We start from the raw sequence: 226,168 nt of genomic DNA, 5'->3' as shown, positions 1-226,168 counted from the left end.
CGGTGCGAGCGCTCAGCCGGCGGCCGTCGCCGATCCGGTCTACGTGCGCCGGCTCGTGGACCCCATGACCCAGGTGGTGCGTTCCCTGATCAGCGGGCCGACGAGCCTGCTCGGGCCCGTGGTCAGGTCGAGCTTCCCGACCGGTACGGCGCTGGCGGAGAACGTCGACTCGCTGACGCCCGACGACCACAACAGGCTGACGGTGCGGCTGAACGACCGGGCGGCCGGGGTCGGCGACGACAAGTGCGACGAGATGGCGGCCCAGCTCCTCTTCACGCTGCAGAACCTCACTCCGGTGGTGGACGAGGTCGAGCTGCGCTCGGGCGGTGAGCGACTGTGCTCCCTCACCGAGGACCGGGCGGAGACGGTCGCGACGCGCGGCTCGGCCCAGCGGCCCGACTACCTGTACTTCATCGACGAAGAGGACCGCCTGGTGCGCATCGCCGCCGGCAGCAGCGGGACCCGGCCGGAACCGGTTCCCGGGGCGCTGGGCGAGGGCGTGGCGGCCCTGGGGGCGGTGGCGGTGTCGCGGGACGAGCGCAGCGCGGCCGGCATTCGGCTCGACAACAAGTCGCTGTACGTCGGTTCGCTGGTGTCGGGTGGTTCGCTCGGTGATCCCGTGCTGGTGAGCAACGGCAAGACGGAGGAGAACCGGCTGACGCCGCCCAGCTGGGACGCGCAGGGCGACCTGTGGATCGCCGACCGCGACCCGGCCGATCCCCGCCTGCTGCTGCTCGAGGAGGGCAAGGGCCGGCCCGTGGAGGTGCGGACCCCGGGGCTGGACGGACGGGTCCAGGCCGTGCGGGTGGCGGCCGACGGTGTGCGGATCGCGCTCATCGTGGAGAAGGACGGCAAGCGGTCCCTGCTCATCGGACGGATCGAGCGGGACGGGAAGGCCGGCGAACCGTCCTCGGTCACCGTCCTCGAACTGCGCTCCGCGACCCCGGAGCTGGAGGAGGTCACGGCCATGTCGTGGGCCGGTGACAGCCGGCTCGTGGTGGTCGGGCGCGAGCGCGGGGGCGTCCAGCAGATCGGATACGTACAGGTCGACGGCTCCACGCCGGAGGCCTCGGTGCCCGCCGCGCTGACCGGTGTGAAGGAGATCGCCGCGACCGAGGACGAGCGGCTGCCGCTGGTGGCGTACTCGGAGGACGTGATCGTGCGGCTGCCGTCGGGGCTGCAGTGGCAGAAGGTGACGGAGGGGACGGCGCCGGTCTATCCGGGGTGAGCCGTCCGGCTCTTCCGACGCGGGCGTTCACTCGTGTGGGTGAGGCGTGGCGGGCGGGCCCGAAGTTTTCCACAGGGCGCGCGTCTGCGTTTTCCACAGGCCTGGTCGAGCCCCGCGGGCGTTGGCACAGTGGTGGCCATGCGGGGATCGCGGGAATGGTGGCGGGACCTCACCGACCTGGTGCTGCCGGCCGAGTGCGGAGGCTGCGGCAGGGCTCGCACGGTGCTGTGCCCTCGGTGCCGTACGGCCCTGAGCGGCGCCGCACCGCGCCGGGCGCGGCCGGTGCCGGAGCCGCCGGGGCTGCCGGCGGTGCACGCGGCCGCCCGGTACGCGGACGAGGTACGGGCCGCCCTGCTGGCACACAAGGAGCGGGGCGTGCTGGCCCTCACCGCGCCGCTCGGCGCGGCGCTGGCAGGGGCGGTGCGGGCCGGGCTCCGGGAGGCACGGTGGGGCGCCGGTGAGGCGGGGGGCATACGCGGGCGGGGGCCGGTGCTGCTCGTGCCCGTGCCGTCCGCGCCCCGGGCGGTGCGCACCCGCGGGCACGACCCGGCGCGGCGGATCGCCCTCGCGGCCGCGGGGGAGCTGCGGCGGACCGGGACGTCCGCCCGGGTGCTGGCCGTGCTGCGGCAACGGCACGCGGTGGCCGACCAGTCGGGGCTCGGCGCCCGGCAGCGGCTGCACAATCTGGCCGGCGCGCTGGCGGTGGCTCCCGGCGGTGGCCGGCTGCTGTGCGGTGGTGGGCCGGTCGTCCTCGTCGACGACCTCATGACGACCGGGGCGTCCCTGGCGGAGGCGGCGCGCGCCCTGCGCGCGGTGCGGGCCGAGGCGAGATCCGCTGTGTATCCGTCGCCGGCAGGGGAAGGCAGAGAGGAACGGAAGGCCGGGCCCCGAATGGCGGGTCCGTACGAAGGCGGTGGCGTGATCCGTGAAGCGATCTGCGCGGCAGTGGTCGCGGCTTCACCAGATTCTTTCGAAATAAACCGGAACTGACTGGAAACTTGCCGCGTTGCAGGTAATGAGAGGCTCAATTCACTGGAACGGAGGTACACCGCGGTAGAGGGTGACGACATCCGTCCAGGCGAGATATGTTCGGTTGTGAGGCAAAGCCGCAGGCCACACCTCTCAAATCCGAATGCCGTGCTGCGGGTTTTACCGTCATCGCCCGCACCGGTGGAGTGGAGATCTCGCCCGCGGGGGAGGAGGTGGAAGTCACCGAGTCCGAGGTTCCGGGGTAGACCGGAACCTGGTGCAAAAGGGAGATGCTCCGCCATCGAAGCGGAGCGATCCGGGAACGGAGTTCTGCGTGGACATCGTCGTCAAGGGCCGCAAGACCGAGGTGCCCGAGCGGTTCCGGAAGCACGTGGCCGAGAAGCTGAAGCTGGAGAAGATCCAGAAGCTCGATGGCAAGGTGATCAGCCTCGACGTCGAGGTGTCCAAGGAGCCGAACCCCCGGCAGGCCGACCGCTGTGACCGAGTGGAGATCACGCTCCGCTCCCGCGGTCCGGTGATCCGGGCGGAGGCGGCGGCGAGCGACCCGTACGCGGCGCTCGACCTGGCGGCGGAGAAGCTCGGTGCCCGGCTGCGCAAGCAGCACGACAAGCGCTTCTCGCGCCGCGGTGCGCGCCGGATTCCGGCGGCGGAGGTCGCCGACCACGTCCCCGGCGCGGCGACGCTCAACGGGAACGGCGACGTCGTCCCGGAGGAGAAGCAGGACGGCGTACCCACCAAGAAGATCGGCTCGCTGGAGGTCCAGGGCGACGGTCCGCTCGTCGTCCGTGAGAAGACCCACGTGGCCGCACCGATGACCCTCGACCAGGCGCTCTACGAGATGGAACTGGTCGGGCACGACTTCTACCTGTTCGTCGACTCCGAGACGAAGGAGCCCAGCGTCGTCTACCGGCGGCACGCCTACGACTACGGCGTGATCCACCTCACGACGGACACGATGGTCACCCAGGTGCACGCCACCGAGGCGGGTGACGCGCTCGGCGGCTGACGACGCCGGGTGACAGCGGAACCGGTGCCCCTGGAGCGCGTGTGCGCCCCCAGGGGCACCGGTGTGCGACGGTGCGCGAGGGTGTGCGACCCCCTCGTTCGCCCGCTCGGCCACCCCCGTGTCGGCCGGGCATGGAATCATGGCGGCAACGGCCCAACCGGTGGGTCGTTGCTCTGGGTTGGCGATGGCTCAGGACGACGGGCCACAGCCTTCAGGGGGAGGAACGATGGCGGACAGTTTCGGACCGATGCGGGGCGAGGGCGTCGACGAGGGGATCGACGACGGCGCCGGCATGGGCCCGGACGCGGGCTCTGTGCGCAAGGAGCCGATCAGGGTCCTGGTCGTGGACGACCACGCCCTGTTCCGCCGCGGCCTGGAGATCGTTCTCGCGGCCGAGGAGGACATCCAGGTCGTCGGGGAGGCCGGTGACGGCGCCGAGGCCGTGGAGAAGGCCGCGGACCTGCTGCCGGACATCGTCCTGATGGACGTACGGATGCCCAAGCGGGGCGGGATCGAGGCCTGCACCTCCATCAAGGAGGTCGCCCCCAGCGCCAAGATCATCATGCTGACGATCAGCGACGAGGAGGCCGACCTCTACGACGCGATCAAGGCGGGTGCGACCGGTTATCTCCTCAAGGAGATCTCGACGGACGAGGTGGCCACCGCCATTCGTGCCGTGGCCGACGGGCAGTCGCAGATCAGTCCGTCCATGGCGTCGAAACTGCTCACCGAGTTCAAGTCGATGATCCAGCGGACCGACGAACGCCGGCTCGTTCCCGCACCGCGGCTCACGGACCGTGAACTGGAGGTCCTCAAGCTGGTCGCCACGGGAATGAACAACCGGGACATCGCCAAGGAACTGTTCATTTCCGAGAACACCGTGAAGAACCACGTGCGCAACATCCTGGAGAAACTGCAACTGCACTCCAGGATGGAGGCCGTGGTGTACGCGATGCGGGAGAAGATCCTCGAGATCCGTTGACGGCTGTCGGCTGACGACCGAGGGGCTGACGGCTGACGTCGACGGCCTTGCCCGGCTCAGGTGAGCAGGCCGGCCACGTCCCTCGTGAGCGGCTCGCGCAGATCCGGCGCGTCGACCCGTTCCACGCGAACGTCCGTGCAGTCCACCCAGCCCGCCGCCTCGACCAGGGCCTGGGCCACCGCCGGGACCGCCTTGGGGCCGTCCAGTGTGACCTGTTTGGCGACCAGAGTGCGCCCCTCGCGCGCGGGATCGACCCGGCCGACGAGCCGGCCGCCGGCCAGGACCGGCATCGCGAAGTAGCCGTGCACCCGCTTCTGCTTCGGTACGTAGGCCTCCAGGCGATGGGTGAAGCCGAAGATCCGTTCCGTGCGCGCACGGTCCCAGATCAGGGAGTCGAAGGGCGAGAGCAGCGTCGTGCGGTGCCGGCCGCGCGGGGGCTTTTCCAGGGCCGCGGGGTCCGCCCAGGCCGGCTTGCCCCAGCCCTCCACGGTGACCGGGACCAGGCCCGAGTCGGCGATCACGGCGTCGACCTGCTCACCCCTGAGACGGTGGTAGTCCGCGATGTCCGCGCGGGTGCCGACGCCCAGGGACTGGCCGGCCAGGCGGACCAGGCGGCGCAGGCATTCGGCGTCGTCCAGTTCGTCGTGCAGCAGCGCGGCCGGGACCGCGCGCTCGGCCAGGTCGTACACCCGCTTCCAGCCGCGGCGCTCGACGCACACCACCTCGCCGTACATGAGCGCGCGCTCGACGGCGACCTTCGTGCCCGACCAGTCCCACCACTCGCTGGTCTTCTTCGCGCCGCCCAGGTCCGTCGCGGTGAGGGGGCCCTCGGTGCGGAGCTGCTTGACGACCTGGTCGTAGGTGCCGTCGGGGAGGTGGTGGTTCCAGTGCGGGCGGTTGCGGTAGGCGCGGCGGCGGAACGCGAAGTGCGGCCACTCCTCGATGGGGAGGATGCAGGCGGCGTGGGACCAGTACTCGAAGGCGTGGGTGTCCTGCCAGTAGGCGTCCTCGACCGCCTTGCGGCCCAGTGCGCCCAGTCGGGCGTACGGGATGAGTTCGTGGGAGCGGGCGAGGACCGAGATGGTGTCGAGCTGCACCGCGCCCAGGTGACGGAGGACGCCGCGGACGCCTGCGCGGCGGTCGGGGGCGCCGAGGAAGCCCTGTGCGCGGAGGGCGAGGCGGCGAGCCTCGTGCGCGGACAGTTCCGTGGTGGGGGGCGGGAGGGTCGTCATACGTCCGCACGATAAGGGGTGGGTCTGACAGAGGGGGCGGGGGTGGGTGCGCGGCCCGGCGGTGCGGGGTGCCTCCCCCACTCTCGGCTTCGCTCGAGCGGGGGGACCCCCACCGCCCACCCGTGCCGCCCCAGCGGCACGACTGCCCGCAGCTGCTGGGCTACGGGGCCGGCAGGTACGGGGATGTCGAGGGGAGGGAGAGGTCCGAGGGGAGGAGGGAGGCGATCCAGCAGTCGCGGCGTACGCCGTTGTTGTTGATCGCGGAGCGCAACGTGCCCTCCATGGTGAAGCCCGCGCGTCGGGCCACCGCGCGGGAGGCCGTGTTGCCGACCTCGGCGCGCCACTCCAGGCGGTCGATCGCCCGGTCGGTGAAGGCCCAGCGGGAGACGGCGACGGCGGCCTCGGTGACGTAGCCGTGGCCGCGGTGCTCCTTGGCGCCCCAGAAACCGATCTCGCCGACGCCCAGGGAGATCATCGTGATGCCGAGCATGCCCGCCAGGTCCCCGGTGGGGAGGAAGAGGCCGAAGGTGAACATCGAGGCGTCCGCCCAGCCGTCGGGCACCATCTGCTCCGTGAAGCCCCGCGCGTGCTCCTGGAGGTAGGGCGAGGGGATCGTCGTCCAGCGCTGGATGTCGGAATCCTGGCAGGCGGCGTACACGGCATCGGTGTCCTGGGGGCCGACCGTGCGCAGGACGAGGCGGTCGGTGGTGAGCGTGAGGGGTTCCATCGGCCGATTCTGCGCGGCGTCCGAGGCGGGCGCCATCTTTTGCCGTGCGTGAACAGACGGTCACTTTTCGCCGGTTTCGCCGGAGGGTGCGGCACCATCCGCGGTGCCCGGACGTTGAACTCGATGACAGCGGACCGGAAGCTGGATGAAGGAGCACACGGTCCCCGTTACAGCAGGCTCCCGGGGCGGCGGGGTCCTCGCATACGATGGCCGTTGCTCAGTCCGTCACAGGAAAACGACCGTCCCAGGCCCGACCGGCAAGGAGACCAACCCCCGTGTCCGTCCTCTCGAAGATCATGCGTGCAGGCGAAGGCAAGATCCTGCGCAAGCTGCACCGCATCGCGGACCAGGTCAACTCCATCGAAGAGGACTTCGTCGACCTCTCCGACGCCGAGCTGCGGGCCCTCACCGATGAGTACAAGCAGCGCTACGCCGATGGTGAGAGCCTGGACGACCTGCTTCCCGAAGCCTTCGCCACCGTCCGGGAGGCCGCCAAGCGCGTCCTGGGACAGCGGCACTACGACGTGCAGATGATGGGCGGCGCGGCCCTGCACATGGGCTACGTGGCCGAGATGAAGACCGGCGAGGGCAAGACCCTCGTCGGCACCCTGCCCGCCTATCTCAACGCCCTGTCCGGCGAGGGCGTGCACATCGTCACGGTCAACGACTACCTGGCCGAGCGCGACTCCGAGATGATGGGCCGCGTTCACAAGTTCCTCGGTCTGAACGTCGGCTGCATCCTCGCCAACCAGACGCCGGCCCAGCGCCGCGAGATGTACGCCTGCGACATCACCTACGGCACGAACAACGAGTTCGGCTTCGACTACCTGCGCGACAACATGGCCTGGTCCAAGGACGAACTCGTCCAGCGCGGCCACAACTTCGCCATCGTCGACGAGGTCGACTCCATCCTGGTGGACGAGGCCCGTACGCCGCTGATCATCTCCGGCCCCGCCGACCAGGCCACCAAGTGGTACGGCGACTTCGCCAAGCTGGTCACCCGCCTGAAGAAGGGCGAGGCGGGCAACACCCTCAAGGGCATCGAGGAGACCGGCGACTACGAGGTCGACGAGAAGAAGCGCACCGTCGCCATCCACGAGTCGGGTGTCGCCAAGGTCGAGGACTGGCTGGGCATCGACAACCTCTACGAGTCGGTGAACACCCCGCTCGTCGGTTACCTGAACAACGCCATCAAGGCCAAGGAACTCTTCAAGAAGGACAAGGACTACGTCGTCCTCGACGGCGAAGTCATGATCGTCGACGAGCACACCGGCCGTATCCTCGCCGGCCGCCGCTACAACGAGGGCATGCACCAGGCGATCGAGGCGAAGGAAGGGGTGGACATCAAGGACGAGAACCAGACGCTCGCCACGATCACGCTCCAGAACTTCTTCCGCCTCTACAAGCGCCACGACCACGAGGGCAAGGAACAGCCCGGCCTGTCCGGCATGACCGGTACGGCCATGACCGAGGCCGCCGAGTTCCACCAGATCTACAAGCTCGGCGTGGTGCCCATCCCGACCAACCGGCCGATGATCCGCAAGGACCAGTCGGACCTGATCTACCGCACCGAGGTCGCGAAGTTCGAGGCGGTCGTCGACGACATCGAGGAGAAGCACGGCAAGGGCCAGCCGATCCTCGTCGGCACCACCTCGGTCGAGAAGTCCGAGTACCTCTCGCAGCAGCTCAGCAAGCGCGGTGTGCAGCACGAGGTGCTGAACGCCAAGCAGCACGACCGTGAGGCGACGATCGTCGCCCAGGCGGGCCGCAAGGGCTCCGTGACGGTGGCCACGAACATGGCCGGCCGTGGTACGGACATCAAGCTCGGCGGCAACCCCGAGGACCTCGCCGAGGCGGAGCTGCGCCAGCGCGGCCTCGACCCCGAGGAGCACATCGAGGAGTGGGCCGCGGCCCTCCCCGCGGCGCTGGAGCGGGCCGAGCAGGCGGTCAAGGCGGAGTTCGAGGAGGTCAAGGCCCTCGGCGGCCTCTACGTGCTGGGTACCGAACGGCACGAGTCGCGGCGTATCGACAACCAGCTGCGCGGTCGTAGCGGCCGTCAGGGCGACCCCGGCGAGTCCCGTTTCTACCTCTCCCTGGGCGACGACCTGATGCGGCTGTTCAAGGCCCAGATGGTCGAGCGCGTGATGTCGATGGCGAACGTCCCGGACGACGTGCCGATCGAGAACAAGATGGTCACGCGCGCGATCGCGTCCGCCCAGTCCCAGGTCGAGACGCAGAACTTCGAGACCCGCAAGAACGTCCTGAAGTACGACGAGGTCCTCAACCGGCAGCGCGAGGTCATCTACGGCGAGCGGCGCCGCGTTCTGGAGGGCGAGGACCTGCAGGAGCAGATCCAGCACTTCATGAACGACACGATCGACGCGTACGTGCAGGCCGAGACCGCCGAGGGCTTCCCTGAGGACTGGGACCTCGACCGTCTGTGGGGCGCCTTCAAGCAGCTCTACCCGGTGAAGGTCACCGTCGAGGAGCTGGAGGAGGCGGCCGGCGACCGGGCCGGGCTGACCGCCGACTACATCGCGGAGTCCATCAAGGACGACGTCCAGGAGCAGTACGAGGCGCGTGAGGCGCAGCTCGGTTCCGAGATCATGCGCGAGCTGGAGCGCCGGGTCGTGCTCTCGGTCCTGGACCGCAAGTGGCGCGAGCACCTCTACGAGATGGACTACCTCCAGGAGGGCATCGGCCTGCGCGCGATGGCGCAGAAGGACCCCCTGGTCGAGTACCAGCGCGAGGGCTTCGACATGTTCCAGGCCATGATGGAGGGCATCAAGGAGGAGTCCGTCGGCTACCTGTTCAACCTGGAGGTCCAGGTCGAGCAGCAGGTCGAGGAGGTCCCGGTCGAGGACGCGGGGCCGTCGCTGGACAAGGACAAGCAGGACGCCGTCCCCGCCCAGGCGGGCGCCCGCCCGGAGATCCGCGCCAAGGGGCTCGACGCTCCGCAGCGCCGGGGTCTGCACTTCTCCGCCCCGACCGTGGACGGCGAGGGCGGTGTCGTCGAGGGCGACTTCACCACCGACGGCGAGCCCGCGCAGCCCCAGTCCGACGGGCTCACGCGCGCGGAGCGCCGCAAGCAGGCCAAGGGCGGACGTCGCCGCAAGAAGTGACGGTGCGGGGCCCTCGGGCGCCGTAGCGGAGGGAAGGGCCGGGCACCTCTGGGTGCCCGGCCCTTCGCGTGTCCCGGCGTGTCCTGGCATGTCCCGGCGTGTGATGCCGGTCGTCGCCGGTGCCGTCGCCGGTGCCGGTGGTCGGTGGCCGGTGGCCGGTGCCGGTCGGTGACGCCCCTCGTCGGCCTCAGTCGTCGTCGGTGTGCGGTCGGCGGGGGCCGCCCAGTTCCACCGCCGTGCAGCGCCACCGCAGGTCGTGGCCCTGCTCCAGCCGGAAGGCCATGGCGCGCAGCTGGTCACCCGCGCCGATCCGGGCGAAGACCTCCAGGGCACCCGGCCTCGGCTCGAAGTAGCCGATGTCGCGGACCACGGGGTGAGTGCCGCGCGTGCGCAGGGGGCCGCGTTCGGCGAGGTGGGCGAGATCGTCGTAGGCGCGGCCGACGGTGTGGCGGAGCATCGAGTGGACGGGGCGCCGGCCGCTGAGCACGTTGAGCAGAAGCTCGGCGAAGCGGTCGGTGGGGCGGAGCTGAGGGACGGGACGGCGAGGGGTCTGAGCGGGGACGAGAGGCGCTCCCGGGGCCGGGGCGGGCGGGTGCGCGATGGGGGCGGCGGGGGCCGTCACGAGGGCGCACGCCGCGGCGCGCGGGCCCGTCCCGGTGGCCCCGCCCGGGCCGGCCGTGGGCGGGCGGGTGTCCGCCGGCCTCGTACGGGCCCGCGGAGACCTGCCAGGGGAGCCAGGCGGTCGGCCACCGGGCGCCCCGGCCCGCACGACGCGTCCGCCGGGCCTGCGGGGCGGCACGCCGCCAGGTACGCGGGACGGGACGGTCGCGGGTTCGCGGGGCGGCACGGTCCCGGGTACGCGGGAAGAGGCGGTGGCAGCGGCGAGCAGTGGCATGGTGCCGGGCGGCTGGGCTGTGGGGGCGCCGCCGGGGTCCCGGGGTGGGGTGGGGGCGAGCGGGTGATCCGGCGTGCGGAGGAGGGTGCTGTTCGGGTTGGGCTGGGACCTGGTCATGACCTTGCGCATGGGGCTCCCCGTTCGGCGGCCCGGGTGATACCGGGCAGTAACTTGGCGGTCGGTGATCTTGTACGGGGTGGTGGGGCGGGACGGCAAGGAGGAAGGCGGCCGGACCGAGGGGGCTGGAAGGTTCACCTATCAGAGTGACCGGGGTGGCCGGAAAGCCCGGGGCGGAGCGGCTGTACCGGGTGAGTTCCGGGGCCGGAGGTGGACGCCTGGGGCGCCATGGGTGGGGACCCGAAAGGGGACACCCGCACGTATCCTGAAGGCTCTTCCAGGCCATCCCGGCCGTCCCGGGCCTTCGGTGGCGTTCCCGACCACGAAAGCGGAAGCCATGCGCGTCTACGTCCCCCTGACCCTCTCCGGCCTCGCCGAGGCGCACAGCACGGGAGAGCTGGGGACGGGACCGCTCGTCGCCTACGCCGTCACGCCGGCGCTGCGCGAGTGGTACCGCTCGGACGACATCGAGGAGCTGGAGTACGCCGCCCTGAACCGGGCCGCGCTGGCCTCGCTGCGGCTACTGGCGGCCGACCCCGGCGCGACGCGGCGCCGGGTCGTGGTCGCCGCCGACGTGTCCGACGGCGCGGTCTCGGCCGCCCCGGAACGGGGGCCCGATCCGGCGGGGCTGGGCGAGGTGCGGCTCGCCGGGTCGCTGCGGCTGGCCAAGGTGGCCTCGGTGCACGTCGACTCCGCCGACGCGGAGGCGGAGGTGACCGCCGCGGCCGAGGCCCTCGCCGCGGCGGACGGCGGGGACGACGGCGCCCGGTTCGTCGTGGACGGGGCGGAGGACCACGAGCTGCTCTGGTACGCGACGCAGGAGATCCCGAACCTGGTGGAGCCCGGCCACTGACGTCTTGTCGGCCGGCCGTTCGGGTCGGCCGTCCCGGGCCGGCCGAGGTGGTCCCCGTCTTGATTGTCAGTGGCGGCGGGTACGTTTTCGGGCATGGGGACGCAGACAGGAGCGCACATCGTCTGGGACTGGAACGGGACGCTGTTCCACGACAACGACGCGATCATCGGGGCGACGAACGCGGCCTTCGCCGAGCTGGGGCTGGCGTCGATCACGCTGGAGCAGTACCGGGCGCTGTACTGCGTGCCGGTGCCGAAGTTCTACGAGCGGCTGATGGGGCGGCTGCCCACCGACGCCGAGTGGGAGGTCATGGACGCGACCTTCCATCGCCACTACACCGAACACCGGGTGCGGTGCGGGCTCGCCGAGGGCGCGGCGGAGCTGCTCGTTGGGTGGCGGTCGGCGGGGCGCAGTCAGTCGATCCTCAGCATGTACGGCCATGACGACCTGGTTCCGCTGGTCAAGCGGTTCGGGATCGAGGCGCACTTCATACGCGTCGACGGGCGGATCGGGCCGTCCGGGGGCAGCAAGGCCGAGCACATGGTGCGGCATCTCGCGGAGCTGGCGCTGGCCGGGGTGGACCCCGCTCGTACGGTGGTGATCGGGGACGCCGCGGATGACGCGGTGGCCGCGCGGCACGTGGGGGCGGAGGCGGTGCTGTACACCGGGGGGTCGCACAGCCGGGCCAGTCTGGAGGGGGTCGGGGTGCCGGTGGTGGACACGCTGGGGGAGGCCGTGGCGGAGGCGGCGCGGTTGGCGGCGTGAGCGGCTGGGTGACGCCGGTCGGGCGACGCCCGGCGTCGGTGCGGGCCGGGGGTGGGTGCCGCGGCCCGGCGTTGCGGGCTGCCGCCGCGCCCACCCGTCCCACCCCCCAGCGGCACGATCGCCCGCAGCTGTGCGGTGGCGACTGCTCGCAGCTGTGCGGCGGCGACTGCCGGCGGCAGCGCGGGGGGAGCCTGTCGCAGTTGCGCGGCGGTGGTTCTGTGCAAAACGTCAAAGTCTCCGTCCCGGTTTTGTACACATACGGCTCGTGACGGGGGCCCCGCGAGGAGCGATAGCCTTGTGGCGTGATCAGCGCGATAGCTCGCGGGGGCACCGGCGCCCCTGCTTTGCGCCCGGTACGCACGGACGACATCCGTGTCCGGGCGGCGGTCGCTGGTCTTCGCGGGCGGGACGGGGCATCGAAGGCCCCCGGTACGACGCCGCGCACCCCCCGGACGACGACTGCGAGACCGACGTCACACCCGGCGGGCGCGGCGACATTGGCTGATATGCCCCCGCTCCTCTCACCTTGCGGCATAGCGTCGGAACAGACCGGACACCCCGCGTCTCGACGTCACGCCGGAAGGCAGGAGACCGTACTTCCTTCTACGTCACGCAACGGCGCGCGACAGGAGCCAGAGGACAATGCAGACCAAGCTGGACGAAGCCAAGGCCGAGCTGCTCGAAAGGGCTGCGCGGGTAGCTGAGAACAGCCCGGTCGGGGGGCACCTACCGACTGGGACGACGGACGAGGGCACGTCGGACACCCCGGACACCCCGGGCACCCCGGACCACGCATCCGTGTTCGCGTTCCTCCGGCGTTACTACCGGCACACCGCCCCGGAGGACCTGGCCGACCGCGACCCGGTCGACGTCTTCGGAGCCGCCGTCTCGCACTACCGGCTGGCGGAGAACCGCCCGCAGGGCACGGCGAACGTACGGGTGCACACCCCGACCGTCGAGGAGAACGGCTGGACGTGCAGCCACTCCGTGGTCGAGGTGGTCACGGACGACATGCCCTTCCTCGTCGACTCCGTGACCAACGAGCTGACCCGGCAGGGGCGCGGCATCCACGTCGTCGTCCACCCGCTGATCGTGGTGCGCCGCGACGTGACCGGCAAGCTCGTCGAGGTGCTCACCGGCGGGCCCTCCGACGACCTCCCGCACGACGCGCACGTCGAGTCCTGGATCCACGTCGAGTTCGACCGCGAGACCGACCGCGGCGACCTGAAGCAGATCACCGCCGACCTGCTGCGCATCCTGAACGACGTCCGCGAGACGGTCGAGGACTGGGGCAAGATGCGGGACGCGGCCGTCCGCATCGCGGAGGAGCTGCCGACCGAGCCCGCCCCCGACGATCTCCCCCCGCGGGAGCTGGAGGAGGCCCGCGAGCTGCTGCGCTGGCTGGCCGACGACCACTTCACCTTCCTCGGCTACCGCGAGTACCAGCTGCGCGGCGACGACTCGCTCGCCGCCGTCGCCGGCACCGGCCTCGGCATCCTGCGCTCCGACCCGCACCACGCGGCCGACGAGAGCCACCCCGTCAGCCCGTCCTTCGAGCGGCTGCCCGCCGACGCCCGGGCCAAGGCCCGCGAGCACCGGCTGCTGGTGCTGACCAAGGCCAACAGCCGGGCCACCGTGCACCGGCCGTCGTACCTGGACTACGTCGGCGTCAAGAAGTTCGACGAGCAGGGCAACGTCGTCGGGGAGCGCCGCTTCCTCGGCCTGTTCTCCTCCGCGGCCTACACCGAGTCCGTCCGCCGGGTGCCGGTCGTCCGGCGCAAGGTGGAGGAGGTGCTGGAGCGGGCCGGCTTCTCGCCCAACAGCCACGACGGGCGGGATCTGCTGCAGATCCTGGAGACGTACCCGCGCGACGAGATGTTCCAGATGCCGGTCGAGGAGCTGGAGCCGATCGTCACCTCCGTGCTCTACCTCCAGGAGCGGCGCCGTCTCCGGCTCTACCTGCGGCAGGACGAGTACGGGCGCTACTACTCGGCCCTCGTCTACCTCCCCCGCGACCGCTACACCACCGGGGTCCGGCTGCGGATCATCGACATCCTCAAGGAGGAGCTCGGCGGCACCAGCGTCGACTTCACGGCCTGGAACACCGAGTCGATCCTGTCCCGGCTGCACTTCGTGGTCCGCGTGCCGCAGGGCACCGAGCTGCCGCAGCTGTCCGACGCGGACAAGGAGCGCATCGAGGCCCGCCTCGTCGAGGCCGCCCGTTCCTGGGCCGACGGGTTCGCCGAAGCGCTGACCGCCGAGGTCGGCGAGGAGCGCTCCGCGGAGCTGATGCGCCGCTACGGGAGTGCCTTCCCCGAGGGCTACAAGGCCGACCACGGCCCGCGCTCCGCGGTCGCCGACCTCGGTCACCTGGAGCGGCTCGACGAGGACAGGACCTTCGCGCTGAGCCTGTACGAGCCGGTCGGCGCCGCGCCCGAGGAGCGCCGGTTCAAGATCTACCAGAAGGGCGGCACGGTCTCCCTGTCCGCCGTGCTGCCGGTGCTCAGCCGGCTCGGCGTCGAGGTCACCGACGAGCGGCCGTACGACCTGCGCTGCGCGGACCGCACCACGGCCTGGATCTACGACTTCGGCCTGCGCATGCCGAAGTCGGTGGCCGGCGGCGCCGACTACCTCGGTGACGACGCCCGCGAGCGCTTCCAGGAGGCCTTCGCCGCCACCTGGAACGGCCAGGCGGAGAACGACGGGTTCAACGCCCTCGTGCTCAGCGCCGGGCTGACCTGGCGGCAGGCGATGGTGCTGCGCGCGTACGCCAAGTACCTGCGGCAGGCCGGGTCGACGTTCAGCCAGGACTACATGGAGGACACCCTCCGCAACAACGTCCACACCACGCGCCTGCTCGTCTCCCTGTTCGAGGCGCGGATGGCCCCCGAGCGCCAGCGGGCCGGGCGCGAGATCGTCGACGCGCTGCTCGAAGAGGTCGACGCGGCCCTCGACCAGGTCGCGAGCCTCGACGAGGACCGGATCCTGCGCTCCTTCCTCACCGTCATCAAGGCGACGCTGCGGACGAACTTCTTCCAGAAGACGAGCGACGGCAAGCCGCACGACTACGTCTCGATGAAGTTCGACCCGCAGGCCATCCCGGACCTGCCCGCGCCGCGCCCGGCGTTCGAGATCTGGGTGTACTCGCCGCGCGTCGAGGGCGTCCACCTGCGCTTCGGCAAGGTCGCGCGCGGTGGCCTGCGCTGGTCGGACCGCCGGGAGGACTTCCGCACCGAGATCCTCGGCCTGGTCAAGGCGCAGATGGTGAAGAACACCGTCATCGTGCCGGTCGGCGCCAAGGGCGGCTTCGTCGCCAAGCAGCTGCCCGACCCGAACGTCGACCGCGACGCCTGGATGGCCGAGGGCATCGCCAGCTACCGGACCTTCATCTCGGCGCTGCTCGACATCACCGACAACATGGTGGCCGGTGAGGTCGTGCACCCCGCCGACGTCGTCCGCCACGACGAGGACGACACCTACCTCGTCGTCGCCGCCGACAAGGGCACCGCGAAGTTCTCCGACATCGCCAACGAGGTCGCCGAGTCCTACAACTTCTGGCTCGGCGACGCCTTCGCCTCCGGCGGCTCCGCGGGCTACGACCACAAGGGCATGGGTATCACCGCCCGCGGCGCCTGGGAGTCCGTCAAGCGGCACTTCCGGGAGCTGGGTGTGGACACCCAGACGCAGGACTTCACGGTCGTCGGCATCGGCGACATGTCCGGTGACGTCTTCGGCAACGGCATGCTGCTCAGCGAGCACATCCGCCTGGTCGCCGCCTTCGACCACCGGCACATCGTCATCGACCCGACCCCGGACGCGGCCACCTCGTACGCCGAGCGGCGCCGCCTGTTCGAGCTGCCGCGCTCGTCGTGGGAGGACTACAACACCGAGCTGCTCTCGGCCGGCGGCGGGATCTTCCCGCGCACGGCCAAGTCGATCCCGGTCAACGCGCACATCCGCGAGGCCCTCGGCATCGAGGCCGGCATCACCAAGATGACCCCGGCCGACCTGATGAAGGCGATCCTGTCGGCACCGGTGGACCTGCTGTGGAACGGCGGCATCGGTACGTACGTCAAGGCGTCCACCGAGTCCAACGGCGACGTGGGCGACAAGGGCAACGACGCCATCCGTGTCGACGGCAAGGACCTGCGCGTCCAGGTCGTCGGCGAGGGCGGCAACCTCGGCCTGACCCAGCTCGGGCGGATCGAGTTCGCGCTGCACGGCGGCCGGATCAACACCGACGCCATCGACAACAGCGCGGGCGTGGACACCTCCGACCACGAGGTGAACATCAAGATCCTGCTCAACGGTCTCGTCAGGGACGGCGACCTGACCGTCAAGCAGCGCAACAAGCTGCTCGCCGAGATGACCGACGAGGTCGGCGCGCTGGTCCTGCGCAACAACTACGCGCAGAACACGGCGATCGCCAACGCCCTGGCCCAGTCCAAGGCCATGCTCCACGCCCAGCAGCGCTTCATGCGCCACCTGGTCCGCGAGGGCCACCTCAACCGGGCCCTGGAGTTCCTGCCCACCGACCGCCAGATCCGCGAACGCCTCGGCACCGGACAGGGCCTGACCGGTCCCGAGACCGCCGTGCTGCTGGCGTACACGAAGATCACGGTCGCCGAGGAGCTGCTGCACACCTCGCTGCCCGACGACCCGTACCTCAAGGGCCTGCTGCACGCCTACTTTCCGACGGCGCTGCGCGAGCAGTTCCTCGACCGGATCGACGGCCACCCGCTGCGCCGCGAGATCACGACGACCGTCCTGGTCAACGACACGGTCAACACGGGCGGTACGACGTATCTGCACCGGATGCGCGAGGAGACCGGCGCCTCGCTGGAGGAGATCGTGCGGGCGCAGACCGCGGCCCGGGCGATCTTCCGCTCCTCCCCGGTGTGGGACGCGGTGGAGGCCCTGGACACCAAGGTCGAGGCCGACGTGCAGACCCGCATCCGGCTGCACTCGCGCCGCCTGGTCGAGCGCGGCACGCGCTGGCTGCTCAACAACCGGCCGCAGCCGCTGGAGCTCGCCGAGACCGTCGACTTCTTCGCCGAGCGCGTGGAGCAGGTCTGGTCGCAGCTGCCGAAGCTGCTGCGCGGCGCGGACGCGGAGTGGTACCAGCACATCTACGACGAGCTGACCGCAGCCGGCGTCCCGGACGAGCCGGCCACGCGGGTGGCCGGGTTCTCCTCGGCCTTCGCGACGCTGGACATCGTGTCGGTGGCCGACCGCATGGGCAAGGAGCCGCTGGACATCGCCGAGGTGTACTACGACCTCGCCGACCGGCTGAGCGTCACCCAGCTGATGGACCGGATCAGTGATCTGCCCCGCAACGACCGCTGGCAGTCCATGGCCCGCGCGGCGATCCGCGAGGACCTGTACGCGGCGCACGCGTCGCTCACCGCCGACGTCCTGGCGGCGGGCAACGGCACGTCGACGCCGGAGCAGCGGTTCAAGGCGTGGGAGCAGAAGAACGCGGCGATCCTCGGCCGGGCCCGCACCACACTGGAGGAGATCCACGGATCGGACGAGTTCGACCTGTCCAACCTGTCGGTGGCGATGCGGACGATGCGGACGCTGCTGCGCACGCATGCGTGACGGAGTGACGGAGCGACGGTATGACGGCGTGACGTTCTAGCGGCGTAGCCGTGTGAGGCGCCCCGGGCCGCGAAGGCCCGGGGCGGCTTTATGTCCAGGTTGCCCTGATTTCCCGTATAAGGTGACCGCGTGACTGGGCGTCTCTGGACGACACGCGTCGCCGCGCTCGTCCTCCTCCTCCTGCTGCTGCTCCTGGTGGTCGTCCGGCTCCCCTGGGCCGGTGACCTGGGCATACACGCCGCCACCGTCGAACGTCTGCGGCACAGCCTCCTCGACCCCGGCAATCCGCTGGTCGACGCGGACACGCCCAGCCCGTACTACTCGCCGTGGACGGTGCTGCTCGGCTGTGCGGCCAAGGTGACCGGGTTCTCCGTCTTCGTCGTGCTGCGGCTCGGGGCGTTGGTGGGGCTCGGGGTGCTGGTGACGGGGGTGTGGCGATACGTACGTGTGTTGAGTGCGCGTCCGGCGGCACCGCCGCTCGCGCTGCTGTGCCTGGTCTTGCTGTGGGGCACGGCGCAGTTCAGCTGGAGCGGCTTCCTCGGGCTCCACTCCCTCGCGCTGACGGTGGCGTATCCGAGCGTGTTCGCGCTCGGGCTCGCGTTTCACCTGTGGGCGTGGCTGGCGCGGCCGGCCGGGTGGGGGGTGTGCCTCGGGTGCGGGGTGCTGTGGGCGGTGATCCTGCTCGTCCATCAGTTCTCGGGGGTCGTCGCGTCGTTGGGCGCGCTCGCCGTCGTGTTCGCGTCGCGGGCCGGGTGGAGGGTCTGGGGCCGGCTGGCGGTGGGGCTGGTCCTGGGCGTCGGGGTGCTGTGGGCCTGGCCGTACTACGACTTCTTCGCGCTGCTCGGTGCCGGGGACGGGATGGACGCGGTGCACCGGTCGCTGTACCGGGACCTGCTCGGGCGGTACTGGCTGGTGCTGGTGGGAGTGGTGGCGCTGGGGGCGCGGTGGTGGCGCGACCGGCGGGACCCGCTGGTGGTGTTCTTCGTTCTGGGCGCGGTGGTCTTCCTGGCGGGCGGGGTGAGCGGGCACTGGTCGTGGGGGCGGGTGCTGCCCGCCGCGCTGATCCCGGCGCAGGTCGCGGTGGCGCTGGAGGTGGTGGAGGCCGGGCGGCGGGCGGTGCGGGCCGGGTGGGCGTGCGTGCTGGGTGCGGCGCTCGTGGTCGGGGCGTGGGGGCAGGCGGGGGCGCTCGGGTACGTGGTCGAGCGGGGGGTGCTGCCGGGGGTGATCGAGGAGAAGTACCGGGAGCCGTGGGCGGGGTACCACTGGATCACTCCGTGGGTGGGGTACGGGGACGTGGTCATGGCGAGGAAGTTTCCCTCGCGGCAGATTCCGGCGTACGGGGCGTACACCGTGGCTCCCGGGTATCCCGACTTCTTTCTGCCGGACGAGGAGGCTCGGATGGCGGCGGTGCGGGCGTTTTTCGCGAAGGGGGTGGTGGGGAGCGTGCGGCGGGAGATCGTGCGGGAGTACGGGGTGCGGTGGGTGGTGGACCGGGGGGTGGGGCTCCGGGGGGTGGAGGGGTGGTTGAGGGTGGTGGCTCGGGGGCCGGGTGGGGAGGTGCTGTACGCGGTGGGGTGGTGAGCGGGGGGTGTTTTGGGCGGGGTGTTTTCGGGCGGGGTGGACCAGTTTCGGGCGGGTGGGTTTTGTGGTTGCCCGGGGGCGGCGATGGGGGCGGGGCGGCGGTGGGGGCGGGGTGGGTGCGCGGCCCGGCGGTGCGGCCCGCAGCTGCGCCGGTGTGGGCCGGGGGTGGGTGTCGCGGCCCGGCGTGGCGGGGTGCCGCTGCGCCCACCCGTGCCGCCCCAGCGGCACGACTGCCCGCAGCGGCGCGGCGCGGCGAGCGGTGCGGCGAGGCTGTCCGCGGCTGCGGCGTTGTCAGCGGAGGAGGCCGGCCGCCAAGCGGGCCGCGCGCTTGACGCGGGGGGTGGCCAGGTGGCGTGCTGCCGGGCGGATCAGGGTCGCCGTGCTGCCCACCGGCTGCCAGCGGATCTGCAGGCGGCCCGGGTTGTGGCCCTCCGGTTCCGCCGTGACCCGGTGGGGGAGGACGCCGGCGTAGTAGGGGACGCGGGCGGTCAGGGGTGGGAAGGACAGCGGGGCCAGGAGGATGCCCGTGTGGGTCTGACCCTGGTGGCGGAGGCGGAGAACGGGGTGGCGGATGCCCTCGAAGCCCTGGAGGGGGAGGTGGGCCGAGGCCAGGTCCAGGCGTACGTGGCCCTCGAAGACGCCGGGGCGGACGGGGCAGAGGCGGAAGGGGACCGTGAGGTGGCGCCGGCCGGGGGCGAGGTGGAGGGTGGCGCGTTGCGGGCCGACCGGTAGGCGCAGGGCCGGGTCGTAGGTGCGGACGGTCAGGTCGATCGACGCGCCGGGGCCCGCGGCGATCTCCGTCGCCTCGTGGCGGAGCTGGGCGCTGAAGAACGGGCGGGTGTCCAGGTCCAGGTCGGACAGGTCCAGCTCGCGGCGGGCCTGTTCGGAGTGCGGGATCCCCTCGCCCCAGTAGGTGCGGCCGTTCGCCGCGTCCGGTGTGGTCCGGCGCGGGGCCACGTCGTGGCCGAGGCCGCGGGCCGCCTCCCGTACGTCGGACGGGCGCCGGTCGCGGACCAGTTGGAGCACGACCCGTTCGGCGCGGGGCAGGCGGGCGTAGGCGCCCGGGACCAGCGTGTCGAGGTACGGGTTCATGATGTCCGCGAAGGACGCGAGCCACGCGTCGTCCCGGTAGGGCAGGTCACCGGCGTACATCCGGAAGTCGTGCTTGAGGAACTTGAAGTCCTTGTCCTCGCGCAACGACACGTGCCCGCTCTCGGCCAGGAACGCGTCGATGAGACGCTGCACGTGGACGCGGTCGCGGACGTTGGTCAGCTTGTGCCGCTGGTTGGAGATCGAGGCCGTCTCGGAGGCGGCGTACGGGGCGACGTACCAGCGGTAGACCGGCTCGGGGACGACGGTGAACGTCTTGGCCAGGCAGTACGCCTGCGCCGAGAAGAGCTGGTCCTCGTAGTGGATGCCCTCGGGAAAACGCAGGTCGTGCCGGTCGAGGAAGGCGCGGGCGTACATCTTGCTGGTCGACAGGTGCTCGAAGAACAGCCGCGGGTCGGCCTCGACGCCGTCGAGCGTGCGGCGCTCGGCGACCAGGTGCGGCATCCAGGTCGTCCGGCGTCCGCCGTCCACGCGTATCCGGTGCACCGCCCCCATCGCGAAGTCGATGTCGCGTTCGCGGTGGGCGGCGAGCAGGACCTCGACGGCGCGCTCGGGGAGTTCGTCGTCGCTGTCCAGGAACATCAGGTACGGGGCCCGCGCGATCTCCAGGGCGCGGTTGCGCGGGGCGCTGCACCCGCCGCTGTTCTCGGGCAGGCGGAGGTACACGACTCGGGGGTCGCGCGCCGCCAGCTCCCGGGCCACCTCCTCGGTCGCGTCCGTCGAGTGGTCGTCGCTGATGACGATCTCGATGTTCGCGTGGGTCTGGCGCAGGACGGACGCGACCGCGCGGGGGAGGCGTTCGGCGTCGTTGTAGACGATGACCGTGACGGTGACGTCGGGGGTGTCGGGGGTGTCCACGGACGTGGATGTGGCCGTGGATGTCGCCGTGGACGTGCTCATGACGCGGTCGCCTCCTCGGGGCTCGGGGCCGGGGTGCGCCGCTCGACCGGCAGCACGGGGGGCAGCGTCCGCTCGTCCTCGCCGAGGAAGACCCGGCGTACGACGCGCTCGGCGGCGCGGCCGTCGTCGTACTCGCAGAACCGGCGCCGGAAGGCGGCCCGCGCCTTCGCCGCGCGCTCGTCGCGCCAGGCGTCCGTGGTGAGGAGCTCCGTCAGCTCCGCCTGGTCGCGGGCGACCGGGCCCGGCGCCTCGGCCATCAGGTCGAAGTAGACGCCTCGGGTGGTGCGGTACGTCTCCCAGTCGTCGGCGTGGATGACGATCGGGCGGTCGAGGTTGGCGTAGTCGAACATGATCGACGAGTAGTCCGTGACCAGCGCGTCGGCGGCCAGGCACAGGTCCTCGACGGGGTCGTAGGAGGAGACGTCGATGATCCGGCCGGTGTGGCGCAGGCCCGTCAGTGGAGAGCCGGCGGTCTCGTAGAAGTAGTGGGCGCGCACCAGCAGGACCGTTTCCTCGCCGAGTTGGTCGGCGAGGGCGGCGAGGTCCAGGCGCGGGGTCCAGCCGGCCTCGTAGTCGCGGTGGGTGGGCGCGTAGAGGATCGCCCGGTGGCCGGGCGCGATGCCCAGGCGCTCGCGGACCGCGCGGACGTCGTCGGCGCCCGCGGTGTAGTAGACGTCGTTGCGCGGATAGCCGTGGTCGAGGGAGGTGTGGCGGGACGGGTACGCCCGCTGCCACATCCGGGTGGAGTGGCTGTTGGCCGAGACGCTGTAGTCCCACTTGTCGACGCGCTCCAGCAGCGCCTGGAAGTCGAGGCCGCGGGCGGCGGCGGGGTACGGCATCTGATCCAGGCCCATCCGCTTGAGCGGGGTGCCGTGGTGGGTCTGGACGTGGACGGTGCCGGGGCGTTTGACGACCGCGTCCGGGAAGTTGACGTTGTTGACGAGGTACTTGGCCCGCGCCAGCACCTCCCAGTAGCGGCGGGTGCCGGGCACCACGTGATCGGTGCCGGGCGGCAGCAGCGCGGCGCCCGCCGCGGTGACCACCCACACCGGGTGGACGCTCGGGGCGAGTTCCGCGAGCTTCGCGGCGATGGCGGCCGGGTTGCACGCCACGCCGCGGGCCCAGTACGCCGAGAAGACGGCGAGGTGGGGATCGACCGGCTCGGCGAGCGCCCTGCGGTACTGGAGGGCACGCAGGCGTGTCCCGGCCCGGCGCCTGCCGGTGCGTATCGCCGTCCGCACCCCGCGGCGCGTGCGGTTGGCGGCCTGGAGGGCGCGGTACTTGGCGCAGGCGTCCTCCTCCAGCAGCGACCGGCGTACGCCTTCGAGGCCGGCCGGGCGGCGGTGGCCTTCGGGGCGGTGGCGCCGGGCGGCCAGGGACGCCCGGTGGAAGAACTCCCGTGCGACGTCGTCCGGCATCCCGGCGCGGGAGAAGGTGCGCAGGCAGTCGCGGACCATCAGGTCGTACAGGACGGTGTGGGCGGCCGGGCGGCCGGCGGCCAGGTCGAGGAGCGTCTCGTACCGCTCGACCAGGGCGTAGCGCTGCTTCGGCGTGAGGGGCGGCAGGCTCTGGGGGCGCAGCCGGCGGTCCTCGTACGCGGGGTGGGGCAGACAGGCGACGCGGTCGGCGAGCAGCAGGGCGGCGTACGCGGCGAAGGGCTCGTCGTCGGTGGTGAGGAGGCGCTCGTGGGCCCGCCAGAAGCCGGCGCGCACGGCGCGGTTGCCGAGCAGCGGGGTCAGTCCGAGCAGCGCCGCGCGGTCGTCGAGGGCGAGGTCGGCGCGGCCCGCGCGGGCGAGGCGGGGGCCGTCCGGGGAGGGCAGGCCGGAGGCTCGCCAGGTGCTGCGGACGTGGTCGAACAGCAGGACGTCCACCGTGTCGGGGAGGCTCGCGGCGTGCTCGGCGATCGTGCGCGGGGCACCGGGGGGCAGCCCGTCCCTGGCGTGGACGAAGTGCAGCCACCGGCCCGACGCCCGCGCCGCCCCCGCGGAGCGGGCCGCGGTGTCGCCGGCGCCGTCCGGCAGGGGCAGCACGGTGAACGCCGGGGTGTGCCGCTCGGCGGTCTCCCGCGCCCAGTCCCCGACGGCGGCGACGATCACCTCGATGCCGGTGAGGGGGTGGGCGTCCAGGGAGTCGAGGAGTGCGGGCAGGTGGTCCTGGACGTTGGGGCCGTGGACGATGACGCTGAGTTCGGGGGTCTCGGGCATCGCGGGGACTCCTTCGCCGTCGTCGTCGCTCCCGGTCTCTCCTGTTCGGTCGTCCGGCCATAGTGGCACTAATCGGGCAATAGGGTTAACCGTGCGTACGCCTCCCGGGGGAAGGCGCATGGCAGGGGAGGGGTTTCAGGCGGCCGTCCTCGCCTTGGGCGCGGGCTTGGCGGCGGGCGCGGGCGCGGGCTTGGACGCGGGCTTGGACTTCGTCGCCTTGTCCGGGCCGCCGGTGAACTTCTCGTACTCCTTCAGGACCTCCTCCGTCGGTCCGTCCATGCGCAGCTCGCCGCGCTCCAGCCACAGCACCCGGTCGCAGGTGTCGCGGATCGACTTGTTGCTGTGGCTGACCAGGAACACCGTGCCGGCGTGCCGCCGCAGCTCCCGGATGCGTTCCTCGGAGCGCTTCTGGAAGGAGCGGTCGCCGGTGGCCAGGGCCTCGTCCACGAGGAGGACGTCGTGGTCCTTGGCGGCGGCGATGGAGAAGCGCAGCCGGGCCGCCATGCCGGAGGAGTACGTGCGCATCGGCAGGGTGATGAAGTCGCCCTTGTCGTTGATGCCGGAGAAGTCGACGATCCCCTGGTAGCGCTCCTTGATCTGCGCGCGGGACATGCCCATCGCGAGGCCGCCGAGGTAGACGTTGCGCTCGCCGGTGAGGTCGCTCATCAGGGCCGCGTTGACGCCGAGGAGGGACGGCTGGCCGTCCGTGTAGATGCGTCCGTTCTCCACCGGGAGCAGGCCGGCGACCGCCTTGAGCAGCGTCGACTTGCCGGAGCCGTTGGTGCCGATCAGCCCGATCGCCTCGCCCCGGTACGCCACGAAGGACACGTTCTTCACGGCGTGCACCCGGCGCACGCCCGCCGCCTTCTCGGCCTTCTTGCGGCGCAGGATGCGATTGAGGGCGGCGGTCGCCGAGCCGCGGCCGGCGCCGGTGCCGTTGACGCGGTAGACGATGTCGACGCCGTCGGCGACGACGGTGGGGACGCGCTCGTCGCCCGCCTGCTTGATGGTGCCGTTGTCGTCAGCCACGTCCGTACGTCTCCTCGGCCTTCCAGAAGTAGATGAAGCCGCCGATCCCGGCGGCCAGGGCCCAGCCCAGGGCCATCGCCCACACGTGGTCCGGCAGCATGCCGCCCCCGAAGCTGTCGATCAGCGCGAAGCGCATCAGGTCGATGTAGACGACGGCCGGGTTGACCTGGAGGAGGGGGCCGACCCACGAGGGCAGGCCGCTGTCCGGGCCGGTCATGTGGTGGATGCTGAACATGACACCCGAGCCGTACATCCAGGTCCGCAGCAGGAACGGCATCAGCTGGGCCATGTCGGGGATCTTCGAGCCCACCCGGGCCATGATCAGCGCCAGGCCCGCGTTGAACACGAACTGCAGCACCAGCGCCGGGACCGCCAGCACCCAGGACGCGGCGGGCGGTACGCCGAAGGCGAGCAGGATGACGACCAGGGCGCCCATCGAGAACATCAGCTGCTGCAACTGCTGGAGGCAGAACGACACCGGCAGCGCGGCCCGCGGGAAGTGCAGGGCGCGCACGAGGCCGAGGTTGCCGGAGACGGCCTTGGTGCCCGCCATGATCGAGCTCTGCGTGAAGGTCCACACGAACACGCCGGTGACCAGGAACGGGACGAAGTCCTCCACGCCCCGGCTGGTGTTCATCAGCATGCCGAAGATGAAGTAGTACACCGCCGCGTTGAGCAGGGGCGTCATCACCTGCCAGACCTGGCCCAGCTTGGCCTGGCTGTACTGGGCGGTGAGCTTGGCGGTGGAGAAGGCGGTGATGAAGTGCCGGCGCGCCCACAGCTGGCGGACGTACTGGGGCAGGGAGGGGCGGGCGCCGCTGACCGACAGGCCGTGGCGGGCGGCGAGGGCCGCGAGGTCGTGGTCGGCGGGGACGGGGGCGACCGCGTCCGGTGTCGGGGGCGGTGTGTGGAGGACCTGACTCACATCCGCTGCTTTCGCTCGTGGGTGGGGGTGACGCCCGTCGTTCACCGGAGTGACCCGGCGCGTTCACTTACGTCGGGACGGGACCGTATCGTCGTGACGCGAGCGTAGGGCTTGGCCGCGTCGGAACGCAACCGTTTCGTCGTTACGCCCCTATGCTTGGCTCGCATGACGACCAACGCCGACGAGCCGCAGCCGCGCCCGCGCCGCCGGGCCCCCGCCGGGGCGGCCGTGCTCCGCGAGGACGTGACGGAGGCGATCCGGGCGGCGGTCTTCGAGGAACTCGCGGCGGTCGGCTACGCGCGGATGTCCATCGAGGGGATCGCGCGCCGCGCGGGCGTCGGCAAGACGGCGGTGTACCGGCGCTGGCGTTCCAAGCTGCACCTGGTCCTCGACATCGTCTCCGCGCTCGCCGTGCAGGGCCTGCCCGCGCCCGACACCGGGTCCCTGGAGGGCGACCTGCGGCTGCTGTACGAGGTGACGTCCCGCGCCCTGCGCCACCCGGTGGCCTCGCAGATCATCCCCGACCTCCAGGCGGAGGCGGCCCGCAACCCCGACATCGCGGAAGCCATGCGGAAAGCCCTGCGGGAGGGCCAGGACGGCGTCGCCAGCAGGATCCTGGCGGCGGCGACGGAACGCGGCGAGCTGGGCCCCGCCGTCGACACCGACCTGGCCCTCGACCTGATCTCGGGCCCGCTGTACTGGCGCTCGGTGGTCATCCGCAGCCCGAAACTGCCGAAGGGCTACCTGGCGGCGCTGGCGCGGGCCACGGCGGAGGGGCTGAAGGCGCTCTGAGTCCGGCCGGGACGCGGGCCGCGACGGTCAGTGGTCCCTGTCACGATGCGCCCACGGCGCCTTCGGCGATCGTTCGGGAATCCGGGGCCGGGAGAGGCCTGGACGGCCTGGACGGCCTGGACGGTCCGCGACGGGCGGATCGCCGCCGGCCGGGAGTGCTGGACGGAGCCGGGCTCGGACCCGAGTGGCGGGCCGCGTTCGTGCGGCGCGTGTGACCTGACCCGAGGGCGACCGCGACCGGCGTTCCGGGACATCACAACGGGTGTCGGTCGGCCGCGGTGCCGGCGGGATGCGAACCCGCGGAGGGGGAGGGGGCGGGGGCGGGCCCGCCCCGGCCCCCCTTCGGTCGACATGAGAGGGGCCTCGCTCACGTCGATCGCGAGGGGCCGCTCGGAACGGAGGCGGCGCGCGGTGACCGTCTAGTCCCGCGCCGCCCCCGGATGCAGCCGTACCCAGCCCGCCCATGCCGACGTGATCATGTCCTCGACGTCGTACTTGGCCTTCCAGTCGAGTTCCGCGGCGGCACGGTCGGCCGAGGCGACCACGCGGGCCGGGTCGCCGGGGCGGCGGGGGGTGACCGTCGGGGGGTGGTCGTGGCCGGTGAGGGCGTTGATGCGGTCGATCATCTCGCGGACGGAGACGCCCTCGCCCCGGCCGATGTTGAGGGTGAGGGCGCTCCCGGGGGAGGCCTGGAGGGCGCGGGCCGCGGCGACGTGGGCCTCGGCCAGGTCGACGACGTGGATGTAGTCGCGGACGCAGGTGCCGTCCGGCGTCGCGTAGTCATCGCCGAAGACGCGCGGGGCGGCGCCCTCCGTGAGCTTCTCGAAGACCATCGGGACGAGGTTGTGGACGCCGGTGTCGGCGAGTTCCGGGCTCGCCGCGCCCGCCACGTTGAAGTAGCGCAGGGAGGCCGTGGACAGGCCGGACGCCCGGCCGGTGGCGCGGACCAGCCACTCACCGGCCAGCTTGGTCTCGCCGTACGGCGACATGGGCAGGCACGGCGTCTCCTCCGTCACCAGGTCGACGTCGGGCATGCCGTACACGGCCGCGGAGGAGGAGAAGACGAAGGACGGGACGCCGGCCGCGGTGACCGCCTCCAGCAGGACGCGCAGGCCCTCGACGTTCTCCCGGTAGTAGTGCAGCGGCAGGTCCACCGACTCGCCGACCTGCTTCTTGGCGGCCAGGTGCACGACACCGGTGACCGAGTGGTCGGCCAGGGCGCGCGTGATCCGTTCGCCGTCCAGGACCGAGCCGACCACCAGGGGCACACCGTCCGGCACGCGCTCGGCGATGCCGGTGGACAGGTCGTCGTAGACCACCGCCTTCTCGCCCGCCTCGGTCATCGCCCGTACGACGTGCGCCCCGATGTATCCGGCGCCGCCGGTGATCAGCCAGGTCATGTGCGGCCGTCCCCTCGTCAGTGGTCCTCGGTCCTCGGTAGTCATGATCCGTCATCCCGGCGCCCGGCGGGCACCGCGCCCCTCAGGACGCTGCCGAGGCCGACCCGGTGCCGTACGTGTCGATGGCCGCCGTGAGCCGGTCGAGACGGGCCCGCAGGTCCTGGACCTCCGCCAGGTCCAGGCCGGTCGCCGCGGCGATCCGGCGCGGCACCTCGACGGCCCGCTCGCGCAGTGCCACGCCCTCCCCGGTCAGCCGCACCTCCACCGACCGCTCGTCGCGCGCGCTGCGCTCCCGGTGGACCAGGCCGGCCGTCTCCAGCCGCTTGAGCAGGGGCGACAGGGTGCCGGAGTCGAGCCGCAGATGTTCGCCGAGCCTCTTGACCGGCAGCTCGCCGTGCTCCCACAGCACCAGCATCACGAGGTACTGCGGGTAGGTGAGGCCGAGGTCCTTGAGGACCACGCGGTAGACACCGTTGAAGGCGCGCGAGGCGGCGTTCAGGGAGAAGCAGATCTGCTGGTCCAGGCGGAGCCAGTCGGTCGCGGGCGTGGTCATGGTTCCCAGGGTAGCCGACAGACTTTGGAGGCAATTTAGTTGTGCACAATTGAATTGCGTGCTCTACTGGATGTCGTCGGAAGACACCGCGACATCACCACCACACCGCCGCGACACTGCTCTGCGGATCCACAGAGAGGGACGGTTTCCCATGGACGCGCTCTACACCGCCGCCGCCACCGCCACCCACGGCCGCGACGGCCGCACCGTCAGCTCCGACGGCACGCTCGACCTCGCGCTCGGCGTCCCCGTCGAGATGGGCGGGAACGGGCAGGGCACCAACCCCGAGCAGCTGTTCGCCGCCGGGTACGCCGCCTGTTTCGGCAGTGCCCTCGGTCTCGTCGGCCGGCAGGCGAAGGTCGACGTCAGCGACGCCGCGGTGACCGCCGAGGTAGGCATCGGCAAGGAGGGCGAGGGATTCGCGCTCGCCGTCACCCTCCGGGTCGAACTGCCCGAGGGCGTGGACGCGGAGACCGGCCGCAAGCTGGTCGAGCAGGCCCATCAGGTCTGCCCCTACTCCAACGCCACCCGCGGCAACATCCCGGTCGACCTCGTCATCGAGTAGTCGCGGCCGAGCCGGCGCTCACCCGACCCGCGCCAGCACCTCGCCCGTCCGCTCGCTCCACGCCACCACCACCGCCTCCTCGGGCACCGGCCGCCAGCGGGTCAGCAGCAGCCAGCGGACGTCGTAGCGGCGGACGACGGTGGCACGCTCGGCGCGGGTCGAACCGGGCGCGAGGTACGCCTCGACGTCGGCCACCCGCCGCCCGCGTTCCCGCTCGTCCAGCGACGGGTCCGGCCAGGCGGGCGCCGCGAGGTTCGGCCCGTACCCGGCGATGGCGTGACCGGCGTAGTAGCCGTCGGTGATCACGACCTCGCCGGGGCCGATGTGCCGGGCCGCCCACTCGTACGTCGGCCAGTTCGGCGGTTGCTCGAAGCCGACCGGGTCGAGCGGGCGCGGCACCACCGCCCCGGCGTGGACCGTGAGGAACCCCAGCAGTGCCCCCGCCGTGGCGGTCCGGGCCAGCGCCCTGCGCCACCGTCCCCACGGCCGGGGCGCCGCCAGCTCCACCGCCAGGGCGAACTGCAACGGCACCAGCGTGAGCCCGAGGATCCGGCCGTAGGTGTAGTGGCCGCTGAACCAGCCGTACGCCACCACCGCGCAGTCCAGCGCGAACATCAGCACCAGCGGATCCCGCGACGACCGGCGTCCGCGCAGCCACAGCGCGGGCAGCCCGAGCAGCGCCAGCCAGAACTCCCCGGGCAGGTCCAGGTACAGGAGCCGGTGCATGCCGTCCACGCTGTCGTCACCGGCCAGCGCGAACACGTCGAAGTACGGCCACACCGCCGCCGACGCCACCGCCGCGCCGCCCGTCAGCGCCCACCGTCCGGCGACCGCCCCGCGCCACCCGCGCTGCCAGCCGGCGACCAGGGCCACCGCGCCCAGCGCCGCCGCCACCGCCGTGATCGGGTGGACGAGGAGGACCAGGCCGTAGAGGAGACCGAGTCCGGCGTATCCGGGCAGGCCGCGCAGGCCGCTCGGGCCCACGTACCGCACCCGGCGCGGATCCCGTGCCCGCGCCCCGGTCAGCGCCCAGGCCCAGAAGGTGAGCCCGATCGCGAAAGCCGACGGGTAGCCCAGGTTGCCCGTCATCGACATCAGCCCGAGGTAGCCGCTCCACCAGGCGCGCTCGGTCCCCCACAGCAGCGTCATCGCGCCCAGTGCCAGCACCGGCGCCCACGGCCGCGGGGACAGCACCCGCACGAAGCGGCCGAGGCCCGTCAGCAGCACCAGCAGGTTCACCGGCCCGGCGAGCCGCACCACCTCCCAGCCGCCCAGCCCGGTCAGCCGGGCGAACAGGCCCTGCGCCAGCGCGTACGGCGAGTAGTACGCGCTTCCCGCACCCGGCAGGTCGGCCATCGGGTGGCGGGGGTGGAGGAGGTCGGCCTTCAGGCGCTCGACGACGGCCGCGTGCTGGCCGGCGTCACAGCACAGCGGCACCGCCCAGTACGCCAGCGTCATCAGGAGGAAGAACAGGAACCCCGCGGCCTGGTACGGGCTGGGGCGCCAGAGGCGGCCGCCGCGCAGCGCCGTCGCGCCGCGCACGGAACGCCGGACAAGGACGCCGGCGCTCACGGGACAGTCGAAGGGTGGGACATTCGGGACATTTGGCGTATGTTCCCGATGAACCCGCCGAGGTCAACGACATGACCTCACATCACCCCATCGAGTGCGGGTCAGCTGGTCGCGCGCGCCCGGTCCGCCTGCCCCTGCGCCGGCAGCGCCACCCGCCCCCGCACCACCGGCTCCAGCAGCAGAGGCACCCCCACCACCGGCAGCAGCCACGCCAGCACGATCAGCCGCCCGCCCCAGATGTCGATGTCCGGATGCCCGGCCTGGGTGAGGATCCCGGTGAACGCCGCCGCGACCAGGAAGCCGCCGACCGCGCCGCCGCGCCGCAGCGCGCCCCACGCTCCGGCGCCGAGGGCCGCGACGAACAGCGGCTCCCACGCCTGCCGGCGCAGCCACTCCACCCAGAAGTTGCCCTGCAGCTGCCAGAACTCCGGCCACGGATCCTCCCGGTCCGGCCGGGCGAAATGGCCGGTCAGCAGGTCCTGGAGGCTGTCGGACACGGACGGGTAGTGCAGCAGCCGGGCCAGCGCCATCGTCAGGACGGCCCCGGCGAGACCGACCGCCGCGAGCGCGAGCACGTCCCGGCCCGGCGGCCGGCCCCGCCGGTGCCGCCGCAGGGCGATCAGCGCTCCCGCCACCGCCAGGCACACCCCGAGGAACAGCGCCTGGTTGTGCTTGACGGTGAACAGCGCCACCAGCGACCCGGCGACCACGGCGAGCCCCGCCCGCTCGCGCCCCGCCCGCAGCACCAGCGCACAACCCCACACCGCCGCCAGGGTCAGCGCCAGCAGCAGCCCCTCGGTCATCGGGCGCATGGCGGTCGTCCCGCACGGCAGCACGTAGTACAGCGCCTGCCCGGCCAGCGCGAGCGGCACCGGCACGGACAGGGTGCGCAGGATCAGGAAGGCGAGGACGCCGCCCGCGCACGCGATGACGACGCTCGCCGCCCACAGCCCCCACGTCACCCCGAAGGCCATGACGAACGGCAGCAGGAACGCCGGGTAGCCGGGCCGCGCCTCGAAGATCCGCATGAAGCGTTCCTCCATGTACGGCACGGTGTGCCCGCCGGTCTGCCCGGCCGTCAGCCGCGGCTCCACGTGCCGCCACTCCCGCTCCCGGCACTCGTCCATGACCCGGTCGGTGGGGTCGGGACGGTGGAAGCGGACCACGTGCACGCTCTGGTTCCGCCGGGCCGTCGACGCCTGGCTCGTGCACACGTAGTCGATGGTGGCCGCCGCCACCCCGCGCTTGCTCCCGCCGCCGAGGCTCAGGGCGTACGACAGGTAGTTCTTGGTGTCGGGGGTGTCGCGGCCGGTGACGTTGGCGAGCTGGAGCAGGGCGAACACCGCGGCCAGGAGCAGCACCCAGGTGCGCGGCCTCACGACGAGGTCAGCAGGTCGCGGCCGGCCGGGACGGCACGGGCACCGGGGACGCCCAGGGGCTCCGGTTCGGGCATCGGCTCGCCCAGCATCAGCGTCCGTACGACGCGCTCGGCGGCCAGCCCGTCGTCGTACTCGCAGAACCGGGCCCGGAACGCGGACCGCAGCCGCGCCGCCTCCTCGTCCCGCCACGCGCCCGACGCCAGCAGCCACGCCAGCTCCCGGTAGGAGCGCGACACATGGCCCGGCGCCTCGGCGGTGATGTCGAAGTAGGCGCCGCGGCTCGCCGTGTAGGCGCCCCAGTCGTCGGCGTGGATCACGATCGGCCGGTCCAGGAGGGCGTAGTCGAACATCAGGGCGGAGTAGTCGGTGAGCAGCAGGTCGGAGGCGAGCATCAGGTCCTCCACGTGCGGCTCGTCCGTCGCGTCGATCAGGACGCCCCGCCGGTGCAGCTCCGAAAGCCCCATGCCGCGCGCCGGACCGGTGGCGAGGGACGGGTGCAGGCGGACCACCAGGGTGTGGCCGTCGCCGAGGTCGGCGGCGAGCCGGGCCAGGTCGATCCGCTCCACGTACCCGCCGCGCCGGTACTCGCGGCGGGTCGGCGCGTACAGCACGACGGTGTGCCCGTCGGGGACGCCGAGCCGCTCGCGGACCCGGCGGCCGTCCTCCGGGCCCGCGCCCACCAGCACGTCGTTGCGCGGGCTGCCGGTGTGCACGGACGCGAAGTGGCACGGGTACGCCCGCTCCCACACCCGCTCCGCGTACCGGCCCGCGACCAGGCTGTAGTCCCAGCGGTCGGCACGGCGCAGCATCTGCGGCACGTCCACCCCGTGCCGGGCGCCGGGCCGGCCCAGCAGATCGGCGCCCATGTACTTGAGCGGGGTGCCCTGGTGGGTGTGGATGTGGACGCTGCCGGGGCGCTTGGCCACGGCGCCGGGCCAGTTGACGTTGTTGACGAAGAACGTGGCCCGCTCGGTCACCCGGCGGTAGTCCGCGCTGCCCAGGAGCACGTACTCCGTGCCCGGCGGCAGCGCGGCCGGGTCCGCCGCGCACTCCTCGTCGCGCACCACCCACACCCCGCGCAGGTGCGGGGCGATCTCGCGGGCCTTGCGGTAGACCGCCGCCGGGTCGCCCAGCACGCCCCGGTGGGAGAACGCCGAGTACACGGCGAGGCCGGCGTCCAGCGGGCGGCGGCGGTTCACCGCGGTCCGCACCCGTCCCGCACGTCCGGCCACCGCCCCGCACGCCTGCCGCGCCCGGCGCTCCAGCTCCCGGCCGGCCCGCCCGGACTGGCGCCGCAACAGGTAGGCGGCGTATCCGCCGTTCAGCACCCGCAGCTCGGCCGGGATCTCGGCGCCCTCCGGCCGGTACGCGCGGAACATCTCGGCGGTGCGGCGGAAGAACTCCGCCTTGTCGGCGGGCGGCAGCCGGTCCGGCTTGGACAGGATGTCCAGGCAGTGCTCGCCCATCTTGGCGTGCAGGAACGGCCGCCAGCGGGCCAGCTCCGGGCGGGCGTCGAGGAAGGCGAAGACCCGCTCGTACTGCGCGTGGACGTCGAAGTGCTTGCGGCTGGTGGTGGACAGGATGTTGCCCTGGCGACGCTGCCGGTAGTTCAGGCAGATGCGGTCCAGCGTGGCGATCCGCCCGGCACCGAACATGACCGGGAAGGTCCAGGGGGTGTCCTCGTAGTAGCCCGGCGGGAAGGTGAAGCCCTCCCGCTCCACGAAATCGCGCCGGTACACCTTGTTCCACACCACCATCAGCAGGTCGAGGATGCCGGGGTGCTCGGCGGCCGTGAAGGTGCCGTCGCCCGCCTCCGCCAGCACGTTGGCCAGGACGTTGCGCCGCGTGCCGCCCCACCAGTAGGTGCGCGCGTAGTCGAAGACCAGCACGTCCGGGTCGTCCGTCTCCGCGAGCCGGTCGGCCATCGCGCGCAGGGCGCCCGGGGTGAGGGTGTCGTCGCTGTCGAGGAAGAAGAGGTAGTCGCCGGTGGCGTGCGGCAGCCCGGCGTTGCGGGCCCGGCCGAGGCCCACGTTCTCCTCCAGGTGCAGCACGCGCACCCGTTCGTCGCGGGCGGCGTACTCGTCGAGGATCGCGCCGCAGCCGTCCGGCGAGCAGTCGTTCACGGCGATGACCTCGATGTCCCGGTAGGACTGGTCCAGGACGGAGTCGAGGCACTCGCGCAGGAAGCCCTGCACCTTGAAGCAGGGGATGATGACGCTGAAGCGGGGCACGGCGGGGTCAGCTCCTTACGAGGGGGGCGGCGGCGGGGGCCGGGACGCGCTCCGCGAGCGGGATCACGGGCGGCAGCGCCTCGGGCGGTTCGCCGAGCAGCACCCGGCGCACGACGCGCTCGGCGGCCCGGCCGTCGTCGAACTCGCAGAACCGCTCCCGGAAGACGGCCCGCAGCGCCGCCGACTCCGCACCCGCGTACGAGCCGTCACGGAAGACGCGGGCCAGCTCCTCCGGCGTCCGTGCCACCGGCCCCGGCGGCGCCGCCATCAGGTCGAAGTAGACGCCGCGGGTCTCCCGGTAGACGTCCCAGTCGTCTGCGTACACGACGATCGGCCGGTCCAGGTTGGCGTAGTCGAACATGATCGACGAGTAGTCGGTGACCAGCGCGTCGGCGGCCAGGCACACGTCCTCGGAGGAACGGTGCGAGGTCACGTCGATGACCCGGCCGCTGCCCCGCCTGCCGCCCCGGTCGTAGAAGTAGTGGGCGCGCAGCAGCACCACCACGTCCTCGCCCGCGGCCTCGCAGAACGCCTCCAGGTCCAGGCCGCCCGCGCCGAACCCGCTCTCGTGGTCCCGGTGCGTGGGCGCGTACAGGACGGCCGTCTTCCCCTCCGGGACGCCCAGTTCGCGCCGGACGCGGGCGACGTCGTCGGCGGTCGCCGTGCAGTAGACGTCGTTGCGCGGATAGCCGTACTCCAGGTGCTCGTAGGAACCCGGGAAGGCGCGCTCCCACATCTGGGTGGAGTGGCGGTTGGACGAGATGTTGTGGTCCCAGCGGTCCACGCGGCCCAGCAGCTTGGCGAAGCTGCCGCTCGCCGCGGCCACCACCGGGTACGTCGACTGGTCGACGCCCATGGTCTTCAGCGGCGTGCCGTGCTGCGTCTGCACGTGCACGCTGCCGGGGCGCTTGACGACGCCCTCGGCGAAGTTGGCGTTGTTGACCAGGTACTTGGCGCGGGCCAGTACCTCCCAGTAGCGCCTGCTGCCGATGACGGCGTGGTCGACGTCCTCCGGGACCGTGTGCGCCTGGTCGGGCTCGACCAGGAACACCGCGCGCAGGTGCGGGGCGAGTTCGCGGGCCTTGGCGTGGATCGCGGCCGGGTTGCAGGCGTAGCCGCGGCCCCAGTACGCGCAGTACACGACGAGGCCGGCGTCCAGCGGGCGGCGCAGCGCGCGCCGGTAGCGCAGGCGGGTGCGCAGTCCGTGCGGGCGGGGCAGGCGCCGCAGGACGCCGGTCGCCAGCCGGTTGGCGGCGCGCAGGGCGCGGAAGCCCGCGTACGACCCGGACGCCAGCAGCCGGTGCTGCACGCCGAGCCGGCCGCCCGGCGGCCGGAAACCCGCGGGGCGGTGGCGCCGGTAGAGGCGGCTCGCGCGGCGGAAGAAGACGCGGCGCCCCCGGCGGGTCAGGCGCCGCGGATGGGTGGCCGTCTTCAGGATCGTGGCGAAGAGCTGCTCGAACAGCGGCCCGCGCCGCTCGTCCGGCAGCCCCCGCTCGGCGGCGTGCGCGAGCGCCAGTTCGGCCTGGTCGAGGAGGTCCGCGTGGTGCTCACCGGGCAGGTTCAGCCGGTTGCCCTGCCGCCGCACCAGATGCCGTACGACGACGGAGCGCAGCACGGCCACGCGCTCGGCGCGCGCCGCGACCTGGGCGCCGAAGCCGACGTCGGTGAAGTGCCCGTCCGGGAAGTCCAGCCGCCGTTCGGTGAGGAAGGTACGGCGGTACGCCGCGCTCCAGGCGGGCAGCCGCACGCCGGTGAGGTGCGGGGCGCGGTCGGGGGCGAAGGCGCCGTCCGGGGTCTTCGCCAGCAGCGGGGCGGCCGGGTTGGTCGGCTCGCCCTCCCACCAGGGCACCCGCTCGTGCTCGAAGTACAGCACGTCCACGCCGCCGGTGTCCGCCAGCCGGGCGTCCAGCGCCGCCAGCGCACCCGGCGCGAGGACGTCGTCGCCGTCGAGGAACAGCAGGTACGCGCCGGTCGCCGCCCGCGTCCCGGCGTTGCGCGCCCCGGCCAGCCCGGCCGACGGCGGCGAGTGCACGGGCGCCACCCGGGAGTCCCGCTCGGCGCGCTCCCCGGTGACGTCCGCCGCGACGCGGTCCGGGGCGTCGTGGACCGGGATCAGCTCGAAGTCACCGAAGGACTGGGTGAGGACCGAGTCCAGCGACTGGGACAGCCGCCCCGCGACCCCATGGGACGGGACGATGATGCTGAAGCGGGGCATACTGCTCTTTCTCTCGTTCTCCTGGTCGGCCGGGAGCCTCCCGTCGGCCGGAATCCCCCGTCCGATGGAAGCCACCCCCCGCCGCTCGTGCCGTCCGGCGGCCCGGCCGTCCCGTCGGCCGCCAGGTGGGCGGCCGGGTCGGAGTGGGCCGCGACGAACTGCGGGGCATGCGAACTCCCAGTGGGCAAACGGCGCTCAGAGGCTGTCGGTGACGGTGCGGGGGCCGGCGGGCTGCGGCACCGTGGCCAGCGGGGTGCGGGCCAGGGCCGCGGCGGCCGAGGGCGCGGGGTGCCGTGCGGCGAGCGGCACGACCCGCGGGAGGTCCGTCTCGCCCAGCACCACGCGGCGTACCACGCGTTCCGCGGCGCGGCCGTCGTCCAGCGGGCAGAACCGCTCGCGGAAAGCGGCCCTGAGCTGGGCGGACCGGGATCCGCGCCAGTGGCCGCCGGCGAAGATGTCGATCAGCTCGTCCTCGTCCCGCGCGATCGCGCCCGGCGGGAAGGCGCGCAGGTCGAAGTAGGTGCCGCGGGCCGCCTCGTAGGCTTCCGGCTCGTCGGCGTGGATCACGATCGGCCGGTCCAGACCCGCGTAGTCGAACATCAGTGCCGAGTAGTCGGTGACGAGGGCGTCCGAGGCCAGGCAGAGCGACTCCACGCTCGGGTGGTCGCTGACGTCGAGGAGCCGGCCCCCGGACTCGGCGAGCGGACCGCCGTGGCGGGGGTGCGCGCGGGCCAGCACCATGTAGCGGGGGCCGAGGCGGGTGAGGACGCGCTCCAGGTCCAGGGCGGCGCGCTGGGTGCGCCGGTAGTCGCGGTGGGTGGGCGCGTAGAGGATCGCGACCGTGCCCTCGGGGATGCCGAGCGTCTCGCGCAACCGGGCCACGTCCGCGGGCGTCGCCCGCTGGAGGACGTCGGTGCGCGGCTGGCCGTACTCCAGGGTGGTGTAGCCGCCGGGGTGGACGCGTTCCCAGGTCAGGGTGGAGTGACGGTTGGCGGAGACGACGTAGTCCCAGGAGTCGACGTCGCGCAGCAGCCGGGCGAAGTCGGTGCCGCGGGCGGCGGCCGGGCGTTCCTGGAGGTCCAGGCCCATGTGCTTGAGGGGCGTCCCGGCCTGCGTCTGGATCAGCACCTGGCCCTTCCGCTTGACCAGGCCGGCGTCGAAGGCGGTGTTGTGCACCAGATACCGGGAGCGGGCCAGTGCCGTCCAGTAGGCGGCCGTGCCGGGCGTCAGGCGGCGCGTGCCGGTCGGCACGGTGTGGTGGTGCGCGGGGTCGGCGGCCCACGCCGTGCGGATGTGCGGCGCGAGGTCGCGGAACGCCTCCTCCAGCGCGCCCGGGTTGCAGCCGTGCCCCCGGCCCTCGTCGGCGGCGAAGACGGCACGGTCGGCGCGCAGGGGAAGGCGGCGCTGGACGCGGTAGTGCAGGCGCAGGGCGGCGGTCCGCGCGGTGCGCAGCAGCTTGGCGGCGCCCTTCCCCGTCCGGCGGCGCAGGGCCGACGCCAGCCGCAGGGCCTCGTAGGTGCGGCGCAGGCCCAGCCGGAGCAGGGCGTGGCGCAGGCGCACCGGCAGCGGGGCGGGGGCGCCGGGGACCCGGTAGCGGCGGCAGTGGACGCGGGCCCGGCGCAGGAACTCGCCGCGCAGGGCGCGCGGGAGGCGGTCGGGGCGGGTGAACACCGTCGTCAGGTGGTCGGCCATGCGGCGGTAGAGCACCGGCCGCCAGCGGGCCGGCTCCGGGTGCGACTCCAGGAACGCGAAGACGCGGTCGTACTGCGCGAAGACGTCCAGGTGGCGCTCGCTCGGCGTGCCCAGGATGCTGCCCCGCCGGCGCTGCCGGTAGCGGACGCAGACCCGGTCCAGGGTGGCGATGGACTGAGCCGTCATCAGGACCGGGTAGGTCCAGGGCGTGTCCTCGTAGTAGCCGGGCGGGAAGGTGAGGCCCTCGCGCTCCGCGAACTCCCTTCGCACCGTCTTGTTCCAGGCCACCATCAGCAGCTTCAGCAGTCCCGGCCGGTCGGTGAGCCGGAACGGCGCCGGGCCCTGTTCGGTGAGGTGCCGGGCGGCCTGGTTGCGGACCGCCTCGCCCGACCAGTACGTGCGCGCGTAGTCGTAGACCAGGACGTCCGGCTCCCCGGTCTCCTTCACCCGGTCGGCGATGGCCCGCAGCGCGTCCGGGGCGAGGGTGTCGTCACCGTCGAGGAAGACCAGGTAGTCGCCCCTCGCCCGCTCCATCCCGGCGTTGCGGGCGGGTCCGAGGCCCTGGTTCCCGGGCAGGTGCACGGCGCGTACGCGCGGGTCGCGGGCCGCGAACTCGTCGATGATCGCGCCGCAGGCGTCCGGCGAGCAGTCGTCGACCGCGATCAGTTCGAGGTCCGGACACGACTGGGACAGCACCGACTCCAGGCACTCGTGCAGATACGCCTGAACCTGGTACGCGGGGACGATGACACTGAACCTGGGCACGGGAACATCCATGGGTCGGCGGGGTCGGCGCGGGCGTTCGGCCCGGGAACGGCCAATGGAGTGACTTGGTTACGGCCCCTGCGGCATTCGGGGGACCCCGTGCCCGTGGGAAACCCCCGTACGAAGGAGGGGGCGGGCCGGTGTTCGGCCCGCCCCCTCAAGGGTGCTGTCGCGGCGCCTACTTGACGGCGCCCGCCATCACGCCGGAGACGAACTGCCGCTGGAACGCGAAGAACACGGCGAGCGGGATCACCATGGAGATGAACGCTCCCGGCGCCAGTACGTCGATGTTGTTGCCGAACTGCCGTACCTGCGTCTGCAGGGCGACCGTGATCGGCTGGCTCCCGGAGTCCGAGAAGATCAGCGCGACCAGCATGTCGTTCCACACCCACAGGAACTGGAAGATGCCGAGGCTCGCGATCGCGGGCCCGCCCAGCGGCATCACGACCCGGAGGAACAGCCGCAGTTCGCCCGCGCCGTCGAGGCGGGCCGCCTCCAGCAGCTCCCTCGGGATCTCCGCGAAGAAGTTCCGCAGCAGGAAGACGGCGAAGGGCAGGCCGAAGCCGACGTGGAACAGGATCACGCCGACGACCGACCCGAACAGGCCGATCTTGCCGAAGAGTTCGGCGATCGGGATCAGGGCGACCTGGACGGGGACGACGAGCAGCCCGACCACGGCCAGGAACCACCAGTCGCGGCCCGGGAAGTCCATCCACGCGAAGGCGTAGCCCGCCAGCGACCCGATGACCACCACCAGGACCGTCGCCGGGACCGTGATCAACACGGTGTTGACGAGCGAGGAGGTGATGTCGCCGTTCTCGAGCAGCTCCTCATAGCTCTGGAAGGTGAGCTGGGACGGCTTGGTGAAGACCTCCCACCAGCCGCTCGCCGCCATGTCCCGGGGCGTGCGCAGCGAGGACAGCAGCAGACCGATCGTCGGGACCAGCCAGAACAGGCCCACGACGATCAGGAACACCCTGACCAGCCCGCCGCTGACGCCCTCGGCGAGCCGCGACCCCAGCGACTGCTTCGCCTTGCGGGCCGTCCCGGGCGGTGTCGGCGCCGTCTTCGTGAGGGAGCCCGCGTCCGTGGTCATCGCCGCACCTCCCGCCGCAGCCGCCGTACGTTGAACCACATCACCGGGATGACCAGGAGCAGCAGGAACACCGCGATGGCGCTGGCGATGCCCGGCTGGTCCGAGGCGAAGCCCTTGCGGTACAGCTCCAGGGCGAGCACGTTCGCGTCGTCCTGGGAGGAGCCGGGGGCGATGATGAACACCAGGTCGAAGACCTTCAGGACGTTGATCATCAGGGTGACGGCCACGACCGCCAGGACCGGCGCCAGGAGGGGCACCGTGACCCGTCTGAAGACCTGCCACTCGTTGGCGCCGTCGACCCGGGCGGCTTCGAGCAGCTCGCGCGGGACCCCGGCCAGCCCCGCCGCGATCAGCACCATCGCGAAGCCCGCCCACATCCACACGTACGACCCGATGATGGCCGGTGTGACGAGCGAGGGGCCGAGCCAGTTCAGGCCGTTGTAGGCCTCCTTGAAGTTGTCGGCGGGGAGTCTGAGCTGTGCTCCGTCGGCCGCGGCGGGCAGGGTGAAGGTGCCGTCGCCGGACGCCGTGGTCTCCGCGACGACCTCGCCGTCCTTGACGGCCTCGATCCTCATCCCGGCGTAGCCCAGCTCGGCGGCGTCGACGCCGTTGAGTTTCCCGACGCCCTTGCCGCGGGTGAAGTCCTGCCAGGTGGTGCCGGTGATCTTCCCGTCCTCGGGCCGGGCGGGTGCGGCCTTCTCCGCGCCGTCCGGCATCAGGTCGGGGGCGACGCCGACGAGGGGGAGGACGACGGTCTGCCCCGTGCTCACCGGCTGCTTCGTGATGAACGCGCCGCCGCCGGCCGGCTCCAGCGGCGACTCGCGGCCCGGGTGCGCCTTCGGGAACGCGGACGACTCGGCGAACGTGTCGTGCACACCGACCCACACCGCGTTCGCGACGCCCTTGTCCGGATCCTGGTCGTACACCAGGCGGAAGATGATGCCGGCCGCCAGCATCGAGATCGCCATCGGCATGAAGACGACCAGCTTGAACGCCGTGCCCCAGCGCACCCGTTCGGTCAGCACCGCGAAGATCAGGCCGAGCGCGGTGGCGACCGTGGGCGCGAACACCACCCAGATGATGTTGTTCTTCAGCGCGGTGCGGATGCCGTCGTCGGTGAACAGCGCCTGGTAGTTGTCGAATCCGGCGAAGCCGTCGCCGGACTGGTCGTAGAAGCTGCGGATCAGCGAGTACCCGATCGGGTAGACCACGAGCGCGCCGAGCAGCACCAGGGCGGGCAGCAGGAACAGGGCCGCCACGGTTCTGCGGGTGCCGGTCACGCTCTTGCGCGACTTGGGGGCGGCAGGGCCCCGTGAGGCTCCTGCCGCCGTGGCCGACGTCATCGCGTCAGCCTCCGTAGGCGGCGGCCGCGTCCGCCTCCAGCTTCGCCTGGGCGCCGGCGACGTCCTTCGGGTTCTTCAGGAAGTCCTGGAGCGCCTTCCACTCGCCCTTGCCGGGCGTGCCGCCGAAGGCCTGCGGGGCCTGGTCCGACATGTCGAAGCGGAAGTCGTCGCCGGCCGCGATCAGCGCCTCGGCGATCTTCCTCTGCACGTCGTTCGGGTACGCCGACGCGTCGACGTTCTTGTTCGGCGAGAGGTAGCCGCCGAGCTTCGCCTGGATCGTCGCCGCGTCCGGCGAGGCCAGCCAGGTGGCCAGCGCCTGCGACGCCTTCGAGTCCTCCAGGATCACGGCCGCGTCGCCGCCGGAGACCACCGGCGCGGTGTCGCCGACGGCCGGGAACGGGAACACCTTCGCGTCCGTGCCGACCTTCGCGTCCGTCTCGGCGATGTTGACCTGCACGAAGTCGCCCTCGTAGACCATGCCCGCCTTGGGCTGGTCGCCGCCGGTGAAGGTCTGCGTCACCGAGGCCGGGAACTCGGTCTGCAGCGCGCCGGACGCGCCGCCCGCGACGTAGTCCTTCTTGCCCCAGATCTCGGCGAGGGTGGTCAGCGCCTCCTTGACGGACGGGTCCGTCCACTTGATCTCGTGCTTGGCCAGCTGGTCGTACTTCTCCGGGCCCGCCTGCGAGAGGTAGACGTTCTCGAACCAGTCGGTGAGGGTCCAGCCGTCCGCGCCGCCCACGGAGAACGGCGTGACACCCGAGTCGTAGATCGTCTGGGCGGCGGTGAGCAGCTCGTCCCAGGTCTTGGGCTCGGCGGCGCCCGCGTTCTCGAAGACCTGCGCGTTGTACCAGATCAGGGACTTGTTGGCGGCCTTGTAGTAGACGCCGAACTGCTTGTCGGCGACCTTGCCGATGTCCTGCCAGCCCTGCGAGTAGTTCTCCTGCAGCTCCTCGGTGGCCTCCGCGCCCAGCGGCTTGGCCCAACCCTTCTCCACGGCCTGCTTGATGGCACCGGGCTGCGGGAGCATCGCCACGTCCGGCGGGGCGCCGCCCGCGATCTTCGAGCCGAGGAAGTTGATGATCGGGTCCTGGGCGGGCACGAAGGTCACCTTGGCGCCGGTGCGCTTCTCGAACTCGGCGAGGACCTTCTTGAAGTTCTCCTGCTCGGCGCCGGTCCAGACGGCGGCGACCTCCAGGCTCTCGCCGTCCAGCCTGGGGAGGGTTACGGTGGCGGCCGGCTCCTTGTCGCCGCCCCCCTGACCGCCGTTGTCACCGCTGCTCTTGTCGTCGTCGCCACCGCACGCGGTGAGCGAGAGCGCGAGTGCTCCCGCGGCGAAGGCGGCGGCGGTCCGAGTGGTCCTCTTGACGGTCCTGCGTGATCGGATGGTGCTGCTCGTGCGCATCACTGCCCCGTTCTTCGTTCCTCGTCGAACGTTCGGCGCTGTCCCGTGCGCTCTGGTGTACGCCAGGGGGGTGAGGGCGGCAAGAGCGCGTCCGCTGTCAAGCGGGGGATCGTGACCGCGTCGTGACCAGGTGGGCCGTCGGGAGGGGGCGCGTGGGGAGGGCCGTTGGGAGGGGCGCGTTCGGAGGGGCACGCGGGGAGCGCCACGCGGGGAGCGTCCCGCAGGGAGGGGCACGTCGGAGGCGCCACGTAGGGAGGGCCGTTGGGAGGGGCACGCGGGGAGCGCCACGTAGGGAGGGCCGTTGGGAGGGGCGCGTCGGGAGGGGCGCGTGGAAGGGGCGGTGTCGCGCCGGGCGTCACAACAGCGACGGCACCTCCGCCGCCGACACCTCGCGCGCGGTCCGCTCCAACGCGCTGGCCAGCAACGCCAGATCCGTCGGACCGTTGCCCAGCTCGCGCACCGGGCGCCGGGTGGGCGGGTCGCCCATGCGGTGCCACTCCAGGGGGACCACGGTGGGCCGCAGCGTCGCCGTCCGCGGGATGCGTCCGGTGACCCGGCCGCCCTGGAACACCAGGGAGCGCCCCTCCGCGGAGGTCAGCCGCCCACGCCCCGGCGCCGGTTCGTCCGGCCCCGGCACCGGCGCGTCCAGGGCGACCCGCAGCGCTGCCCGGCGGGCCGGCTCCGTCTGTTCCGTACGGCCCCCGGGACCGGTGGCGGCCACCAGGTGCACCCCGAGCCGCTCGCCCTCCCGCGCGACGGCCTCCAGTGCCCGCATCACCGACCCCGCCGCGGGCCGTCCGGGCGAGCCGAGCGGGGGAGTGACGAGCGCGTCGAGGTCGTCCACGACCACGACCAGCCGGGGCAGCGGCGGCACGGCCGCCGCCCGGCGCCGGGCGGCACCGGGACGCAGCCGCAGGGTGGAACTGGGCGGGGAGTCGAGGTCCCCGGCGTCCGGTATGGCCCCGGCGCCGGCCGCGCCCGGCGCCGTGCGCTGGGTGACCATCCGGCCCGACACCTCGCGCCCGGCGTGCCACTCGGCGAAGTCCGACCGTCCGAGCAGCTCGGCGCGCCGCTTCAGCTCGGCGCTCAGGGACTGCGCGAACTCCCGCATGCGGACGGGGTCGTTGACGGCGAGGTGGGTGGTGACGTGCGGTACGTCCGTACAGACACGCAGCCCTTCCCCGTGCCCGCCGCCCGAGCTCACGCTGTCCCGGCCGTCGATCAGGACGATCCCGAGGCGGTCGGGGCGTTCGGCGGAGGCGAGCGAGGCGACCAGTGCCCGCAGCAGCTCGGTGCGTCCGCTGCCGGGCGGTCCCTCGACCAGCAGGTGCGGCCCCTCGGCCGCGAGGTCGACGGTGACCGGGCCGCGCGGCCCGGCGCCCAGCACGGCCTGTGCTCGTCCGCCGAGCGCCTCCGTGTCGTCGGCCGCGGCCGCCCACCGGGCCATCAGGGAAGCGGGGGTGGCCCGGGCGAGGCCCAGCTCGTCGAGGAGCCGGGCCGCCTGGGGCAGCGGTGCGGACACGCGCGCGTGGCGTTCGCCGGTCGCGCCGTCGGTGCGCAGCGGTGCCAGTGCGCGCGCGAACCGCTCGGCCCAGGCGAGGGAGACGGCGTCGACCGTGCCGAGGGTGCCGTGCCCGACCGGTCCGGCGGGGGCGGCCGGAACGCCCGGGGCGCCGGGGGCGCTCTGGGAGGTGCCCGTGCGCGCGATGCGCAGCAGCCGCAGTGCCGTCGCCACGTCGCCGCTGAGCAGCCCCACGGCACCGCACTGCCGGAACACCGGCGACACCGCGCAGGCCGCCTCGTAGGTCTCCGTCACCGGAGAGGTCGGGGAGGCCGCCGCCGTCTCGGCGAGGCACACGACGTGGATGCCGGCCCGCGGGCCCTCCAGGGCCAGCCGCGCCACCGCCTCGCGCACGTCGGCGCCACCGGGGTCACCGTCCACGACGACCACGGAGTACGGCCCGGCGAAGCCGCCGGCCGGGTCGGTCCCGTCGTCGGGCCGCGCCCAGGAGGGCTGCCGGGGGGTGCCCGCGGCCGGTGTCGGGCCGGCTGCGGGGCCAGCTGTGGGGTCGGCTGCGGGGTTGGCCCGGTGTGCGGCCTGGGGGGGAGCCGCCGCCGGGGCGGTGCCCGCGGCTGCTGCCCACCCGGCCGCGGGGTCGGCCGCGGGACCGGCCCGGTGCGCGTCCTGCGAGGGGGCCGCCGGCTGGGCCGGGATCGTGCCGGCGAGGGCCGCCGGCCGTGCACCGGTCCGGGTGTCCGTCAGGTGGTCCTCCAGGCGGCGGAGGAGTTCGTGGGCGCGGGCCGTGGCCTGTTCGCGGTCGTAGGCGAGCAGCAGGCGGCAGTCCTGGCCGTGTCCCGGGCGCAGCTGCGGCAGCCAGCCCAGCCAGGACCACTCGGCGGACCGCTCGGCGAGCGGACGGGAGCGGTCCGCGCTGATCAGCACGATCTCCAGGACGTCGGGGGAGTGCAGCGCGGCAAGCTGGGCCAGCACCGCGCGGGCCAGCCCGGAGAGCCGCGCGCGCGGGCCCGCCAGCCCGAGCGCCCCGACCTCGCGCAGCCCGGCGGTCACCGGGACCGCGGGCAGCGGCGCGTCGCCGCCGGGCGCCACCCGGTCGGCCGTGCCGAGCCGCACGGTGAGCGCCTCCGGGTGGCCCGGGCCGCGCTCCCACAGCCGCGGCCCCGGTCCGAGCGCCGTCAGCAGCAACGAGGCGGGGTCCGGCCAGGTCTCCGGCGCACGGGAGGTGCCCGGCGGGGCCGTCGGCGCCGGTCCGGCGGGTTCCTCGGCGTACGCGGACGTGCCGGACCCGGTGGTGTCCTCGGCGGGGGCGCGCCCGCCGGCCAGCCGCCGCGCCCACGCGCCGAGCCCACCGCGCCTGCGCACGCCCTGGGGGACGTCGGTGCCCCGCAGGGGCGTGCCCTTGCGCCCGGTGCCGGCGTGCGGGCCGGTGCCGGCGCCCGCGAGTCCGGGGGCCACGTCGAAGGGGGCGACCCCGGCGGCGTCCGCGCCGAGGGCGCCCATGCGGGGTGCGCCCGCGCCGGTGGCGTCCGCGTCGGAGGCGTCCGCGCGAGGGGCGTCGATTCCGTAGGCGCCCGCGCCGTACGCGCCGCCGTGCGTGTCGCCTCCGGCGGGAGCCGGTCGGGGCCTGCCCGCCGTGGGTCCGGTGCCATGGCTCTCGATACGGGGTGCACCGCCCTGGCCGGGCACCTGGGGCGGCTCGGTCGGCGCCGCACCGGTGCCGTGATCCGCCGCACCGGTGCCGTGATCCGCCGTGCCGTAGGCGTGGTGCGTCCGCGCGGCGGGGGCGTCCCACCCGTCGGCCCCGGCCCCGGCCCCGGCTCCGCGTGCGGGGGCGGCCGGCCCGCCGGTCCGGTTCGCGTAGCCGTCCGGGGTGCCGGACGTGTGCGGGGGCCCGTCCGCCCCGCCCGCGGTGCGCGGGGGCGTGCCTGTCTTTCCGGGCGTGCGTGCGGCGCCGCCCGGCCCGCCGTCCCGGTCCGCGTAGCCGTCCGGCATGCCCGGCGTGTGCGGGGGCCAGTCCGTCCCGCCCGTCGTGCGAGGGGGCGTGCCTGCCCTTGCGGTCGGGCGCGCGGCGCCGCCCGGCCCGCCGTCCCGGTTCGCGTAGGCGTCCGTCCCGCCCGCCGTGCGCGGGTGCGTGCCCGGCCGCCCGGTCGTGCGTGCGGGGTCGTCCGTCACACCGGTCGTGTGGCGGGAACCGTCCGCCCCGCCCGCCGTACGCGCGGAACCGCCCGCCGTGTCGCCCACGGGTGCGTGGCCCCGTGCCCCGTCGGCCACGCGCGCGTGGACCACCTCGTCGCCGTCTCCCGCCCCGGCGGCGGACGGGAGGGTCGGCGCGCCGGACAGCCGTACGTGCCCCTCGCCGTCCGGTGTCGTCGCCACCCGCGCCTGCGCGCCCTGGGGGACCGGCACGAGCCGCAGGGCCGACTCGCCGATCCGCAGCAGCGCCCCCGGTGCGAAGCGGACCGGGCGGGTGCCCACGCGGGTGCCGTCCAGAGTGGTGCCGTTGGTGGAGCCGAGGTCGGCGACCGAGACGTGGCCGTCGGAGGCGACGGTCACGGCGCAGTGCATCCGGGAGACGTCCGGGTCGTCCAGCGCGACGTCGGCGTCGGCGGAGCGGCCGAGCTGGATCTGGCCGCCGTGCAGCAGGTGGACGCCGCCGGCGTCGGGACCGGCGACCACGTGGAGCTGGGCCGGGACGTCGGCCGGCTCGGTGTGCGGGTCGGGCTCGCCCGGCGCGCCCAGGCAGAGCACGGCGCCGTCGGTCAGCGGGGGCTCGCCCAGGGTGCTGCGCTGGGCGTCGAGCCGCTGCGCGCCGGCGTAGAGCACCACCTGGCCGGAGCCCGTGCCCTCACCGCCGGGGAGCGCCGCGGCCAGCGCGGAGGCGACCGCGGCCAGGGCCGTGCCGGCCGGTGCGGTGACCAGCACGTCGCAGCTCGCGGCGCGGCCCCCCACCGAAGCATGCGGGCCCAGCGGGTCTACGACGGTCAGCCGGATCTGCATCGCCGTCAGCGGTCCCTTCGCGCGGGCGCCCGCGCGCCGGGGACAGAAGCCGTCTACCACGGTCCCCCACCGCGGACTTCCCCCACCGCCACACGAGCACGTCGGCCAGTACTGCACGCATCCTCGCACCTGCCACTGACAACGCGCCCGCCGCCCGCCGTCAAATGATCTTGATTGGTCGTCTCTGCCCGCAAAAGTGCCTGACGGGTGGCGCCCCGATGATCGAATGGCGTCCGCTTGAGATCGGTCACGTCCGGGCCCGGCAACCAAGGGACCGGACCGAGCGTCTTTCCTTCGAACATGCACCTGAACGGGTACCGGACGCGGAACGTAAGACGTACCTGCGGACCTTTGGGAACCCCACAGAACGACGACAGCCCGGTGCCGGGAGCACGGCACTACAGTGGGTCGGAACAGCCAGCAAGCAACAGGGAGCGCATGACGTGCGGCCGGTAGGCAGCAAGTACCTCCTCGAGGAGCCCCTCGGTCGCGGCGCGACGGGCACCGTCTGGCGGGCCCGCCAGCGGGAGACCGCGGGCGCCGAGGCGGCCGTGGCCGGACAGCCCGGCGAGACCGTCGCGATCAAGGTCCTCAAGGAGGAGCTCGCGAGCGATCCCGACATCGTGATGCGCTTCCTGCGGGAGCGCTCCGTCCTGCTCCGGCTGACCCACCCCAACATCGTCCGGGTCCGCGACCTGGTCGTCGAGGGCGAGCTGCTGGCGCTCGTCATGGACCTCGTCGACGGTCCCGACCTGCACCGCTACCTGCGCGAGAACGGGCCCTTCACCCCGGTCGCCGCGGCGCTGCTCACCGCTCAGATCGCCGACGCCCTCGCCGCCAGCCACACCGACGGCGTCGTCCACCGCGATTTGAAGCCGGCCAACGTCCTGCTGAAGCAGACCGACGGCGAGATGCACCCGATGCTCACCGACTTCGGCATCGCCCGCCTCGCCGACTCACCCGGCCTCACCCGCACCCACGAGTTCGTCGGCACGCCCGCGTACGTGGCGCCGGAGTCCGCCGAGGGCCGCCCGCAGACCTCCGCCGTCGACGTGTACGGCGCCGGCATCCTGCTGTACGAGCTGGTCACCGGCCGTCCCCCGTTCGGCGGGGGCTCCGCGCTGGAGGTGCTGCACCAGCACCTGAGCGCCGAACCGCGGCGCCCCTCCACCGTCCCCGACCCGCTGTGGACGGTCATCGAGCGCTGCCTGCGCAAGAACCCCGACGACCGCCCCAGCGCCGAGAACCTCGCCCGCGGCCTGCGCGTCGTCGCCGACGGCATCGGCGTGCATTCGAGCAGCGCGCAGATCGGCGCCGCCGAGAACGTCGGCGTGCTCCTCGCCCCCGACCCGGCGCCCGCGCGGGTACCGGGCGCCCCCGGCGGCGCGGACCCGACGCAGGTCCTCCCGCGGAACCCGAACGGCGCCTACGACCCGAACGGCGCGACCAGCGTCCTGCCGCACACCGGCAACGCCTCGGGCGCCGCCGACCCCACCGCCGTACTCCCGAACCGCGGCGCGGCCGACCCGACCGCCGTCATGCCGCCGGTGCCGCCGGGACAGCCGGGCGGACCGGGGCAGGGCCAGGGCGGGCAGCCCGGTGGGCCCGACGACCCGCACCCCTGGCAGAACCAGCTGCGCGCCGCCCGCGACCGCAACGAACAGACGCAGGTCCAGTACCTCGACCCGGACCAGGACCCGCTGCGCCGCCGCCCCCAGCGGCAGGTCTCCCGCCCGCAGCGGCAGCCCCGCCAGAGCCCGCAGGGTCCGCCGCCCCAGCAGCCCGGCTACGGCTATCCGCAGCAGCAGCCGCAGCGCTACGCCACCCCGCAGCCTCAGCAGCCCCAGCAGGCGCCCCGGCCCCAGCCGCAGCGCTACGCCCCGCCGCCCACGCCCGAGCCCCAGCCGCCCCGGCGTGAGCCCAGGCCGCCCAGGCAGCGCGGTGCCAACCCCATGCGGATCCCCGGGCTCGGCTGCCTCAAGGGATGCCTGTTCACGCTCGTCATCCTGTTCGTGGCCGGCTGGCTCATCTGGGAGCTGAGCCCGCTGCAGGACTGGATCGGTACGGGCAAGGGCTACTGGGAGCAGCTCAGCGACTGGTTCACCACCGTGACCGACTGGTTCGGCGAACTGGGCGGCGACAGCGGCTCGGGCGGCGGGACCTCGTCCGGCGGCTGAGCCGCCGGCGGACCGCGTCGCCGCCGAGTCCGACGACGAGCCTGGAGATTTGTCGACATCCGGCGGGTGATTTCCGCCTCCGCTGTGAAGGTTGGCTCCTCGGACGCGTACTTTTAGCGCAACACGCGTCGGTAGGAGCAGTCTTGGCACGGAAGATCGGCAGCCGGTACACCGCCCACCAGATCCTCGGTCGGGGCAGTGCCGGCACGGTGTGGCTGGGCGAGGGTCCCGAGGGACCCGTCGCGATCAAGCTGCTGCGTGAGGACCTGGCGTCCGACCAGGAGCTCGTCTCGCGCTTCGTGCAGGAGCGCACCGCCCTGCTCGGCCTGGAGCACCCCCACGTCGTCTCCGTGCGCGACCTGGTGGTCGACGGCAACGACCTCGCGCTCGTCATGGACCTGGTCCGCGGTACGGATCTGCGCACCCGCCTCGACCGGGAGCGGCGCCTGGCACCCGAGGCCGCGGTGGCCGTCGTCGCCGACGTCGCCGACGGCCTGGCCGCCGCGCACGCCGCCGGGGTCGTGCACCGCGACGTCAAGCCGGAGAACGTGCTGCTCGACATGCAGGGCCCGCTCGGCCCCGGCGGCTCGCACCCGGCGCTCCTGACGGACTTCGGGGTGGCCAAGCTCATCGACACCCCGCGGCGCACCCGTGCCACGAAGATCATTGGCACGCCGGACTACCTGGCCCCGGAGATCGTCGAGGGTCTTCCCCCGCGCGCGGCGGTGGACATCTACGCGCTGGCCACGGTCCTGTACGAGCTGCTGGCGGGCTTCACGCCGTTCGGCGGGGGCCATCCCGGCGCGGTGCTGCGCCGCCATGTGACCGAGCGGGTCGTCCCCCTCCCCGGCATCCCGGACGAGCTGTGGCAGCTGCTCGTGCAGTGCCTGGCCAAGGCGCCGGCCTCCCGGCTGCGCGCCTCCGAGCTGGGCGCCCGGCTGCGCGAGCTGCTTCCGATGCTGGCCGGGATGGGCCCGCTGGACGTGGACGAGCCCGACGCGGAGCAGGAGGAGGACGCGCCCGAGGAGCCACCGGCGTCGACCGCGCCCGCCGGGGAGCCGGTACGCCGCCGGGGAGCCGTGCCCCTGGTGCCGGGGGCGAAGCCGGCCGACTCCAACCGCGACACGCACACCTCCATGCGCGTACCGGCCCCCGACGAGCTGGCCGGCGGCGCCCGCGGCACCGCCCGGGCCCCGCGCGCGTCCGGCGCCCCGCGCCCCGGCTCGGCCCGCAACCGCGCCGCCGCGCGGCGCCGCCGGCTGGCGCTGGGCGCGGGCGCGGTCGCCCTGGTGGCGGCGGTCGGCGTCGGTACGTGGCTGGCCACGGGCGGTGACGAGGGCGGTGCGGGGCCCCAGGACACGCGGAACTCGGCACCGGCCTCTCCGTGAGGCTCGCCGCGAGGCTCTGCGCCGGGCCGGTCGCGCCGCGGCCGTCGCCGCCGTGACGGCCCGGCGAATACCGGTGGACGGAGCCGTTACGCTGGATGCGTGGCAGTCGTCGATGTATCCGAAGAGCTGAAGTCCCTCTCCTCGACCATGGAGTCGATCGAGGCCGTCCTGGACCTCGACAGGCTGAGGGCAGACATCGCCGTGCTCGAGGAGCAGGCGGCCGCGCCGTCCCTCTGGGACGACCCGGAGGCGGCGCAGAAGATCACCAGCAAGCTCTCCCACCTCCAGGCCGAGGTGCGGAAGGCCGAGGCCCTGCGCGGCCGGATCGACGATCTCGGCGTGCTCTTCGAGATGGCCGAGGAGGAGGACGACCCGGACACCCGCGCCGAGGCCGAGTCCGAGCTCACGGCCGTCAAGAAGGCGCTGGACGAGATGGAGGTCCGCACGCTGCTCTCGGGTGAGTACGACTCCCGTGAGGCGCTCGTCAACATCCGCGCCGAGGCCGGTGGCGTGGACGCCGCCGACTTCGCCGAGAAGCTCCAGCGCATGTACCTGCGCTGGGCCGAGCAGCGCGGCTACAAGACCGAGATCTACGAGACGTCGTACGCGGAGGAGGCCGGCATCAAGTCGACCACCTTCGCCGTGCAGTCGCCGTACGCCTACGGCACCCTCTCCGTCGAGCAGGGCACGCACCGCCTGGTGCGCATCTCGCCCTTCGACAACCAGGGGCGCCGGCAGACCTCCTTCGCGGGGGTCGAGATCCTCCCCGTGGTCGAGCAGACCGACCACATCGAGATCGACGAGTCCGAGCTGCGGGTGGACGTGTACCGCTCGTCCGGTCCCGGCGGCCAGGGCGTCAACACCACCGACTCCGCGGTGCGGCTCACCCACCTCCCCACCGGCATCGTGGTCTCCTGCCAGAACGAGCGCTCCCAGATCCAGAACAAGGCCACCGCGATGAACGTCCTCCAGGCCAAGCTCCTGGAGCGGCGCCGCCAGGAGGAGCAGGCCAAGATGGACGCCCTCAAGGGCGACGGGGGCAACTCCTGGGGCAACCAGATGCGTTCGTACGTGCTGCACCCGTACCAGATGGTCAAGGACCTGCGCACCGAGCACGAAGTGGGCAACCCCGAGGCCGTGTTCAACGGCGAGATCGACGGTTTCCTGGAGGCCGGAATTCGCTGGCGCAAGCAGCAGGAGAAGTAGCGCGAAGCGGTGACGCCGCTTTGTCGACAAGGCAACTGCCGTCCTTCCGGCGGCGGTTGCCTTTTGTCTGGCCCCCTCTCCGCCGGTGATGTCTGGGTTTTGCATCACACTCACACCCTTTGTGTCCGGCATACGTCCCTTACCTGGACATCGCGTACGCAACGACCTTGACGTTGCCTTGAACATTCGTAAGGGTGAGGCGCGGCATGCGTATTTCCGGGGCGCATGTGAACCGGGGGACTTCAGTGCGCAGCCACCTCCCGTTGATCACGGCCCCGAGTGCGGCCTCACCGACTAATCGGCTACTGGGGGTAGCAACTACATGACGAAGAAGACGCGCATCCGTGTCGCGCGCATAGCGGCCGGCGCAGTGATCGCGGCCGGCGCCTCCCTGACCGCCGCGGGTGCCGCTTCGGCGCTCGACATCGGCGTGAGCGCGGGTGTCGGCGACACCAACGTCGGCCTCGGCGTGAGCGTCGAAGGCGGCGAGGGTGAGACCGAGGGCACGACCGAAGGCACGACCGAGGGCGGCCTCACCGAGGGCGCCTCGGTGGGCGTGACCGAGGGCACCACCGAGGGCACCTCGGAAGGTACGTCCGAGGGCACCACGGAAGGCACCACGGAGGGTACGTCCGAGGGCACCACGGAGGGCACCTCCGAGGGCACCACGGAGGGTACGACCGAGGGCACCACCGAAGGCTCTTCGGTGGGCACGTCCGAGGGCACCACCGAGGGCACCTCGGAAGGTACGTCCGAGGGCACCACCGAGGGCGGCGACAACGGCGGCTCCGGTAACAACGGTGGTTCCGGCAACAACGGCGGCTCCGGCAACAACGGTGGCACCGGTAACAGCGGCGGCACCGGTGGCAACGGCGGCTCGGAGACCACGGGTGGCGGCACCGGCGGCAACGGCGGAACCGGCGGTGGCGACAACACCACCCCCGACGGCGGCAGCAACGACAACGTCACCCAGGACGAGGGTTCCTCGGCTCTGACCGACACCGGCGAAGAGGCTCCGGCCTCCGACACCGCCGCCCAGGGCAGCGGTGACGAGCTCGCCGAGACCGGCGCCGCGGAGACCACGTTCCTGCTGGTCGGCGCCGCCACGATGATCGCCGGTGGCATCGGCTTCCGTATGCTGCCGCGCATGATGAACGGCCGCGGCGCGGCTGCCTGACGGTAGCCGTACGCGTACGCACCGCGTACGCGCCCCGCACGCACGCGAAGGGGCCCGGAGCGCACATCGCGCTCCGGGCCCCTTCCGTGACCGTGTGCGGGGGCCCGCAGGGGCCCTCCGCGGGGGGTGTCAGGCGGTCTGGTGGGCCAGCAGGGCCACCGCCGCGACCAGCACCGCCAGCAGTGCGATCAGCGTCATCGGATTCAGTCCGGCGAAGAAGTTCCCCTGCTGCATCCGCTCGCGGTTCGCCCGGCACACCGGGCACCTGCCCTCACTCACGGGTGCCGCGCAGTTCGCGCACACCAACCGGTCGTACGTCATGCGCTCACCCTCCTTGCCGCCGGCTCCGTCAGGACAACGCCCGCACCGACGCGAACGTTCCCCCTTCCACTGTGCCAGGTTCCGAGGGACCCCGCGCGCCCTCCCTCCAGGGACAAAACGCGCAACTGATACGCAACCCCGACCGGTGACTGCGGTCGACTCCCCGGTTCGCGTATGGTCACGCACATCTACCCCCGGCGACCCGTGGTGCATCCGTGATCCGATTCGACAACGTCTCCAAGGTCTACCCCAAACAGAACCACCCAGCCCTCAGGGATGTCTCCCTGGAGGTCGAGAAGGGCGAGTTCGTCTTCCTCGTGGGGTCCTCCGGCTCCGGAAAGTCCACCTTCCTGCGGCTGGTCCTCCGCGAGGAGCGGTGCAGCCACGGACAGGTGCACGTTCTGGGCAAGGACCTCGCCCGCCTGTCCAACTGGAAGGTGCCGCAGATGCGGCGCCAGCTGGGGACGGTGTTCCAGGACTTCCGCCTGCTGCCGAACAAGACGGTCGGCGAGAACGTCGCCTTCGCGCAGGAGGTCATCGGCAAGTCCCGCGGCGAGATCCGCAAGTCCGTGCCGCAGGTGCTCGACCTCGTCGGGCTCGGCGGCAAGGAGGACCGCAGGCCGGGCGAGCTGTCCGGCGGTGAGCAGCAGCGCGTCGCCATCGCGCGCGCCTTCGTCAACCGGCCCAAGCTGCTGATCGCCGACGAACCCACCGGCAACCTCGACCCGCAGACCTCCGTCGGCATCATGAAGCTGCTCGACCGCATCAACCGGACGGGCACCACCGTGATCATGGCCACCCACGACCAGAACATCGTGGACCAGATGCGCAAGCGCGTCATCGAGCTGGAGAAGGGCCGCCTCGTCCGCGACCAGGCACGCGGCGTCTACGGCTACCAGCACTGACGAGGAACGGAAAGGCTTAACGAGACGCCATGCGCGCCCAGTTCGTGCTCTCGGAGATCGGTGTCGGTCTTCGCCGCAATCTGACGATGACCTTCGCCGTCATCGTCTCCGTCGCCCTGTCCCTGGCCCTGTTCGGCGGTTCACTGCTGATGAGCGACCAGGTCAACACCATGAAGGGCTACTGGTACGACAAGGTCAACGTCACCGTCTACCTCTGCAACAAGAGCGACGCGAAGTCCGATCCCGCCTGTGCCAAGGGCGCGGTGACCGAGGACCAGAAGAAGCAGATCCTCGCCGACCTCGAAGAGCTGTCGGTGGTGGACAAGGTGACGTACGAGTCGCAGGACGAGGCGTACAAGCACTACAAGGACCAGTTCGGCGACTCGCCGCTGGCCAGCTCGCTCACGCCGGACCAGATGCAGGAGTCGTACCGGATCAAGCTGAAGGACCCGGAGAAGTACCAGGTCATCGCGACCGCCTTCGACGGCCGGGACGGCGTGCAGTCCGTCGCGGACCAGCGCGCGACCCTGGACAACCTCTTCGAGCTCCTCAACGGCATGAACTGGGCGGCGCGCGCGGTGATGGCGCTCATGCTGGTCGTCGCGCTGATGCTGATCGTCAACACGGTGCGCGTCTCGGCGTTCAGCCGGCGGCGCGAGACCGGCATCATGCGGCTGGTCGGCGCCTCGGGCTTCTACATCCAGGCGCCGTTCATCATGGAGGCGGCGGTCGCCGGGCTCATCGGCGGCGCGGTCGCCTGCGGCTTCCTGGTGACCGCGCGCTACTTCATCATCGACCACGGGCTGGCCCTGGCCGACAAGCTGGCCCTGATCGACTTCATCGGCTGGGACGCCCTGCTGACGAAGCTTCCGCTCATCCTGGCCACCAGTCTGCTGATGCCCGCGTTGGCCGCGTTCTTCGCGCTGCGCAAGTACCTGAAGGTGTGACACATACCAAGAGGGCCGAACGGTCAAGCGACCGTGCGGCCCTCTCGCGTTGTCCTAGACTCACCGGCATGTCAGGTCGTGACCTGTTCTGTCAGCCCCGTCGCGTACGCCACGGGGCCGCCCTGACCTTGGTGTTCGCGAGCGTGCTCGTCGCCGGAGCGGCCACCGGCTCGTTCTCCGAGGGCGACCGGAAGCCGGCGTCCGACACGGCCCTTCCGGCCGGCCAGCCGGGTCAGCAAGGTCAGCACGGTCAGAACACGGATGTCGCGCGGGCGGCGGCCGAGGCGATGGCCGACGGCAAGTCCCCCGAGGAGGCCGCCGAGCGCGCCGTCAGCCGCAGCGGGGACCGCTGGGGCGCCGTCTACTCCCGGGGCGAGTACGAGGAGTTGGAGGACGCCCTCGACGGCCGGTACACCGGCGTCGGGCTCTCCGCGCGCCGTGAGCGTGACGGCCGCATCGAGGTCACCAAGGTGCGCTCCGGCTCGCCCGCCGCCGGTGCCGGGATCCGCGAGGGCGACCGGCTGCGCAGCGTCGACGGCGAGCGGGTCGACGGGCGTCCCGTCACGGAGGTCGTCTCCATACTGCGCGGGGACACCGAGCAGGAGCCCGCCGGCACCGCCGTCCGGCTCGGCCTGGAACGCGGCACGCGCGCGTGGACGGAGACCGTACGCCGGGCCAGGCTCTCCACGGACCCGGTGACCGTGCGCACGCTCCCCGGCGGTGTCACGGTCGTCACGGTCCTCTCCTTCACCAAGGGCGTCGGCGAGCAGGTGCGCGGCGCCGTGCGGCGGTTGCCGTCCGGTGCCGGGGTCGTCCTCGACCTGCGCGGCAACTCCGGCGGCCTGGTCGCCGAGGCCGTCACCGCCGCCTCCGCCTTCCTCGACGGCGGCCTGGTCGCCACGTACGACGTCGACGGCGACCAGCGGGCCCTGCACGCCGAAGCCGGCGGCGACACCGCCAGGCCCCTGGTCGCGCTCGTCGACGGCGGCACGATGAGCGCGGCCGAGCTGCTGACCGGAGCCCTCCAGGACCGCGGACGAGCGGTCGTCCTGGGCTCGCGCACCTTCGGCAAGGGCTCGGTGCAGATGCCGAGCCGGCTGCCCGACGGCTCGGTGGCCGAGCTGACCGTCGGCCACTACCGCACTCCCTCGGGCCGCGGCGTCGACGGCACGGGCATCACGCCCGACCTGGAGGCCGACCCGACGGACCCGGCCGCCCTGGAGCGGGCCCGTACGGTACTGAGCGGACTGGGACCGACCGCGTAATCGGCTTTCCGCGGACCCCCGCCGTAGTGCGAAAATGGGCGGCACTATGGCTAAGGAAAAAGGGCGCAAGCTGATCGCGCAGAACAAGAAGGCGCGGCACGACTACCAGATCCTCGACACCTACGAGGCCGGGCTGGTCCTGTCCGGGACCGAGGTGAAGTCGCTGCGCCAGGGACGGGCATCGCTGGCCGACGGCTTCGTGCAGCTGGACGGACACGAGGCGTGGCTGCACAACGTGCACGTGCCCGAGTACAGCCAGGGCACCTGGACCAACCACAGCGCACGCCGCAAGCGGAAGCTGCTGCTGCACCGCGTGGAGATCGACAAGCTGGAGGCGAAGTCCCAGGAGACCGGTCACACGATCGTTCCCCTGGCGCTGTACTTCAAGGACGGCCGGGCGAAGGTCGAGATCGCGCTGGCGCGCGGCAAGAAGGAGTACGACAAGCGCCAGACCCTCCGGGAGAAGCAGGACCGCCGCGAGGCGGAGCGGACGATCTCGGCGATCCGGCGCAAGCAGCGGGCCTGACCCCCCGGGAATGGGCTGGCACCCGCGTGCGTTGGTCACGTACGATGGTGAACGCACCCCACGCGGGTGCAGCGATTGAAAAATCAACATGGGGATGATCGGTTTCGACAGCGGATGTCGAAGCAGGGGAAGCGTGTCGAGGAAGCGGCCATGATCTCGTAAACCACAGGCCGAAAAAAATAATCGCCAACACCAAGCGCGATTCCTCCCAGCAGGCCTTCGCCCTCGCTGCCTGATCTCAGGTAGCGAAGCGAGCCTCCTACTAAGGGAGTGTCAGCCCGGGGCTGTTCCCGACCCGGATCCTGGCATCAGCTAGGGGACTAAACCTTGATCCCGGTCACGGGGTGAAGAGGGAAACCAAACAGTGACTGAGCCCGTCGGAGACTTGTCCGCGTGATCTCCGGGGCTGAGAAAATCGAAGCGGACTGCACACGGAGAAGCCCTGGTTCCGCACCGTTGGACGCGGGTTCGATTCCCGCCATCTCCACAGTTCCCATGTGGGCGAAGGCCCCGCCGCACCAGCGCGGCGGGGCCTTCGTCATGCCCGCGGCCGTCATCTCCACGGCCGTCATCTCCACCACGGCCGTCATGCCCGCGCCGGCCCCGCCGCGCCCCGAGCCGGTGCCAGGGCCAGCAGCAGGGCCACCGCGGCCGCCGTGACCGGTACGCCGTAGGCGGCCGTGGGGGAGGCGTGCTCCACGGTCCAGCCGCCCGCCGCGCTGCCGCACGCGATGCCGCCGAGCAGGCCGGTCACCGCGAGGGTCATGCCCTCGTTCAGGCGGCCCTCCGGGGTGCGCCGCTGGACCAGCGTCATGGTGGTGACCATCGTCGGGGCGGTCGCCATCCCGGCGACCAGCAGCGTGAGCGCCAGCAGCGGCAGCGAGCCGGTGAGGGACGCCGCGAGCAGCGGCAGCGTCAGCAGGGCCGTCATCGCCGCGACACACCACGGCAGACGGTGCTCGGCGGGGCCGGCCGGCTTCATCGCGCCGTACAGCAGACCCGCCGCGCAGGAACCGGCAGCCTGCAACGCGAGGACCACCCCGGCCGCCGCACGATGACCCTGTGCGTCCGCGAACGCGATCGTGACGACCTCCATGGCCCCGAACACCCCGCCCATCGCCAGGCACACCACCAGCAGCGGCGGGATCCCGGGGACGCGGAAGGGGGCCTTCGCCGTCGGGCTCGGCCGGGCCGGCGGTTCGGTCGAGCGCTGGGCGGTGAACAGCAGCATGCCGCTCACCAGCAGCACCACGCCGACCAGCGTGCCCGCCTCCGGGAACAACGCCGTGCACAGGAAGGCCGCGAGGACCGGCCCGAGCATGAAGCACAGCTCGTCCGCGGCCTGCTCGAAGGAGTTCGCGGTGTGCAGGGCGTCGGCGGCGCCCTTCCTGCCCCTCAGCAGGTGGGCCCAGCGGGCGCGGGCCATGCCGCCGGTGTTCGGCGTCGTGGCGGTGGCGGCGTACGCGGCGAACAGCGTCCAGGCGGGCGCGTCGTACCGGACGCACAGCAGCAGCGCGAGCGAGCCCAGGGCCGCGATCAGGGTGGCGGGCATCGCCACCCGGGCCTGGCCGTGCCGGTCCACGAGCCGTGCCGTCCACGGGGCGACCAGCGCCGTCGCCGCCAGCCCCGTCGCGGTGACGGCGCCGGCGAGGGCGTACGAACCACGGGTGCCGGCGATCATCACGACCGCGCTCACACTGAACATGCCCATGGGCAGCCGCGCCATGAGATTCCCGATCGTGAACGCTCGGGCGCCGGGTAGGGCGAGGAGGCGCCGGTACGGGCCGGGCGGCCGGCGCCGGGTGCGCGGGCCGAAGTCGGCGGCGACCAGGGCGTCGGCGGTGACGGTGAGGAAGGGGGTCCGGGCGGACGGGCGTTCTTCGTAGGTCGGTTGCGGCATGCGCTTACCGTCGCCCGGGGGTGACCAAGGGGTCCAACACCTTCTCCGTTCCCATTCACGCACTCCCGTTGTAAATTCGCCGGATGCCCGCACCCGTGCACCTCGACCCCCGCCTCCTGCGCGGTTTCGTCACCGTCGCCGAGGACCTGCACTTCTCCCGGGCCGCCGCCCGCCTGTACGTCGCCCAGCAGGCGCTCAGCAGGGACGTACGGCGCCTGGAACGGGAACTGGGCGCCGAGTTGTTCGTCCGGTCCACCCGGCACGTGACCCTGACGGCCGACGGCGAGCGGCTGCTGCCGTACGCCCGCCGCGTCCTCCAGGCCCAGGACGACCTCCTCGCCGCCTTCGGACAGGCCCGCCCGCTGCTGGTCGACCTCAACTCCCCGGGACTGGTCACCGGCCGCCTGGTGCTGGAGCGCGCCCGCGGGCTGGCGCCCGGGGAGGAGCTGATGGCGCGTTACGAGAGCGGGCTGACCTACGCCGCCGCCGAACTGCTCGCGGGCCGCCTCGACGTCTCCTTCGGCCGGTTCGCCGGCCTCGCCCCGGCGCTGCGGGCCGGACTCGGCCACCAGCCCGTCCGCTACGAGCCCATGGCGGTCGTCCTGCCCGAGGACCACCCGCTGGCCGGGCTGCCCCGGGTGCCGCTCGCCGCACTCGCCGGCGAGACCGTGTACGCCGGGGCCGGCAACGCGCGGACAACGGAGTGGACCGACCTCGCGCACCGCTTGTTCGAGGGGCGCGGCATAGAAGTGGCGGCACCCGCTCCGCTGGCCGTCGGGGAGGAGGAGTTTCAGCGGATCATGGACAAGACGCGCAATCCGATCCTCGCCGTGGTGAGCTTTCCGGCCATGGCGTCGACCGTCGTTCGCCCGCTCGTCGATCCAGTGCCGCTGTCGCCGGTGTCACTTGTCTGGCGAAAGGGACTGGCACACCCCGCGTTCGACGCGCTGCGCCGGGCGGCTGCCCAGGTCGCGGCCGAGGAAGCCTGGCTCCGCAGGCCCGCCGGAGGGTGGATTCCCGCCGTCGACGCCGCTGTGATGTCCGTCCATAACTGACACGCGGGAACCACACATCCTCCGCGTGCGCTACATTCTTGACCTGAGCACGGTGTGGTACAGGGGGCGCTCGAACCTGGTGGGGGCCGGTTCGACCGACGGGTGCTCGGAGTCGTACGCGCACCCGGAACTGTCCCTCGGGGGGAAGTGCGTGCGCGTGAAAAAATGGCAGAAAGACGCCCAACCGGAGTGGCCCCAGGCCGCGTCCGGGATGCGTGATCTCCCGGAGGCGAGACAGGATGCGGACGCCACCGAGGTGTTTCCGGCGACCCGGGCCTTCCCGGTGAACGGGGAGTTCCCGACGGCCGGGCAGTCCCCGACGGCCGGGCAGTCCCCGACGGCTGGAACGCCGTCCGTCCAGCCCACCCGGTCCGCCCAGGCGGACGGTTCCGCCGGGTTCGCCGGGCCCGGTGGGCCCGGCGCGGGGTGGTTCGGAAGCTCCGGCCCCGCGGGCGCCGGCGCCGGGGCGGAGGCTCCGCGCAATGCCGCCCGGCCGTCGTCGGATGCCGCCGAGACGGAGATCCTCGGTTCCCGAATAGGGAGGGGCCGAATAGGCGGGAGCCCGGTGGGCGGAAGCCCCGTGGGCGGGAGCCCGATGGGCGCGGACCGTACGCGTCAGGGCCGGATCGGCGATCCGCTCGGCCAAGGGCGCATAACCTGGGGCGGTACCAACCAGTCCGGTACCAACCCGTCCGGGGCGAACCCGGACAAGGGGACCCCGGCCCCGACCAGGACGACCCCGACCAGCCCGATCCCGTCCGGTAAGGGTCCCGAGGGCACTGCGCCGCCCGGAACCGACCGCAACGGCACCGGCCCGGACGCCGACAGGACGGACATCCTCCCGGCGACCCCGGCGACCCCGGCGGCCACCCCGACCCGCGTCTTCCCCACGACCGCGCCCGGCCCCGCCACCGCCGCCCTGCGCGACCCCTGGCAGGACACCCCGGACGCCGACGCCGACGCGAACGCCGGCGATCACACCCACGACCCGCACGAGGTGACGGTCCAGCTCGACGCCGTCCAGCTCGGCGACGGCGTCCTTCGCCGCGTCGACAGGGGGCACCGCAAGCGCGGCCCGGAGAGCTCCGACGGACCCGTCTTCGTCGACGCGTCCGGACGCCGCAGCCGCCTCTACCGCCGTCTCGGCATCGCCGTCGGCGTCGCCTGCGCGGTCTACGCCGTCGTCATCGTCTCCACGCTGCTGTCCGGCAACTCCAACGCGCCCTGGCTGCCCGTGGAGGGCCAGCAGGAGGGCAAGCCGGCCGGCCAGGTCGACACCACCCCGCTGCCCTCGCAATCGGCGCGGCCCTCCGGCACCGGCAGCGCCGCTCCGCAGGTCAGCCCCTCCGCCGGCGCCGGGGTGACCACGGCGCCGGGTGCCGACGCCCCCGCGCCCGGTACGTCGGGCACCGCGCGGCAGCCCGGTACCAGCGTCGACCCCGAGCCCTCGGAGACCGGGGCCGGCACGCAGCCGGGCGGCGGCGGCGCGACCGACCCGGACCCGACGCAGTCGACGCAGGTGCCGCCGCCCGCCACCACGGACCCGTCGGCCCCGGCCGGCGGCGGCGATCCCACGGTCGATCCGACCGTGCCCACCGTCGACCCCACCACGGGCACCGACCCGGGCGGCGACACGGCCGCCAACGGCGCGAGCGACCCCCTCTCCGCCGCCGGGCCCGACGACGAGCCCGTCGCCGCCGGCCCGGACACCACCCTCACGTCCTCTTCCCTGTCCCCGGAGAACACCCTCTGATGGCATCCCGCACCCGCCGTCACGGGGCCGCGCGCAGCGCCCGTGGGGGCGCCCGGCGCCGCCGCCTGCCCCTGCGTCTGCTGCTTCCGCTGCTCGTCCTGGTCGCCCTGGCGGCGATGCTCATGCTGCGCGGATACGTGCACAGCGAGATCCTCGCCGACCACCGCGTCCAGCCGCCCGCCGCCACCGACCAGGTGCCGGAGAAGATCCTGGAGGGCGGCCCGGTCATCGACGTCCGCGGCGGCCGCACCGAGAGCCTGAGCGTGCCCGACCACCACCTGGTCCTCACGTTCGACGACGGCCCGGACCCGACCTGGACGCCGAGGGTGCTGGACGTGCTCAAGAAGCACGACGCGCACGGCGTCTTCTTCGTCACCGGCACCATGGCCTCCCGCTACCCCGACCTCGTCAAGCGCATGGTCGACGAGGGCCACGAGGTGGGCCTGCACACCTTCAACCACCCCGACCTCTCCTTCCAGTCCAAGAAGCGCATCGACTGGGAGCTGTCGCAGAACCAGCTGGCGATCACCGGCGCGGCGGGCATCCGCACCTCGCTCTTCCGCCCGCCGTACTCCTCCTTCTCCGACGCCATGGACAACAAGTCCTGGCCGGTCACCGAGTACATCGGCAGCCGCGGCTACATCACCGTCGTCAACAACACCGACAGCGAGGACTGGCAGCGGCCCGGCGTCGACGAGATCATCCGCCGCGCCACGCCCAAGGGCGGCGAGGGTGCCATCGTCCTGATGCACGACTCGGGCGGCGACCGCAGCCAGACCGTCGCGGCGCTGGACAGGTTCCTGCCCGACCTGCAGAAGAAGGGCTACGAGTTCGACAACCTCACCGAGGCCCTCGACGCGCCCAGCGCGATGAGCCCGGTGACCGGCGCCGAACTGTGGAAGGGCAAGGCCTGGGTCTTCCTCGTCCAGGCCTCGGAGAAGATCACCGACGGCCTGGTGGTGGGCCTGGCGATCATCGGGACCCTGGTCATCAGCCGCTTCGTGCTGATGCTGCTCCTCTCCGGCGTCCACGCCCGCCGGGTCCGCCGCAAGGGCTTTAGCTGGGGCCCGCCGGTGACCGAACCGGTGACGGTGCTGGTGCCGGCGTACAACGAGGCCAAGTGCATCGAGAACACCGTCCTGTCCCTGATGGCCAGTGACCACCCCGTCGAGGTCATCGTCATCGACGACGGCTCCAGCGACGGCACGGCCCGGATCGTCGAGGCGATGGGCCTGCCGGGCGTCCGGGTGATCCGCCAGCTCAACGCGGGCAAGCCGGCGGCACTCAACCGCGGTCTGGCGAACGCCCGTCACGACATCGTCGTGATGATGGACGGCGACACCGTCTTCGAACCGTCCACCGTCCGCGAACTCGTCCAGCCCTTCGGCGACCCGAAGGTGGGCGCCGTGGCCGGCAACGCGAAGGTCGGCAACAAGGACAGCCTCATCGGCGCCTGGCAGCACATCGAGTACGTGATGGGCTTCAACCTGGACCGCCGGATGTACGACATCCTCGGCTGCATGCCGACCATCCCCGGCGCGGTGGGCGCCTTCCGGCGTTCGGCGCTGGCACCGATCGGCGGCATGAGCGACGACACCCTCGCCGAGGACACCGACGTCACCATGGCGCTGCACCGGGCCGGCTGGCGCGTGGTCTACGCCGAGAACGCCCGCGCCTGGACCGAGGCCCCGGAGACCGTCCAGCAGCTGTGGTCCCAGCGCTACCGCTGGTCGTACGGCACCATGCAGGCCATCTGGAAGCACCGCCGCGCGGTGATCGAGAAGGGCCCCTCGGGCCGCTTCGGTCGGGTGGGCCTGCCCTTCGTCTCCCTGTTCATGGTCCTGGCCCCGCTGCTGGCCCCGCTGATCGACGTCTTCCTGCTCTACGGCATCGTCTTCGGCCCGACCCAGAAGACGATCGTGGCGTGGCTGGGCGTCCTGGCCATCCAGGCGGTCTGCGCGGCGTACGCCTTCCGTCTCGACCGCGAACGCATGACCCACCTGATCTCGCTGCCGCTGCAGCAGATCCTCTACCGCCAGCTCATGTACGTAGTGCTGCTCCAGTCCTGGATCACCGCGCTCACCGGCGGCCGGCTGCGCTGGCAGAAGCTCCGGCGCACCGGCGTGGTCGGGGCGCCCGGCGGCTCGGTGCCGCGCCAGGGTTCGCGGGGCAGCGATGATCGGAGGCCCGTGGCATGACCCACGGATACACGACCGGTACGGGCATGAACCCGGAGCCGGCCGGCCCGTACGGAAGCCCGTACGCGGGGCACCCGAACGGGGCCGAATCGGACGCGGGGCACCCGAGCGGGGCAGCTCCGTACGGGGCAGACCCGTACGGGACCGCGGGGACGCCGTACGCCGTTCCGCGGCAGCGCACGACGGAGCCCGCACCCGAGCCCGTCACCGAGCCCGCACCCGAGTCCGCCCCCGCCCCGGCCGCCAAGAAGCCGGGCCGCGACCGGTACCTGGACCTGCTGCGCTCCATCGCCCTGGTCCGCGTCGTGGTGTACCACCTGTTCGGCTGGGCCTGGCTGTCGGTGGTGTTCCCGTCGATGGGCGTGATGTTCGCGCTGGCGGGTTCGCTGATGGCACGTTCGCTGAAGCGTCCGGCGATGGGCGTGATCCGCGGACGCGTGCGCCGCCTCCTGCCGCCGATGTGGGTGTTCGCGGCGGTCGTGCTCGCGATGATGTTCATGAACGGGTGGAACCCGACGGACGACCCGAACCGCGGGGGCACCTGGGGCCTGGTCGAGCTGTTCAACTACATCGTGCCGATCGGCGCGCCGCCCTACCCCTGGCACATCGGCTCCAAGTCCGGCCTGCTGGAGGACACCTGGGCGGTGCAGGCCGCGGGGCCGCTGTGGTATCTGCGCGCCTACCTGTGGTTCGTCATCGCCTCCCCGCTGCTGCTCTGGCTGTTCCGCAAGGCCCCCTGGCCGACGCTGCTCGCGCCGCTCGGCCTGACGGCCATCGTCGGCACGGGCGTGGTGACCATTCCCGGCGAGACGGGCAACGCGGTCACCGACTTCGCGGTCTACGGCGGCTGCTGGGTCCTGGGCTTCGCCCACCACGAGGGCCTGCTGAAGCGGATCCCGCGGTACGTCTCCGTCTCCTGCGCGTCCCTGATCATGGCCTTCGGCCTGTGGTGGGCCTCGAACCACCTGGGCCCCGACGGCTGGGACCTCAACGACATCCCACTGGCCCAGGCCACCTGGTCGTTCGGGTTCGTCGTGATCCTGCTCCAGTACTCCCCGTCCTGGCAGGAACTCCCGGGCCGGCTGGCCAAGTGGGACAAGCTGGTGACCCTCTCCAACAACCGCGCGGTCACCATCTACCTGTGGCACAACCTGCTGATCATGGCGACGGTCCCGATCATCGACCTGGCCTACCGACTGCCCTTCATGCAGAGCGAGCGCGCGGTCGGTGCCCTCGACAGCGCGTACACGATATGGATGTTCGCCCTCGTCTGGCCGCTCATCGGCCTGATGGTCCTCGCGGTGGGCTGGGTCGAGGACCTGGCGGCGAAGCGCAAGCCGCGCCTGTGGCCGAACGGCACGAAGCGCTCCGCCGGGAGCCGTCCCAGGGCGAGGGCGGCCACCCGTCGGAACTGACGTCGGGTGAGCGCGGGTGCGGCGCCGCCGCGTCCCGTGCGAGACTGCCCCGGTTGCGGAAGTGAACAGGGCGGCGTGAGCCGGTCAGGGGGACAGGCGGGATGAGTAAGCGCCAGACGCAGAAGATGCTGCGGCTGATGGCGAGCGGGGAGCCGGTCGAGCTCACCAGTCCGATGGCGTCCGTGAAGAAGCTCGCCAAACTCGCCTTCGTCGCCCAGCGGTTCGGGTACGAGTACGCCGACGTGCGGCAGGGCGGCGGGAGCAACGGCTCGCTCACGATGCTGCTCGTTCCCGACCCCAGCCCGCAGGCCCGGAGCCGGGCCGCGCAGAACTGGGCGCAGTACCCGAACGCCGGTGACGGGGTGTCGGTGCCGCCGCTCGTGCCGGACGCCCTCGAACTCCTCAAGGCGCGGATCAACTTCGACCTCACCGGCAAGAGCGCCGAGAAGCGGATGGGGTACGGCGCGCTCGGTGTCACCATCGGCTGCGTGGTCCTCGCCTACCGCTTCGGAGGTGCGTCCGGCGACTTCGTCGTGGCCGCGATCATCTGGCTGTGTGCCATGGCGCTCCTGGGCGTCGGCTTCCTCGTCACCCGCAAGCGCAACGCCAAGTTCGCGGCGCGGCTGCGGTCCGCCGGGTTCGTGCCGGTGGCCGACGAGACGGGGCGGGTGCGGTACCTGGCGCCCGGCGGGCAACTTCCCGGGCACGGGAACCCGTTCGGGGGCGGCGGTCCCGCGGCTGGTGGCGCCCCGCCGTACGGCTGTCCGGCGCCCGGTGGTTACGCCGCGCCTGGGGCGCCCGGTGGTTACGGGCAGCCCGCCCCCGGCCCGTACGCCCAGCCGCAGCCGCAGCCGCAGCCGCAGCCGCAGCCGCAGCCGCAGCCGTACCCGGCCCAGGCGGCCTACGGTCAGCCCCAGCCGCCGCAGTACCCCCAGCAGCCGCCGCAGGCACAGCAGCCGTACCCGCCCCAGCCCCACCCGCAGCAGCAGCCTCCCCACTGGCAGCCCCAGCCGCCGCAGGGCTGACGGCGAGACCCGACTGCGACCTCTCATCCCGCCCCGGCGCCGGGTGAGAGCAACGTTCCCTTCCGGTCATCCACAGCCCCACCGGCCCGAAACGCGTCCTCCCTACCTTCGGTGTGACCGAGTAGTGGAGCACCGTGGAGGCGTCATGAGAGTCCCTGGCGGCCGCTGGATCCAGCACTGGGATCCGGAGGACGAGACCTTCTGGAAGGAGACGGGGGAGCGGGTCGCGCGGCGGAACCTGTTCTTCTCCGTCCTCTCCGAGCACATCGGGTTCTCGGTCTGGACGCTGTGGTCCGTGCTGGTGCTCTTCATGGGGCCGGAGTACGGGCTGACGCCGGCCGACAAGTTCCTGCTGACGTCCGTGGTGACGCTCGTCGGGGCCGTCGTGCGGGTGCCCTACACCTTTGCCGTCGCGATCTTCGGCGGGCGGAACTGGACGATCGTCTCCGCCGGGCTGCTGCTCGTGCCGACCGTGGCGGCGTTCACGGTCATGGAGCCGGGGACGTCCTTCTCGACCTTCCTCCTCGTCGGTCTGCTGGCCGGCATCGGCGGCGGCAACTTCGCCTCCTCCATGACCAACATCAACGCCTTCTTCCCGCTGCGGAGGAAGGGCTGGGCGCTCGGCCTCAACGCCGGGGGCGGGAACATCGGCGTGCCGGTCATCCAGCTGGCCGCGCTCGCGATCATCGGGGCGAGCGGCGGGCCGCGGGTGCTGCTCGGCATCTACATCCCGCTGATCCTGGTGGCCGCCGTCCTCGCCGCCTGCTTCATGGACAACCTCGCCTCCGTGAAGAACGACACCGGGGCCGCCAAGGACGCCTGCCGGGAGGCCCACACCTGGATCATGGCCGTGCTGTACATCGGGACGTTCGGGTCGTTCATCGGGTACAGCTTCGCCTTCGGGCAGGTGCTGCAGACGCAGTTCGGGCGGACCCCGCTGCAGGCGGCGTACCTCACCTTCATCGGCCCGCTGCTCGGCTCCCTGATCCGGCCGCTGGGCGGCAGGCTCGCCGACCGGTACGGCGGAGCGCGGATCACGCTGTGGAACTTCGTCGCGATGGCCGGCGCCACCGCCGTACTCGTCGCGGCCAGCATGGCGAAGTCGCTGGGGCTGTTCGTCGCCGTGTTCGTGGTGCTGTTCGTGCTCAGCGGGCTCGGCAACGGCTCGACGTTCAAGATGATTCCCGGCATCTTCCAGAACCAGGCCCTCGCCAAGGGACTGAGGGGGGAGGAAGCCGTGGCGTACGGGCGGCGGCTCTCCGGTGCCTCCATGGGCCTGATCGGCGCGGTGGGCGCGCTCGGCGGCGTCGCCATCAACCTCGCCTTCCGGCAGTCCTTCCTCTCCGTCGGCTCGGGCACCGGCGCCTTCGTGGCCTTCCTCGCCTTCTACGCCGTCTGCTTCGCCGTCACGTGGGCGGTATACCTTCGCCGCCCGGCCGTACGGCCGCCGGACGGCCCGGCGGACCCGGCGGAGACGGAGGACCGGCTCAGCTACGCCCAGGTATGACGTAACACTGGTGACATGAAGCCGAACCGAGCCCGTCACGCACCGTTGACAGGCTCGGTCGCCACGTGAGGATGCACGTGGATGTGAGTGTGAGCGTGGGTGTGAACGATCGGAGCGCGGCGAGCCATGGACGACGAACAGCAGCGGCCTGACCACGGCCCCCTGGCCGGATTCACCGTCGGCGTGACCGCCGCCCGCCGGGCCGACGAACTGGGCGCGCTGCTCCAGCGGCGCGGTGCCGCCGTCCTGCACGCCCCGGCGATCAGGATCGTGCCGCTCGCCGACGACAGCGAGCTGCTGGCCGCGACCAAGCAGCTCATCGACCAGGCGCCGGACGTCGTCGTGGCCACCACCGCCATCGGCTTCCGGGGGTGGGTCGAGGCCGCCGACGGCTGGGGGCTCGGCGAGGCCCTGCTGGAGCGGCTGCGCGCGGTGGAGCTGCTCGCGCGCGGGCCCAAGGTCAAGGGCGCGGTCCGGGCCGCCGGACTGACGGAGGAGTGGTCGCCGGCCTCCGAGTCCATGGCCGAGGTACTGGACCGGCTGCTGGAGGAGGGCGTCGACGGCCGCCGGATCGCCCTGCAGCTGCACGGTGAGCCGCTGCCGGGGTTCGTGGAGGCGCTGCGGGCGGGCGGTGCCGAGGTCGTCGGCGTGCCCGTCTACCGGTGGCTGCCGCCGGAGGACCTCGGCCCCGTGGACCGGCTGCTGGACGCCGCCGTCTCGCGCGGGGTGGACGCGGTGACGTTCACCAGCGCGCCCGCCGCCGCCTCCCTCCTCTCCCGCGCCGAGGAGCGGGGCCTGCTGCCCGAGCTGCTCGCCGCCCTCGGGCACGACGTGCTGCCCGCCTGTGTCGGACCGGTCACCGCGGTGCCGCTCCAGGCGCACGGTGTCGACACGGTCCAGCCCGAACGCTTCCGGCTGGGCCCCCTCGTACAGCTGCTCTGCCAGGAGTTGCCGGCCCGCGCGCGTGCCCTGCCGGTCGCCGGGCACCGGCTGGAGATCCGCGGGCACGCGGTGCTGATCGACGGGGAGCTGAGGACCGTGCCGCCCGCCGGCATGTCCCTGCTGAGGGCCCTGTCCCGGCGGCCGGGCTGGGTCGTGTCCCGGGCGGAACTGCTGCGGGCACTGCCGGGCACCGGCCGCGACGAACACGCCGTCGAGACGGCGATGGCCCGCCTGCGTACGTCCCTCGGCGCCCCCAAGCTGATCCAGACGGTGGTGAAACGCGGCTACCGCCTGGCCCTGGACCCGGCGACGGACGCCAAGTACACGGACGGGTGAGGCGGGAGGACCAGAAGCGCACCGCCCGGGCGCACGGGCCGCGGGCAGGCGTCCAGGCAGAGGCGGTACGAGGGGTTCCGGGCACGGGAGCGGGCAGGCACTGTAGAAGGAGCGGTCCACCTGCTCCCCTTCTCGGCCCGCCCCACCGGGCAACCCCTAGGCGGTGACAGGAACATGGCACTGGGTACGGCCACCGACCCGTACGAGCTGCGCTTCGACACCGGGCGGATCTGCCTGGACCTCATCGCCACCACCCATCCCGTGGAACGGCTCGACCGCATCGAGGTGCTGCGCGCCTGGATCACCGGCTCCGGGCTCGTCCCGCCCGGCACCCCGCTGGCCCACGCCGACACGGCCTGGCTGACCGGCTTCCGCGAACTGCGCTGCCAGACCAGCCGCCTGATCCGCTCCAGGTCCGCGCCCGGCACCCACCCGTACGACCTCGCGCTGGCCCGGGTCAACGACCTCGCCGTCGTCGCGCCCCCGGCCCCGCGCGCGGTCCACGGCGAGGACGGCGCGCTGGTCAGGGAGTTGACCGGGCCGCCCGAGTGCGCGGCGCTGCTCGGCGCCCTCGCCCGGGACGCCGTGGAACTGCTCACCGACCCCGTCGCGCGGGCGAGCCTGCGGCAGTGCGAGGGCGACAACTGCCCGATCGTGTACGTCGACACCTCCCGCGGACGCCGCCGGCGCTGGTGCTCCAGCGAGATCTGCGGCAACCGCGAGCGCGTCGCCCGGCACCGCCGCCGCACCGCCCTCGCCCGGTAAGTGCGGCTACGCCCCGTTCGGTCCACCCTCTTCGAGAAAACCGTCATCTCACTTTGAACACGCCGCACTTCGCGTCCGTACCGAATGGGCGAGCGACCGACTGGGGGAACCCCCGGACATCGGAGGTGGGCGTGCGCAAGGATTCCGTCGTGGCCAATGAACGTGGTGCGAGGGCCCGACATCGCATGTCCCAGTCATCCTCGGAACCCGACGAGGAGCTGATGCGCGCGCTGTACCGGGAGCACGCCGGCCCCTTGCTGGCCTACGTGCTCCGCCTGGTCGCGGGGGACCGGCAGCGCGCCGAGGACGTCGTCCAGGAGACGCTCATCCGTGCCTGGAAGAACGCCGGTCAGCTCAACCGTGCGACCGGATCGGTACGCCCCTGGCTGGTGACGGTCGCCCGGCGCATCGTCATCGACGGCCACCGCAGCCGGCAGGCCCGGCCGCAGGAGGTCGATCCGTCGCCGCTGGAGGTCATCCCCGCGGAGGACGAGATCGACAAGGCGCTGTGGCTGATGACGCTGTCGGACGCGCTCGACGACCTGACCCCGGCCCACCGGGAGGTCCTCGTCGAGACCTACTTCAAGGGGCGTACCGTCAATGAGGCGGCGCAGACACTGGGCATACCCAGCGGCACCGTTCGCTCCCGGGTGTTCTACGCCCTGCGTTCGATGAAGCTGGCACTGGAGGAGCGGGGGGTGACGGCGTGATGAGCGGGTACGGGGGAGTTCAGGGTTTCGGCGGGGGATTCGGCCCGGGTGACACGGGTAATCCTGTCCCCATGGAGGGATCACCGGCGCCGAACGAGCACGAGACTGTCGGCGCCTACGCCCTCGGCATCCTCGACGACGCGGAGGCCACCGCCTTCGAGGCGCACCTCGCCACCTGCGAATGGTGCGCCCAGCAGCTCGACGAGCTGGCCGGGATGGAGCCGATGATGGCCGCGCTCGCGGACCTGCCGGGTACCGGTACGCCCGCGATCGCCGAGTCGCTGACCGCGAAGCCCGGCCCGCGGCTGGCGGAGAAGCTCGTCGACGAGGTCGCCGAGCGCCGCGCGAGCAAACGCCGCCGCAACTTCTACCTGGTGGGCACCGCCGCCGCGCTGATCATCGGCGGCCCGTTCGCCGCCGTGGCGACGACGGACGGCGGCGGTGACGACGGCGGGAAGAAGACCGAGGCCACCCGGCAGGCCGCGAGCCCCGCCGAGTCCGCCTTCGCCGCCATGCCCGACCGGGTCACGGCGACCGACCCGACCACCCGGGTCAGCGCGACCGTGGCCCTGCAGAAGAAGGCCTGGGGCACCGACGCGGTCCTGGAACTGAAGAACCTCAAGGGCCCCGAGAAGTGCTCCCTGATCGCCGTCGGCAAGAACGGCGAACGCGAGACGGTCACCTCCTGGTCGGTCCCGGACTGGGGGTACGGCCTCCCGGACGCCACCGCCGACAAGGGCAAGAAGCCCCTCTACGTGCAGGGCGGCGCCGCCTTCGAACCCAACCAGATCGACCGCTTCGAGGTCATGACCTTCGACGGCGAGCGGCTGGTGGAGGTGGACGCGTAGGCCAGGCCGGCGGCTCGGACGTCGGCGGGCTGCCGGATCGGCCGCCGCAGCCCGGCGGCCCACCCCGTGATCGGCCCGGACGAGCGGCGCCGGCCCGGGTGCCGGCGCGGTGCGGCGGCACCGCCGGTCCTGCATCCCGCGCCCCGAGGCGGCGGGAGCGGCGGCCCGGCCGGGGGCCCGCGGCGTGATCCGCCGACCCGGCCCGGCCGCGCCGTGGCTTCCGGCGCCCCCTTCGCGTACCTTTGACGGCTGCCCAGCACGTCAGAAGGGGGCCCGGTGGCCGCACAGGCGCAACAGGACTCAGCGGTCGACTCGGTTCACGCCTCCGTACGGGAGGACTCCGCACGGGAGGACTCCGTACGGGACCGAGAGATCAGCGTGGAACAGGCACACCTGGACCGGGTGTACCGCCGCCTCGAGGAGAAGATCCACGAGGCCGAGTTCCTCATGCACGACGCCGCGCAGCGCGGCCACGTCGGCACGCCCGGCGCGCTGGCCGAGCGCGACGCGCAGGTCTTCCGGGCGGGCATCCACCTCAGCCGCCTGAACAACGAGTTCGAGGACTTCCTCTTCGGCCGTATCGACCTGCTCCTGGGCAAGGACGGCAAGAAGGGCCCGGACGGCGCGTACACGGCCGTCGAGCCCGCCGAGGGCGCCCTCGGGCCCGACAACACCGCCGACATCGCCGAGACCCTGCACATCGGCCGCATCGGCGTCCTGGACGAGGACTACGCCCCGCTGGTCATCGACTGGCGGGCGCCCGCCGCGGCCCCCTTCTACCGGTCCACGCCGGTCGACCCGGGCCGGGTCGTGCGCCGCCGGGTGATCCGTTCCAAGGGGCGGCGCGTCCTCGGTGTCGAGGACGACCTGATGCGGCCCGAGGTCAAGGCCCGCCTGGACGGCGAGGAGCTGGCCGTCGTCGGCGACGGCGCCCTGATGGCCGCCCTCGGCCAGGCCCGTACGCACTCCATGCGGGACATCGTCGCCTCCATCCAGGCCGAGCAGGACCTGGTCATCCGTGCCCCCGCCGCCTCCGTGACCTACGTCGAGGGCGGCCCCGGCACCGGCAAGACCGCCGTCGCCCTGCACCGGGCGGCGTACCTGCTCTACCAGGACCGGCGCCGGTACGCGGGCGGCATCCTGATCGTCTCGCCGACCCCGCTCCTGGTGGCGTACACCGAGGGCGTGCTGCCCTCCCTCGGCGAGGAGGGCCAGGTCGCCATCCGCGCCATCGGCTCCCTGGTCGACGGCGCCGAGGCCACGCTGTACGACTCCCCGGCCACCGCCCGCGCCAAGGGCTCCTCCCGCATGCTCAGGGTGCTGCGCCGGGCCGCGCGCGGAGCGCTGGAGCCGGCCGACTCGCCGACCCTGCTGCGGGTCGTCGCCTTCGGCCGCCGTCTCGAACTGGAGGCGGAGGAACTGGCCGGCATCCGCCGCACCGCCCTCGGCGGCACCGCGCCCGTCAACCTGCTGCGCCCCCGCGCCCGCCGGCTGCTCCTGGACGCCCTGTACGCCAAGTCGGGCGCCGGTACCCGGCACAGCGACCCCGAGCTGGCCGCCGAGCTGCGTTCCTCCTTCGACGAGGACGTCAGCTCCGAGGACTCGTTCACCGCCTTCCTCGACGCCTGGTGGCCGGAGCTGACCCCGGGCGCCGTGCTGGCGGCCATGGCGGACGAACGGCGCCTCGGCCGCTGGGCCCGGCGCGTGCTCAACCCGGGCGAGGTCCGCAAGGTGGCCCGTTCGCTGCGCCGCGAGGGCCACTCCGTGCACGACATCGCCCTGCTCGACGAGCTCCAGGCGATCGTCGGCACCCCGGCCCGCCCCCGCAAGCGGCGCGAGCTGGACCCGCTGGACCAGCTCACCGGCCTGGACGAGCTGATGCCGCAGCGCGAGGAGACCCAGTGGGAGCGCGCCGAGCGCCTCGCCCAGGAGCGCACCGAGTACGCGCACGTCATCGTCGACGAGGCCCAGGACCTCACCCCCATGCAGTGGCGGATGGTGGGCCGCCGCGGCCGGCACGCCACGTGGACGGTCGTCGGTGACCCGGCCCAGTCCTCCTGGTCCGACCCCGACGAGGCGGCCGCGGCCCGCGACGAGGCCCTGGGCACCCGACCGCGCCGCCGCTTCGAGCTGACCGTCAACTACCGCAACCCGGCGGAGATCGCCGAGCTGGCGGCCAGGGTGCTCGCCCTCGCCATGCCGGGCTCCGCGTCCCCGACGGCGGTGCGCTCGACGGGCGTGGAACCGCGTTTCGCGGTGGTGGGGGACACCGTCGCCGAGTCGGTCCGGGCGGAGGCGGCCCGGCTGCTGGACCTCGTCGACGGCACCGTCGGCGTCGTGGTCGCCATGAACCGCCGCGAGGAGGCCCGGCGCTGGCTGGCCGGGCTCGGCGACCGCGTGGTGGCGCTCGGCAGCCTGGAGGCGAAGGGCCTGGAGTACGACGCCACGGTCGTCGTCTCGCCGGCCGAGATCGCCGACGAGTCGCCCGCCGGGCTGCGCGTGCTGTACGTCGCCCTGACCCGGGCCACCCAGCAGCTGACGGTCGTCTCCTGCGAGCGGGACGAGCCGGACGCGGCCGGGGTGCCGGACCTGCTGCGCGACTGAGGCGCCAAGACGTGCGAGAGGCCCGCGCCGTGGGACGGCGCGGGCCTCTCGTCTTCGTTTCGTCTTCGTTTAAGTGGCACCGACCCGCCATGCTCGCCTCGCGGCAAGTGGTCGCTCTGAGCGACGAAGGTTGGGCCCGGGGGCTTGGATCGAGCCGGTGCCACGTCCAAGGTAACAAACGATCCCCGCAAGACAATTCCCGTCCCCCGGGTTCTTTCCCGGTCCGGTTCCCCTCTTCCGTCCACCCGCAACTTCTCGTATGGTGGAAGTCGTTTTCCGAAAGTGCTCAGGGTCCGGCGGGGACGGTGCGCGAACACAAAGTCCGCAATCCGGGGTGGCTACCACGTACTCAGTGGTAGGTGCGACGATCGGACGGCACAACGCAGCTACACGGTGAAAGCAGAGGAAGTCGGCCATGGCAACGGCGCCCAGCGTCTCCTACTCGATGACGGTCCGACTGGAGGTGCCCGCGGGCGGGACAGCGGTCTCGCAGCTCACCACCGCGGTGGAGTCCGCCGGGGGCTCCGTCACCGGCCTCGACGTCACGGCCTCCGGCCACGACAAGCTCCGTATCGACGTCACCATCGCCGCGGGGTCGACCTCCCACGCCGACGAGATCGTGGAGCAGCTGCGCGGCATCGAGGGCGTCAGCCTGGGCAAGGTCTCCGACCGTACCTTCCTCATGCACCTCGGCGGCAAGATCGAGATGGCGTCGAAGCACCCCATCCGCAACCGTGACGACCTGTCCATGATCTACACGCCGGGTGTGGCCCGCGTCTGCATGGCGATCGCCGAGAACCCCGAGGACGCCCGCCGCCTGACGATCAAGCGCAACTCCGTTGCGGTCGTGACGGACGGCTCGGCGGTGCTGGGCCTCGGCAACATCGGGCCGAAGGCCGCGCTGCCGGTCATGGAGGGCAAGGCGGCCCTGTTCAAGCGCTTCGCCGGCATCGACGCCTGGCCGCTCTGCCTGGACACCCAGGACACCGACGCGATCGTGGAGATCGTCAAGGCCATCGCCCCGGGCTTCGCCGGCATCAACCTGGAGGACATCTCCGCGCCCCGCTGCTTCGAGATCGAGGCCCGGCTGCGCGAGGCCCTCGACATCCCCGTCTTCCACGACGACCAGCACGGCACCGCGATCGTCGTCCTCGCCGCGCTGACCAACGCCCTGCGCGTCGTCGACAAGCCCATCGAGAACGTACGGGTCGTCATGTCCGGCGCCGGCGCGGCGGGTACGGCCATCCTCAAGCTGCTGATCGCCGCGGGTGTGAAGAACGCCGTCGTCGCCGACATCCACGGCGTCGTGCACGCCGGCCGCGCGGACCTGGTCGACGCCGCGCCCGAGTCGGCGCTGCGCTGGATCGCCGACAACACCAATCCCGAGGGCCTCACCGGCACCCTGAAGGAGGCCGTGCACGGCGCGGACGTCTTCATCGGGGTCTCGGCCCCCAACGTCCTGGACGGCGACGACGTGGCCGCCATGGCGGACGGCGCGATCGTGTTCGCGCTCGCGAACCCCGACCCCGAGGTCGACCCGGCGATCGCCCGCCAGACCGCGGCGGTCGTCGCCACCGGCCGCTCCGACTTCCCGAACCAGATCAACAACGTGCTGGTCTTCCCGGGCGTGTTCCGGGGCCTGCTGGACGCGCAGTCCCGCACCGTCAACACCGAGATGATGCTGGCCGCCGCGCACGCCCTGGCCGACGTGGTGACCGAGGACGAGATCAACCCGAACTACATCATCCCCAGCGTCTTCAACGACAAGGTCGCCGGTGCCGTCGCGGGCGCCGTGCGGGACGCGGCGAAGGCCGCCGGAGTGGTGGCGTAGCTTCCTCCGGCGGGGGAAGGCGGCCTGTGGCGTGGTGGTGAGGATCACCACGGCGGGCCGCCCCACCGGCGCGTCGCGGGATGTCGGGCCTCGAATCGCCCTCTAGGGTGGCGCAAGGCTCAGGCCCTCTCGGCGTGTGACTCCCAAGGGTGTTCTCACGACTCCTGGGGGTGCCGGATTGGCTTTACCGCCGCAGGTGGAGGCAGGATGCCTCCCTGGGCGCGAGGGTCTGACGACCGACCCGGGTCCGGGGAGTGTCCGAGGACCCTGGCAGCATCGGCATCGCTGTGCCCAACATGCGGCTCCGCCGCGTGGCACGCCTCAACGGCAAGAAGAACACGGGAGTAACAACATGAACCGCAGTGAGCTGGTGGCCGCGCTGGCCGACCGCGCCGAGGTGACCCGCAAGGACGCCGACGCCGTGCTGGCCGCGTTCGCCGAGGTTGTCGGCGACATCGTCTCCAAGGGCGACGAGAAGGTCACCATCCCCGGCTTCCTGACCTTCGAGCGCACCCACCGTGCCGCTCGCACCGCCCGCAACCCGCAGACCGGCGAGCCGATCCAGATCCCGGCCGGCTACAGCGTCAAGGTCTCGGCGGGCTCGAAGCTCAAGGAAGCCGCCAAGGGTAAGTAAGCACGCCTGAGCGCCGTCGCGGTTCTGCGCGGGGGCGGCTGCGGGGCCCGTCGTGGCTGGCCGCGCAGTTCCCCGCGCCCCTCTGGGGCGCGCTACGCAACGCCGATGGGGCGGTCACCCGGTACCGGGTGACCGCCCCATCGGCGTGTGTGAGGCGTGCGTACGAGGGGTGTCAGCCCAGGGCCTTGCCCGGCAGTTCCACCTTCGCGCCCAGCTCCACGAGCTTCTCCATGAAGTTCTCGTAGCCCCGGTTGATCAGGTCGATGCCGTGCACCCGGGAGGTGCCCTGGGCCGCGAGGGCGGCGATGAGGTAGGAGAAGCCGCCGCGCAGGTCGGGGATGACCAGGTCGGCGCCCTCCAGCTTGGTCGGTCCCGACACCACGGCCGAGTGCAGGAAGTTGCGCTGGCCGAAGCGGCAGTGGGAGCCGCCGAGGCACTCGCGGTAGAGCTGGATGTGGGCGCCCATCTGGTTGAGCGCGGAGGTGAAGCCGAGCCGCGACTCGTAGACCGTCTCGTGGACGATGGACAGGCCCGTGGCCTGCGTCAGGGCGACCACCAGGGGCTGCTGCCAGTCCGTCTGGAAGCCCGGGTGCACGTCCGTCTCCAGGGCGATGGACTTCAGCTGGCCGCCCGGGTGCCAGAAGCGGATGCCCTCGTCGTCGATCTCGAAGGCACCGCCCACCTTCCGGTAGGTGTTCAGGAACGTCATCATCGAGCGCTGCTGGGCGCCGCGGACGTAGACGTTCCCCTCGGTCGCCAGCGCCGCCGAGGCCCACGAGGCGGCTTCCAGGCGGTCCGAGAGGGCGCGGTGGGTGTAGCCGCCCAGCTCGTCCACACCGGTGATACGGATCGTGCGGTCGGTGTCCATGGCGATGATCGCGCCCATTTTCTGCAGTACGCAGATCAGGTCCTCGATCTCCGGCTCCACGGCCGCGTTGGACAGCTCCGTGACGCCCTCGGCCAGCACGGCCGTCAGCAGCACCTGCTCGGTCGCGCCGACGGACGGGTACGGCAGGTTGATCTTCGTACCGCGCAGCCGCTGCGGGGCCTCCAGGTACTGGCCGTCCGCGCGCTTCTCGATCTTCGCGCCGAACTGTCGCAGCACCTCGAAGTGGAAGTCGATGGGCCGGCCGCCGATGTCGCAGCCGCCCAGGCCCGGGATGAAGGCGTGGCCGAGGCGGTGCAGCAGGGGGCCGCAGAACAGGATCGGGATGCGCGACGAGCCCGCGTGGGCGTCGATGTCGGCGACGTTCGCGCTCTCCACGTGCGAGGGGTCGAGCACCAGCTCGCCGGGCTCCTCGCCCGGACGGACGGTCACCCCGTGCAGTTGCAGCAGTCCGCGTACGACCCGCACGTCGCGGATGTCCGGCACATTGCGCAGCCGGCTCGGCGCACTGCCCAGCAGGGCGGCCACCATGGCCTTCGGCACGAGGTTCTTCGCACCGCGGACCCGGAGCTCGCCCTCCAGCGGGGTTCCGCCGTGGACAAGCAGTACGTCATCAGCGCCGTTGACGGTCATGAATCTCGCGTTCCGTGGGGTTGGGCAGGGGCCAGAAGGGAAAGGGTAATCGCCTTGTACCCCCCTTCAGTAAGCCTGTGCACGGTCCGGCGATGTCATGGGTTTGTCACAACACGAACGGTTCCGGGGCGGGCACGTGCGGTCACGGTGGCGGCGCGCGCTCGGCGCACGTGTTCACCCCCGTGCCCCCGATTGCCTCCCCACGGGAGGGGAACATGCGGGATCATGTCAGGCATGACCGAGGTGTCCTCGCTCACGGGGCGACTGCTCGTGGCAACGCCCGCCCTGGCGGACCCGAACTTCGAGCGTGCGGTGGTGCTCCTCCTCGACCACGACGAGGAGGGTTCCCTCGGCGTCGTCCTCAACCGTCCCACGCCCGTCGACGTGGGCGACATCCTGGAGGGCTGGGCGGAGCTGACCGGTGAACCCGGCGTCGTCTTCCAGGGCGGCCCGGTCTCGCTCGACTCGGCCCTCGGCGTGGCCGTCGTCCCGGGCGGGGCGTCCGGCGAGCGGGCGCCGCTGGGCTGGCGCCGGGTGCACGGCGCGATCGGACTCGTGGACCTGGAGGCGCCGCCGGAGTTGCTGGCCCCCGCCGTGGGCGCCCTGCGGATCTTCGCCGGGTACGCGGGCTGGGGCCCGGGCCAGCTGGAGGACGAGCTGACGGAGGGCGCCTGGTACGTGGTGGAGTCCGAGCCCGGCGACGTGTCCTGCCCGGTGCCCGAGAGACTCTGGCGCGAGGTGCTGCGCCGCCAGCGGGGCGACCTGGCGATGGTGGCGACGTATCCGGACGACCCCTCGCTCAATTGATCTCCCGGCCGCAGCGTGCAAGCTTCGGTACCCCGGCTTTCAGTACCCTGGCATGCATGAGCACTCTCGAGCCCGAGCGCGGGACTGGTACCGGGACCCTCGTTGAGCCGACACCGCAGACCTCCCACGGTGACGGTGACCACGAGCGCTTCGCCCATTACGTCCAGAAGGACAAGATCATGGCGAGCGCGCTCGACGGCACCCCCGTCGTGGCGCTGTGCGGCAAGGTCTGGGTACCGGGCCGCGACCCGAAGAAGTACCCGGTCTGCCCCATGTGCAAGGAGATCTACGAGTCCATGAGCGGCGGCGGAGACGAGGGCAAGGGCGGTAAGGGCGGCGACGAGAAGTAGCAGCCTTCCCGGCCGGGTTCTTCGAAGGCCCCCGGAGTGCGCGCGCACTCCGGGGGCCTTCGCGTTGTCACGAAGTGGTTGAGACCTCTTGTGGACATGTTCATGTACTCCATAACCTCCTGGGTGTTGTGCAGAGCGAAACCGTCATTGCATATGTTGCAACGCACGCCCGGAGGAACACTCCATGAAGCTCGCCCCCCGCCTGGCCGTCATGCTGGCCGCCGCCGTCGTCACCGCGACCGCCTGCGCCCCCCAGACGTCCGACAACTCCTCCTCCGGCAAGGACGAGAAGAGCGGAACGCTACGGATCTGGCTCTTCCAGGAGGTCAACACCAAGCCGAAGGAAAAGGTCGTCGACGCGGTCCTCGCCGACTTCGAGAAGGCGCACGAGGGCACGAAGGTCGACGTCGAGTACATCCCCGTCGAGACCCGCGCCCAGCGCATCAAGGCCGCCTTCAACGACCCCGGCAGCGCCCCCGACGTCATCGAGTACGGCAACACCGACACCGCCGGCTACGTCAAGGACGGCGGACTCCTGGACATCACCGAGGAGTTCGGGGCCTGGGACGAGGCCAAGGACACCGACCCCACCGCCCGGCAGTCCGTCACCGTGGACGGCAAGGTCTACGGCGCCCCCTACTTCGTCGGCGTCCGCGCCCTGTACTACCGGACCGACCTCTTCGACGAACTCGGCCTGCGGGCCCCCAAGTCGCTGGACGAACTGGCGTCCACCGCGAAGAAGGTCCGCGCCGCGAGGCCCGACCTCTACGGCATCGCCGTCGGCGGCGCCTACACCTACGGCGCGATGCCCTTCATCTGGGCCGACGGCGGCGAACTCGCCACCGGCAAGGGCGGCTCGTACGCCTCGGCGATCGACAGCGCCGCCGCCCGGAAGGGCATCAAGGCCTACACGTCCCTCTTCGGCGACGACAACTGCCCCGCCGCCAAGTGCGCCGGCATGGGCGGCAACGACACCGTCACCGCCTTCGCCTCCGGCAAGGCGGCCATGGCGATCGGCGGCGACTTCAGCCGCCAGGCCGTGGATGCCGGGAAGGCGAAGGGCAAGTACGCGGTCGTGCCGTTGCCGGGTGTCGAGCCCGGCTCGATCGCCCCGGCCTTCGCGGGCGGTAACAACATCGGCGTCCTCAAGAGCACTTCGCACCGCACCCTCGCCGTCGACCTGATGAAGCGGCTCGCGTCGAAGGAGACACAGGCCGAGATGTTCGACGCGATGGGCTTCCTGCCGACCTTCACGGACGTACGGCAGCAGGTCGCGGCCGAGGAGCCGTTCGTGAAGCCGTTCGTGGACACCCTCGCCGCGGGCACGAGGTTCGTGCCGGCCTCGCCCGCGTGGGCGACGATCGACTCGTCGCAGGTGCTGCCGACGATGTTCCAGGAGGTGGTCAGCGGCAAGAAGGACGTGGGCGCTGCCGCCGGGGACGCGGCTCGGAAGATGGACGACGCGTTCGGCTCCGCCGGGTGAGGGGGGTGCCTAGTGGCTCGGCGGGTGCGGTGCGTTCGCGGCCGCAGGTCCGTAGTGGCTTGTCGCGCCGTTCCCCGCGCCCCTTCGGGGGCGCTGCCAGTACCCCCTGGATCTACCTCGCCCCCGCTCTCGTCGTCCTTGGCGGGTTGTTGGTCTACCCCGTCTATCAGCTCGGGCTGATCTCCTTTCTGGAGTACACGCAGGCCCAGGTGTCCGGTGGTGAACCGACCACCTTCCAGGGGTTCGGGAACTACGCCGAGTTGTTCGGGGACGGTGAGTTCTGGCGGGTGCTGCTCGCCACCGTCGTGTTCGCGGCGGCCTGTGTGGTGTCGACGCTGGCCGTCGGGTGCGCGCTCGCCGTGCTGCTCACACGGGTGCGCGCGCTGCCCCGGCTCGCGTTGATGATGGCCGCCCTCGGAGCCTGGGCGACTCCCGCGGTCACCGGGTCGACGGTGTGGCTGCTGCTGTTCGACCCGGACTTCGGGCCCGTCAACCGGATGCTGGGCCTCGGCGACCACTCCTGGACGTACGGGCGCTTCAGCGCCTTCGCCCTCGTCCTGCTCGAAGTGGTCTGGTGCTCCTTCCCGTTCGTCATGGTCACCGTCTACGCCGGGATCCGCGCCGTGCCGGCCGAGGTGCTGGAGGCCGCCGCCCTGGACGGCGCCTCGCAGTGGCGCATCTGGCGGTCGGTGCTCGCCCCGATGCTCCGGCCGATCCTGGTGGTCGTCACCATCCAGTCGGTCATCTGGGACTTCAAGGTCTTCACCCAGATCTACGTCATGACCAACGGAGGCGGCATCGCCGGCCAGAACCTCGTCCTCAACGTCTACGCCTACCAGAAGGCGTTCGCGTCCTCGCAGTACAGCCTCGGCTCGGCGATCGGCGTCGTGATGCTGCTGATCCTGCTCGCCGTGACGCTGGTCTACCTGCGGCTGCTGCGCCGCCAGGGGGAGGAGCTGTGAATCTTCCGCGCGCGCGTGTGCGCCGTCCGTGGCGGCTGGCGGCCGAGGCCTCGGCGCTGCTGATCTCGGTCGTGGTGGCCTTCCCGCTGTACTGGATGGTGCTGAGCGCCTTCAAACCGGCCGGGGAGATCGAGTCGACCGAGCCGCGACCGTGGACCCTGGCACCGTCGCTGGATTCCTTCCGGCGGGTGTTCGGGCAGCAGGAATTCGGCCGTTACTTTCTCAACAGTCTGCTCGTGGCGGGCACCGTCGTGATCGCCTCGGCGCTGATCGCGTTCCTCGCGGCGACCGCGGTGACGCGTTTCCGGTTCCGTTTCCGGACCACCCTGCTGATCATGTTCCTGGTGGCCCAGATGGTGCCCGTGGAGGCGCTCACCATCCCGCTGTTCTTCCTCATGCGGGACTTCGGCCAGCTGAACACGCTGGGTTCGCTGATCCTGCCCCACATCGCCTTCTCGCTGCCGTTCGCGATCTGGATGCTGCGAGGGTTCGTGAAAGCCGTGCCGGAAGCCCTGGAGGAGGCCGCCTACATCGACGGGGCGAGCCGGGCGCGATTCCTGTGGCAGATCCTTTTCCCGCTGGTCTTCCCGGGGCTGGTGGCCACCAGCGTCTTCTCCTTCATCTCGACCTGGAACGACTTCCTGTTCGCCAAGTCGTTCATCATCAGCGACACCTCCCAGTCGACGCTGCCCATGGCGCTGCTGGTCTTCTACAAACCGGACGACCCCGACTGGGGCGGTGTGATGGCCGCGTCCACGGTGATGACGATTCCGGTGCTGGTCTTCTTCGTACTCGTGCAACGACGACTCGTCTCCGGCCTCGGCGGAGCGGTAAAGGACTGACGTGACAGACGTGATTCCCCAGCCACGGCAAGTGACCGGCCACGAGGACGACTTCTTCCCCCTCGGCCCGGACACCAAGGTGGTGGCGGACGACGGTACGGAGCACACCGAGCGCTGGCTGCGCGCCACGCTGGGCGCCGCGACCGGGCTGCCGCTCGCTCCCGGGTCGGGGGGCGACGACGTCGTCCGCCTGTCCCTCGACGGTGAGCTGGGCGCCGAGGGCTACCGCCTCGTCGTCGAACCGGCGGGCGTGCACCTGACGGGCGGTGGTCCGGACGGCCTCTTCTGGGGCGCTCAGACGCTGCGGCAGCTGCTCGGCCCGGACGCCTTCCGGCGCGCACCGCTGCCCGGCCGCCGGTGGCGGCTGCCCCTGGTCCGGATCGAGGACGCGCCCCGCTTCCGCTGGCGCGGCCTCATGCTGGACGTCGCCCGGCACTTCATGCCCAAGGAAGGCGTCCTGCGTTACCTGGACCTGATGGCCGCCCACAAACTCAACGTCCTGCACTTCCATCTGACGGACGACCAGGGCTGGCGGGTGGAGATCGAACGCCGTCCGAAGCTCACCGAGACCGGCTCCTGGCGGGCGCGCACCAAATACGGCCACCGCGCCTCGCCGCTCTGGGAGGACAAACCCCACGGCGGTTTCTACACCCAGGACGACATCCGGGAGATCGTCGCCTACGCCGCCGAACGGCACATCACCGTCGTCCCCGAAATCGACGTGCCCGGACACTCGCAGGCCGCCATCGCCGCGTATCCGGAACTCGGCAACACGGATGTGATCGACACCACCGCCCTCTCCGTGTGGGACACCTGGGGTGTCTCCCCGAACGTACTCGCCCCCACCGACAACACCCTGCGCTTCTACGAGGGCGTGTTCGAGGAACTCCTGGAGCTTTTCCCCTCGGAGTTCATCCACATCGGCGGCGACGAATGCCCCAAGGACCAGTGGCGGCGCTCGGCCACCGCGCAGGCGCGCATCGAGGAACTGGCCCTCGCCGACGAGGACGAACTCCAGGCCTGGTTCATCCAGCACTTCGACACCTGGCTCGCCGAACGCGGACGCCGGCTCATCGGCTGGGACGAGATCCTGGAGGGCGGGCTGGCCAAGGGTGCGGCCGTCTCCTCCTGGCGCGGGTACGCCGGCGGGGTCGCCGCCGCGCGCGCGGGACACGACGTCGTCATGTGCCCCGAGCAGCAGGTGTACCTGGACCACCGGCAGCACGCGGGCGAGGACGAACCCGTGCCGATCGGCTTCGTGCGCACGCTGGAGGACGTCTACCGGTTCGAGCCGGTTCCGGCGGAGCTGACGCCGGACGAGGCCGCACATGTGCTCGGTACCCAGGCGAACGTGTGGACCGAGGTGATGGAGAACCAGGCGCGCGTGGACTACCAGACGTTCCCGAGGCTCGCCGCGTTCGCCGAGGTCGCCTGGAGTGCCCTGCCCGCGCCGTCCGACCGGGACTTCGCCGGCTTCGAGCGCCGGATGGCCGCCCACTACCGGCGACTTGACGCCCAGGGCGTCGGCTACCGGCCGCCCGGCGGTCCGCTGCCCTGGCAGCGGCGTCCCGGTGTGCTCGGCCGGCCGATCGACGGACCGCCGCCGAACAAGTAAGGAGAAAGCCCCCAAACGCCACAGAGGAGTGGCAACTCCCGCCCATCGTGCGCACCGCGACTGTCGGCCCATTGTCGGCCGAATGTCGGAGATCCCGTGCGAAATCGGACCATCTTGACGACGAGGTGGGCGAATGCCTCCTAGCGGACCCCCGCGTTCGGGCCCTGCAAAGATGTGCCAGAGTTGCCACGTCCGCCCTGTCAGGTCGTACCGTACGGCCACATGGGCGGGACCAGGTGGGACAGCGGGAAGGGGCAGTCGGTTTGACCACGCACGCACCGCAGGCGGCGCAGGCCGTCACGCTGCCCACGACACTGGACGAGGCCGTGGCGGCACTGGCCGCCATGCCCGCCGCCGTTCCGGTCGCGGGCGGCACCGACCTGATGACCGCCGTCAACTCCGGCCAGCTCAGGCCCGCCGCGCTGGTGGGCCTCGGCCGGATCAGCGAGATCCGCGGCTGGCAGTACCAGGACGGTCACGCGCTGCTGGGCGCGGGACTCACCCACGCCCGCATGGGCCGCCCCGACTTCGCCGCGCTCATCCCGGCGCTCGCCGCCGCCGCGCGCGCCGCCGGACCCCCGCAGATCCGCAACGCGGGCACCCTGGGCGGCAACATCGCCTCGGCCGCCCCCACCGGCGACGCGCTGCCGGTGCTGGCCGCGCTGGAGGCGACGCTGATCATCGCGGGCCAGGACGGGGCCCGCCGGGAGATGCCGGTGTCGCACCTGCTGGCCGGCATGGAGATGCTCCGCGCGGGCGAGCTGATCGGCTACGTGCGCGTGCCGCTGCTGCACGCGCCGCAGGTCTTCCTGAAGGCGACCGGCCGGACCGGCCCGGGCCGGGCGATGGCCTCCGTGGCGCTGGTCCTCGATCCCGCGCGGCGCGGGGTGCGGTGCGCCGTCGGCGCCATCGCGCCGATGCCGCTGCGCCCCCTGGAGGCCGAGCAGTGGGTGGCCTCCCTCATCGACTGGGACAACGGCCGCGCGATCGTCCCGGAGGCGCTGAGCGCCTTCGGCGAGTACGTCGCCGCCGCCTGCATCCCCGACGCGGCCCCGGCCGAGGACGGCTCCGTACCGCAGCTCCCGCCGGCCGTACTGCACCTGCGGCGCATCGTCGCCGCGCTGGCCCGACGAGCACTGGGGAGGGCGCTGTCGTGACCGACGACCAGCACGGAGACCGGCAGAGCGATCAGCACGCGGGGGGCACGCCCCCGAGCGGCGGACGCTGGGACCCGCTGCCCCAGGGCGACTACGACGACGGCGCCACCGCCTTCGTGAAACTCCCCGAGGGCGGCGTGGACGCCCTCCTGGCCTCCGCCGACAGCCCGCTCGCCGCACCCGGTCACGGCTATGTGCCACCGCAGATCACGGTCGCGCCCGCCACCACCGCCGGCACCGACCCGGCGGCCACCGGCACGTGGGCGATGCCGGCCGCACCCGTGGACGGCACGCAGTGGCACGTCCCGGACGCGGGGCAGGAGCCCACCGCCCACCAGGGGTACGCCGAGTACCCGCGGCAGGACCCGTACGGCGGGAGCGCGCCGTACGACACGAACGCGCCGTACGACACGAACGCGCCGTACGACACGAACGCGCCGTACGACGTGAACGCCGGACAGAGCGACCGGTTCACGTACCGGCCCGCGACCACCGGTCAGTGGGACTTCTCCGAGGCCGCGGCCGCGGACGGCACCGTGCGCGAGCCCGGTGCCGCGTCCGGCCAGGACGTGACCGGGCAGGACGTGACCGGCCAGTGGTCCATCCCCGTCGCCGACGGCGACCTGCCGGACGAGTCGGGGGAGTTCACCCAGTCGTCCCTGGCCGAGCAGTGGGGTGGCACCGCACCGGCCACCCTGCCCGGCGGCGCCCCCGCGCCCTGGGCGACCCAGCCGGCCGGACAGCCGTGGGACGACCGCGCGGCCGAGAGCGTGACGGGCGACGGGGAACGGCCGACCGAGAACACGTCCGCACCCGGGACGCACCGGCCTTCGGCCGGTCCGTACGCCGAAACGCCCGCGGAGACCACCCCGGAGACCGAACCCCCGGCACCGACTGCTGCCGGCGAGATGGTGACCGGTGAGCCCCAGCGGCCCGAGGAGGCCTTCGAGGGGCCCGCAGAGCCCTCCGCGGACACCGGCGAGGACGTGGGGGTGGAATCCGGCCCGGAGGCCGCCGAGGAGCCCGTGACGGGCCCGACGCCGGCCGCCGCGCAGGAGGACGCCCCGGAGCCGGAGCCGGAGCCCGGGCAGGAGCGTGAGCGGGACCCGGGGGCGGAGCCCCGCACCGCCCCCCGCACCGAGACCGACCCGGCCGCCACCGAGGCCCACCCGGCCGCCTCCGAGACCGACCCGGCCGCCTCCGAGGCCGATGCCGACCCGGCCGCCCCCCAGGAGCGGACCCCCGCCGGTCCGCACGAGGAGCACCCGCTCGCCTCGTACGTGCTGCGCGTCAACGGCGCCGACCGGCCCGTCACCGACGCCTGGATCGGCGAGTCGCTGCTGTACGTGCTGCGTGAGCGGCTCGGCCTCGCGGGCGCCAAGGACGGCTGCTCGCAGGGCGAGTGCGGCGCCTGCAACGTGCAGGTCGACGGACGGCTGGTCGCCTCCTGCCTGGTCCCGGCCGTCACCAGCGCCGGCAGCGAGGTGCGTACCGTCGAGGGCCTCGCCGCCGACGGGCGGCCGTCGGACGTGCAGCGGGCGCTCGCCCGGCGCGGCGCGGTGCAGTGCGGCTTCTGCGTGCCCGGCATGGCGATGACCGTGCACAACCTCCTGGAGGGCAACCCGGCGCCGACCGAGCTGGAGGCCCGGCAGGCCCTGTGCGGCAACCTCTGCCGCTGCTCCGGCTACCGGGGCGTTCTGGAGGCGGTCAAGGAGGTCGTCGCCGAGCGCGAGGCCCACGCCGCCGCCGACGCGGCCGAGACGGACGCCGACGAACCCCGTATCCCGCACCAGGCGGGTCCGGGCGCGGGCGGCGTCAACCCGTCGGCGTTCGAGCGCCGGGAACCGCCGGGGACACCGGACGCACCGGGACCGCACGACCAGCCCTACGGTGAGAACGGCCAGGACGGAGGCCACGCGTGAGCAACGACGCCGCGACTGCGGAGGCCGCGGGAACCGACGAGGCGACCCCCGTCCCCGAGCCGATCCCGCACGGGCTCGGCGCGTCCCTGCCGCCCGCCGACGCCCGCGCCAAGACGGAGGGCACCTTCCCCTACGCCGCCGACCTGTGGGCCGAGGGCCTGCTGTGGGCGGCCGTCCTGCGCTCGCCGCACCCGCACGCGCGCATCGTGTCCATCGACACCACCCACGCGCGCGAGATGCCCGGCGTACGGGCGGTCGTCACGCACGAGGACGTACCCGGCGCCCCGCTGCACGGACGCGGCGGCCGGGCCGACCGCCCGGTGTTCGCCTCCGAGGTCGTACGCCACCACGGTGAGCCCATCGCCGCCGTCGCGGCCGACCACCCGGACACCGCGCGGATGGCCGCTGCCGCCGTCATCGTCGAGTACGAGGTGCTCGACCCGGTGACCGACCCGGAGCAGGCCTTCGAGGCCGAACCGCTGCACCCCGACGGCAACCTGATCCGGCACATCCCGCTGCGCCACGGAGACCCGGACGCGGCCGGCGAGGTCGTCGTCGAGGGCCTGTACCGCATCGGCCGCCAGGACCCGGCGCCCATCGGTGCCGAGGCGGGCCTCGCGGTGCCGCGCCCGGACGGCGGCGTGGAGCTGTACCTGGCCTCCACCGACCCGCACGCCGACCGGGACACGGCCGCGTCCTGCTACGGCCTGACACCCGAACAGGTGAAGATCGTCGTCACCGGGGTGCCCGGCGCCACCGCCGACCGCGAGGACCAGGGCTTCCAGCTGCCCCTCGGCCTGCTGGCGCTGAAGACCGGCTGCCCGGTGAAACTGACCGCCACGCGCGAGGAGTCCTTCCTCGGCCACGTCCACCGGCACCCCACCCTCCTGCGCTACCGCCACCACGCGGACGCCGAGGGCCGGGTGGTGAAGGTCGAGGCGCAGATCCTGCTCGACGCGGGCGCCTACGCCGACACCTCCTCGGACGCCCTGGCCGCCGCGGTGGCCTTCGCCTGCGGCCCGTACGTCGTCCCCAACGCCTTCATCGAGGGCTGGGCCGTGCGCACCAACAACCCGCCCTCCGGCCATGTGCGCGGCGAGGGCGCCATGCAGGTGTGCGCCGCGTACGAGGCGCAGATGGACAAGGTCGCCAAGAAGCTCGGCCTGGACCCGGCCGAGGTGCGGCTGCGCAACGTCCTGGCCACGGGCGACGTGCTCCCCACCGGCCAGACGGTCACGTGCCCCGCCCCCGTCGCCGAACTTTTGCAGGCGGTCCGCGACTTCCCGCTCCCCGCGCTGCCCAAGGACACGCCCGAGGACGAGTGGCTGCTGCCCGGCGGCCCCGAGGGCGCGGGCGAGCCGGGCGCGGTGCGCCGGGGCGTGGGCTACGGCATCGGCATGGTGCACATGCTGGGCGCCGAGGGCGCCGACGAGGTCTCCACGGCCACCGTGAAGGTCCAGGACGGCGTGGCGACGGTGCTGTGCGCGGCGGTCGAGACCGGCCAGGGCTTCACCACGCTGGCCCGGCAGATCGTCCAGGACACCCTCGGCGTCGACGAGGTGCAGGTGGCGCCCGTCGACACCGACCAGCCGCCGGCCGGCGCGGGCTGCCGGGGCCGCCACACCTGGGTGTCGGGCGGCGCGGTGGAACGGGCGGCCAAGATGGTGCGCACCCAGCTCCTCCAGCCCCTCGCGCACCAGTTCGGTATGTCGACCGAGCTGCTCCAGATCGCCGACGGCAAGATCACCTCGTACGACGGCGTGCTGTCGACGACGGTCGCCGAGGCGCTGGACGGCAAGGAGCTGTGGGCCACCGCCCAGTGCCGCCCGCACCCGACCGAGCCGCTGGACGAGGCGGGGCAGGGCGACGCCTTCGTCGGCATGGCCTTCTGCGCGATCCGCGCGGTGGTGGACGTCGACATCGAGATCGGCTCGGTACGGGTCGTGGAGCTGGCCGTCGCGCAGGACGTGGGCCGGGTGCTGAACCCGGCCCAGCTGACCGCCCGGATCGAGGCCGGCGTGACCCAGGGCGTCGGCATCGCGCTGACCGAGAACCTGCGCACCCCGCGCGGCCTGATCCGCCACCCCGACCTGACCGGCTACGCCCTCCCGACCGCGCTCGACGCCCCGGACATCCGGATCGTGAAGCTCGTCGAGGAACGCGACGTGGTCGCCCCCTTCGGCGCGAAGGCGGTCAGCGCGGTCCCGGTGGTGGCCTCCCCGGCGGCCGTCGCCTCCGCCGTACGCGCGGCCACGGGCCGCCCGGTGAACCGCCTCCCGATCCGCCCGCAGGCCGCGGTGGTCACCGGCAACTGAGCCGCCCGCGCGCGTGAGGCAACGCACAGGGCGCGGGGCGCGTCTGTACGAGTGACGGGCGCGTCCGGTGTGCCGGGCCGCTGTCAGTGGTGCCCCCTAGGCTGCGAAGCGGTGGGGGACCGCTGAGGCTCCCACCGCACGGAGCGCGCCCACGCACACTCGGGGGAGAAGATGCACGAGGTCACCACGGACACGGCGGACACGGCGTACACGACGACGCGGACACCCGCGCGCGTGCCGCTGTTCTGGACGTCGTCGGCGGTGATCGGCTGCCTGCTGGTGTCCGCGGGTCGCCGCACGGCCTCCGGTCTCGCCCTGGACCTGTCCTACCGCCTGCTGGCCGGCGAGTTCGGCCGAGACCGCGTGGTCCGGTACGAGGACATCGACTTCCCGCCGGCCCTCACCCACGAGCCCACCCGCCGCTTCCTGAGCGAGACGGGCCTGCCGGAGAACGCGTTCCCGCTCGCGGCGGACGACGACTGGATACCGCTGCCGACCCTGGCGGAGCACTACGGCGACGGGGCCCTGGGGGAGGCGGCCGGCCATCTCGTCCGGCTGGGCCGGCTGCCCGACGGCAGCGACGTGGTCGTGGACGGCCCGACCGGCACGGTCCTGACCTGGCACCCGTCCGAGACGACCCTGCGCCCGCTCACCCCGGACGTCTCGACCCTCGTCTTCACGCTGTGGCTGCTGCGCCGCGCGGGCGCGGTGGAGTCCGTGACGGGATTCGAACCCGCGTAACTCCGCCCCCCTCTCCTCCTGGCCGTTCCACCAGCTCGGACAGCATCTTGCCTACAAGGCCGAGAAGGCCGAGAAGGCCGAGAAGGCCGAGAAGGCCGGGGTGCCGTTTCCGGAGGTGGACGCCCGCCATACCTCGCAGCGCTGCCCGCGCCGCGGGCACACCGAGCGGGCCAACCGGGATCATTTCCACTGTCGTCGGTGCGGGCTCGCCGGCCCGGCCGCTGTCGTCGCCGGGATCAACGTGCGCGACCGCGCACGCTCGGCGTGGGTGTTGGTCTTCGACGACCGGTCGGGGGGCGACCAGGCGTCGGGAGCGGTGAGCCCGGCGCCGGCCCCGGGGCGCTCGGGGCGGCTGTGACCTCCGTCCCACCCGGGGGTGACCCGCCCCGGTGGGCGCGTTGATCGCGTCCGGGCGCCGGTAGGGTGGCCCGGTTGTCATACGTGGCCGAGCCGATCTACCCCCTTCGGAGACCGTGACTACCACCGCCAGCTCCAGCACCTCGCACCACCTGTCCCCGGCCTTCCCCGGCCGCGCCCCGTGGGGCACCGCCAGCAAGCTGCGGGCCTGGCAGGAAGGGGCGATGGAGAAGTATCTCCAGGAGCAGCCCCGGGACTTCCTGGCGGTCGCCACCCCGGGCGCCGGAAAGACGACCTTCGCCCTGACGCTCGCGTCCTGGCTGCTGCACCACCACGTCGTGCAGCAGGTGACCGTCGTCGCGCCGACCGAGCACCTGAAGAAGCAGTGGGCCGAGGCCGCGGCGCGGATAGGGATCAAGCTCGACCCGGAGTACAGCGCGGGCCCGCTCAGCCGCGAGTACCACGGCATCGCCATCACCTACGCGGGCGTCGGCGTCCGCCCCATGCTGCACCGCAACCGCGTCGAGCAGCGCAAGACCCTCGTCATCCTCGACGAGATCCACCACGCCGGTGACTCCAAGTCGTGGGGCGAGGCCTGCCTGGAGGCGTTCGAGCCGGCCACCCGCCGCCTCGCGCTGACCGGTACGCCGTTCCGCTCCGACACCAACCCGATCCCCTTCGTGACGTACGAGGAGGGCAACGACGGCATCCGGCGCTCCGCCGCCGACTACACCTACGGGTACGGCTCCGCGCTCGCCGACGGCGTCGTGCGTCCGGTCATCTTCATGAGCTACAGCGGCAACATGCGCTGGCGGACGAAGGCGGGCGACGAGATCGCCGCCCGGCTGGGCGAGCCCATGACCAAGGACGCGGTCAGCCAGGCCTGGCGCACCGCGCTCGATCCGCGCGGTGAGTGGATGCCCGCCGTGCTGCGCGCCGCCGACCAGCGGCTGACCGAGGTCAGGAAGGCCATCCCGGACGCCGGCGCCCTCGTCATCGCCGCCGACCAGGACTCCGCCCGCTCCTACGCCAAGCTGATCCGCGAGATCACCGGCGACAGGGCCACCGTCGTGCTCTCCGACGACACCGGCGCGTCCAAGAACATCGACGCCTTCAGCGCGAGCACCGACCGGTGGATGGTCGCCGTCCGCATGGTGTCCGAGGGCGTCGACGTGCCCCGCCTCGCCGTCGGCGTCTACGCCACCACCATCTCCACCCCCCTCTTCTTCGCCCAGGCCGTCGGCCGCTTCGTCCGCTCCAGGCGCCGCGGCGAGACCGCCTCCGTCTTCCTCCCCACCGTGCCCGACCTGCTCACCTTCGCCAACGAGATGGAGCGCGAGCGCGACCACGTCCTCGACAAGCCCAAGAAGGAGGGCGAGGAGGACCCGTACGCCGAGTCCGAGAAGGAGATGGACGAGGCGAACCGGGAGCAGGACGAGGACACCGGCGAGGACATGCTGCCCTTCGAGGCGCTGGAGTCCGACGCGGTCTTCGACCGGGTCATGTACAACGGCGCCGAATTCGGCATGCAGGCCCACCCGGGCAGTGAGGAGGAGCAGGACTACCTCGGCATCCCCGGGCTTCTCGAACCCGACCAGGTGCAGCTGCTGCTCCAGAAGCGGCAGGCCCGGCAGATCGCGCACAGCCGCAAGAAGCCCGACGAAGAGGCCGACCTGATCGAACTGCCCGCCGAGCGGCGCCCGGTCGTCTCGCACAAGGAGCTGATGGAGCTGCGCAAGCAGCTCAACACCATGGTCGGCGCCTACGTCCACCAGAGCGGCAAGCCGCACGGCGTGATCCACACCGAACTGCGCCGCGTGTGCGGCGGCCCGCCCAGCGCCGAGGCCACCGCCGGGCAGCTGCGCCAGCGCATCGCCAAGGTGCAGGAGTGGGCCACCCGCATGAAGTGACGTGCGGGGCGCGGGTGCCGCCTACGTGCGCTGTACGTATCGGGACAAACACAGGTAGTCCTCACCGGTCGCCGCCCGGATTCTGGACGGAGCCTTCCGCTGAGCGAACCAGGTCGCTACTGTCCCGCTACGCACACGCCCCGTGGCAGCGCCGCCGCGGAGCGCAGCCGTGAAGCGACTGGGCCCGGGCACAAGGCCGGGCCGTCAGCCGATCGGCGGCCTCTGAAGCGCGTCACTGACGGGACTCGGTGACGCAATCCCGCGAGGAGGGCCGCCGACCTCACCACTAAGGAGTGGGCGTCGTGACCGCGGAGACCTCTCAGACGCTCGACCGGGGACTGCGCGTCCTCAAACTGCTGGCCGATACGGACCACGGGCTGACCGTCACCGAGCTATCCCGCAAACTGGGCGTGAACCGGACCGTCGTCTACCGGTTGCTCGCCACGCTGGAACAGCACGCGCTCGTACGCCGTGACCTCGGCGGCCGCGCCCGGGTCGGACTCGGGGTACTGGGCCTGGGCCGCCAGGTGCACCCACTCGTCCGCGAGGCGGCCATGCCGGCCCTGCGCTCACTGGCCGAGGACATCGGGGCGACGGCCCACCTGACCCTGGTGGACGGCGCGGAGGCACTGGCCGTGGCCGTCGTCGAGCCGACCTGGACCGACTACCACGTCGCCTACCGCGCGGGCTTCCGGCATCCACTGGAGCGGGGTGCCGCGGGCAAGGCGATCCTCTCCGCGCGGCAACAGCCGCAGCCGCAGCCCGCCGGTGACGTGGTGGAGGAGCCCGGCTACACCCTGACCCACGGGGAGCTGGAGGCCGGCGCCTGCGGGGCGGCCGCACCGCTGCTCGGGGTGACGGGAGTGGAGGGCAGCGTCGGCGTGGTGATGCTGGCCGACGTGGTGCCGGAGCGGGTGGGGACGCGGGTGATGGAGGCGGCGCGGGAGGTGGCGGAGGCGTTGCGGTGACGTCCCGGGGCAGCCGTGTATCGCGTGTCGCTCCGGGTGGGGGAGAGGGCGACCTGCGGGCCGCGCGCGTCCTCGGAATCCCGGGCATGAACCGTGGCGGGGCCGGCGGCCGACGCAGTGACCCACGGCCGCGTCCCGGGCCGGGACCGCGAACCGCGCCTCGCCCATGCCCCGAACGTCCACCTCCACGTCGAGGTCTCCGACACCCGAGTGGAACGCAGGCCACCCGCACGCGGGGAATCGCCGACGCCCGAGGCCGCTGGACGACAGCGGCCGATGCCTGCTCCTGTCGCTGGACTCGCCGACCGCGTCTCACGGGGCGTCGCCCTGCCCGGCAAGACGGTCCGGGCCGAACTGGACATCCGACCGGCCTGCCGAGGCGACCGGCTTCTCCTCGAACGCCCGCGCCTTGTAAGTTCACGTGTGCATACGGTGCTTGTTGATGCGCGTGGGCTGACGGGGGTTGCGGGATGGTGGGCCACAGGCCGAGTGACTGGCATGTCCTGGACCTGGACAAGGACCCGACCCCCGGCGACCCCCAGCGGGTACGCACGCTGGCGAAGACCCTGCATGACTTCGCGGACGACGTGTCGGAGGCGCTGCGCCTGGTCAAGGGCATGGCGGGGGAGGGCACGCTTGCGGAGTGGGCGGGGAAGTCGGCGACGGTCTTCAAGGAGGAGTTCTCGGGCGTCCCCAAGAACCTGAAGAAGTTGGAGAAGTCGTACGGGATGTGCGGTGACGCCCTCGCGGACTTCTGGCCGAAGCTGGAGCGCGCGCAGGCGCTGGCGGACAAGGCGCTCATCAAAGCGAGGCAGGCCCGCGAGGACCTGTCCTCGGCCCAGTCGAAGCTGTCCTCGGCGGAGTCGTGGGTGACCCGGGCGTCGAAGGAGGCCGACAAGACATGGCCGCGTCACGGCCGTGCACGCGGCCGGCTGGAGTGAGCGCTACGCCTACGACTCCGCGGGGAACCAGAGCGAGGCAGAATGGCCGGTACGGGATCCTGATCATGAGGCCGTCGGGCCGCGAGCGTACGCAGGTACGAGATTGACGCGGGCCGGAGGGGTTCATTACGAGCATGACGCGCTGGGGCGCGTCATCTTGCGCCGCAAGAGGCGTCTCTCGCGTAAGCCCGATATCTGGCGGTACCAATGGGATGCCGAGGACCGTCTCACAGCAGTCGTCACGCCGGATGGCAGCCGCTGGCGCTACACCTACGACCCTCTGGGCAGGCGGACCGCCAAACTCCGTCTCGGGGCCGATGGTGAAACCGTCGAGGAACGGACGGTTTTCACCTGGGACGGCAACACTCTCTGCGAACAGACCACCGAGCAAGGTGATACCGGCAGGAACGCCACCCTCACCTGGAACCACGACGGGCTCTCCCCTGTGAGCCAGGCCGAGCGGCTCTGGGCTGTCGACGCACCCCAGAAGAGCGTCGACGAGCGCTTCTTCGCCATCGTCACTGACCTGGTCGGCACGCCGACAGAACTGGTCTCACCGGACGGAGAGATCGCGTGGCACCAACGGTCCACCCTCTGGGGAACGACGGCATGGAACCGGGACGCGACCGCGTACACTCCCTTGCGTTTTCCCGGTCAGTATCACGACCCGGAGACCGGTCTCCATTACAACCATCACCGTCACTACGACCCCGAGACCGCTCGCTACACCAGCCCGGACCCCCTCGGTCTCCTACCGGCGCCCAACCCGATGACCTACGTGCACAACCCGCACAGTTGGTCTGACCCACTGGGGCTCGCGCCTTTGTGTCATCAGCATGGCGGCGACACGGGCAGTCCCGACGGCCTCGGCCTTCTGCCCGGTCCAGCACCTCAACACGCCGTGGACATGTTGAACAAGGTCAATGCCAGGCCCGGAGGCATCGGTAAGGTCGACGGCTATCATGGCAATGCGAACTGGGGTAACAACAAGTCCGCCCTGCCAGGCGGAAAATACAAGGAATGGGACGTCAACGCCAAGGTTGACCTTCCGCACTGCAGTGCGCCGGGCTGTGGAAAAGAAATCAGAGGTCCTGAACGTCTACTGACCCCGAAGGACGGCCCCGGGCCCGCCTATTACACGCCAGACCATTACGGGACCTTCTACTACGTCGGTGAGTTCACAGGGTGATGCGACACATGGCTGATTTCGATATTACGAGCACCTCGGAGCCCTGGGTTGTTTTTGCTCCGCACCGGTCACCTGCGGTGCAAGAGCAACTCGCCCGGTTGGAGAGCGAAGGGGGGCGCTGCTACCACTTCGACTCCCATCAGCTTATGGACGAGCGGGGGATCCACCACTCCTTCGCGAAGACTCTCCGATTTCCCAGTTACTACGGTAACAACTGGGATGCCTTGGTCGACTGTCTGGACGACTTGTGTGAAGAGGTCACGGGCGGCATGGGAATCGCGGGCGTGATTCAGGAGGCGGATCGGCTCCTGGAAGTGGATCATTTTCCCCTCTTTGTGTCGGTTCTTTGTCAGGGTGCCGACCGGGCGAACTCTTCGGTCGACCTCGACGGCTTTGCGCTGGATCGGCCCGCCGTTTCGGAACATTTCGTGTTCGAGTTCCGCGACTTCGACCCCGGCAAGGTGGTGCGGCTGGTGGAGCAGCCGGACCTGATCGTTTCCCAGGGGGACGGCTTCGTCGGGGCCTCCCTCGATCCTGAGGAATGGCATTGAACGGCGCGCCCCCGAGGACCTCCAGCAGCCGCGTGCCTGCCCGCGCCCGGAGCGCCGGGGCCTTCCCGTTAGATTGACCCCGTGCTCTCTCGTCTCACGCGTCCCCAGGCCCTCGCCGTTTGCGGTTTTCCCGTCGTGGCGCTGCTCGCCACCGCCGTGTTCGCGCCGTTGCCGTTCTCCGTGGCGCAGCCGGGGCTGACGGCCGACGTGCTCGGGCGGAACCAGGGCGCCCCGGTGATCACGATCAAGGGTGCGCCCACGCACGAGACGAGCGGGGAGCTGCGGATGACGACGATCGAGGCGACCGGCCCCGACGCGAGCGTGAAGCTCGGGGACGTGCTCGGCAGCTGGTTCGACACCGACCGGGCGGTCATGCCGCGCGACGCCGTCTACCCGAGCGGCGACGACGTCAAGGAGATCGAGGAGTACAACGAGGAGCAGATGCGGGAGTCCCAGGACGCGGCGACCACCGCCGCGCTGGCCTACCTGAACCTCGACGAGGCGGACGTCGACGTCGAGCTGCGCCTGGAGGACGTCGGCGGCCCCAGCGCCGGGCTGCTCTTCTCCCTCGGCATCGTCGACAAGCTGGGCGCCGGCGACCTCACCGGCGGCCAGGTCATCGCCGGTACCGGCACCATCAGCACGGGCGGCAAGGTCGGCGCCGTCGGCGGTGTGCCGTTGAAGACCCAGGCCGCCCGGCGGGACGGGGCCACGGTCTTCCTGGTGCCGAAGGCGGAGTGTTCGGACGCGCGGACGGAGCTGCCGAAGGGGCTCAGGCTGATCCCGGTCACCACCCTGAAGGGCGCGGTCGACTCGCTGGAGGCTCTGGAGACGGGCGAGGGCAGGGTTCCCACCTGCTGAGGGGGAGGGGACGGGCCCCCGGGTTCAGCCCTCCGTCACGAAGCCCTTCTCGATCATCCAGTCCAGCGCCACCTGGTGCGGGTCCTCGCCGTCGACGTCGACCTTCGCGTTCAGCGTCCGCGCCACGTCGTTGTTCAACGCCTCGGTGACCGGCGCGAGGACGCCGGCGATCGCCGGCCACTCCTTCAGGACGTCGGTGCGGACCATCGGCGCCGCGTTGTAGTTCGGGAAGAAGTTCTTGTCGTCCTCCATCACCACCAGGTTCATCGACTTGATCCGCCCGTCGGTGGTGTACACCTCGCCGTAGGTGCACGCGCCCTCGGCCGTCTGGGTGTAGATGATCCCGGTGTCCATGTCCGTGATGTTCCCGGCCGGGATGTCCATCCCGTACGCCTTCTCCATGCCCGGCAGCCCGTCCGCCCGGTTGGCGAACTCGACCTCCACGCACAGCGTCACCGCGGCCGGGTCGGACTTCGACAGCTCGGCCACCTCCGACAGGGTCTTCGTGCGGTACTTCTCGTAGTTGGCCTGGTTCATCGCGAGCGCGTACGTGTTGTTCAGCTCGGCCGGCGGCAGCCAGGTCAGCCCCTTCTTCAGGTCCTCCTCGCGCACGGCCTCCCACTGCTCGCGCGGGTCGGCGATCGGCTCGGCGTGCCCCAGGTACGTGATCCAGGCGGTGCCCGTGTACTCGTACGTGGCGTCCGCGTCGCCGTTCTCCACCGCCGCCCGGGTGCCGACGGAGCCCTGGATGCCGGTGCGGTCGAGCACCTCCGCGCCGGCCGCCTGGAAGGCGATGCCCATGATCGCGCCGAGGATCAGCTGCTCCGTGAACTGCTTGGACACGACGGTCAGGTCGGCGCCCTCCAGCGGCCGGCCCTTCCCGATCGTGCCGGGACCGACGTCGTCGACCATCGGGGAGCCGCTGGTCAGCCCGCAGCCGGAGGCCGCCACCAGCAGCGCCGCCGTCACCAGCCACGTACGGCGTCGTCCGCCTCCCGTACCGGGGCGCGCGCTCATGTCCTCACCTCCAGGCCGCGAGGCCGCAGCAGCAGTTCGGCGAGCGAGGCCAGCCAGTCCACCAGCAGCGCGAGGGCCACGGTGAGGATCGAGCCGAGCACCAGTACCGGCATCCGCTGGCTGGTGATCCCGGTGGTGATCAGCACGCCCAGCCCGCCGCCCCCGCCGAAGACGGCCAGTGTCGCCGTCCCGACGTTGAGGACGAGGGCCGTGCGCACGCCGGCCAGGATCAGCGGGACGGCCAGCGGCAGCTCCACGCGCGTGAGCACGCCCAGCGGGGACATACCGATGCCGCGGGCCGCCTCCAGCAGGGTCGGGTCGTTCGCCTTCAGGCCGGCGATGGTGTTGGAGAGCACCGGCAGGACGGCGTAGATGATGATGCCGATCAGGGCGGCCCGGCGGCCGATGCCCAGCCAGATCACCAGCAGCGCCAGCAGGCCGATCGCCGGGGTCGCCTGGCCCATGTTGGCGAACGCCATCGCCACCGGCGTGGCCTTCCGGAACATCCCGCGGGTGAGCAGGACACCCAGCGGGATCGCGATGATCAGCACGAAGAAGGTGGAGATCACGGTCAGCTGGACGTGCTGCCACAGCGCCTTGGTGACCTGCCCGTCCGACAGGGCGTTCCGGCTCAGCGCGTCCAGGTCGGCCTGCCGGAACCACAGCCAGGTCGCCAGCAGTACGGCGATCAGGAGCGCGGGCAGGAAGGTCAGCTTCCGCCAGCCGACCCGCCGCCTCGTCGACGCCGGGGACGGCGGGCGCGGCTCCTGCTCCACCTCGTCGTCGTCCTGGTGGGCGATCCCCCCGATCTCGTCCTCGCCTTCGGGCCGCCGGCCGGATGAGGGACCGGAAGTGCTGCTCACGCCTTCGCCTCCCCTCCGAAGCCCTCCTGCTCGGCATGGGTCTGCTCCGCCCGGGCCTCCTCCAGGTCGTGCTGGTGCTCCAGCGCGTCCAGCCGGTCGGCCTCCAGCAGTTCGTGCACGGAGTTGAGCAGCGTCTCCATGTCGACGACGCCCTCGTACTCGCCGCGCCGCCCGGTGACCGCGACCCGCCCCGTGTTGTCGGTGAGCACCGCCTCCAGCGCGTCCCGCAGGGTCGCGTCCCGGGTCACCGTGTCGTGGACCAGCGTCCCGGCGCGCGCCAGCGAGCCCTTGGCCCGCATCAGGTCGCCGCGCCTGAGCCATTTGTAGGGGCGGCGGCGCCGGTCGAGGAGCAGGATCTCGTTGGTGCCGGCCGCCCGCAGCGCGTTGAAGATGTGCTGGAGCGGGTCCTCCACGGTCACCGTCGGATAGTCGGTGATGCCCACGTCCCGTACGCGGGTCAGGTTCAGCCGCTTCAGCGCCGCCCCGGCGCCCACGAAACCGGAGACGAAGTCGTCCGCCGGGTTGGTGAGGATGGCCTCCGGGGTGTCGAACTGGGCGATGTGGGAGCGCTCGCGCAGCACGGCGATCCGGTCGCCCAGCTTGATCGCCTCGTCGAAGTCGTGGGTGACGAAGACGATCGTCTTGTGCAGCTCGTGCTGGAGCCGGATCAGCTCGTCCTGGAGGTGGTCCCGGGTGATCGGGTCGACCGCGCCGAACGGCTCGTCCATCAGGAGTACGGGAGGGTCGGCGGCCAGCGCCCGCGCCACGCCCACCCGCTGCTGCTGGCCGCCGGACAGCTGGCGCGGATAGCGGCCGTGGAACTCCCCGGCGTCGAGACCGACCAGGTCGAGCATCTCCTCCACCCGCGACCGGATCCGCGCCTTCGACCAGCCGATCATCCTCGGCACGAGCGCGATGTTCTGGGCGACGGTCATGTGCGGGAAGAGGCCGGAGGCCTGGATGGCGTAGCCGACCTTGCGGCGCAGCTTCACCGGGTCGATGTCGGTGACGTCCTCCCCGTTGATGCGGATGCGTCCGCCGGTGGGCTCGATCAGCCGGTTGATCATCTTCAGGGTGGTCGACTTCCCGCAGCCCGAGGGGCCGACGAAGATGACCGTCTCGCCGGCCTTGATCTCCATCGACACGTTCTCGACGGCCGGCTGCGGATTGCCGGGGTAGCGCTTGGTGAGGCAGTCCAGCTCGATGGTCGCCCCGGTGGTGGCACGGTGAGCGGTCGCCCCGGTGGTCTCAGGCACGGATCCCCCTCGGAATGGTCAGCCGTCCGAGCAGGACGTACGCGGCGTCGAACAGCAGCGCCAGGACGATGATGCCGAGCGTGCCCGCGAGGACCTGGTTCAGCGCGTTCTTGCTGCCCAGCGAGGCGATCCCGCGGAAGATCTCGTTGCCGAGCCCCGGCCCGGAGGCGTAGGCGGCGATCGCGGCGATGCCCATCAGCATCTGCGTCGACACCCGGATGCCGGTGAGGATCGGCGGCCAGGCCAGCGGCAGCTCCACCCGCACCAGCCGGGCCACGCGCGACATTCCGATGCCCGTCGCGGCGTCCACCAGCGCCGGGTCCACCCCGCGCAGGCCGACGATCGCGTTGCGCACGATCGGCAGCAGCCCGTACAGGACCAGCGCGGTCACCGTCGGCGGCACGCCCAGCCCCACGATCGGGATGAGCAGGCCGATCATGGCCAGCGAAGGGATGGTCAGGATGGTCGACGTGGTCAGGGTCGCCAGGTTCCCCGCCCACTCGCTGCGGTAGGTGGCGACGCCGATCAGGACCCCGAGCAGCGTCGCCACGACCATGCACTGGAAGACGGCGCTGGCGTGCTGGTAGGCGTCGGTGAGCAACTGCTGGTGGCGGCTGCCCAGGAACTCCCAGAAGTTCACCGCCGCTCACCTCCGGGTCGGGCCGGCCGGGAGGCCGGTCTCAGTCGTGTCTGCCGCTGTCCTCGCTGTCCTCGGCCGCCTGCTCCACCAGCGGGATGATCCGCAGCGGAACGGGGTTCTCCATGACGATCGCCGTGGAGGCCCGGACGATGCCATCAAAACCGACAACCAGGTCGATCACCCGCTGGAGATCGGCGTTCGAGCGCGCCACCAGCCGGCACATCATGTCCCCGGTGCCGGTGGTGGTGTGCAGCTCCAGCACCTCCGGCACGGTCGCCAAGTGCGCCCGTACGTCGGCGCCTTGGCCCTGCCGGATCTGGAGCGTGGCGAACGCGGTGACCGGGTAGCCGAGCGCCGCCGGGTCCACCTCGGGGCCGAAGCCGCGGATGACTCCGTTCGACTGAAGCCGGTCCAGCCGAGCCTGCACGGTGCCGCGCGCGACGCCGAGGCGCCGGGACATCTCCAGCACCCCGATCCGCGGCTCCCGGGCCAGCAGCCCGATGATCCGCCCGTCCAGTCGATCGATCGCCATGCCCGCGCCCTCCCGGCCGGTCATCCTGGTCATCCTGTACAGATCGCCCGCCCCTACCGCCGTATCACTGGTCAGGTTGCCCAGTGAAGACGCAAACTATTGCGCACCTTGCAGAGGCGGGAGACCCTGCGGCTATGACGCAGACCACACACCACACTCCCGACACCGCCCGGCAGGCCGACCCCTTCCCGGTCAAGGGAATGGACGCGGTCGTCTTCGCCGTGGGCAACGCCAAGCAGGCGGCGCACTACTACTCCACCGCCTTCGGCATGCGGCTGGTCGCCTACTCCGGACCGGAGAACGGCAGCCGGGAGACCGCGAGCTACGTCCTGGAGAACGGCTCCGCCCGCTTCGTCCTCACCTCGGTGATCAAGCCCGCCACCGAATGGGGCGACTTCCTCACCCGGCACGTGGCCGAGCACGGCGACGGCGTCGTCGACCTCGCCATCGAGGTCCCGGACGCGCGCGCCGCCCACGCCTACGCCGTCGAGCACGGCGCCCGCTCCATCGCCGAGCCGTACGAGGTCAAGGACGAGCACGGCACCGTCGTCCTCGCCGCCATCGCCACGTACGGCGAGACCCGCCACACCCTCGTCGAGCGCACCGGCTACGACGGCCCCTACCTGCCCGGCTACGCCGCCGCCGAGCCGATGGTCGAGCCGCCCGCCAAGCGCACCTTCCAGGCCGTCGACCACTGTGTCGGCAACGTCGAACTCGGCCGCATGAACGAGTGGGTCGGCTTCTACAACAAGGTCATGGGCTTCACGAACATGAAGGAGTTCGTGGGCGACGACATCGCCACCGAGTACTCCGCGCTGATGTCCAAGGTGGTCGCCGACGGCACCCTCAAGGTGAAGTTCCCGATCAACGAGCCCGCGGTCGCCAAGAAGAAGTCCCAGATCGACGAGTACCTGGAGTTCTACGGCGGCGCGGGCGTCCAGCACATCGCGCTGAACACCAACGACATCGTGCAGACCGTGCGCACGATGAAGGCGGCCGGCGTCCAGTTCCTGGACACGCCCGACTCGTACTACGACACGCTCGGCGAGTGGGCGGGCGAGACCCGGGTGCCCGTGGAGACGCTGCGCGAGCTGAAGATCCTCGTCGACCGCGACGAGGACGGTTACCTGCTGCAGATCTTCACCAAGCCGGTCCAGGACCGCCCGACCGTCTTCTTCGAGATGATCGAACGGCACGGCTCGATGGGCTTCGGCAAGGGCAACTTCAAGGCCCTGTTCGAGGCGATCGAGCGCGAGCAGGAGAAGCGCGGCAACCTCTGACGGCCGGGCGCGGCCGCTGACGGACGGCCGGGCGCGGCTGCCGGCGGACGGCCGGGCGCGGCTGCCGGACGCTCAGACGGGGCTACCCGGGCGGGTCCTCCACGGAGGGCTCGCCCAGCTCCGCCAGCGCACGCTCCGCCTCCGGCGCCCGCAGCGGCGAGAAGTACGGGTTGATCATCAGCGCCTCCCGCAGATGCCGCCGCGCGGGCCCGTACCGCCCCAGTTCCTTCTCGATCACACCCCGGTGGAACACGTGCAGCGCGCTGCGCACCCCGCCGCCCTGGTCGCCGTCGGTCGCGATCGTCGCGAACTCCAGCGCCTCCTCGTCCGCACCGGCCCGGTGCAGCGCCCAGCCCAGCGCGTCGGCCACCGCGATCCCCGGCTGGCGCCCCCACTCGGTCCGCAGCCGCCGCACCGCCGACGCGGCGTCCCCGTGGTCCGCCTCGAACCGTCCCAGCACCAGGTTCTCGTCGGCCCCGGCCGCCTCCGCGTCCCGCACCCGTGACCGCAGCAGGTCGTACTGCACCCGCGCGGCCTGCCCGAGCCCCAGCGACTCGTACAACTCGCCCAGCTCCAGCGCGTACTCCGGGCCGGGCCGCTTGGCCAGCGCCGCCTGGTACGCGGTCAGCGCGTCCGTCGTCCGGCCCAGCGCCGCCAGCGCACGCGCCTGCCCGGCCTGCGCGGCCCGCTGGTCGGGATCGGTGCGCAGCGCCTCCTGGAAGAACCGCAGCGCCTCCTGACGGTCCCCGCGCTCGAACGCCAGCCGCCCGGCCTGCTCCAGATACGCCGCCCGCTCGGCCGGCGCCTCGGCGGCCGCCGCCGCGTCGGAGATCTGCGCCGCCGCGTCCTCCCGCCAGCCCCGGTCCCGGTAGACTGCCGCGGCCCGCGCCCGGACCGCCGGTGTCCCCGGGCGCAGCTCCATCACCTTGTCCAGGGCCCGCCCCACGCCCTCGTGGTCGCCGAGACCGGTGTAGGCGTCGATCAGCACCGCGTGCGCCGTCCACCGCTTCGGCGCCGCCTTCGCCGCGCTCTCGCCCCACTTCTTCGCCGCGGGGAAGTCCCGCCGCGCCACGGCCAGCGCCGCCAGCCCTTCCAGCGCCTGCGGGTTGCGCTCCGCCCCGACCTTCAGGGAGGTGCGCAGCGCCTTCTCGGCCTTCGGCCAGTTCGCGGTGTCCGCCGTGCGCCGGCCCTGCTCGACGTAGGCCGCCCCCAGCACCGCCCACGACACGCCGTCCAGCGGATGCGCCCGCAGATGGGTCTCCCGGTCGCCGATCAGCACGGCCAGGTCGGGCAGTGCGGCCGGCACGCCCGTGGTGACCGCGCCGCGCGCCAGCGCCGCCGGCCCCGGCGCGGGCGGGGGAGCGTCGCCGCCGCCCCACGGCAGCAGCACCAGCACCCCGCCGAGTACGACGGACCCGGCGACGGAGGCGATCAGCACCCGGCGCCCGCGGCGTGAGCGCCACCCGTGTTCGGTAACCCTCTTCATGACCTCCATGGCGCTTACTGTGCGCCAATACGACGAGCACACCGGGACTTGCGCCGGGTGCCGTCGACGGGGTTCACACCGATGGCCCCCGGGTGCGAACCTCCGATCATGAGCCGTATCGAAGCGCCTCGCGACAAAGACGACGCAGCCCAGCAAGCCGGAGCGGTCACGGAGGCCTCCGGCACCCTCGTCGACCGGCTGCTCGCCGGCCTGCCGGCGGAGGCCGTCCTCACCGACCCCGACGTCACCACCTCCTACGCCAACGACATGGCGAGCTTCTGCCCGGCCGGCGCCCCCGCCGCGGTCGTCCTGCCGCGCACCGTGGAGGAGGTCCAGCACGTGATGCGCACCGCCACCGCGCTGCGCGTCCCCGTCGTCCCGCAGGGCGCCCGCACCGGCCTGTCCGGCGCGGCCAACGCCACCGACGGCTGCGTCGTGCTGTCCCTGACCAGGATGGACCGCATCCTGGAGATCAACCCGGTCGACCGCGTCGCCGTCGTCGAACCCGGCGTCATCAACGCCACGCTCTCCCGCGCGGTGAACGAACACGGCCTGTACTACCCGCCCGACCCCTCCAGCTGGGAGATGTGCACCATCGGCGGCAACATCGGCACCGCCTCCGGCGGCCTGTGCTGCGTCAAGTACGGGGTGACCGCCGAGTACGTCCTCGGCCTGGACGTCGTCCTCGCCGACGGCCGCCTGATGTCCACCGGCCGCCGCACCGCGAAGGGCGTCGCCGGGTACGACCTCACCCGCCTCTTCGTCGGCTCCGAGGGCTCCCTCGGCATCGTCGTACGGGCCGTCCTCGCCCTGCGCCCCAAGCCGCCCGAGCAGCTCGTGCTGGCCGCCGAGTTCGCCTCCGCGACCGCCGCCTGCGACGCGATCTGCCGGATCATGGAGGGCGGGCACGTGCCGTCCCTCCTCGAACTGATGGACCGTACGACCGTCAAGGCGGTCAATGACCTCGCCCATATGGGTCTGCCGGAGACCACGGAAGCCCTGTTGCTGGCCGCCTTCGACACCGCCGACCCGGCCGCCGACCTCGCCGCCGTCGGCGCGCTGTGCGAGGCCGCGGGCGCCACCCAGGTGGTCCCCGCCGACGACGCGGCCGAGTCCGAACTCCTCCTCCAGGCCCGCCGCCTGTCCCTCACCGCCCTCGAAGCGGTCAAGGGCACGACGATGATCGACGACGTGTGCGTGCCCCGGTCCCGGCTCGGCGACATGCTGGAGGGCATCGAGCGCGTCGCCGCGAAGTACGGCCTCACGATCGGCGTCTGCGCCCACGCGGGCGACGGCAACACCCACCCCACCGTCTGCTTCGACGCCCAGGACCCGGACGAGTCCCGGCGTGCCCGCGAGTCCTTCGACGAGATCATGGCCCTCGGCCTGGAACTCGGCGGCACCATCACCGGCGAGCACGGCGTGGGCGTACTGAAGAAGGAGTGGCTGGCCCGGGAGATCGGCCCGGTGGGCCTGGAGATGCAGCGGGCGATCAAGCAGGCCTTCGACCCGCTGGACATCCTCAACCCCGGCAAGCTCTTCTGACCGTCCGCCCCGTCACCGGGCGAGCAACTCGGCCAGCCCGTCGTCGATGCCGAGCTGCCCGCCCTCGGTGCCGGGCGGCACCGCGCACAGGGTCCGCTCCAGCCAGGCCGACACCTGCGCCGTCGGCGCCTCCAGAAGGGCGTCACCGTCCGGGCTGCTCAGTGCCATCAGCACGACGCTGCGACCGTCCGCCTTCGACGGCCACACCCGCACGTCACCGTGCCCGCACGGCCGGAACACCCCCTCCACCAGCAGTTCGCGGGCGAACGTCCAGTGCACCGGGTGGCCGGAGTCGATGTGGAAGGTGATGTGGACGGCGTACGGGTCGTCGGTGTGGTAGCCGAGCAGGGCCGGCACCGGGATGCCGCGCTCGGGCGACAGGATGAGCCTCAGCTCCAGTTCGCGTTCCACGACGGTGGTGTTGGGGTGCATGGCGGGGTGTCCTCTCTCGTACGGGTCCGCACGGGCCGCCTGGCACGGGCCCGCACGAGTGAGAGCGGCCGGAGCCGCGAGCGTTACGCGGGTTCGCGGAACTTTTTCCCCCACCTCTGTCCCGGCTGTGAAGGTCCATGCACGAGGTTGCCCGGAAAGGGGTGGGTCCGGCGGGACCGGCGGTGCGGATTGCGCCCGTCTGATAGATGTTGAGCCCCCATATCAACCCCCGAGCAGATACGGGACGACGGACATGAGCGCCCCAACCCCGGCACCCGGCGACGACAGGCCCCGCGAAGGGTATTACCCGGACCCGTCCATTCCTGGATACGTCCGGTACTGGAACGGCGCCTCCTGGGTGCCGGGCACCAGCCGGCCCGCCCCCAAGGACGGCGAGTCGCTCGCACCGCCGCCCGGCGCGCGGCCCTCCGTCGAGGAGACCGGCCCGCACTTCTTCGACGAGGACCCGGTCGAGGAGCCGCCCGGCTCCGCGTCCCAGCACGGCAGCCGCCCGGAACCCGCGACGGCCTGGGGCGCCGACCGCTCCCGCCAGTCCGGCTTCGCCGACGATCCGAACCACCGCGTCGCCTGGCCGGGCACCGCCCAGGGCGCGGACCCGAGGGTCCCGCACGCCCAGGCCGCGCGGCCGGCCGGGGGAGCGGCGGCCGAGTCCGGCCCCGCCGACGCGGGTAGCGGGACCGCCCTGCCGGGTCCCCGCGCGAGCGCCGTCGGCGGTGCCCAGGACGGTCATGGCACCGGCGGACCCGCCGGTGCGCACGCGGGTGCGGGCGTCGGCGCGGGGGCGCCGAGTGGCGCCCGGCCCGGGGCCGCCGGTGGCGGCCCCGTTCCCGCGGGCCCCGCGGACGGCGGCCGGTCCGCCGACGCCCGGTCCGCGCAGGGCGACGACGCCCGTTCCGGGCGGCCGGACGCCTCGACGGGGACCGCGTCCGGCGAGGCGGGGGCCGGGTCGGGCAACACCTTCGTCTTCCGGCGCCCGACGGCCGGGGCCCAGGGCGCCCAAGGCTCCCGGGCCTCGGACGGCGGCGCCGCCGCCGACGAGGGCACCATGACCTTCCGCGCGGTCTCCCCGCGCGCCGGCGGCCCCGGCTTCAACGCCGGGAAGGCCGCCGCCGCCCGAGCGGCGGCCACGCAGGCCCCCGCTCCCGCCGCGCCGGCCGCTCCCGCCGCCCCTTCCGGTCCGCAGCAGACGGGCGGCCCCACGGGCGGCCCGGCCGTCCCCCACCAGGCCGCCGCCCCGCTGCCCGCCGCCTCGCAGCCCGCCGCCTCCCCGCAGCAGTCCGCCGCCTCCGCCCCGCTCGCGCCCGGCCCCGGCGGCGGTCAGTCCTCGTGGGCGCAGCAGGTGCACCGGCTCGCCGGTGCCGGCGGGGACGAGCAGCCCGTCACGCCCTGGAAGCCGCCGGTCGAGGACGTGTTCCAGGCCGCCGCCCGGCGCCAGGCGGCGGCCCGCCCCGCCGGGCTCGGCAAGCGGCTCGCCGCCCGGCTGATCGACACCGTCGTCCTCGCCGGCGTCACCGCCGTGGCCGCCGTACCCCTCGGCGGCAAAGCGCTCGACCACGTCAACGGAAAGATCGACGAGGCCAAGCTCTCCGGCGAGACCGTCACGGTATGGCTGCTCGACGGCACGACGTCCACGTACCTCGGCATCGTCCTGGCCGTCCTGCTGCTCTTCGGCGTCGTCTACGAGGCGCTGCCCACCGCCAAGTGGGGCCGCACCCTGGGCAAGAAGCTGCTCGGCCTGGAGGTACGGGACATCGAGGCCCACGAGCCCCCGTCCTTCGGCGCGGCCCTGCGCCGCTGGCTGGTCTACAGCGTGCCCGGCCTGCTGGTCGTCGGTGTCGTCGGCGTCGCGTGGTGCCTGTTCGACCGCCCGTGGCACCAGTGCTGGCACGACAAGGCGTCCCGCACGTTCGTCGCGGGCTAGCTCGGCGGGAGGCGGGGAACCGCGCGAGCAACCACACCCCACCCGCAGCCGACCGCGATGAACCCCCGCCCCCCACCGCCGGAGGCCCCCGTACTCCGGACGGCGGCTCGCCGGATGCGCCGTCGGGGGGTTCGCGGTCGACTCGGGCCATGAGCAGTGAACCGCCCCCCGGCTCCGGCGGGCAGCCGCCGGAAGACGACCCGTTCAGGAAGCGTCCCTCGTCCCCTGGACCGGGCCCGGAGCCCGGCCCTGGCGACGGCGGCACGGGCTCGCCGTACGACAACCAGCCCCCGCCTCCCGGTGGCGGCGGCCCCTACGGCGCCCCGCCTCCCGGCGGAGGCGGCCCCTACGGCGGTGATCCGTACGGCGGCGGCCCCGATCCGCTCGCCGGCATGCCGCCGCTCGCCGACAGCGGACGGCGCACGCTCGCGCGGATCATCGACATGATCCTCGTGGGCATCGTGGTCTGGCTGCTCAGCTGGGCCTTCAACGTCCAGGAGTACCAAGTGGACGGCGACGAGGTCGAGATCGGCAAGTCGTTCGGGCAGTCGCTGATCGCCGCCGTGCTCTACATCGCCTACGACACCTACATGACCACCAAGACGGGTCAGACCCTGGGCAAGAAGTGGCTCGGCCTGCGCGTGGCCAACCTGGACAACGGTGCCACGCCCTCGGTGCAGACGTCGCTGATCCGCGCCCTGGTGCTGTGGATCCCGTTCGCCTTCTGCTGCGCCTGTGTCTGGACGATCATCGCGGGCGGCTGGAGCTTCTTCGACCGGCCCTACAAGCAGGGCCTGCACGACAAGGCCGCCAAGACGGTGGTGGTCAGCGCCCGCTGAGGTCCCGGGACAAGGGTGTCAGGCGGCGCGGCCGCGGGCCGGTTCGCGCGCCCCCGCGGAGACCCGGGCCGCCGGCACCGGCTCCCGGGCCGCGGCCGGCCTGCGGGCCGGCACGGTGGTCACCGTGCGCGTCCTGGGCAGAGGGGCCGTCATGGCGACCAGCAGCCCGAGTGCGAGCGCCGCGACGACGATGACGGTGATTCCGGGGCCCGAACTCGTCTGCGACAGCAGCAGCATGGCGAGCGTCGAGAAGATCACGGTGCACGAACCGTAGGCGAACTGTGCGGCAGTCGGACGGGGCATGGCCATCGTGTCCTCGGAAGACGATCTGGGGGTGAGACCGGCTGTCGGCCTGGCTTTCCGCCGGCTTCCGGGCGTTCCGCCAAGCGACTCTAACCCGCTGTGTGCCCGAGTGGAACCAGCAGTAAGCATGACCTAACCGACACGACCGATGCACGGGGGGCGCACGGATTCATGACGTCCGGGAAGTGGACGGTCCCGCGCGCCCGTCGGAGGGCGCCACGACGGCCACGGCGGCCCCAACGGTCACGATTCGGTGTCCGCAAAGCGAACCCCGGCTCCGCATAGTGCACTTGTTCTGCTCAAGTCAAGGTCTGTCTTTTCCGGTGAACCTCTAGTCAAATGTCGTCACTTGACTACACGCGTTGAGCACGTGTGCGCGGACTTTGCCATGTCCTTGTCCCCCCATCCGCGCGCGTGAACGCGGGGGAGGAACTCAAGTGACCAGCAGATCCTGGAAGTTCAGAACGGCGGCGACCACCGTCGCACTCGCCGCCGCCACCGCCACGCTCTCCGCGGCCGGCGTGGCGCAGGCGGACTCGCCCGCCCGGCCGCAAGCCGTGGACCGGCACGACCCGCACCCCGAGAAGGGCATGGACTCCCATGACCTCAAGGGCCCCCTGAGCGACACTCAGGAGGCCCAGCGCGAGGAAGCCCTCAAGCAGGTCATATCCGGCAAGGCCTCGGTGAAGAAGAAGGACGGCTCCAACGTCGTCCAGCTCAAGAGCAAGAAGGGCGACGCCAAGTACGTCGAGCTGGGCCGGGAGAAGACCGACAAGATCTTCACCATCCTGGTCGAGTTCGGAGACAAGATCGACAGCCGCTACGGCGGCGACGCGGGCCCGCTGCACAACCAGATCGCCAAGCCCGACCGGAAGACCGACAACTCCACGGCCTGGAAGGCGGACTACGACCGGCAGCACTTCCAGGACCTGTACTTCGGTTCCGGCAAGGGCGTCAACTCGGTCAAGACGTACTACGAGAAGCAGTCCTCCGGCCGCTACTCGGTCGAGGGCGAGGTCTCCGACTGGGTCAAGGTCGACTACAACGAGGCCCGGTACGGCAACAACGCCTGCGGCGACACCAACTGCCCGAGCGTGTGGAACGTCGTCAGCGACGGCCTGAACGCCTGGGTCGAGCAGCAGAAGGCGGCCGGCCGCACCGACGCCCAGATCAAGGCCGACGCCGCCCGCTTCGACGAGTGGGACCGCTACGACTTCGACGGCGACGGCGACTTCAACGAGCCCGACGGCTACATCGACCACTTCCAGATCGTGCACGCCGGCGAGGACGAGTCCGCGGGCGGCGGCGCCCAGGGCACCGACGCGATCTGGGCCCACCGCTGGTACGCCTTCGGCACCGACGCCGGCGCCACCGGCCCCGAGCAGAACAAGCTCGGCGGCTCGCAGATCGGCTCCACCGGCGTCTGGGTCGGCGACTACACCATCCAGCCGGAGAACGGCGGCCTCGGCGTCTACGCCCACGAGTACGGCCACGACCTCGGTCTGCCGGACCACTACGACACCGCCGGCGGCGAGAACTCCACCGGCTTCTGGACGCTGATGTCGTCCGGTTCCTGGCTCGGCACCGGCCGCAACGAGATCGGCGACCTGCCCGGCGACATGACCGCCTGGGACAAGCTCCAGCTCGGCTGGCTGAACTACGACACCGCCAAGGCGGGCGTGAACTCCTGGCACAAGCTGGGCGTCGCCGAGTACAACACCAAGCACAAGCAGGCGCTGGTCGTCGAGCTGCCGAAGAAGGCGGTCACCACCGAGATCGTAGTCCCCGCCGAGGGCGAGACCCAGTGGTGGAGCGGCAGCGGTGACAACCTCAAGAACACGCTGACCCGTTCGGTCGACCTCACCGGCAGGACCACCGCCGAGCTGACCTTCGACGGCTGGTACGACATCGAGGCCAACTACGACTACCTCTACACCGAGGTCTCGACCGACGGCGGCGCCAACTGGACCGCGATCGACGGCGTGGTGGACGGGAACCTGATCCCGCGCGACGCCGCCGACAAGCCCGCCCTGCACGGCACGATCGACGACTACACGAAGTTCGCGTACTCCCTCGACGCCTACGCGGGCAAGAAGATCGACCTGCGCTTCCGCTACCAGACCGACGGCGGTGTGGCCCAGAAGGGCTTCGCGGCCGACGGGATCGCGGTGTGGGCCGACGGCGAGACGCTCTTCACCGACGGCGCCGAGACCGCGGACGCCGCCTGGACGGCCGACGGCTTCACCCGGGTCGGCGCGTCCTTCACCAACGACTACGCGCAGTACTACATCGCGGAGAACCGGCAGTACGTGTCGTACGACAAGACGCTGAAGACCGGTCCGTACAACTTCGGCTTCAGCGACCGCCCGAACTGGGTGGAGCACTACGCGTACCAGAACGGCCTGCTGATCTGGAAGTGGGACACCTCCCAGGCGGACAACAACACCAGCCAGCACCCGGGCACCGGCCTGGTCCTGCCGATCGACGCCCACCCGACCGCGCTGAAGTGGAAGGACGGCACCCTGATGCGCAACCGCGTCCAGGCGTACGACTCGCCGTTCAGCCGCTACCGCACGGACGGCATGACGCTGCACAAGGCGGACGTGGCGAAGTACATCCCCGGCTCCAAGGGCGTCTCGGTCTTCAACGACCGCAAGAGCGACTACTACGACGAGTCGAACCCGACCGGCGGCGTCAAGATCACTGACACCAACACGAAGATCAAGATCCTCAAGGAGGCCAAGAACGGCTCGACGATCGAGCTCGAGATCGGCCCTGCGGGCAGGTAACTAGCATCTGCCCAGGTCAGAGCGTGATCGGCGGTGACCCCCTGGCGGGTCGCCGCCGATCCGTGTTTAGGTGCGTCCTGTGGTTCTCTTATTGACACCTGGTTCGACACCCGGACCTTCGCCGGCTGACACGGGGGTATGAGCGCATGGCCGCAGGAGGCTTCTGCAAGCTGCCGAACGGCACGGTGGTGGTGGCACTGAACCTGCCCAGCCCCGCCGCCCCGGAGGGCGGGGTCGCCGCCCCCGGGGGAGTGCGCTTCCTCGTCCACGCCCAGAACCGGGCGCGCGCCCTGACCAGGCTGCGCAACCTGGGACTGCGCGCGGTCTACCTGCGGGGCAACGCCGCCCCGCCGACCCCGGACGAGATCACCGCGGTCCTGCACCACCCGGACGGCCTCATATGGCGCACGGCACCGGTGGCCGGCGCCGTGGGCGGCCCGGACCTCGTCCAGGAGCTGTGGCATCCGATCCGGGCGCTGCTCAGACGTCCCACGGCCCAGACGTGACCGGCTCCCGGGGCTACTGGACGACCGGCTTCCCGGACAGCTCGACGCCCGCCTCCCGCAGCTCCTCCAGCGCCCGCTCGGTGGTCTCCGCGGCCACCCCGGCGGTCAGGTCGAGCAGCACCTGCGTACGGAAGCCCTCGCGCGCGGCGTCCAGGGCGGTGGCCCGCACGCAGTGGTCGGTGGCGATGCCCACGACGTCGACCTCGTCGATCTCCCGGGCCCGCAGCCAGTCGGCGAGGGCCGTGCCGTTCTCGTCGGTGCCCTCGAAGCCGCTGTAGGCCGCCGAGTAGGCCCCCTTGTCGAAGACGGCGTCTATCGCGCCGGACGCCACGACGGGGGCGAAGTTCGGGTGGAAGCCGACGCCCTCCGTGCCGGCGACGCAGTGCGCGGGCCAGGAGTGGACGTAGTCGGGGTTGTCGGCGAAGTGGCCGCCCGGTGCGACATGGTGGTCGCGGGTGGCCACGACGTGGCGGTAGCCGGCGGGCGCCTGCCCGATCAGCTCGGTGATGGCGGCGGCCACGTCGGCACCGCCGGACACCGCGAGGCTGCCCCCCTCGCAGAAGTCGTTCTGCACGTCTACGACGATCAAGGCGCGGCGCATGGTCGGTGTCCTTCGACTGGGTCCGATGTGAGGTTGAGGGGCACCAGCTCTAGCTACCCGAGCCCCCGTGCAGGTACTCCGTCGGAATGACGGGTTCCCCTCGGGAGAGCTGCGTGGCGGACAGCGGGAGGTTGGCGCGGGCGGCCGCGTGGCGGTCCCGGGCGGCGTCCAGCGGCTCGCGGGCGACGACCGCACCGCCCTTGACCAGCTCGACCAGGAGCTGCCGGTCGGCGAGGTCCTCGGGCACCGGCCCGGTGCCGACCACCTCGGCCTCGGCGTGGCCGTAGCGGTCCAGCCGCCGGGCGGCCCACTTGCGTCCGCCGATCGAGGTCTTGCCGCCGCTGGACTTCTTGGCCACCGGCACCAGCGGTGCCCCGTCCTCACCGGACTCCGCGCGGGCGACCAGCTTGTAGACCATCGAGGCCGTCGGGTGCCCGGACCCGGTCACCAGTTGGGTTCCGACGCCGTACGCGTCCACGGGCGCCGCCGCCAGCGAGGCGATGGCGTACTCGTCCAGGTCCGAGGTCACGACGATCCTGGTCTCCGTGGCGCCCAGCTCGTCCAGCTGCTGCCGTACCCGGTGGGCGACCAGCAGCAGGTCGCCGGAGTCGATGCGCACGGCGCCCAGCTCCGGCCCGGCGATCTCCACGGCCGTACGGACGGCCTCGGCGACGTCGTAGGTGTCCACGAGGAGCGTGGTGTCCCGGCCGAGCGCGTCCACCTGGGCCCGGAAGGCGTCCCGCTCGTTGTCGTGCAGCAGGGTGAAGGCGTGGGCCGAGGTGCCGACGGTGGGGATGTTGTAGCGGAAGCCGGCGGCCAGGTCGGAGGTGGTCGCGAAGCCGCCGACGTAGGCGGAGCGGGCGGCGGCGACGGCGGCCAGCTCGTGGGTGCGGCGGGCGCCCATCTCGATCAGCGGACGGTCCCCGGCGGCGGAGGCCATCCGGGAGGCGGCGGCGGCGATCGCCGAGTCGTGGTTGAGGATGGAGAGGATCACCGTCTCCAGCAGCACGCACTCACCGAAGGATCCCTCGACCCGCATGATCGGCGAGCCCGGGAAGTACACCTCGCCCTCGGGGTAGCCCCAGATGTCGCCGCTGAAGCGGTACTGGGCGAGCCAGTCCAGGGTCTCCTCGTCGACGATGCCCCGCTCGCGCAGGAAGCGCAGGACGTCCGCGTCGAAGCGGAAGTTCTCCACCGCGTCCAGCACCCGTCCGGTGCCCGCCACGACGCCGTAGCGGCGCCCGTTGGGCAGTCGGCGCGTGAAGACCTCGAACACGCTCCGCCGCCCGGCCGTGCCCGCCTTCAGGGCGGCTCGGAGCATGGTCAGCTCGTACTGGTCCGTGAAGAGCGCCGTCGAGGGAACGTCCACGGGCAGCCCTAGGTCCGCTGTGTTCATGGCAGGAAGCGTACCCCCATTTCGTCACTCTGACGATTTCTGGTTCCGTGGCGTGGCCCACAGGCCCGTTTGTGCGAGTGCCCCCCTGTGGTGGCAGCATGGGCCATGTGACGGCAGCCGCTCCCATGGAGATCGAGAAGACCGAATCGGCGGAGGAGGTCTTCGCCGTACCCGAGCCCGACGTGCCCTGGGTGACGATCGTCCACAACGACCCCGTCAACCTCATGAGCTACGTGACGTACGTCTTCCAGTCGTACTTCGGCTACTCCAAGGACAAGGCCACCAAGCTCATGATGGACGTCCATCGCAAGGGCCGGGCGGTCGTCTCCAGCGGCTCGCGCGAGGAGATGGAACGGGATGTCCAGGCCATGCACGGCTACGGCCTGTGGGCCACCCTCCAGCAGGACCGGAAATGACCCACGCCCGCCCGCAGGACGGAAGTAGCTGAATCGCCTTCATGCCCGGACAATTCGAACCACTCCCCGGCGGCGGTGCGGCCGTCGCCCTCGACGACGTCGAGATCTCCATCATCCGGTCCCTGGCCGTGCAGCTCCTGGAGCTGATCGGCCCCGGCCCCGCCGAGGACGCCTCCGACGACCCGCTCGCCGAGCTCTTCGCCGACGGCCCGAGCGAACCGCCCTCCGACCCGGTGCTGCGGCGCCTCTTCCCGGACGCCTACGGCGATCCCGAGGGCACGCCGCGGGCCGAGGAGGCCGAGGAGCAGCGGGCGCACTCCGCCGAGTTCCGCCGCTACACCGAGAACGACCTGCGCGCCGGCAAGCGCGACAACGCGCTCGGGGTCATCCGCACCCTGGACAGGCTCGCCTCGGCGGCCGCGGGCGAGGGCGGGGCGGTGCTGAAGCTGTCGGCGGAGGAGTCCCAGCAGTGGCTGCGCGCCCTGAACGACCTGCGCCTGGCGATCGGTTCCCGGCTGGAGATCGCCGACGAGGACGACACGGACCTGCTCTACCGGCTCCCGGACGAGGACCCGCGCAAGCCGATGGTGATGGCGTACCTGTGGCTCGGCGGGCTCCAGGAGTCGCTCGTCGCGACCCTTATGCCCTGATTGCCGGGACGGGTGTCCGCTCAGCGGACCCTCAAATCCGGGTAATGATCCCGTCAAGGAGTTACCCCGCTTCGTCCGTCTCGGGCGTCTTCTGCCCGGCTATGTCTGTGTGCTGTGTCACATGAGGCCCCTGTGGCCTGCGTCGCCGTCGTGGTAAATCTTCACGACCGCCCGGCGAACACCACCCGAATGTTCGGCCGGGTGCGCCACCGAGCCGGCGGACCGCCGGCCAGGCACCGAGCGGGACGTGAGGCCCGCTCGACTCCATCATCCGGGGGGATCGAGACCCGATCCGAGGCCGACGCAGGCCCGGGTCGGCATGGAGAAAGGCGCACCACACATGACCTCTGCGCAGGTCGACACGGACAAGGCCCCCGAAGAGGGCTACGAGCGCGGGCTCAACAGCCGTCAGGTCCAGATGATCGCGATCGGCGGCGCCATCGGCGTCGGCCTCTTCCTGGGCGCCGGGGCCAACATCGCCAAGGCCGGCCCCAGCATCATCCTCATGTACGCCCTCGCGGGCGTGATCATCTTCTTCATCATGCGGGCGCTCGGCGAACTCCTGCTCTACCGACCGGTCTCCGGCTCCTTCGCCGAGTACTCGCGCGAATTCCTCGGCCCCTTCTTCGGGTACTTCACCGGCTGGACGTACTGGCTGATGTGGGTGGTCACCGGCATGGCGGAACTCACCGCCGCCGCCATCTACATCCACTACTGGTTCCCGGACATCCCGCAGTGGGTGTCGGCCCTCGTCTTCCTGGTCCTGCTGTTCGTCGCCAACCTGATCTCGGTGAAGCTCTTCGGCGAGATCGAGTTCTGGTTCTCGATGGTCAAGGTCACCGCCATCATCGGCATGATCGTGATCGGCGTCGGCGTGCTCACCCTCGGCTTCAGCCAGGCCGGCGACACTGCCGCCGTCTCCAACCTGTGGGCCTTCGACGGCTTCTTCCCCAAGGGCATCGGCTCGTCCCTGATGACCCTCCAGGGCGTCATGTTCGCCTACCTCGCCGTCGAGCTGGTCGGCGTCACCGCCGGCGAGTCGGAGAACCCGGAGAAGACCCTCCCCAGGGCGATCAACACCCTGCCCTGGCGCATCGCCCTGTTCTACGTCGGCGCCCTCACCGTCATCCTCGCCGTCGTGAAGTGGACCGAGTTCGCCGAGGGCGTCAGCCCCTTCGTGAAGGCCTTCACGGTCATCGGCATCCCGGCCGGCGCCGGCATCGTCAACTTCGTGGTGCTCACCGCCGCCCTGTCGTCCTGCAACTCCGGCATGTACTCCACGGGCCGCATGCTGCGCACCCTCGCGGACAACGGCGAGGCCCCCGGGATCTTCAGCCGGCTGTCGTCGACCAAGACCCCGGCCCTCGGCATCGGCATCTCGGTGATCTTCATGGGCATCGGCGTGGTCCTGAACTACGTCGTCCCCGAGAAGGCCTTCGGCTACGTCACCTCCATCGCCACCGCCGCCGGCATCTGGACCTGGCTGATGATCCTCATCAGCCACGTGCTGTACCGCCGCAAGGTCGTCGCGGGGCAGCTGCCCGCCTCCTCCTTCCCGGCGCCGGGCGGCTCGGTCTGCTCGTACATCGCCATCGTCTTCCTGCTCTTCGTCACCTGCCTGATCGCCATCGACGCCGACGCCCGTGTCTGCCTGTACGTGATGGCCGGCTGGGCCGCCGCCCTCGGCATCGGCTGGGCCGTGCTGAAGAGCCGCAACCCGGACATCACCGAGCGGCGCGGCGAACCGGAGCTGGAGAAGATCCTCTGACCTGCGCGTTCTCGCGCATCCGGGACGTCCGGTCACCGGGGATGCTCCTGGCATCCGCTCCGGCCGCCGCTCAGGGCGTCCAGCATGCGGGCCGTCCCGTACCACCCACCGGTACGGGACGGCTCCTCTGCTTATGCTGGCCGCATGCTGACCATCACCCAGGCCCTGTACGACCAGATCGTCGCCCACGCGCGCGCGGACCACCCCGACGAGGCGTGCGGCGTGGTGGCCGGCCCCGTGGGCGAGGGCCGCCCCGAGCGGTTCATCCCGATGCTGAACGCCGCCCGCTCGCCGACCTTCTACGAGTTCGACTCGCAGGACCTGCTCAAGCTCTACCGGGAGATGGACGACCGCGACGAGGAGCCGGCGGTCATCTACCACTCCCACACGGCCACCGAGGCGTACCCCTCCCGCACCGACCTCACCTACGCCAACGAGCCCGGCGCCCACTACGTCCTGGTCTCCACGGCGGACACCGACGGCGCCGGCGACTTCCAGTTCCGGTCGTTCCGGATCGTGGAGGGAGAGGTGACCGAGGAGGAGGTCAAGGTCGTGGAGGCGTACTGATATCGCAGGGCGGACGGGAAACGTCCAGCAGATGAGATCACACTCCAGATAGCGGACCGGGAATCGATACGATGAGCCCATGGTTCTTCTCGACGTGAGCGAAAAGGCGCCGGGCACGCTGCTCGTGGCGCGCCTGCACGTCGACCTGTGCAGGCTGAACAGCGCCATCTGTTGATCTTCCGCTGCCGCCGTACGGCCGTGTGCCGCGGCGGGCTGCCGCGCGCCGCCGCGCGCCCCACCGAACCCACGACACCTTCCGACAGGAGCCCTCAGCCATGGCCATCGAGGTCCGCATCCCGACCATCCTCCGCCAGTACACCGACGGCCAGAAGGCGGTGGAGGGCACCGGGGACACCCTCGCCGAGCTCTTCACCGACCTCGAGACCCGGCACACGGGCATCCAGGCGCGCATCGTGGACGGCGACCAGCTGCGCCGCTTCGTCAACGTCTACCTGAACGACGAGGACGTCCGCTTCCTGGACGGCATCGACACCAAGCTCACCGACGGCGACAGCATCACGATCCTGCCGGCCGTGGCCGGCGGTATGGCCTGATCGGCGATGCGCTACGACTCCCCGCTGGCCGCGGTGGGCAACACCCCTCTGGTGCGCCTGCCGCGGCTCTCGCCGTCCGACGACGTCCGCGTCTGGGCCAAGCTGGAGGACCGCAACCCGACCGGCTCGATCAAGGACCGCCCCGCGCTCCACATGATCGAGCAGGCGGAGAAGGACGGCCGGCTCACCAAGGGCTGCACCATCCTGGAGCCCACCTCCGGCAACACCGGCATCTCGCTGGCCATGGCCGCCAGGCTCAAGGGCTACCGCATCGTCTGCGTGATGCCCGAGAACACCTCCCAGGAGCGCCGTGACCTGCTCGCGATGTGGGGCGCGGAGATCATCTCCTCCCCGGCCGCGGGCGGCTCCAACACCGCGGTACGGGTCGCCAAGGAACTCTCCGCCGAGCACCCGGACTGGGTGATGCTCTACCAGTACGGCAACCCGGACAACGCCGGCGCCCACTACGCCGGCACCGGCCCGGAGATCCTCGCCGACCTGCCCTCCATCACCCACTTCGTGGCCGGCCTCGGCACCACGGGCACCCTCATGGGCGTCGGCCGCTTCCTGCGCGAGAACAAGCCCGACGTGAAGATCGTCGCCGCCGAACCGCGCTACGACGACCTGGTCTACGGCCTGCGCAACCTCGACGAGGGCTTCGTACCCGAGCTGTACGACGCCTCCGTCCTCACCACCCGCTTCTCCGTGGGCTCCGCCGACGCGGTCACCCGTACCCGTGAGCTCCTCCAGCAGGAGGGCATCTTCGCGGGCGTCTCCACCGGCGCCGCCCTGCACGCCGCGATCGGCGTCGGGAAGAAGGCGGTGCAGGCCGGCGAGAGCGCGGACATCGTGTTCGTCGTCGCCGACGGCGGCTGGAAGTACCTCTCCACCGGCGTCTACACGGCGGCCACCACCGAGGAGGCCATCGACACGCTCCAGGGCCAGCTCTGGGCCTGAGGGCTCACCGGGCGAGGTGCCGGACCTGGTCCCACAGGGCCGGGTCCACCTCGCCCACCCGCCGCCGGAAGTCCCCCAGGGGCACCTCCCGCAACTCGTCGGTCTCCAGGAAACTCGTCCGCCCCCGCGCGTCCCCGACCGAGCCCGGCGGCAGTGTGATCACCCCGGCCCGCCCCTCCCGGTACCGGCTGGTGATCTTCGCCACCAGCACCCGCCGTCCGCGCACCGAGATCACCAGACACGGCCGGTCCTTCGCGCCGCCGGAGTCCTCGTAGGGCACGTTCGCCCACCAGATCTCCGCGGGCCGCGGCCGGCCGGCCCGCCCCCTCGGCCCCGTGGGCCGGCCCGGCGGACGCCGGCTGCCGCCCGGCCGCGGAGGCCGCCGCCCCCGGCCCCAGCCGTCGACGACCGTGGCGACGAGCGCGAGCAATACCACCGCCGCGAGGGCGAGCCACCAGGACGTGTTCATGTCGACGACCGTACCGGCGCGCACTGGCCCCGCGCGCCCCCGCCATGGCCCGGAGCGCCCCCACTTCCAGCCGAACCGGTGACACCGCAGGTGAGTTCGCCCACAACGGCCCCTGGTGGAGGAGCGACCGCAGGTTTTGCGCCTTACGCTCGACGAACCGCACGACCCCCGTCTCTCCACACGCGCCAGCGGAGGTTTCTGCTTCATGAAGCTCACCGTCGTCGGCTGCTCGGGGTCGTTCCCGTCCGCGGAATCGGCCTGCTCGAGCTACCTCGTCGAGGCCGACGGCTTCCGGCTGCTCCTCGACATGGGCAACGGCGCCCTCGGCGAGTTGCAGCGCCACTGCGGTCTCTACGACCTCGACGCGATCTTCCTCAGCCACCTGCACGCCGACCACTGCATCGACATGTGCGCCTACTTCGTGGCGCGCTACTACCGGCACGAAGGCGGCCGCTGCGCCCCCCTCCCGGTCTACGGCCCCGAGGGCACCGAGCACCGGCTCACCACCGCCTACGCCGACACCCCCTCCGCCTCCTCCATGAGCGAGGTCTTCGACTTCCACACGGTCAAGCCGTCCACCTTCGAGGTCGGACCCCTCACCGTGCACACCGAACGCGTCGCCCACCCCGTGGAGGCCTACGCCATCCGCGTCGAGCACGGCGGCAGGTCGCTGACCTACTCCGGTGACACGGGCGTGACCGCCACACTGGACGAACTCGCCCGCGACACCGACCTGTTCCTGTGCGAGGCCGCCTTCACGCACGGCAAGGAGAACATCCCGGACCTGCACCTCAACGGCCGCGAGGCGGGCGAGACCGCCACCCGCGCCGCCGCCCGGCGCCTGGTCCTCACCCACATCCCCCCGTGGACCGACCCCCAGGTCAACCTCGCCGACGCACGCGAGGTCTACGGCGGGCCGGTGGAGGTCGCCGCGGCGGGCGCGGTGTACGAGGTCTAGCCCCCGCACAGACGCGACGAGGGCCCCGGAACCTTCCCGGTTCCGGGGCCCTCGTCATGCCTGCCTGCGGCGGGGACTCACGCCTTCGTGAGGTCCTCGACCTCCTCCTCGGGCTCGCGGCCCGGGGTCTTCAGGTCGAACTTGATGATCGCGAAGCGGAACGTCACGTAGTAGATCGCCGCGAACACCAGACCGATCGGAATGATCAGCCATGGCTTGGTGGCGAGATGCCAGTTCAGGGCGTAGTCGATGGCACCGGCCGAGAAGTTGAAGCCGGCGTGCACACCCAGGCCCCAGGTGATCGCCATCGAGGCGGCCGTGAGCACCGCGTGCAGCACGTACAGGACCGGCGCGATGAACATGAACGAGAACTCGATCGGCTCGGTCACACCGGTGACGAACGAGGTCGCGGCCAGGGAGATCATCATGCCCATCACGGCCTTGCGGCGCTCCGGGCGGGCGCAGTGCGCGATGGCGATCGCGGCGGCCGGCAGGCCGAACATCATGATCGGGAAGAAGCCCGACTGGAAGATGCCGGCGTTCGGGTCACCGGCGAGGAAGCGGGTGATGTCGCCGTGCACGACCTCACCGGCGGCGTTCGTGAAGTCGCCCAGCTGGAACCAGGCCACCGTGTTGACGAACTGGTGCATGCCGACCGGGATCAGCGCGCGGTTCACGCCGCCGAACAGGGCCGCGCCACCGGCGCCGAGGCCGGTCATCCACTCACCGAAGTTGGAGATGCCGGTGCCGATGGGCTCCCAGACCAGACCGAAGAAGACACCGACCACGATGCCGACGAAGGCCATGATGATCGGCACCAGACGGCGGCCGTTGAAGAAGCCGAGCCAGTCCACCAGCCTGGTGCGGTGGAACCGCTGCCACAGTACGGCGGAGAGCAGACCCATGATGATGCCGCCGAGCACACCCGGGTTGTTGTACGTCGCGGCGACGTCCGCGCCTTCCTGGACCACCGCCTCGGTGACCGGGAAGGCCTCCAGGACCTTGCTGTACACGAGGAAGCCGACCACCGCGGCCAGGGCGGTCGAGCCGTCCGCCTTCTTGGCGAAGCCGATGGCCACGCCTATGCAGAACAGGAGCGGCAGCGAGCCGGTCAGAGCACCGCCCGCGTTGTTGAAGACGGCGGCGACGCGGTCCCAGCCCAGGCCGTCCTTGCCGAAGATGTCGTCCTGGCCGAGCCGGACCATGATGCCGGCCGCCGGAAGCACGGCGATCGGAAGCTGCAGGCTGCGGCCGACCTTCTGCAAACCCTGGAAAAGACCAGATCCCCGCTTCTTTGCGGGGGCCGCCTTGTCGGTGGCGGTGCTCATACTTCCTCCATCGGGTGGTGGTCTACACCACTCAGTGGTGTAGACCTGTTGTAGCACGATGAAGGCCGCGTAAGGAACCCGCGATTCCGCGACGGAGGCACTACGCGCAGTACCCGATCAAGCTCCCAGGCCAGGGCGCCGCGACGGCGTGCCGAAGGCCCCCGGACGGTCGGTCCGAGGGCCTTCGCGAGACCACGCTCAAAGCGTACGTGACGGTGCGTGAGGTCTACACCTTCGTGACGTCCTCCACCTCGTCCTCCGGCTCCCGACCCGGCGTCTTCAGGTCGAACTTCGTGATCGCGAACCGGAAGACCACGTAGTACACCACCGCGAAACACAGGCCGATCGGAATGATCAGCCACGGTCTGGTCGCCAGATTCCAGTTGATGACGTAGTCGATCAGCCCCGCCGAGAAACTGAACCCGTCCTTCACGCCCAGCGCCCACGTCACCGCCATCGACACACCCGTCAGCACCGCGTGCACCGCGTACAGCACCGGAGCGATGAACAGGAACGAGTACTCCAGCGGCTCCGTGATCCCCGTCACGAACGACGTCAGCGCCACCGACAGCATCAGACCGCCGACCTCCTTGCGCCGGTGCGGCTTCGCGCAGTGGGTGATCGCCAGCGCCGCCGCCGGCAGCGCGAACATCATGATCGGGAAGAAGCCGGAGGTGAACTGGCCCGCGTTCGGATCGCCCGCCAGGAACATGTTGATGTCGCCGTGCACCACCGTGCCGTCCGGCTTCGTGTACGAACCGAACTGGAACCACATCGGCACGTTCAGGAACTGATGCAGGCCGATCACCAGCAACGCCCGGTTCGCCAGCCCGAACACACCCGCACCCCACGCGCCCAGCCCCGTCAGCCAGTCGCTGAAGCTCTCCAGCGCGTCACCGATCGGCGGCCACACCCACAGGCACAGCGCCGCGAAGGCGATCGCCACGAAGGCCATGATGATCGGCACCAGCCGGCGCCCGTTGAAGAACCCGAGCCAGTCGACCAGCTTGGTCCGATGGAACCGCTGCCAGAAATAGGCCGTCAGCAACCCCATCACGATGCCGCCGAAGACCCCCGGATTCTGGAAGGTGAAGGCCGTCACCGTCTCCGACCCGTCGGTCAGCCGGCACCCGATCTGCGGGATCGCCTCCGACCCCTCCGGACAGTCCTCCGGAAACTGCCGCAGCACGTTGAAGTAGACGAGGAACCCCGCCACCGCCGCCAGCGCCGTCGAACCGTCCGCCTTCTTCGCCATCCCGATGGCCACGCCCACACAGAACAGCAGCGGCAGCCCCAGCGAACCGTCCAGCAGCGCGCCACCCGCGCCGGTCATCACCTTCGAGACGTTCGACCAGCCAAGACCGTCGTCCCCGAAGACATCCGGCTGCCCGAGCCGGTTGAGAATGCCCGCGGCGGGCAGGACCGCGATGGGCAACTGAAGACTGCGGCCCATCTTCTGCAACCCCTGGAACGCCTTGTTCCAGCGGGCACGGGCAGGGCTGACCGCGCTGTCGGTACTCATCCGGTCTCCATCCGGTCGCCGGTACACTGGTGTAGACCAGTTGACAGACGGCTCCGCCGCCGTGACGCCATCATTCGACACAGGCCCCACGATGGCTCGCGAAGATGGGCCAACTGTGGGTTACTGCCACAAAGCGGCTCGGATCAGGGAGAAAGAACATGGCCAGCAAGGCTGAGAAGATCGTCGCCGGCCTCGGCGGCATCGACAACATCGACGAGATCGAAGGCTGCATCACCCGCCTCCGCACCGAGGTCAACGACCCCGCGCTGGTCAACGAAGCCGCCCTCAAGGCCGCCGGCGCCCACGGCGTCGTCAAGATGGGCACCGCCATCCAGGTCGTCATCGGCACCGACGCCGACCCGATCGCCGCCGAGATCGAAGACATGATGTAAAGACGCCGAGCGCGTCCAGGGGCCCCTCCCACCGCGGGACGGGCCCCTTCCCGTGCGCCCGCTAGGCTCACCCGCATGTCACGAATCGACGGCCGCACCCCCCAGCAGCTCCGCCCCGTCACCATCGAACGCGGCTGGAGCAAGCACGCCGAAGGCTCCGTCCTCGTCTCCTTCGGCGACACCAAAGTCCTCTGCAACGCCTCCGTCACCGAAGGCGTCCCCCGCTGGCGCAAGGGCAGCGGCGAAGGCTGGGTCACCGCCGAATACGCCATGCTCCCCCGCGCCACCAACACCCGCGGCGACCGCGAGTCCGTCAAGGGCCGCATCGGCGGCCGCACCCACGAGATCAGCCGCCTCATCGGCCGCTCCCTGCGCGCGGTCATCGACTACAAGGCACTCGGCGAAACCACCATCGTCCTCGACTGCGACGTCCTCCAGGCCGACGGCGGCACCCGGACGGCAGCGATCACCGGTGCCTACGTCGCGCTGGCCGACGCCATCACCTGGGGCCAGGCCAACAAACTGATCCGCCCCAGCCGCAAGCCCCTCACCGGCACCGTCTCCGCCGTCTCCGTCGGCATCGTCGACGGCACCCCCCTCCTCGACCTCCGCTACGAGGAGGACGTCCGCGCCGACACCGACATGAACGTCGTCTGCACCGGCGACGGCCGCTTCGTCGAGGTCCAGGGCACCGCCGAGGCCGAGCCCTTCGACCGCGACGAACTCAACGCCCTCCTCGACCTCGCCGCCGCCGGCTGCACCGAACTGGCCGAACTCCAGCGCAAGGCTCTCGATACGACCCTCGAAAAGTAAAGAGAAGACCAAGGGCGCATCAAGAAAAGGCGGCCGGAGACGCAACTCCGCCGCCCTCCGCCGCGTCACTAGCAGTACGGACGTACGGTTCACCGCCGTACGTCCGGCGCCGTACCGCACACGGGCCGCCCGGCCCTGTCCCAAGGGGAGGACCGAGACCCATGGCCGCGAGCCGCCACCGCCGCCTTCGCCGCACCACCGTCGCCGCCGCCACCGTGGCGGCCATCGCCCTGACGGCCGGACTCACCACCGGATGCGACGCCGTCGACAAGGCCCTCGACTGCGTCCAGACCGCCGACGCCATCGCCGACAGCGTCACCGCACTCCAGCAGGCCGTGGAGAACGCGTCCAACGACCCGACGCAACTCGAGGAATCCCTCGACTCCATAGACAAGGACCTCGACAAGATCGGCGACAAGACCGACAACGCCGACGTCGACAAGGCGGTCGACGACCTCGGCAAGGCCGTCGACAACGTCCGCACCTCCGTCGAGAACGGCGACAACACCCCCGACCTCAGCCCCGTCACCGACGCGGCGGGCGAACTGACGAAGGTCTGCACGCCGTAAGGGCAGTGCGAGCGGGCCGGCGAGGGCCGGGATACTGAACCCATGACCCGCCTGATCCTCGCCACCCGCAACGCCGGAAAGATCACCGAACTGAGGGCCATCCTCGCCGACGCGGGCCTGCCCCACGACCTCGTCGGCGCGGACGCCTACCCGGAGATCCCCGACGTCAGGGAAACCGGCGTCACCTTCGCCGAGAACGCCCTCCTCAAGGCCCACGCCCTCGCACAGGCCACCGGCCTGCCCGCCGTCGCCGACGACTCCGGCCTCTGCGTCGACGTCCTGAACGGCGCGCCCGGCATCTTCTCCGCCCGCTGGTCCGGCCGCCACGGCGACGACAAGGCCAACCTCGACCTCCTCCTCGCCCAGATCGGCGACATCGCCGACGCACACCGGGGCGCGCACTTCGCCTGCGCGGCGGCCCTGGCCCTGCCCGACGGCACGGAACGCGTCGTCGAGGGCCAACTCCGGGGCACCCTCCGCCACGCCCCCGCCGGCACGGGCGGCTTCGGCTACGACCCGATCCTCCAGCCGGAGGGCGAGACCCGCACGTGCGCGGAACTGACGGCAGCGGAGAAGAACGCGATCAGCCACCGGGGCAAGGCGTTCAGGGCGCTGGTGCCGGTGGTGCGGGAGCTGCTCGGCTGAGCAGCCGAAGAACGTACTGGTGCGGCCGGAGGGACTCGAACCCTCACGGGAGTTACCCCACTGGGACCTAAACCCAGCGTGACTGCCAATTCCACCACGGCCGCCCGGCGCTGCTGCCCGGCCATGGTACTGGTCGGGCAGCGCCGTCAGATCCCCAAGTCCTTGATGATCTTGGCCACGTGGCCCGTCGCGCGGACGTTGTACAGGGCGCGCTCCACCTTGCCGTCCTCGTCGACGACGATCGTGGAGCGGATGACGCCCATGTACGTCTTGCCGTAGTTCTTCTTCTCGCCGAAGGCCGCGTAGGCGTCCAGGACCTTCTTGTCCGGGTCGGCGAGGAGGGTGACCGCGAGCGACTCCGTGTCGCGGAACTTGGCCAGCTTCTCCGGCTTGTCCGGGGAGATGCCGATCACGTCGTACCCGGCGCCGGTCAGCAGCTCCAGGTTGTCCGTGAAGTCGCACGCCTGCTTCGTGCAGCCGGGGGTAAGCGCGGCAGGGTAGAAGTACACGATGACCTTGCGGCCCTTGTGGTCGGACAGGGACACCTCGTTGCCGTCGGCGTCCGGGAGGGTGAAGGCGGGGGCCACGTCCCCGGGCTGGAGTCGCTCGCTCATCGAACCAGCGTAACCGGGGGTCCTGACAGTGCAGCGGGGCGAGTAGCTGACAGACTGTCCGGAACAGCGTCAGCAGACTTCGGAGGCCGTACGGTGGCGGACACGTCGGACATCAGAACCCCGGCGCAGATCGAGGCGGACATCAAGCGCCGCCGCGAGGTGCTGGCCGAGACGCTCGACGAGATCGGGATGCGGGTGCACCCGAAGACGATCGTGGGCGATGCGAAGGCCAAGGTCGCTTCCAGCGTCGATCACACTCTCGGGCGTGCGTACGTCGGGGTCAATCGTGTGGTCAGCGATGTGAAGTCGCAGTTCGTGGACGAGGAGGGCGCGCCCCGGATGGAGCGGGTCGTGCCCGTCGCGCTCGTGGTCGTCGGGGTCGTGGGGCTGCTCGCCCTGGGCGGTACCCGGCGGCGCAGGCGCTGAGCCGGGGCAGGTAGGTTCAGGGCGTGAGCGCCAAGAGAAACGAGCACAGTTCCCCGGACGACAAGCTGCCCATCCGGATGCTGCACGACCGTGTACTCGTGCGGCAGGACACCGGTGAGGGCGAGCGGCGTTCCGGGGGCGGGATCCTGATTCCCGCCACGGCGGCGGTCGGCCGGCGGCTGGCCTGGGCCGAGGTCGTCGCGGTGGGTCAGAACGTACGGACCGTGGAGCCGGGCGACCGGGTGCTGTACGACCCGGAGGACCGTGCGGAGGTCGAGGTGCGGGGTACCGCGTACGTGCTCATGCGCGAACGCGATCTGCACGCGGTGGCCGCGGACCGGTTCGAGGGGTCGGAGGATTCGACCGGGCTGTATCTCTGAGACCCCGTACCTGTGAAACAGGGGTTCGCAGAGCGGTTCAGGGGCTGGTGATCAAGGTCACCAGCCCCTTTCTTCTGTCTTTGCTACGTTGGGAAGTGCCCCGACGAGACGCGCCGTACCGGGCCAAGGAAAAGACGACGCACCACCGTTCAGTTCGTTCACGGAGGTGCCGTCATGGCCTGGGTTCTGTTGCTCGTCGCCGGTCTGCTCGAGGTCGGCTGGTCGATCGGGATGAAGTACACGGACGGGTTCACCCGTCTCGTGCCGAGTCTGTTCACCGGCGCCGGGATCGTCGCCAGCATGGTGCTGCTGTCGTACGCGGCCCGGACGCTGCCCATCGGTACCGCCTACGGCGTGTGGGTGGGCATCGGCGCGGCCGGTGCGGCGGTGCTCGGCATGGTGGTGCTGGGTGAGCCGGTGACCGCCGCCCGGATCTTCTTCATCTGTCTGCTGCTGGTCGCCGTGGTGGGGCTGAAGGCGACCTCCGGTCATTGACGCTCACTGGCGGCGGGGGGTGACGGGGATGCCGGCGACCGTTCCGGTGTCCGCGTCGCCTCCGCCGCCCGCGCCGGTCGTGTCGCCGTCGCCTCCTTCTGTGGTGCCGCCGCCGTTCGTCGAGTCGTCGCCGCCTCCGTCGCCGCCGCCGGTGGGGCCCGGTTCGGTCGTGGCGCCGCCCGTGGTGGGGCCGCCGGTCGTCGGGTCGCCGGTGCCGGTTTCGCCGCCCGGCGGGGTGCTGCCGCCGCCGGTCGAGCCCGGGGTGGTCTCGTTGCCGGACTCGTTCCCGTCGCCGGTCGGCTCGTCGTCGGGCTCGCCGCCGCCGCTCTCGTCGCCGGTGCCCGGTTCGTCCGAGGAGTCGTCGGACGGGGACGCGGTGACGTCGGCGCCGACCTGGAGCTGGAGGTCGAAGTCGGTGACCGGTTCGCCCTTGAGGGCGTTGCGGGTGTACTGGCCCCAGATCTCGGCGGGCGCGCCGCCGCCGTTGACGCGGGCCAGGCCCATCGCGCCGTAGAGCGACTTGTGGGCGGCGGTTTCCGGGTCCTGGCCCATGACGGCGATGACGGTGGCCAGTTCGGGGGTGTAGCCGGCGAACCAGGCGGCGGTGTCCTCCTCGGCGGTGCCGGTCTTGCCGGCGGCGGGGCGGCCGGCGGCCTGGGCGGCGGTGGCGGTGCCGTTCTGGACGACGCTGCGCAGGACGGAGGTGGTGGTGTCGGCGGCCTCGCGGCTGACGGCCTGGCGCTCGCGCCGCTCGGGCAGCTCGACCTCGTGCTTGCCGTCCTTCATGACCTTCTCCACCAGCGTGTACGTGCCGTGCCTGCCGTGGTTGGCGAGGGTGGCGTACGCCTCCGCCATGTCGAGGGGGCTGGCGGTGGCCACGCCGAGGGCGATGGAGGGGGAGGGGGTGAGTTCGGGGGTGTTCTTGGACAGGCCGAGGTCGATCGCGGTCTGCCGGACCTTGTCGGAGCCGACGTCCACGGCCATCTGGGCGTACACGGCGTTCACGGACTTGTCGGTGGCCTCGCGGACGGTGACGTCGCCGTAGTCGTGGTGGTCCTCGTTCTCCGGGGCGTAGCGGCCGCCGCTCCAGCCCTCGACGGGGCGTTCGCTGGTGCCGTCGTAGATCGTGTTCGGGTTGATCGTGCGGCCGTCCTGCGTCTCGGAGTGGTTCTCGACGGCGGACGTGAACACGAAGGGCTTGAAGGTGGAGCCGACCTGGAAGTCGCGGCGGGTGGCGTTCGGTGTGTACTGCTTGACGTAGTCGATGCCGTTGTACATCGCGACGACCTTGCCGGTCCTCGGGTCGACGGAGGCGCCGCCCGCGCGGACGTAGGAGTCGACCTTGCGGTCCTTCTTGTCCAGTTTGGACATGAGCTTGTCGTCGACGGCCTTGACGAAGGCGTTCTGCTTGTCCTTCTGCAGGGTCGTGGTGATGCGGTAGCCGCCTCGGTCGAGTTCCTCCTCGTCGACGATGCCGTTCTGGATCAGGTAGTCCCTGACGATGTTGACGACGTAGCCGCGCTGCCCGGACATGTTGGTGGAGATGGTGCTCTCCTTGGGCGCGGGGAACTTCTGGCTCGCGCGTTCGGACGGGCTCAGCCAGCCCTTCTCGACCATGCCGTCCAGGACGTAGTTCCAGCGGGCCTCGGCCGCGGGCTTGTTCTCGGGGTGGGCGACGACGTCGTACTGGCTGGGCGCGTTGAGCAGCGAGGCGAGGTAGGCGCCCTGGGCGGCGGTGAGGTCCTTGGCGTCGACGCCGTAGTAGGCCTGGGCGGCGGCCTGGATGCCGTAGGCGCCGCGGCCGAAGAAGCTGGTGTTGAGGTAGCCCTCGAGGATCTCGTTCTTGCTCTTCTCGCGGTCGAGCTTGATCGAGATGAAGAACTCCTTCACCTTGCGGGTGATGGTCTGTTCCTGGGCCAGGTAGTAGTTCTTGACGTACTGCTGGGTGATCGTGGAGCCGGACTGCTTGCCCTTGCCGGTGGCGGTGTTCCAGCCGGCGCGGACCATGGCTCCCGGGTCGATGGCGGACTCGCTGTAGAAGTCGCGGTCCTCGGCGGCCAGGACGGCGTGCTGGGCGTCCTTGGAGATGCGGGCGAGGCCGACGCTCTCCCGGTTGACCTCGCCGTCGCGGGCGAGGACGCCGCCGTCGGCGTACAGGTAGACGTTGGACTGCTTGGTGGCGAGCGCGTTGGCGGCCGGGATCTGCACCAGGTGGTAGCCGAGGAAGAAGCCGCCGATCAGCAGCAGTACGCCGATGAGGCAGGTGCTCAGCACGATGCGCCAGGTCGGGACCAGCCGGCGCCAGCCGGTGCGCGCCGGCCGCTTGGGCTTCTTGGCCTTGCCCTCGCCGGCCGTTCCTTCGCCGGCCTCCCCCTCGCCGGCCGCCTGGGGCTCTCGTGGGGCCCAGCCCTGGTTCGGCTGCTGCGGCTGCGGCTCGTCGCTCATCTCGTGCACGGACTCCTGTTTCGCGTCGTACGGTTTTCGCGTCGTACGGTCTGGTCGCGTACGGCCTGTACGCCCCTGCGTCCTCCGGCGCCTGCTCTCGCCTTCGACGCCCTCAGAAGAAGACTCTCGCACCGGGCGTTCCGTTCCCACTCGGCGGCACACCCGCGAAATTCCGTGGCAGGTGCGGTCGCCGTCGCACTAGGCTCCTGCGCTTCGGTGCCGTTCGGAGGGTGGGAGTCGTGGGCGTGGGCTCGGGGCGGTTGTACGCGGCCGTCGCGGCGGGGGGCTTCCGACGGTACGCGACCTATCGGGCGGCCACCGCCGCCGGGGTGTTCACCAACACGGTCTTCGGGTTGATCCTGGTGTACACCTATCTGGCCCTGTGGGACGAGAAACCGCAGCTCGGGGGCTACGACCAGGCGCAGGCCGTCACCTTCGTGTGGCTGGGGCAGGCGTTGCTGGCGGCGCTGGCGATCGGGGGCGGCGGGTTCGAGGACGAGCTGATGGAGCGCATCCGTACGGGTGACATCGCCGTCGATCTGTACCGGCCGGCGGATCTCCAGCTGTGGTGGCTGGCGGCGGACGTGGGGCGGGCGCTGTTCCAGTTGCTGGGGCGTGGGGTGGTGCCGTTCGCCTTCGGGTCGCTGTTCTTCCCGGTGGCGCTGCCGCGGGAGGTGTCCACGTGGGCGGCGTTCCTGGTGGCGGTGGTGCTGGCGGCGGCGGTGAGTTTCGCACTGCGGTACCTGGTGGCCCTCTCGGCGTTCTGGCTGATGGACGGCATGGGGGTGACGCAGATGGCGTGGCTCGCGGGGTTCTTCTGCTCGGGGATGCTGCTGCCGCTGAACGTGTTCCCCGGTGCGCTCGGCGAAGTCGTACGGATGCTGCCGTGGTCGTCGCTGCTCCAGGCGCCGGCGGACGTGCTGCTGGGGGAGGCCGATCCGCTGGGGACGTATCTCTTCCAGGCGGGGTGGGCGGTGGCGCTGCTGGCGGTGGGCCGGCTGATGCAGTCGGCGGCGACGCGACGGGTGGTGGTCCAGGGTGGCTGAGACGGCTCACGCGGCGGGCAGGGCGAAGAGACCCGGGCGGGTCGCCGAGGGGCTGCGCGCGTACCGGCTGATCGCGGTGATGTGGATCCGGTCGACGATGGCGTACCGGACGTCCTTCGCGCTGACGACGTTCGGGAACTTCGCGGCGACCGCGCTGGACTTCGTGGCGATCCTGTTGATGTTCTCCCGCGTCGACGCGCTGGGCGGCTGGTCGCTGGCCGAGGTGGCGTTCCTGTACGGGGTGTCCGGTGTCTGCTTCGGGCTGGCCGACCTGGCGATCGGCTCGATGGAGCGGCTGGGCCGGCGGGTGCGCGACGGGACGCTGGACACGCTGCTGGTGCGTCCGGCGCCGGTGCTGGCGCAGGTGGCGGCGGACCGGTTCGCGCTGCGCCGGCTGGGCCGGGTGACGCAGGGGGTGCTGGTGCTGGGGTACGCGCTGACGGTCCTGGACGTCGACTGGACGGCGGCGAAGCTGCTGCTGATGCCGGTGATGCTGCTCAGCGGGGCGGGGATCTTCTGTGCGGTGTTCGTGGCCGCGGCGGCGTTCCAGTTCGTGGCGCAGGATGCCTCGGAGGTGTCGAACGCCTTCACCTACGGCGGTACGACGATGTTGCAGTACCCGCCGACGGTGTTCGCGCTGGACCTGGTGCGGGGGGTGACGTTCGTGATGCCGCTGGCCTTCGTCAACTGGCTGCCGGCGAGTTACGTGCTGGACCGGCCCTATCCGCTGGATCTGCCCGAGTGGGTGGCGTTCGCGCCGCCGCTGGTGGCCGTTGCCTGCTGCGCGCTGGCGGGGCTGGCCTGGCGGGCGGGGCTTCGCTCGTACCGGAGTACCGGGAGTTGAGGGAGCGCGGGAGTGCGGGAGTGCGGGAGTGCGGGAGTGAGGGAGTGAGGGAGTGAGGGAGTTGAAGGCGTTGGCCGAGGTGGACACCGTGGGGCCGGGGGCGGGGGGCTTCATCGAGCTCGACGGCGTCGAGAAGGTCTTCGACGTGCGCAGGAAGACCGGCTTCCTCAAACGGGAGCGGCGGGAGGTGCGGGCGGTGGACGGGCTGTCGTTCACCGTGGCGCGCGGCGAGATGGTCGGCTACATCGGCCCGAACGGTGCGGGGAAGTCGACGACGATCAAGATGCTCACCGGCATCCTGACGCCGAGCGGCGGCCGGCTGCGGGTGGCGGGCATCGATCCGTCCCGGGAGCGGATCCGGCTGGCGCACCGCATCGGGGTGGTGTTCGGGCAGCGGACGACGCTGTGGTGGGACCTGCCGCTGATCGACTCCTACCGGCTGATGCACCGCATGTACCGCATCCCGGACGTCCGTTACCGGGAGAACCTGGACCGCTGCGTGGAACTCCTCCAGCTCCAGGAGTTGCTGGACGTGCCGGTGCGGCAGTTGTCGCTGGGCCAGCGGATGCGGGGCGACGTCGCGGCGGCGCTGCTGCACGACCCGGAGGTGCTGTACCTGGACGAGCCGACGATCGGCCTGGACGTGGTGTCCAAGGCCAAGGTGCGGGGTTTCCTGCGGGACTTGAACGCGGAGCGCGGCACGACGGTGCTGCTGACCACGCACGACCTCCAGGACATCGAGCAGCTCTGCTCGCGGGTGATGGTGATCGACCACGGGCGGCTGATGTACGACGGCCCGCTGGACGGGCTGCACGAGGCGGGGGAGAGCGAACGCACCCTGGTGGTGGACCTGGAGCGGGAGTTGCCGCCGATCGAGGCGCCGGCGCCCGCGCGGGTGGTGCGGGTGGAGGGGCCGCGGCAGTGGCTGGCGTTCCCGGCGTCGGCGTCGGCGGCGGGGCTGGTGGCGCGGATCGCGGCGGAGTATCCGCTGGTGGACCTGTCGGTGCGGGAGCCGGACATCGAGTCGGTGATCGCCAAGATGTACGCGGAACGCGCGGGCGCGTAGTGTCCGGCGCGGCGACCTCGTAGGCTGCTGTACATGACCGACGACGCCCCGGAACTCCGCGCATCCGACGCCGACCGTGAACGAGTCGCCGAGGTCCTGCGGGACGCCCTCGCGGAGGGGCGCCTGGACATGACCGAGTTCGAGGAGCGGCTGGACGCCACGTACAGCGCGCGGACGTACGGGGACCTGACGCCGATCACCCGGGACCTGCCGGCCGGCCCCGTGGACGGGCCGCCCCGGGTGTCGATGACCAAGGAGCCCGAGCGTGCCGGGGGCTGGGTGGGCCGGATCACCGGGGGCGAGCCGTCGTCGACGTGGGCGGTCGCCGTGATGTCCGGCTTCCAGCGCAAGGGGCGCTGGACGGTGCCGAGGCGGTTCAACTCCTTCGCGTTCTGGGGCGGCGGGGACATCGACCTGCGCGAGGCGGACTTCGCGCACGACGAGGTCGTGATCAACTGCGTCGCCATCATGGGCGGGATGAACGTGGTCGTGCCGCCCGGGGTCGAGGTGATCGTGCGCGGCATCGGGATCATGGGCGGCTTCGACCACCGCGAGGAGGGCGTCCCCGGCGACCCGGGCGCCCCGCGCGTCGTCGTGACGGGCTTCGCCTTCTGGGGCGGGGTCGGGATCGAGCGCAAGCTGACGCGGGCGGAGAAGCTGCGGATCAAGGAAGAGCGCCGGCAGGAGAAGCTGGAACGCAAGGGCCGCAAGGAACTGGACGGCTCGCGCCACGGCTTCCACGACCTGCACCGCGAGGAGGAGCGGGACCGCCGCCGGGACGGCTGACGGAGCGCCGCCCGGCGGTGTCACGCGCGGCGGTGTCATGCCCAGCGGTGTCACGCCTGGCTGTGTCACGCCCGGCGGTGTCCCGTACGCCGGTGCCGCGCCGAGGGGTGTCCCGCACACCGTGCCCCTCACAGCCGTGTCCCGGACAGCCGTGCTCCTCACAGCCGTGCCCCTCACAGCCGTGCCCCTCATAGCCGTGTCCGGCGCTCAGAGCTGGATCGGCGCCGCGCCCCTCAGGTCGTCCAGGTCGAGGAGGCGGCCCATGCGCGCGTACCCCTTGTCGCCGGGGTGCAGGTGGTCGCCGCTGTCGTAGTCGGAGCGCATCCGGCGCGGGTCGTAGGGGTCGCGCAGGGCCTTGTCGAAGTCGACGACCTCGTCGAAGACCCGGCCCGAGCGGATCTCCTCGTTGATCTGCTGCCGCATCGTCTCGCGGGCCCGCGTGTAGCCGCCGTAGCCGCCGAACGGCGTGATCGTCGCGCCGACGACCTTCAGTCCGCGGGCGTGCGCCTGGTCGGTCAGGGTGCGCAGGCCGTCCAGGATGGCGTCCCGGTCGGCGAGTTCCGGGCTGTGCAGGATGTCGTTGACGCCGAGGACGATGACGACGACCTTGACGTTGGTGCGGCCCAGTACGTCCCGCTCGAACCGGCTCAGCGCGCTGGGGTTGTCGGCGGGGCGGCCCGCCCGGCCGGTCAGGATCCGGTTGCCGCTGATGCCCTGGTTGACGACGCTGTAGCGGGGCGTGTCCCGCCCGGCCTCGGCCGCCTGGTGCAGGCGCTCGGCGAGGACGTCGGTCCAGCGGTTGTTGGCGCCCGTCTTGGAGCCGAAGCCGTCGGTGATCGAGTCGCCGATGGCGACGACGGTGCCGTCGGCCTCGTGGCTCAGCACGTCCAGCGCGGTCAGGTAGCGCCAGTACCGGGTCTCCGTGGTGTACGCGACGCCGGTGACGTCCGCGGCGCGGTCGCCGTCGGCGAGGTAGCTGATCTGCTGCGCGCGCGGGTGATAGGTGACCGGGCCGGACGGCACGGGGGAGTACGTGGTGACCAGGACGTCCGTGCCGTAGGGGACGGCGATGCGCGCGATGTCGCTCATCACCTGCCCGCCCGCCGGGATCACGACCTGGGGGCTGCCGCCGAAGGTGAGCCGGCGCATGGTGTCGGCGAGCGCGGCGGCGGTGTCGGGACCGGCGGCCAGGGCGATGGAGGCGTGCGTGATGGTCAGCGGAGACTGCCCGTAGAGGTTGGACAGGGTGATCCGCGCGCTGGTGCCGCCGATGCTCGTGTGCACGACGTTGCGCACCGAACGGCCCGCCATGCCCGTCGTCTCGGTGCCCGGCTCGGCGGCGGCCGGTGAGGTGGACCAGGCGCCGACCCATGTGCCGGTCGAGGCGGGAGCGGCGTCGCCGCGTGGGAAACGGCCGCCGGCGAGCGGTGTGCGGTCCTTCGCGCCGCCGTCGGCGGACACTCCGGCGTATATGGCCGTGGAAATCGCCACTATCAAGGTGACGATCGCCGCGAGCAGGGCACGGTGCTTGGTGGGAGGCGCCCCCGCGCCCCCGTCACGACCCCGGGTCATGCTGTGCTGTTCTCCTCGGGCGAGGGAGCCCGAGGCTCCGGTGGGATGAACCCATGATGCGTCATGGGCGGAGGAAAGGCCGTACGACCCCCGGGCGTTCCCCTCCCGGACAGACGCCGGGAACTTGTGTTCCGTTCCAGGAGTCGGTCAGGAAGGGACAATGTGTGCGGGACGGATCAGCGAACGGTGGAGTGGATGGAACGCACGAAGTCGGAACTTCCTGATGGTGCGGGAGATACCGGGCAGGGTGCAGGGGCGGGTGAACGGGCAGGTGCAGGGGCGGGTGGAGGGCGGCCCGCCGCGGGGGCCGGGCGCACCGTCCGCGACCGCGCGATGACGTCCTTCAGCCCGGCCGACGAGGAGAAGCGCCGCGGCGTGCGCCGCATGAAGCTCACCGCCACCGGCCTGCTGCTGTTCGTCGCCGTGGTCTACGTCCTGGCCGAATGGGCCTCCCACCGGGGCGCGGGCGCCTGGGCGGGTTACGTCGCGGCCGCCGCCGAGGCCGGCATGGTCGGCGCGCTCGCCGACTGGTTCGCCGTCACCGCCCTCTTCCGCCACCCCCTCGGCATCCCCATCCCGCACACCGCGATCATCCCCAAGAAGAAGGACCAGCTGGGCGTCTCGCTGGGCGAGTTCGTCGGCGAGAACTTCCTCTCCGAGGACGTCGTACGGCAGCGGCTGCGCGCCGTCGGTATCGGCAGCCGGCTCGGTGCCTGGCTCGCCGTGCCCGAACACGCCGACCGGGTGACGGCGGAGCTGTCCGCCGCCCTGCGCGGCGCCCTCACCGTGCTGCGGGACTCCGACGTCCAGGCGGTGGTGGGCGAGGCGATCACACGCCGCGCCGACGCGCAGGAGATCGCCCCCGGCATCGGCAAACTGCTGGACCGGATCGTCGCCGACGGCGGCCACAAGCGCGCCGTCGACCTGATCGTCTCCCGCGCCCACGACTGGCTGATCCTGCACGGCGACTCCGTGATGGACGCCGTCCAGGGCGGGGCGCCCGGATGGACCCCCCGGTTCGTGGACAAGCGGGTCGGCGAGCGCGTCTACAAGGAGCTGCTGCGCTTCGTCACCGAGATGCGCGATATGCCCGCCCACCCCGCGCGAGGCGCCCTCGACCGCTTCCTCACCGACTTCGCCTCCGACCTCCAGTCCGACACGGACACCCGCGCGCGCGTGGAGCGGCTGAAGACCGAGGTGCTGGGCCGCGGCGAGGTCCAGGACCTCATCGCGTCCGCCTGGACGGCCGTACGATCCATGATCGTCTCGGCGGCGGAGGACGAGCGCAGCGAACTGCGTATGCGGGTACGGGCCTCACTGCTGTCGCTGGGCGCCCGGTTGGCCTCCGATCCCAAGGTGCAGGGCAAGGTCGACGGGTGGGTCGAGGGCGCCGCGGTGTACGTCGTCACCACCTACCGCAAGGAGATCACCTCCCTGATCACCGACACGGTGGCGAGCTGGGACGCCGAGCACACCACGAAGAAGATCGAGGCGAACATCGGCCGCGACCTCCAGTTCATCCGCATCAACGGCACGGTGGTCGGCTCCCTGGCCGGGCTGCTGATCTACACGGTGTCCCGCATGCTGGGGGCGTAGCCGGCCCCATCCGGCGCGGCGGGCTCGGCGGGCGTGTCCCTCCCCGCGCCGGGCACAAGGGAGGCGTTCGCTCGACGGAGAGGGAGCCATGACAGCGAAATCGTCGTCGCCGGGCCCGACGCCCGCCTCCACCGGCGCCGTCACCACGGCCGTCCCCGCCCGCCTGGACCGGCTGCCCTGGTCACGGTGGCACTGGATGATCGTGATCGGCCTGGGCACCGTCTGGATCCTGGACGGCCTGGAAGTCACGATCGTCGGCAACGTCGCGGGCCGCATCGCCGAGGAAGGCAGCGGCCTGGACATCAGCGCCGCCCAGATCACCGGCCTCGCCGCCGCCCTGTACGTCGCGGGCGCGTGCTCCGGGGCCCTGTTCTTCGGCTGGCTGACCGACCGTTACGGCCGCAAGAAGCTGTTCATGGCGACGCTGGCGGTGTATCTGGCGGCGACCGCGCTGACGGCGCTCTCCTTCGAGTCCTGGTGGTTCTTCCTCTTCCGCTTCCTCACCGGATTCGGCATCGGCGGCGAGTACGCCGCCATCAACTCCGCGATCGACGAGCTGATCCCGTCCCGGTACCGGGGCCGGGTCGACCTCATCATCAACGGCAGCTACTGGCTCGGCGCGATCGGCGGCGCCCTGCTGTCCATCGTGATGCTGGACACCGACATCTTCCCGAAGGACCTCGGCTGGCGGCTCAGCTTCGCCCTCGGCGTGGTCCTCGGCCTGGTCATCCTGCTCGTACGACGGCACGTTCCGGAGAGTCCACGCTGGCAGTTCATCCACGGCCACGGCGAGAAGGCCGACACCCTCGTGACGTCCGTCGAACGGGAGATCGAGCAGGAGAAGGGCGAGAAGCTGCCGCCGCCGGCCCGTGAGATCACCATCCACCAGCGCAAGAGCATCGGCTTCGGCCTGATCGCCAAGACCGTCTTCCGCCGCTACCCGCGCCGCGCGGTCCTCGGCCTCTCCCTCTTCATCGGCCAGGCCTTCCTCTACAACGCCATCACCTTCGGCTTCGGCACCATCCTCATCACCTTCTTCGACGTGCCGACCGGCAGCACCGGCTACTACTTCGCCGTCATCGCCGCCGGCAACTTCATGGGCCCGCTGCTCCTCGGCCCCCTCTTCGACACGGTCGGCCGCCGCATCATGATCTCCAGCACGTACCTGCTGTCCGGCATCCTGCTCTTCGGCACGGCCTACCTCTTCGACCGGGGTTCGCTCACGGCCACGACGATGACGGCCTGCTGGTGCGTGGTGCTGTTCTTCGCGTCGGCGGGCGCCTCCAGCGCGTACCTGACCGTCTCCGAGGTCTTCCCGATGGAGACCCGCGCCATGGCCATCGCCTTCTTCTACGCCCTCGGCACCGCCGCCGGCGGTATCAGCGGCCCGCTGCTCTTCGCCAACCTCACCGAGTCCGGCGTGGTCGGCGACACCGTCCTGGCCTTCCAGATCGGCGCCGGGCTGATGTGCGCGGCCGGCCTGGTGGCGGTGTTCCTGGCGGTGAAGGCGGAACGCCGCTCGCTGGAGGACATCGCGGAGCCGCTGTCGACGGTGCGGGCGGATTCGGCGGGCGCGTAGCGTCGCCCCGTACGCCCCCCGTCACCAGACCGGCCGACCGCGAGGAGCCGCCCGATGACCATCCGCCGGATCGTCCCCAACATCCAGGTCGAGACCGAGGAGCAGCTGCACACGAGCCGTGACTTCTACGGCCTGCTGGGCTTCGAGGAGGTCATGAACATGGGCTGGGTGACGACCCTGGCCTCCCCGTCCAACCCCACCGCCCAGATCGGCCTCTTCACCGAGGAACGCACCGCGCCCCTCGTCCCCGACCTGAGCGTGGAGGTCGAGGACGTCGACGCGGTGTACGCACAGGTGTCCGCGTCGGGCGCGGAGATCGTACGGGAGCCGCGGGACGAGGAGTGGGGCGTACGGCGCTTCTTCGTACGGGACCCGAACGGGCGGGTGGTGAACGTACTGACCCACCTGGCCTAGGTTCCGCGAGGTCAGGCCCGCCGGTCGGCGACCGCCCACGAGGCCGGCGCCACCGCGCCGGCGACACCGAGGACGGCGGGCCAGGCGCCCACCTTCCTGGCCAGCGGGTGGGACCCGGCGAAACCCGCGACGTACGCGGCCGTCAGCGCCCCCGCCGCCTTCCCGCCGGCCCGCTCCCGCCACTGCCGCGCGGCAGCGGCCCCGGCGACGGCGAGCACGGCCCCGCCGAGCTGCCGCTTCTTCGTCCAGCGGGCCACGCCGTACCCGCCGACGAGACCGCCCGCGGCGACCACCGCGCCGGGAACCTTCGCCATGTCCGTCTCCTCTGTCTCCTGCCGTGCCGGCTACCGCAGCCGAGGCTGATCCGCGCCGTGCACGGCGCACGCGCCGGGGTGAGCGTCGCTGAACTCCCCGCCAAGGGCGGCGTGCCCCTCCATCGGCCGAACCGCGGGCGGGGCCCGCGACACTTCCGGGTACCCGCTGAGTTAGAGCGGGGGACAGAGCGGACGGCGGACGGAACGAGGGAGCGGGAAACCGATGAGTACGCAGAGCGCGGGTACGGACCGGCCTCGCACCCGGTCGGTCATGGTGGACGACGACGGCGCCCATGTGGCCTGCTGGGAGGCGGGTCCCCCCGACGCCGAGCCGGTCCTCCTCCTGCACGGCTACCCCGCCGACCACCACTGCTGGCGCCACCAGATCCCACCCCTGTCCCGCCGGTACCGGGTCATCGCCCCGGACCTCCTCGGCTGGGGCGAGTCCGACCGCCCCCTGCACCTGTCCTTCGACTACGACACCGAGGTCGCCCGGCTCGGCAGGCTGCTGGACGCTCTCGGCCTGGACTCGGTGAACCTGGTCGGCCACGACTACGGCGGCTTCCTCTCCCTCGGCTTCGCCGAGACCCACCCCGGCCGCGTCCGCCGCCTGGCCGTCCTCAACAGCCGCGCCCACGCCACCTTCACCCGCCCCTGGTACGCCGTCTTCAGCCTCATCAGCCTCGCCGGACGAGCCCCCGCCCTCCGACCGGCGGCGATGCACCTGCCCTACGCCGCCATCCACCGCCGGACCCTCGCACCGCTGGTCCGCGCGGGCCACCTCGACACCGGCATCCTGGAAGGCTACGTCGACTGGATGGACACGCCGGAGGGCCGCCGCTGGCTGCTCCACTACTTCGGCGACTACCGCACCCCGCCCCGCCCCGAACTACGCCGGCGCCTCCAGGAGATTTCCTGCCCGACGGCGGTCATCTGGGGCCGCGCCGACCGGTACCTGCGCCCGGCGATCGCGACCGAGCTGGCCGGGGCCATCCCGGACGCCGAGCTGACGATGCTGGACGGCACCGGCCACTGGGTGATGGACGAACGCCCGGCCGAGGTCACGGCGGCACTGAGCCGACTCCTGTCACGGGCCACCCCGAACGGCTGAGACGCAGGTCACACCCGCGCCCTCCCGGGGTCTGTCACATCCCGCCTCCGCGTTCCGTCGTAGCTGTGTACGCCGAAGGGCGAACGACTCACCAGCACGATGACCACGACGGCCAAGACGGCCAAGACGGCCAAGACGGCCAAGACGGCCACGACGGCCAAGACGGCCACGACGGAGGAACCCACCATGGAAGCTCGTATCGACATGTTCGCCAACCCGATCGCGGGCAAGCTCGTGCGGCACATCAACTCGGCGGGCAAGGTCGTGACGGACTCGGCGCTGCCGACCGCGACCCAGGAGCTGGTGAAGATCCGCGCCAGCCAGATCAACGGCTGCGGCTTCTGCCTCGACATGCACACGAAGGACGCGGCGAAGGCGGGCGAGACCGCACTGCGCCTCAACCTGATCGCGGCATGGCGGGAGGCCAAGGTCTTCACCGACGCCGAGCGCGCCGCTCTGGAACTGACCGAGCAGGGCACCCGCATCGCCGACTCCGCCGGGGGCGTCACCGACGAGGCCTGGGCGGAAGCGGCGAAGCACTACGACGAGGACCAGCTCGCCGCCCTGGTCGGTCTGATCGCCGTGATCAACACGTACAACCGCCTGAACGTCATCCTCCAGAACCCGGCCGGCGACTACGAGCCGGGCATGTTCGGCTGACGCACCCGCCCTCCGGGAGTTCCCCGACGCCGGCGGGCCGGCCCGCCCGATCGACGGGCGATCCGGCCCGCCGTTCAGCCGGCGTGCAGCAGGACCGGGAGCCGCTGATGGCCGTTGCTGATCAGGGAGGGCACGGGCGGCAGTTCCTCCGCCGGGTCGGCGAGGCGGATGTCGGGGAAGCGGCCGAACAGGCTTTCCAGCGCGAGGGTCACCTCCATGCGGGCCAGCGGCGCGCCCAGGCAGAAGTGGACGCCGTGGCCGAAGGCGAGGTGCTCCTTGACCGTGCGTGTCGCGTCGAAGGTGTCGGCGTCCGCGTGCCAGTCCGGGTGGCGGTTGGCGGCGGCGTACGAGGCGAGGATGGCCTCCCCGCGGGCGATGGTCCGCCCGTCCGGCAGCGGGATGTCGGTGACCGCGAACCGGAGCGGCAGATGCTTGACCGCGGGTTCGTGGCGCAGCGTCTCCTCGACGACGTCCGCCCAGGTGACCTCGCCCTCGCGGACCAGTTCGAGCTGGTCGGGACGGGTCAGCAGGGTGTGCGTGGCCTGGTCGATGACGTTGACGGTGGTCTCGTAACCGGCGCTGATCATCAGCAGCAGGGTGTCGCGCAGCTCCGCCGGGGAGAGGCGGTCGCCGTCCCCCTCGTCGTCCCGCGCGGCGATGAGCAGCGACGTCATGTCGTCACCCGGGGTGGCGCGCTTGCCGGCGATGAGCCGGTCCAGGACCTCGTACAGGCGCATGGTGTTGGCCTGTGCCTCGCCGGGACTCAGCGTGGTGTCGAAGACGCCGTCCACGAGGGCCCGGAAGCCCTCCCGCCGGTCCTCGGGCACCCCCATGAGGTGACCGATCACCGCGATGGGCAGCGGGTAGGCCAGCTCCTGCCGCAGATCGACCGGCTCGCCGGCGGGGAGGCCCGCGAGCCGGTCGACGAGCCGGCTCGCCATCTCCTCGACGGCGGGCCGCATCTCGGCGACGCGGCGGGCGCTGAAGGCGGGCGCGACCAGCCGGCGCAGCTTGCGGTGGTCGGGCCCGTACGCGGTGAACATGTTCTCCACCGCGACCCACAGGGCGAGCGGCCAGGTGCCGACCACCTCGCCGAAGGCCGGCCAGTGCGCCCGGGCGTCCTTGGAGACGTCGGGGCTGGTGAGCAGCTGTTTGAGGAGGACGGGGTCGCTGACCGACCAGGCCTGGACGCCGAGGACGTCCACGCGCGTGGCCGGGCCGCCCTCCCGCAGGGCGCGGTGCTCGGCGTGGCGACCGGCGCCGGTGGGGTCGAGGACGAGGACGGGCTGCTGGGTCACCATGGCCTGGCTCCTTGGTGTGCGGCTTGCTGGGTGGCGGGGAAGGTGACGGGCAGGGGTTCCAGGGCGCGGTGGAACGGGCCGGGGACGCCACGTCGGCTCGTCGAGGGGACGAGCGAGGCCGGTCTCCGGCAGCGCGTCCAGGAGATGGGTGACCGCGTTCTCGGCGATGAGGTAGGCGCGCGAGCGGTCGGGTCAGGAGCGCGGGCCGACGCTCCGGGCCAGGTGGGCGCGGTTGCCGGTATGGCGTCCTTGGACACCCTCTCCGAAGTGGGCCGACGCGCGGAGGGTCCGGGGAAGGAGGCGGTGGGCGTGCGGGCGGTGATGTGTGCGGCGACACGTGCGGACCGCGGCAGGCCGGAGCGGCCCGGCGGCGAGGGCGCACGACATGGAACTCCGCGGACACGCGAGGGCCGGTACGAGCAGGACGGGGGGCCGGCGACGACGCGGACTCGTAACGGAACGGACTGCGCACCCCGCACCACTTCGAACTCCCTTGTCCACAACCGGCGTTCGACGTACGGGAAGGGACCATACCGCTTACGCTGACGCCTCGTGTCGGCCTCGTGACCAAGAGCCGTGACCCTCGGGGTTCGGCGCGAAGAATGTCCGGATGGCAGCCGAACGCATGTGACCGAAAACGGGCGTTGGTCGTGCGGGTGACGCGCTGGCAGGCGGTCGGCCGCCATCGGTCAGACCCCTCGGCCACTCGCCTGGCAGCCGGGCGGGCCGGGCTCATCGCTCCCGCGCGTCACCTGCCACTCGCCCGGCGCGGTCTCCTCCGAGTACTCGCGAATCCTCTCGGCACTCCACGATCCCGGCCAGCGTGTGCTGGACGACCAGCGCAGCGACATGAGGATGCCCGTGCGGGCGTGCGTCTCGAAGAGGGTCACGATGCGCGACCCCAGGTAGTCCAGGGCGGCGCCGCTCAGGTCCGCGCCCCTCATGTCCGCGACCTGGATGTGCGTGCTGAACAGGGTCGCCCCGCGCAGGCTGGCACCGGAAAGGTCGGCTCCGGTCAGGTCCGCCTGGAACAGGTTCGCCCGCGAGAGGTTCGCGCCGCGCAGGTCCGCGCCCACCAGCCTCGCGCGCGAGAGATCCGCGCCCGTCAAGTCGGCGCCCGCCAACCGCGCGTTCGTGAGATCCGCGCCCTTCAGGAACGCGCCGGTCAGGGACGCGCCCCGCAGATTCGCGCGCCGGAGCCTCGCTTCGTACAGGTGGGCGCCGTCCAGCTTGGCCTCCGACAAGTCCGCCCAGGACAGGCGGGCCCTTCGCAACCGCGCCAACCGCAGGTTGGCCCCGCGCAACCGCGCCCAGTGCAGCCAGGCTCCACGCAGGTCCGCGGAGACCAGCTTCCTGCCCGGCCTGATCCACGGCCACAGGGCCAATGGGCCGATCCGCCGACCGAACATCTCGATCCCCCAGCCGTCCGCCGCCATCCCCGCAGCACCCCAACCGCCAACTTCCCGCGCCTGCCCCCCTTTTCATGCCCCGCGCAGGCGACGTCCGCACTAGGTTGGTGTCCCGACCCCGACCCCGACCAGCCCACGCCACCCCACCCCACCCCACCCCCCACCCCATCCCTAGGAGACTCTGCCGTGTCGGACACCAACTCCCAGCTCGCGGCCAGCGCGGAGATACGGGCCCGGATCGACACCGCCACACCGCACTCGGCCCGCTTCTGGAACTACTTCGTCGGTGGCAAGGACAACTACGAGGTCGACCGGGAGATCGGGGACCAGATCAAGGAGATCTTCCCCGGCCTCGTAGACGTGGCACTCACCAGCCGGCTCTTCCTGGGCCGCGCCGTCCGCCACCTGATCCGGGAGCAGGGCATCCGGCAGTTCCTGGACATCGGCACCGGCCTCCCCACCGCCGACAACACCCACGAAGTGGCCCAGCGCGTCGCTCCCGACGCCCGCATCGTGTACGTCGACAACGACCCGATCGTGCTGACCCACGCCAACGCGCTGCTCACCAGCACCCCGGAGGGCAGGACCGCCTACCTCGACGCGGACCTCTACGCCCCCGACACCGTCCTCGAAGCCGCCGCCGGCACCCTCGACTTCTCCCGCCCGATCGCCCTGATCATCCTCAACACCCTCGGCCACGTCGCCGACTACGACCAGGCCCGCGACCTGGTACGCCGCCTGATGGCAGGCCTCCCGTCGGGCAGCTACCTGGTGATCAGCGACAGCACGGCGACGAGCGAGGGCATGATCGCCGCCTCGAACGCGTACAACGCCAGCGGCGCGACGCCGTACTACGTCCGCAGCGTCGAGGAGATCGCCGGCCTCTTCGAAGGACTCGACCTGGTCGCCCCCGGCATCACCCAGGTCCCGTCCTGGCGCCCGGACCCGAACGCTCCGGCCGGCCCGGCCTCGGTCTCCGTGGACGCGTATTGCGGGGTGGGGCGGAAGCCGTGAGGTGGGGGGCGGCTTTGCCGGGGCGGGCTCCCGGTCACCCTTGAGGTAGCGGCAGCTGGGGCATCAGCGGGTGCAGCAGCCGTTGCCCGTCGCCGTCCACACGCAGTGTGAACGTCTCCGGACTGGGCCGCCCTGCGGCGTCGAAGGCGTCGATCACCTGCTCGATCCGCGCCCACAGCCTCAGCCGGCCCCCTTCACGCACACCCCACGCTCCGCCGTCCGGTGTGAGCGTGGCTGCGGAGCCGGAGACGATGTCGACGAGGTGCAGGACGCCGTCGATGGCGACCATCTGAGTGTCCGGTACGGCGCTCTGCGCGAGGAACCGCAGGTGGAACGCCTCCTCGGAGGCAGCCGTGAGCCGCTCGGGGAGGTGCCGCGCAGCCCGGGGCACCTCGGGCAGTCCCGCGGCCCAGTCTGCTGGATTCCCGTACGCCGGTGCCGCATGGGTCCGGGCGGACATGAATGAAATGGTGCCGGGCAGCAGCGCCCCCTCGGCGGTCCCGTCCTCGGCGACGGTGAGCAGGACGCGGGCGTTGCCATACAGCCACCCTGACAAGGGGAGCAGGATCTTCCCGCCCGGTCGTGCCTGCCTGAGGAAGGCGGCCGGCACAGCGCGGAAGGAACAGGCGGCCACGATCCGGTCGAACCAGGCCTCGGGCCAGTATCCGTACAACCCGTCCGCCCGCGCCAGTGTCGGCGTGTACCCGCAGGCGTACAGGGCGCCGGCCGCCGCATCCAGCCTGTCGGAATCGACCTCGACACTGGTCACGTGGGACGACCCCAGCCGCTCGCAGGCGAGCGCCGTCGAGTATCCCGTCCCTGTGCCGATCTCCAGGACGGTGTGCCCCTCGGCGACATCCGCGTCCGACCACATGCGCAGGACGAGGGAGGGCAGCGTGGAGGAGGACGTGGGCGCGCCTCCATGTCGGACGGCCGGGTTTCTCCAGTCGACCTCCTCGCCGTCGAGCTGGGTGATCAGCGTGGCGTCCGAGTAGGCGGTGGCCAGCCACCGTCCGTAGTCGATGTCGGCCGTGACCGGCTCCCACACCGTCAGGCCCTGCTCGTCCCGCTCGTCGGCGGGTAGGTAGAAGCCGGGGACGAAGACATGGCGGGGGACCCTCTCCGCGGTCGCCCGCCAGGCCGGGGCGACCGGGACCCCGGTCTCGGCGAAGGACTTCGTCATCGCCTCGCGCAGTGCGGCCGCGTCGTTGTCGAGGTCGACGGGCATCGTCATGACCTGGCACGTCCTTCCGTACTCTCCATACCTGCCGTGCTCAGAATGTCGGCGAACGCCTCGGTGATGGCCGGTGCGTCCGGAAGCCAGCCCCACTGACCGTTCGGGTTGCACTCGATCGCCCACCAGTCGTCCGGAGAGTCCCCGTCGCCGGTGAGCGCGAAGTCGAAGCAGCCGAAGACCAGACCGAACGAGCCCAGGTAGTCGTGCAGGGCAGCCTCGATCACCGGTGGGACGGGGACCGAAGTGTGGATCAGTTCGTTCCAGTCACCGCGACGCCAGTCGATGACGCCTGTCGTGGTACTGATCCGCTGGGCGAAGACGCGACGCCCGACCACGGTGACCCGTACGTCGCCGGTCTTCGGAACCTCCGCTTGGAACAGGTGAGCCGTCACCGCGAGCGACGCGTCGAAGTCGCGGAGGTCGACTCGTTGGGTCCAGATCGCGCCGACGTGTCCGTCCTCGCCGCGTGGCAGCCCGCGGAACGTCTTGCAGACGACGTACTCGTGTTCCTCGGCGAACCTCCGGGCCTCTTGGACGTCGTTGGTGACGAGCGTGGGCGGAACCCGCAGCCCGAGTTCGGCGAATCGGCGCAATTGCCACGGCTTGAACTCCGCCCGTGTCACGGCCGACGGATGGTTGACGAACAGGGCGGGACACAGACTGCGCAGCACGCCGCCCAGCCCATGCCTAGCCTCGGCGACGGCGAACTCCCGCTGCTGTGCGGGCAGCTGGCCGAACCGGGCGGCGTATGGTGTGGGCCGACGATGGTAGACGGCCCCTACCTCTCCGAGATCCACGTCCCGGCTCGCCGTACGCAGCCGGCCTCCCCAGACCGACCTGTCGCCCCCGAGACGGAACCCGAAGGTCAGCTCGGGCCCGATGTCTGCGGGGTCGAACCGGGCGACGGGCACCTCGCGCTCGTTGAGCGCGTCGATGACCCAGTCCGCGGTCACGTCTTCCAAAGCGGTGACGACCAGAACGGTGTGCACCATCGGTCAGTCCGACTCGTAGTCGGTCGTCGCGTCGTCCTGCGACTGGGGCTGGGGCTGTTGCCCGTCCCCACCACCGGACACGGACGTTGTACTACTCGTCCTGGACGTCCCGTGCCTGCCCATTTCGACCAGGTGCCCGGAGGCGTCGGTGTAGCGGGCGGTCTGGGTGGTGGCGTCCAGGGTGACGGTCGCGTAGGGGGCGGGAGTGAGCGGCGAGCGGTTGGTGACGAGACGCATCGCCCAGGGAGCCTGGGCGGAAGCCGTGGATGTGAGGGCCCGATCCCTGTTCATGGATTCCATGACGGCCACGCTAGGAACGGGTGGGAGTAACCCTCAACGAACATGCGTGGACTTGCACGTAGTCACCCGAGTGAGTCGATAGCCGACGTGATCAGTGTGTGGGCAGGGGTGCCATAGACTGCCGAGTCGGCGAGAGCTGAAAAGGTCTGTGCGTACATGCCGACCTCGTGTGGTTGTGTGATGGTCAGGAAGGCAGAGACCAACTCGACGTTGACCTGTGCCTCGTCGAAGATCCAAAAATCTTCGACTGGCCACAGCGCGGTGCGATCCGTGCTCAGCGGAATCACGCCCAAGCTGACATTGGGGAGCGTCGCGAGTGACAGCAGATGCCCGAGTTGTCCAGCCATGGTCTCCGTCCCACCGATCAGGTGCCGAAGCGCGCTCTCCTCCAGAACCACGGCGAAACGGCGCGCTCCCTCGTACAGGACGCGCTGCTTGTCCACGCGAACGTCGACGGCTGCGTCCAGGTCGTCAGGCAGCGCGCGACGGTCGCGGATCGACACCAGAAGGGCCCTGATATATGCGGGGGTCTGCAATGGCCCAGGTATGAGCCACGATGAGTACGCCCTGAAGTGCCGGGTGCGCTGCCACAGCGGGAGTACCGACTCCTGCGCCCGACGCAGTCCGGAGCGCTCCAAGCGACGCCACTCGACGTAAGCACCGTCGATGTTGCGCGCTGTGGCGATCAAGTCGGCTGTCTGGGCGTGCGCGCCGCAATGGAGCGTGTACACGCGCACGTCGTCGTCGGAAGGTGGCGTGCGGCCGTTCTCGATGCGGCTGCACTTGCTTTCATGCCAGCCCGCCCTGGAGGCGAGTTCCCGCGCGGTCAGACCCGAGTCCTTCCGGAGCTCGCGCAGTCGCTTGCCCAGGGCCTCACGGGCCTGCTGGATGCTGGATGACGAAGACATGAGGTGTGGCGGCTGGGCCCCGTCAGGTCGGCTGGTACTCCTCATGGGGGACTGCCCGCTCCCAGACGGCAGCGAACGCCGAGGAGCACAGGTTGACGACGTCCTGTTCCGTCACTAGCTCCTCACCCGTCATCGTCCCGTCCCCGGCGAAGTGGTTGAACAGGACGGACGTGCCGTCGAGAAGCCAGAAATCGTTCCCCGGCAGCGCAAGGCCCGAGGCATGCCTGCGGGGCAGCCAGCGCACGTCTTCGCCGGCCTTGACGTTGTGCCCGCTGGTCAGCTCGTACTCGTAGCGAGCGTAGGAGGACAGGGGTTCGGAGACGATACGAGCGCGGTGCACCGCAACTCCCCGAGACACGGCGGAGGAGACCAGCTCGATCCACCAGGGCCACCGCTGCGCCGGGTCGAAGCGGTGGCCTGCGGACCACGCGCGATAGTCCTCATCGAGGCCGTAAGCGTCGCGCATCTCCAGGTGGTACGCACTCTGCCGGGCGGATCGGAACAGTTCCTCAAACGTCGGCTGCGGCACCTCCGCTCACCTCCGGGAAGTACTGCATCATGCGCCTGGGAAACTCGATCACCGTCTCGTGGCCGGGGATGTCCAGCTGAGCCAGGCGCTCGGCGTCTGTGACTCGCCAGCCTTGCAAGATGTAGTTCCCGGTTTCGTCGTCCAGGTACACGGTCGGAGAGCCGTTGTTGGGGCTCTCCGGATCCTTGCCCAGGCGGTGCAGAGCCATGGTGTCCTCCGGTGCCGGTGATGACGGGCGGCATGGCCAGGCTTGCGCAGGTGTCGGCCTGGGTGCCAGCTACTTGCACGAACTTCTACGGGTCCGGACCGCCCGTGCCTACCCGGCACAGACGCCTTGGTGCAACGCGTCGACAAAGCGCCGCCAGGCCTCAGTTCCCACGGAGAGGACAGGACCGCGGCTGTGCTTCGAGTCGCGTATCAGTGCCCGGCGCCCGAGGTAGGCGCACTCGACGCACTCGGTGGCATTGCCACCGCTGTACGACGACTTGAACCACACGGCGGCGGAGAGGGGCTTGGGATCGAAGGACATTCACAGCTCCTTGCGGACGCGGTGGATCAGGGCGGAGGAAGCCTCCATGTCCAACGCTTGTGCGCGGAGGTACTCGAACGCAAGTCTGTACCGCTCGAGTTCCTCGTCCTTTTCCAGGAAAAGCGAGCCGGTGTGGAAGTCGACGTACACGACGTCGAGGGCTGCCTCGGTGCCGCCGATGATCACGAAGCTGCCGAGCGCCGCGGAGTGGGCTCCCTTGGAGAAGGGCAGTACCTGAAGTGTGATGTGCGGAGACTCGTTCGCTTCAAGCAGTCGGCCGAGTTGTTCCTTCATGGCTTCCGGTGACCCGACGACCCGGCGGATCACGGACTCGTCGAGGATGGCCCACAGGCGTGGTGGCCTCGGCCGGCCGAGGATCTCCTGCCGCTTCATGCGGATGTCCACCAGCCGTTCGATCTCAGCCGGCTCCAGGGGAACCTCGTTAGCCTTCTGCAGGGCGGTGCTGTAGGCCCGGGTCTGCAGAAGGCCAGGGACGTAGACACAGGAGAAGTGGTCCTCCCGTACGGCCTCGTCCTCCAAGGTCAGCAACAGGTTCATGCTCTCCGGGATGGAATCGGCGAACGAGCTCCACCAGCCCTGCTGTTTGGCGTCCTTGGCCAGCCGTACGACGGCTTCGCGCTCGGTGTCGGCGGCCCCGTACTCACGGCACAAGGCATCGACCACGATCCACTTCACCGGTCCCGCCTGTGTCTCGTAGCGGCTCACTGTGGCCTTGGAGACCCCGACAAGCCGACCTGCCTCTTCCAGGGTCAGGCCCTTGCTGGCGCGCAACTTCCTCAACGTAGCGCCGAGTTGACGGCGGCGAGTGGTGGCCCTCACGGTCATCCGGACTTCCTCCTGCGCGTGCGCCGGGCGGTCGCTCCGGGCCTGATCAGGCTAGGCAGCGAGGAGACCTCCCACCATCAGATTCACTCGATGGGTTCTTGTGAGAAGTTACATGGTGAGACTTCTCTGTGTCATTCTCCCTTGTGTTCCGCTACGCAATGCAGCCGGACGGACACGGCGGGCGCAGCATGTGCGTGGCTCAGGAGGGAGGAGTTCGCATGCCCGGCTATGAGGTCAGAGAACACCGATACCGATCTGTTCTGCCGTTCACGGCAGCGCCGGCCGAGGTGCGGCTACTGCGACAGGCGACTACAGCCCAGTTGGGACAGTGGTGCGTACCCCATGCTGTGGAGGAAACGGAGCTGGTGGTCACGGAGCTGGCCACCAATGTCATCAAGCACGTGGGCGAAGGCGCGCCCGCCACGCTGGTCCTGGAGTGGGGAGGGGAGCGGCTGCGCGTAGAAGTGCACGACAAGAGCTACTCCGTACCCTCCCTGCCAGCAGCAGGCTGCGACGACGAATGCGGGCGCGGTCTGCACCTGCTCGCCGCCGTGACGGCGGACTGGGGGACGGCTCTGACGGCCGCCGGAAAGTCGGTGTGGTGCGAGATCGCGCTCGGGCCCGAGCGGGTCTGCCAACGGATGGAACGTGCTGCTGCCGCTCTGCGGAGCTACCGCACTGGGACCGGCCCTGCCTTTGGGGGGCGGCTGCGAGACACCGCCCTCAAGGAGTCCGCGGTTGAGCTGATCGCTGACTTGCTGCACTGGACGGCTTCCTGCGGCTTCGATCCAGACGACATCCTGGACCAGGCCCAGCTGCACTTCGAAGCTGATCCGGGCGCCGCCGCCTGAGTTCTTCTCTAGGTCTCTTTCCCGCATGCCGTGATGGCGCTGCGGCCCACTGGGCGCTGGCCGGCCAGTCCCGTACTGCGTCCACACTCAGCGGCAAGCCTGGTCGTGGTCTGCTTCGGTGAGGCGCTGACGAGGCTGGCCGCAGCTATCTGGGCGGCCCGGACATCTCTGCCCGGGAGAGAGCTGACCCAGGATGGGCGGCGGCCGTGCGCAGCAGGGCCTCCGCGTCCGTGACGGCCCGCTGCTCGTGCAGTATCAGTGCCGTCCGCACCACGTCCTGGTCGTTGCGGTCGCGCGCATAGATGTGCACGAGGTTGTCGACCAGTTCGTCCTGCCCGCGTGTCCGCAACAGCGCTACTAGCAGGGCTACTTCCATGGGCGTGTAAGCCTCTGCCGTATGCCGGAGGAGTGCGAGGGTGCTGTCCGGCCGGCCGTCGCGGAGCAGCTCTTCCGCGCGGCGGCCGACGTGGCGGGATGCCAAGGCTGCGTTTTTGCTCTGTTGCCGGTCCCCTTGTCGGCGGGGGACCGGCAACAGAGTTGCGGCGTGTGCCGCCTCCCGGACCTTTTGCGGGCCGGCTTCGCTTACCGGTATGGGCTGAGCGGCCTTCATTCGCTGAGCCTCCTGCTTCAGTACGGCGGCGCGCTGACGGAGTTCCCTGAGTTCGCGGGCTCCTTCTGCCGCAGACCGTTCGAGCTGTTCATGGGTTCCCTGCAAAGCCCGGAGTTTCTGGCCTGCGGCACGTGCCGCCTCTCTGTTCCGCTGGCAGTTGCCGCATCGTTCCTGCTCGGCTCTCGCGCGTAGCTCCAGCAGTTCTTCCCTCGTGATGCCGAGGTTTTGGCCGCCCCCGGTATCCCGGCAAGCGGTGTCGAAGATGAAGGCAGCTACCTCGTCTGGCGGAATGCGCCGCCCCCGGAGGTATCGCGTCAGCGCGGTCTCGCTGATGTTCAGGTACTCGGCAGCCTGGGCCTGCGTGGGGTGAGTTTGCGGTGCACCGTCAGCGGTTGTGACGACCAGCTGGCGGCAGATCTCTTGCAGTGCTGTGACCAGTCGCCGTCTGTCGGGCAGGACATCCTCGTCGAGTTCCTTATCCGTCCACGCGAACGGGGGGCGACGGTTGCTGCTCGCTGCCATGGTGACAAACCTCCGCATATTCGGAAGAACTGGCCATTCGTGCCGCCGCTCAGTGACGTTGGTCGTCATTGTGCCGGAGGGTGGCAGGTCGCCGCCTGGCAGTTTTTGCTTCTTCTCTTGCCAGTTGGTGCGCAAGTTGCATCGGGAGGGTTCAAAGCGGTTTCGATGTGCCACGATTTAAGAGTCAGCCGCCAGTGGTGCGGGGGTGGCGCGAGTCTCACATGCGCAAATGGTGCCATTTATGCCTTTCGTGTGATGTGCGGCAGAACGCCTGAATGTGTGGGAGGGGACCCCATTATGACGTTGCCGTCTTGGCAGGAGACCAGTGTCGGGAACCACAAGTTGGGCAGCAAGGCGCGTGCGGCGCTGTGGCTGATCCAGGAGGTCGGGGAGGGAAACATCTTCACCGTGGCCAAGCTGCGCGAGGCTTTCCCGGAGGTTGCGCAGATTGACCGACGTATGCGTGATCTCAGGGACCACGGCTGGGAGATCTCGACTAGCCGAGAGGACCCGGAGCTGCTGCAGCAGGAGCGCCGGTTCGTGTCACGCGGTATGGACGTCTGGATTCCCGGCCAGGCCAAGGCACCCAGCCATAAGGCCAGCATCACCAGCGCCCAGCGGGCGAGGGTGATGCTGGCCGACGGTCATCTGTGTCGCACGTGTGGCATTGGTGTCGCCGAGTCCTACGAGGACGGTGTCGAACAGTCGGCGCTCAACATCGCGCGGCGGCAGGTGACGCTTCCTGACGGCAGCCTCACGCACCAGTTGATCACTGAGTGCAAGCGGTGCGGGCGAGGGAGTGTGGACCGTTCCGTGGATTTGCCGGCCGTGCTCTCCCGGATCGAGTCACTGGCGCCCCTGGAGCGGAGCGTACTGAGCGGCTGGGTGAAGAACGATCAGCGCACTTACAGCTCGCTGGAGGTGCTGTGGGGCATGTACCGGACCCTGCCGGAGGACTCCCGTAAGGCTGTGGCCGACGTTCTTGACGGTACGGACGACTGAGACAGGACGGGATGACGATGATGCGCGAGTTTCCGGCCCCGCCGCGGGCGGCCGAGTTCAGCGAGCTGATCAGCAAGAAGGTCGAGGAGGTCAAGGCGTCTGGCAGCACCCGGGAGACGGTCACTGTCGACTGGAACGGGCAGCAGGCCCATGTCGAAGTGATCGACTTGCCGCTCAGCAGCCTCTTCTACAACCCGAGCACCCACCGGATCCGGGCTCAGCGGAGCCACGACGCCGAGCGGGACGCGGCGTTGGACAAGGACCCCTGGAGCGCGGAGAGTCAGGACTACCTCGGGTTCCTGCTCAAGGCGGACCCTGAGAACACGAATGTGCGGGACAAGGACTTCGATGTCCTGAAGGACAGCCTTGACCAGTTCGGGCAGAACGACCCCGGGCTGGTGACCCGGCACGGGGTGCTGGTCAACGGCAACACCCGGGCCGCCGCACTTCGCGAACTGGGCGCGCAGTCGATGCGCGTGGGCGTGCTGCCGGCGTCGTTCACGTGGGCCGACATCAATGCCGTCGAGCTGTCCTTGCAGCTTCGCAAGGACCACCGGCGCGACTACTCCTACATCAACCGCCTCATCGCCATGGAGGAGCAGGCGGCGCTGGGCCGGACGCCTGAGCAGATCGCCAAGGATTTCCGGATTCAGGTGCGCACCTACCATCAGGAGCGGTGGATCCTCAGCACGATCCGCGAGCTGAACGAGCGCAGTCGCACCGGCGGTGGCAACGGGCTGCGCCTGGTGGACTGGGAGGGCGCGCAGGAGCGGCTCAAGGAACTCCACCGGCTGTACGTGAAGCTGGAAACGGTGGACCGTGACCAGGCTGAGGTCCTGAAGGAGCTTCGTCTGGCCGCGATTCTGCTCAACTTCTCCAAGACCGACGTCCGTCACATCAATGAGGACTTCCTGAAGGCGGGGCTTGAGCGACAGCTGCCCATGGGCGGTGCGACGGCCGCGCAGCCGCAGTCGGTGTCCATCCCTGGACTGGGCCTGGAGGTGCCCGCCGCCTCCTCCGCCGTCGCGGAAGCCCGGGCGATGAACGACGAGATCCTCCGCACCGCCGCCGTGGTGAGAAACGAAGCCTCGGACCTCGGTGATGAGCGGAAGGCCGCCGCTCAGGACACCTGGGACAGCACCAAGAAGGCGTTCGACGAGGCGATCGAGGCGGCGGGCCGCAGCGCTCGGCTGCGCAAGCGCAAGCAGCTTGCCCCGGCCCGGCTGGCCGAAGCCTGCGCGAGTATCGACCAGTGCGTGAACGACCTGGTGCAGGCACGGACCTCCCGCAGCCTGGACGAGGAGGCGTTCGACGACGCTGTGGTCAAGTTGCGGGGCAGCCTGCTGAAGCTCGCTCAGCAGGCTGGCCGCGGGCTGCCGCAACCGGGGGACGGCGTCTCCTGGCTGCTGGAAGCGGTCGCGGCGGAGGGCCCCCGGTGACCAGTTCTGTCAGCGAGAAGTCGCTGCGTCTTGGGTTCGACGAGACCCGGACCCGAGTGGTTCTGCGAACCACGGAATCGTTCCAGCAGGAACTCGTACAGCTGGCCGCCCGATTTCGTACTGGCGGTCAGCTTGGCCCGCTGAGTGCCTCGGTCTCCCTGGACGAGCTGCTCGCGGACCTCGGCCTGCTCGGTTCCTGGTCAGACCCCGCCGGTGTGGAGTGGGCGGACGACCTTCGGGACCTGGTATCCGGAGTGGTCCAGGACGCCCACACCGTGCAGCAGCGGCTCGCTGGGCGGCAGACGGCTGGCGAGGTCGCGCCCGATGATGTGCCTGCGCTTCTCGGCGATTCCTGGAAGGGGGTACTCAGCGAGTTCCAGCGCCGGGACATCGCGAAGCTCCTGTCGCTTCAGCACGGCGCCAACTTCAGTGTGCCCGGCGCTGGCAAGACCCGGGTCGCGCTCGCTGTGTACGCGGCCCAGAAGGCGGCCGGCCGGGCGAGCCGACTGCTGGTCGTGTGCCCTAAGTCGGCCTACGAGTCATGGCGTTACGAGACTGCGGAGTGCCTCATCCACCCGCTGCGCATCAACGTCCTGGACGGGTCGCTGGATCAGTGGGCTGAGGTGCTCGTGGTGAACTACGAGCGTCTCGACCGGTCACTGTCCATGCTGGCTGGGTGGCTCAAGTCGGCTCCCTCCATGATCATCCTGGACGAGGCGCACCGGATGAAACTGGGTGCCCGCGGAACCTACGGGGCGGCCTGCATGGCGCTGGGGCCTCTGGCCGCACGCCGACTGATTCTGACTGGTACGCCGGCTCCGAACGGTTCACGGGACCTGGAGAACCTCTTGGGTTTCGTCTGGCCGGGCCACGGCCAGCGCACGGTGGTCCAGGCGGTTGCTGGAGGAGACCTCGCGCACGCCAGCACTGTCCTCCGGCCGCTGTTCACGCGCACGACGAAGCACGAACTCGGCCTGCCCCCCGTGCAGCTGGGACTGCGCTTCGTTGACATGCCACCGCTGCATGACGAGATCTACACGGCAATCGTGGGCGGCGAGAAGAGCGGCGCCGCGCGCGAGGACTTGAGTTCCCTCGGGAAGACGGCACTCCGCCTTCTCATGGCTGCGACGAGCCCCGCCCTTCTCCTGGAAGGAGGCAGCCGCTACGAACCACTCGCGTATCAGCTGCCGCCGATGGAGATTCCCGAGGGGGGTTCGCTGTACTCGCTTATGCAGAACCTTCCCGACTACGAGCTTTCGCCCAAGTACAAGGAAGCCGTGGCGATCATCGCGGAGAACGCTGCGCAGGGCCGGAAGACACTGGTGTGGACGACGTTCGTCAGAAGCCTCACCACGCTGGAGCGCATGCTGGAGAAGTACAGCCCGGCTGTCGTCTACGGCGGTACCCCTGACCGCGAGGAGCAGATTCGGCGGTTCAGGGAAGACCCGGCGTGCATGGTGCTCATCTCGAACCCGGCAACTCTGGGCGAGGGAATCAGCCTGCATCACGTCTGCCATGACGCGGTCTATGTGGACCGCGACTTCATGGCGGGGCGGTTCCTCCAGAGCCTGGACCGGATCCACCGTCTCGGGCTCGCCCCCGGCACAGAGACCCGGGTGACAGTCCTGGCGGTGCGGAACTCCGTCGACGAGGTTGTGGCCGCGAGCCTGGAGCGCAAGCTGGAATTCATGGGGCGCATCCTGGACGACCCCACCGTGCAGCAGCTCGCCGATCTTGAGGAGGAGCCTTCGGTGGCGGCTGGTCTCGCGCCGGGTGACATCGAGGCACTGCTGAGTCACATGGGAGGCCGCTAGGACTGGCTGCGTGCTGCGGGCCGCGCACGACTACCCTCTGCGGTGTGTCCCCTGAAGCAGATTGGGAGGCCCCGGAAGGATCCTGGGCTTCCTCCGCAGCACGCCGCCGCAACATGCAGGCGATCCGCAGCCGTGACACGAAGCCGGAAGTCCTGATCCGGAGGCTCGTACATGCCACGGGGCTGCGGTACAGGGTGGCCGCTCGCCCCCTCCCGGACCTTCGCCGGACGGCCGACATGGTCTTCCGGTCGGCCAAGGTCGCGGTATTCATTGACGGCTGCTATTGGCATGGCTGCCCTGAACATTATGTTCCGCCGAAGACTAATCCCGGTTACTGGTCAGAAAAAGTCGTTCGCAATGTCACGAGGGACCGGGATACCGACGAAAGGTTGCGGGAAGCTGGCTGGCTGGTGCTCCGCTTCTGGGAGCACGAGCCGTCAGACGCCTGTGCCGACAAAATCGCCGTGACGGTCTTGGCTCGGCGTGCGGGGGGGATTATTCGTGGCGACTGAGATCTCCAGTTGCTGCGGGATGTCATCGACGGGATTCGATCCCGCTGGTTCCATTTCATAGTCCCTGGTGAGTGCGTCCCCGTATTCAGGGAGCAGGACTGCGGCGATAGCGCGTCCGACTGCCTCGGCTACCGGCGGCGGGAACGCGTTCCCAACCTGACGGTATCGGGCCGTCTTCCGCCCCTGGAACTTCCACTCTTCAGGGAAACCCTGGATGGCCGCCGCCTGAGCGACAGTGAGCATAGGACCGACTGGTCGGAACAGATCGCGTTCCGGATCACAGCTTTCCGGGTCATTGGCGATGCCCATCCCGTCGACCCCGAGTTCCGCCCATGCGCGCTTGGCGCGGGTAGGCCCCAGGTCGGCACCGCCGTGCTTTCTGGAGCCGCCGACGAGAGTCGGGGCAACGGTCTTGCCTGCCGCCGAGGCCTGGGTGATCTGCCTCTTCCAGTCTTCGAACACGTCCCTCCCGGTACGCTCGCCGGGACGGGCAGGTTCGCCGTCCGCATTCTTGTCCCAAAAGGCTTTGCAGCGCGCGAGCATGCTCTTCTCGAGCTTTTCGAAAGCAGTGACTTCGCCACCCTTGATGCCGGTCGGCCACTGAAATCCCGCACTTCCCGGTGTAACGGCAGAGCGGTGAATCGCCACCAAGATTGCCCGCGGCCGGAGCTGGGGAACCCCGAAATGCTTCGCGTCAAGTCGCCGCCAGACTTTTCGCATAGCTACGTCTTGGGCACTTGCTGACTGGCTCGGGTCAATATCAGGAACCAGGTATCCGAGGTCGCGCAGGGTGTCAAGGATCGAATTCCTGTACTCGATGAAGACTTCTGGAGGTTCGAGGATCCCTCGGACGTTCTCAATCATCACCGCTTTTGGTCGGAGAACCTCGATGATGTCAAGTGCTGCTGGGAAGAGATCGCGCTCATCGTCCGGGCCAAGCCGGTGTCCGGCCAAGGAGAATGGCGGACACGGTACACCGCCTGCGAGCAAGTCGAGTTCGCCTGGCTCAAGGCCGAGATTTTTTCTGACCTCGGAATCCAGAAAATCCTTGACGTCCATAGGGCGGATTCCGTCAGCCTTGCGCTGATCCCAGCCGGGCCAGCCGCCCACGTTCGCCCGCAAGGTAGCTGCGGCGTGCGAGTCCCACTCAACGAGAGCGCAGTGGTCGAAACCAGCGTTGTGCAGTCCGACGGCTTGCCCCCCGGCGCCCGCGCAGATCTCGATCGAGGTCAATGGCGAGGCGAACCGCGGTCGCGTCTGGCCGCTGCGGGGCATGCCGCTCCTCCTGAAGGTGGTCGTTCGGGGAGAGGCGATGGTCACGTACGAGCCTCTCGACATCAAGAGTCTCGCACTTTTGCTGAGTCACTGAGGCATCACGCGTGAGGTGAGGCGCGAGAGTGCAAAACCTGCAGTCCCCGGTCGCCACCGACGTTGGCGCTGCGTGTAGCCGGCGTCCTGGCGAAGGAGGCGCGCCAACCCAGACCACCCCGCTCAATCCTTCCCCCCGTCCGCCAAGAACCCCTCCAACCCGTCCAGCAGCATCCCGCTGCCCTCCTCCGCCCCGTCCCGTTCCGCCTTCGTCTCGCAGGTCTGGCGGAGGACGAGCACCGTGTCGCGGGGGCCCTGTTCGGTGAGTTCCATGGTCATCAGGGTGGGGTCGGGGCGGCCGGGGATGTCCATGCCGATGACCAGGTGGGTGGGCTCGTCGACCTCGACGTAGGTGCCGGTCAGGGGGAACTCGGCGCCGTCGGGGGCGATCATCGTGGCCTTCCAGGCGCCGCCCGGCCGTACGTCCAGTTCGACGGAGCCGGGGGCGGCGTGGGTCCACCGGGCGTACTGGTCGGGGGTGGTCCAGGCCTGCCAGATCCGTGCCGCGGGGGCGGCCAGGGTGCGGGTGAGGGTGTAGGAGTAGCCGTCGGCGGGGGCGGAGGTCTGCTCGGTGCTCATGTCGGTCGGTCTCCTCGGGTGAAGGGCTCGGCGCTTGGGATTGCGCGCCGCGCTGTCACACCTGTAGACGTCCGCCCGCGCGGGAACTCATCGGTCGGCCGCGCCCGTACCTTCGAGGCCGTGGCACTCGGCGTACGGCCGGTCGGATCCGCACCAGCACGCCGCCCCGCGCTGCGGCGGCCACGCCACCGCGCGGCCCCGTGCCGCCAGCGTCGTGGCGTACTGGGGGAGGAGGGACGGGTCGGCCGGGGACGCGCCCTCCGAGGCCGCGAACGCCTCGTACGACGGGACCGTGCCCCGGACCACGCCCAGGTTCGGGGTGCCGGACGACGCCAGCTCGCGCAGGGCGGCCTCTATCGTCGCCAGGTGGTCGTCGTAGGACGGGTACTCGGTGGCCAGGGGCGGGTACGCCTCCAGGAGTTCCGTCAGTTCGCCGGCCGGCCAGTGGAGCATCGCCACCGGGAAGGGGCGGGACAGGGCCTCCCGGTAGGCGCCCAGTTCGGCGCGCAGGCGGGAGATCTCCGCCTCCAGGTCGGCCGGGTCGTCCGAGCCCAGGGACCACACGCGCTTCGGGTCGTGCAGCTCGTCCAGGGAGACCGGCATGGTGTGGAGGGTGTCGGCCAGGGCGTCCCACTCGTCGTGCGGGAGGCCCAGCATCCTGCGGACCCGGTGACGGCCGTAGAGGAGGGGGTGCGTCGAGTACGGGGGCTCCGCCACGTCCGTCAGGAGCAGGCGGGCGCCCTCCGTGAACGTCTCGTGCGCCGCCTCCAGCTCGTCGTGGGCTTCCAGGGCCTCGGCGACGATCACCCAGGGGGCCGGGTCGCGCGGTGCCGCGGCGCGGACGCCGTCGATGATCGCCCTGGCCTCCGCCTCGTGGTCGTACTCCCACAGGTTCGAGGCCTTGAGAGCACGGACCAGGGACGGGTTCTCCAGACCGGAGGGGCCGGTGTCGGAGGGCGACAGCAGGCGGTCGTAGAGCTTGGTCGCGGCCGGGCGGTCGCCGGACAGTTCCAGGTGGGCCGCTGCGCGCAGGAGCAGGGCCTCGGCGTCCTCGGGGTAGAGGCCGGCGGTCCGCTCCAGGCGTGCCGCTTCGGCGGTGTGGTCGACGTTTTCGGCGGGCGTGTCGGGGCGCATGATGGACACCGTACTGCCGAGAGGTGACGAAGGTGAGGTACCCGCTGGGCGGTGACCCGTGCCCCCGGGCGGGCGCCCGAGGGGGCCGATGGCCTCGCGATGCCGATACCGGGTGTCGTAGGACTCCTGTATAACTGGGGCAAACGCGCGTACGAGAGGGGGAGTGGCCGATGACCCGAAAACGGGCCGTCCCGCGCCCCCTTCTCGTGCTGCTGCTGGTGCTCCTCCCCGTCGCGTTCGTCGACGTCGGCAGCCTCTCCGCCACCGTCGCGCTCGCCGCGACCGCCGCCGTCGGTTCCGCGCTCGCCGTCTGCGCCGTCATCGCCGCGCGCTGCGCGCCCGCCGTGCCGCCCACCCGGGTCCGTACGGCGATCAGGGACCGAGACCTGCGTACGGCCTTCCTGCCCCAACGCGATCCCGACGCCCGCGGCCGCCGCCGGCCCCGAGCACCCGGGCACGCCCTCCCGGCGACCACCGCGTAGGGCACAGCCTCCTCCACACCTGGCCCCGCGCCGGTCGTGTCGTCATGCCGTCATTCCCCTGACCCCGGCACGACGAGACCCCCGGAGGGCTCACCCACCCATGTCCGTTTTCGCCAACCTGGTCGAGCACCTCGCCGACCTGCTCCAGCCGCTCTTCGGCGCCTCCGCCGCGGCCGCGGCCATCGTCCTGTTCACCGCCCTCGTACGGCTCCTCGTCCACCCCCTGTCCCGGGCCGCCGCCCGCGGGCAGAAGGCGCGCACCGAGCTGCAGCCGAGGATCACCGAACTGCGCCGCAAGCACGCCAGGAACCCCGAGAAGCTCCAGCGGGCCGTGCTCGAACTGCACGCCGCGGAGAAGGTGTCGCCGCTGTCGGGCTGCCTGCCCAGCCTGTGCCAGGTGCCCGCCTTCTTCCTCCTCTACCACCTGTTCTCCAGCTCCTCGATCGGCGGGCAGCCCAACGAACTGCTCTCGCACCAGCTCCTCGCCGCCCCGCTCGGCGGGCGGTGGGCCGACGCGCTCGGGGACGGTGGGCCGGTGGGCGGTGCCGGACTCGTGTACGCCGTGCTGTTCGCGTTCGTCGCCGGGGTCGCCGTCTTCAGCTACCGGCTCACCAAGCGGACGATGGCCGAACGGCCGATGCTGCCGACCGGTGCGGACGCCGGTGGCGGGGAGCAGGTGCCCGGGCTCGGCGCGATCACGAAGGTCATGCCGTTCATGTCCTTCTTCACGCTCGTCACCGTGGCCGTGGTGCCGCTGGCCGCCGCGCTGTACGTCGTCACCAGTACGACGTGGAGTGCCGTGGAGCGGGCCGTCCTCTACCGCTGACACCGCTGACACCGCTGACTCCGATGAGGCCGACGAGGCCGACACCTGTGAGCGGGCTGCCCGGCGCGTGGCCATGGTCCGGCGTCCAGGACGCGTGGCTACGGTCCAGTACGTGAACGGGGTATTGCGGAGTGGACTCCGACCTTGGACGATCGAACAGTCCTCCGATGCTTGTCGCGTCACTGCCGCACTCAGGTCGCAGCTCATCGGGCGGGCTGCCCGCGATCGAGGAGTTGGGGATCATGAAGCTGTTGCGAGTCGGTACGGCGGGGTCGGAGCGACCCGCGCTGCTCGACGCCGACGGGACCCTGCGAGACCTGTCGGGCGTGGTGTCGGACATCGACGGAGCGCTGCTCGGCGACGACGCCGCGCTCGGCCGGATACGGGCCGCCGCCGAGGCCGGTGAGCTGCCCGCCCTGGACGGCACGGGGCTGCGCGTCGGTCCGCCCGTGGGGCGCATCGGCAAGATCGTGTGCATCGGGCTCAACTACCACGACCACGCCCGCGAGACCGGGGCCGAGCCGCCCGCCGAGCCCGTCGTCTTCTTCAAGGCGCCGGACACGGTCGTCGGGCCGGACGACACGGTGCTCGTGCCGCGCGGCTCCGTCAAGACCGACTGGGAGGTGGAGCTGGCGGTCGTGATCGGGCGTACGGCCCGCTACCTGGAGTCGGCGGAGGAAGGACTCGCGTGCGTCGCCGGGTACGCGGTCGCGCACGACGTGTCCGAGCGGGAGTTCCAGATCGAGCGGGGCGGGACCTGGGACAAGGGCAAGAACTGCGAGACGTTCAACCCGCTGGGGCCCTGGCTGGTGACCGCCGACGAGGTCCCCGACCCGCAGCGGCTGTCGCTGCGGCTGTGGGTGAACGGGGAGCTGAAGCAGGACGGGACGACCGCGGACCAGATCTTCCCGGTGGGTGAGGTCGTTCGGTACGTCAGCCAGTTCATGGTGCTTCGGCCCGGTGACGTCATCAACACGGGCACGCCCGCGGGGGTGGCGATGGGGCAGCCCGAGCCGAAGCCGTATCTGCGGGCGGGGGACGTGGTCGAGGTGGAGGTCGAGGGGCTTGGGCGGCAGCGGCAGGAATTGAAGAACGCGTAGGCGCTCCGCCGGGGCGCTGGGGGACTGCGGTGTGCCGGCGGCTGACGGTGCGTCGTGGCTGGTCGCGCAGTTCCCCGCGCCCCTTCGGGGGCGCCTTCCTCACGTCAGGAGTGAAGCCAGCCGGCGCCAGCCCTCCCTCGGGAGGGACGTCATGTCGTCCTCCACCACCTGGAGGGCCACGTGGTCGGCGCCCGCGGTGTGGAAGGCGTCGATGCGGGTGCGGATCGTGTCCTCGTCGCCCCAGGCGAAGACGGCGTCGATGAGGCGGTCGCTGCCGCCGTCGGTGACGTCCGCTTCGGTGAAGCCGAGGTTGAGGAAGTTCTTGGTGTAGTTCGGGAGCGTCAGGTACATGGCGAGGTAGGAGCGGGCCGTCGCGCGGGCGCGGGCCGGGTCGGAGTCGAGTACGACCTTGAACTCCGGGGCCAGCAGCGGGCCCTCGCCGAGGCGTTCGCGGGCCTGCGCCGTGTGCTCGGGGGTGACCAGGTAGGGGATCGCGCCGGCCGCCCGGTCCCGGGACAGCTCCAGCATCTTCGGGCCGAGCGCGGCCAGCACCCGGTGGCCGGCCCGCATGCCCGCCTTGTCCAGGTCGTCGAGGTAGCCGACCATCGTCGAGTACGGGCGGCTGTACCCCTCGACCCGCGGGCCGTGGCTCACGCCGAGGCCGAGTACGAAGCGGCCGGGGTGGGACACCTCCAGCTCGGCGAAGCTCGCCGCCGCCTCGGACGCCTCGTGCTCCCAGATGCTCTGGATGCTGGTGCCGACGACGATCCGCGAGGTCGCCTCGATCAGCGGGGCGGCGTGCCGGGCGGCGCTGTTGCCGCCCAGCCATACGGCGCCGAACCCGAGCTGCTCCAACTCGGCGGCGGCCTCGGCGCGTTCGCCGGCCTGGTCCGCTTCCTCGGCGCGCAGTCCCGCGCTCCAGACGCCGTACCGTCCGACCGATTCCTTCAGAGAAGCCGTCGCGTCGTTCATCGGTTTGCGATCCCTCCGGTGGGCACCGTGATCATCCTGCGTACCTGCCTGTCAACCACAGGTACCCACCGGTGATTCCCCGAGCACGCCGGCCGGGGCCGGTCGGGCTAGTCGCCCAGGAACCGCTCCAGCGCCTCCACCACGAGCCGGTGGTCCTCCAGCTGCGGCAGCCCGGACACCGTCACCGAGCCGATCACACCGACGTCGGCCACGGTGATCGGGAACGAGCCGCCGTGCGCCGCGTACGTGTCGGCGTCGAGCCGCGAGGAGTCCTCGAACGTCGTGCCCTTGGCGCGGAACCGGGAGCCGACCAGGTACGACGCGGAGCCGTACCGCTCCACCACCCGGCGCTTGCGGGCGATCCAGGCGTCGTTGTCGGGGGTCGAGCCGGGCAGGGCCGCGTGGAAGAGCTGCTGGCCGGCGCGGTGGATGTCGACCGCGACCGGCGCCTGGCGCTCCCGGGCCAGCTCGACCAGGAGGGAGCCCAGCGCCCACGCGTCGTCGTTCGTGAACCGGCGGAAGACCAGGCGGCGTTCCTGCTCCTCCAGTTCCTCCACGGTCGGGACCGCTGCGTCGGGGGCGGGGCTCACAGGGTCACCACCACTCCGTCGCGGGCGGACCGGCGGGCCGCCTCCAGTACGTCCAGGGCGGCGGCCGCCTCCCGGGCGTCGACCGGGTTCGGGCCGCCGTCCAGCAGAGCCTTCGCCACCGCCGCGTAGTACGCGGGGTAGTCGCCCGCGACGGTCGCCTCCACGCGTCCGCCGCCGGTGAGCGGGGACTCCCCGGAGCCCACGCGGCCCCACAGCGACTCGTCCTCCTCGCCCCAGCCGGGACCCGGCCGCTTGCCCTCGCGCAGCGCCGCCTCCTGCGGGTCCAGGCCGTGCTTGACGTAACCGGCCTTCGAGCCCAGGACCCGGAAACGGGGGCCGAGTTGGGCGGCGGTGGAGGAGACGTGGAGGTGGGAGCGGACGCCGCCCGCGTGCGTGACGGCGATGAACGTGTCGTCGTCCGCCTCCGCGCCCGCGCGCCGGACGACCGACTCCGCGTACACCTGCGTGGCCGGGCCGAAGAGGACGAGTGCCTGGTCGACGACGTGGCTGCCGAGGTCGTACAGGAGACCTCCGATCTCTGCCGGGTCGCCGGACTCGCGCCAGCCGCCCTTCGGCTTCGGCCGCCAGCGCTCGAAGCGCGACTCGAACCGCCATACGTCGCCCAGCGCGTCCGCGGCCAGCAGCTTGCGGAGGGTGAGGAAGTCGTTGTCCCAGCGGCGGTTCTGGAAGACGGAGAGGAGCAGGCCGCGCTCCTCCGCCAGTGCCGCCAGCTCCCGCGCCTCGGCCGCCGTGCCCGCGACCGGCTTGTCCACCACGACCGGCAGACCGGCCTTCAGGGCCGTCGTCGCCAGCGGCACGTGGGTCTTGTTCGGGGACGCGATGACGATCAGGTCCAGCTCGGCGGCCCGGTCGAACAGCTCGTCCGGAGCGGCGACGGTCCGCACGTCCGGGAACTCGGCGCGGGCCTGCCGCTGCCGGTCGGGGTTCGAGGTGACCACCGTGTCCAGGGCCAGGCCCTCGGTGGCGGCGATCAGCGGGGCGTGGAACACGGAGCCCGCGAGGCCGTAGCCGACGAGACCGACGCGCAGCGGGGCGCCCGGAGCGTTGCCGGGGGGATTGCCGGAGGGAGTACCAGTCATGCCTCCCACTTTCGCAACGGTGTTGCCAAAGTGCAAGCGCCGGGGACAATGGGGGCGTGAACAGGATGAACGGCGGGAGTGTGACGGGGGCCGGCGTGATCGCCGGCGCGGGCCCCGCGGCGGGCGGCGGCGGCATGCCGGGCGCGGCGGGCGGCGCCAACCTGCTCGCCCTGCGCAGCCACAACACCGCTCTGGTGCTCGACCTGCTGCGGACCGCCGGTGCCGGGGGCATCAGCCGGCTCGAACTCGCCGAACGGACCGGGCTCACCCCGCAGGCGGTCAGCAAGATCACCGCCCGGCTCCGCGAGGACGGCCTCGCCGCCGAGGCCGGACGCCGCGCGTCCACGGGCGGCAAGCCGCGCACGGTACTGCGCCTGGTGCCGGAGGCGGGCCACGCGCTCGGCGTCCACCTGGACCGGGACGAGCTGCGGGCGGTGCTGGTCGATCTCGACGGTGCCGTGGTGGGGGAGCGGCGCTCCCCGCTGGACCTGGGCGCGGGCGCGGCGGACGTGGTGGAGGCGGTGGCGCGGGTGGCCCGGGACCTGGTCACCGACGCGCTGGCCCCGCCGGGCGGAGCCCTCGACGCCGCGCCCACCCTTCTCGGCCTGGGCGTCGCCCTGCCGGGGCCGCTCGACCACGTACGGGGAGTGCTGCACCGGGTCACCGGCTTCCCGGAGTGGGACGGATTCCCGTTGCGGGACGCGCTGGCGCGGCGGCTCGGCGTGCCGGTCGTCGTCGACAAGGACACCAACGCGGCGGCGCTGGGGCTCGCGGTCGGCCTTGCGGGCGGGTTCACGGGGGGTTGCGCGGGCGGGGGTGAGGGTGGCGAAAGCGGTGGGGGTGGTGACGGTGACGGCCAGGGGGTTCGTGAGGGCGGTGCCGGTGGCGCCGGTGCCGCCGGTGGTGCCGATAGGGCCGGTGGTGCTGATAGGGCCGGTGGTGCTGATAGGGCCGGTGGTGCTGATAGGGCCGGTGGTGCCGATAGGGCCGGTGGTGGTGCGGGCGGTGGTGCCGGTGGTGGTGAGGGCCGCGACGTCGGTGGTGGCGAGGGCCGCGACGTCGGTGGTGGCGAGGGCGGCGGTGCGGACGGATGCGAGGGCGGCGGCGCGGACGATGGTGAGGACGGTGGCGAGGGCGGTGGTGCGGGCGCCCGCGCGGGTCGCTCCTTCGCCTATCTGCACCTCGGTACGGGGCTCGGCGCCGGCCTCGTCTTCGGCGGCGGCGTGCACCGGGGCGCCCGGACCGGCGCCGGGGAGTTCGGGCACCAGGTCGTCCAGCTGGACGGGCCGCCCTGCACCTGCGGCGCCCGGGGCTGCATAGAGGCCCTGTGTCTCGCTGCCGTGGCCCGCGGCGACCTCGCGGAGGCGGCGCGCGTACTGGGCACGGGCGCCGCGAACCTCGTGGGGCTGCTGGACATCGACCTGGTCCTGCTGGGCGGCCGTACCGTCGCCGCCGCGCCCGAGGCCTTCGTCCAGGGGGTCGGCGCCGTCCTCGACGCCCGCGCCCGGCGTGAGGGCGGACGCGACGGCGCCGTACCGGTGCGGATCGCGCCCGGCGGCACGCGCGGGGTCGCGGAGGGCGCGGCCCAGCTGCTGCTCGCGCCGCTGTTCGGGCGGAGGGACGCCTGACGGGGACGGGGCGCGATCGGCGTTTCCGGTGCCGATCGAGCCCCTGGGGCGCACCCCACCCGTACGGAACGCTCAGCGGCCCACCGCGCACGCGTCCCCGTTGAGCATGAACCGCGGCGGCGGCGACGCGTCCCCGGTGTGCTCCGCGAGATAGCCCAGCGTCACGCTCGCGCCCGGCGCGATGGCGGCGTTGTGCGGGGCGCTGCCCGCCGAGATCGTGTTACTGCCCTGCGTCAGCTCCGTGTTCCAGTCGGATACGACCGTCTGCCCGAGGGCCAGCGGGAATTCGAGTGTCCAGCCGTTCACCGGGGCGTCACCGGTGTTGGTGACCGTGAGGTCGACCGTCGTACCGGTGCCCCACGCCGTGACCGTGCGGTCCACCCGGCAGGTGGGTTCCTCGCGCGTGAACGACACGCGGTGCAGGCCGCCGGGCAGGTCGTTCACCACGTAGAACTCCCCGTCGACCGTCGTGCCGATCGACGTCACCTGAGTGGGCATCTGCCCGATCTCGGCCTGCTCGTAGCCGCCCCGGCCGTCGGGGCGCAGTGCCCAGACGGTGGACGAGCAGTAGTCGGTGGCGATGTAGGTGCCGCCGACCAGGTCGGCGTACTGCTCGCCCCGGTAGACGTGGCCGCCGATGACCGAGCAGCCGCCGGTGTAGGGGGAGTAGGTGAAGACCGGCTCGGTGTACTCGGCGCCGGGCGCGCAGTCGCCGCCGGCGAACTTCTCCAGCCCCTCGTAGCAGGACCAGCCGAGGTTCAGCCCGCCCTGCCCGGCAGCGAGGTGGTTGATCTCCTCCCAGCGGCCCTGGCCGACGTCGCCGATCCACAGCGAGCCGTCGGCGCGGTCGAAGGAGAACCGCCATGGGTTGCGCAGCCCGTACTGCCAGATCTCCTCGCGGGCGCCCGCGATGCCGACGAAGGGGTTGTCGGCGGGGACGCAGTAGGCGAGCGGGGCGCAGGCGCGGCTCACGTCCACGCGCATGATCTTGCCCAGCAGGGTGTCCAGCCGCTGCCCGGCGTCGAAGGGGTCGCCGGAGCCGCCGCCGTCGCCGATGCTCCAGTACAGGTTGCCGTCGGGGCCGAAGGCGAGCTGGCCGCCGTTGTGGTTGCTGTACTCGGCGTGCTCCTGGGAGAGCAGGACTTCGAGGCGGGACTCGTCGAGCCGGTAACGGGCGAGGGTGACCGCGCCGTCGGGGGGCGCCGTGTACGCCAGGTACAGGTCCTGACTGTCGGCGAAGTCGGCCGGGAGGGCGATGCCGAGCAGGCCGCGCTCGTTGCCCGTCTCGTCCACGGCCGAGGTGATGTCGAGCAACGGGGGCCCGGCCAGGCCGGTGTCCGGGTGGTAGACGCGGACGGTGCCGCGCTTCTCGGTGATGAACAACCGGTCCGTGCCGTCGTCGGGGGCGGCGAGGGCGGTGGGCCGTCTCAGACCGGAGGCGACCTGGGTGGTGGTGGCGTCGAGCGACGGGAGGGGAACGGGGGACGCCTGCACCGGTCCCGCCTCCGCGGCCGCGGACACGGACGCCGCCGCCGCCGCGGGTGCGGGGGTCAGGGGCGTCAGCAGGAGTAGGGCCGGCAGCAGCGCCGTGGCGAGGGTGCTCAGGACGAGCGTCAGGCGGCGTCCCATGCGATGGGCATGTATATGACAATCCATGAGTCCTTCTCGTCCTTCTTTCCGTGAGTGTCGATGGTGCGGGCGTGGTCGTGGTCGTGGTCGTGGGGGTGATCGTGGGGCGGGGTGATCGTGGGACGGGGTCATGGGAGCGCTCCCGTAGCGCTCCCGCACTCAGGCTGCGACTCGCGAAGCGGAGCGGCAACGCGTGATTGCGCCACTTTCACGCCGCCTGGCGCAAACAATGCCGATCCGGTACGCCCGCCCACCCGCCGCCGATCGAGGGGTGTTCGTCCTCCGTCCGGGCGTCGTGCCCCGGATGGCGGTGCCCGCGTCCGCGATCCATCGGCACGCTCATGTGTTTATGCGACTGTTCACGTCCGCGTCCCCCTGCCTGGCGGCGGCCGCCCTCCTCGCCGCCTCCGCGTCCGCCGTGCTCGTGCCCGCCGCCCCCGCGCACGCGGACCCCCAGGCCCCGCTGCCCGCCTGTACGGCGCCGGACGACCACACCTTCCCCCTCACCACCCGTATCCACGGCGGCCCCGCCGGTTACGAGGCCGGCGGCGGCTACGGCACCTGGTACCTCGACCTGACCAACACCACCTCCCGCACCTGCGAGGGCATCCACCCGGTCGTCGTCCTCGTCGACGAGAAGCGGGCCCTGGAGCCCGCGCAGCCCCGCCTGGAGTTCTACGACGGCGCCCGCCCGCGTCCCGTCGCCTTCGAGACGACCGACCGGGACGAACTGATCGGCGCGTTCGGTGAGGAGGGGGCGGTGGGCGCAGGCGGCGACGGATTCCCCGGCTTCACCGTCGGCCCCGGCAAGACCCTCACCGTCAAGGTGCGGCTCGCGATCACCTCGGACACCGCGCCGGGCGAGGTCACCGCCAACGCGGCCGTCGTCCAGCGCCGCGGCGGGGACGGCGAGTGGATCGGCCAGTCGAACGACTACCGCTTCCGCATCGACGCCCGCGAGCCGGCCACCGGGCAGAACACCGGCCCCGCCGACCCCGCCGCCTCGTCCGACCCGGCCGCTCCCTCCGTCGCCGCCACCCCGGACGACCAGGGCACCCGCATCCCGTTCGCCGACGAACTCGCCGGCACCGGACTGGGCCGGGTGGACGCGGCCCTGGGCGCCACCGCCCTGCTCGTCGCCGCCGGCGCCGCGGCCGTACTGCTGGCCCGCGGGCGCCGCTGAGACGCACCGGACCAGGGCGGCAGGGCGGGCGCCCCCTCGATCCCCGCCCCCCGCGATCCCCGCGCTCCCCGCCCCCCGCGCTCCCCCCCCCGCGATCCCCGCCACCTCTGCGCTCCCGCCACCTCTGCCCCCCGCCACCCCCGTCCGCGACCATCCCTGCGTGGACTATCCGAACGACCAGGCCCCGGGCGCCCCCGCCCGTGCTCCGGGATCCCGGAGCACGGGCGCGTGCCGAAGTACTACGCCGTCAAGGCGCGGATCGACCGTCTGGTCGCCGAACCGGGGGAGGGCGGCGCGCAGGGGCGCGGCACGGTGGTCGCGGGCCCCTACGGGCTCCCCGCGCGTGAGGCCGGTCTCGGCGGCGAGCGCGGCGGGGCAGGGGAAGCGGTCGAGGGTGACGAGCGCGCGGCCGGGGGTACGGCCCTGGCGACGGACGCCCTCGGTGCAGCTGGCCAGGGACAGCGGCTGCTCCAGTTGTGGTTCCCGGCCCGCGAGGGCGGCGAGCCCACCACCTTCGCCCTGCCGTACGCGGCCGGCCTGGTCACCGGCGCCCCGCACAGCGAGAACGGCAAGAGGCTCCTCGACTACCTGCTGAGCCGGAAGGCAAGAAGCAGGTCAGCGAGATCGGCGGCGGCTTCGCGGCCCGTCAGGACGTCAAGGCCACCGACGCCAACGCCATCGCGCTCACCAAGCTGATGGACGGCGTGGAGGTCTTCGAGCCCGACTGGGACGACATCGAGGAGAACCTCACGTCCTGCATCGACGCCTGGAAGGAGGCGGCCGGGAACTGACGCCTGAACTGACGTTCCCCATGATCGGACCGCCGTCTAGGCTGGGGCGCACGCAGGACCGCGCAGGCAGGAGACCCCGCACATGGCAGACCGCAAGCCCATCGAGTCGTGGCTCACCGACATGGACGGCGTCCTCATCCACGAGGGTGTGCCGATCCCCGGCGCCGACGCCTTCCTCAAGAGGCTCCGCGAGTCCGGCAAGCCCTTCCTGGTCCTCACCAACAACTCGATCTACACCCCGCGCGACCTGCACGCCCGGCTGCGCCGCATGGGCCTGGAGGTGCCGATCGAGTCCATCTGGACCTCGGCGCTGGCCACCGCCCAGTTCCTCCAGGACCAGCGGCCCGGCGGCTCGGCGTACGTCATCGGCGAGGCCGGCCTGACCACCGCCCTGCACGACATCGGCTACATCCTCACCGACCACGACCCGGACTACGTGGTCCTCGGCGAGACCCGCACGTACTCCTTCGAGGCGATGACGAAGGCGGTGCGGCTGATCAACGCAGGCGCCCGGTTCATCTGCACCAACCCCGACGAGACCGGCCCCTCCACCGAGGGCCCGCTCCCGGCGACCGGCGCGGTGGCCGCGCTGATCACCAAGGCGACCGGCAAGCAGCCGTACTTCGCCGGCAAGCCCAACCCGCTGATGATGCGCACCGGGCTCAACGCGATCGGCGCCCACTCCGAGACCAGCGCGATGATCGGCGACCGCATGGACACCGACGTGCTGGCCGGCATCGAGGCCGGGATGCAGACCTTCCTCGTCCTGACCGGCCTGACCCGGCCCGAGCAGGTCGAGAACTTCCCGTACCGCCCGTCCAAGGTGGTCGACTCCATCGCCGACCTGGTCGAACGCGTCTGAGACCCGTGAAGCGGCGGTAAACCCGCAGGCCCCCGCTGTAACCCGTTCGGAGCAGTCGGGGCCCCGCGCAGGATGCGGGGGCCCGGCCCGCGGGGGAGTCTCCAGGTAACTGGAGGTACACGATGGGCTCACTGAAGGTCACTCTCTGTGCCGGAGCCGCGCTCGCCGCGGCGCTCGCACCGATCGCGGCGCTCCCGCCGACCGCGTACGCGGTGGACGGCGGAGGCGTCTCGGTGTCACCGTCCGCGCCCGCGCCCGGCGGCGACGTCAGGCTCCGCGTGGCGGACTGCACCGAGAAGACGGCCCTCGCCGTGTCGGCGGCGTTCGCCTCGGACGTACGGCTCACCCTGGCCGCGCAGGACGGCGTCCTCGTCGGGGCCGGCACGGTCCGCTCCACCATGGAGGCCGGCGCGTACGCCGTACAGGTCAAGTGCGGCGACGACGCCCGCGAGGGCACCGTCACCGTCGCCGAGCGGCGCCGCCCGGCCGCCCCCGCCTCTCCCGTCGCCCCCGTCGACGCGGGCGGCGGCGGCACCGCGCGGCTGGCCGCCGCCGACGCCCGGGACGAGGCCCGCCCCGAACCCCCCGGCACGGCGCACACCGTGACCGGGCTGGCCCTCGCGGGCGTCGCCGCCGTCGCCGTCGCGCTGCGCAGCGTCCGCAGCCGGAGCCGCAGGACGGACTGACCGACCATGTCCCAACAGGACCAGCTACGCACCGCCGGCTCCGGCCGCCTGGTGACCGGCATCGCCTGGGTGGTGCTGCTCCTCGGGCTGTGGCTGTGGGGCCGCGAGGCCACCGACGTGCGCGAGGGCATATCCCGGCCGGCCACCGGCGACATGGCGGCGGCCGGCCGCCCCCCCGACGTACCGCTGCCTCCCGCCCACGCGCCCCTCGGCGACGCCCTGCCGCAGCGCCTCGACGTCCCCCGGCTCGACATCCGGGCGCCGGTCGTCGCCCGCGGCCTCGATGCCGAGGGCGCCGTCGAACCACCGCCCTTCGACCGGCCCGGCTCCGTCGGCTGGTACGCGGACGGCGTGAGCCCGGGAGAGGCCGGGACCGCGCTGATGGTGGGCCACGTCGACACCGAGACCGAGCCCGCCGTCTTCTACGAGATCAGCACCCTGGAGCCCGGCGAGACCATCCGGGTGGTCCGCGATGACGCCCAGGTCGCCGAGTTCACCGTCGACGACGTCCAGGTCCTCACCCGCGACGGCTTCGACGCCCAGCAGGCCTACGGGCCGCACCGCACGGGCCGCGCCGAACTCCGCCTGATCACCTGCGGCGGCACCTTCGACCGCGCCACCAACAGCTACACGGCCAACGTGGTCGTATCGGCGTACCTCACGGGTACCGGCCCCTGACGGAGAACCTTCGGGCCGGTACCCGGCAACCCCCTGGGTGCCACAGGCGTATGTCAGGATTGAGCCTTGGAACGGTGCACCCAGGGGGGTTGGATGTACGGCAGCAGGGGGGCCGGAGACTTGTCCACGAGGCGAGCGTCCGCGGTGGCGCTGGGGGCGGCACTGCTGCTCGCGGGCTGCTCCTCGTCCGACGGTGGCGAGGACAAGGGCAAGGACAAGAACGCGGGCGCCGGGATAACCCAGCAGCCCAAGGAGGCCGACCCGTTCTGGGTCAACCCGGACGGCAACGCGGCCCAGCAGCTGGCCGCCTTGCAGAAGTCCGACAAGAAGGACCAGGCCGAGCAGATCCGCAAGATCGCCCAGCAGCCGACGGGCGAGTGGGTCAGCCCGGAGAACCCCGAGGAGCAGGCCCGCGGCTTCACCGAGGCCGCCGACGAGGCCGGTCGCACCGCCCTGCTGGTCCTCTACAACATCCCGCACCGCGACTGCGGCCAGTACTCGGGCGGCGGCGCCGCCGACGGCAACGCCTACCGGGACTTCATCGACGGCGTGGCCAAGGGCATCGGCGACCGCGCCGCCACGGTCATCCTGGAACCGGACGCGGTGCTCCACCTGGTGGACGGCTGCACCCCGGAGCAGTTCCACGAGGAGCGCTACGACCTCCTCAAAGGCGCCGTCGGCAAGCTCACCGCGCTGAAGAACACCAAGGTCTACCTGGACGCGGGCAACGCCGGCTGGGGTCACCCGGACCAGATCTTCGAGCCGCTGAAGTGGGCGGGCATCGACCAGGCCGACGGCTTCGCGGTCAACGTCTCGAACTTCTACACCACCGAGGACTCCATCGCCTACGGCAAGCAGCTCTCCGCCAAGATCGGCGGCAAGCACTTCGTCATCGACACCAGCCGCAACGGCAACGGCCCCTACACGGAGGGCGACCCGGGCGAACGCTGGTGCAACCCGCCCGGCCGAGCCCTGGGCGAAACCCCGACGACGAAGACCGCCGACCCCCTCGTGGACGCCTACCTGTGGGTCAAGCGCCCCGGGGAGTCGGACGGCGAGTGCAAGGGCGGCCCGAAGGCCGGCGAATGGTGGCCCGAGTACGCCTTGAAGCTGGCGCAGGGCTGAGGCACCCAGGGGCGCGGGGCCGTGACATGTGCGGCTCCGCCGCGGGAGCGCGACCGGTCACAGCGCTCCCGCGCCCGAAGACCCCACCCGCGGGAGCGCTAGGGAACGCGCACCCACTCCGCCTTGGAAGGCGTGCCCTCGCCGTCGGTCACGAACATCATGTACCAGCCGGACTGGACGAGGTTCTTGTTCTCGGGAACCGTCACCGTCAACTGGTCCCCGTCCGCCTTGAAGTCCAACGCGATCGACCGCTGATCCACGTCGGTGACATGCGTCGACGCGCTCGGCCGGATCAGCCGCACCTTCTTGACCGACTCCGCCGCCCGGGACGTGAACGTCCCCGACCCACCACGCTCGATGGTCTGCGGCCCCCCGGAGAGATCCGGCCGCGAGTCCCGGTACAGGTACGGCGGCGTGTAGATCTCGATGCGCTGCTCGAACTTGCCCGGCTTGGTGTTGGCCTTGTCGGCGTAGAGCGAGTCCGACCCGAAGAACATCATGCGCCCGTCGGGCAGCAGGATCGAACCGGAGTGGTAGTTCCTGCCGACCAGCGGATCGGCGACCCGCTCGAACTCGTCGCGGTCCGGGTGGTACAGCCGGGCCTCGAGGATGTTGGAGTCGCTGCGGCCCCGGTAGTCCTCCGAGCCGCCGGAGACCAGCACGCTGTCGTCCGGCAGGATCGAGGCCTGCGGATAGCGCGTGCCCTTGTCCAGTGACGGCCCGTCCACGAACTTCGGGTCGTCGGCCTTCAGGTCGACGATCCGGGTCCTCTCGCTGGACAGCTTGGACTCGCCGACCCCGCCGCCGCCGATCACCATGTACTTCTCGTCCTGCGCCGGCGGCAGCAGCACCGAGTTGGCGGTCTCCAGCATGTCGGCGTCGCTCATGCCGGGGACCTTGGTGAACCTGTTGGTCTCCACGTCCCAGATGCCCGGGTCGCGGCCCACGTCGTCGGGGCCGTAGCCGGCGTTCGCGCCCGAGTAGAAGACCTTGCCGTTCTGCATCAGGAACAGCGCCGGGTACGTCGGGAACTGCCGGACCTTCTCGGTGTAGGTCCACTCCTTGGTCTTCGGGTCGTAGATCTCGTTCTTGCCCGGGACCAGCTGGCCGATGTCGTCGAGGCCGGAGACGCTGAGGATCTTGCCGTCGCTCAGGGTGGTGAGCGTCGGGTACCAGCGGGCCTCGTGCATCGGGTCGACCTTGATGTACTTCTCGGCGACCGGGTCGAACTCGAAGGCGTCCCGGATGCCCTGGAAGTCCTTCTTGTCGAGGGCGAGCTTCTGCGCGATGCCGTACGTGTTCCGCGCGTCCGCGCCCGACAGGCCGTGGACGCGGTAGTTGTCCTGGGTGCCCGTCTCGTACTGCCGGCCGCTCTTCTGCGCCTCGACGTAGATCCGGCCGATGCCCGGGTCGTTGCGCAGGAAGGTGCCCGTCGCCTTGTCGAAGACCTTCTCGGCGCGGGGCACCAGGACCGGGTCCTTGGAGACGAACGTCTTCTTGTTCTCCTTGCCGGTGAACTTGGTGCCCGCCGGCAGGGTGATCGGCTTGTCCGGGTTCTCGTTGTGGACGATCATCAGGCCGCCGGCCTTGGTGACGTCACCCTTGAGCTTCTCGTACCGCTTGGTGCCGCCGGCGATCAGCAGGTTGCCGTTGGCGAGCTGGGTGTGGCCGGTGCAGAACAGGTCGGTGGGCGTCGATACCTTCTTGACGGTCCCCTTGACCGGGTCCCAGATCCGGGTGTCGAACCGCTTCGCGTCGAAGTTGTCCTGGTTGTTGCCCGACCCGGCGACGAGCAGCACCTTGCCGGTGCGCAGCAGCGCCGCGTGGATGGTGTTCTGCCGGTACTTCTCGGGAAACTCGATGATCTCCCATTTGCCGTTGGCGGCCTTGTACTCCGGCTTGTTGATCTTGTACTGGTGGTATTTCTCGGTTCCGAAGCGGTAGAGCCACGGCCCGTTCATCCCGGCCAGCGCGACTACCACCGCCGTACCTATCGCGAAGCGACGGGCGCGGCGGCGGCCGGCACGGTCCTTCATTCCTTACGTCCCCCAAGTCCACCAAGGGCGATCTGCATGGTCTGGTCGTTGCCTCCGTCGGAGGCCGCCCAGCTGGGCTTCTGCTGCGGCGCGTGCGCGTGCGGCGCGTGCTGCGTGTACGGCGCGTACGCCTGCGCGGGTGCCGCGTCCGCGGGCGCGGGCTGCTGCTGCGACGGGACCCGCGGCTCGGGCTCCGCCGCGGCGGCCGGCGGTTGCTTCTTCGCCTTCCGCAGCTCGTGGCGCCAGGCGAACATCGGCGACGCGGTGATCAGCAGCGCGAACGTCGCCCAGATGATCATCGCGGGGTGCGCGTGGCCGTAGACGAAGCCCGCGGCGATCGAGCCGCCGAAGATCAGGATGAAGTACCAGTGGTACCGGAAGGTCCCGAAGAGGGTGTCCGGGCTGGCCGAGTCGCCCTTGGGCGTCACCACGAACTTGCTCTTGCGGCGCAGCACGGAGTCGATGAGCGCCTTCGCGTAGAGCGGCGCCGACAGCGCGGACATCACCATGCCGGCCACACCGCCGGAGCCCTCCGGCTCGTGCGGCGAGACGTTGTGGCGGCGGTTCCAGACGTACAGGCCGATCTGGAGGGCGGAGGCGTTGCCGTAGAGCATCAGCCAGACGGCCGGGTCGATGTTGACGCCCGAGGCGCCCAGGCCCAGGAACAGGCAGCAGCTCAGCGCCGCCAGGATCCAGTTCAGGGCCGACATCGGGTAGAAGATGATCATCATCGTGTAGTTGAAGAGCTTGCTCGGCGGGAGCGAGTACCAGCCCTTCCAGTACTGCTTGAGGATCGTCTCGTACGTCCCTCGGGACCAGCGCATCTGCTGGGTGAAGAAGTCCGTCCAGGCGTTCGGGCCCTCGCCGACCGCGAGCACGTCCGGCGTGTAGACCGAGCGCCACTTGCGGCCCGTCACCGGGTTCTTGTGGCGGTGGATCTCGAACCCGGTCGCCATGTCCTCGGTGATCGAGTCGTACAGGCCGCCGATCTGCTTGAGCGCCCTGATGCGCACCGCGTTGGAGGTGCCCACGAACATGGGGGAGCCGTAGCGGTTGCCGGCGCGCTGGATCAGCGCGTGGAAGAGGAACTGCTGCGACTCGGCGGCCTTGGTGATCGGGTTGTCGTAGTTGCCGTAGACCTGCGGGCCGATGACGAAGCCGACGTCCGGGTCGCGGAAGAAGCCGAGCATCCGCTCCAGGTAGTTGGGCAGCGGCACGTGGTCGGTGTCGACGGAGGCGAAGAAGTCGTAGCCGTCGCCGTGCGCGTCGAGCCAGGCGTTGTAGTTGCCGTGCTTGGTCTTGGCGCGGTGCGGGCCCTTGGGCATGTTCCACTTCGCGACGCCCTTGCGGGAGAAGTGGTGCACGCCGAGGCGCTCGCAGACCGCCTTCACCTCGGGGTCGTCGCCCTCGTCGAGGAGCCAGACGTGCATCAGACCGCGGTGGCGGATCTTGACGGCCGCCTCCAGGGTCTTCGTCACCATCTCCAGCGGCTCCTTGCCGGGCACGAAGGAGGTGAGGAAGGCGACCCGGGTGCCGGTCTCGGGCACCACCGGGATCGGGTCCCGGGCGACCAGCGTCGCGTGCGCGTTCGACAGCACGTTCAGGCAGCGGAACAGCTCGATCAGGCCGATGGAGACGAGCATCACGATGTCCAGCGCGGGCAGCCAGTCGAAGGCCGCGTAGTCGCGCTCGGTCCAGTGCGTGGGCTGCAGCAGCCAGACCAGCAGCACCACCGACAGCAGCGGGGCGGCGGCCAGCATCAGCGCGACCCGGATGCGGTGCGGCTCCTGCGAGATCAGCGAGCGGTACTGCACCTTGTACGGCTTGTGCGGGTCGGGCTGGGTGAGGGGGCCCGCGAGCCGGCTGTAGTGCTCGTAGTCGTACCTCGGCAGGGTCTTCTGTATCCGGCGGAACGAGCCGGTGTTCCAGGTCCGATGCGCGGGCACCCTGAGCTGGGTGGTCTGGGACGGGTCGTGGTCCTGCCCGGCGCCCGTCGGCGTCGACGTCATGAGTCATCCCCCCACACGCGGGTCACGCGTGTTTCGTCGCTTCCATCGTCCGCTCGGGTCCCCCTCGACCTTCACGCACGTAACAGTGGTGGGTTGCTGTCACCACGGCATCCACACCTTATATAGACATGGAATGGCGACCCCCGGTTGCATGATGCCCCCCTCGGCACCCGGCCCCCCAACCGGACCAGGGTTCTACGGTGTTCGCCATGATCGCAAGGTGTCCGGTGGCCGGGTACGCCGAAGGCCCCCCGTGTGCTACGGGGGGCCTTCGACCGTCGGTGCGCCGCCAGGGACTCGAACCCCGGACCCGCTGATTAAGAGTCAGCTGCTCTAACCAACTGAGCTAGCGGCGCCTGCTGACCTGCACAACTCTACCGGATGCCGGACGCTGCTCCGGACCGTGCCCCCGAGGGCCTCCGGGGGCCCGGTGATCGCGCCCGCCGCCGTGTACATCATTCGGACCGTCAGCATGCGCGCGAAGAAGACAGTTGAGAAACTGACCGACATGTACCGAAGTGCACCGCCGCGGACATTTTCACCGGGAGTGTGAGGGGAATCGCATGAAGGCTCCCGTATTCGAGGACATCGACCCCGCGAGCGACTGCGACTGCCCCGGTTGCCGTCACTGGCGCCGCGTCCTGCCGCATGCCCCGGCCGGCCGCGCCCATCCGGCGGCCCACCGCGCGCTGATCATGGCCACCGCGGCCGCCACCGTCGGAGCCCTGGGCGCGGGACAGGCGGCAGCGGCGCCGACCGCCGTTCACGCCCCCCACCGGCCGGGCGTTCCCGCAGGTGACGAGCCCGACACCCCGCAGGGGCCCAGGGCCCCGCTGCACGGCCCGACCGGTACGCCGGCGGCGCCTCCCGCCGGTGCGGAACTGGCCGCGAACACCCGTACGGAGATCATCGACCGGGCCAAGACCTGGGTCGCCGCCAAAGTGCCCTACAGCATGACCGCCTACTGGTCCGACGGTTACCGGCAGGACTGCTCCGGTTATGTGTCGATGGCCTGGAAGCTGCCCACGAACGAATGGACGGGCAGCCTCGGCACCTTCGCCGACCGTATTACCAAGGAGGAGCTCCAGCCCGGCGACATCCTGCTGTTCCACAATGCGTCCGACCCCCAGAAAGGCTCCCACGTGGTGATCTTCGGCGGCTGGACGGACGCCACCCGCACCGCCTACACGGCCTACGAACAGACCCCGCCGCACACCCGCAAGCTCGCCACGCCCTACGCCTACTGGAGCGACAGCGCCAAGTACCTGCCCTACCGCTACAAGGGGGTCACCACGACCACGGCGGGCGGGGCGCCGGCCGCCACGGCCTACCCGGGGGCGTCCTCCTTCGGCCCCGGCGCCGACAACGAGCACGTCACCGAGCTGGGCCGGATGCTCGTCTCCCGCGGCGCCGGACGCTTCTACGCCGCGGGGCCGGGCCCCCGCTGGTCGGACGCGGACCGCAGGGCCACCGAGGCCTTCCAGCTGGCCCAGGGCTGGCGGGGTGAGGACGCCGACGGGCTGCCGGGCCCCGGCACCTGGCGGCTGCTGAGGACGGGCGGGGGAAAGGACATCCCGGCCCCGGCGGCCGGCCCGGCCCCCGCCTCGCACGGGGTGGCCGGATACCCCGGACGGGCGATGTTCGGGCCGGGCGCGGACAACCCGTACGTCACCAGGCTCGGCAGGCAGCTGGTGAAGAAGGGATTCGGCAAGCACTACACGACCGGGCCAGGGCCGCGCTGGGGCGAGGCGGACCGGCGGGGCGTCGAGGCCTTCCAGCGCGCCCAGGGCTGGCGCGGTGGCGCGGCGGACGGCTACCCGGGCCCGGAGACCTGGCGGCGGCTCTTCTCCTGACCGTCCGCCCAGCGGTGACCACCCGTTCATGACGCATCTGGCGCGGAGGCTGGAGCACGCATGAGTACGACCTCTTCCACGAACCCGGACACCAAGCCGCCGGCCCCGTCCGGGCCCTCGGTCCCCGAAGGAGCGGCGGAGGCAGGCCACCGGCCCGCCCGGCTCATCCACAACGAGGCCACCACCGAGATCCCCGTCCACCTGCTGTTCCGCGACGACCCCCATCCGGCGCCGGTGGAGCTGCGGTCCGCGGTCGTCGGCCGTCGGCAGGGCACGGGGGAGCAGCCCCGGACGCGACGCCCCGTCGCCGCGCGCCCGCGCCCGGCGCCGAGCGTCGACCCGGAGCTGACGGAGCGTCCGGCCCGGGTGCTGCCCGGCGCCGCGGGCGTGGCCGCCGGTGCCTGCGGTGCGGCGGGCTGCGCGGTCACCTCCTGGTGGGCCGGGCTGGTGCCGCCGCTCGCGGCCGAGGCGCTCGGGCTGCCGGCGTACGCGGGGGCCGGGCTCGGTCCCGCGCAGTGGGCGGCGTACGCGGCCGCCGGGGCGCTGGGGCTGTTCGGGTTCGGCGGGCTGGCCCGGGGCCGGACCGGGCGGGCCTGGGTGCTCGGACTGTTCGGCCGCTACCGGGGGACGGTGCGGCGCACCGGCCTGATGTGGGTGAACCCGCTGCTGCTGCGCCGCCGGGTGGACGTCCGGCTGCGGCACTGGCGCAGCGAGCCGATGCCCGCGGCCGACGGCAACGGGGTCGCCCTCCGGGCGGTGACGCTGGTGGTGTGGCGGGTGCGGGACACCGCGAAGGCGACGCTGGGCGTCGAGGACCACGAGACGTACCTGCGCGAGTGCGTCGAGGCGGCGCTGGCCCGGGTCCCGGTGGAGCCACTCGGCACGGTGCGCAGCTCGGCGGACGTGGCCGGCGACACGCTGACCCGGCTGGTGGCGGCGGACGCGGCGCCGGTCGGCCTGGAGGTGTTCTCGGTGCGGCCGGTCCGGGTGGAGTACGCCCCCGAGGTCGCCGCCGCGATGCACCGGCGCCGGATCGCCGCGCTGGACGCGGCGCAGCGGGCCAGCGTGCTCACCTCGGTGGTGGACTCGGTGGAGGACACGGTGACCCGGCTGACCATGCGAGGGCTGGTCGAACTCGACGACTACGAGCGCAAGGTGCTGGTGAAGGACCTGACGGTGGCGTTCTGCGCGGGGCGGGGGGACACGGGGGCCTGACCCGTTCCCCGGGTTCTCCGATTGGTATGGACATGTTCAACTCGCGGCAATAACCTGAGACTTGGTCTAGACCTGCACGGCTCACTGAACCTCCCCCACGTCACAGGAGCAGCGGTATGCGTACAAAGACCAAGTTGTCCGCCGTCGCGGTGGGCATGGCGACCACCGGAGCCCTCGTGCTCTCGTCCGGCGGCGCCAGCGGCCACGGCTACACCGACCTGCCGGTCAGCAGGCAGAAGGTCTGCCAGAACGGCACCGTCAGCGGGTGCGGCGCCATCCAGTGGGAGCCGCAGAGCGTCGAGGGCCCCAAGGGCTTCCCGGCGGGCGGACCGGCCGACGGGCGGATATGTTCCGCGAACAACACCCCGTTCGCCCCGCTCGACAGTCCGAAGGCGCCGGGCGGCCAGGCGTGGCCGGCCACCAAGGTGAACGGCGGGCAGAGCTACAACTTCCGCTGGCAGTTCACCGCCCGGCACGCCACCACCGACTTCCGGTACTACGTCACCAAGCAGGGCTGGAACCAGAACCACAACCTGGCCCGGTCCGACCTCAATTTGACGCCGTTCTTCACGGTGCCCTACGGCGGCAAGCAGCCGCCGGCCACGCTCTCCCACAGCGGCACGCTGCCGTCCGGGCTGAGCGGACGCCACGTGATCGTCGCGGTGTGGACGGTCGCCGACACGGCCAACGCGTTCTACGCGTGCTCGGACGTGACCTTCTGAACGAGCGGAGGGCCCCCTCGCCTGAGCGAAGGGGCCCTCTTGCTGTGCGCCGCCAGGGACTCGAACCCCGGACCCGCTGATTAAGAGTCAGCTGCTCTAACCAACTGAGCTAGCGGCGCATGACTCCCGCCGTCCGCTCTTCGCGGTCGGCGACGACGAAAATACTACCTGGTCTCCAGGGGTGCTTCCGACCATTCATCCGCCGGCCATCCAGGCGCCCGGGTCGCCGGCTTTCGTCGGCCGTTCCGCCCCGCCGTCCCCGCGGCTAGATCGCCAGCGAGAGCAGCACCCCCGCGGCGTTCCGGTTCAGCTCGTCGGCGGCCCGGCGCAGCCGGTGGGCGTGCTCGACCGGGAGGGACAGGGCGAGGCAGCCCACGGCGGAACCGGCCGTGATCGGGACGGCCGCGCAGACCGTGCCCACCGCGTACTCCTGGAGGTCGAGGACCGGGACGGTGGGCGGCTGGGACTCCAGCCGGGACAGCAGCAGCTTGTCGCTGGTGATGGTGCGCGAGGTCAGGCGGGCCATCTTGTGCCGGGCGAGGTGGTCGCGGCGGCCCGCGTGGTCCAGCTGGGTGAGCAGGCTCTTGCCGACCGCGGTGGCGTGCGCCGAGACGCGGAAGTCCACCCACTCGTTCACCTTGGGCGTGGCCGGGCTGTCGGCGTACTGGGTGACGCTGACCTCGCCGTCGACGTACCGGCTGATGTAGACGGCGGCGCCCACCGAGTCGCGCAGCCGGTCCAGGGTGTGCTGGAGCTTGTCGCGCACGGCCTCCTCGCGGCCGTGGGCCGAGCCCAGGCGGGCCAGGGCCTCACCGGCGACGTACGTGCCGTCGGTGGTCTGCTCGACGTAGCCCTCGCGGCGCAGCATGCGCAGGAGCGTGGTCAGCCGCTCCCGGTCGAGGCCGGTTCCCTGGGCGATTTCGGTGTCCGTGACTCCGGTGCTGTGCCGCGTCACCGTCTCCAGGACGCGCAGGGCGTCCTGGGCCGAGTGGTGCGGCGCGGTCGGCTTGTGCTGCAGCGCCACGGTGGTCTCCCCCTGCGCTCGCTGGTAGGCCCCTGTCCCTGTCCCTGCCTGTGCCCCGATCCGGACAGCGGATCCCCTTCACGATAGCCGCCAAGCGGCCCGGAGTGAGGGGGTGTTGGCAAGATTTCAGCGCCCCCAACTGCGGCGCTGGCCCGCTGGCATATGCCAACGGCGTGCCCCAACGCCCCGACCTCGGGCGTTGGGGCACGCGCGGTGCGTGGTCGCGGCGCCACGCTGGGGGTATCTCGGGTCACGAGGTGGAGCTGAACTTCGGGTCGCCCCCGGTGCCGAGCAGGGTGCCGCCCTCCCACAGGCCGATCTCCCAGTAGATCGTGGAGTTCTCCGGGATCTCGTCGTGGAAGCCGTCGCACACCTGCCAACCCGCCGAGGAGCCGCCGTACTCGTAGCAGCGGAAGTTGTCGCCGGTCCGGTTCACCGTGCCGCGCACCTCTATGTGGTGACCGTCCGCCAGGGTGTCGCGGACGTAGAACTTGTCGCCGTAGGGCCGGAAGCACGCCAGGCCGGCCGTCGCGCGAGGGTTCTCGTAGCCGGTGACCTCGTTGCAGTTCGCGTCGAGCGTCGGTGAGGTCGACGTCGCGGAGGCCTGCTCCGAGTGGAGTGTGGCGGCGGAGGCGGAGCTGCCGAGGAAGGTGACGAGGGCGAACGCGGCCGTGGTGACGAACACGGGGGCGGTGAATTTCACTGCGTGTCTCACTCCTGCGGTGTGAAGGGCCTGACTGTGGATACCTGTTCGACCGGCGGGGCGGGGGTGGCTTCGGGGCCCGGATCTCCTGACCGGAATACTCGTCCGATTATGGCGTGTGCATGACAGTAAAGGTTGATTTGTGGGGCTGTAAGGCCTTTGTCGGCCACGTGTCGAAGGGATCAAGCCCCGTTCGCGGCGTCGTGGAGCCGGGCGCGTCGGAACCCGCCCGCAAAAGCCGCGGGTCACCGCACCGCCCGACGTGGTTCGGGCGGTGCGGTGACCCGCGGTGGAGACCGGTGGCGCGCCGTGCGTCGTGCGCCGTCAGAGCACGGCGCTCAGGAACTCCCTCGTCCGCTCGTGCTCCGGATCGCTGAAGATCTTCTCGGGAGCCCCGGACTCGATGACCCGCCCCGAGTCGAACATCAGGACCTGGTCCGAGATGTCCCGGGCGAAGTTCATCTCGTGGGTCACGCAGAGCATCGTGATGTCCGTGCTGCGGGCGATGTCCCGCAGCAGGTCCAGGACGCCCGCGACCAGCTCCGGGTCGAGTGCCGAAGTCACCTCGTCGAGCAGCAGCACCTTCGGCCGCATCGCCAGCGCGCGGGCGATCGCCACACGCTGCTGCTGGCCGCCGGAGAGCTGGGCCGGGCGGGCGTCGCACTTGTCGGCCAGCCCCACCATGTCGAGGAGTTCCCTGGCCCGTTCCGCGGCCTCGTCCTTGGACATGCCGAGCACGGTGACCGGTGCCTCGGTGATGTTGCGCAGCACGCTCATGTTCGGGAACAGGTTGAACTGCTGGAACACCATCCCGATCTGCTTGCGGACCTCGCGCCGCTCCTTCTCCGTCGCCGGGAACAGCTTCTGCCCGTCCACGGTGATCGTGCCCTCGTCAGGCTTGAGCAGCGTCATCAGCAGCCGCAGGATCGTCGTCTTGCCGGACCCCGACGGCCCGATGAGGGTGACGTGCTTGCCGGCGTCGACGGAGAAGTCGAGCTGGTCCAGGACGGTGTTGTCCCCGAACCGCTTGGTGACCTGCTCCAGGCGTATCAGCTCGCCGGTGCTGCGTTCGGGACTGGTCCCGGGGTTGGGAAGGGTGTCAGTGGGCAAGGCGTCGCTCCAGGGCTCGCAGGAAAAGGGAGGCCACGTAGGAAAGCACGATGAACGCCAGGCCGATCACCGTGAGCGGCTCGGTGAACTGGAAGTTCTCACGGGCGAAGAGCTGAGCCTCGCCGAGCATCTCCAGCACGGTGATCGCCATGAGCATCGGGGTGTCCTTGAGCATGGCGATCACGTAGTTGCCGAGGGCGGGCACCACGCGGCGGACCGCCTGCGGAAGGATGACCGCGATCCACGTCCGGTGCACGGGAAGGTTCAGCGCCGTGGCGGCCTCCCACTGGCCGACCGGCACCGCCTCGATGCCGGCCCGGTACACCTGCATCGTGTACGTCGAGTAGTGCAGACCGATGGCGAAGACACCCGTGGTCAGCGCCGAGGCCTGAACGCCCCACTCGGGCAGTACGTAGAAGAGGAAGAAGAGCTGCACCAGCAGGGGGGTGTTCCGGATGAACTCCGTGACCACCCCGACCGGCCAGCGCACCCAGCGCGTAGGGGTCCGCATCAGCAGGGCCCACACCAGGCCCAGCGCGAAGGAGATCACCGAACCGAGGGCCATGATCTGCAGGGTGACCAGCAGACCGTCCCAGAAGTGCGGCATGAAGTCGGAGACCGCGCTCCAGTCCCACTCCATCAGACAGCACCTCCCGCGTTGGTCGCCTCGGGCCGCTTCAGCACGGCCTCGGCCGCGGGAGTCGGCGCCTTGCCGACCCCCGACTTCAGCTTCTTCTCAAGGCCCCGCATGAGTCGGGTGAGCAGGAAGGCGAGGACGAAGTAGATCAGCAGGATGTACGTGTAGATCTCCGCGCTCTCCTGGAGCGCGAGACGTACGAGGTTGCCGCTGAACGCCAGGTCGCCCATGCCCATGAGGGACACCAGCGCGGTGCCCTTCAACAGCTCCACCAGCAGGTTCGAGAACGGCGGGATCATCTCCGGCAGCGCCTGCGGCAGGAGGATCAGTCGCATCCGCTGCCAGGGAGTGAAGCTGAGGGCGATGCCGCCCTCGCGCTGGGCCGGGTCGACGGCCGCGATCGCGCCGCGCACGACCTCGGCGCCGTAGGCCCCGTACGTCAGGCCGAGGGCGAGCGTGCCCGCCCACATGGGTACGAGCTGCCAGCCGAAGGCCAGCGGCAGCACGAAGTAGATCCAGAAGATCATGATCAGCGCGGAGGTGCCACGGAACACCGTGGTGTACAGGCCCGCGAGGAACCTGACGATGCGCGACTGATGAGTGCGGGCGGTGCCCACGACGAAGGCGACCACAGCGCCCAGCAGGGCGCTGAAGACGAGCAGCTGGACGGTGGTCCAGACACCCTTGGCCACGAGTTCCCAGAGTCCGGATGTCATCCGCCGCAGAGCTCCTTCGCGGTCAGATCGGTCATCTCGTCCTCGGTGAAACCGAAGGGGCGCAGGATGCGCAGGAGTTCGCCGCTCTTCTTCATCTTGTGCAGCTCGACGTTGAAGGCGTCCCGCAGGTTGGTCTCGTTCGGGCGGAACGCGAAGGCGCCGCCGTCCACGTGCGGCTTGCCGTTGACGATCGGCTTGAACGCCTCGGTCACCTCGGTGCTGGACGACTTCTTCACCACCTCGCGGGTGGTCAGAGCCGTACCGGCGAAGACGTCGGCGCGCCCGGTCTCCACGGCGTTGAGGCCGGCGACCTGGTCGGGCACGATGAGGATGTCGTCCTTCGGATACCCGGCCTCCACCGCGTAGGCGATCTCCGCGTAGCCCGTGCCGGTGGCGAACTTGGCCTTCTTCGCCACGACGTCCTTGTAGTCGTGCAGTCCGAGCGGATTGCCCTTGCGCACGATGAAGGAGTCCAGCATCTGGTAGTCGGGGTCGGAGAAGATGACCTGCTCGCAGCGGGTGGGGTTGACGTACATCCCGGCCGCCACGATGTCGAACTGCTGCGACTGAAGACCCGGGATGAGGGAGCCGAACTCGGTCGGTACCGGCTGCACCTCTTCCACGCCGAGCCGCTTGAAGATGACCCTCGCCAGCTCCGGCGCCTCGCCGGTCAGCTCACCGTTCTTGTCGATGTACCCGAAGGGGATCTCGCCGGCGATGCCGAGCCGGGCCACGCCCTGTGCCTTGAGCCGGTCGAGGAGATCGCCGCCTTCCACGTCGGACGCGGTGGCCACCCGCGAGCAGCCGGCGGCTCCCAGCGCACCGAGCGCCGCGACCCCCGCGAGCAGCGACCGGCGAGTGGGCCCGGCTGTCCTGGGCCTTTGGTCGGATATACCCCATGGAGGGGTTCTGTGTGGTGGAGCCATGGGCGCGCAGCTACCCGAAGCCGGACGGGTTATGCCGATCTTTTTCAGTCCGATACCTCGGCCCCGCACCCTTGACCGCGGGGCCGCCGGGCACTGCCATGGAGGGTATGGCTGATCGCTTCATCGAAGTCTCGCTGGTCAAGCGCGGAATCACCTGCACGGCCCAACTGCTGGACGACCGGGCCCCGATCACCTGCGCGGCGGTCTGGGACGCGCTCCCCCTCGGCGGCGACGTGTATCACGCCAAATACGCGCGCAACGAGATCTACGCCCTTTTCCCGCCCTTCGCGGCATACGAACCGCCGCTGGAGAATCCGACGGTGACGCCCATTCCGGGCGATCTGTGCTATTTCGCCTTCGCGGGTGCCGAGTTGGGCACCAAGGCGTACGGCTACGACCGCGAGGTCCGCGCGGGCACCACCCTCGTCGACCTGGCCCTGTTCTACGAGCGCAACAACCTGCTGCTCAACGGCGACGTCGGCTGGGTCCCCGGCACCGTCTGGGGGCAGGTCGTCGAGGGCCTGGCGGAGATGGCCGAGGCCTGCAACGACCTGTGGCGAGCGGGAGCGGAGGGAGAGACGCTCAGCTTCCGCCGCGCGTAGGGCGGCGCCACGACTGCCCGCCGCACCGCCGCCCCAAGCTGCGGGCAGTCGTGCCTCCCCAGTGCCTGAACGGCCTGGGAGGTACCCCCAGGGGCGGCACGGGTGGGCGGTGGGGGCACCTCCCGCTCGAGCGAAGCCGAGAGTGGGGGAGGCACCCCGCAGCGCCGGGCCGCGCACCCACCCCCGGCCCGCACCCACGCCGGCCACTACTCGGCCGACGCGGGACTACCCGCCGCCACCCCCGCCCCGTACAACGCGTGCGCAGCCCGCAACACCAGATCATCCCGATGCCGCGCCGCGACCAGCTGGAGCCCGATGGGCAGCCCGTCCCCGTCGGCCCCCACCGGCACCGTCGCCGCCGGCTGCTGGGTCAGGTTGAACGGGTAGGTGAAGGGCGTCCACCCCGTCCACCGCCGGTGCCCCGAACCCTTCGGCACCTCGGCCCCCGCCTCGAACGCGGTGATCGGCAGCGTCGGCGTGACCAGCAGGTCGTACGCGTCGTGGAAGCGGCCCATCCGCCGGCCCAGCTCCATCCGTACGTCCACCGCGGCCAGGTACTCCAGTGCCGAGTACCGCGCCCCCGCGCCGACGATCTCCCGCAGCCCGGGGTCCAGGAGCTTCCGCTGACCCGCCCCGAGGTGCTGCACCACGCGCGCCGCCCCGCTGAACCACAGCGTGTGGAAGGCGTCCACCGGGTCCGCGAAATCCGGGTCGGCCTCCGTCACGTACGCGCCCAGCTCCGCCAGCCGTTCCACCGCCCGCCGGACCGCCGTGGCCACCGCCGGGCGTACCGCCACCTGCCCGCCCAGCGAGGGCGAGTACGCCACCCGCAACCCCCGCACCCCGCCGGACAGCGCCTCGGTGTACGACCCGGGCGCCGGGCCCAGCGCCGACCAGTCACGGGCGTCCGGGGTGCCGATGACGTCCAGCATCAGCGCCGCGTCCGCCGCGTCCCGGGTCATCGGGCCGACGTGCGCGAGGGTGCCGAACGCGCTCGCCGGGTAGAGCGGGACCCGGCCGTACGTCGGTTTCAGGCCGAAGATGCCGCAGAAGGACGCCGGGATGCGCACGCTGCCGCCGCCGTCCGTACCCAGCGCCAGCGGCCCCGCCCCGCGGGCCACGGCCGCCGCCGCGCCCCCGCTGGAGCCGCCCGCGGTGCGGGTCGGATCGTGCGGGTTGCGGGTGACGCCGGACAGGGGCGAGTCAGTGACGCCCTTCCAGCCGTACTCGGGCGTCGTCGTCTTGCCGAGGAACACGGCGCCGTGTTCGCGCAGCCGGGCCACGGAGGGCGCGTCCTCGTCCCAGGGCCCGTCCGGTGAGACGGCGCGGGAGCCGCGCAGGGTCGGGTGACCGCGCGTCAGCAGGATGTCCTTCACCGTGACCGGTACGCCGTCCAGCCGACCGCCCGGCTCCCCGCGCCGCCACCGCTCCTCGGACCGCCGTGCCCCGTCGAGCGCCTCCTCGCCGGTCAGCCGGACGAACGCGTTCACCTCCGGCTGGATCCGCTCGGCCCGCTCCAGCGCGGCCCGGGTCACCTCCACGGGGCTGAAGTCGCCCTTGCGGTAACCGTCGACGAGCTGTACAGTGGTCAGCTCGGTGAGGTCGGTCATGCAGCACCCTCCCGCGTATGTGGGACGTCAGTGTCCGGGCACGTATCCGCGCTTCTTGTCGACCACGTTCGCCAGCGGCTCGCCGGCCGCCCAGCTCTCGTACAACTCCACGAACTGCGCGCCCAGTTCGTCCCGCCAGCCGATCGTGTCCCCGCTCATGTGCGGGGAGATGATCAGATCCGGGACCCGCCACAACGGGCTGTCGGGCGCGAGGGGCTCGTGGCTCAGCACGTCCAGGGCGGCGCCCGCGATCCAGCGCCTGGTCAGCGCCTCGGCGAGATCGTCCTCGACGACCAGCTGACCCCGCCCCACGTTCACGAACCGCGCGGAGGGCTGCATCACCCCGAACCGGCGGGAGTCGAACATGCCGCGCGTGTCGTCGGTGAGCGGGGCCGCCGCCACCACCCAGTCGGCACGGGCCAGCAACCGGTCCAGCTCACCGGGCCCGTGGACGCCGGGGCGAGGGGTGCGGCCGACCAGCGCGGTCGTGATCCCCAGCGCCTTGAGGGTCTGCGCGATCGCCCGCCCGATCGGCCCGGAGCCGACCACGCAGGCGCGGGTTCCGGCCACCCGCATCGACTCCCGGTGCCGCCAGGTCCGCTCGCCCTGCAACCGCAGGGTCGTGGGCAGATCCTTCGCCATCGCGAGGACGAGCGCGGCGACGTACTCGGCGATCGGCTGGTCGAAGACACCGCGCGCGTTGGTCACGACCGTGTCCGACGCGGCCAGCTCCGGGCACATCAGATGGTCCACACCGGCGCTCGCCGTGTGCACCCAGCGCGGCCGGGGGCCGTCGCCGGGCCACGCCTTCCGTACGGCGTGCGAGGTGAAGTCCCACACGAGCAGGACGTCCGCGTGCGGCAGCCGCTCGGCGAGGCTCTTCTCGTCGGCGTGCTCGATCCGGGCGCGGCCGGTCAGCCGGCCCAGGCGGGGGAGCGGCTCGGCGTCCAGGACGAGGAGCGTGGGCATGGTCATCGGCAGGCCTGTCTCCGGTCGGTGAGAACGGGGCGGTTCAGGAGTTGACGGATAAGTTAACCGGCTGTTGACCTGGGAGTGACGCGGGCGGATTGACCACGCTCGCACCGGAACCTACCTTCGTCAACACGGCCGTGCGTAACGGTGCGTTGCCCTCCCCTTTCTCAGTGTGAGGCCGGTGCGTGCCATGGACATCTCCTTTCTCGGCGGACCAGCTCCGCAACGCGGGGTCGGCGTGGTCGCCCCGTTCGACTTCGCACTCGATCGCGAGCTGTGGCGATGGGTGCCCGACGACGTGTCGCTGCACATGACGCGAACCCCTTTCGTACCCGTCGAGGTCAGTCTCGACCTCGCCCGGATGGTCAGCGAACACGAGACGCTCGGTGAGGCCGTGCGCACCCTCAACGCCATCGCGCCCGAGGTCATCGCCTACGCCTGCACCTCGGGCAGCTTCGTCGGCGGCATCACCGGGGAACGCGCGATGTGCGAGGCGATGACCTGGGCGGGCGCCGTCCCGTCCGTGACCACCTCCGGCGCGCTGCTGGACGCGCTGGCCGAACTGGGCGTACGCCGGGTCGCGCTGGTGACCCCGTACACCGTCTCCGTGACCCGAGCGCTGGAGGCGTACGTCGCCGAAGCCGGCGTGACCGTCACCGGCTGCGCCTTCATGGGCCTGACCCGGCACATCTGGAAGGTCCCGTACCGCGACGTGGCCGACATGGCACGCCAGGCGGTACCGGGCCCGGGGGCGGCGGACGCCCTGTTCATCTCCTGCACCAACCTCCCCACCTACGACGTCATCCCTCAGCTGGAGGCCGAGCTGCGGATCCCGGTGATCTCGGCCAACCAAGTGACGATGTGGGCGGCACTGCGCCGATTGGGTACCCCTGCGGTGGGGCCGTATCAGGCGCTGACCGATCCGTCCGCGCGCATCGGTCCCGCGGTGCCGGGCCCGATGGGTCCCGCGGTGCCGGGTCCGATGGGTCCCGCGGTCGCGGGTCCGGTCGGCCCCGCGGTGGCGGACCTGCCGGGCGTCGGTGACGCTCCGGACACGGAACAGCAGCAGGAAGGGTGGACATGACAGCACTGGGATTCCTGTACCCGGGCCACTCCGGTGAGGACGACTACCCACGCATCGAGCAGCTCCTGGGCAGCGACATCCGGGTGGACCTGGTGCACACGGACATCGGCGAGGACGCGCACCGGGTCGACGCGCTGCGCGAGATGGGCGCACCGCAGCGGCTCGCGGCGGGTGTGGAGGAGCTGCGGCTCGCCGGCGCCGACGCCGTGGTGTGGGCCTGCACCAGCGGAAGCTTCGTGCACGGCTGGGACGGGGCCCAGGAACAGGTGCGCGCCCTGGCCCAGGCCGCGGGCCTCCCGGCCTCCTCCACCTCCTTCGCCTTCGTGCACGCGGCGAAGGAGATCGGGGCGCGGCGGGTCGCGGTCGGGGCGACCTACCCGGACGACGTGGCGCAGCTCTTCGCGGAGTTCCTGCGCGCCGCCGGCATCGAGGCGGTCGGCGTCGTCAGCTCCGGCATCATCACGGCCGCGGAGGTCGGCACCTGGACCGAGTCGGAGGTGCTGGCCCTGGCCCGCGCCGCCGACCACCCGGACGCGGAGGCGGTCCTCCTCCCGGACACCGCACTGCACACGGCGGCCCACATCCCGGCCCTGGAGAAGGAACTGGGCAAGCCGGTCCTCACCGCGAACCAGGTCACCGTCTGGGAGGGCCTGCGCCTGGCGGACCGCCGGGTCAACGCCCCGGAACTGGGAGCGCTGTTCACCCGGGAGCCGGTGGTGCAGGCCTGACACCGTGGTTGACGCCGGGGGCTGAGCGGAGCAACCGCGCGAAGGCACCGGTGGTGCCCGGCCGACCCGGGCTCGGCCGGAAACGGAAGAACCCCGGTCCCGCTGGAGCGGGGCCGGGGTTCCGGTCGAGCGCTGGGCAGGCCTTGCACCTGCATTTCCCCACGGGAAGTGGGGCGTCTTTCCTTGGACCACCAACGCACTGCCGACCGTTGGGGGTTGAGCCCCGCGAGCTGGCAGGATGATCGTACCGCAGCTCTGCTCGGGGTGCACATCGACTCCGTGGCGCAGGGGGTGCGGTTAACGGCGCTGTTCAGGGAACGGTCACTCACATGAACAGTGGGCCAAGTTCTGAACGCGCGCAATCTCTTGCCAGCCCCTGAGGGCCCCCCTATTCTCACGCCGAGAAAGCGCTTTCCCGTCCGTCGTGTTGACGTGATCACGACAGGACGTTCGTTCCGTCATGTGAAGACGAATGGGGAGACCGAGGATGAGACGACCAGTCGCGCTGCGACTCCACGCGGCGCTGGCCACCTTGGCTGTCGCCGCCGCGACCGGCGTGGTGCTGTCGATGCCCGAGGCGGCGGCAGCGGCCATCGGCGCCACCGGCTACGCGACCCAGAACGGCGGCACGACCGGCGGTGCGGGCGGACAGACGGTCCGGGCCACCACCGGAACCGCGATCCACCAGGCCCTGTGCGGCAGGGCCGACAGCAGCACCCCGATCATCATCGAGGTCGAGGGCACCATCAACCACGGCAACACCACCAAGGTGTCCGGCGACAGCTGCAGCACCGCGGCCGACAAGATCGAGCTCAAACAGATCAGCAACGTCACGATCGTCGGGGTCGGCGGCGGTGCCGTCTTCGACCAACTGGGCATCCACATCCGGGAGTCCAGCAACATCATCATCCAGAACGTGACGGTACGGAACGTCAAGAAGTCGGGCTCGCCCACGTCCAACGGCGGCGACGCCATCGGGATGGAGAGCGGCGTCCGCAACGTCTGGGTCGACCACACCACCCTGGAGGCGTCGGGCGGGGAGTCGGAGGGCTACGACGGTCTCTTCGACATGAAGGACAACACCCAGTACGTGACCCTGTCCTACAGCGTCCTGCGCAACTCCGGCCGCGGCGGCCTGATCGGCTCCAGCGAGAGCGACCGCTCCAACGGCTACGTCACCTTCCACCACAACAAGTACGAGAACATCGACTCCCGCGCGCCCTTGCTGCGCGGCGGCACGGCCCACATCTACAACAACCACTACGTGAGCCTCAACGAGTCCGGCATCAACTCCCGGGCCGGCGCCAAGGCCAAGGTGGACAACAACTACTTCGAGGACTCCAAGGACGTCCTCGGCACCTTCTACACGGACCAGGCCGGCTACTGGCAGGTCAGCGGGAACATCTTCGACAACGTGACCTGGTCCGACCGCGAGGGCGACACCAACCCCGCCGGGCCCGACCCGCGGTCCAACACCAGCGTCAGCATTCCGTACTCCTACAAACTCGACGCGGCCGACTGCGTGCCGGGCGTCGTGAGCCAGACGGCGGGCGCCGGCAAGGGGCTGAAGGTCTCGGACGGCAGCTGTACGCCGCAGAACCCGGACCCGACCGACCCGGGCCCGACCGACCCCGGGCCCACCGACCCGGACCCGGACCCGACCGACCCCGGCCCCACCGACCCGCCCACCGGAACCAACCTCAGCATCGGGGCGGGCTCCGACGGCTCCTCCAAGGCCGACGGAACCAGCTACGGCAACGTCCGTGACGGCGACATGGGCACCTACTGGTCCCCGACCGGCTCGACCGGTTCCGTCTCCGTGAAGTGGGGATCCGCCACCACGGTCTCCAAGGTCGTCATCCGGGAGGCGTCGGGTTCCGAGGGCGCCATCGGGTCGTGGCGGGTCGTCAACCACGACACCGGCTCCGTCCTGGCCTCCGGCAGCGGAGCGGGCGTCATCGGCTTCGCCTCGACCTCGCTGAAGAAGGTCACCTTCGAGATCACCGGCTCCAGCGGCACGCCGAAGGTCGCCGAGTTCGAGACCTACGCCGGCTAGCGAGCGGCCCGGTCGCGCGGGAGGGGCGGGGAGTGTCCGGTATGCGCATACCGGTACGGCCTCGCCCTCTTGCATGGGCGCGGGACAATGGACGGTGGCCCGCTCCTCCCCGGGGGAGTGCCCCGGTCCGCGGGGAGGGCCGCCGTACGTACGAGGAGGAGAAGACATGGCGGAGCCCACGCCGCGTCGGAACGAACCGCGGCTACGCCCCGCGCCCCTGCTCTTCGAGCCGGCGGAGGTGTCCGCCGACCCCGAGCACTTCTTCGACCTCGAGTCGATCGACGACCCCCGGGCGCAGCTGGACCGGGCGACGGAGCTGACGCAGGCCTTCCGCGCGGCGGCGGACCGGGCGATGGAGTTCCAGGCGATGGCGGCGGCGCAGCTCGCCGATCCGCGGCGCTTCGACCGGCTGACACTCGCGGACATCGCCGAGCGGGCCGAGTGGACCGAGGACTACGCCAAGAAGATGGTGGAGTTCGGGCGCGACCTGATGCGCGGCGGCGAGGGCGGCGTACACCCCGACTAGCTGGCCCGCATATGCCAGGCGAGTGGGCAAGATACTCCCTTCCCCTCCCTCCTGTCCCGGTTTCCCGCAACCCAGCGGAGTGGCTCCCTCACCCCCGGTAGATGTATGCGTCATGAGCAGCACACGCGAAGTCATCCTCGACGCCACGTCCCACGTCTCGGACGCCACCCCCGACGGGGCCGCCTGGCTGGCCTCGGCGGGGCCGTACCCGCGCAGCACGCTCGCCCTCTGGGAGGAGCGGCCCCAGGCCCCGGTCGTCCTGCCCTGTGGTTCCGCCTTCGACGTGGTGAGCGCCCCCGCGATCTTCGGGCGCCGGATGCTGGACCGGATGTGGGACGAGGGGCCGGGGTCCGGACCGGTGGCCGAGTTCCGGGGCCGGATGCTGCTGTTCGCCGCGCCGGGCACGGCCCAGCGGCTGCCGTCGCTGCTGGAGTGGGAGGAGTGGAGCGCGCGCGGCCGGACGGGTGGCCGTACGGGCGCGGTGCCCCCGCTGCTGTGTCACGGTGCCGGGGACGCGGTGACGGTGCCGGCCCCGGTGGGCGTGCCCGCGCGTTCCGGTTCCCGCTGGCTGGTGGCGCCGGACACGCGCCTGCCGTGGCTCCCGGGTCCCGAGATCCTGCTCTGGGCGGCCGTACGGGCGGCCCGCGCGGCGGTGCGGATTTCGATTTTTCCTCCCGCCGACCAGGATGCTAAGGTCTACGACGTCAGCAGGCGCCGCTAGCTCAGTTGGTTAGAGCAGCTGACTCTTAATCAGCGGGTCCGGGGTTCGAGTCCCTGGCGGCGCACAGACAACGAGAAGGCCCCTCGCGCAAGCGAGGGGCCCTTCTCGCGTGCCCGGGAGTGCCCGGACGCGCCCGTCGGACTCACCCCGGCGTGATCTGCACCGTCCACGCCCCCGAGACCGTCCGCCCCTCCACCTCCACCCGTACGCCCTCCCCCGGCACCGTGAAACTCTCGCCGAGGCTCACCGGAGCGTCGGCGAGCGGGGGGTAGACCGAGTCCTCCCAGCAGGCCTCGGTCTCCGGATGGGCGTCGATCACCTCGATCGGCCCGCCCCCGGACTCCGCCCCGCTGCGCACCCGGTACACCAGCACCCCCGCCCGGCAGGCGGCGAGATCGTTGCCGACCGGCCCCCGCGCCTCGAAGGCGAGCACGCTGTCCGCGCCCGTGCGCACCACGGCCAGCTTCGTACCGCGCCCGAGACCGAAGGCCGGCGCCCCGGCGGCGCCCGTCACCATCACCCCCGGCCCGGCCCCCAGCGGCTCCAGCGTCAGCCGGGTGGGCCCGCCGCCCCGCACGCACGCCACCTGCCGGGGTTCCAGCCAGCCCAGCTTCCACTTGTGCCAGCCGAAGAGATCCGGAGCGAGCCCGAACTGGCTGCCCATCAGGTCCCAGTCGCCGACGTGGGTGTCCCAGTCGCCCTTGCCGTCGACGGGCCGGTGGTACAGGTCGGGCAGGTCGAAGACGTGCCCGGTCTCGTGGGCCAGGACCAGCCGGTCCGGCGGATGGTTCTCGAAGACCGTGACGACCCGCCGGATGTCGGTGCCGTCGGCCCGCATCGGGGTGTCCAGGTTGACGACCTTCGTCGCGTCGGAGTCCACGCCGGGCGCGTCCGGGTCCGCGACGAAGTAGACGATGTCGTAGCGGGAGAAGTCGACGTGCCGGTCGGCGGCGTCCAGCGCGTCGCGCAGGTAGGCGGCCCGGTGCTCGGGGCTCCAGTCGCGCTGTATGTCGTACGCCGTCGACGGCCGCGGCATGGGGACCCAGCTCGGCAGCGGGTGCGGGCGGAGCGTGAACGTGCCGTAGGAGGCGCGCTGGAAGAAGCGGGTGGTCGCCGGGAAGTGGTCGGCGGCGAGTTCGGCGGGCGCGGTCAGCGGCTGGGAGTCGGGAAAGGACAGGAACACCATCACCGCGTCCAGGGCGCGGGAGGGCCGCGGGTAGGCGGCGTTCCAGGTGTCCAGGCCCTCGGAGTGGTGCACCTCGGTCCGCTGGAGCGCGCAGGGCTCCGGGGAGAAGGGCTCGGCGGCCGACGGGGCGGTGACCAGGGAGGTCGCGGCCAGTGCCGACATCGTGGTGCACACCGCCGCCGTACTGCGCAGCCGGGACCGGGGCGCCCCCGCCGCCCGGCGGACCGCGCCGAGTCCCTTGAGGGTCTCCCGCGGAAGTCGCCTCAGGGGGAGCTGGCGCGGCACATGGACCTCCGGGTGCGGTTGACGGGACACCGCACCCAGCTTGTGCATGATTGTCGTATTACGCCCTGTTCGCCTGCACCGGATGGGTGAGCCGCCGGGAATTTCGCGGGAGGCTCCCTGGCCGACACCCCGAGGGCACTCACGGAACGTCACAACTGGTCGGGGGCGTATAGAACCCGTCCAGGTGTGGGCAGAAACGATCTGCCGGAGGGGTCGCGCGGTCCGGACCGCGGAACGGCGGCTGGTAGGGCTCGGTGGCAGCCTCTATGATCGGCACACTTTCCTGCACGAACAGAGCACGAACAGAGATCGAGGCACTGCGGGAGCGAGCGGTGAACGGAACCTCCGAAGGGCCGGCGCCCGTGGCAGACCTCGACCGGTCGGCCGTCACAGAGAGTGACAACTACCTGGCTCCTCGTACGCCGTGTACGGGGCCCCCGACCTACCACTCGGCGTTCGCGGCCGCCCCCCTCGCCATGGCCGTCGTCGACGCCGAGGGCCTGGTCGTCAGCGCCAACGACACGCTCGGCACCCTGCTCGGCACCGATCCGGCCGCGCTGGCCGGCCGCGCGGCCGCCGAGCTGGTCGACCTCGTCTCCGACGCCGGAACCTGGCACGCGTACCGCGAGGTGCTGCGGGGCCGGCAGCCCCGGCTGCGCTGCACCCGGCGGCTGAAGGGGGCCGACGGGCACTCCCTGTGGGTGCAGGTGACGGTCGCGCCCCTGGCCGAGCCGGGGGAGGTGCCGGGCGGACTGCTGATGTCGGTCGCCGACATCAGCGCCCGGCGCGAACTCCAGGCCCGGCTGCGCCACCTCCAGATGCACGACCCGGTGACCCGGCTGCCCAACCGCGCGCTGTTCTTCGAGCGTCTGACGGCCGCGCTGGAGGCGGAGTCGTACGAGCACGGCGGCACCGGCCGGATCGGCGTGTGCTACCTGGACCTGGACGGCTTCAAGGCCGTCAACGACACCCTCGGCCACCGTGTCGGCGACCGGCTGCTGGCCGCCGTCGCCGAACGCCTCACCCGCTGCGCCGAGGAGGCCGCCGCCCACACCCGGTCCGGCGCCCCGCTGGTGGCCCGGCTCGGCGGCGACGAGTTCGCCCTCCTCGTGGAGGACTCCACCGGCACCGACCAGCTCGCCGACCTGGCCGAATCGGTCCTCACGGCGCTCCAGGCGCCCTTCGAGCTGTGCGACCGCCGCCTCTCGGTCACCGCGTCGGTCGGCGTCGTCGAACGCCACACCGCCGGCACCACCCCCACCGCCCTGATGCAGGCGGCCGACACGACCCTGTACTGGGCCAAGGCCGACGGCAGGGCCCGCTGGACGCTCTTCGACCCCGAGCGGAACGCGAACCGCATGACCCGCCAGGCCCTCGCCGCCACGCTCCGCCCCGCCATCGACCGCGGCGAGTTCGCCCTGGAGTACCAGCCGCTGGTCGGCATGGAGGACGGCCGGGTGCGGGGCGTCGAGGCGCTCATCCGCTGGAATCATCCTCAGTTCGGCGTACTGGCGCCGAATCGGTTCATCGCACTGGCGGAGGAAGACGGTTCGATCGTTCCCCTCGGCCGCTGGATCCTGCGCACGGCCTGCCGCCAGGCCCGCCGCTGGCAGCTCGCCCACCCGGACGACCCGCCGATCTTCGTCAGCGTCAACGTGGCGGTCCGCCAGGTCTGGGACTCCGACCTGGTCGCGGACGTCGCGGCCACCCTGGAGGAGACCGGCCTCGCCCCGCACCTGCTCCAGCTGGAGCTGACCGAGTCGGCGGTGATGGGCTCCGCGGGCCGGCCGCTCCAGGCCCTCAAGGCGCTCAGCGACATGGGCGTCCACATCGCCATCGACGACTTCGGCACCGGCTACTCGAACCTGGCCTACCTCAGCCGGCTGCCGGTCTCGGTCCTGAAGCTGGACGGCGCCTTCGTACGGGGCTTCCAGTACGACAAGGTCGACGCGGGCGGAGGGGTGGACGCGTCCGGGGCGAACCCGGCCGACGAGGTCATCGTCGAGGCGATGGTCCAGCTGGCCCACCGGCTCGGCCTGACCGTCACCGCCGAGTGCGTGGAAACGTCCGACCAGGCGACCCGCCTGCGCCGCATCGGCTGCGACACCGGTCAGGGCTGGCTGTACTCCCGACCGGTGGCGCCGGATCGCATCTCCGCGCTGCTGGGCCCCGCCGGGCCCGGAGCGGCCGGGGTTCAGGCGGGCGTCGGCAACCCGTAGGCGTCGGCGATCAGCTCGTAGGAGCGCAGCCGTACGTCGCCGCCGTGAGCGTTGGCGGTGAGCATCAGCTCGTCGGCGCCGGTGCGCTTTTGGAGGTCGTCGAGGCCCGACCTGACCTCGTCGGCGGTCCCGTGGACGACGTTGGAGTTCCAGGACGCCACGAACTCCTCCTCCATCGGGCTGAAGTCGTACGCCTCGGCCTCCTCCGGCGTCGGCACGAGCCCGGGGCGCCCGGTGCGCAGCCGGACCATGTTCAGCGCGGCGGCCAGCACCTGCCGACGGGCCTCCTTCTCGTCGTCGGTCGCCAGCGCGGAGACGCCGATCAGGGCGTACGGGGCGTCGAGGACGGCGGACGGCCGGAAGGACTCCCGGTACAGGTCGAGCGCCGGGACGGTGTTCTGCGCCGAGAAGTGGTGCGCGAACGCGAAGGGGAGCCCGAGGGTGCCGGCCAGCCGGGCGCTGAAGCCGGAGGAACCGAGCAGCCACACCGGCGGCCGGTGCGCGGACTGCACACCGCCGGGGGAGGTGGCCTGCACGGGACCGGGCACGGCGTGGATGCGCCGGTACGGATGCCCGTCGGGGAAGTCGTCGTCCAGGAACCGGATCAGCTCGGCGAGCTGCTGCGGGAAGTCGTCGGCGCCCTCGTTGAGCCGTTCCGTGCGGCGCAGTGCGGCGGCGGTGGCCCCGTCGGTGCCGGGGGCGCGCCCGAGGCCGAGGTCGACACGTCCGGGCGCCATGGCTTCGAGGGTGCCGAACTGCTCCGCGATCACGAGCGGCGCGTGGTTCGGCAGCATGACGCCGCCCGAGCCGAGCCGGATGCGGTCGGTGTGGGCGGCCAGGTGGGCGAGGATCACCGCGGGGGAGGAGGAGGCCACGCCGGGCATCGAGTGGTGCTCGGCCACCCAGTACCGGTGGAAGCCGCGGCTCTCCGCGAGGCGTGCGATGTCCACGCTGGTGCGCAGGGCGTCGGTGGCGGTCCGGCCGGCGCCGACGGTCACCAGGTCCAGCACGGAGAGGGGTACGGGCGCGGTGCCGTGGGTCGTGCCCCGGATCTCCTCTGCGGCGTCTGCGGCCATGGTGGGGTGCCTCCTGTGTCGTGACAATCGCGCGGGTCGCTGCGCTGCGTAACAGGAGGGGGTCTCCGGTTATTCCCCGGTGGTGGTCCTGAGGGTGCGGAGGAAGGCGGTGAAGGCGGGGGCGGCGAAGGTGAGCGTGGCCCGGTCCGGGGTCTTGGAGTCGCGGACGGCTATGTGGGGGTGGCGGTGGGCGACCTCTACGCAGTCGTTGCCCTCACCGCCGCCGGAGTAGGACGACTTCTGCCACTGGGTGGGGGTGGTCATGGGATTTCCTCACAGCTCCTTGGCCAGGTGGTGGATGAGGTCGCGTGACCGCTCCGGGGAGAGTGACTCGTCCCTCACCCTACGAAAGAGCTTCCGGAAGTGACCCAGTTGGGCTTCGGAATCGAGAAAGGCCGTGCCGTGCGGTGCGTCGCGCACCACGGTATCCAGGCGAGGCACAGCTGCGCCCACGTGCACCATGGCGCTGCCGGCTCCCGCGAAGTCGTCCAGTGCGAACGGAATGACGCGAACAGTGACGTGCTCGGCCTCGGACATCTCCGCGATGCGTGCGAGCTGCATCCGGGTCGCGGCACGCCCGGCCACCTTGATCCGGAGCGCTGCTTCGTGGATCAACGTCTCGTAGGGAATCGGATCAGGCCCCTCGACGATGACCTTCCGCTTCATCCTGTGGTGCACCCGGTGCTCCACCTCGCGGTCGGGGAACTCCGGGTTCATGTAGGTGAAGAGAGAGCGGGCGTAGGCCTCCGTCTGGAACAGACCTGGCACGTGGATGACCGCCACATCGCGACGGAACGTCGCGTGATGGTCCAACTCGGCCAGATCCTGATAGGCGGCGGGAAGCACGCCGCGATAGTCGTCCCACCAGCCCCGGACCCGGACCGTCGCCATGGCTACCAGAGCATCGATCAACTCGCCGTCGGGACAGGCGTAGTTGGCTGCGAGACGGCGTAGCCGCTCCTCGCTCACTCCGGCGATTCCGGACTCGATCTGACTGATCTGGACGGAGTTCACGCCGAGAAGGGCTGCCGCCTCGGTTGCCTTGAGTCCTGCTGCTTCCCGCATCCTTCTCAGTTCAGCCCCCAGGCGCTCCTGACGTGCTGTGGGCGTGCGTCTCGGCGGCACAACTTCCTCCTCGCTCAACGGGCGCCCTCGGGCGGCTCGTTCGGGGCAAGATTACGCGACCGGCTTGCCTAGTAATAAATCTATGACCTACCTTCGGTGATGCGACGAACACTCTTTGCGATCGCGGGATGCTGGAAGCGCACCGCTCGGTCCTGCCACGACGGCTGCGGCAATGCCACCGCACCCCACTCCTCTCCACGTCTCCGAAGGAGTCCGCGTGCCCGAAAACGATCCGTGGGAGTACTCCCTCTACATCCCGAACGACCCCCGCGCCGTCACCGTCTGCCGCCGCACCCTCCGGCTGATCCTGACGATGCACGGGCTGATCCGGCTGGTCGACGTCGCGGAGCTGCTGGCGACGGAGCTGGTCTCCAACGCCGTGCGGCACACCAAGGGGCCCGCCGCCCTGCGGGTGCGCTGGGCGGCGGGCGTCTTGCGGATCGGGGCCTGGGACGCGGACCCGTCACCGCCCGAGCCGCCGCAGCCGTTCGACCGGGCCGTGGACCGGGAGGACGGGCGGGGCCTGGCGCTGGTGCGGGCCTGTGCCGACGTGTGGGGGTGGCAGCCGCTGGCCCGCGAGGGCAACCGGGGCAAGTACGTGTGGTGCGAGCTGGGTACGGCCCCGGCTGCGGGACCCGCGAGACGCGCCGGCTAGTCGACGGGTGCGACCCGGATCAGGTTGCCGTCCGGGTCCGCGACCACGAAGGTGCGGCCGAAGACCTCGTCGTGCGGTGGCTCGACCACGGTGGCGCCCTTGGCGGTCCACGCGGCGTGGAGGTCGTCGATGGCGGACGAGGGGCCCGGGAGCATCAGGCCGATCTCCGAGGTGCGCGGCGTGCCCGGGGCGATCTGGTCCGACTTGCCGCTCCAGAGCGCGAACACCACTCCGGGCGCGACCTCGAACGGGACGTAGCGCGGCGTGACCATGACCGGCTTCATGTCGAACAGGTCGGCGTAGAACGCGGTCGCGCGCTCGACGTCGTTGACGTAGACGAGGAAGAGGTTGGGTGCGGACATGGGTGTCGGGCTCCTTCCGAATGGGCCGGTTCCGGCCGTCGGTGTCAGCCTCGCCTGAGAACATGACACGGTCTGTCGTATTCAGGTGAGGAAGTCCGGCGCATGAGTCGACCGCAACGTCTGATCGAGCTCCTCGCGGCGCTGCAGGCACGGCCGCGGACCACCGCCGAGTCGCTGGCCGACGAGCTGGGGGTCTCGACCAGAACGGTGTTGCGTGACGTGCGGGCGCTGGTCGACGCGGGCATCCCCGTCTTCACCGAGCGGGGCAAGTACGGCGGCATCAGCCTGTTGCCCGGCGACCAGGCCGGCCTGTCGAAGCTGACGACCGGCGAGGCGGATCTGCTCCGGGCCGTCGGGCTCGATCCCGACCGGGCCCGCCAGGTCGGCGGAGAGGCGGCCGCCCGGTCGGCGCTGCGCAAGCTGACGCCGCGCCGGTCGCCGCCGCCCGCTCGGGACGATCTGCCGCTGTCCCTGACGGACGTGATCGCGATCGACAACCGGCCCTGGTTCGAGGAGGCCGCGCCCCTGCCCGACGTCGCCGGACTGGTCCGGGACCTGCGCACGGGAAGGCGGTTGCGCATCAACTACCGGCGTAGTGGCTCGGCGAGCGCGCGGGATCTCGTGGTCGACCCGTACGGGCTCGTGCAGCGGGGCGGGCGCTGGTACCTGGTGGCCGACCGGGACCGGCACCCCCGCATGTTCGCGCTCTCCCGTCTCCGGCACTGGGCCGTACTCGACGGCGACCGTCGGCTGCGGCCCGGTGCCGACCTGGCCGGCACGGCGCGGGAGCTGGGCGAGGCGTTGGAGAGTCAGGGGCACGTCGTGGTCACGGCGTGGGTCGACGCCGACCGCCTCGACCTGGTCCGCCGGATCCTGGGTGCGCGGCTCAGGACGGCGGGCGGCCCCGGGGACGACGGCCGGGTCGAGATAACCGTGGCGTACGGCCACCTCGACGGAGTGCGTCAGCTGCTCCAGTTCGGCGAACACATCGAGGTCGTCGCCCCCGAGGCCGCCCGTCGGCTGCTCCACCGGCTCGCGGTCGGCATGGCCCACAGGCACGCCCACTGACGTCGCCCGGTGCGCGATGCGTGCCGCGCCGGGCGTCGCGACCCCAAGAACACCGCGCTCAGGGCCGCCAACCCACCCGGTGCTCCGCCAGGTGCGCCAGCACCGCGTGGTTCGCCTCCCAGCCGTCCGGGAACTTCACCAGCGTGCCCAACTGGACCGGCTCCGTGGACGGATAGTCGTCCAGCAACCCGCTCACGCCCTCCCGGCAGACCACGATGCACGCGTGCCGGTGCCGGGAGGCCAGGACGCACAGGCGGCCCGTCTCCAGGTGGAAGGCGGTGGCGTCGGGGCGGCCGGAGAGCGGGTGCAGGACGACGGTGACGTCGTACTCGCGGCCCTGGAGCCGGTTGGCCGTGTCCACGGTCACCTCGGTCACCCCGAGGTCGGCCAGCGCGGCCCGTACCGCCGCCGCCTGGTCGCGGTGCGCCGTGCCGACGGCGATGCGGCCGGCGGTCAGGGGGACGGGGTCGGGGGAGCGTTCGGACGTGGCTCTGCCCTCCCGGTCCAGGAGCCGCCGGACCACCGCCGCCACCGCCCGTACGGCCTCCGGATCGGTGCGCGGCGTGTGACCGGCGGGCAGCTCCAGCAGACCCCAGCCCGAGCGGGCGGCCTCGTCGATCACATGGTCGGGGCCCGAGCCGTTGGACGCCACCGTGAAGGACAGGGCCCGGTCGCCGTGGTCCGTGCCGCTGCGGAACGGCGTGTACGGGTAGAACGCGTCGGAGACGAGCCGTGCCGCCGACGCCGGGAGCCGCCACGACACCGGCAGCCGGTGCTGCGGCAGGTCCGGGTTGTGAGCGAGGAGTGTGGTCACCGCGGAGGCCGACGGGTCGTACGACAGGCCGGCCCACTGCTCGCTGCCCACCGTCGAGAACGGGTCCAGCTGACCCGGGTCGCCCACGAACAGCGCCCGCTCGAACAGCCCGGCGACCGCCAGCAGCGCATCCGAGCGCATCTGGTACGCCTCGTCGACGATCGCGTGCCGCCACGGCTCGTCCACCTTGACGTGCGCCCACTTCGCGGCGGTCGACAGGACGACGGCCTGCCCGGCGAGATCGGCGGCCTTCGCCGACTTGCGCACGTTCGCCAGGTCGTCGAGCGCCTTGTCGTACGGGTCGGCGTCGCTGCTGTGCAGGCGGCCCACCGGCAGGTCGGGGTTCTTCTCGGCGAGGCGCAGGACCAGGTCGTCGACCTGGGCGTTGGTCTGCGCCACGACCATCAGGGTCCGGCCGGCCTCGGCCAGCTCCAGCGCCGCCCGTACGACGAGCGTGGACTTGCCGGCGCCGGGCGGGGAGTCGACGACGACGCCGCGCTCGGCGCCGTGCAGGGTGTCGTGGAGGATCGCGGCGGTGGCGCGGGCGGCTTCGGCGCCCGGGTCGAAGGCCGGGTCGACGGGGACGGTGGTGGCCTCGGCGGTCACAGGATGTCCTCCTCCGTCCCGGCGTCGGCGGCCTCCGGTACGGCGGCCGTCTCGCCGGGCGGTCCGCCGTGCGTCCACGGGGTCCGGTCCGGGTCGGGCAGCTTCGCGCCGCCCCGCTGCTCGTGTTCGAAGAGGGTGAAGCAGACCAGGTCGCCCTTCTCGGGCACCGACCCGGCCTCGGGCTCCTTGCCGCGGCCCATCTTGTCGACGATCCGCAGGACCAGCCCGCCCTCGTACCCGCCCTCGCGTCCGTCCTCGGCGGCCGGTCCGACGTACTCCGCCGTCTGCGGCTTGCCGCCCAGCGACCGGTAGACCTTCACGCGCTCGCCCAGGTGCGGGCGGTCGTCCGTGCGGACCGTGACCAGCGGGCGCGGACTGGGCCGCTTGCTCTCGCTGTACGCCATGACCACGTCGGTGACCTCCCCGGCGAACGCCTCGCCGGACAGCCGCCGCCCGGCCATCACCAGCGGATCGTCCAGCGCCTCCTGGGCTTCCAGCCGGGCCTGTTCACGCTCGCGCGTGGCGAGCTTGTTCGCCGCGGTCACCGCGTCGTCGCGGCGCGGCTGCGGGGGCTCGCCGGACAGGATGCGGTCGCGGTGGGACGTGAACGACCAGCGGTCGCGGGTCCAGCGGTCCTCGACATGCGGGCCGGCGGGCAGCTCCCGCAGCAGGTCCAGGCCCCGCCACACCAGGTCCCAGGTGGGCCGCGTACGGCTCTCGACCAGGGTGCGGATCTCCCGCTCGGCGGCGGTGAGCGCGCCGAGCCGTTCGTCGGCCTCCAGGCCGTCCTCGGCGGCGGCGAGCGCGGTGCGGGCACGGTCGTAGCGTTCGATGGCGGGGGCGAGCAGCTTGTTGTCGAAGGCCGGGTCGGTGGCCGGGCCCGCGGGCGGGCACAGCAACTGGCCGTCGGCGTCGCGTGCGAGTTCGGCCCGCCGCGCGGCCTCCGCCCCGGTCAGCCCCGCGCCGCCGGCCTCCGGGGCGATCCAGGCCAGCAGCGCCCCCAGGTGCTGGTCCTCCAGCGTGGACTGCCCCGTCGCCCAGTGCCGGCCCAGCAGGTCGGTCATGGCGAGGAGGAGGGAGGAGCCGGGGACCCGGGCCCGCTCGCCGTAGTGGGTCAGCCACCGGCCGAGCAGCGGCACCCTCGGCGGCGCGGGGTGCGGAGTCTCCGGGTCCTGCTCCGCCGTACGCCGGAAACGCATCGACCGGCCCAGCAGCCGTACGAAGTCGACACCGGCCCGGCTCGGCACGATCAGCTGCGCCGCGTCCGCGCACAGGTCGACCTCGACCTTGACCCGCTTGCCCGTCTCCGGGTCGGTCTCGGTGCGCTCGGCGGCCTCGACGCTGTCGGCGTACGCCTCGACGTGCGGCAGCACGATGCCGGCCAGCTCGGCCAGGAACGCGAAGCGCAGGTCGCGGTCGCGGGGCTGCGGGACGACCAGCAGGTGCGGCGCGTCCCGGTCGGTGCCGACCAGGGCGCCGAGCGGGGCACCGGCCTCGCCCGCGGTGATCAGCGGTACGAAGACCAGCGGACGGTCGGACAGGTGCCGGTGCCGGACGGTGGCGGCGGGCTGGGCGTGTCCGGTGCGCACGGCCTCCAGGCGGGCGAGCGTCGTGATCAGTGACACCCGGCCACCCCGCTCCCGCCGACCGCGACGCCGGAGGTGGCGAGTGCCTCCGCGCGCAGCCGAGCCGCCCTGCGCAGGGCGGCCACCGCCGGGTCGTCCGGGTCGCCGGCCTCCCCGCGGGCCGCCGCCAGCACCTCATCCACCGTCGACAGACCGCCCAGCTCCGCCCGGACCGGGCGGCCCAGCGAGGTCACCGCGCCGGCCTCACGGGACCGGGCGCGGCAGTGGAAGGCCAGCTCGCATGCGGACAGGCACTCGGGCGCGTAGGTCGCCGGGACCGCCTCGACCGCCGCCGTCAGCTCCTCGGCCGGCAGCTCGGGCGAGAAGCAGACGCCCTCGGGAAGCGCGTCGGCGATGGTCTCGATGCGGGTCAGGCGGGCCAGCTGACGGTCGGTGACCGCGCGCTGCTTGCGCACGTCGACGGCGGAGGCGGTGGGCAGGTTGGAGAAGTCCTTGGGGCAGACCAGGAGCACGCGGTGGCGCACGCGCGGGGCGGGGTCCAGGCGGGCGGCGACCCGCTCCAGGGCCAGCACGTACACCGCGGCCTGCCGCGCGGCGGCGCCGACCTTCGCCGGGTCGGCGGAGCCGTCCAGCATGGGGAAGGACTTGATCTCGACGACCGTCCAGCTGCCGTCCGGGTGCACCACCACGGCGTCCGGCTCCAGGAACGCGGGGGAACCGGCGACGTCGAGGGCGAGCATCGGGTGGTCGAGGAGCGTCCAGGTCCCGGGCGTGCCGACGGCCTCCCGCAGGGCCAGCGCCGTCCGCGCCGTGCGGCCCTCGGGGCCCGTCGCGGACAGGTCGGGCACCTGCGCGCCGGCGGGCGGTTCGGCGCCCCGGTCCAGCTTCTCGTGCACGAGCCGCAGCAGCTCGGCGCCACCGTCCGCCTTGACGCGCGCCTCGAAGGCGTTGCCCCTCATGAACGCGAACTGCGACTGGCCGAAGACCGCCGGGGAGCCCAGCGCGCTCGCCAGCGAGGCCTTGTCCACCCCGGCACCGTCGAGGATCGCGCGCCGACGGCACCCGGGGTTGGCGGCGAGGGCGGCCAGGGCCCGCGCGTCCAGCGCCTTGGCCGGTACGTCGGGCCCGCGCAGCTCAGCGAGCCGGTGCCGGAGTCTCGTCCCCCGCGTCCGCTGGGGAGGGGTCCGGCTCGGCTCCTGCTCCGAACCGCTGCTCGCGCTGCCGTGGAAATCGCTCACCCGCGGAAGTCTGGCATCCGCCACTGACAATCGTGGAACCAGCGCCATCCGGGGTCTTCGCGGCCGGTGTGGAGCGGGCCGCGATCCGGGTCCGGACCCGGTCCGCCGTCCGCAGCACGTACGGCGTCAGCAGCAGTCCCGCGCCCATCACGGCCGCGCCCGCGACCGCGTCGAGGAAGTAGTGGTTGGCGGTGCCCATCACCACGACCGTGGTCACCAGCGGGTAGACGACGCCGGCCGCCTTCGCCGTGCGCGTGCCGCCGTAGCGCCACAGCATCACCCCGCACCACAGGGCCCAGCCCACGTGCAGGCTCGGCATGGCCGCGTACTGGTTGGTCATCCCGCCCAGGCCGCGCGGCGCGCTCGCCTCGCCGCCCCACCAGCCGTACGAGCTGTACTGGGCCATCGTGTCGACGAAGCCGTGGCTCGCGTCCAGCAGCCGGGGCGGGCAGGTCGGCAGCAGGGTGAAGCCGATGAGGGCGATGAACGTGGACGTCATCAGCCAGGTACGGGCGGCCCGGTAGCGCACGGTGCGCGAGCGGAAGATCCAGATCAGCAGTGCGGGGGTGACCAGGTAGTGCAGCGACGCGTACCAGAAGTCGGCCGGTATGCCGACCCACGGCTCGCGGGTGAAAAGGCGGTTGAGCGGGTGCTCCGCGTTGAGGAACAGCCCCTTCTCTATGCGCAGGATGGCCAGGCCGTGGTCGACCGCGTCGGAGACGTCGCCCCGGACCATGAGCCGGCCCGCGGAGTAGCAGGCGTAGACGAGGACGATGAGCGGCAGTTCGGTCCACCAGCGCAGTCGAGTTCTCGGGGGCGCCTCGGTGCCCGGTGTCTCGGTGTGCGGCAATCCGATCGCCCTCCCCCTTCGTTCTCGCGCGCCTGGTCCGACACGGACGTGACACTCTACGGCCTCGTGCGCCCCGCTTCACTGGGCGCCCTCGGCCCTGATAGACGCCGGGATCGCCCGCCGGGTTGCCCGCGCGCGGCGTGCGCGATGATGGAGGGGTCCCCTCAGACATTTCTCCCGGAAAGGCGCTCTCCATGGCACCGCGCATCCTGCTGGCCCGGCACGGACAGACGGAGTGGTCGCTGTCCGGCAGACACACCGGCAGGACCGACGTGCCGCTCCTGGAGGAGGGCAGGCGGGGCGCCAAGCTGCTCGGCGAGCGGCTGCACCGGGCGCCGCTGGACGGGCTGCCCGGCGTCGAGGTGCGCACCAGCCCGCTGTCCCGCGCGCGCGAGACCTGCGAGCTGGCCGGCTTCGGTGAGCGGGCCCGGGCCTGGGACACGCTGATGGAGTGGGACTACGGGGCGTACGAGGGCATGACGCCGGACGAGATCCGGACGGCCCGGCCCGGCTGGCTGATCTGGCGGGACGGGGTGCCCGAGGGGGAGAGCCTGGCGGACGTCACCGCGCGCGCGGACGAGGTCGTCGCGTGGGCGCGTGAGGCGGACCGCGACGTGCTCGTCTTCGCCCACGGGCACATACTCCGGTCGATCGGGGCGCGGTGGCTGGGGCTGCCGCTGGACTTCGCGGCACGGATACGGCTGAATCCGACGTCGCTGTCGGTGCTGGGGTGGGCGTACGGGGAACCGGCGCTGGAGAGCTGGAACGACCTGGGGCATCTGGCGGGCTGACGCCGGTGCCGGTGTGGGTGCGGGTGCCGGTGCGGGTGCGCGTGGGTGCGCTGCCCGGCGGTGCGGGGTGCTGCTGCGCCCACCCGTGCCGCCCCAGCGGCGCGACTGCCCGCAGCCGGGGGCGCGACTGCCCGCAGATGGGGGGCGGGGGCGGAGCGGTGACCGGGTTCACGCCGTTCGTGGCAGCGCCGCGTGGCGGTCCAGGAAGGCCGAGACGGCCGCTGCCCGCCGGTGCGGGAGGAGTACCCGCGCCGTCGCGGACAGCATCGTGTGGACGCGTGACGACTGGACCTCGCCCAGCAGGTCCAGAACCCGCATGCCCGCCCCCGCCGCCTCGTCGGGCCGGCCGCCGCGCGCCAGGTCGTCCGCCAGTTCCGCCGAGTACAGCGCGAGGTTCCGGGTGAAGTGCGGGTCCTGGAGTTCGGCTGCCCGGCGCGCGTGCCGGGCCGCCCGGGGCCAGTCGCCCAGGGTGGACCAGCACTGGGCCTCCAGCCCTTCCAGCTCGGCCTCGCCGTAGAAGCTCATCCATTCGGGGTCGGCGTCCGAGGGGCCCCGCCCGAAGAAGGCCTGCGCGCGGGCCAGCGCCTGCTCGCAGCCGACGCGGTCGGCCAGCCCCGCCCAACCGCCCGCCTCCCGCAGCGCGAGCAGGGACATCAGCCGGGCCGAGCCCAGTGGGCGGGCGGCGCGCTGCGCGGCCTGGGCCGCCCGTACCGCCTCGCGCGGGCGCCCGGCGTCGCGGGCCAGGAACGCCATGTTGCAGAAGGCGTGCGCCTCCAGGCCCGCGTCGCCGGTCATCCGGGAAGTGGCGAGGGCCTCGGCGTAGTGGGAGCGCGCGTCGTCGAAGCGCCCGGAGTCGTGCGCCAGCCAGCCCACGGAGATCGCCAGTTCACCGGCGCCCGAGTAGAGCCGGTCCGCTGTCGCCTGCCGGGTCGCGCCGGCGTCCAGCAGCGCGTACGCGGTACGCAGCGGGGTCGCCGCGCGCCGGTAGAGGCCGTCGGCGCCGTACCGGTCGTCGAGCAGCCGGATCCGGCGGACGGCTTCCTCGAGGGCGCCCGCGTCACCCGCCCCCGCCCTGCGCACGGGGCGCTGGACCGCCGCGGCGTCGAGGGCGGGGCCCAGGGGGCCCAGCGAGGCGGCGGCCACCGTGGCACCGCTCGTCATGAATGCGCGACGCAGCACGTCGCTCTCCTCGTTGTTGTCGTGCGTGTCGTACAAGTACTGCTTGTTCTGCGGGTACTGCGGGTACTGCGGGTCGTGCGGGTACTGCGGGTCCTGCGTCTCATACGGCTCGACCGCGCCCCGCTTCTCACTTGTGGCGCGCGGAGACCCTTCGGGGTACGCCGGGGGCGCGTCCTCCGCGGTGCGCGCCCGGCGCCCGCGTACCGACGAGCGGGGCGCGAACCCCAGGTCGGTGAGCGTGCGGCCGGGGAACATGTGCAGGAACACCCGCTCGTACGCGTAGTTGGGGCAGCGGATCTCGCCCGCCTCGACCCGGCCGATGTAGCGCGCGTCACAGCTGACCCGCTCGCCGATCTCACGCGCGGACCGGCGCACCGCCGCCGCGAACTCGGCCGGCGAGCGCCCGCCGCGCAACCGCCGGAAGGCGAGGTTCGGCCGCGGTGGCCGTTCGGGCTGGGCGGAGGTCACCGTTGACGACGCCATGGCCGGGTCCTCTCGTGCGAACCGTCGAACCATGCCGGGACAGGGGCGAGTTATGCGGATTCCTCCGTTTGTCATCCCTGTTCCCGGCGAGCAAGAACGTACCGGCTGTGACGGAGCGACCACGCGGTGTTTGGCTACAAACCGGATATCTCATCCACGATCTGCCATGAAGTGCCATCCTTTGCGGCTGACTTGTGCCGTAGCCGTTGACGGTCCGACGCGTTGAACCCTGTGGACCGGGAGGCCCCCGACTCCCGACCCGCTCGTCCAAGGAGGAGTTCCGTGGTGGAGGCCGGGATGGATACCAGACGGATCAGCGATCCGCCCTGCGCCGCCTGCGACGTCGTCACCGTGCCGGCCCGGCAGGGCCTGGAGGCGGTCGACATCCTCAGGCGGGGTGCCGGCGAGGGGGTGGGCCCCGTGATCCACGACGACGGCTGCGACACCCTGGGGTTCCTGGTGCCCCCGGGCACGGCCGCCGCCTGGGACGTGCCCGGAAGCACCTGCACGGAGACGGACGGCCGCGGACTGAGCCTCGACCCCGCCCCCGAGCCGCCCGTGGAGGGCTCCGACTGGCTGCTGCCGCCCGGCGAGGCGGACCTGGCGACCGATCCCGCGGTACTGCGGGCCGCGCTGGGCGAGGCGGCCCGGCTGATCGAGGCCGCGGACAGCTGCAGCTGAGGCGCCCCGGCTGATCGTCGAAACCGCGGGACGGCCGCGGCTGAGCCGCCCCGGCTGATCGAGGCCGCGGACAGCCGCGGCCGAGGTGTCAGGTCCAGCCGCACGGCGCTGTCCCGGTGCGCCGATAATGGGCCGATGGGAAAGTCCAGGAGCGCCCGCCGCGGGCGCGCTGCCGCCGAAGCCGTCGCCGAGAACGTCGACGGCGGGCTCGCCGAGCTGATCCCGGACCGGGAGCGGAACCGGGCCTGGACGCTGCTGATCGACGGTGCCCCGCAGTCGCACGTCGACCTCGACGACCCGGCGTACCTGTCCTTCGAGTACCAGCGCCGCCTCGGGCACGTCATCGACCTGGCCGCCCCGCCGGGCAAGCCCGTGCAGGCCGTGCACCTCGGCGGCGGCGCCTTCACCCTCGCCCGTTACATCGCCGCCACCCGACCCCGCTCCACCCAGCAGGTCGTCGAGAAGGACGCCGGTCTCGTCCAACTGGTCCGCAGGCAGCTTCCCCTGGACCCCGGCGCGCGGGTCCGGGTGCGCTCCGCCGACGCCCGCGCCGGGCTGGCCAAGGTGCCCGACGGCTGGGCACAACTGGTCGTCGCGGACGTCTTCAGCGGGGCCCGTACCCCGGCCCATCTGACGTCCACCGAGTTCCTGGACGAGGTCCGGCGCACGCTCGCGCCCGGCGGGGTCTTCGCCGCCAACCTCGCCGACGGTCCGCCGCTCGCCCATCTGCGCGGCCAGATCGCCACCGCCGCCGACCGCTTCCCGGAACTCGCCCTCGTCGCCGACCCGGCCGTACTGCGCGGCAAACGCTTCGGCAACGCGATCCTCGTCGCCTGCGACCACCCGCTGCCGGTCGCCGAACTCACCCGCCGCGCCGCCTCCGACCCGCACCCCGCGCGCGTGGAACACGGCCGCGCGCTGACCGACTTCACCGGCGGCGCGGTACCCGTGACGGACGCGGCGGCGGTGGCCTCCCCGGCGCCGCCCCCGTCCGTCTTCCAGTGACTCAGTAGCTGCCGATCTCCACCCGCGGCGGTCCGTCGTGCCAGGTGCAGAACACCGACACCCGGTCCGCGCCCGAGGTGAACTCGACCCGGATCCACGACTCCGTCTTCCACACCTGCATCGACCAGCCCGCGCCCGGCGTCGCCGACACCAGGGACGCGGACGACGTACCGAGGTCGAAGACCGCGCGTCCGCCGTCGGTGTCGTAACTCCTGACCCGGCCGGACGTGGTGGGCGAGGGACTCGCCGGAGCCTCGGCGGAGGCGGAGGACGAAGCGGACGGCGCGGTCCGCGACGGTGCGGGAGACCGCGCGTCGGGGGTCTCGCCCGCCTCCCGCGAGGGACTGCCCGACGGCGACGGCCGCTTGGTGGACGAGGCCAGCGATCCCGAGCCCCCGGCGTCCTCCGACTCCCGCGCCTCCCGCACGGACGTGTCGGCCGCCGTGATGGGCAGGGCGCGGGGGCGGTCGTAGGCCGTGCCCGCCATCACCGTGTGGACGCCCCACCAGGACAGCGTGACCGCCGCGCCGGTGGCGAGCAGCCAGGCGAGCACGTGTACGAGTCCTCTGCGCATCGCGGCCATACTGCCTCACCCGCCACACACGTGTCGCCCCGAACGGAGACGGAACGGAGGCGGAACGGGACGGGGACGGGACGAGCGCGGACCGTGGCGGACCGGGGGCGGGGCCGGAGTTGTCCACAGGCCCCAGCCGGGTCGGTCCGCATGGCGTACGGTGCCGCCCATGGCAAGTGTGCTCGTGGTCGAGGACGACCAGTTCGTACGCTCGGCGCTCATCCGGCATCTGACCGACGCCTCGCACACCGTGCGCAGCGTCGGTACGGCACTGGAGGCGCTGCGCGAGGTCGCCCATTTCCGTTTCGACGTGGTGATCCTCGACCTCGGACTGCCCGACCTGGACGGCTCCGAGGCGTTGAAGATGCTGCGCGGCATCACCGACGTACCGGTGATCGTCGCCACCGCCCGGGACGACGAGACGGAGGTCGTACGGCTGTTGAACGCGGGCGCGGACGACTACCTCACCAAGCCGTTCTCCGTCGAGCACCTGTCGGCCCGGATGGCGGCCGTACTGCGCCGCGCCCGGACCGGCCCCGCGGAGGCGGCCCCCTCGACCGTCATCCGGGTCGGCGGCCTCACCGTCGACCCGCTGCGCCGCCAGGCCGAACTGGACGGAGCCCGGCTCGACCTGACCCGCCGCGAGTTCGACCTGCTCGCCTTCCTGGCCGGCCGGCCGGGAGTCGTCGTCCCCCGCAGGGAACTGCTCGCCGAGGTCTGGCAGCAGTCCTACGGCGACGACCAGACCATCGACGTCCATCTGTCCTGGCTGCGGCGCAAACTCGGCGAGACCGCGGCCCGGCCGCGCTATCTGCACACCCTGCGCGGTGTCGGCGTGAAACTGGAGCCGCCCGCGGAGCCGTTCCCCGGGCCGGCCACGGGGCTCCCCGGAGCGGAGCCACCGCGATGAGATGGGCCCTGGTCAAGGTGTCGCTGGCGGTCACCGCGATGGTCGTGGTCGCCTTCGCGATCCCGCTCGGACTGGTCATCCGGGAGATGGCCCGGGACCGCGCCTTCTCCAACGCGGAGCGGGAGGCGGCCGCCGTCGCCCCGGCACTGTCCATCACCACCGACCGCGAGCAGTTGGAGCGCGTCGTCGCCTCCGCGGGCTCGGACGCCGGAATGGCCGTGCACATACCGGCGTCCGGTGCCGGGACCGGGACCGAGGGCGGCACCGACATCGGCCGGCAGCGCGCCACCGACGAGGACATCGCCGCCGTACGCGAGATGGGCCGCGCCTCCACCACGGAGGTGTCCGGCGGCTCCACCCTGCTCCAGCCGGTCGCGCTCAGCTCGGGTGAGATCGCCGTCGTCGAGGTCTACGTTCCCGAGTCCGAGGTCACCAACGGCGTCGGCACGGCCTGGGCGGTGCTCGCCGCGGTCGGTGCCGCCCTGATCGTCGGCTCGGTCGCGGTCGCCGACCGGCTGGGCGTACGGATGGTGCAGCCCGCGCAACGCCTGGTCGAGGGCGCGCACGAACTGGGGGAGGGGAAGCTGGGCGCGCGGGTGCCGGAGGAGGGGCCGAACGAACTGCGCCTCGCGGCGGTCGCGTTCAACTCCATGGCGGACCAGGTCGTCCAGCTGCTGGCCAACGAGCGGGAGCTGGCCGCCGACCTGTCCCACCGGCTGCGCACCCCGCTGACGGTGCTCCGGCTCAACGCGGCTTCGCTCGGCGACGGGCCGGCCGCCGACCAGACCCGGGCCGCCGTCGAGCAGCTGGAGCGCGAGGTCGACACGATCATCCGCACCGCCCGGGACGCCAAACCGCAGACGGCCGCGGCCGGCCCCGGCGCCGGGTGCGACGCGGCCGAGGTGGTGCGTGAGCGGATGGGGTTCTGGTCCGCGCTCGCCGAGGACGAGGGCCGCAAGTGGCGGGTGGCCGGCGCCGACCGGCCGGTGCGCATACCCGTGGCCCGCGCGGACCTGGCCGCCTCCCTCGACGCCCTGCTCGGCAACGTCTTCCGGCACACCGCCGAGGGCACGGCCTTCGCCGTCGACCTCCACAACGGCGAGGACGCGGTGATCGTGCTCGTCTCGGACGCGGGTCCCGGCATACCCGACCCCGCCGCGGCGATGGCCCGGGGCCGGGGGTCGGGCAACGACGGGTCGACCGGGCTCGGACTGGACATCGTGCGCCGCCTGGCGGAGTCGACGGGCGGGGACGTACGGATCGGCTCCTCCGTGCTCGGCGGCACCGAGGTGCGGATCTGGATCCAGCTGGACGGGCGGGCGGCGCAGACCCGGCAGCGGGGGCACCGGGGAGCCGTACGACGCCGTCGCCAGCCCCGGTCGGCCACGACCATTAATCGGTCCCGATCCCTTCCTTAAGCGCACCCTAAGATCGCCGAACGGCGCCCGGATCAGGATCTTTGCCCGTTTCGGGCTCGCTAGCGTGCTGCCGCACCCCACCCCCCAACGCCCCCCGGCGGGGGACCGTGAACAGCGAAGGCAGGCACGCGATGAGCACACACCGACGCAGGATCAGTGGCAGGAACAAGGCGATCGGCACACTCGTCGCGGCGGCCGTGGCCGGCGGTGGCGCCCTGGTGTTCACCGGCACCGCCCAGGCCGCCGGAGTCGGGGCCGCGTACACGAAGACCAGCGAGTGGTCGACGGGCTACACCGCCCAGTACGTCGTCACCAACAACAGCGGCCGGGCGAAGACGGACTGGACGCTGGAGTTCGACCTGCCGTCCGGCGCGAAGCTCGGCTCGCTGTGGAACGCCGAGTCGAGCGTCAGCGGGCAGCACGTCACCGTGACCCCGCCGAAGTGGGACGGCGACGGTCTGCGGGCCGGCGAGTCCGTCACGGTCGGCCTGGTCGTCAACGGCACCGACGACCCGACCGGTTGCCTCATCGACGACGCCGAGTGCTCGGCGGACGAGGGCGCCACCCCCGAGCCCAGCGGCCGCCCCACCGATCCCCCCGCCCCGACGCCCACGCCGACTCCCACCCCGACCGGCACGGCCACCGCCGAGCCGACACCGACCGACACGGCCACCACCCCGGCGCCCACCGAGACCCCCGGCACCGGCAACGGCACCGACACGGGTTTCGCGCCCTACGTCGACACCTCCCTCTACCCGGCCTTCGACCTGGTCGCGAGCGCCGAGGCGACCGGCGTGCGGAACTACAACCTCGCCTTCGTCACCGACGGCGGCGGCTGCACCCCCAAGTGGGGCGGCGTCACCGACCTCGCGAGCGACGCCGTGGCGAACCAGATAGGCGCCCTGCGCGCCGAGGGCGGCGACGTCCGCGTCTCCTTCGGCGGTGCGGCCGGCTCCGAACTGGCCACGACGTGCACGACGGCGGAGGCGCTGGCGGCGGCGTACGGCAAGGTCGTGGACACCTACCGGCTCACCAAGGTCGACTTCGACGTCGAGGGCGGCGCCCTGCCCGACACGGCCGCCAACACCCGCCGTTCGCGGGCCATCGCCGAACTGCAGAAGCGGCACCCGGGCCTGGACGTCTCCTTCACCCTGCCGGTCATGCCCGAGGGCCTGACCCAGGCGGGCGTCGCCCTCCTCGCCGACGCCGAGAAGAACGGCGTGGAGATCGGCAACGTCAACATCATGGCGATGGACTACGGCCCCGCCTACAGCGGCGACATGGGCACCTACGCCGAGCAGGCCGCCACCGCCACCCAGGCCCAGGTCAAGGGCATCCTCGGGCTCTCCGACAGCGAGGCCTGGAAGACGGTCGCCGTCACCCCGATGATCGGCGTCAACGACGTCGTCTCCGAGGTGTTCGAGGTCGGCGACGCCACCCAGCTGGTGGAGTTCGCCGAGTCCAAGGGCCTCGGGTGGCTGTCGATGTGGTCCGCGACCCGCGACAAGGCATGCCCGGGCGGCCCGAAGCCCGCGGCCGACGCGACGTGCAGCTCCATCGACCAGGAGAAGGACGCCTTCGCGAAGGCCTTCGCCGCCTACAACTGACCCGGCGCGCACCCCACAAGCCGGGGCGCGGCACCCCCCGTGGAATGCCGCGCCCCCGCACCCTCCCCCCCGGTGGGCCCCGGCCCTCGGGGCAGGGGTCTACCCGGCCGACTCCACCGGCGGCAGCGTCGCCGTGCGGGCCGCGCGCCCGTACCAGAGGGCGCTCGACTTCGGGATGCGCTGCTGGGAGGCGTAGTCGACGTACACCGCGCCGAACCGCTTCTCGTAGCCGTAGGCCCACTCGAAGTTGTCCAGCAGGGACCACAGGTAGTAGCCGCGGACGTCGGCGCCGTCGGCGATGGCCCGGCGGACCGCCCTGAGGTGGCCGTCCAGGTAGGCGACCCGCTCGGGGTCGTGGACCGTGCCGTCCGCCCCGGGCTTGTCGTCGTAGGCGGCGCCGTTCTCGCTGACGTACAGCGGCAGGCCGGGAGCCTCGCGGTGGTAGCGCATGATCAGCTCGTGCAGGCCGGTCGGGTCGACGCTCCAGCCCATCTCCGTACGGTCGCCCGGCGGCTGGTGGAACGCCACGTCGTCCGCGGCCGGCCACGGCGAGTGGTCGCTCGCGCCGTGTCCGTCGGCGCGCGGGGCACGGGAGTCGACGTCGGCCGCCGACACCACGGTGGGCGTGTAGTAGTTGAGGCAGATCGCGTCCAGCGGCTGCCGGATCAGCCCCAGGTCGCCGTCCTCGACGTGCGACCAGTCGGTCACCGACGCCGTCGCCTCCAGCAGGGTGGCCGGATAGGCGCCGTGCAGGATCGGGCCGTGGAAGATCCCGCCGGACAGGTCGTCGATCTTCCGTGCCGCCGCCAGGTCCGCGGGCTGCTGCGACAGCGGCCGGACCACGGAGGTGTTGAGGCTGATCGCCACCGAGTTGCGGGCCGGCATCACCGAACGCAGGGCCACCGTGCCCAGGCCGTGCGCCAGGTTCAGGTGGTGCGCGGCGCGCAGCGAGGCCGCCGGGTCGGTACGGCCGGGGGCGTGCACTCCGGAGGCGTAGCCCAGGAAGGCGGCGCACCACGGCTCGTTGAGCGTGATCCACTGCTCGACCCGGTCGCCGAGCGCCTCGCCGACGATCTGCGCGTACTCGGCGAACCGGTACGCCGTGTCCCGCTCGGGCCAGCCGCCCGCGTCCTCCAGCTCCTGCGGCAGGTCCCAGTGGTAGAGGGTGACGGCGGGCTTGATCCCGGCGGCCAGCAGCTCGTCCACCAGGCGCCGGTAGAAGTCCAGGCCGCGCTGGACCGCGGGGCCGCGGCCGGTCGGCTGCACGCGGGGCCAGGAGACGGAGAAGCGGTAGGCGCCCAGACCCAGCTCGGACATCAGCGCCACGTCGTCGCGGTAGCGGTGGTAGTGGTCGACAGCGATGTCACCGGTCTCGCCGCCGGCCGTCTTCCCCGGCGTATGGCTGAAGGTGTCCCAGATCGAGGGGGTACGGCCGTCCTCCCGCACCGCGCCCTCGATCTGGTACGCCGAGGTCGCGGCGCCCCACAGGAAGGCAGGGGGGAAGGTCACCGGGGTCACCGGCGTTGCGGACTCAAGCATGGAAGCGCTCCCATAGCAGGTCGTGACGGGTCGGGAAGACCGACGTGTAGTGATGGCGAGGGGGGAGGGCGGGGCCGGGGCGGCGGTGGCCCGGCCCCCCGAGGCGAGGTGTCAGCCCTTGACGGCGCCCTGCATGATGCCGCCCACGATCTGCTTGCCGAAGATCGCGAAGACCAGCAGCAGGGGCAGCGTGCCGAGCAGCGCGCCGGCCATGATCAGGGCTTGGTCGGGGGTGAAGCCGCGGCCGAGGCCCGCCACCGCGACCTGGACGGTCGGGTTGCCGTTCTGCGTCAGCACCAGGAACGGCCACAGGAAGTCGTTCCACACCTGCACGAACGTCAGCATGCCCAGCACGGCCATCGCGGGCCGCGCCGTCGGGAACACCACGTGCCAGATCACCCGCCAGCTGCTGGCGCCGTCCACGCGGGCGGCCTCGATGATCTCGTCCGGCAGCGCCTGGAGCAGGTACTGCCGCATGAAGAACACGCCGAACGCGCTGACCAGGGACGGGAAGATCACCGCCTGGAGCTGGTCGGACCAGTCCAGCTTGGCGACCATCATGTACAGCGGGATGACACTGAGCTGCGGCGGCACCATCATCGTGCCGACCACGACCAGCATCAGCGCGTTGCGCCCCCGGAACCTCAGCTTGGCGAAGGCGAAGCCGGCGATCGTCGCCATGAAGACGACGGTGGCCGAGGAGATCCCCGCGACGATCGTGGTGTTGAGGATCGCCTCGCCCATGTTGGCGTCGGTCCAGGCGATCTCCAGCTTGTCGAACAGGTTGGAGCCGAACCAGAGCGGCGGCGGGGTCTGGGCCAGCCGCTGGTTGTCGCGGGAGGCGGCGATCGCCGTCCACACCAGCGGGAACAGCGAGCCGAGCGTGAACACGGCGAGGATGATGTACGCGATCGGGCCCGCGTGCAGCTGCCCGCCGGCCCGGGACGCCTTGGACCGGCGGCGCCGCCGGTCCGGCTCGGGCACCGGCTGGGCCGGGGGTTTCGTCAGGGTCGTCGTCACGGCCGGTTCTCCTTAACTACTGGCGCGCAGCCGGCGCGAGATGACGTAGTTGACGAGCCCGATCACGATGAGGATCAGGAACATCGTCCAGGCGATCGCGGAGGCGCGGCCCAGGTGCTGGTTGACCCAGCCCTGCTCGTACAGGTACAGGCCGAGCGTCTGGAACTGGTGCTGGCTGCCGCCCGAGGCGCCCTTGTTGGCGTCGAACAGCAACGGCTCACCGAACAGCTGCGAGGCGCCGATGGTGGACACGACGACCGTGAACAGGATCGTCGGACGCAGCGCGGGCAGCGTGACGTGGATGAACTGCCGCCACCGGCTGGCACCGTCCAGCGCCGCCGACTCGTACAGGTCCTGCGGGATCGCCTGCATCGCCGCCAGGTAGATCAGCGCGTTGTAGCCGGTCCAGCGCCAGATGACGATCGACGAGACGGCGAACTGGGACGCCCACTTGTCGTTCTGCCAGTCGACCTTGCCCAGGCCCACCGAGTCGAGCACCCAGTTGATCATGCCGTAGTCGCGGCCGAAGAGCAGCACGAAGACCAGCGCGGCGGCGGCGATCGACGTGGCGTACGGCGCGAGCATGATGACCCGGTAGAAGGTGGAGCCGCGCAGCTTGTAGTTGAGGATGTGCGCCAGGCCCATCGCCATCATCAGCTGCGGCACCGTGGAGATGATGCCGATGGTCAGCGTGTTCTTCGCGGCGTTCCAGAAGAAGTCGTCGTCGAAGATCCTGGTGTAGTTGTCCAGGCCCGTCCACGCCATGTCGGTGGGCGCCGTCAGCTCGACCGTGTGCAGCGAGGCCCAGCCGGTGTAGATCAGCGGGAACAGGCCGAACGCGGCGAAGAACACGAAGAACGGGGCGACGAACGCGTACGGGCTCCAGCGCATGTCCCGCTGCCAGCGGCGGGAGAGCCGGGCCCGCTTCCTCGCCGCCTCGGGGGAGACCGCTTCACCGGGCGGTCGGCCCGGGGCCGCGCCCCCCTTCGCGGGGGGCGCGGCGGTGTCGTGCCGGGTGGTCATTCCGGTCACTTCTCCAGGTTGTTGTCGATGGTCTTGGTGGCGTTCTCCCAGGCCTCCTCGGGCGACTTGCCCTGGGTGACGAGGATGACGCCGTTGTCGGTCAGACCCTGCTGGATGATCTGGTCCTTCGGGCCGATCACCTGGGCCGGGATGGCCTCGGCGGCCTTGGCGAAGATGTCACCGATCGGCGCGGCACCGGTCATCTCGTTCTTCGCGTCCGTCACCTGCGGAAGCTTGTACGCGGCCGGGGCGCTCGGGAAGCTGCCCTGCACGGCGAAGAGCTTGGCCTGCTGCTCCGGCGCGGTCAGCCAGGCGACCAGCTTCTGCGCCTCCTTCACGTTCTTGCCGCTCTTGGGCACGCCCAGGAAGGAGCCGCCCCAGTTGCCGGACTTCGGAGCCACGGCCACGTCCCACTTGCCGGCCGCCTCGGGCTGGGACTTGCCCTTGATGGTGCCGATCATCCACGGCGGGCAGGCGACGGTGGCGAACAGGTTGTTGGAGATGGTCTGTTCCCAGGCCGGCTGGAACTGGGTCTGCGCCTGGACCAGGCCCTTCTCCGCGGCCTCCGCGGTGAGGTCGAAGGCGTCCTTGACGGCCGGGTTGGTCTTGTAGATGACCTCGCCGGAGGAGTCGTAGAACTTCTCCTCCTCACTGCTGAGGATGGCGTTGATCAGACCGCCGGGCGAGTCCATGAAGTAGGTGTCCTTGCCGGCACCCTTCTTGTACTTCTCACCGGCCTCGACGAACTTCTTCCAGTCACCGGCCCACAGCGCGCTGACCTCGTCGCGGTCGGTCGGCAGGCCCGCCTTCTCGAAGAGGTCCTTGCGGTAACAGATGGCCATCGGGCCGATGTCGGTGCCGAGGCCGACCGCCTGGCCGTCCTTGGTGACGCCCTGCTTCCACTTCCAGTCCAGCCAGCTGCCCGGCTGGACGCCCTCGACCTTGGACATGTCGGCGAACTTGTCCGCCTGGGTCGCGACGACCTCCGCGATGTTGCCGACCTCGATGGCCTGGACGTCCTGGAGGCCGCTCTCGGTGGTGAGGTGGTTGACCAGAGCGGGGTAGTAGTTCTCGTTCCGCTCGGTGACGGTCTCCTCGACGTTGATGTCGGGGTTGAGCTTCTCGTACTCCTCGTAGAGGCCCGCCTCCTTGAAGCCCATGGTGCCGAACAGGCCGAGGGTGATGGTGGTCTTGCCGCTGCTGTCGCCCGACGACGTGCTGTCCTCGTCGTTGCCGTCGTCGGCGCAGCCGGCCAGCAGCCCGGCGCCCAGCGACGCGATGGCCGCGACGACCACCGCCTTGCGGGCGGATCGATTGCGTGCTGCTCGCATTGCGTCCTCCTGTTGCCCTGACGTGCCGACCCCCCGGCCAACTACATGGTTGGGACCGCTGCTTCATGTGGTTCGTTCGACGCTGCGGCTCGGGCGGGGAACGTGCGGGATGTGTATGTGCCAGGTAGTGTGGGAGCGCTCCCACAAGTGATGTGTTGAAGAGTCGTCGGTCCGGGCGGGGGTGTCAAGGGAGCGGACGCGACGAAGTGCGTTCAGTTATCGGCCTGTTAACTGGACGCCGCGAGCGGCGTCCAGGCACCTCCGCACGACGGGCGGTGGCCCGGAGCCGGTCATTACACCCGACCGGCCTGTTAAATTCCAGGCCAGCCGCAGAGTGCGGGGTGTGTCGACGGGAGGCGGAGCCGATGGCAAGCCACGGAGCGCGTGGGCGGAGCGGTGGCCGGCCCACCCTCGAAGAGGTGGCGGCACGGGCGGGCGTCGGCAGAGGAACGGTCTCCCGGGTGATCAACGGCTCGCCCCGGGTCAGCGACGCGACCCGGGCGGCGGTGGAGGCGGCGGTCGCGGAACTCGGCTACGTTCCGAACACGGCGGCCCGTGCCCTGGCCGCGAACCGCACGGACGCCATCGCGCTGGTGGTGCCCGAGCCGGAGACCCGCTTCTTCGCGGAACCGTACTTCTCGGACATGCTGAAGGGCGTCGGCTCCGAGCTGTCCGACACCGAGATGCAACTGCTGCTGATCTTCGCGGGCAGCGACCGGGAGCGGCAGCGGCTCGCCCAGTACCTGGCCGCGCACCGCGTGGACGGCGTCCTGCTGGTCTCGGTGCACGCCGACGACCCGCTGCCCGACCTGCTGTCCCAGCTGGAGATCCCCGCGGTGATCAGCGGCCCGCGCTCGACCGCGGAGTCGCTGGCGTCGGTGGACTCGGACAACTACGGCGGCGCCCGCTCGGCCGTCGAACACCTGCTGTCACGCGGGCGCCGCCGCATCGCGCACATCACCGGCCGCCTCGACGTCTACGGTGCCCAGCGGCGTGTCGACGGCTACCGCGAGGCCCTGCGCGACGCGGGCCACCCCGCGGACGAACAGCTCATCGAGGCGGGAGACTTCACGGAGGAGGGCGGGCGCAGCGCCATGGTGGAGCTGCTGCGCCGCCGTCCCGACCTGGACGCCGTCTTCGCCGGCTCGGACGTCACCGCGGCCGGCGCCCGCCAGGCCCTGCGCGAGGCGGGCCGCCGCATCCCGGACGACGTGGCGCTGGTCGGCTACGACGACTCGGCCATCGCCCGCCACATGGAGCCGCCGCTGACCAGTGTGCGGCAGCCCATCGAGGAGATGGGCCGCGCGATGATAGACCTGCTGCTGACCGAGATCGCGGATCGCCGCCCGGCGGCCTCGCGCGGGCTGGAGCGGCACCAGGTGGTGCTGCCGACGGAGCTGGTGGAGCGGGCGTCGTCGTGACGGGGCGGGGCGGGTCCCCGGGGCGGGCCGTGGCCTCCGTGCCCCGGTCCGCCCGCTCGGCCGGGCGAGCCGGCGGCGGAACGCCGTCAGCCGGTGACCTTCTCGCGAAGGTCACCGGCTGACGGATCAGGGTGAGTGACGGGACTTGAACCCGCGGCCACCTGGACCACAACCAGGTGCTCTACCAACTGAGCTACACCCACCATGGCCGGTCTTCGGAACCCGTGGTGGGCTTCCCCGACCGGCTGAGAAAAAGTGTACAGGGTCCGAAGGGGTGCTCGCGCACGCCTTTTACCGGGCGGGCAGGACGTGCTTCGCGGCGATCGCCTTGGCGGTCTCGGAGTCGGGACCGGGCTGCGGGACGAAGACCGCTTCCCGGTAATAGCGCAGCTCGGCGATGGATTCGCGGATGTCGGCGAGCGCGCGGTGGTTGCCGTTCTTCTCGGGGCTGTTGAAGTACGCCCTCGGGTACCAGCGGCGGGCCAGCTCCTTGATCGAGGAGACGTCGACGATCCGGTAGTGGAGGTAGTCCTCCAGTGTCGGCATGTCCCTCAGCAGGAAGCCGCGGTCGGTGCCGACCGAGTTGCCGCACAGCGGGGCCTTGCCGGGCTCCTTCACGTGCTCCCGGACGTAGGCCAGGACCTGCGCCTCGGCGTCCGCCAGCGTCGTGCCACCGTCGAGCTCGGCGAGCAGGCCGGAGGCGGTGTGCATCTGACGCACCACCTCCGGCATCGTCTCCAGGGCCCGCTCCGGCGGACGGATGACGATGTCGACGCCGTCCCCGAGGATGTTCAGCTCGGAGTCGGTGACGAGGGCGGCCACCTCGATGAGAGCGTCGTCGGACAGCGAGAGGCCGGTCATCTCGCAGTCGATCCACACCATGCGATCGTTCATGCGGACACCCTACGGCTGACGTCGGCCGTCCGGTCCCCCGGCGTCGGTGCGGCCTCGCCAGGGGCCGCCGTCCCGGGCCCCCGCTCCGGGCGCCCGCTCCGGCCCGGACGGCCTCGTCCTCGAACGCCGGACGGGCTGGTCACGCCCGCCCGGCGTTCACGGGGTCACGGCGCGCTGCGCTGCCCCGGCAGGCTCGCCGCCGCGGCGGGCAGCGGGGGCGCGGTGCGGCGGGACTGGAACGGGACCGCGTTCTCCGGTGACAGGGCGGCCGGCTCCGGCGGTGCGCTGGGCCGTGGGCCACCGGCCGGCTCCGGGTCCACCGCGCGGTCGCCCTGGGGACGGCGGGCCCGGTACGCGGCCCGGTAGGCGGCCGGGGACGAACCGAGCTGGCGGCGGAAGTGGCCGCGCAGGGCCACCGGGGAGCGGAAGCCGCAGCGGCCCGCGACCTCGTCCACCGAGTAGTCGGACGTCTCCAGCAGGCGCTGCGCCTGGAGCACCCGCTGGGTGATCAGCCACTGCAACGGGGCGCTGCCGGTCAGCGACCGGAAGCGGCGGTCGAAGGTGCGGCGGCTCATGTACGCGCGGGCCGCCAGCGTCTCCACGTCGAACTGCTCGTGGAGGTGCTCCAGCGCCCAGGCGACGACCTCGGCGAGCGGGTCGGCGCCGATCTCCTCCGGTAAAGACCTGTCGAGGTAGCGCTCCTGGCCGCCCGAGCGGCGCGGCGGGACCACCAGACGGCGGGCCAGCGCGCCGGCCGCCTCGTTGCCGTGGTCCGTGCGCACTATGTGCAGGCACAGGTCGATGCCGGCCGCGGTACCCGCCGACGTCAGCACGTCGCCGTCGTCCACGAACAGTTCGCGCGGATCGACGTGCACCGACGGATAGCGCTTGGCCAGCGTCGGCGCGTACATCCAGTGGGTGGTCGCGGGGCGGCCGTCGAGCAGGCCCGCCGCCGCGAGTACGAAGGCGCCGGTGCACAGCCCGACTATGCGGGCACCCTCCTCGTGCGCCCGGCGCAGGGCGTCGAGCGCGTCCTCCGGTGGCGGAGAGGTGATCGACCGCCAGGCGGGCACCACCACGGTGCCGGCCCGGGAGATCGCCTCCAGGCCCTGGGGCGCGGTGAGTTCCAGGCCGCCCGTGGTCCGCAGCGGGCCCTCCTCGCCGGCGCACACCAGCAGCCGGTAGCGCGGCACGCCGGCGTCCTGGCGGTCGATCCCGAACACCGACAGCGGTATGGAACTCTCGAAGATGGGGCCGCCGCTGAACAGCAGCACCGCGACGATCTCCTTGCGGCGTCGCCCGGAGAGCTTCCGGGCCGCCGGTTCCGGCGCGGCGGTGGAGTCGTGGCTCATAACCGCTAAGCCCCCCTCGGTGGTCGCGGCGCCCTGATCCTTTCGGGTCTGTCGCTCCAACACGTTTCCCCTCGGTCCTGCACGAGTCCCCCGCCGTAGACAGTCAAGATCGAATCTACTGTGTCCCATCGCGCCAAGATGGCCGGTTCGGCACTTGGGACATTGTCGACATGGCAACTTGGCGTGAAGCAGTCGATCACGAAGCGTGGCACTCCGGGGCGCCACAGGGAAGTGCGCCTTGTCGCAGTGGCCAATCCCCGTAGGGTGCGCAAGGTCCCTGAGACCCTTTCCGTGCAGGTGGAACGGGGGTTGGGGGGTGGTGGGGGGCGGTGATGAGCCACCCTCAGAAGTTGGCTGAAAAGAAGCGGACGCGTGCGCGGAAACCGGTCAGTCGACCGGTGTGTTTTCTCCGGCGTGCCGTCCGCCCCTGCGCGCCGGCGGCCCGGCCCGGTGCCGGCGTCCGGCCCGCGCCGGGTGATGATCGCCGGTCGGCCGGGCCGCGGCGCGCTCGGACCGGCGCAGCAGCAGGCGGCAGGCGCCGGTGACGGCGGCCAGGCCGAGGGCCGTGCCGGCGGCGCCGGCGAAGGAGGTGCCGTACCAGAGGAGTACGACCGGGACGAGGAAACAGCTGAAGGCCGCCCAGCGGACGAGGTCGGTGACGCCGTCCCGGGGCGGCGCGGCCGGATCGGGGAGGCCGGGTGCGCCGGACGGCGGCTCGGGGCGCTGGTGCGGTCCGGACATGCGTGCTCCCTGGGGCTGGCGGCATGGAGATCAACGCCCGTGCGACGCACCGGTCACGACCGAGCACAGACAGTTGAATCCCGTGCAAACCGCCTGTACAGCGCAGCAACCATTGCGTTGCGGGCGCCCCCTCGGGCATGCTCCGGGGAACCCGCGGGCGGACCGTACGCGGGATCCGGGCGAAGGAGGCGTGGCGCCGTACCCTTGGGGGTATGGGGTTGGGAAGACCATTCCC

195 protein-coding genes, 5 tRNA genes, 1 other RNA gene, 4 pseudogenes and 1 riboswitch (1 of these 206 running past the window's edge) are annotated in these 226,168 nt (G+C 71.6%); of the genes and pseudogenes, 116 read left to right on the top strand and 89 right to left on the bottom strand.

Annotated elements, in window-relative coordinates; all coding sequences use genetic code 11:
- From ACIQ6R_RS07940 to ACIQ6R_RS07925, 4 genes are all read left to right on the top strand, one after another.
- On the top strand, positions 1-1,228 hold the 3' portion of the coding sequence (locus tag ACIQ6R_RS07940; RefSeq protein ID WP_404176751.1) for an LpqB family beta-propeller domain-containing protein. Its footprint begins 614 nt before the window's first position; 1,228 of the gene's 1,842 nt are visible here — the last part of the coding sequence; the start codon falls outside the window, past its left edge; the stop codon is at positions 1,226-1,228.
- 138 nt (positions 1,229-1,366) lie between these two features.
- Positions 1,367-2,218, top strand: coding sequence for a ComF family protein (locus ACIQ6R_RS07935; RefSeq protein ID WP_404176754.1), 852 nt, complete (start codon positions 1,367-1,369; stop codon positions 2,216-2,218).
- Positions 2,219-2,531: 313 nt separating this feature from the next.
- Positions 2,532-3,224: a ribosome hibernation-promoting factor, HPF/YfiA family gene (hpf, locus tag ACIQ6R_RS07930; RefSeq protein WP_404176757.1), complete on the top strand. Its 693-nt coding sequence runs from the start codon at positions 2,532-2,534 to the stop codon at positions 3,222-3,224.
- A gap of 226 nt (positions 3,225-3,450) precedes the next feature.
- Positions 3,451-4,206, top strand: a complete 756-nt coding sequence (locus ACIQ6R_RS07925; protein WP_404176760.1) for a response regulator — start codon at positions 3,451-3,453, stop codon at positions 4,204-4,206.
- Positions 4,207-4,262: 56 nt separating this feature from the next.
- Here the strand turns inward: ACIQ6R_RS07925 and ACIQ6R_RS07920 are convergent, their stop codons facing one another.
- Positions 4,263-5,438: a winged helix-turn-helix domain-containing protein gene (locus ACIQ6R_RS07920; protein WP_404219592.1), complete on the bottom strand. Its 1,176-nt coding sequence runs from the start codon at positions 5,436-5,438 to the stop codon at positions 4,263-4,265.
- A 160-nt stretch (positions 5,439-5,598) separates the two neighbouring features.
- Positions 5,599-6,165 (bottom strand): GNAT family N-acetyltransferase, encoded by a 567-nt coding sequence (locus ACIQ6R_RS07915; protein WP_404219590.1) that lies wholly within the window; start codon positions 6,163-6,165, stop codon positions 5,599-5,601.
- A 275-nt stretch (positions 6,166-6,440) separates the two neighbouring features.
- On the opposite strand from ACIQ6R_RS07915, the gene secA reads away from it, so the two are divergent.
- Positions 6,441-9,287 (top strand): preprotein translocase subunit SecA, encoded by a 2,847-nt coding sequence (gene secA / locus ACIQ6R_RS07910; protein WP_404219588.1) that lies wholly within the window; start codon positions 6,441-6,443, stop codon positions 9,285-9,287.
- A gap of 187 nt (positions 9,288-9,474) precedes the next feature.
- On the opposite strand, the gene ACIQ6R_RS07905 is transcribed toward secA, so the two are convergent.
- The gene (locus ACIQ6R_RS07905) at positions 9,475-10,182 is read right to left on the bottom strand and encodes an Rv3235 family protein (protein WP_404219636.1); all 708 of its coding nucleotides are present in this window, start codon (positions 10,180-10,182) and stop codon (positions 9,475-9,477) included.
- Positions 10,183-10,636: 454 nt separating this feature from the next.
- Here ACIQ6R_RS07905 and ACIQ6R_RS07900 point away from each other — a divergent pair, with 454 nt between their 5' ends.
- The 4 genes from ACIQ6R_RS07900 (at position 10,637) to ACIQ6R_RS07885 (ending at position 19,099) form a co-directional block, all read left to right on the top strand.
- Positions 10,637-11,152 carry a DUF6912 family protein gene (locus tag ACIQ6R_RS07900; protein ID WP_404219586.1) on the top strand — a complete coding sequence of 172 codons (516 nt, stop codon included), beginning with the start codon at positions 10,637-10,639 and terminating at the stop codon, positions 11,150-11,152.
- Positions 11,153-11,245: 93 nt separating this feature from the next.
- Complete coding sequence (locus ACIQ6R_RS07895) at positions 11,246-11,917, top strand: HAD family hydrolase (protein WP_404219584.1); 672 nt, start codon at positions 11,246-11,248, stop codon at positions 11,915-11,917.
- 642 nt (positions 11,918-12,559) lie between these two features.
- Complete coding sequence (locus ACIQ6R_RS07890) at positions 12,560-17,518, top strand: NAD-glutamate dehydrogenase (RefSeq protein ID WP_404219582.1); 4,959 nt, start codon at positions 12,560-12,562, stop codon at positions 17,516-17,518.
- A 129-nt stretch (positions 17,519-17,647) separates the two neighbouring features.
- Positions 17,648-19,099 (top strand): hypothetical protein, encoded by a 1,452-nt coding sequence (locus ACIQ6R_RS07885; protein WP_404219580.1) that lies wholly within the window; start codon positions 17,648-17,650, stop codon positions 19,097-19,099.
- A 291-nt stretch (positions 19,100-19,390) separates the two neighbouring features.
- Here the strand turns inward: ACIQ6R_RS07885 and ACIQ6R_RS07880 are convergent, their stop codons facing one another.
- The 4 genes from ACIQ6R_RS07880 to ACIQ6R_RS07865 all read right to left on the bottom strand — a co-directional run bounded on the left by ACIQ6R_RS07880 (position 19,391) and on the right by ACIQ6R_RS07865 (position 25,267).
- The gene (locus ACIQ6R_RS07880; protein ID WP_404219578.1) at positions 19,391-21,109 is read right to left on the bottom strand and encodes a glycosyltransferase family 2 protein; all 1,719 of its coding nucleotides are present in this window, start codon (positions 21,107-21,109) and stop codon (positions 19,391-19,393) included.
- Positions 21,106-23,313: a CDP-glycerol glycerophosphotransferase family protein gene (locus tag ACIQ6R_RS07875; RefSeq protein WP_404219576.1), complete on the bottom strand. Its 2,208-nt coding sequence runs from the start codon at positions 23,311-23,313 to the stop codon at positions 21,106-21,108. Before ACIQ6R_RS07875 ends, ACIQ6R_RS07880 begins: the two co-directional genes overlap by 4 nt.
- Positions 23,314-23,448: 135 nt before the next feature.
- Positions 23,449-24,342 carry an ABC transporter ATP-binding protein gene (locus tag ACIQ6R_RS07870; RefSeq protein WP_404176791.1) on the bottom strand — a complete coding sequence of 298 codons (894 nt, stop codon included), beginning with the start codon at positions 24,340-24,342 and terminating at the stop codon, positions 23,449-23,451.
- On the bottom strand, positions 24,335-25,267 hold the full coding sequence (locus tag ACIQ6R_RS07865) for an ABC transporter permease (protein WP_404176794.1): 933 nt from the start codon (positions 25,265-25,267) through the stop codon (positions 24,335-24,337). The genes ACIQ6R_RS07870 and ACIQ6R_RS07865 overlap by 8 nt, the downstream gene beginning before the upstream one ends.
- A 165-nt stretch (positions 25,268-25,432) precedes the next feature.
- Here ACIQ6R_RS07865 and ACIQ6R_RS07860 point away from each other — a divergent pair, with 165 nt between their 5' ends.
- The gene (locus tag ACIQ6R_RS07860; protein ID WP_404219574.1) at positions 25,433-26,059 is read left to right on the top strand and encodes a TetR/AcrR family transcriptional regulator; all 627 of its coding nucleotides are present in this window, start codon (positions 25,433-25,435) and stop codon (positions 26,057-26,059) included.
- Positions 26,060-26,478: 419 nt separating this feature from the next.
- Here ACIQ6R_RS07860 and galE read toward each other — a convergent pair whose 3' ends face one another.
- Together galE and ACIQ6R_RS07850 are read right to left on the bottom strand one after the other, a co-directional pair.
- A complete protein-coding gene (galE, locus tag ACIQ6R_RS07855; protein ID WP_404219572.1) occupies positions 26,479-27,459 on the bottom strand; it encodes a UDP-glucose 4-epimerase GalE in 981 nt (326 codons plus the stop codon).
- A gap of 82 nt (positions 27,460-27,541) precedes the next feature.
- A complete protein-coding gene (locus tag ACIQ6R_RS07850; protein ID WP_404176803.1) occupies positions 27,542-28,012 on the bottom strand; it encodes a MarR family winged helix-turn-helix transcriptional regulator in 471 nt (156 codons plus the stop codon).
- Between the two features lie 151 nt (positions 28,013-28,163).
- Here ACIQ6R_RS07850 and ACIQ6R_RS07845 point away from each other — a divergent pair, with 151 nt between their 5' ends.
- On the top strand, positions 28,164-28,577 hold the full coding sequence (locus tag ACIQ6R_RS07845; protein WP_404176806.1) for an organic hydroperoxide resistance protein: 414 nt from the start codon (positions 28,164-28,166) through the stop codon (positions 28,575-28,577).
- A gap of 18 nt (positions 28,578-28,595) precedes the next feature.
- Here ACIQ6R_RS07845 and ACIQ6R_RS07840 read toward each other — a convergent pair whose 3' ends face one another.
- The 9 genes from ACIQ6R_RS07840 to ACIQ6R_RS07800 form a co-directional block, all read right to left on the bottom strand.
- Positions 28,596-30,149: a hypothetical protein gene (locus tag ACIQ6R_RS07840; RefSeq protein WP_404219570.1), complete on the bottom strand. Its 1,554-nt coding sequence runs from the start codon at positions 30,147-30,149 to the stop codon at positions 28,596-28,598.
- Positions 30,150-30,250: 101 nt separating this feature from the next.
- Positions 30,251-31,528 (bottom strand): hypothetical protein, encoded by a 1,278-nt coding sequence (locus tag ACIQ6R_RS07835; protein ID WP_404219568.1) that lies wholly within the window; start codon positions 31,526-31,528, stop codon positions 30,251-30,253.
- Positions 31,525-33,759 carry a CDP-glycerol glycerophosphotransferase family protein gene (locus ACIQ6R_RS07830; protein ID WP_404219566.1) on the bottom strand — a complete coding sequence of 745 codons (2,235 nt, stop codon included), beginning with the start codon at positions 33,757-33,759 and terminating at the stop codon, positions 31,525-31,527. The genes ACIQ6R_RS07835 and ACIQ6R_RS07830 overlap by 4 nt, the downstream gene beginning before the upstream one ends.
- 7 nt (positions 33,760-33,766) lie before the next feature.
- A complete protein-coding gene (locus tag ACIQ6R_RS07825) occupies positions 33,767-35,974 on the bottom strand; it encodes a CDP-glycerol glycerophosphotransferase family protein (protein ID WP_404219564.1) in 2,208 nt (735 codons plus the stop codon).
- Positions 35,975-36,169: 195 nt separating this feature from the next.
- The gene (locus tag ACIQ6R_RS07820) at positions 36,170-38,431 is read right to left on the bottom strand and encodes a CDP-glycerol glycerophosphotransferase family protein (RefSeq protein WP_404219562.1); all 2,262 of its coding nucleotides are present in this window, start codon (positions 38,429-38,431) and stop codon (positions 36,170-36,172) included.
- A 178-nt stretch (positions 38,432-38,609) separates the two neighbouring features.
- Positions 38,610-39,527: a carbohydrate ABC transporter permease gene (locus ACIQ6R_RS07815; RefSeq protein WP_404219560.1), complete on the bottom strand. Its 918-nt coding sequence runs from the start codon at positions 39,525-39,527 to the stop codon at positions 38,610-38,612.
- Positions 39,524-40,870: a carbohydrate ABC transporter permease gene (locus tag ACIQ6R_RS07810; RefSeq protein ID WP_404176827.1), complete on the bottom strand. Its 1,347-nt coding sequence runs from the start codon at positions 40,868-40,870 to the stop codon at positions 39,524-39,526. The genes ACIQ6R_RS07815 and ACIQ6R_RS07810 overlap by 4 nt, the downstream gene beginning before the upstream one ends.
- Positions 40,871-40,874: 4 nt before the next feature.
- Positions 40,875-42,272: an ABC transporter substrate-binding protein gene (locus ACIQ6R_RS07805; protein ID WP_404219558.1), complete on the bottom strand. Its 1,398-nt coding sequence runs from the start codon at positions 42,270-42,272 to the stop codon at positions 40,875-40,877.
- 355 nt (positions 42,273-42,627) lie between these two features.
- A complete protein-coding gene (locus ACIQ6R_RS07800; RefSeq protein WP_404219634.1) occupies positions 42,628-46,788 on the bottom strand; it encodes an FHA domain-containing protein in 4,161 nt (1,386 codons plus the stop codon).
- 443 nt (positions 46,789-47,231) lie between these two features.
- Here ACIQ6R_RS07800 and ACIQ6R_RS07795 point away from each other — a divergent pair, with 443 nt between their 5' ends.
- The 4 genes from ACIQ6R_RS07795 to ACIQ6R_RS07780 all read left to right on the top strand — a co-directional run bounded on the left by ACIQ6R_RS07795 (position 47,232) and on the right by ACIQ6R_RS07780 (position 52,736).
- Positions 47,232-48,965, top strand: coding sequence for a serine/threonine-protein kinase (locus tag ACIQ6R_RS07795; RefSeq protein ID WP_404219556.1), 1,734 nt, complete (start codon positions 47,232-47,234; stop codon positions 48,963-48,965).
- A 143-nt stretch (positions 48,966-49,108) separates the two neighbouring features.
- On the top strand, positions 49,109-50,353 hold the full coding sequence (locus ACIQ6R_RS07790) for a serine/threonine-protein kinase (RefSeq protein ID WP_404176836.1): 1,245 nt from the start codon (positions 49,109-49,111) through the stop codon (positions 50,351-50,353).
- 99 nt (positions 50,354-50,452) lie between these two features.
- Positions 50,453-51,559, top strand: coding sequence for a peptide chain release factor 2 (prfB, locus tag ACIQ6R_RS07785; RefSeq protein WP_376675732.1), 1,107 nt, complete (start codon positions 50,453-50,455; stop codon positions 51,557-51,559).
- 322 nt (positions 51,560-51,881) lie between these two features.
- A complete protein-coding gene (locus ACIQ6R_RS07780) occupies positions 51,882-52,736 on the top strand; it encodes a hypothetical protein (RefSeq protein ID WP_404219554.1) in 855 nt (284 codons plus the stop codon).
- 129 nt (positions 52,737-52,865) lie between these two features.
- Here the strand turns inward: ACIQ6R_RS07780 and ACIQ6R_RS07775 are convergent, their stop codons facing one another.
- A complete protein-coding gene (locus tag ACIQ6R_RS07775) occupies positions 52,866-53,057 on the bottom strand; it encodes a hypothetical protein (RefSeq protein WP_386310142.1) in 192 nt (63 codons plus the stop codon).
- Positions 53,058-53,272: 215 nt separating this feature from the next.
- Here ACIQ6R_RS07775 and ftsE point away from each other — a divergent pair, with 215 nt between their 5' ends.
- From ftsE to ssrA, 5 genes are all read left to right on the top strand, one after another.
- Positions 53,273-53,962, top strand: a complete 690-nt coding sequence (gene ftsE / locus ACIQ6R_RS07770; RefSeq protein WP_053131878.1) for a cell division ATP-binding protein FtsE — start codon at positions 53,273-53,275, stop codon at positions 53,960-53,962.
- A gap of 29 nt (positions 53,963-53,991) precedes the next feature.
- Positions 53,992-54,909 (top strand): permease-like cell division protein FtsX, encoded by a 918-nt coding sequence (gene ftsX / locus ACIQ6R_RS07765; RefSeq protein ID WP_121747257.1) that lies wholly within the window; start codon positions 53,992-53,994, stop codon positions 54,907-54,909.
- A 68-nt stretch (positions 54,910-54,977) separates the two neighbouring features.
- A complete protein-coding gene (locus ACIQ6R_RS07760) occupies positions 54,978-56,174 on the top strand; it encodes a S41 family peptidase (RefSeq protein ID WP_404219552.1) in 1,197 nt (398 codons plus the stop codon).
- Between the two features lie 46 nt (positions 56,175-56,220).
- Complete coding sequence (gene smpB, locus ACIQ6R_RS07755) at positions 56,221-56,700, top strand: SsrA-binding protein SmpB (RefSeq protein ID WP_073723717.1); 480 nt, start codon at positions 56,221-56,223, stop codon at positions 56,698-56,700.
- Between the two features lie 90 nt (positions 56,701-56,790).
- Positions 56,791-57,190, top strand: a transfer-messenger RNA (tmRNA) gene (gene ssrA / locus ACIQ6R_RS07750).
- 96 nt (positions 57,191-57,286) lie between these two features.
- Here ssrA and ACIQ6R_RS07745 read toward each other — a convergent pair.
- Positions 57,287-58,600, bottom strand: coding sequence for an MFS transporter (locus tag ACIQ6R_RS07745; RefSeq protein ID WP_404219550.1), 1,314 nt, complete (start codon positions 58,598-58,600; stop codon positions 57,287-57,289).
- An 83-nt stretch (positions 58,601-58,683) separates the two neighbouring features.
- Between ACIQ6R_RS07745 and ACIQ6R_RS07740 the strand changes: the two genes are divergently transcribed.
- The 13 genes from ACIQ6R_RS07740 to ACIQ6R_RS07680 all read left to right on the top strand — a co-directional run bounded on the left by ACIQ6R_RS07740 (position 58,684) and on the right by ACIQ6R_RS07680 (position 76,223).
- Positions 58,684-59,655 carry a LysR family transcriptional regulator gene (locus ACIQ6R_RS07740; RefSeq protein WP_404219548.1) on the top strand — a complete coding sequence of 324 codons (972 nt, stop codon included), beginning with the start codon at positions 58,684-58,686 and terminating at the stop codon, positions 59,653-59,655.
- A 595-nt stretch (positions 59,656-60,250) separates the two neighbouring features.
- Complete coding sequence (locus tag ACIQ6R_RS07735; protein WP_404219546.1) at positions 60,251-61,408, top strand: hypothetical protein; 1,158 nt, start codon at positions 60,251-60,253, stop codon at positions 61,406-61,408.
- Positions 61,408-63,606, top strand: a complete 2,199-nt coding sequence (locus tag ACIQ6R_RS07730) for a glycosyltransferase (protein WP_404176855.1) — start codon at positions 61,408-61,410, stop codon at positions 63,604-63,606. Before ACIQ6R_RS07735 ends, ACIQ6R_RS07730 begins: the two co-directional genes overlap by 1 nt.
- Positions 63,603-65,021 (top strand): acyltransferase, encoded by a 1,419-nt coding sequence (locus ACIQ6R_RS07725; RefSeq protein ID WP_404219544.1) that lies wholly within the window; start codon positions 63,603-63,605, stop codon positions 65,019-65,021. The genes ACIQ6R_RS07730 and ACIQ6R_RS07725 overlap by 4 nt, the downstream gene beginning before the upstream one ends.
- Before the next feature lie 101 nt (positions 65,022-65,122).
- Positions 65,123-66,046: a hypothetical protein gene (locus ACIQ6R_RS07720; protein WP_404219542.1), complete on the top strand. Its 924-nt coding sequence runs from the start codon at positions 65,123-65,125 to the stop codon at positions 66,044-66,046.
- A 145-nt stretch (positions 66,047-66,191) separates the two neighbouring features.
- A complete protein-coding gene (locus tag ACIQ6R_RS07715; protein ID WP_404219540.1) occupies positions 66,192-67,553 on the top strand; it encodes a nitrate/nitrite transporter in 1,362 nt (453 codons plus the stop codon).
- 126 nt (positions 67,554-67,679) lie between these two features.
- Entirely contained in the window at positions 67,680-68,831 is a 1,152-nt protein-coding gene (locus tag ACIQ6R_RS07710) for a uroporphyrinogen-III synthase (RefSeq protein WP_404219538.1), read from the top strand.
- A 174-nt stretch (positions 68,832-69,005) separates the two neighbouring features.
- Entirely contained in the window at positions 69,006-69,596 is a 591-nt protein-coding gene (locus ACIQ6R_RS07705; RefSeq protein WP_404219536.1) for a CGNR zinc finger domain-containing protein, read from the top strand.
- Between the two features lie 185 nt (positions 69,597-69,781).
- On the top strand, positions 69,782-70,306 hold the full coding sequence (locus tag ACIQ6R_RS07700) for a sigma-70 family RNA polymerase sigma factor (protein ID WP_007450155.1): 525 nt from the start codon (positions 69,782-69,784) through the stop codon (positions 70,304-70,306).
- Positions 70,307-70,377: 71 nt separating this feature from the next.
- On the top strand, positions 70,378-71,154 hold the full coding sequence (locus ACIQ6R_RS07695; RefSeq protein ID WP_404176872.1) for a zf-HC2 domain-containing protein: 777 nt from the start codon (positions 70,378-70,380) through the stop codon (positions 71,152-71,154).
- A gap of 276 nt (positions 71,155-71,430) precedes the next feature.
- Positions 71,431-73,758 carry a HelD family protein gene (locus ACIQ6R_RS07690; protein WP_404219534.1) on the top strand — a complete coding sequence of 776 codons (2,328 nt, stop codon included), beginning with the start codon at positions 71,431-71,433 and terminating at the stop codon, positions 73,756-73,758.
- A 415-nt stretch (positions 73,759-74,173) separates the two neighbouring features.
- Entirely contained in the window at positions 74,174-75,589 is a 1,416-nt protein-coding gene (locus ACIQ6R_RS07685) for an NAD-dependent malic enzyme (RefSeq protein WP_310873112.1), read from the top strand.
- Positions 75,590-75,941: 352 nt separating this feature from the next.
- Complete coding sequence (locus ACIQ6R_RS07680) at positions 75,942-76,223, top strand: HU family DNA-binding protein (RefSeq protein WP_003950507.1); 282 nt, start codon at positions 75,942-75,944, stop codon at positions 76,221-76,223.
- A gap of 172 nt (positions 76,224-76,395) precedes the next feature.
- Here ACIQ6R_RS07680 and murA read toward each other — a convergent pair whose 3' ends face one another.
- Positions 76,396-77,742, bottom strand: a complete 1,347-nt coding sequence (gene murA / locus ACIQ6R_RS07675) for a UDP-N-acetylglucosamine 1-carboxyvinyltransferase (RefSeq protein ID WP_121747244.1) — start codon at positions 77,740-77,742, stop codon at positions 76,396-76,398.
- Between the two features lie 234 nt (positions 77,743-77,976).
- Between murA and ACIQ6R_RS07670 the strand changes: the two genes are divergently transcribed.
- The 17 genes and pseudogenes from ACIQ6R_RS07670 (at position 77,977) to ACIQ6R_RS07590 (ending at position 96,713) form a co-directional block, all read left to right on the top strand.
- Positions 77,977-78,549: a YqgE/AlgH family protein gene (locus ACIQ6R_RS07670; protein ID WP_404176878.1), complete on the top strand. Its 573-nt coding sequence runs from the start codon at positions 77,977-77,979 to the stop codon at positions 78,547-78,549.
- A gap of 56 nt (positions 78,550-78,605) precedes the next feature.
- Positions 78,606-78,899, top strand: a complete 294-nt coding sequence (locus tag ACIQ6R_RS07665; RefSeq protein ID WP_404219532.1) for a DUF3039 domain-containing protein — start codon at positions 78,606-78,608, stop codon at positions 78,897-78,899.
- A 184-nt stretch (positions 78,900-79,083) separates the two neighbouring features.
- A complete protein-coding gene (locus ACIQ6R_RS07660) occupies positions 79,084-80,382 on the top strand; it encodes an extracellular solute-binding protein (RefSeq protein WP_404219530.1) in 1,299 nt (432 codons plus the stop codon).
- Positions 80,383-80,441: 59 nt separating this feature from the next.
- Positions 80,442-81,344 carry a sugar ABC transporter permease gene (locus tag ACIQ6R_RS07655; RefSeq protein ID WP_345625110.1) on the top strand — a complete coding sequence of 301 codons (903 nt, stop codon included), beginning with the start codon at positions 80,442-80,444 and terminating at the stop codon, positions 81,342-81,344.
- A complete protein-coding gene (locus tag ACIQ6R_RS07650; RefSeq protein WP_310873115.1) occupies positions 81,341-82,186 on the top strand; it encodes a carbohydrate ABC transporter permease in 846 nt (281 codons plus the stop codon). The genes ACIQ6R_RS07655 and ACIQ6R_RS07650 overlap by 4 nt, the downstream gene beginning before the upstream one ends.
- Position 82,187: 1 nt before the next feature.
- Complete coding sequence (locus ACIQ6R_RS07645) at positions 82,188-83,801, top strand: beta-N-acetylhexosaminidase (RefSeq protein ID WP_404219528.1); 1,614 nt, start codon at positions 82,188-82,190, stop codon at positions 83,799-83,801.
- Positions 83,802-84,064: 263 nt separating this feature from the next.
- Positions 84,065-84,958, top strand: coding sequence for an FAD binding domain-containing protein (locus tag ACIQ6R_RS07640; protein ID WP_404176892.1), 894 nt, complete (start codon positions 84,065-84,067; stop codon positions 84,956-84,958).
- A complete protein-coding gene (locus ACIQ6R_RS07635; RefSeq protein ID WP_404219526.1) occupies positions 84,955-86,880 on the top strand; it encodes a 2Fe-2S iron-sulfur cluster-binding protein in 1,926 nt (641 codons plus the stop codon). The genes ACIQ6R_RS07640 and ACIQ6R_RS07635 overlap by 4 nt, the downstream gene beginning before the upstream one ends.
- Positions 86,877-89,195, top strand: coding sequence for a xanthine dehydrogenase family protein molybdopterin-binding subunit (locus ACIQ6R_RS07630; RefSeq protein ID WP_404219524.1), 2,319 nt, complete (start codon positions 86,877-86,879; stop codon positions 89,193-89,195). Before ACIQ6R_RS07635 ends, ACIQ6R_RS07630 begins: the two co-directional genes overlap by 4 nt.
- A 171-nt stretch (positions 89,196-89,366) precedes the next feature.
- Positions 89,367-89,936, top strand: coding sequence for an SUKH-4 family immunity protein (locus ACIQ6R_RS07625; protein WP_404219522.1), 570 nt, complete (start codon positions 89,367-89,369; stop codon positions 89,934-89,936).
- Positions 89,937-90,036: 100 nt separating this feature from the next.
- Positions 90,037-90,294, top strand: coding sequence for a zinc ribbon domain-containing protein (locus ACIQ6R_RS07620; RefSeq protein WP_404219520.1), 258 nt, complete (start codon positions 90,037-90,039; stop codon positions 90,292-90,294).
- A gap of 115 nt (positions 90,295-90,409) precedes the next feature.
- Positions 90,410-92,203 carry a DEAD/DEAH box helicase gene (locus ACIQ6R_RS07615; RefSeq protein ID WP_404219518.1) on the top strand — a complete coding sequence of 598 codons (1,794 nt, stop codon included), beginning with the start codon at positions 90,410-90,412 and terminating at the stop codon, positions 92,201-92,203.
- A gap of 302 nt (positions 92,204-92,505) precedes the next feature.
- Positions 92,506-93,171: an IclR family transcriptional regulator gene (locus ACIQ6R_RS07610; RefSeq protein ID WP_404219516.1), complete on the top strand. Its 666-nt coding sequence runs from the start codon at positions 92,506-92,508 to the stop codon at positions 93,169-93,171.
- Between the two features lie 470 nt (positions 93,172-93,641).
- Positions 93,642-94,070, top strand: a pseudogene (locus tag ACIQ6R_RS07605) (putative T7SS-secreted protein); the annotation flags it as partial.
- A gap of 4 nt (positions 94,071-94,074) precedes the next feature.
- Positions 94,075-94,935 (top strand): annotated as a pseudogene (locus tag ACIQ6R_RS07600) (RHS repeat-associated core domain-containing protein); the annotation flags it as partial.
- Between the two features lie 374 nt (positions 94,936-95,309).
- A complete protein-coding gene (locus ACIQ6R_RS07595) occupies positions 95,310-95,852 on the top strand; it encodes a barstar family protein (protein ID WP_404176913.1) in 543 nt (180 codons plus the stop codon).
- Between the two features lie 81 nt (positions 95,853-95,933).
- The gene (locus tag ACIQ6R_RS07590; protein ID WP_404219514.1) at positions 95,934-96,713 is read left to right on the top strand and encodes a S16 family serine protease; all 780 of its coding nucleotides are present in this window, start codon (positions 95,934-95,936) and stop codon (positions 96,711-96,713) included.
- A 24-nt stretch (positions 96,714-96,737) separates the two neighbouring features.
- On the opposite strand, the gene ACIQ6R_RS07585 is transcribed toward ACIQ6R_RS07590, so the two are convergent.
- Genes ACIQ6R_RS07585 through ACIQ6R_RS07565 form a run of 5 tightly spaced genes read right to left on the bottom strand, consistent with a single transcriptional unit; the run spans position 96,738 to position 101,021 of the window.
- Positions 96,738-97,730 carry a glycine betaine ABC transporter substrate-binding protein gene (locus ACIQ6R_RS07585; RefSeq protein WP_404176919.1) on the bottom strand — a complete coding sequence of 331 codons (993 nt, stop codon included), beginning with the start codon at positions 97,728-97,730 and terminating at the stop codon, positions 96,738-96,740.
- Entirely contained in the window at positions 97,727-98,593 is an 867-nt protein-coding gene (locus ACIQ6R_RS07580; protein ID WP_404176922.1) for an ABC transporter permease, read from the bottom strand. The genes ACIQ6R_RS07585 and ACIQ6R_RS07580 overlap by 4 nt, the downstream gene beginning before the upstream one ends.
- Positions 98,590-99,849, bottom strand: coding sequence for a betaine/proline/choline family ABC transporter ATP-binding protein (locus ACIQ6R_RS07575; protein ID WP_404219512.1), 1,260 nt, complete (start codon positions 99,847-99,849; stop codon positions 98,590-98,592). Before ACIQ6R_RS07575 ends, ACIQ6R_RS07580 begins: the two co-directional genes overlap by 4 nt.
- On the bottom strand, positions 99,842-100,489 hold the full coding sequence (locus ACIQ6R_RS07570; RefSeq protein WP_404219510.1) for an ABC transporter permease: 648 nt from the start codon (positions 100,487-100,489) through the stop codon (positions 99,842-99,844). Before ACIQ6R_RS07570 ends, ACIQ6R_RS07575 begins: the two co-directional genes overlap by 8 nt.
- Positions 100,490-100,529: 40 nt before the next feature.
- Positions 100,530-101,021 (bottom strand): Lrp/AsnC family transcriptional regulator, encoded by a 492-nt coding sequence (locus tag ACIQ6R_RS07565; protein WP_404176931.1) that lies wholly within the window; start codon positions 101,019-101,021, stop codon positions 100,530-100,532.
- A 134-nt stretch (positions 101,022-101,155) separates the two neighbouring features.
- On the opposite strand from ACIQ6R_RS07565, the gene hppD reads away from it, so the two are divergent.
- Positions 101,156-102,301, top strand: coding sequence for a 4-hydroxyphenylpyruvate dioxygenase (gene hppD, locus ACIQ6R_RS07560; RefSeq protein ID WP_404219508.1), 1,146 nt, complete (start codon positions 101,156-101,158; stop codon positions 102,299-102,301).
- Between the two features lie 82 nt (positions 102,302-102,383).
- Here hppD and ACIQ6R_RS07555 read toward each other — a convergent pair whose 3' ends face one another.
- Positions 102,384-103,796, bottom strand: coding sequence for a tetratricopeptide repeat protein (locus tag ACIQ6R_RS07555; RefSeq protein WP_404219506.1), 1,413 nt, complete (start codon positions 103,794-103,796; stop codon positions 102,384-102,386).
- A gap of 99 nt (positions 103,797-103,895) precedes the next feature.
- Between ACIQ6R_RS07555 and ACIQ6R_RS07550 the strand changes: the two genes are divergently transcribed.
- Positions 103,896-105,332 carry an FAD-binding oxidoreductase gene (locus ACIQ6R_RS07550; protein ID WP_404219504.1) on the top strand — a complete coding sequence of 479 codons (1,437 nt, stop codon included), beginning with the start codon at positions 103,896-103,898 and terminating at the stop codon, positions 105,330-105,332.
- Between the two features lie 12 nt (positions 105,333-105,344).
- Here ACIQ6R_RS07550 and ACIQ6R_RS07545 read toward each other — a convergent pair whose 3' ends face one another.
- Positions 105,345-105,764, bottom strand: a complete 420-nt coding sequence (locus ACIQ6R_RS07545; protein WP_404176943.1) for an SsgA family sporulation/cell division regulator — start codon at positions 105,762-105,764, stop codon at positions 105,345-105,347.
- Positions 105,765-106,017: 253 nt separating this feature from the next.
- On the opposite strand from ACIQ6R_RS07545, the gene ACIQ6R_RS07540 reads away from it, so the two are divergent.
- Both ACIQ6R_RS07540 and ACIQ6R_RS07535 read left to right on the top strand, forming a co-directional pair.
- Positions 106,018-107,706 carry an RDD family protein gene (locus ACIQ6R_RS07540; RefSeq protein WP_404219502.1) on the top strand — a complete coding sequence of 563 codons (1,689 nt, stop codon included), beginning with the start codon at positions 106,018-106,020 and terminating at the stop codon, positions 107,704-107,706.
- A 149-nt stretch (positions 107,707-107,855) separates the two neighbouring features.
- On the top strand, positions 107,856-108,545 hold the full coding sequence (locus tag ACIQ6R_RS07535; protein WP_404219500.1) for an RDD family protein: 690 nt from the start codon (positions 107,856-107,858) through the stop codon (positions 108,543-108,545).
- Between the two features lie 18 nt (positions 108,546-108,563).
- On the opposite strand, the gene ACIQ6R_RS07530 is transcribed toward ACIQ6R_RS07535, so the two are convergent.
- Positions 108,564-108,848 carry a hypothetical protein gene (locus tag ACIQ6R_RS07530; RefSeq protein WP_404219498.1) on the bottom strand — a complete coding sequence of 95 codons (285 nt, stop codon included), beginning with the start codon at positions 108,846-108,848 and terminating at the stop codon, positions 108,564-108,566.
- Between the two features lie 437 nt (positions 108,849-109,285).
- Here ACIQ6R_RS07530 and ACIQ6R_RS07525 point away from each other — a divergent pair, with 437 nt between their 5' ends.
- Together ACIQ6R_RS07525 and ACIQ6R_RS07520 are read left to right on the top strand one after the other, a co-directional pair.
- Complete coding sequence (locus ACIQ6R_RS07525) at positions 109,286-111,637, top strand: immune inhibitor A domain-containing protein (RefSeq protein ID WP_404219496.1); 2,352 nt, start codon at positions 109,286-109,288, stop codon at positions 111,635-111,637.
- A 146-nt stretch (positions 111,638-111,783) separates the two neighbouring features.
- Complete coding sequence (locus tag ACIQ6R_RS07520; protein WP_404219494.1) at positions 111,784-112,143, top strand: hypothetical protein; 360 nt, start codon at positions 111,784-111,786, stop codon at positions 112,141-112,143.
- 13 nt (positions 112,144-112,156) lie between these two features.
- Here ACIQ6R_RS07520 and ACIQ6R_RS07515 read toward each other — a convergent pair whose 3' ends face one another.
- Both ACIQ6R_RS07515 and ACIQ6R_RS07510 read right to left on the bottom strand, forming a co-directional pair.
- Positions 112,157-112,744 carry a nicotinamidase gene (locus ACIQ6R_RS07515; RefSeq protein ID WP_404176958.1) on the bottom strand — a complete coding sequence of 196 codons (588 nt, stop codon included), beginning with the start codon at positions 112,742-112,744 and terminating at the stop codon, positions 112,157-112,159.
- Positions 112,745-112,793: 49 nt separating this feature from the next.
- On the bottom strand, positions 112,794-114,140 hold the full coding sequence (locus ACIQ6R_RS07510) for a nicotinate phosphoribosyltransferase (RefSeq protein ID WP_404176961.1): 1,347 nt from the start codon (positions 114,138-114,140) through the stop codon (positions 112,794-112,796).
- Between the two features lie 98 nt (positions 114,141-114,238).
- On the opposite strand from ACIQ6R_RS07510, the gene clpS reads away from it, so the two are divergent.
- The 7 genes from clpS to ACIQ6R_RS07475 all read left to right on the top strand — a co-directional run bounded on the left by clpS (position 114,239) and on the right by ACIQ6R_RS07475 (position 119,052).
- Entirely contained in the window at positions 114,239-114,556 is a 318-nt protein-coding gene (clpS, locus tag ACIQ6R_RS07505) for an ATP-dependent Clp protease adapter ClpS (protein WP_055417159.1), read from the top strand.
- 41 nt (positions 114,557-114,597) lie between these two features.
- The gene (locus ACIQ6R_RS07500; protein WP_404176965.1) at positions 114,598-115,206 is read left to right on the top strand and encodes a DUF2017 domain-containing protein; all 609 of its coding nucleotides are present in this window, start codon (positions 114,598-114,600) and stop codon (positions 115,204-115,206) included.
- Positions 115,207-115,546: 340 nt separating this feature from the next.
- Entirely contained in the window at positions 115,547-116,974 is a 1,428-nt protein-coding gene (locus tag ACIQ6R_RS07495; protein ID WP_404219492.1) for an amino acid permease, read from the top strand.
- Between the two features lie 144 nt (positions 116,975-117,118).
- Positions 117,119-117,541, top strand: a complete 423-nt coding sequence (locus ACIQ6R_RS07490; RefSeq protein WP_404176972.1) for a Mov34/MPN/PAD-1 family protein — start codon at positions 117,119-117,121, stop codon at positions 117,539-117,541.
- 79 nt (positions 117,542-117,620) lie between these two features.
- The gene (locus ACIQ6R_RS07485) at positions 117,621-117,716 is read left to right on the top strand and encodes a putative leader peptide (protein WP_310873142.1); all 96 of its coding nucleotides are present in this window, start codon (positions 117,621-117,623) and stop codon (positions 117,714-117,716) included.
- A gap of 100 nt (positions 117,717-117,816) precedes the next feature.
- Positions 117,817-118,095, top strand: a complete 279-nt coding sequence (locus tag ACIQ6R_RS07480) for a MoaD/ThiS family protein (RefSeq protein WP_375914649.1) — start codon at positions 117,817-117,819, stop codon at positions 118,093-118,095.
- 6 nt (positions 118,096-118,101) lie between these two features.
- Positions 118,102-119,052, top strand: a complete 951-nt coding sequence (locus tag ACIQ6R_RS07475; protein ID WP_404176976.1) for a PLP-dependent cysteine synthase family protein — start codon at positions 118,102-118,104, stop codon at positions 119,050-119,052.
- A gap of 4 nt (positions 119,053-119,056) precedes the next feature.
- Here the strand turns inward: ACIQ6R_RS07475 and ACIQ6R_RS07470 are convergent, their stop codons facing one another.
- Entirely contained in the window at positions 119,057-119,521 is a 465-nt protein-coding gene (locus tag ACIQ6R_RS07470) for a type II toxin-antitoxin system PemK/MazF family toxin (protein ID WP_404219490.1), read from the bottom strand.
- A gap of 205 nt (positions 119,522-119,726) precedes the next feature.
- Between ACIQ6R_RS07470 and ACIQ6R_RS07465 the strand changes: the two genes are divergently transcribed.
- On the top strand, positions 119,727-120,479 hold the full coding sequence (locus ACIQ6R_RS07465; RefSeq protein ID WP_404219489.1) for an MBL fold metallo-hydrolase: 753 nt from the start codon (positions 119,727-119,729) through the stop codon (positions 120,477-120,479).
- 77 nt (positions 120,480-120,556) lie between these two features.
- Here ACIQ6R_RS07465 and ACIQ6R_RS07460 read toward each other — a convergent pair whose 3' ends face one another.
- Positions 120,557-121,807, bottom strand: coding sequence for a PTS transporter subunit EIIC (locus ACIQ6R_RS07460; protein WP_404219487.1), 1,251 nt, complete (start codon positions 121,805-121,807; stop codon positions 120,557-120,559).
- Positions 121,808-122,033: 226 nt separating this feature from the next.
- Positions 122,034-123,329: a PTS transporter subunit EIIC gene (locus ACIQ6R_RS07455; RefSeq protein WP_404219485.1), complete on the bottom strand. Its 1,296-nt coding sequence runs from the start codon at positions 123,327-123,329 to the stop codon at positions 122,034-122,036.
- Positions 123,330-123,487: 158 nt separating this feature from the next.
- On the opposite strand from ACIQ6R_RS07455, the gene ACIQ6R_RS07450 reads away from it, so the two are divergent.
- From ACIQ6R_RS07450 to rdgB, 4 genes are all read left to right on the top strand, one after another.
- Complete coding sequence (locus ACIQ6R_RS07450) at positions 123,488-123,721, top strand: glucose PTS transporter subunit EIIB (protein WP_003975905.1); 234 nt, start codon at positions 123,488-123,490, stop codon at positions 123,719-123,721.
- A gap of 75 nt (positions 123,722-123,796) precedes the next feature.
- Complete coding sequence (rph, locus tag ACIQ6R_RS07445; protein WP_404176988.1) at positions 123,797-124,534, top strand: ribonuclease PH; 738 nt, start codon at positions 123,797-123,799, stop codon at positions 124,532-124,534.
- A 161-nt stretch (positions 124,535-124,695) separates the two neighbouring features.
- Complete coding sequence (locus tag ACIQ6R_RS07440; RefSeq protein WP_404176991.1) at positions 124,696-125,103, top strand: hypothetical protein; 408 nt, start codon at positions 124,696-124,698, stop codon at positions 125,101-125,103.
- A gap of 42 nt (positions 125,104-125,145) precedes the next feature.
- Positions 125,146-125,748 carry an RdgB/HAM1 family non-canonical purine NTP pyrophosphatase gene (gene rdgB, locus ACIQ6R_RS07435; RefSeq protein ID WP_404219483.1) on the top strand — a complete coding sequence of 201 codons (603 nt, stop codon included), beginning with the start codon at positions 125,146-125,148 and terminating at the stop codon, positions 125,746-125,748.
- Between the two features lie 17 nt (positions 125,749-125,765).
- Here rdgB and ACIQ6R_RS07430 read toward each other — a convergent pair.
- Together ACIQ6R_RS07430 and bcp are read right to left on the bottom strand one after the other, a co-directional pair.
- Positions 125,766-125,852, bottom strand: a tRNA-Leu gene (locus tag ACIQ6R_RS07430).
- 42 nt (positions 125,853-125,894) lie between these two features.
- Positions 125,895-126,362, bottom strand: coding sequence for a thioredoxin-dependent thiol peroxidase (gene bcp / locus ACIQ6R_RS07425; RefSeq protein ID WP_404176997.1), 468 nt, complete (start codon positions 126,360-126,362; stop codon positions 125,895-125,897).
- 93 nt (positions 126,363-126,455) lie between these two features.
- Between bcp and ACIQ6R_RS07420 the strand changes: the two genes are divergently transcribed.
- The 3 genes from ACIQ6R_RS07420 (at position 126,456) to ACIQ6R_RS07410 (ending at position 127,663) form a co-directional block, all read left to right on the top strand.
- Positions 126,456-126,788 (top strand): DUF3618 domain-containing protein, encoded by a 333-nt coding sequence (locus ACIQ6R_RS07420; RefSeq protein WP_375914676.1) that lies wholly within the window; start codon positions 126,456-126,458, stop codon positions 126,786-126,788.
- A 23-nt stretch (positions 126,789-126,811) separates the two neighbouring features.
- Complete coding sequence (locus ACIQ6R_RS07415) at positions 126,812-127,168, top strand: co-chaperone GroES (protein ID WP_121747202.1); 357 nt, start codon at positions 126,812-126,814, stop codon at positions 127,166-127,168.
- A 77-nt stretch (positions 127,169-127,245) separates the two neighbouring features.
- Positions 127,246-127,312, top strand: a riboswitch (guanidine-III (ykkC-III) riboswitch).
- A gap of 30 nt (positions 127,313-127,342) precedes the next feature.
- Positions 127,343-127,663, top strand: coding sequence for a multidrug efflux SMR transporter (locus ACIQ6R_RS07410; protein WP_055417143.1), 321 nt, complete (start codon positions 127,343-127,345; stop codon positions 127,661-127,663).
- A gap of 3 nt (positions 127,664-127,666) precedes the next feature.
- Here the strand turns inward: ACIQ6R_RS07410 and ACIQ6R_RS07405 are convergent, their stop codons facing one another.
- Entirely contained in the window at positions 127,667-130,108 is a 2,442-nt protein-coding gene (locus tag ACIQ6R_RS07405) for a transglycosylase domain-containing protein (RefSeq protein WP_404219481.1), read from the bottom strand.
- Positions 130,109-130,347: 239 nt separating this feature from the next.
- Here ACIQ6R_RS07405 and ACIQ6R_RS07400 point away from each other — a divergent pair, with 239 nt between their 5' ends.
- The 4 genes from ACIQ6R_RS07400 to ACIQ6R_RS07385 are packed head-to-tail and all read left to right on the top strand — an operon-like array spanning position 130,348 to position 133,850.
- Entirely contained in the window at positions 130,348-131,154 is an 807-nt protein-coding gene (locus ACIQ6R_RS07400; RefSeq protein WP_404219632.1) for an ABC transporter permease, read from the top strand.
- Positions 131,147-131,998 (top strand): ABC transporter permease, encoded by an 852-nt coding sequence (locus ACIQ6R_RS07395; protein WP_404219479.1) that lies wholly within the window; start codon positions 131,147-131,149, stop codon positions 131,996-131,998. The genes ACIQ6R_RS07400 and ACIQ6R_RS07395 overlap by 8 nt, the downstream gene beginning before the upstream one ends.
- 52 nt (positions 131,999-132,050) lie before the next feature.
- On the top strand, positions 132,051-133,064 hold the full coding sequence (locus tag ACIQ6R_RS07390; RefSeq protein WP_404219477.1) for an ATP-binding cassette domain-containing protein: 1,014 nt from the start codon (positions 132,051-132,053) through the stop codon (positions 133,062-133,064).
- A gap of 33 nt (positions 133,065-133,097) precedes the next feature.
- On the top strand, positions 133,098-133,850 hold the full coding sequence (locus tag ACIQ6R_RS07385; protein WP_404219475.1) for a DUF1707 domain-containing protein: 753 nt from the start codon (positions 133,098-133,100) through the stop codon (positions 133,848-133,850).
- Between the two features lie 207 nt (positions 133,851-134,057).
- Here the strand turns inward: ACIQ6R_RS07385 and ACIQ6R_RS07380 are convergent, their stop codons facing one another.
- Positions 134,058-135,422, bottom strand: coding sequence for an SGNH/GDSL hydrolase family protein (locus ACIQ6R_RS07380; RefSeq protein ID WP_404219473.1), 1,365 nt, complete (start codon positions 135,420-135,422; stop codon positions 134,058-134,060).
- A 195-nt stretch (positions 135,423-135,617) separates the two neighbouring features.
- Between ACIQ6R_RS07380 and ACIQ6R_RS07375 the strand changes: the two genes are divergently transcribed.
- The 3 genes from ACIQ6R_RS07375 (at position 135,618) to ACIQ6R_RS07365 (ending at position 139,011) form a co-directional block, all read left to right on the top strand.
- Positions 135,618-137,018, top strand: a complete 1,401-nt coding sequence (locus tag ACIQ6R_RS07375) for a DUF445 domain-containing protein (protein ID WP_404219471.1) — start codon at positions 135,618-135,620, stop codon at positions 137,016-137,018.
- 88 nt (positions 137,019-137,106) lie between these two features.
- Positions 137,107-138,597, top strand: a complete 1,491-nt coding sequence (locus tag ACIQ6R_RS07370) for an MFS transporter (RefSeq protein ID WP_404177018.1) — start codon at positions 137,107-137,109, stop codon at positions 138,595-138,597.
- Positions 138,598-138,651: 54 nt separating this feature from the next.
- Positions 138,652-139,011: a VOC family protein gene (locus tag ACIQ6R_RS07365; protein WP_404177021.1), complete on the top strand. Its 360-nt coding sequence runs from the start codon at positions 138,652-138,654 to the stop codon at positions 139,009-139,011.
- An 11-nt stretch (positions 139,012-139,022) separates the two neighbouring features.
- On the opposite strand, the gene ACIQ6R_RS07360 is transcribed toward ACIQ6R_RS07365, so the two are convergent.
- The gene (locus ACIQ6R_RS07360; protein ID WP_404177024.1) at positions 139,023-139,325 is read right to left on the bottom strand and encodes a hypothetical protein; all 303 of its coding nucleotides are present in this window, start codon (positions 139,323-139,325) and stop codon (positions 139,023-139,025) included.
- 223 nt (positions 139,326-139,548) lie between these two features.
- Here ACIQ6R_RS07360 and ACIQ6R_RS07355 point away from each other — a divergent pair, with 223 nt between their 5' ends.
- A complete protein-coding gene (locus ACIQ6R_RS07355; RefSeq protein ID WP_404219469.1) occupies positions 139,549-140,436 on the top strand; it encodes an alpha/beta fold hydrolase in 888 nt (295 codons plus the stop codon).
- 186 nt (positions 140,437-140,622) lie between these two features.
- Positions 140,623-141,096 carry a carboxymuconolactone decarboxylase family protein gene (locus ACIQ6R_RS07350; protein WP_404177030.1) on the top strand — a complete coding sequence of 158 codons (474 nt, stop codon included), beginning with the start codon at positions 140,623-140,625 and terminating at the stop codon, positions 141,094-141,096.
- A 74-nt stretch (positions 141,097-141,170) separates the two neighbouring features.
- On the opposite strand, the gene ACIQ6R_RS07345 is transcribed toward ACIQ6R_RS07350, so the two are convergent.
- Positions 141,171-142,397, bottom strand: a complete 1,227-nt coding sequence (locus tag ACIQ6R_RS07345) for a cytochrome P450 (RefSeq protein WP_404219467.1) — start codon at positions 142,395-142,397, stop codon at positions 141,171-141,173.
- Between the two features lie 689 nt (positions 142,398-143,086).
- The gene (locus ACIQ6R_RS07340; RefSeq protein ID WP_404219465.1) at positions 143,087-143,833 is read right to left on the bottom strand and encodes a pentapeptide repeat-containing protein; all 747 of its coding nucleotides are present in this window, start codon (positions 143,831-143,833) and stop codon (positions 143,087-143,089) included.
- 159 nt (positions 143,834-143,992) lie between these two features.
- Between ACIQ6R_RS07340 and ACIQ6R_RS07335 the strand changes: the two genes are divergently transcribed.
- Positions 143,993-144,820, top strand: a complete 828-nt coding sequence (locus ACIQ6R_RS07335; protein ID WP_404177039.1) for an SAM-dependent methyltransferase — start codon at positions 143,993-143,995, stop codon at positions 144,818-144,820.
- A gap of 34 nt (positions 144,821-144,854) precedes the next feature.
- Here the strand turns inward: ACIQ6R_RS07335 and tgmC are convergent, their stop codons facing one another.
- The 8 genes from tgmC to ACIQ6R_RS07295 form a co-directional block, all read right to left on the bottom strand.
- Positions 144,855-146,054, bottom strand: coding sequence for an ATP-grasp peptide maturase system methyltransferase (gene tgmC, locus ACIQ6R_RS07330; RefSeq protein ID WP_404219463.1), 1,200 nt, complete (start codon positions 146,052-146,054; stop codon positions 144,855-144,857).
- Positions 146,051-147,049, bottom strand: coding sequence for an ATP-grasp ribosomal peptide maturase (tgmB, locus tag ACIQ6R_RS07325; RefSeq protein WP_404219461.1), 999 nt, complete (start codon positions 147,047-147,049; stop codon positions 146,051-146,053). Before tgmB ends, tgmC begins: the two co-directional genes overlap by 4 nt.
- A gap of 3 nt (positions 147,050-147,052) precedes the next feature.
- Positions 147,053-147,349, bottom strand: a complete 297-nt coding sequence (locus ACIQ6R_RS07320; RefSeq protein WP_404219459.1) for a putative ATP-grasp-modified RiPP — start codon at positions 147,347-147,349, stop codon at positions 147,053-147,055.
- Between the two features lie 62 nt (positions 147,350-147,411).
- Positions 147,412-148,257: a helix-turn-helix domain-containing protein gene (locus ACIQ6R_RS07315; RefSeq protein ID WP_404219457.1), complete on the bottom strand. Its 846-nt coding sequence runs from the start codon at positions 148,255-148,257 to the stop codon at positions 147,412-147,414.
- 22 nt (positions 148,258-148,279) lie between these two features.
- On the bottom strand, positions 148,280-148,723 hold the full coding sequence (locus ACIQ6R_RS07310) for a DUF6879 family protein (RefSeq protein WP_404219630.1): 444 nt from the start codon (positions 148,721-148,723) through the stop codon (positions 148,280-148,282).
- 43 nt (positions 148,724-148,766) lie between these two features.
- Positions 148,767-148,994, bottom strand: a complete 228-nt coding sequence (locus tag ACIQ6R_RS07305) for a hypothetical protein (RefSeq protein ID WP_404219454.1) — start codon at positions 148,992-148,994, stop codon at positions 148,767-148,769.
- 108 nt (positions 148,995-149,102) lie between these two features.
- Positions 149,103-149,315: a DUF397 domain-containing protein gene (locus ACIQ6R_RS07300; protein ID WP_404219452.1), complete on the bottom strand. Its 213-nt coding sequence runs from the start codon at positions 149,313-149,315 to the stop codon at positions 149,103-149,105.
- Positions 149,316-150,161 (bottom strand): helix-turn-helix domain-containing protein, encoded by an 846-nt coding sequence (locus tag ACIQ6R_RS07295; protein ID WP_404219450.1) that lies wholly within the window; start codon positions 150,159-150,161, stop codon positions 149,316-149,318.
- 218 nt (positions 150,162-150,379) lie between these two features.
- Between ACIQ6R_RS07295 and ACIQ6R_RS07290 the strand changes: the two genes are divergently transcribed.
- Positions 150,380-151,012: an ATP-binding protein gene (locus ACIQ6R_RS07290; protein WP_404219448.1), complete on the top strand. Its 633-nt coding sequence runs from the start codon at positions 150,380-150,382 to the stop codon at positions 151,010-151,012.
- A 145-nt stretch (positions 151,013-151,157) separates the two neighbouring features.
- On the opposite strand, the gene ACIQ6R_RS07285 is transcribed toward ACIQ6R_RS07290, so the two are convergent.
- A complete protein-coding gene (locus ACIQ6R_RS07285) occupies positions 151,158-152,213 on the bottom strand; it encodes a hypothetical protein (protein ID WP_404219446.1) in 1,056 nt (351 codons plus the stop codon).
- A gap of 273 nt (positions 152,214-152,486) precedes the next feature.
- Between ACIQ6R_RS07285 and ACIQ6R_RS07280 the strand changes: the two genes are divergently transcribed.
- Genes ACIQ6R_RS07280 through ACIQ6R_RS07265 form a run of 4 tightly spaced genes read left to right on the top strand, consistent with a single transcriptional unit; the run spans position 152,487 to position 156,911 of the window.
- Entirely contained in the window at positions 152,487-153,146 is a 660-nt protein-coding gene (locus ACIQ6R_RS07280) for a hypothetical protein (RefSeq protein WP_404219444.1), read from the top strand.
- Positions 153,147-153,157: 11 nt separating this feature from the next.
- On the top strand, positions 153,158-154,585 hold the full coding sequence (locus tag ACIQ6R_RS07275; RefSeq protein WP_404219442.1) for a hypothetical protein: 1,428 nt from the start codon (positions 153,158-153,160) through the stop codon (positions 154,583-154,585).
- On the top strand, positions 154,582-156,399 hold the full coding sequence (locus ACIQ6R_RS07270; RefSeq protein ID WP_404219439.1) for a DEAD/DEAH box helicase: 1,818 nt from the start codon (positions 154,582-154,584) through the stop codon (positions 156,397-156,399). The genes ACIQ6R_RS07275 and ACIQ6R_RS07270 overlap by 4 nt, the downstream gene beginning before the upstream one ends.
- Before the next feature lie 44 nt (positions 156,400-156,443).
- Positions 156,444-156,911 (top strand): very short patch repair endonuclease, encoded by a 468-nt coding sequence (locus ACIQ6R_RS07265; protein WP_404219437.1) that lies wholly within the window; start codon positions 156,444-156,446, stop codon positions 156,909-156,911.
- Here the strand turns inward: ACIQ6R_RS07265 and ACIQ6R_RS07260 are convergent.
- From ACIQ6R_RS07260 to ACIQ6R_RS07250, 3 genes are all read right to left on the bottom strand, one after another.
- On the bottom strand, positions 156,837-158,186 hold the full coding sequence (locus ACIQ6R_RS07260; protein WP_404219435.1) for a DNA cytosine methyltransferase: 1,350 nt from the start codon (positions 158,184-158,186) through the stop codon (positions 156,837-156,839). The genes ACIQ6R_RS07265 and ACIQ6R_RS07260 overlap by 75 nt on opposite strands.
- 216 nt (positions 158,187-158,402) lie before the next feature.
- Positions 158,403-158,858: an SRPBCC domain-containing protein gene (locus ACIQ6R_RS07255; RefSeq protein WP_404219432.1), complete on the bottom strand. Its 456-nt coding sequence runs from the start codon at positions 158,856-158,858 to the stop codon at positions 158,403-158,405.
- An 87-nt stretch (positions 158,859-158,945) separates the two neighbouring features.
- Positions 158,946-159,992 (bottom strand): SEC-C domain-containing protein, encoded by a 1,047-nt coding sequence (locus tag ACIQ6R_RS07250; RefSeq protein WP_404219430.1) that lies wholly within the window; start codon positions 159,990-159,992, stop codon positions 158,946-158,948.
- Between the two features lie 170 nt (positions 159,993-160,162).
- Between ACIQ6R_RS07250 and ACIQ6R_RS07245 the strand changes: the two genes are divergently transcribed.
- The 3 genes from ACIQ6R_RS07245 to ACIQ6R_RS07235 all read left to right on the top strand — a co-directional run bounded on the left by ACIQ6R_RS07245 (position 160,163) and on the right by ACIQ6R_RS07235 (position 162,400).
- Positions 160,163-160,474, top strand: coding sequence for a DUF6412 domain-containing protein (locus ACIQ6R_RS07245; protein WP_404219428.1), 312 nt, complete (start codon positions 160,163-160,165; stop codon positions 160,472-160,474).
- A gap of 100 nt (positions 160,475-160,574) precedes the next feature.
- Entirely contained in the window at positions 160,575-161,300 is a 726-nt protein-coding gene (locus tag ACIQ6R_RS07240) for a YidC/Oxa1 family membrane protein insertase (RefSeq protein ID WP_404219426.1), read from the top strand.
- A 242-nt stretch (positions 161,301-161,542) separates the two neighbouring features.
- A complete protein-coding gene (locus ACIQ6R_RS07235; RefSeq protein ID WP_404219424.1) occupies positions 161,543-162,400 on the top strand; it encodes a fumarylacetoacetate hydrolase family protein in 858 nt (285 codons plus the stop codon).
- A 99-nt stretch (positions 162,401-162,499) separates the two neighbouring features.
- On the opposite strand, the gene ACIQ6R_RS07230 is transcribed toward ACIQ6R_RS07235, so the two are convergent.
- The 3 genes from ACIQ6R_RS07230 to ACIQ6R_RS07220 all read right to left on the bottom strand — a co-directional run bounded on the left by ACIQ6R_RS07230 (position 162,500) and on the right by ACIQ6R_RS07220 (position 165,062).
- Positions 162,500-163,372: an LLM class F420-dependent oxidoreductase gene (locus ACIQ6R_RS07230; protein ID WP_404219422.1), complete on the bottom strand. Its 873-nt coding sequence runs from the start codon at positions 163,370-163,372 to the stop codon at positions 162,500-162,502.
- A 107-nt stretch (positions 163,373-163,479) separates the two neighbouring features.
- On the bottom strand, positions 163,480-163,962 hold the full coding sequence (locus ACIQ6R_RS07225; protein WP_404219420.1) for a heme-degrading domain-containing protein: 483 nt from the start codon (positions 163,960-163,962) through the stop codon (positions 163,480-163,482).
- On the bottom strand, positions 163,959-165,062 hold the full coding sequence (locus tag ACIQ6R_RS07220; RefSeq protein WP_404177094.1) for a Gfo/Idh/MocA family oxidoreductase: 1,104 nt from the start codon (positions 165,060-165,062) through the stop codon (positions 163,959-163,961). Before ACIQ6R_RS07220 ends, ACIQ6R_RS07225 begins: the two co-directional genes overlap by 4 nt.
- Positions 165,063-165,196: 134 nt before the next feature.
- On the opposite strand from ACIQ6R_RS07220, the gene ACIQ6R_RS07215 reads away from it, so the two are divergent.
- On the top strand, positions 165,197-166,690 hold the full coding sequence (locus tag ACIQ6R_RS07215) for an ROK family protein (RefSeq protein WP_404219628.1): 1,494 nt from the start codon (positions 165,197-165,199) through the stop codon (positions 166,688-166,690).
- Positions 166,691-166,762: 72 nt separating this feature from the next.
- On the opposite strand, the gene ACIQ6R_RS07210 is transcribed toward ACIQ6R_RS07215, so the two are convergent.
- Complete coding sequence (locus ACIQ6R_RS07210; protein WP_404219417.1) at positions 166,763-168,319, bottom strand: PQQ-dependent sugar dehydrogenase; 1,557 nt, start codon at positions 168,317-168,319, stop codon at positions 166,763-166,765.
- Between the two features lie 349 nt (positions 168,320-168,668).
- Here ACIQ6R_RS07210 and ACIQ6R_RS07205 point away from each other — a divergent pair, with 349 nt between their 5' ends.
- The gene (locus ACIQ6R_RS07205) at positions 168,669-169,502 is read left to right on the top strand and encodes a hypothetical protein (RefSeq protein ID WP_404219415.1); all 834 of its coding nucleotides are present in this window, start codon (positions 168,669-168,671) and stop codon (positions 169,500-169,502) included.
- Positions 169,503-169,662: 160 nt separating this feature from the next.
- A pseudogene (locus ACIQ6R_RS07200) lies at positions 169,663-169,829 on the top strand (GntR family transcriptional regulator); the annotation flags it as partial.
- On the opposite strand, the pseudogene ACIQ6R_RS07195 reads toward ACIQ6R_RS07200, so the two are convergent.
- Positions 169,830-170,099, bottom strand: a pseudogene (locus tag ACIQ6R_RS07195) (hypothetical protein); the annotation flags it as partial.
- A gap of 276 nt (positions 170,100-170,375) precedes the next feature.
- Between ACIQ6R_RS07195 and ACIQ6R_RS07190 the strand changes: the two are divergent.
- The 4 genes from ACIQ6R_RS07190 to ACIQ6R_RS07175 all read left to right on the top strand — a co-directional run bounded on the left by ACIQ6R_RS07190 (position 170,376) and on the right by ACIQ6R_RS07175 (position 173,644).
- Complete coding sequence (locus tag ACIQ6R_RS07190) at positions 170,376-171,155, top strand: HAD-IIA family hydrolase (RefSeq protein ID WP_404219413.1); 780 nt, start codon at positions 170,376-170,378, stop codon at positions 171,153-171,155.
- Positions 171,156-171,277: 122 nt separating this feature from the next.
- Positions 171,278-171,841: a hypothetical protein gene (locus tag ACIQ6R_RS07185; protein WP_404219410.1), complete on the top strand. Its 564-nt coding sequence runs from the start codon at positions 171,278-171,280 to the stop codon at positions 171,839-171,841.
- Between the two features lie 6 nt (positions 171,842-171,847).
- On the top strand, positions 171,848-172,519 hold the full coding sequence (locus ACIQ6R_RS07180; RefSeq protein WP_404219408.1) for a class F sortase: 672 nt from the start codon (positions 171,848-171,850) through the stop codon (positions 172,517-172,519).
- Positions 172,520-172,612: 93 nt separating this feature from the next.
- On the top strand, positions 172,613-173,644 hold the full coding sequence (locus ACIQ6R_RS07175) for a glycoside hydrolase family 6 protein (RefSeq protein WP_404177112.1): 1,032 nt from the start codon (positions 172,613-172,615) through the stop codon (positions 173,642-173,644).
- A gap of 98 nt (positions 173,645-173,742) precedes the next feature.
- Here ACIQ6R_RS07175 and ACIQ6R_RS07170 read toward each other — a convergent pair whose 3' ends face one another.
- The 3 genes from ACIQ6R_RS07170 to ACIQ6R_RS07160 all read right to left on the bottom strand — a co-directional run bounded on the left by ACIQ6R_RS07170 (position 173,743) and on the right by ACIQ6R_RS07160 (position 178,045).
- Positions 173,743-175,680, bottom strand: a complete 1,938-nt coding sequence (locus ACIQ6R_RS07170; protein ID WP_404219406.1) for a galactose oxidase-like domain-containing protein — start codon at positions 175,678-175,680, stop codon at positions 173,743-173,745.
- Positions 175,677-177,689 (bottom strand): glycosyltransferase family 2 protein, encoded by a 2,013-nt coding sequence (locus ACIQ6R_RS07165; RefSeq protein ID WP_404219404.1) that lies wholly within the window; start codon positions 177,687-177,689, stop codon positions 175,677-175,679. Before ACIQ6R_RS07165 ends, ACIQ6R_RS07170 begins: the two co-directional genes overlap by 4 nt.
- Before the next feature lie 282 nt (positions 177,690-177,971).
- Positions 177,972-178,045, bottom strand: a tRNA-Lys gene (locus ACIQ6R_RS07160).
- Positions 178,046-178,252: 207 nt separating this feature from the next.
- On the opposite strand from ACIQ6R_RS07160, the gene ACIQ6R_RS07155 reads away from it, so the two are divergent.
- From ACIQ6R_RS07155 to ACIQ6R_RS07145, 3 genes are all read left to right on the top strand, one after another.
- Complete coding sequence (locus tag ACIQ6R_RS07155) at positions 178,253-179,542, top strand: peptidoglycan-binding protein (RefSeq protein WP_404219402.1); 1,290 nt, start codon at positions 178,253-178,255, stop codon at positions 179,540-179,542.
- 60 nt (positions 179,543-179,602) lie between these two features.
- Positions 179,603-180,757 (top strand): SPFH domain-containing protein, encoded by a 1,155-nt coding sequence (locus ACIQ6R_RS07150; protein ID WP_404219400.1) that lies wholly within the window; start codon positions 179,603-179,605, stop codon positions 180,755-180,757.
- A gap of 116 nt (positions 180,758-180,873) precedes the next feature.
- Positions 180,874-181,479 (top strand): lytic polysaccharide monooxygenase, encoded by a 606-nt coding sequence (locus ACIQ6R_RS07145; RefSeq protein WP_404177126.1) that lies wholly within the window; start codon positions 180,874-180,876, stop codon positions 181,477-181,479.
- 45 nt (positions 181,480-181,524) lie between these two features.
- Here the strand turns inward: ACIQ6R_RS07145 and ACIQ6R_RS07140 are convergent.
- From ACIQ6R_RS07140 to ehuB, 7 genes are all read right to left on the bottom strand, one after another.
- Positions 181,525-181,598: transfer RNA gene (locus ACIQ6R_RS07140), tRNA-Lys, on the bottom strand.
- 146 nt (positions 181,599-181,744) lie between these two features.
- A complete protein-coding gene (locus tag ACIQ6R_RS07135; protein ID WP_404219398.1) occupies positions 181,745-182,503 on the bottom strand; it encodes an IclR family transcriptional regulator in 759 nt (252 codons plus the stop codon).
- Positions 182,504-182,753: 250 nt separating this feature from the next.
- A complete protein-coding gene (locus ACIQ6R_RS07130; protein WP_404177132.1) occupies positions 182,754-183,206 on the bottom strand; it encodes a hypothetical protein in 453 nt (150 codons plus the stop codon).
- Positions 183,207-183,530: 324 nt separating this feature from the next.
- Positions 183,531-184,316: an ectoine/hydroxyectoine ABC transporter ATP-binding protein EhuA gene (gene ehuA / locus ACIQ6R_RS07125; RefSeq protein ID WP_272585990.1), complete on the bottom strand. Its 786-nt coding sequence runs from the start codon at positions 184,314-184,316 to the stop codon at positions 183,531-183,533.
- Positions 184,306-184,956, bottom strand: a complete 651-nt coding sequence (gene ehuD, locus ACIQ6R_RS07120) for an ectoine/hydroxyectoine ABC transporter permease subunit EhuD (protein WP_404219396.1) — start codon at positions 184,954-184,956, stop codon at positions 184,306-184,308. Before ehuD ends, ehuA begins: the two co-directional genes overlap by 11 nt.
- The gene (ehuC, locus tag ACIQ6R_RS07115) at positions 184,956-185,669 is read right to left on the bottom strand and encodes an ectoine/hydroxyectoine ABC transporter permease subunit EhuC (protein WP_121747158.1); all 714 of its coding nucleotides are present in this window, start codon (positions 185,667-185,669) and stop codon (positions 184,956-184,958) included. The genes ehuD and ehuC overlap by 1 nt, the downstream gene beginning before the upstream one ends.
- Entirely contained in the window at positions 185,666-186,595 is a 930-nt protein-coding gene (gene ehuB / locus ACIQ6R_RS07110) for an ectoine/hydroxyectoine ABC transporter substrate-binding protein EhuB (RefSeq protein WP_272585987.1), read from the bottom strand. The genes ehuC and ehuB overlap by 4 nt, the downstream gene beginning before the upstream one ends.
- A 107-nt stretch (positions 186,596-186,702) precedes the next feature.
- Between ehuB and ACIQ6R_RS07105 the strand changes: the two genes are divergently transcribed.
- Complete coding sequence (locus tag ACIQ6R_RS07105; RefSeq protein ID WP_404219394.1) at positions 186,703-187,197, top strand: DUF3830 family protein; 495 nt, start codon at positions 186,703-186,705, stop codon at positions 187,195-187,197.
- A gap of 206 nt (positions 187,198-187,403) precedes the next feature.
- Here the strand turns inward: ACIQ6R_RS07105 and ACIQ6R_RS07100 are convergent, their stop codons facing one another.
- Complete coding sequence (locus ACIQ6R_RS07100; protein WP_404219392.1) at positions 187,404-188,807, bottom strand: amidase; 1,404 nt, start codon at positions 188,805-188,807, stop codon at positions 187,404-187,406.
- A gap of 27 nt (positions 188,808-188,834) precedes the next feature.
- Entirely contained in the window at positions 188,835-189,782 is a 948-nt protein-coding gene (locus ACIQ6R_RS07095; protein ID WP_404219391.1) for a D-2-hydroxyacid dehydrogenase, read from the bottom strand.
- Positions 189,783-189,969: 187 nt separating this feature from the next.
- Between ACIQ6R_RS07095 and ACIQ6R_RS07090 the strand changes: the two genes are divergently transcribed.
- The 6 genes from ACIQ6R_RS07090 to ACIQ6R_RS07065 all read left to right on the top strand — a co-directional run bounded on the left by ACIQ6R_RS07090 (position 189,970) and on the right by ACIQ6R_RS07065 (position 194,958).
- Positions 189,970-190,863: a decarboxylase gene (locus tag ACIQ6R_RS07090; protein WP_404177152.1), complete on the top strand. Its 894-nt coding sequence runs from the start codon at positions 189,970-189,972 to the stop codon at positions 190,861-190,863.
- Complete coding sequence (locus ACIQ6R_RS07085; RefSeq protein WP_404219389.1) at positions 190,860-191,591, top strand: aspartate/glutamate racemase family protein; 732 nt, start codon at positions 190,860-190,862, stop codon at positions 191,589-191,591. Before ACIQ6R_RS07090 ends, ACIQ6R_RS07085 begins: the two co-directional genes overlap by 4 nt.
- A 487-nt stretch (positions 191,592-192,078) precedes the next feature.
- Complete coding sequence (locus ACIQ6R_RS07080) at positions 192,079-193,647, top strand: polysaccharide lyase family 1 protein (RefSeq protein WP_404219387.1); 1,569 nt, start codon at positions 192,079-192,081, stop codon at positions 193,645-193,647.
- Positions 193,648-193,813: 166 nt separating this feature from the next.
- Complete coding sequence (locus ACIQ6R_RS07075; RefSeq protein ID WP_404177161.1) at positions 193,814-194,173, top strand: hypothetical protein; 360 nt, start codon at positions 193,814-193,816, stop codon at positions 194,171-194,173.
- A 112-nt stretch (positions 194,174-194,285) separates the two neighbouring features.
- Entirely contained in the window at positions 194,286-194,894 is a 609-nt protein-coding gene (locus ACIQ6R_RS07070) for a bifunctional DNA primase/polymerase (RefSeq protein WP_404219385.1), read from the top strand.
- A tRNA-Lys gene (locus ACIQ6R_RS07065) sits at positions 194,885-194,958 on the top strand. Before ACIQ6R_RS07070 ends, ACIQ6R_RS07065 begins: the two co-directional genes overlap by 10 nt.
- A 78-nt stretch (positions 194,959-195,036) precedes the next feature.
- Here the strand turns inward: ACIQ6R_RS07065 and ACIQ6R_RS07060 are convergent.
- A complete protein-coding gene (locus ACIQ6R_RS07060) occupies positions 195,037-196,413 on the bottom strand; it encodes a M6 family metalloprotease domain-containing protein (protein WP_404219384.1) in 1,377 nt (458 codons plus the stop codon).
- 284 nt (positions 196,414-196,697) lie between these two features.
- Here ACIQ6R_RS07060 and ACIQ6R_RS07055 point away from each other — a divergent pair, with 284 nt between their 5' ends.
- Entirely contained in the window at positions 196,698-198,584 is a 1,887-nt protein-coding gene (locus ACIQ6R_RS07055; protein ID WP_404219381.1) for a putative bifunctional diguanylate cyclase/phosphodiesterase, read from the top strand.
- Here the strand turns inward: ACIQ6R_RS07055 and ACIQ6R_RS07050 are convergent.
- The 3 genes from ACIQ6R_RS07050 to ACIQ6R_RS07040 all read right to left on the bottom strand — a co-directional run bounded on the left by ACIQ6R_RS07050 (position 198,560) and on the right by ACIQ6R_RS07040 (position 200,725).
- Entirely contained in the window at positions 198,560-199,660 is a 1,101-nt protein-coding gene (locus ACIQ6R_RS07050) for an LLM class flavin-dependent oxidoreductase (RefSeq protein ID WP_404219379.1), read from the bottom strand. The two genes, ACIQ6R_RS07055 and ACIQ6R_RS07050, sit on opposite strands and share 25 nt — an antisense overlap.
- A 69-nt stretch (positions 199,661-199,729) precedes the next feature.
- Positions 199,730-199,924, bottom strand: coding sequence for a DUF397 domain-containing protein (locus ACIQ6R_RS07045; RefSeq protein ID WP_404219377.1), 195 nt, complete (start codon positions 199,922-199,924; stop codon positions 199,730-199,732).
- A 9-nt stretch (positions 199,925-199,933) separates the two neighbouring features.
- Positions 199,934-200,725, bottom strand: a complete 792-nt coding sequence (locus ACIQ6R_RS07040) for a helix-turn-helix domain-containing protein (protein WP_404219375.1) — start codon at positions 200,723-200,725, stop codon at positions 199,934-199,936.
- 277 nt (positions 200,726-201,002) lie between these two features.
- On the opposite strand from ACIQ6R_RS07040, the gene ACIQ6R_RS07035 reads away from it, so the two are divergent.
- Positions 201,003-201,440 carry an ATP-binding protein gene (locus ACIQ6R_RS07035; RefSeq protein WP_404177182.1) on the top strand — a complete coding sequence of 146 codons (438 nt, stop codon included), beginning with the start codon at positions 201,003-201,005 and terminating at the stop codon, positions 201,438-201,440.
- On the opposite strand, the gene ACIQ6R_RS07030 is transcribed toward ACIQ6R_RS07035, so the two are convergent.
- The gene (locus ACIQ6R_RS07030) at positions 201,437-201,802 is read right to left on the bottom strand and encodes a VOC family protein (protein ID WP_404219373.1); all 366 of its coding nucleotides are present in this window, start codon (positions 201,800-201,802) and stop codon (positions 201,437-201,439) included. The two genes, ACIQ6R_RS07035 and ACIQ6R_RS07030, sit on opposite strands and share 4 nt — an antisense overlap.
- Positions 201,803-201,904: 102 nt before the next feature.
- Here ACIQ6R_RS07030 and ACIQ6R_RS07025 point away from each other — a divergent pair, with 102 nt between their 5' ends.
- Positions 201,905-202,870, top strand: a complete 966-nt coding sequence (locus ACIQ6R_RS07025) for a helix-turn-helix transcriptional regulator (RefSeq protein WP_404219370.1) — start codon at positions 201,905-201,907, stop codon at positions 202,868-202,870.
- 58 nt (positions 202,871-202,928) lie between these two features.
- On the opposite strand, the gene ACIQ6R_RS07020 is transcribed toward ACIQ6R_RS07025, so the two are convergent.
- From ACIQ6R_RS07020 to ACIQ6R_RS07005, 4 genes are read right to left on the bottom strand one after another with little or no spacing between them, the layout of a single operon-like run.
- The gene (locus ACIQ6R_RS07020) at positions 202,929-204,290 is read right to left on the bottom strand and encodes an AAA domain-containing protein (RefSeq protein ID WP_404219368.1); all 1,362 of its coding nucleotides are present in this window, start codon (positions 204,288-204,290) and stop codon (positions 202,929-202,931) included.
- Positions 204,287-205,915, bottom strand: coding sequence for a hypothetical protein (locus tag ACIQ6R_RS07015; protein ID WP_404219365.1), 1,629 nt, complete (start codon positions 205,913-205,915; stop codon positions 204,287-204,289). Before ACIQ6R_RS07015 ends, ACIQ6R_RS07020 begins: the two co-directional genes overlap by 4 nt.
- The gene (locus ACIQ6R_RS07010) at positions 205,906-207,114 is read right to left on the bottom strand and encodes a hypothetical protein (RefSeq protein ID WP_404219363.1); all 1,209 of its coding nucleotides are present in this window, start codon (positions 207,112-207,114) and stop codon (positions 205,906-205,908) included. Before ACIQ6R_RS07010 ends, ACIQ6R_RS07015 begins: the two co-directional genes overlap by 10 nt.
- Positions 207,011-207,964: a phosphatase PAP2 family protein gene (locus ACIQ6R_RS07005; RefSeq protein ID WP_404219361.1), complete on the bottom strand. Its 954-nt coding sequence runs from the start codon at positions 207,962-207,964 to the stop codon at positions 207,011-207,013. Before ACIQ6R_RS07005 ends, ACIQ6R_RS07010 begins: the two co-directional genes overlap by 104 nt.
- 194 nt (positions 207,965-208,158) lie before the next feature.
- Between ACIQ6R_RS07005 and ACIQ6R_RS07000 the strand changes: the two genes are divergently transcribed.
- Positions 208,159-208,755 (top strand): histidine phosphatase family protein, encoded by a 597-nt coding sequence (locus ACIQ6R_RS07000; RefSeq protein WP_404219359.1) that lies wholly within the window; start codon positions 208,159-208,161, stop codon positions 208,753-208,755.
- 168 nt (positions 208,756-208,923) lie between these two features.
- On the opposite strand, the gene ACIQ6R_RS06995 is transcribed toward ACIQ6R_RS07000, so the two are convergent.
- Complete coding sequence (locus ACIQ6R_RS06995) at positions 208,924-210,417, bottom strand: hypothetical protein (protein ID WP_404219357.1); 1,494 nt, start codon at positions 210,415-210,417, stop codon at positions 208,924-208,926.
- 297 nt (positions 210,418-210,714) lie between these two features.
- Here ACIQ6R_RS06995 and ACIQ6R_RS06990 point away from each other — a divergent pair, with 297 nt between their 5' ends.
- Together ACIQ6R_RS06990 and ACIQ6R_RS06985 are read left to right on the top strand one after the other, a co-directional pair.
- Positions 210,715-211,098 carry a hypothetical protein gene (locus tag ACIQ6R_RS06990; protein WP_404177208.1) on the top strand — a complete coding sequence of 128 codons (384 nt, stop codon included), beginning with the start codon at positions 210,715-210,717 and terminating at the stop codon, positions 211,096-211,098.
- Positions 211,099-211,233: 135 nt separating this feature from the next.
- Positions 211,234-212,103, top strand: a complete 870-nt coding sequence (locus ACIQ6R_RS06985) for a spermidine synthase (RefSeq protein ID WP_404219355.1) — start codon at positions 211,234-211,236, stop codon at positions 212,101-212,103.
- 1 nt (position 212,104) lies between these two features.
- Here the strand turns inward: ACIQ6R_RS06985 and ACIQ6R_RS06980 are convergent, their stop codons facing one another.
- The gene (locus ACIQ6R_RS06980) at positions 212,105-212,677 is read right to left on the bottom strand and encodes a hypothetical protein (protein WP_404219353.1); all 573 of its coding nucleotides are present in this window, start codon (positions 212,675-212,677) and stop codon (positions 212,105-212,107) included.
- 169 nt (positions 212,678-212,846) lie between these two features.
- Here ACIQ6R_RS06980 and ACIQ6R_RS06975 point away from each other — a divergent pair, with 169 nt between their 5' ends.
- The 3 genes from ACIQ6R_RS06975 (at position 212,847) to ACIQ6R_RS06965 (ending at position 216,612) form a co-directional block, all read left to right on the top strand.
- Positions 212,847-213,587 carry a response regulator transcription factor gene (locus ACIQ6R_RS06975; protein ID WP_404177220.1) on the top strand — a complete coding sequence of 247 codons (741 nt, stop codon included), beginning with the start codon at positions 212,847-212,849 and terminating at the stop codon, positions 213,585-213,587.
- Entirely contained in the window at positions 213,584-215,005 is a 1,422-nt protein-coding gene (locus ACIQ6R_RS06970; protein WP_404219351.1) for a sensor histidine kinase, read from the top strand. Before ACIQ6R_RS06975 ends, ACIQ6R_RS06970 begins: the two co-directional genes overlap by 4 nt.
- 131 nt (positions 215,006-215,136) lie before the next feature.
- Positions 215,137-216,612, top strand: coding sequence for a cellulose binding domain-containing protein (locus ACIQ6R_RS06965; protein ID WP_404219349.1), 1,476 nt, complete (start codon positions 215,137-215,139; stop codon positions 216,610-216,612).
- Between the two features lie 99 nt (positions 216,613-216,711).
- Here the strand turns inward: ACIQ6R_RS06965 and ACIQ6R_RS06960 are convergent, their stop codons facing one another.
- From ACIQ6R_RS06960 to ACIQ6R_RS06945, 4 genes are all read right to left on the bottom strand, one after another.
- Positions 216,712-218,151: a GH1 family beta-glucosidase gene (locus ACIQ6R_RS06960; RefSeq protein WP_404219347.1), complete on the bottom strand. Its 1,440-nt coding sequence runs from the start codon at positions 218,149-218,151 to the stop codon at positions 216,712-216,714.
- A gap of 111 nt (positions 218,152-218,262) precedes the next feature.
- Positions 218,263-219,171, bottom strand: coding sequence for a carbohydrate ABC transporter permease (locus tag ACIQ6R_RS06955; RefSeq protein WP_404177229.1), 909 nt, complete (start codon positions 219,169-219,171; stop codon positions 218,263-218,265).
- A 12-nt stretch (positions 219,172-219,183) separates the two neighbouring features.
- Positions 219,184-220,194 (bottom strand): carbohydrate ABC transporter permease, encoded by a 1,011-nt coding sequence (locus ACIQ6R_RS06950; protein WP_404177989.1) that lies wholly within the window; start codon positions 220,192-220,194, stop codon positions 219,184-219,186.
- Positions 220,195-220,199: 5 nt separating this feature from the next.
- Entirely contained in the window at positions 220,200-221,525 is a 1,326-nt protein-coding gene (locus ACIQ6R_RS06945; RefSeq protein ID WP_404177232.1) for an ABC transporter substrate-binding protein, read from the bottom strand.
- Positions 221,526-221,890: 365 nt separating this feature from the next.
- On the opposite strand from ACIQ6R_RS06945, the gene ACIQ6R_RS06940 reads away from it, so the two are divergent.
- Complete coding sequence (locus ACIQ6R_RS06940; protein ID WP_404177235.1) at positions 221,891-222,946, top strand: LacI family DNA-binding transcriptional regulator; 1,056 nt, start codon at positions 221,891-221,893, stop codon at positions 222,944-222,946.
- 130 nt (positions 222,947-223,076) lie between these two features.
- On the opposite strand, the gene ACIQ6R_RS06935 is transcribed toward ACIQ6R_RS06940, so the two are convergent.
- From ACIQ6R_RS06935 to ACIQ6R_RS06920, 4 genes are all read right to left on the bottom strand, one after another.
- Positions 223,077-223,149 (bottom strand) — tRNA-His (locus ACIQ6R_RS06935).
- Positions 223,150-223,237: 88 nt separating this feature from the next.
- Positions 223,238-223,840 carry an oligoribonuclease gene (orn, locus tag ACIQ6R_RS06930; RefSeq protein WP_404177238.1) on the bottom strand — a complete coding sequence of 201 codons (603 nt, stop codon included), beginning with the start codon at positions 223,838-223,840 and terminating at the stop codon, positions 223,238-223,240.
- Between the two features lie 164 nt (positions 223,841-224,004).
- Positions 224,005-225,192, bottom strand: a complete 1,188-nt coding sequence (locus tag ACIQ6R_RS06925; protein WP_404219345.1) for a helix-turn-helix domain-containing protein — start codon at positions 225,190-225,192, stop codon at positions 224,005-224,007.
- Between the two features lie 387 nt (positions 225,193-225,579).
- The gene (locus ACIQ6R_RS06920) at positions 225,580-225,933 is read right to left on the bottom strand and encodes a hypothetical protein (RefSeq protein WP_404219342.1); all 354 of its coding nucleotides are present in this window, start codon (positions 225,931-225,933) and stop codon (positions 225,580-225,582) included.
- Positions 225,934-226,168: the final 235 nt, after the last annotated feature.

This window comes from Streptomyces sp. NPDC096048, assembly GCF_044763415.1.
Classification (GTDB): domain Bacteria; phylum Actinomycetota; class Actinomycetes; order Streptomycetales; family Streptomycetaceae; genus Streptomyces.
This window is presented reverse-complemented; position numbering and strand designations above follow the sequence as displayed.

Bases quoted from the DNA above. Each gene is read 5' to 3' on its own strand.
- ACIQ6R_RS07935 (WP_404176754.1), top strand. From the start codon at position 1,367: ATGCGGGGATCGCGGGAATGGTGGCGGGACCTCACCGACCTGGTGCTG.
- ACIQ6R_RS07925 (WP_404176760.1), top strand. From the start codon at position 3,451: ATGGCGGACAGTTTCGGACCGATGCGGGGCGAGGGCGTCGACGAGGGG.
- ACIQ6R_RS07920 (WP_404219592.1), bottom strand. From the start codon at position 5,438: ATGACGACCCTCCCGCCCCCCACCACGGAACTGTCCGCGCACGAGGCT.
- ACIQ6R_RS07915 (WP_404219590.1), bottom strand. From the start codon at position 6,165: ATGGAACCCCTCACGCTCACCACCGACCGCCTCGTCCTGCGCACGGTC.
- ACIQ6R_RS07905 (WP_404219636.1), bottom strand. From the start codon at position 10,182: ATGCCACTGCTCGCCGCTGCCACCGCCTCTTCCCGCGTACCCGGGACC.
- ACIQ6R_RS07900 (WP_404219586.1), top strand. From the start codon at position 10,637: ATGCGCGTCTACGTCCCCCTGACCCTCTCCGGCCTCGCCGAGGCGCAC.
- ACIQ6R_RS07895 (WP_404219584.1), top strand. From the start codon at position 11,246: ATGGGGACGCAGACAGGAGCGCACATCGTCTGGGACTGGAACGGGACG.
- ACIQ6R_RS07890 (WP_404219582.1), top strand. From the start codon at position 12,560: ATGCAGACCAAGCTGGACGAAGCCAAGGCCGAGCTGCTCGAAAGGGCT.
- ACIQ6R_RS07880 (WP_404219578.1), bottom strand. From the start codon at position 21,109: ATGAGCACGTCCACGGCGACATCCACGGCCACATCCACGTCCGTGGAC.
- ACIQ6R_RS07875 (WP_404219576.1), bottom strand. From the start codon at position 23,313: ATGCCCGAGACCCCCGAACTCAGCGTCATCGTCCACGGCCCCAACGTC.
- ACIQ6R_RS07860 (WP_404219574.1), top strand. From the start codon at position 25,433: ATGACGACCAACGCCGACGAGCCGCAGCCGCGCCCGCGCCGCCGGGCC.
- galE (WP_404219572.1), bottom strand. From the start codon at position 27,459: ATGACCTGGCTGATCACCGGCGGCGCCGGATACATCGGGGCGCACGTC.
- ACIQ6R_RS07850 (WP_404176803.1), bottom strand. From the start codon at position 28,012: ATGACCACGCCCGCGACCGACTGGCTCCGCCTGGACCAGCAGATCTGC.
- ACIQ6R_RS07845 (WP_404176806.1), top strand. From the start codon at position 28,164: ATGGACGCGCTCTACACCGCCGCCGCCACCGCCACCCACGGCCGCGAC.
- ACIQ6R_RS07825 (WP_404219564.1), bottom strand. From the start codon at position 35,974: ATGCCCCGCTTCAGCATCATCGTCCCGTCCCATGGGGTCGCGGGGCGG.
- ACIQ6R_RS07815 (WP_404219560.1), bottom strand. From the start codon at position 39,527: ATGACCACGGACGCGGGCTCCCTCACGAAGACGGCGCCGACACCGCCC.
- ACIQ6R_RS07810 (WP_404176827.1), bottom strand. From the start codon at position 40,870: ATGACGTCGGCCACGGCGGCAGGAGCCTCACGGGGCCCTGCCGCCCCC.
- ACIQ6R_RS07805 (WP_404219558.1), bottom strand. From the start codon at position 42,272: ATGCGCACGAGCAGCACCATCCGATCACGCAGGACCGTCAAGAGGACC.
- ACIQ6R_RS07800 (WP_404219634.1), bottom strand. From the start codon at position 46,788: ATGCAGATCCGGCTGACCGTCGTAGACCCGCTGGGCCCGCATGCTTCG.
- ACIQ6R_RS07780 (WP_404219554.1), top strand. From the start codon at position 51,882: ATGACGAAGAAGACGCGCATCCGTGTCGCGCGCATAGCGGCCGGCGCA.
- ACIQ6R_RS07775 (WP_386310142.1), bottom strand. From the start codon at position 53,057: ATGACGTACGACCGGTTGGTGTGCGCGAACTGCGCGGCACCCGTGAGT.
- ftsX (WP_121747257.1), top strand. From the start codon at position 53,992: ATGCGCGCCCAGTTCGTGCTCTCGGAGATCGGTGTCGGTCTTCGCCGC.
- ACIQ6R_RS07760 (WP_404219552.1), top strand. From the start codon at position 54,978: ATGTCAGGTCGTGACCTGTTCTGTCAGCCCCGTCGCGTACGCCACGGG.
- smpB (WP_073723717.1), top strand. From the start codon at position 56,221: ATGGCTAAGGAAAAAGGGCGCAAGCTGATCGCGCAGAACAAGAAGGCG.
- ACIQ6R_RS07745 (WP_404219550.1), bottom strand. From the start codon at position 58,600: ATGCCGCAACCGACCTACGAAGAACGCCCGTCCGCCCGGACCCCCTTC.
- ACIQ6R_RS07740 (WP_404219548.1), top strand. From the start codon at position 58,684: ATGCCCGCACCCGTGCACCTCGACCCCCGCCTCCTGCGCGGTTTCGTC.
- ACIQ6R_RS07735 (WP_404219546.1), top strand. From the start codon at position 60,251: ATGGGCGCGGACCGTACGCGTCAGGGCCGGATCGGCGATCCGCTCGGC.
- ACIQ6R_RS07730 (WP_404176855.1), top strand. From the start codon at position 61,408: ATGGCATCCCGCACCCGCCGTCACGGGGCCGCGCGCAGCGCCCGTGGG.
- ACIQ6R_RS07725 (WP_404219544.1), top strand. From the start codon at position 63,603: ATGACCCACGGATACACGACCGGTACGGGCATGAACCCGGAGCCGGCC.
- ACIQ6R_RS07720 (WP_404219542.1), top strand. From the start codon at position 65,123: ATGAGTAAGCGCCAGACGCAGAAGATGCTGCGGCTGATGGCGAGCGGG.
- ACIQ6R_RS07715 (WP_404219540.1), top strand. From the start codon at position 66,192: ATGAGAGTCCCTGGCGGCCGCTGGATCCAGCACTGGGATCCGGAGGAC.
- ACIQ6R_RS07710 (WP_404219538.1), top strand. From the start codon at position 67,680: ATGGACGACGAACAGCAGCGGCCTGACCACGGCCCCCTGGCCGGATTC.
- ACIQ6R_RS07705 (WP_404219536.1), top strand. From the start codon at position 69,006: ATGGCACTGGGTACGGCCACCGACCCGTACGAGCTGCGCTTCGACACC.
- ACIQ6R_RS07700 (WP_007450155.1), top strand. From the start codon at position 69,782: ATGTCCCAGTCATCCTCGGAACCCGACGAGGAGCTGATGCGCGCGCTG.
- ACIQ6R_RS07695 (WP_404176872.1), top strand. From the start codon at position 70,378: ATGGAGGGATCACCGGCGCCGAACGAGCACGAGACTGTCGGCGCCTAC.
- ACIQ6R_RS07685 (WP_310873112.1), top strand. From the start codon at position 74,174: ATGGCAACGGCGCCCAGCGTCTCCTACTCGATGACGGTCCGACTGGAG.
- ACIQ6R_RS07680 (WP_003950507.1), top strand. From the start codon at position 75,942: ATGAACCGCAGTGAGCTGGTGGCCGCGCTGGCCGACCGCGCCGAGGTG.
- murA (WP_121747244.1), bottom strand. From the start codon at position 77,742: ATGACCGTCAACGGCGCTGATGACGTACTGCTTGTCCACGGCGGAACC.
- ACIQ6R_RS07670 (WP_404176878.1), top strand. From the start codon at position 77,977: ATGACCGAGGTGTCCTCGCTCACGGGGCGACTGCTCGTGGCAACGCCC.
- ACIQ6R_RS07665 (WP_404219532.1), top strand. From the start codon at position 78,606: ATGAGCACTCTCGAGCCCGAGCGCGGGACTGGTACCGGGACCCTCGTT.
- ACIQ6R_RS07660 (WP_404219530.1), top strand. From the start codon at position 79,084: ATGAAGCTCGCCCCCCGCCTGGCCGTCATGCTGGCCGCCGCCGTCGTC.
- ACIQ6R_RS07625 (WP_404219522.1), top strand. From the start codon at position 89,367: ATGCACGAGGTCACCACGGACACGGCGGACACGGCGTACACGACGACG.
- ACIQ6R_RS07595 (WP_404176913.1), top strand. From the start codon at position 95,310: ATGGCTGATTTCGATATTACGAGCACCTCGGAGCCCTGGGTTGTTTTT.
- ACIQ6R_RS07585 (WP_404176919.1), bottom strand. From the start codon at position 97,730: ATGAGCGCGCGCCCCGGTACGGGAGGCGGACGACGCCGTACGTGGCTG.
- ACIQ6R_RS07565 (WP_404176931.1), bottom strand. From the start codon at position 101,021: ATGGCGATCGATCGACTGGACGGGCGGATCATCGGGCTGCTGGCCCGG.
- hppD (WP_404219508.1), top strand. From the start codon at position 101,156: ATGACGCAGACCACACACCACACTCCCGACACCGCCCGGCAGGCCGAC.
- ACIQ6R_RS07555 (WP_404219506.1), bottom strand. From the start codon at position 103,796: ATGGAGGTCATGAAGAGGGTTACCGAACACGGGTGGCGCTCACGCCGC.
- ACIQ6R_RS07550 (WP_404219504.1), top strand. From the start codon at position 103,896: ATGAGCCGTATCGAAGCGCCTCGCGACAAAGACGACGCAGCCCAGCAA.
- ACIQ6R_RS07545 (WP_404176943.1), bottom strand. From the start codon at position 105,764: ATGCACCCCAACACCACCGTCGTGGAACGCGAACTGGAGCTGAGGCTC.
- ACIQ6R_RS07540 (WP_404219502.1), top strand. From the start codon at position 106,018: ATGAGCGCCCCAACCCCGGCACCCGGCGACGACAGGCCCCGCGAAGGG.
- ACIQ6R_RS07535 (WP_404219500.1), top strand. From the start codon at position 107,856: ATGAGCAGTGAACCGCCCCCCGGCTCCGGCGGGCAGCCGCCGGAAGAC.
- ACIQ6R_RS07530 (WP_404219498.1), bottom strand. From the start codon at position 108,848: ATGCCCCGTCCGACTGCCGCACAGTTCGCCTACGGTTCGTGCACCGTG.
- ACIQ6R_RS07520 (WP_404219494.1), top strand. From the start codon at position 111,784: ATGGCCGCAGGAGGCTTCTGCAAGCTGCCGAACGGCACGGTGGTGGTG.
- ACIQ6R_RS07515 (WP_404176958.1), bottom strand. From the start codon at position 112,744: ATGCGCCGCGCCTTGATCGTCGTAGACGTGCAGAACGACTTCTGCGAG.
- ACIQ6R_RS07510 (WP_404176961.1), bottom strand. From the start codon at position 114,140: ATGAACACAGCGGACCTAGGGCTGCCCGTGGACGTTCCCTCGACGGCG.
- clpS (WP_055417159.1), top strand. From the start codon at position 114,239: ATGGGCCATGTGACGGCAGCCGCTCCCATGGAGATCGAGAAGACCGAA.
- ACIQ6R_RS07500 (WP_404176965.1), top strand. From the start codon at position 114,598: ATGCCCGGACAATTCGAACCACTCCCCGGCGGCGGTGCGGCCGTCGCC.
- ACIQ6R_RS07495 (WP_404219492.1), top strand. From the start codon at position 115,547: ATGACCTCTGCGCAGGTCGACACGGACAAGGCCCCCGAAGAGGGCTAC.
- ACIQ6R_RS07490 (WP_404176972.1), top strand. From the start codon at position 117,119: ATGCTGACCATCACCCAGGCCCTGTACGACCAGATCGTCGCCCACGCG.
- ACIQ6R_RS07485 (WP_310873142.1), top strand. From the start codon at position 117,621: ATGGTTCTTCTCGACGTGAGCGAAAAGGCGCCGGGCACGCTGCTCGTG.
- ACIQ6R_RS07480 (WP_375914649.1), top strand. From the start codon at position 117,817: ATGGCCATCGAGGTCCGCATCCCGACCATCCTCCGCCAGTACACCGAC.
- ACIQ6R_RS07475 (WP_404176976.1), top strand. From the start codon at position 118,102: ATGCGCTACGACTCCCCGCTGGCCGCGGTGGGCAACACCCCTCTGGTG.
- ACIQ6R_RS07470 (WP_404219490.1), bottom strand. From the start codon at position 119,521: ATGAACACGTCCTGGTGGCTCGCCCTCGCGGCGGTGGTATTGCTCGCG.
- ACIQ6R_RS07465 (WP_404219489.1), top strand. From the start codon at position 119,727: ATGAAGCTCACCGTCGTCGGCTGCTCGGGGTCGTTCCCGTCCGCGGAA.
- ACIQ6R_RS07460 (WP_404219487.1), bottom strand. From the start codon at position 121,807: ATGAGCACCGCCACCGACAAGGCGGCCCCCGCAAAGAAGCGGGGATCT.
- ACIQ6R_RS07455 (WP_404219485.1), bottom strand. From the start codon at position 123,329: ATGAGTACCGACAGCGCGGTCAGCCCTGCCCGTGCCCGCTGGAACAAG.
- ACIQ6R_RS07450 (WP_003975905.1), top strand. From the start codon at position 123,488: ATGGCCAGCAAGGCTGAGAAGATCGTCGCCGGCCTCGGCGGCATCGAC.
- rph (WP_404176988.1), top strand. From the start codon at position 123,797: ATGTCACGAATCGACGGCCGCACCCCCCAGCAGCTCCGCCCCGTCACC.
- ACIQ6R_RS07440 (WP_404176991.1), top strand. From the start codon at position 124,696: ATGGCCGCGAGCCGCCACCGCCGCCTTCGCCGCACCACCGTCGCCGCC.
- rdgB (WP_404219483.1), top strand. From the start codon at position 125,146: ATGACCCGCCTGATCCTCGCCACCCGCAACGCCGGAAAGATCACCGAA.
- bcp (WP_404176997.1), bottom strand. From the start codon at position 126,362: ATGAGCGAGCGACTCCAGCCCGGGGACGTGGCCCCCGCCTTCACCCTC.
- ACIQ6R_RS07410 (WP_055417143.1), top strand. From the start codon at position 127,343: ATGGCCTGGGTTCTGTTGCTCGTCGCCGGTCTGCTCGAGGTCGGCTGG.
- ACIQ6R_RS07405 (WP_404219481.1), bottom strand. From the start codon at position 130,108: ATGAGCGACGAGCCGCAGCCGCAGCAGCCGAACCAGGGCTGGGCCCCA.
- ACIQ6R_RS07385 (WP_404219475.1), top strand. From the start codon at position 133,098: ATGACCGACGACGCCCCGGAACTCCGCGCATCCGACGCCGACCGTGAA.
- ACIQ6R_RS07380 (WP_404219473.1), bottom strand. From the start codon at position 135,422: ATGACCCGGGGTCGTGACGGGGGCGCGGGGGCGCCTCCCACCAAGCAC.
- ACIQ6R_RS07375 (WP_404219471.1), top strand. From the start codon at position 135,618: ATGGAACGCACGAAGTCGGAACTTCCTGATGGTGCGGGAGATACCGGG.
- ACIQ6R_RS07370 (WP_404177018.1), top strand. From the start codon at position 137,107: ATGACAGCGAAATCGTCGTCGCCGGGCCCGACGCCCGCCTCCACCGGC.
- ACIQ6R_RS07365 (WP_404177021.1), top strand. From the start codon at position 138,652: ATGACCATCCGCCGGATCGTCCCCAACATCCAGGTCGAGACCGAGGAG.
- ACIQ6R_RS07360 (WP_404177024.1), bottom strand. From the start codon at position 139,325: ATGGCGAAGGTTCCCGGCGCGGTGGTCGCCGCGGGCGGTCTCGTCGGC.
- ACIQ6R_RS07355 (WP_404219469.1), top strand. From the start codon at position 139,549: ATGAGTACGCAGAGCGCGGGTACGGACCGGCCTCGCACCCGGTCGGTC.
- ACIQ6R_RS07350 (WP_404177030.1), top strand. From the start codon at position 140,623: ATGGAAGCTCGTATCGACATGTTCGCCAACCCGATCGCGGGCAAGCTC.
- ACIQ6R_RS07345 (WP_404219467.1), bottom strand. From the start codon at position 142,397: ATGGTGACCCAGCAGCCCGTCCTCGTCCTCGACCCCACCGGCGCCGGT.
- ACIQ6R_RS07340 (WP_404219465.1), bottom strand. From the start codon at position 143,833: ATGGCGGCGGACGGCTGGGGGATCGAGATGTTCGGTCGGCGGATCGGC.
- tgmC (WP_404219463.1), bottom strand. From the start codon at position 146,054: ATGACGATGCCCGTCGACCTCGACAACGACGCGGCCGCACTGCGCGAG.
- tgmB (WP_404219461.1), bottom strand. From the start codon at position 147,049: ATGGTGCACACCGTTCTGGTCGTCACCGCTTTGGAAGACGTGACCGCG.
- ACIQ6R_RS07320 (WP_404219459.1), bottom strand. From the start codon at position 147,349: ATGGAATCCATGAACAGGGATCGGGCCCTCACATCCACGGCTTCCGCC.
- ACIQ6R_RS07315 (WP_404219457.1), bottom strand. From the start codon at position 148,257: ATGTCTTCGTCATCCAGCATCCAGCAGGCCCGTGAGGCCCTGGGCAAG.
- ACIQ6R_RS07310 (WP_404219630.1), bottom strand. From the start codon at position 148,723: ATGCGCGACGCTTACGGCCTCGATGAGGACTATCGCGCGTGGTCCGCA.
- ACIQ6R_RS07305 (WP_404219454.1), bottom strand. From the start codon at position 148,994: ATGGCTCTGCACCGCCTGGGCAAGGATCCGGAGAGCCCCAACAACGGC.
- ACIQ6R_RS07300 (WP_404219452.1), bottom strand. From the start codon at position 149,315: ATGTCCTTCGATCCCAAGCCCCTCTCCGCCGCCGTGTGGTTCAAGTCG.
- ACIQ6R_RS07295 (WP_404219450.1), bottom strand. From the start codon at position 150,161: ATGACCGTGAGGGCCACCACTCGCCGCCGTCAACTCGGCGCTACGTTG.
- ACIQ6R_RS07290 (WP_404219448.1), top strand. From the start codon at position 150,380: ATGCCCGGCTATGAGGTCAGAGAACACCGATACCGATCTGTTCTGCCG.
- ACIQ6R_RS07285 (WP_404219446.1), bottom strand. From the start codon at position 152,213: ATGACGACCAACGTCACTGAGCGGCGGCACGAATGGCCAGTTCTTCCG.
- ACIQ6R_RS07275 (WP_404219442.1), top strand. From the start codon at position 153,158: ATGACGATGATGCGCGAGTTTCCGGCCCCGCCGCGGGCGGCCGAGTTC.
- ACIQ6R_RS07260 (WP_404219435.1), bottom strand. From the start codon at position 158,186: ATGCCCCGCAGCGGCCAGACGCGACCGCGGTTCGCCTCGCCATTGACC.
- ACIQ6R_RS07255 (WP_404219432.1), bottom strand. From the start codon at position 158,858: ATGAGCACCGAGCAGACCTCCGCCCCCGCCGACGGCTACTCCTACACC.
- ACIQ6R_RS07250 (WP_404219430.1), bottom strand. From the start codon at position 159,992: ATGCGCCCCGACACGCCCGCCGAAAACGTCGACCACACCGCCGAAGCG.
- ACIQ6R_RS07245 (WP_404219428.1), top strand. From the start codon at position 160,163: ATGACCCGAAAACGGGCCGTCCCGCGCCCCCTTCTCGTGCTGCTGCTG.
- ACIQ6R_RS07240 (WP_404219426.1), top strand. From the start codon at position 160,575: ATGTCCGTTTTCGCCAACCTGGTCGAGCACCTCGCCGACCTGCTCCAG.
- ACIQ6R_RS07235 (WP_404219424.1), top strand. From the start codon at position 161,543: ATGAAGCTGTTGCGAGTCGGTACGGCGGGGTCGGAGCGACCCGCGCTG.
- ACIQ6R_RS07230 (WP_404219422.1), bottom strand. From the start codon at position 163,372: ATGAACGACGCGACGGCTTCTCTGAAGGAATCGGTCGGACGGTACGGC.
- ACIQ6R_RS07220 (WP_404177094.1), bottom strand. From the start codon at position 165,062: ATGACTGGTACTCCCTCCGGCAATCCCCCCGGCAACGCTCCGGGCGCC.
- ACIQ6R_RS07215 (WP_404219628.1), top strand. From the start codon at position 165,197: ATGCCGGGCGCGGCGGGCGGCGCCAACCTGCTCGCCCTGCGCAGCCAC.
- ACIQ6R_RS07210 (WP_404219417.1), bottom strand. From the start codon at position 168,319: ATGGGACGCCGCCTGACGCTCGTCCTGAGCACCCTCGCCACGGCGCTG.
- ACIQ6R_RS07205 (WP_404219415.1), top strand. From the start codon at position 168,669: ATGCGACTGTTCACGTCCGCGTCCCCCTGCCTGGCGGCGGCCGCCCTC.
- ACIQ6R_RS07190 (WP_404219413.1), top strand. From the start codon at position 170,376: ATGGCAGACCGCAAGCCCATCGAGTCGTGGCTCACCGACATGGACGGC.
- ACIQ6R_RS07185 (WP_404219410.1), top strand. From the start codon at position 171,278: ATGGGCTCACTGAAGGTCACTCTCTGTGCCGGAGCCGCGCTCGCCGCG.
- ACIQ6R_RS07180 (WP_404219408.1), top strand. From the start codon at position 171,848: ATGTCCCAACAGGACCAGCTACGCACCGCCGGCTCCGGCCGCCTGGTG.
- ACIQ6R_RS07175 (WP_404177112.1), top strand. From the start codon at position 172,613: ATGTACGGCAGCAGGGGGGCCGGAGACTTGTCCACGAGGCGAGCGTCC.
- ACIQ6R_RS07170 (WP_404219406.1), bottom strand. From the start codon at position 175,680: ATGAAGGACCGTGCCGGCCGCCGCCGCGCCCGTCGCTTCGCGATAGGT.
- ACIQ6R_RS07165 (WP_404219404.1), bottom strand. From the start codon at position 177,689: ATGACGTCGACGCCGACGGGCGCCGGGCAGGACCACGACCCGTCCCAG.
- ACIQ6R_RS07155 (WP_404219402.1), top strand. From the start codon at position 178,253: ATGAAGGCTCCCGTATTCGAGGACATCGACCCCGCGAGCGACTGCGAC.
- ACIQ6R_RS07150 (WP_404219400.1), top strand. From the start codon at position 179,603: ATGAGTACGACCTCTTCCACGAACCCGGACACCAAGCCGCCGGCCCCG.
- ACIQ6R_RS07145 (WP_404177126.1), top strand. From the start codon at position 180,874: ATGCGTACAAAGACCAAGTTGTCCGCCGTCGCGGTGGGCATGGCGACC.
- ehuD (WP_404219396.1), bottom strand. From the start codon at position 184,956: ATGGAGTGGGACTGGAGCGCGGTCTCCGACTTCATGCCGCACTTCTGG.
- ehuC (WP_121747158.1), bottom strand. From the start codon at position 185,669: ATGACATCCGGACTCTGGGAACTCGTGGCCAAGGGTGTCTGGACCACC.
- ehuB (WP_272585987.1), bottom strand. From the start codon at position 186,595: ATGGCTCCACCACACAGAACCCCTCCATGGGGTATATCCGACCAAAGG.
- ACIQ6R_RS07105 (WP_404219394.1), top strand. From the start codon at position 186,703: ATGGCTGATCGCTTCATCGAAGTCTCGCTGGTCAAGCGCGGAATCACC.
- ACIQ6R_RS07100 (WP_404219392.1), bottom strand. From the start codon at position 188,807: ATGACCGACCTCACCGAGCTGACCACTGTACAGCTCGTCGACGGTTAC.
- ACIQ6R_RS07095 (WP_404219391.1), bottom strand. From the start codon at position 189,782: ATGACCATGCCCACGCTCCTCGTCCTGGACGCCGAGCCGCTCCCCCGC.
- ACIQ6R_RS07090 (WP_404177152.1), top strand. From the start codon at position 189,970: ATGGACATCTCCTTTCTCGGCGGACCAGCTCCGCAACGCGGGGTCGGC.
- ACIQ6R_RS07085 (WP_404219389.1), top strand. From the start codon at position 190,860: ATGACAGCACTGGGATTCCTGTACCCGGGCCACTCCGGTGAGGACGAC.
- ACIQ6R_RS07080 (WP_404219387.1), top strand. From the start codon at position 192,079: ATGAGACGACCAGTCGCGCTGCGACTCCACGCGGCGCTGGCCACCTTG.
- ACIQ6R_RS07075 (WP_404177161.1), top strand. From the start codon at position 193,814: ATGGCGGAGCCCACGCCGCGTCGGAACGAACCGCGGCTACGCCCCGCG.
- ACIQ6R_RS07070 (WP_404219385.1), top strand. From the start codon at position 194,286: ATGAGCAGCACACGCGAAGTCATCCTCGACGCCACGTCCCACGTCTCG.
- ACIQ6R_RS07060 (WP_404219384.1), bottom strand. From the start codon at position 196,413: ATGCACAAGCTGGGTGCGGTGTCCCGTCAACCGCACCCGGAGGTCCAT.
- ACIQ6R_RS07050 (WP_404219379.1), bottom strand. From the start codon at position 199,660: ATGGCCGCAGACGCCGCAGAGGAGATCCGGGGCACGACCCACGGCACC.
- ACIQ6R_RS07045 (WP_404219377.1), bottom strand. From the start codon at position 199,924: ATGACCACCCCCACCCAGTGGCAGAAGTCGTCCTACTCCGGCGGCGGT.
- ACIQ6R_RS07040 (WP_404219375.1), bottom strand. From the start codon at position 200,725: ATGCGGGAAGCAGCAGGACTCAAGGCAACCGAGGCGGCAGCCCTTCTC.
- ACIQ6R_RS07030 (WP_404219373.1), bottom strand. From the start codon at position 201,802: ATGTCCGCACCCAACCTCTTCCTCGTCTACGTCAACGACGTCGAGCGC.
- ACIQ6R_RS07025 (WP_404219370.1), top strand. From the start codon at position 201,905: ATGAGTCGACCGCAACGTCTGATCGAGCTCCTCGCGGCGCTGCAGGCA.
- ACIQ6R_RS07000 (WP_404219359.1), top strand. From the start codon at position 208,159: ATGGCACCGCGCATCCTGCTGGCCCGGCACGGACAGACGGAGTGGTCG.
- ACIQ6R_RS06995 (WP_404219357.1), bottom strand. From the start codon at position 210,417: ATGGCGTCGTCAACGGTGACCTCCGCCCAGCCCGAACGGCCACCGCGG.
- ACIQ6R_RS06990 (WP_404177208.1), top strand. From the start codon at position 210,715: ATGGATACCAGACGGATCAGCGATCCGCCCTGCGCCGCCTGCGACGTC.
- ACIQ6R_RS06985 (WP_404219355.1), top strand. From the start codon at position 211,234: ATGGGAAAGTCCAGGAGCGCCCGCCGCGGGCGCGCTGCCGCCGAAGCC.
- ACIQ6R_RS06980 (WP_404219353.1), bottom strand. From the start codon at position 212,677: ATGCGCAGAGGACTCGTACACGTGCTCGCCTGGCTGCTCGCCACCGGC.
- ACIQ6R_RS06975 (WP_404177220.1), top strand. From the start codon at position 212,847: ATGGCAAGTGTGCTCGTGGTCGAGGACGACCAGTTCGTACGCTCGGCG.
- ACIQ6R_RS06970 (WP_404219351.1), top strand. From the start codon at position 213,584: ATGAGATGGGCCCTGGTCAAGGTGTCGCTGGCGGTCACCGCGATGGTC.
- ACIQ6R_RS06965 (WP_404219349.1), top strand. From the start codon at position 215,137: ATGAGCACACACCGACGCAGGATCAGTGGCAGGAACAAGGCGATCGGC.
- ACIQ6R_RS06960 (WP_404219347.1), bottom strand. From the start codon at position 218,151: ATGCTTGAGTCCGCAACGCCGGTGACCCCGGTGACCTTCCCCCCTGCC.
- ACIQ6R_RS06950 (WP_404177989.1), bottom strand. From the start codon at position 220,194: ATGACCACCCGGCACGACACCGCCGCGCCCCCCGCGAAGGGGGGCGCG.
- ACIQ6R_RS06945 (WP_404177232.1), bottom strand. From the start codon at position 221,525: ATGCGAGCAGCACGCAATCGATCCGCCCGCAAGGCGGTGGTCGTCGCG.
- ACIQ6R_RS06940 (WP_404177235.1), top strand. From the start codon at position 221,891: ATGGCAAGCCACGGAGCGCGTGGGCGGAGCGGTGGCCGGCCCACCCTC.
- orn (WP_404177238.1), bottom strand. From the start codon at position 223,840: ATGAACGATCGCATGGTGTGGATCGACTGCGAGATGACCGGCCTCTCG.
- ACIQ6R_RS06925 (WP_404219345.1), bottom strand. From the start codon at position 225,192: ATGAGCCACGACTCCACCGCCGCGCCGGAACCGGCGGCCCGGAAGCTC.
- ACIQ6R_RS06920 (WP_404219342.1), bottom strand. From the start codon at position 225,933: ATGTCCGGACCGCACCAGCGCCCCGAGCCGCCGTCCGGCGCACCCGGC.